We start from the raw sequence: 230,686 nt of genomic DNA, 5'->3' as shown, positions 1-230,686 counted from the left end.
GCCACTCCCATGGTCCAGGCTCCGGCGGTCAGGGCCACCTTGCCGTTGTCCCAGAAGCCGACCGGCTGATTGCGGGCGTTGCCGAACAGGAAGATGAAGGCCAGGAAGCCCAGGCAGCTGATAACGTTGGCACCCACCGAGCTCCAGGCGTATGCGGTGAACCGGCCCTTGGCGGCCAGGATCTGCCCCAGGACCGTGTAGAGCCCGTAGAAGAAGACCTGGGGCATGCACCAGAGCGTGAAGGAGTTGGCCAGGGCCCGCTGTGCCGGGTTCCACTTGGAGTTCAGATAGATGGTGGTCAGCACCGGAGTGCCCAGCATCAGCAGCAGGGTCAGCAGGGCCAGGAGGACCATGGCGACCGTGATCAGCTTGTTCAGCCGGTCTGCTGCGTCCCGCTCCTTGAGGGTACGCACAATCTGCGGGACCAGGACGGCGTTGAAGATGCCGCCCGAGATCAGGGTGAACATGACCTGAGGGATCATGGCGCCGGTCTGGTAGGCATCGGCCGCGATCCCGGTGGTGCCTATGGCGGCTGCCAGCAGGATGGTGCGGATCTGCCCGGTTACGCGGGAGGCCGCGGTGCCCGTGGCCATGATGGCGGAATTGCGCCCTACGGAACTCATTCGTCCGGGTCCTTCGTACGGTGGAACTGCCGCCAGAGCCCCAGGAGTCCCAGGAGCACGGCGATGACAATGATAATCAGGCCGCTCATGTCGCTCAGTCGCAGATTACTGGTGATCTGAGCACGACGCACCTGGCCGAATGGACGGCCCTGGCTGTCCAGCAGGCCGATGTCCACGTTGGCTCTACCGGCTGCCGCCACCCTGACCTTGAAGGTTACCTGAGCCTCGGAGCGGGCGGGAATGACCGCCTCCGCCATGCGCGAGGTGACGATCTCCATGGAGTCGGTTCGGGCGCTGATGCGGGCGTGGACAGGATAGGGGTGGCTGTTGCTGACGGTGACGGGCATGGAGGCCGTCTCGCTGACGACGTTCAATGACTCGCTGGGCGTGATGCTGATCCCGTCCAGGAGCCGTCGGGATATGGCCTCGGCCTGATCGGCCAGTCCAGAGGCGGCTGCGGTTCCCCCCAGGGACTTCAGGGCCAGGTCGTCGTGGGCGGCGGTCAGCTGGCTCAGCCACTGATGCGGATCCTTGGGCTGGCGGGCGGTGGTGTCGGCATCCTGGCGGGCCAGGGCCTGGCTGTCGGTCTTGCCTGCCGAGGCGCTGGCGGTGGGTTGGGAATCATGCCTGTCGTCAGCCAGGATGGAGGTGGCGAATCGGTCGATGTCAGCCCGGCTGGCGATCAGGGAGTCCAGGGTGCCTGTCGGGCCATCGCCATGTCTGGCGTTGCCCTTTGCGCTGCCGGGCTCCAGGGCCTTGATCAGACCTGACGACCCGCCGGTGAAGTCTGGGGCCTGCATCAGGTCGTCCATGGACTTAAGGCTGATCCATGGAGCATGCTCCAGTTCGGTCATGATCCGGTCCGCCTGCTGGGTGTCCTCATCGGCGTCGAAGCAGACCAGGAGGGAGCGTTCGGCGTAGGGCTGCTCCATCTGGTAGAAGGCGCTCTGAGCTATGAAGCGCGCCGTCTGCCCGGCCTGGGTCTGCTCACCGGTGGCGCGTGTGGAGCTGGGGTGGCCCTTGGCCAGGTTGCTGAGCTCGCGCTGGGCCGACAGGACGGTTACCTTTCCGGCCCTGGTTTCGATGGTGTACTTGCCGGTGTGGGCGGAGGTGCCGGCGCCGACTTCGAAGCCCTGGGGGGCGATGACCGTCTGATAGCCGGCACGGCGGGCGGCGGTGATGGACTCCATGGTCCACTCCTGTCGGCCCTGCCAGGCGTATATGCCAGGCGCTGCGTCAGCATAGAGCTTGGCCGCGGTCTTGGCACTCCAGGACTCGGGGGTGACTCCGGCCTGGGCATAACGGTCCTGATTCTGGGATGCATACCCGGTGATGTCGAAGTCGGCCGGCTGAATCAGCCCTTGGATCTGGGGACGGTTGGCGAATGCGGATAGATAGACCGGGTCGCCCAGTGCCTGCAGGGACCCGTGCTTGGACAGCAGCTGGCTCCGGTCCTCCTGGCGGCGGGCCCCCTGGCGGGTCAGTGTCACGCTCCGGTTTTTATCGTTGCCCGGGCCTGACGCGGATTCGGCATTGGACTGGGTCATCAGCGCTGTCATGGCCTTGTCGTCAATGTTCCAGTCCGAGGAGGTCAGCGGCAGAACCATGGTCAGGGACAGGGCGGGGGTGCCTGCAGTGGGCAGGCCATCCCAGGTCCGCGTAAGAAAGGTGAACACGTCGCCCAGGACCCGACCCTGATCGTCGCTCAAAGAGAGCCGGACGGGCTTGGGCCCCCAGCTGGTCATCTTCTTGATCGCGTCTTGATCAGCCGGTACGTTGACGGCAACCTCGGTGCTCTGCCCGGTCGGGATTGTCGGTACTGCCTGTGTACCCAGCACATCCGGGGTGGGGATGCGGGCGTGGCCTTCGGACCAGGCCTGCATGTCGGCCCGGGAGCTGAAGGAGTAAAGGGCGCTGGTGGATACGCTCAGATGGGCATTCTCCATGGGCTGGTTGGCGGTGTTGGTCACCGCAGCGCGCAGGGCGTAGCCGGACTTGTCGGTCACCACTGGCGTGGACCAGCGCAGGGCCACCTCGGCCGAGCTCTGATGATTGCTGGCTGCCAGGGCTGGTGCTGGCCGCCAGGGAACCATCACCAAGGCCAGCAGAAGGACGGTCACCAGCAGGATCCGGGCCCACCGGGTCCACCGATTGAAGGCATGAGTGTGCTGGCTGGTGCGCCCGCCCGGGCGCAGGGGGGTCTGGATCATGGCTGTTTTTTGTACTTCCTCGCGTAGAGCCAGGCTATTTTACGCTCATTGGGGTAACTGAGCACCGAGGTCAGGTCGGAGAAGTCCACCCAGATGGCATCTTCGGCCTCATGGTCAGGGTCACCCTCCACGCTCAGGGATCCGCCGATCATCCGCAGGACGAAATGATGAACCAGCTTGTGTACCCGCTGGTTGGTTCCGGTGAACCAGTAGTCGATGGTGGCGATGGAGTCGGTCACCCTACCCAGTATCCCCGTCTCCTCGTGGACCTCGCGCACCGCCGTCTGCTCGGGTGTTTCCCCCTTCTCGATATGCCCCTTGGGCAGGCACCATTCCAGGTGGCCCGAGCGGGAGTGCCGGGCGATGATGGCCACCCGGTCATGCCGGTCGAAGATCAGTCCGCCTGCCGAATACTCGCGCACCACCGGCAGCTCCTGGGCATCCAGAGAGGCAAAGGTCGAAGGTCCTGAGGCATGCTTATGCCGGGGCATGAGGGCAGGTGTGGGAGCGTCATCCTCGGTCTGTATGCGCTCGCGGACCTGCGGATCCAGACGTTCGCTTACAGTCTCCACCAGGTGGTCCAGCCCCTGCTGGCCGCGGGCATGGATATCCGCAGAGTCGGCGCTATGTGCAAGCATGCGCGCCATGTCCGCGGGCGTAATCATACTCCAACTTTACGTAAGGTAATGTGCAGGTGGGGTAACGGTATGCTAGTAGGCGCATCAACTCCGTAGGAAAGGGTGAGCGTGGATTTCCAAGTCTGGCCGGAGGCCATCGAGCTCGGGCGCCTCTTCGCCGAGCAGGGTTTTGAACTGGCGTTGGTAGGGGGTCCTGTACGCGATCTGCTCCTGCACCGGCCCTCCCACGACCTTGACTTCTGCACCTCGGCCCGGCCCGAGCAGTTCGAGCCCATCCTGCGCCATTGGGGGTCGGGCTTCTGGGACATGGGGCGCAAATTCGGCACCCTTGGCGCGCTGCGGCGGCGTCCTGACGGTACCGAGGTCAAGGTGGAGGTGACCACCTACCGGAAAGACACCTACGATCCCGATTCCCGCAAGCCCGAGGTGGACTACGGGGACAGTCTTGAGGGAGACCTTTCCCGGCGCGACTTCACCGTCAATGCCATGGCCCTGCGGGTGCCCGACTTGGTCTTCGTGGACCCCTACCGGGGGGCCAACGACCTGGCCAAGCAGGTGCTGCGGACTCCAGTGGATCCCCGCCAATCCTTCGACGACGACCCCCTGCGGATGATGCGGGCCGTGCGGTTCGTGGCCCAACTGGGATTCACCATAGCCCCGGAGACCGCAGAGGCCATCACCCGCATGACCGATCGAATCAGCATCGTCTCGGCCGAGCGGATTCGCGACGAGCTGACCAAGCTCATGCTGTCCGACCACCCCGTCCAGGGCATCGAGGCCCTGGTGCAATCCGGCCTGGCTGACATCGTTCTGCCCGAGGTGCCGGCTCTGCAGCTGGAGATAGACGAGCATCACCGGCACAAGGACGTCTTTGAGCACACCCTGATGGTGGTGGACCGGGCCATAGCCCTGGAGACCGGACCTGACGGACCTGTGCCCGCCCCGGACCTGACCCTGCGCCTGGCCGCCCTGCTGCACGACATCGGCAAGCCCGCCACCAGACGCTTCGAGCCCGGTGGCAAGGTCAGCTTCCATCATCACGATGCAGTCGGAGCCCGGCTGGCCCGCAAGCGCCTCAAGGCCCTGCGCTTCGACCACCACCTGATCGCCGACGTCTGCGACCTGATCTCCATGCACCTGCGTTTCCATGGCTACGTGGATGAGCGGTGGACCGATGCGGCCGTACGCCGCTATGCCCGAGAGACAGGACCTCTATATGAGCGGCTCAATCGCCTGACCCGGGCCGATGCGACCACCCGCAACAAGCGCAAGGCCCAGGTTTTCTCCTCCGCCATGGACGAGCTGGAGGACAGGGTGGCTCAACTGCGTCAGCGGGAGGATCTGGATGCCATCCGGCCCGACCTGGATGGACGACAGATCATGCGGATTCTGGATCTTAAGCCCGGGCCGCAGGTGGGGCGTGCCTATCGGCACATGCTGGACTACCGCCTGGATCATGGCCCGGTCGACCGGCAGACAGCCGAACAGGAGCTGCGGGACTGGTGGCAAAGAGAAGGCGCCGACCAAGCCTGACCTAGGTCAAGCCTTTCCTGGATGCCCTTGTCAGGAGACTGCGGAAATTGGTGACGGTTATTGTGGTCGCGTCGTGTTGAATACGGCAGTATGCCGGATTGGCAGCGTCAGGCCTTGGGAGCCTTGGGCAGGTTCTTCATGGAGGAGGGGTCGGCCTGGCAACCCTTGATGGCTTCGATCTTGCGGCCTACGACAGAGTTGCTGTCCTCGTCGTCCAGATCGGTAAAGGTGGCCCCGATGACCACGTCGACCAGATCGTCGTTGCGGTCGTCCATGATCAGAACCGCATCGTTGAATTGGGATCCCACTGTGTAGCCGCGGTCAATGGCTGAGGCTCCGAAGCGTATCTGGGTGCGGGCGGTCTCGGTCTTGCCCGGATAGTCCGCCACATCCTGCATGTTGAATCCCCGATTGCGCAGGGCAGAGGCCAGGGCAGTGGCCAGACCGGACTTGTTGGTTCCGTTGAGCACCCGCACGCGGATGTCCGGATGGTTGACCAGCTTGGCGTTGTCGGGCGGACAGGGCACAGCGACCCCGTAGTTGGGCTTGGCGATGGTGGCGTGTTCGGCGGTATGCCCGATGGACCCGAAGATGATCAGTCCGCAGATGATCAGGATGGCTACTAGGGCGCTGACGACTATGGTGAAGACCATCTTCTGCCGCCGTCGCACGAACTGCCTGCGGGCCTCGCGTTCGTCGAGTGGTTCGGGATTCGTCATGTTGCCTACTCTACTGTCCATGGGTGACTCGCAGTGGGACCATCCTGGGCAGGACTGGCGAGTCAGCCTCGATGATTCTGTCCACGGCATTCTGCTCCCGCCAGAGCCTTATCAGTGTGACTGCCTGTTCGGGTCGAGGGGCCATGACCACCACCGAGGGGCCCGATCCAGAGACGAAGGCCGGTCCGATGCCTGCCCGCCGGGCGAGGTCCAGGGCCTGGCGCGAACGCGGGTGCAGGGTGCAGGCGGTCTCCTGCAGGTCGTTCAGGTCGTTGGGGCCGGGCCCGATCAGATCGAAGGCCTTGTAGACCTGGGCTGTGCTCAGCTGGTCTTCGTAGGCCCCGATCAGGAGGTGTCCGGTCAGCCCTGCCCGGGACAGCCGCTGGGCCTGTGGACCGTCCAGATCCAAGGGCTGCAGAATCTGGCCGAAACCTGTGCCCCTGCTGAGTCCTCCATGCAGGCAGAAGGGCAGATCCGCGCCCAGCTGGGCGGCGATGCGATTCAGCTCGGTGGCAGGCATCCCTAGATTCCAGAGCCGGTTCAGGCCCAGCATGGTTCCGGCGGCATCCGCGGATCCGCCGGCCAGTCCGGCACCCACCGGTATCCGTTTGACGATGTGGATGGACACATCAGGCTGGTGCCCGGCGGCCTGAGCCATGGCCAGGAGGGCCTTGACGGCCAGGTTGGCGCGTGGATCGGTATCCCGGCGGTTCAGGTCGCCCAGGTGCTCGCCCTCCAGGCTCAGGCGGAATCCGCTGCCAGGTTCTCTCCGTCGCAGTTCGACTTTGTCCCAGACTCCCACGGCGCTGTAAATGGTGTCCAGGCGGTGTTGCCCTCCAAGGTCGGCTCGTGTCGGGCCGACGCGGAGCCTCAGATTGATCTTGGCGGGACAGTAAAGGGCAACACCGTCCCTCCCGGTTGCCGGGCTCACGCGGTCACCTCGCGGCGGGCCTGCTCCAGGGTGACGAACTCCTCGATGGTCATGGTTTCCCCCCGGCGTGCAGGGTCAATGCCTGCAGCCTGGAAGGCTTCGGCGCTCACCAGGCCCTTCAGGGCGGCGTGCAGGGTCTTGCGGCGCTGTCCAAAGGCGGCGTCGATCAGGGAGAAGACCTCGGTCCTCGTGCCCTCGTCCCCGCGCCCGTGTCCATCCTTGTCCCGCATGAAGGAGACCAGGGCCGAGTCCACGTTGGGGGCTGGCCAGAAGACATGGCGCCCGACCCTGCCAGCCTGGGCGGCATGCCCGTACCAGGCCAGCTTCAGGCTGGGTACGCCGTAGACCTTGGAACCCGGGGCGGCCGTCAGCCGGTCCGCCACCTCCTTCTGGACCATGACCAGGAACCGGTTCAGATTGGTGAACCGGGCCAGGAGGGTCAGAATGATCGGAGTGGCTACGTTGTAGGGCAGGTTGGCCACCATGGCCAGGTCGGTGGCAACGCCCGCGTCACCTGCCAGTTGAGGGGTCAGTGTCAAAGCATCCCGGTTGATTACGGTCAGCCGGTCCAGGCTCTCCGGCATGCGCTCGCGGACGGTCTGCGGCAGCTGCCGGGCCAGGACGGGATCAATCTCGTCGGTGGTTACCAGACAGCCCACCTCCAACAAGCCGAGAGTCAGGGATCCCAGACCAGGGCCCACCTCCAGAACGGTCTGTCCAGATTCCACCCCGGCCAGACGGACGATCCTGCGGACGGTTCCCGGATCGATGACGAAGTTCTGCCCCAGTCGTTTGGTGGGGTGGATGCCGATCTGGTCGGCGAGGCGTCGGATGTCGGCTGCTCCCAGGAGGCGGTCACTCTCGGTTTTAGTGTTCATGTCGGTTCGTTGCTCGGCGGATATGGCTGGGGATTAGTAGTATTTATGTTGGTTCCAGAAGCGCATGGCTGCGCTAGGACTGCCATATCGTTGTGCGATGTAATTGAGGCCCCAGTCAATTTGGACAGCGGCATCGTCACGCCAGTTGGGTCCATAGTCCGCCATCTGGGATCCAGGGTTGGCCTGGGGAATGCCGTAGGCGGGTGATTTGGGATTCTTGGCTTTCCAACTCCATCCCGATTCCTTGTTCCAAAGTGTCACCAGGTCTGCAAACTGCGAACCCGTCCAGCCGCGCTGGGCAGCTGCACCCCCGGCATAGGCTTGGGCCAGTTCAGGACTGGCATGCCATAGACCGTCACGAGATGGACTCGGCGCTGGCGCTGGCGACGGGGCTGGCTTGTTATCGGGCATAGCTGGAGCTGGTGTGCTCGGCTGTGTCGGCTGCGTGGTCTGCGGCGGCTTGGTATGTGTTGGTGTAGGGGCTGGTGTCGTTGCCGACTGCGAATCCTGGCTGGCCGAGGGGCTCGGAGAGGGGGTCTTCTGCACCTGTTGGGAATCCTTGCCTGCGTCCTTGGACTGCTGCCCGCTGTTCTGTCCCTCCTTCGGCTTGTCGGGACCGACGGCCACCACCTGATCCACCGGCATGGCTACGGTCTCCTCCTTGACCACCCGCTCCGATTCAGCCTGTCCGTCCACGTAGGTGACCTGGATGGTCTGCAGGCGTTGACCTGCTACGCCCGCCTGCCGCATCTGGGTCTGACCGGGCGCCAGGCTCGGGTCGACCACGGTCCTGGTGGCGAAGGCTATGGGGATCGTCCTTTGGGTGTTTCCGTGGGTGACCCGTTGGACACGCAGAACAGTGGCGCCTTGGTCATGCTCCACGCTGACCCGGTCCTCCTTGCCCAGCACGATGCCCTTGGAGTCCAGGATGGAGGCGGCTGGGAGCTTGCCGTCAGGGGCCACCGAGGTCTTCCCGTCAGCTATGACGGTAACCGGCCCTGCCTGGTTGATGACCAGACCGCCGGTCAGCTGGTTATAGACGTTGCCCACATCTACGGTGACCTTCATGGCCTGCTTGCGGTTTTCCTCGAAGAATCCCAGCAGTTGGTCCATGCTGGTGGCCGTGGTCCAGAAGGGCACCCGCTGGCCCTGGATGACGATGGTGGTCTGATAGGCGGAGCGCACAGTGACCGCCGCATGGTTGCGCAGCTGGCCTCCGGAGGTGGAATCGACCAGGTCGTGGGTTTTGACCTTGATTCCCTGCTCGCGCAGCAGACCGTCCACGCTATAGGCATAGGTGGTCACCATTTTGGTCTGCCCGTTGACGCTCAATGCCACGCTTTTGCGCGCGGAAATGAAGAAAGTCAGGACCATGGCCAGAACGACCAGAAGGGCACAGGAGACCACGCGAATCCTTCTGAGCACGACGAAACGCCGCGGTGTCCAGCGTCTGGCCATGTGCTCGCCTCCCCGTTCCTGCCTTGTCTGTACCCGGCAATTCTAGCGGTGAGGGCATGGACTGAGGCCGCACAATCCGCAAGGTCGGGCAAATATCCACATTTGTCGCAGAGGGATGGCAATAAAAAAGCCGACTTAACCGTCATCGGTCAGTCGGCTTTTCAAGACCCGGGCCCTAGGCCGGCGGATCAACGTCAAGAGGACGGGAATGAAGGGGAATGATCCCGTCCTCGAATACGAACGGAGATGGTTGGGGAAAAGCTCCGTTCGTACTTCGGAGAACGAGCCTCCGAAATGACTTACTCGAGGGAAGTATTTGTAATTATCCAGGTAATGTCCATTATTATAGCCTGCCCGGAGACAAAGCTGAATAATCGGATTTTATGGTTCGTTCCTGGCGTAGAGCCTCCTGTCAGAGTCGAACTGACGACCTGCCGCTTACAAGGCGGCTGCTCTGGCCAACTGAGCTAAGGAGGCGGTCCCGGTGGTCCATTACAGCATTCCGGGCCGCGGTACGGAATGATATCGTACCATCACCGTGTCCCCAAGGGGACGCTGGGCGCGAAATTCCTCCCGACTTGGCCGGTTCAGCTCAGCGAGCGCGGTTGGCCGGAGGCGCCGATGGCCGGCATGGCGCCCTTGACGCCTACCTTGGACTGGTCCAGACCCAGGGCCTTGAGCAGGCCCGAACTGTAGTCCAAGCCCGCCCGGGACAGGTTGCCCAGTTCCCAGTAATTGCCGTTGATGCGGACCGTGGGCGTGGTCATCTGCCCCTTGTTGGACCCGCTGGGATTCCAGAGTTCCTTGCGCAAGGGGGTGTAGGCGTCCATGGCCTTGATCCAGGCCCGGTAGCGGCCCTTGACCGCCTGGTCGGCAACCTTGGGATCGACCCCGGCCTTGATGGCCTGCTGGCGGATCTTGTCGTTGCTGATGGGGTGGTAGTCGGACTCGTCCGGTTGGAAGTCCTTGGCGTAGAGATTGGCGATGAAGGGCAGCAGGTGGTCGGGGTCGTGCTGGGCCACGTAGATGGTGGCCGTGCCCGTCCTGCTCGAGTAGTTGTCGGTGGAGAGCCGGTCCATGAAGCTCATGGGGTAGATGACCAGGTTGATCTGCCCGGCATCCACCAGACCGGTCAGGGTGGAGTCCAGCCCGCGATGCAGGGCGCCGCAGCCTGGGCACATGAAGTCCATGTAGATCTCCACGGTCGGGGCCTTGGCTACCGGCTTGCCCAGTCCCTGGGAACTGATCAGGAAGCCGCCCTGGTCGTTGGCCGCCGAAGGCTTTTCCTTGACTTTGGCGACGGCCTGACGGGCCTGCTCCAGGTCCTGGGTCTTGACCGGGCGATGGCTGCGCCAGTACAGGAAGCCGCCCAGAGCGATCAGAGCGATGAGCACCATGGTGACGATGACGCCGATCATGGTCTGCTGGCGGCGCTCCTTGGCCTCCTGGAGCCGCCGGGCCTCTTCCTGGGCCTTGAGCGCGGCCTTGCGGTTCTGCTTGCCCTTGGACATGACCTGGATCCTTTCCTTGGCATACAGAGCATAGTGTAGCCGCCAGGGGTGGAGCGCGACCTCAGGCGCGCAGGAGGTGGATGGGGGCCCAGTCCATGGAGGGCTGGGCAATCAGCCCGGCCAGGAGGACGGCCACAATCAGCAGCCAGATCAGGAGCAGAATCCACCTGCGGCGGGGGCTGCCCGGCGTCTCGGAATCCTGGCGGCCCATGGGGATGCGGCCCGCCGCCAGACGCAGGACCACGTTGCCGCTGTTGGCCTTGGGGGCTGAACGGTCCTGCGTAGGCAGGGTTGTCAACAACCAACCGACCAGCGTCGCCAGGGCCATGGACAGTCCGCCGGCGGACAGGGGCCTGGCCGCTGGCAGGGGGAAGGTCAGTAGGTGCTCGCCCAGGGTCAGGCCTGCGCGAACGGTGGTGAGAGCGCCCGCCCAGGTCAGTGGCAGGGCGACCAGGGCTTGGACGAGGATCATGCCCGGCAGGCGGAGCAGGGCGGCCGCCAGGCCCTTGAGCAGGTGCCAGGGGAGGGCGGCCACGTTCAGCAGACGGTCGGTGCCCCGTCGAGGGCCGTTGCGGCGTAGCTCCCGTTCGATCTGGGCTTTTATGCTCCATCCTGCGGTGCTCAGGGCCCAGAGAAGGATTCCGGCGGCGGCCAGAGCCGAGACCGGGGCAAGGGCTGTCAGTAGGGCGGGAAGGATTCCCAACATGACCAGGCAGGGGGTTCCGGCTTGCAAGTAGCGCAGGCGCCGCAACTGGGCGGGGGGCTGGTCTCCCAGCCAGTGGGCGTTCGCCTCGTCGCGGTATCCGCTGGGCAGGGGCTGTGCCGGCGGCAGCGGATCCTGAACGGTGGTGGCCTGAAGATCTTGGCAGTCGGCCAAGGGTTGCTGGTCCTGCCAGGTCTGCGTCTGTTCCTGCTGCTCCTGGGCTGCGGGAAGGGGATTCAAGAATCTGGTGGGCTGCTCCGAGTCGGGCAGGAGGGTCGTCTGCTCATCGGCTCCGTTATCTGTCGGAGGTTGTGACCAGGCCGTCCGCGGACTGTCTGAATCAGCCTGGGTGATAGGCGGCATGGGCATGGTGGCCGGTTCAACGACCATGGTGGGCGAGTCGGCCTGCCCCTCAGCCCCCGAAGAGCCGGCGCCAAAAGGGCGCATCGTCTCCTGGCTGCCCGTATCCTGGTCGTCTTGCTCCCCCTGCCAGGCCTGCGGATCCATGGCATCCCGGCTGATGGCCTCCAGGAGCTCCTGGGGCGTGCAACGCGCGCCTCGGTCGGGGGAGAGGGCCGAGCGCAGGGCTCTCATGGTACCCATGGGCAGTCCGGACAGGTCGGCATTGCCCGAAGCCTCCCGCTCCAGGACCGCCATCATGGGTTTGTCGCCGAAGACCGCCCGTCCGGTGGCCGCGTAGGCCAGAACGGCTGCCGTGCTCCACCAGTCGGTTCCCTGGTCGGCCTCGGCTCCGTCGATGATCTCCGGGGCGATGAAGCCGGGGGTTCCCATGACCAGTCCGGTCCGGGTCACGTGGCTCTGCCCCTGGCCCATGGCGATGCCAAAATCCACCAGTACCGGCCCGGAGACCGAAATCATGACATTGGTGGGTTTGATGTCCCGGTGGACGATGCCCGCCTGGTGGACGGCTGCGACGGCATCGGTCAGCTTCCTTGCCAGCCGTTCCAGGTCGTCGCCCCGATAGGGGCCGTTGACAGCCACGTCGTCGCGAAGGTTGCGCCCCTCGATCAGTTCGGTCACGATGAAGGCCAGGGCATCATCAAGTTCCATGTCCACGATCCGGCAGACTCCTGGATGACGGATCCGCTGCAGGGCCAGAGCCTCGCGTCGCAGGCGCTCGCGGGCCGAGGCTCGGTCACGCTCATCAGGGCTGTCTGACGAGGCCTGGTCCTCCTCCAGGGATTCCCGCAGAATCTTCATGGCGTAGTCCTGGCCTCCGCCATCACGTGCACGCCAGACGGACCCCATGGCGCCGCCGCCCAGGGGCTCGATCAGGGTGTAGCCCCCGACCAGCCGTCCCGGCCTTAGGTCCAAACCCTCAAGATCGCTCATATCTCCATTGTGCCCCGACTGGTTGAAAAGCACCTGATTGCGGTTCCTGCTGTTTCGCCGCGTCCGAGATTGCCGCAAATGGCTAGACAGTCGACGGCATAATCCGTAAACAGGCGCTGATACAATATTCTCGGCTGGGCAATATGCAAAACAACAGAAAGAAGGGGCTTCATGGAAGCTTCGCGCTTTGAAAAGGGATCCGAGGCCTTGGCAGCTATTGACGGCAAGGGAGGCCAGGCTGTCATCGACTCCCTTCAGGACATAGCGCCGGACCTTGGCCGTTGGATTGTCGAATTCGCCTTTGGCGACATATACACCCGGAAAGGACTCGATCTTCAGCAGCGCGAGTTGGTCACCATAGGCAGTCTGGTGACGCAGGGAGACACGGCTCCACAGCTGGCCGTTCACATCCAGGGGGCCCTGAATGTTGGGCTGAGCAAGGAGGCCGTGGTCGAAGCCATACTTCAATGTGCTCCCTACGTGGGATTCCCCAGGGTCATCAACGCGATCAACGTTGCCAGGACGGTCTTCGAGCGCGATTCCGAAGATTCCGACAAGTCCAAGGATTGAGTAGGCAAGGGTTCGCACGCCGAATTCGGACCTTGGTGTATAGTGGGCACTGGCTCAAGGGAGAGTTTCTCTTAACCACAAAATAGAAAACCGTCGCATGGCCATGCCGATGTCGGTGTTGACCCCGGGACGGAAACCACAGTGAAAAACAACCCTTCACTACGGATCGTTCGGCACGTACCTGCCGATGAAAGGATGAACAATGGCAGAAGTGGTATTCGACCACGTCACTCGTATCTACCCGGGCAACGATGAGCCCTCGGTCAGTGACCTCAGTCTGGACATCAGAGACGGTGAATTCCTTGTTCTGGTCGGGCCTTCCGGCTGCGGAAAGTCCACCACCCTGCGCATGCTGGCCGGCTTGGAAGAGGTCAACAAGGGGCGCATCATGATTGGCGACAAGGACGTGACGACCATGCAGCCCAAGGACCGCGACATCGCCATGGTCTTCCAGAACTACGCCCTTTACCCCCACATGACCGTGGCCGACAACATGGGCTTCGCCCTGAAGATCGCCGGCACCCCCAAGGACGAGATTCGCCAGCGGGTGGAGAAGGCCGCCGAGGTGCTGGATCTGACCGAGTACCTGGACCGCAAGCCCAAGGCCCTGTCCGGTGGTCAGCGTCAGCGTGTGGCCATGGGCCGCGCTATTGTGCGTCAGCCCAAGGTCTTCCTGATGGATGAGCCTCTGTCCAACTTGGACGCCAAGCTGCGTGTCCAGACCCGTACCCAGATCGCCGCCCTGCAGCGTCAGCTCAACGTCACCACCCTGTACGTGACCCACGATCAGACCGAGGCTCTGACCATGGGCGACAGGATCGCCGTCATCAAGCTGGGTGTCCTGCAGCAGGTGGGCGCGCCTACCGAGCTCTACGATCGGCCCGAGAATGTCTTCGTGGCCGGCTTCATCGGCTCGCCTTCCATGAACATCAACATCCATCCCGTAGTCAACGGCCAGGCCAAGATCGGCGAGGACACCATCAGCCTGCCTCGCGAGGCCGTCGACAAGCTGACCCCCGAGGACCAGGGCAAGATCGTCGTGGGCTTCCGTCCCGAGAATGCTTCTCTGGCCGGTGCCGACGAGCCGGATGCCTTCTCCCTGAAGGTGGCCAACGTGGAGGATCTGGGCTCTGATGGCTACATCTACGGCAACATTCTGACCGACAACAGCGTGGCCGAGCAGGCCATCGTCATGTCCGACCAGAACAAGCTGACCACCATCCGTGTCAACCCGCGTGACCTGCCCAAGGTGGGCGACGTGGTCAAGATCCACATCGATCCTGAAAAGATGCACCTGTTCTCCCCGGCCAGCGAGCTGCGGCTGAACTGAGCGTTCCTGTGACCCTGTGGTTCGGCCACGGTTTCCCGCCGGGCCGCAGGGCCCGTATCGATCATTGATATCATCTCCTTTCCTTGTTGACCGGGTGACCAGGAGCCCCGCGCGGCGCATCCGTGCGGGGCTCTTCCCGTATAGGATGGGCGGCGATGGGATGGATGAAGCATGACTAGCGTGAACATCAACCGGGCGACGGCCTCCTCTCTGGACCCTCGCGCCATGAAAGCCACCTCGATAAAGACCACGGCCGATCCCTCCTCCGAGCAGGAGCCGGCCGCCCTGCACATCACGGCCACCAGCTCCAACCCCAGGATGTTCACCCTGCCCTGGGAGCGGCCGCTGGCCACCTGGCCCCGGGATTTGCTGGCCAACCTGCCCAGGGGCATCTCCCGGCACGTGGTTCGCTTCGTCCACGTGGGCGACGATGTCTACGCCATGAAGGAGATCACCCAGCGGGTTGCCGAGCGTGAATACGAGCTCCTGCGCAAGCTGCAAAAACTGGAGCTGCCCACGGTCAACCCCATCGCCGTGGTCACCGGCCGACACACGCGCGAGGGTGAGCCCCTTGAGGCCATGCTGGTCACCCAGCACCTGAAGTTCTCGCTGCCCTACCGTGCCCTCTTCGCCCGCAATCTGCGTCCGGACACGGCCGAGCGCCTGATCGATGCCCTGGCGGTCCTTCTGGTAAGGCTCCATCTGGCCGGCTTCTACTGGGGAGACGTTTCCCTGTCCAACGTGCTCTTCCTGCGTGATGCCGATGCCTTCTCGGCCTTCCTGGTCGATGCCGAGACCGGTGATCTGCATCCCAGCCTGACTGACGGCCAGCGCGAGTATGACATCGACCTGGCCAGGACCAACATCATCGGCGAGCTCATGGATCTGGATTCCGGCAACCTGCTGGCCGGTGAGGTGGACGAGGTCGGCGTGGGCAACCGGCTGGTGGACCGCTATCACTCCCTCTGGAGCGCCCTGACGGACGTGGACAGCTTCGACCCGGATGAGATGTGGAAGATCGAGCGCCGCGTCAACCGGCTCAACGATCTGGGATTCGACGTGGATGAGCTGGAGATGAAGACCGAGGAGGACGGCAACCGGGTGCTGGTGCGCCCCAGGGTGGTCGATGCCGGCTACGCCTCCCGCAAGCTGCTACGGCTGACCGGCCTGGATGTGCAGGAGAACCAGGCCCGGCGGCTGCTCAACGATCTGGATGCCTACCGGGCATCCACCTGGCGGCAGGGCGAGGATCTGGAGATTGTGGCCACCGACTGGATGCGGGAGGTCTTCGAGCCCACCGTACGCATGATCCCGCCGGAATACCGCTCGCAGATCGAACCGGCCCAGTTCTTCCATGAGGTGCTGACCCACCGCTGGTTGATGGCCGAGAAGGCCGGTCACGATGTGCCCATGGCCGAGGCCGTGCAGAGCTACATCAGCGAATCACTACCCGAGTACCGGCTGGACTCCGAGGATATGAAGACCATCAACGAAGAGGCCGATGCCGGTGTGGTCGACGACGAGATGAATTGGCAGGGCGGCCACGCCCAGACTGGTCAGGGTAAGCAGGCCACCCGCAATCAGGCCGGCAAGGACGCGGACGGCCGTGAAGTGGGAGGCTATGAAGCGAATGGCAGTGGCGTGAACGTCCGAGCCAATGCTGGAGGTCAAGACGCGGATAGCCGAGAAGTAAACATTCAAACTGATACCGGCGGTCAGAGCGGAGCGGAAACTCAGGCTGCCCGTGACAGAGCAGGCGAGAAGGTGCCGTCACAACCGGTCTTTGAGGATGCAAATGGCGGACGGAGCTCGCTGAGATCGGTCTACGCCCCCGGCAGCCTGGATGCGGCTGCCGATCAGGACGATCAGGACGATGCGGTCTGGGCCTCCAGCTGACTCGTTGGTTTGTGCGGCACCTGCTGCATGTTGGTTGTTGCGCACAGGCTGTTGCCGCTTGGCCTGTCTGTCTTCGGATTGCCGGTGCCGGCCTGGGGCTATTTGGTTTGGCTGGTGGACCGTCGGCGTGCCATGGCCACGGCGTAGAGGCTGATGCCTGCTGCTACCGAGGCGTTCAGGGATTCCACCGAGCTGGAGATGGGGATGGAGGCCAGGGCGTCACAGTTCTCGCGGACCAGGCGGCTCAGCCCCTTGCCTTCGGAGCCCAGGACCACCACCAGCGGATCGGCCTCGAAGCCTGTCTCGCCTACTGTGGTGGTGCCTGCGCCGTCCAGGCCGACCGCGTAGTAGCCGCGCTCCTTGAGCCCTTGGATGGCCTTGGTCAGGTTGACCACACGGGCTACGGGCAGATGGGCGGCGGCTCCGGCGGAGACCTTCCAGGCTGCGGCTGTGACCGAGGCGCTGCGTCGCTCGGGCAGAACCACCCCCGAGGCCCCGAAGGCCGCTGCTGAACGAATCACGGCCCCTAGGTTCTGGGGGTCGGTGACCCCGTCCAGGGCGATGAAGAGCGGGCGTGCGGCGATCTTGGTCGCCTGGCCGGCTCCTTCCAGGGCGGCTGCGTGTTTTTCGGCCCTGTCGACCAGGCTCTGCAGGGAGGCGTACTGGTAGGGCTGCACCTTGAGGACCACGCCCTGGTGGTTGCCGGACCGGGCGATGCGGTTCATCTCCAGGCGGTCGGCTTCCAGCAGGTTGAGCCCTTCCTGCCCGGCCAGCCGCACGATCTCCCTGGTCCTGTCGTCGTGTTCCATCCGGGCGGCCAGATAGAGCTGGCTGGCCGGGACTCCTACGCGCAGGGCTTCCAGGACGGCGTTGCGGCCGATGACCAGGTCGTCGGAATCGGAGGTGAACCGGTCGGCCCGGCGGCGGGCCGCCAGGCGTGGGTCGGCCGCCTGCCTGCGCTGGGCAGCCTGCCGGGCCTTGTAGGCCTTGTGGTAGACGCGATCCTCGGCCTTGGGCGTGGGCCCTCTGCCGCGCAGTTTGTTGCGGTGCTTGCCGCCCGAACCCTTGGTCGGGCCTTTCTTGTTAGCCATGTCTTCAGTGTAAAGGCAGGCGGGAACCGGTCAGATATCGGTCGGCCTCAATATCTGCAGGGCGAAGACATGCTCTACCTTCATCGTTCAGGCCGGGCGGGTCGGCCGTGCGGGTCATCCCAGGGCGGCCACCTGGTCAGGATCGGGGAACTCCATCCACTCGACCGGGGACTGTCCCTTCGATGCCGGGGTGACGGCGATGTGGGCCATGGATGCCCGGCCCGAGGCCCCATGCCAGTGCCTGACACCTGCCGGGCAAAAGACCACGTCGCCGGGTTCCAGTCTGCGGGGCTGACGGCCCTCCTCCTGCTCCCACCCCTGCCCGGCGGTGACGATGAGCAGTTGGCCATGCGGGTGGGTGTGCCAACGGTTGACGCATCCGGGTGCGAAGGTCACATTGCTGGCTGGGCATTCCGCGTCCGGACCGGTCAGGGGGTGCAGCCAGACATGGCCGGTGAAGTTGGGGCCGTCAGCCGGATCCCCCAAGGGATAGGGCCCTGAATCCGGCTCGGTCCCGGCTTTAGATGGGGTTGCAGGTGCAGCGGTGTCCCAGCTCCCGTCGTCGTTGTCGCCCTCACCGTAGACCTCCTTGGCCAGGTCGAAGGCCGACCATGCCTTGGGCCATCCCGCGTAGAAGGCCAGGTGGGTGATCAGCGCCACCATTTCGGTGCGGGTGACGCCATTGCCCTTGGCCATGGCCATATGGCTCTTCAACTGGGGGAAGAGCCCCATGCTCATCAGGCCTGCGCAGGTGATCATGCTGCGGTCCCGAGCCGAAAGCTCATCCTCGCGGGACCAGACCTGGCCGAAGAGCACATCATCGTTCAGGTGGGCGAATTGCGGTGCGAATCGACCGAGCCGGTCGTGGCCCGCCGTTTGTTTGATTGCCATGGGTTGATCTCCTTGCCACCATCTTGGCCGGGTAGTTCCGACAAATCCAGCTATACCCCTTCGAGTGCGCTCGAAGTCAAGGTGATGGCGGAGGCGGCCGTTGGCAGTTAGTCTGAGACGTCGGCCTTGTAGAAGTTGACGTAGGAGCGGGAGGGGGTCGGACCGCGCTGGCCCTGGTAGTGGGAGCCGTTGTGCTTGGACCCATAGGGATACTGGGCGGGCGAGGAGAGCTGGAAGAAGCACATTTGGCCGATTTTCATGCCAGGCCAGAGTTTGACCGGCAGGGTACTCACGTTGGACAGCTCCAGGGTGATGTGCCCCTCAAAGCCCGGATCGACGAACCCGGCGGTGGAGTGGGTCAGAATGCCCAAGCGTCCCAGGGAGCTCTTACCCTCCAACCGGGCGGCCAGGGTGGAGTCCAGCTTGACGTACTCCCAAGTGGATCCCAGCACGAACTCGCCGGGGTGCAGGATCCAGGGCTCGTCCTTGGGCACCTCGAACTGCTCGGTCAGTGCACCCTGGTCCTCTGCGGGATCCACGTAGGTGTACTGATGGTTGTTGAAGACCCGGAAGTAGCGGTCCAGGCGCACGTCCACGCTGGAGGGCTGAACCATGGCGGGCGTCCACGGGTCCAGATTCAAGTGCCCTGCCTCGTGGGCATCCAGGATGTCATGGTCGCTGAGCAGCATGCCTAGGTATCTCCTTCAGGTTTAATGGTCGATGATCTCTCCTCGGGCGGGAAACCATCCGAAATCCAGTCTAACCGGCACTATGCCCGCTTGCTGGTCTGGCAGGATTCACAGAGAATTTTCAGATAACACTATCGTCACCATAAGGTAGCAGTTCTTTACTATAAATGTCGGTACAAAAACCGAACGGGCGGTTTGACCTCCGTCCGACAACTGATTTCCCTTTCTTCTCTCTCGCCCGACGGTGTTCACGCATCGCCGGGTTCTCTTCATCTTGGGGCAAGTATCAGTGCACCGACGTTTCACGTGAAACCACATGCCCAATGGCTCGATTGAGTTCGTTGAGGCTTATTGCAGGACGGTAGGGCGTTTGCAAATCCCTGAGTGTTCGCAAACCCATGAGACGTCTAGTGTTCGGTCGGGCCGGGCTTCTGTTCCTTGAGCTTCCATCTCCTTTGGATCCGAGACTCAAGGTCGGCGAATCCACAAGATGGGCTCGAAAGTTCCGGGCACTCGCATTCTCTGGTTCAGATTCCCTTTCTTTGACGTCTATATAAATTGTGTTTCGGTGCACGGCCTGAGTCGTAGGCACAGAATTGAAGACAGGAGCTGAAGATATGAAGATATGGAAGAGCCCCCGTCAGTTATGGCTATGACGGGGGCTCTCCGCCGGGGGGAGGGGCGGCGATCTTCTTGCCTTCGGCGGCTGAGGGAAGAGGGGGACTATCACATTGCCGAAAGCAGTCCGAACTCCGCTCCCTCCCCGGTTCGAGCGGCCGGGTGCCGGTGCCGGGCCCGACTCATTCCCGAGGCCAGGAAGAGTGGACCAAGCAGCGCGGCTATCCGACCAAGTATGTGTGGGTCACACCGGCCTTACTCCTGGGGAGCATTGGCTGACATGGCCTTGTGGAAGATGGCCACGATGATCAGGGCCAGCAGGGCAGCCAGCGCCATGACCCAGAACATGTTGGCCGCCTGGGCCTGGATGCCGGTCTTGACGCCCGCAAGTGCATGCGACCCGAATTGGGGATTGGCCATGAGTCCGCTGTAGACAGCCATGCCGATGGAGGCCGAGGTGTTCATCATCAGATCCCCGATGCCGATGCCGCGTCCATTCTGGTCCACAGGCAGGGTGGCCGAGAAGGAGTCGTAGAGGGGCGTGTAGGACATGGTGATGCCGGCGATGAAGACCGAGGCCAGCACGGTCAGGACCCAGAAGCCCGAGGTGAGCATCAGGGCCGAACCGGCGGCTCCGGCGATCATGAGCAGGGCGGACAGGATCAGCATGGGCAGGCGTCCCATGGCGTTCATGATGACTCCGGACAGGCAGCCCACCAGGGTGGCCACGATGTAGACGATGGTCAGGCAGAGGGAGACCTGGCTCAGGGAGATCCCGTAGATGCGGTCGCCGATTACGTTGTAGATGGGCACGCAGGCGAAGTTGAAGAAGTAGAAGACGAAGAGGGCCAGCAGGACAGCCATGTAGGCGCCGTTGGTCACGAACCCGCGGCTCAGGAAGGGGTTGGCGCCCTTCCAGACATAGCCGGCGAAGATCAGGATCAGGACGGCCAGCACTCCCAGCATCCAGGTGGCCGGGAAGGAGAAGTAGACGGCCACGAATCCGGCGATCAGCGCGAACAGGGCGATGCCGAAGACGTCGATGCGCTCGCCCCTGACGCCGGTGTCAGGCGTGTACTTGAGCACCGGGGGGATCAGCAGGATGGAGACCAGGGGCACCAGGAAGAGGTAGCGCCAGTCGATGGAGGTGATCAGTCCGCCGGCGAAGATGCCGATAGCCGAGGATGCGTAGTAGACGGCGTTGAAGATACCCAGATAGAAGGCGCGCTCCTTGTCGCTCAGGTACTTCATGGCCATGACCAGAAAGACCGAGCCGGCCACCTGACCGCCCGCGGTCTGGATCATGCGGGCCAGGACCACGGCCCAGAAGTTCGATGCGCCGAAGAAGCCCAGGAGGCTGCCGACGATCAGGGCGCCCACGCCGAACAGGGTCATCTTTCTTGGGGAGATGTAGTCGCAGAGGGTGCCGTAGAGCATGCAGACCACGCCCAGGACGATGCCGGGCAGGGTGCTGATCAGCGATGCGTTGGCGGACATCCCCAGGGAGTCGCCCACGTTCTGGAAGACCAGGTTGAAGGCCTGGATCATCAGTGTGCCCAGCAGGAAGATGGCCAGCAGGGCCGGCAGGGCCCGCTTGGTGCTGCGGCGGTTCTCGTCCACGGTTGCTTCGGTAGCCTTTGTGGTGATGGTTTCGCTCATGACTGCCGTCCTTCTATCGTTCGCTCTCGGTCTTGCGCACCAGGGTCAGGAGCCTGTCCATGAAGCGCCGGGTGAACCGCTCGGTGTCGACCGACAGGGCCACCTTGGTGTTCTTGACCGGGTCCAGGAGCCTGCTGGGGTCGCCGATGGTACGGGCCCGCTGCGGTCCCTCGGTCTCGACCATCAGGTTGGTGGCGAAGGTGGTGACCAGGCTGGGGTCGATGGCCACGGCGGCGGCCAGGGGGTCGTGCAGGTTGCATCCGCCCAGGTAGACCCCGCTCTCCTTTTCGCTGATGTCGATGTAGTAGTCGGTCATGTCCGCCAGGAAGCGTCCGGCTTTGGTGCCCGTGGCGCGCAGGGTCTCGGTGTCCTCGCGGCTCATCAGAGCCTGGGTGGTCACGTCCAGGCCGACCATGGTGATGTCTGCGGTGGTGGCGAAGACCCGGTTGGCGGCTTCGGGATCCTGGTTGATGTTGGCTTCCGCGAAGGGTCCCACGTTGCCCGGCTGGGTCAGGGTGCCGCCCATCATGACGATGCTGATGCGATCGGCGATGTCGGGGGCCTTTTCCAGGGCGGCGGCGATGGTGGTCAGGGCGCCGGTGGGCACCACGGCCAGCTCGCCCTTGGGGTAGCGGCGGACCGCGTCGATGATGAAGTCCACCGAGCTCTGCTGGCTGGCCCGCCGGTCGGTGCGTGCGGGGATTTCGATGTTGCCGGTGCCGTTGGCCCCGTGGAAGATCTCGGAGTCCGGCGGAACGCTGAAGGAGTTGGCCGTGCTGGGGTGATCGATCCCCTTGAAGACCGGGATGTCCTCCCTGCCGTACATGGCCAGCAGCCGCAGATCGTTGTCGACGCCTTGGTCGAGCACAACGTTGCCGTAGGTGCCTGTGATCCCGATCAGTTCGGCGTCCGGGGAGCCCAGGACGTAGGACAGGGCCAGTGTGTCATCGATGCCAGTGTCCAGATCCAGGATGATCTTGCGGACGGTTTCCTTGCTTGCTGACACGTTGGTCTCCTTCCCAGAAGGATGGGCGACCCCAACCTTCTGTTACCTATGTCGTGCCTTCCCTAGGCTGATTCGTTACTGCCGTGAAACAAACAACCTGTTTGATGTAACGTTTCATCAAACTGTACGGAGCTAAACTACCTGCGGCTTGGAGGCTTGTCAAAGCGCGTCGTGGGGTGTTCGCCATCAGGGCAGAGACCTGCAAATCCATCGGTGATGTCTGCAGCTGCGGGTGATCGGCCGATTTTCCTCGCAACCGACGATAATGAGGGTATGTCTTTAGCGACTCCTGAACGGTATGTGGCGATGCTCGATGCGGCCAGACGGGGGTCCTATGCCTATCCCGCCATCAATGTGACCAGCAGCCAGACTCTGAACGCGGCCCTACAGGGGCTGGATGAGGCCCAGTCTGACGGGATTATCCAGGTCTCCGTGGGAGGCGCTGCCTACCTGTCCGGACAGCGCCTGGCCGACCGGGTGGCTGGTTCCATCGCCTTTGCCAAGTTCGCCCACGAGGTGATTGCCCGCTATCCGAGTATCACCGTGGCCCTGCATACGGACCACTGCGCCCCACAATACCTGGACGAGTGGGTGCGTCCCCTGCTGGCCTACGAGAAGGATCAGGTGGCCCGCGGTCAGGATCCGCTCTTCCAATCGCACATGTGGGACGGTTCCGGCCTGCCCCTGCGGGAAAATCTGGCTACGGCGGCGGAGCTGCTGGAGCTGTCCCGGGCTGCCCACACCGTTCTCGAAATCGAGGTAGGCGCTGTCGGCGGCGAGGAGGACGGTCACTCGGCGGCTATCGACCAACGGCTCTATTCCTCGCCCGAGGATGGCCCCATGGTGGTCGATGCCCTGGGTCTGGGTGAGCGCGGCCGCTACATGGTGGCCTTCACCTTCGGCAACGTGCACGGGTCCTACAAGCCCGGTGTGGTCAAGCTGAGGCCCGACCTGCTGGGGCAGATCCAGGCCAGGACGGCCGGAGCGATATCCGATGGACAGGTCGACGGCATCCCTGCCCCGGGCGCTCCTGCCGACAAGCCCTTCCTCTTGGTCTTCCATGGGGGCTCTGGCTCGCAGCCGGAGGAGATCGCCTCGGCCGTCGCTCATGGCGTGGTCAAGATGAATGTGGACACCGACACCCAGTACGCCTTCACCAGGGCCGTGGCCGGGCACATGTTCGCCAACTACGACAAGGTCCTCAAGGTGGACGGGGAGGTCGGTGAAAAGAGCGAGTACGACCCCCGTTCCTGGGGACGCCAGGCCGAGGACGGGATGGCGGCGCGCGTAGTCCAGGCCTGCCAGCAGCTGGGCAGCGCAGGGCGGGCCATGAGATGACTGGCGACTTTCTGCCCTGGGAAGGTCCTGCGGGCGGGGAAGCTGCGATTGGCTGCTGAGCCCGTCCGGGCCTTCTGATGCCTGGGTCGGCGCCTGGGTCGGTTCGTCTTCCGCTCCATACGTCGGGTTAGGCTCGTCTATGGATGGTCTGCCGTTGTTTCCTTGGATGGCGACCAGTGGATAAGGAGCATCGTATGCCTGGAATCGTGATCGTCGGGGCCCAGTGGGGCGACGAGGGCAAGGGCAAGGCAACGGATCTGATCGGCGAGCACATGGACTACGTCGCCAGGTTCAACGGGGGTAACAATGCCGGCCATACCGTGGTCGTGGGCGATCAGGAGTACGCCCTCCACCTCCTGCCCTCGGGGATCATTCACCCGGCCATCACCCCGGTCATCGGCAACGGCGTCGTGGTCGACCCGGCCGCCCTCTTCGAGGAGATCGATGGGCTCCAGTCCCGCGGCGTGGACTGCAGCCGGTTGAGGATCAGCGAGTCCGCGCACATCATCGCCCCCTATCATCGGACGCTGGACAAGGTGACCGAGCGCTTCCTGGGCAAGCATAAGATTGGCACGACAGGCCGCGGGATCGGCCCGGCCTACGCCGACAAGATCAACCGTGTGGGCATCCGGGTGCACGACCTGTTCAATGTCGACCACCTGCGTGACAAGGTGGAGGCCAGCCTGCATCAGAAGAACCAGATGCTGGTCAAGCTTTACAATCGCCGGGCCATCGAGGTGGAGGCCACCGTTGAAGAGCTGGCGGGATACGCCGAACGGCTCAAGCCCTATGTGGCGAATACCTCATTGATGCTCAACCAGGCCCTGGAACAGGGCAAGAACGTGCTTTTCGAGGGGGGACAGGCCACCATGCTGGACGTGGACCATGGCACCTACCCCTTCGTCACCTCATCCAACTGCACGGCCGGGGGCGCCTGCACCGGCACCGGTGTGGGCCCGACCAAGATCGACCGGGTGGTCGGCGTGGCCAAGGCCTATGTGACCCGTGTGGGCGAGGGGCCCTTCCCCACGGAGCTTGACAACGAGCAGGGCGAATGGTTGCGTCGTCAGGGCCACGAGTACGGGGTGACCACCGGCCGCTCCCGCCGCTGCGGCTGGTTCGATGCGCTGGTCAGCAGGTATGCAGTGCAGATCAACGGCCTGACCGACATCGTGCTGACCAAGCTGGATGTTCTCTCCGGTCTGGAGACCATCCCGGTCTGCGTGGGCTACGACATCACCCGGTCCGATGGCTCCCGTGTCAGGGTGGATCAGATGCCCGTGGACCAGGCCGAGTTCCAATCCGCCCAGCCGGTATACGAGGAGCTGCCGGGCTGGCGCGAGGACATCTCCGGCGCCAAGAGCTTCGAGGAGTTCCCGACCAAGGCCAAGGACTACATCCACCGCCTGGAGGACCTGTCCGGCTGCCGCATTTCGGCCGTGGGGTCGGGCCCGGGCCGTGACCAGATTGTGCAGATCCACTCCCTGATCGGCTGAGGAATCTCCATGGGGCTGCCCTGCCTGACCGCCTTCCCTGGGGCGGTGGGTACGGGAATCATCATCTCCACGAATCGGCCCTTGGGAGTACGGCTGCATGATGCCATTGCCGATCTGATCAAGGATTACGAGCGGGCCCTGTCACGGTTCAGGCAGGATGCCATACCTGCGCAAATGGCCCAGGCTACTCATGGGGGCAGGTTTGTCTTTCCTGACTACTGTCAGGGGCTCTTTGATCTGTATGACAGGCTGTATTCCGCCACCAACGGAGCCCTGGACCCCATGGTGGGCGAGGACCTGACCCGTCTGGGCTACGGGCGACAGCCCACCTTCCGGCTACAGGCCGGCGCCGCCGGGCATCTGGGACGGATCCACGGCCGCCCGACCTGGGGCGATGACCTCAGGCGTCAGGGTGCTGTCCTTATGACTGTCGGTCCGGTCAGCCTTGATTTCGGGGCGGTCGGCAAGGGCTATCTGGTAGACCTCATTGCCGACCTGCTCGAGCCTCGGGTCGAAGAGTATCTGATCGATGCCGGCGGTGATATGCGTATGCGGACCTCTCGCCCGGTCTCCATCGCCATGGAGGATCCCGGTGATCTGTCTGCAGGCGTGGGGCGGATCGAACTGCCCCATGGATCCCTGTGCGCCTCGGCACCCAGCCGCCGCCATTGGACCGACCGGTCGGAGGATGCCGCAGCGGCCGGGCTGACAGCGCTTCACCACATCCTGGATGCCATCGACGGCCGTCCGGTAGACCGTGTGCTGGCCTCCTGGGTGGTGGCCGGCGAAAAGGACAACGAACACCCCACGGGTCTGGCTGACGGACTGGCCACCGCCCTCTTCCTGGTGCCGCCGGATGCGTTGGCCGCCCGGTTTTCCTTCTCCTGTGCCCTGATGTATGCCGACCGACAGGCCGTGATCTCAGATGAATTTCCTGGTCGGTTCTTTACTGACTCCAATAACCATCCGTCCACATAGTGGACGTGCTTCGTTGAACAAGTCGGTGCCAGGCCTATGGTCGGCACCAATGCGGATGCACAGAGAACGCATCCGGTTCGTGAATGATGAGGGGAGGTTCGCCGTGATGACCAGCTTGACAGACACCCGCCGATTCGGCAACGTGTCCGCACGAATTATTAGCCCGTCCTCACCGGCGGACTGACTCGACAATCTTCATTGTTCGACCCCGTCGGAAGGCGGGGCTGGACGCATAGGCTTCATCGCATCAGACCCTGCCAACAGCGGGGTTTTTCTATAAGGAGATGAGATGAAGTGACGGCAAACGACGTCAGTGTTGCTTCCCCGGCCTCGGCAGCCTCCGCGCCCGGCAGCACCCGTGTGACCCGCAGCTCGGTTCGCACGGTCATCGGGGCCTCCATGGTCGGCACGGCCATCGAGTTCTACGATTTCTACGCTTACGGGACGGCTTCGGCCAACTATTTCCCCAAGCTTTTCTTCCCCAAGACCGATCCGACCGTGGCCCTGCTGGCCTCCCTGTTGACCTTCGCCATCGCTTTCATCGCGCGGCCCTTGGGATCCTTGATCTTCGGACACTTTGGGGACCGTCAGGGACGCAAGACCACGCTGGTGGTTTCCCTGCTGACCATGGGCTGCTCCACGGTCCTGATCGGCGTCCTGCCCACCTATGCCACATGGGGGCTCTGGGCCGTTGTGGTCCTCTGCCTGTGCCGGTTCGTACAAGGAATAGGCCTGGGCGGCGAGTGGTCCGGCGCGGCCCTGGTGGCCACCGAGAACGCCCCGGAAGGCAAGAGGGCCCTCTACGGCTCCTTCCCTGAGCTGGGCGCTCCCATCGGCTTCTTCCTGGCCAACGGCACCTACTTCCTGCTGGAGATGTTCTGCACCCCCGAGCAGATGCTGAGCTGGGGCTGGCGTGTGCCCTTCCTGCTCTCCGCCATCCTGGTGGTCGTGGGGCTGGCCGTGCGCGTCTCCATGCAGGAGACCCCCATCTTCCAGATGGCCCTGGATCAGCAGAAGGTCGTCAAGACCCCGCTGCTGGAGGTCTTCCGCAAGAGCTGGCGCCAGGTGCTCCAGGCCACCTTCCTGGTCGCGGTCACCTACACCCTCTTCTACACCCTGGCCACCTGGTCCCTGGCCTACGGCACCAAGCCCAAGTCCCAGGGCGGCGGCGGACTGGGCTTCACCAACCAGGAGTACCTGCTCATGCTCATGGTCTCCATCCTGGTCTTCGCCCTCTTCATCGTGCTGGCCTGCGTCTACGCGGACCGCATCGGCCGTCGCCGGGTGCTGATCGGCAGCTCCGTCATGCTGGTGGTCTTCAGCCTGGTCTTCCCCTACCTGCTCATGGCCCACCACAACACCTTCCAGGTCATGGTCTTCCTCTGCGTCGGATTCGCCCTGATGGGCATCGCCTTCGGGCCCATCGGCGCCTTCCTGCCGGAGCTCTTCGATGCCAACGTGCGCTACTCAGGTTCCGGCATCGGCTACAACTTGGCGGCCATCGTGGGCGCGGCCTTCGTGCCTACCATCGCCACCTGGCTCTCCTCCCACTGGGGAGTGCGCTCGGTCGGGCTCTACCTGGCCGTCATGGCGGTCTGCTGCCTGGTGGCAGTGCTGACCTGCCACGAAACCAAGGATGTGGACTTCACCAAGTAAGCCCTGGATACATCCCGCCGGCCGGTTCCTCGAATCGCGTCGGTGTCCGAACAACGAATTGCGGACAGTCCATCCGGCCATATCACGAGTATGGTTGGAGGCATACCGTATCCACAGGGTACGGATCGGGGTCAAGGACAAAATCCGTCGCCCCGGTCGAAAGAGCATCGTCCGCCTGGAACAACAACAGGAATTCACAGTATTTTGCGTTCCCCGGCCTGGAAGAGCCGGTCCGGTTGGACCGCACATAAAGGAGTGTAGATAATGGCAGCACAGATCTGGTATGAGAAGGATGGGGACCTTTCGGTTCTGGATGGCAAGAAGGTGGCCATCATCGGCTACGGTTCCCAGGGACATGCTCATGCGCTGAACCTGCGTGATTCCGGTGTGGACGTTGTGGTCGGCCTGCGCGCCAACTCCAAGTCGGTGCCCTTCGCCAAGGAGCAGGGCCTGGAGGTCAAGACCGTACCCGAGGCCACCAAAGAGGCCGACATCGTCATGATCCTGGCACCCGACCAGTACCAGCGCAACATCTGGCGGGACGACATCGAGCCCAACATCAAGGAGGGTGCGGCTGTCGCCTTCGCCCACGGATTCAACATCCATTACGGCTACATCAAGCCCAGTGCCGACCATCCGGTCTTCATGGTGGCCCCCAAGGGCCCGGGCCATATCGTCCGTCGTGAGTATGTCGCTGGCCGTGGCGTGCCCGTGGTCGTGGCCGTGGAGCAGGATCCACGCGGCGACGCCTGGGACATCACCCTGGCCTATGCCAAGGCTCTGGGCGCCCTGCGCGCCGGCGCCATCAAGACCACCTTCAAGGAAGAGACCGAGACCGACCTCTTCGGCGAGCAGGATGTGCTCATGGGCGGCGTCAACCACCTGGTCGAGGCTGGCTTCGAGGTGCTGACCGAGGCTGGCTACCAGCCGGAGATCGCCTACTTCGAGGTCTGCCACGAGCTCAAGATGCTGGTCGACCTGATGAACGAGGGCGGCCTGAACAAGGCCCGCTGGTCCTGCTCCGACACCGCTCAGTACGGTGATTTCACCTCCACCGTGGTTGACGAGTCCACCAAGGACAGGATGCGTCACCAGCTGCAGCGCATTCAGGACGGCTCCTTTGCCAAGGAGTTCATTGACGACCAGGATGCCGGCGCCCCCAAGTTCAAGGAGCTCCAGGAGAAGTACTCCCACGAGAAGATCGAGGAGGTCGGCCCCAAGCTGCGCGCCATGTTCTCCTGGAACAAGGACGTCAAGGATGCCGACGAGGCCCAGTCCTTCACCGGCAAGATCGCCCGTTCCCAGGTGCAGTGACCTCTAGGTTCTGTCGGGAGGACCCTGCATAGTCAGACTGACCATTCAGCAAATCGCCGTTCCCTCATCCGGGTGCAATGCCGATGAGGGAACGGCCATTTTGTTATCGTGACCTGACATCCACGTTTCAATCATGCGGTCAGATTGTTTCACTGAACGGATCTGTCATGTGGATGTGTGAAATTTTCAAATGCCGGAGGGCATATATGGCAGTGCCCCCATCCAGATGATCAATTCCATTTGGGTGGGGGCACTTCTTGTTATAGAGGACTGGGTTATAGAGGACTGGCCCTTCTGCAAGGGTGTCCGCTGTATCCGCTGCTTCAGCGGGCGGATTCGGCGCCGGACACGTCCATATCCTTGAGGCGCACGATCTTGGTGTGGTTGACGAACTTGAAGCCCAGGTAGAGGACCAGGACCAGAACCACGCTGAAGTAGGTCATGGCCATGTGCGACCAGTTCAGGCTGAGCAGGGATGGGATGTCCTGTCCGGCGATGACGATGACGCAGAGCACCATGGCCAGGACCGGGCCGAACGGATAGAGCTTGGAGTGGTACTTGAGCTCGCTCAGGTCGTGCCCTTGGAGTTTGAAAGCCCTCCGGAAGCGGAAGTGGCTCAGGGCGATGCCGATCCAGGCGATGAACCCGGTCAGTCCGGTGGCGGTCACCAGCCACATGTAGAAGGACTGGCCGAAGATGCTGGAGGCGAAGGTGGCCAGGGACATGCAGACCGTGGCCACCAGGGCCGCCAGGGGGATGCCCCTCTTGGTGGTCCTGGCGAAGATGGCCGGAGCATAGTGGTCCTTGGCCAGTCCGTAGAGCATGCGGCTGGAGGCGTAGGCTCCGGTGTTGACGGCCGAGAGGATGGATGTCAGCACCACTGCGTTCATGACGCTGGCTGCCGAGGCCAGACCGGCCCGCTGGAAGACCAGGGTGAAGGGCGACATGGCGATGTTCCCGTCGGAGGCTCCCAGGAGGTTGGGGCTGGTGTAGGGAATCAGGGCGGCGATGACGAAGATGGACAGCACGTAGAAGAGCAGGATCCGCCAGAAGACGTCATTGATGGCCTTGGGAACCGCCTTGCCGGGGTTCTCGGACTCGCCGGCGGTCACGCCCACCACCTCGGTGCCTTGGAAGGAGTAGCCGGCGATCAGAAAGACGCTCATGATGGCCGGGAAGCCTCCCACGAAGGGGGCGTCCTTGTAGGTGAAGTTCTTCAGACCGACCGCCGGCTGGAACATGATGCCGCAGATCATGGCCATACCGATGACCAGGAAGACAATGATGGTGGCCACCTTGATCAGGGAGAGCCAGAATTCGGTCTCCCCGAAAGCGGAGACCGTCAGGGCGTTGATCAGGAAGACGATGACCAGGACCAGCAGGCTCCAGATCCATCCCGGGGTGTGGGGCAGCCAGTACTGGATCAGCAGTGCTGCGGTGGAGATGTCCACGGCACCCGAGATGGTCCAGTTCAGCCAGTAGTCCCAGCCCATGGCGAAGCCCAGGGCCGGATCCACGTAGCGGGCGCTGTAGGCGGCGAAGGATCCCGATACAGGCAGGTGCGTGGCCAGCTCGCCCAGGCTGGTCATCAGGAAGTAGACCATGACGCCCATGGCTATGTAGGCTAGGAGTCCGCCGCCGGGGCCGGCTGTGGAGATGGTGGAGCCTGAGGTCATGAACAGTCCGGTGCCGATGCAGCCGCCCAGGGCGATCATGGAGATGTGGCGGGTCTTGAGGTTGCGCTTGACGCTGCCGTAGCCATGGTGCTCTTGCCCGGCCCGGTCGGATTGATTGGTGTTCGACGCTGCATTGCTGGTGTTCCGCGTCATGATCCTCCTCCTTTTGGCTGGGCGACGCACCGGGGAGTCCGGGGTCGTACTGAAATTGCGATTCCTGATATGCCGGCTGGATGCCGGAACAGATTCATATGGCCGGGTCCTTGAGCCGGTCCTCGAACGCTTAGGGAGTCTATGCCATTGATATGGCCTTTCGGCTCCCGTGGTCACAATGTGTCATGTTAGCTGGCAAATCTTTCATAGCGATTCCGGGTCCCCGCTCAAATCCATGGTCTCCAGGGGCACGATCCGGGTATGGTAGCGGATTTTGTAGCCCAGGTAGAGCGCGAGCACCAGGGGCACGCTTATATAGGTGACGCCGATCTCCTGCCAGTTCCAGTTGACGAAGGCCTCGAAGTTCTGCCCGCCGATGACGATGACGCATAGGACCAGAGCCAGGATGGGCCCCAGGGGGAAGAGCTTGGCATGGTAGCGCAGCTCCTCAACCCGGTGGCCCTGGACCACCCAGGCGCGGCGGAAGCGATAGTGGCTCAGGGCGATGCCGATCCAGACGATGAATCCGGTCAGTCCCGAGGCGGCCACCAGCCACATGTAGATCCGCTGGCCGAAGATGCTGGCGGCGAAGGTTGCCAGGGAGACTACCAGAGTGGCGACCAGCGAGGCCATGGGGATGCCGTGACGGGTTGTGTGTCCGAAGAAGGCCGGGGCGTAATGGTCCTTGGCAAGGGCGTAGAGCATTCGGGTGGAGGCGTAGACCCCCGAGTTGGCGGACGAGAGAACCGAGGTCAGGATGATGGCGTTCATGACGCTGGCCGCCGAGGCCAGACCCGCTCGTTGGAATACCAGGGTGAAGGGCGACATGGCTATGTCCCCCTGGGCGGAGCTGAGCAGGTTGGGGCTGGTGTAGGGGATCAGCGCGGCGATGACGAAGATGGACAGAATATAGAAGAGCAGGATTCGCCAGAAGACGTCGTTGATGGCCTTGGGAACTGCCTTGCCCGGGTTTTCGGACTCGCCGGCCGTGACCCCGATCAGCTCGGTGCCCTGGAAGGAGAAGCCTGCTATCAGAAAGACGTTGAGAATGGCGGGGAATCCGCCCACAAATGGGGCATCCTTGTAGGTGAAGTTGCCCAGGCCCACGGCCGGGCGGAACATGATTCCGCAGATCATGGCCAGACCGATGACCAGGAAGACAATCACCGTCACCACCTTGATCAGGGAGAGCCAGAACTCGGTCTCGCCAAAGGTGGACACGGTCAGGGCATTGATCAGGAAGATGACCACCAGGACCAGCAGGCTCCAGATCCAGCCTGGGGTGTGGGGCAGCCAGTACTGGATCAGCAGGGCTGCGGTGGAGATGTCCACAGCCACGGTGATGGCCCAGTTCAGCCAGTAGTTCCAACCCATGGCAAATCCCAGGGCCGGATCCACATAACGGGCGTTGTAGGCGGCAAAGGAGCCGGAGGTGGGCAGGTGGGTGGCCAGCTCGCCCAGGCTGGTCATCAGGAAATAGACCATGAGGCCCATGGCCGCGTAGGCCACCAACGCGCCTCCCGGTCCGGCCTTGGCGATGGTGGAGCCGGAGGTCATGAACAGTCCAGTGCCGATGCAGCCGCCCAGGGCGATCATGGTGACGTGGCGGGTCTTGAGGTTGCGTTGGACCCGGTCGGTGGATGCGGAGGGAATGGCTTTTCCGCCCTGCCTGGTCGCCATGACTGCTCTTCTCCTCGAACTGACCTGAGAGCCCTATGACGACGGTTCCGGCCAGTTCCGCTCAGGCGGAATCCAGACGCATTGCCTGTCCGTACACTGCACATAGCGCTCCGCAACATCGGGTTGCGACAGTCCCGGACCTGTTCGACCCGGGCCCAACGGGACGGATGGGCGGATCCGCGCCGTTTCGGCCGGACCTCCTTTCGCCGGGAATGGACGACACCGCACTGTCTGTTCCCGGTTACTGATAGGTTCGGCGACCTCATCAGTGGTTTTGCAATTACGGGCCAGCATAGAGGGATTCTCAGACAAGGCTCAAACCGCTCACTTGTCCTCGATGACCGATAGGCAAATCCGCAATGTCTCTGGCTGCGCTGGGCGGTCCTGGTTGCGCCGCTTGACTGCCTTAGGATAAGTATGAATTCGTTAGGAAAGAAGGCAACCACTGATGAAGGTCGACGACATCAAGGTAATCGGCAATATCGGAGCGGGAACCATGGGGCATGCCACGGCGCTCCAGTTCGCCATGCGAGGGTATCCGGTCCGGCTGGTGGACTCCAGCCGCCAGGCCCTGGACCGTGGGAGGGGATTGATCGAGCATGATCTGGATACCTTTATCGGTGCCGGGCTGATTCCCCAGGATCAGAGGGAGAGCGTGCTGGATCGGATTCAGGAGGACACTGATTACGGCATTCTGGCTGATGCCGACTTTGTCATCGAATCCGTCTTGGAAGACATGAATGTCAAGCACCAGGTTTGGCAGCAGGTGGAGACCATAGTTGGCGAACAGACCATTCTGGCTACCAATACCTCGGGACTAGGGCCCACTGAGATCGCCTCGGTGCTGCAACATCCCCAGCGGTTCCTGGTGGCCCACTTCTGGAATCCCGCCCAGCTCATGCCCCTGGTCGAGGTGGTGCCTGCTGCGGGCACCGACCAGGGCGTGGTGGACACCACGGTCGAGCTCATGAACCGCATCGGCAAGCATGCCGTGGCGCTGTCCACGGAATCGCTCGGATTCGTGGGCAATCGCATCCAGGCGGCTGTTATTCGGGAGTGCCTGAATATCGTGGAACAGGGCATCGCCACTCCGCAGGCCGTCGACGAGATCGTCACCTACAGCCTTGGGCGGCGGTGGAGCATCCTTGGACCCATCGCCAGTGCTGACCTGGGAGGATTGGATGTCTTCGACAATATCTCCAAGTACCTCTACGACGATTTGGACAACCGTCCCGGTGAGGACCCGATCTTGGAGGCCAAGGTTCAAGCGGGAGAGCTAGGCGCCAAGAGCGGCCAGGGGTTCTATTCCTGGCAGGGGGCCGAGAGCCAGGCCATGATCGCCGACCGCGACCGGCGGCTGCTGGAGGCGCTGGTCGCGGACCGCAAGAAGGAGGAGGGCCGCTGAGTTCTCCCGCTTGTATCGCTACTGCGCTCGCCGCTGGGTCAGTTGGTAGGCCACCAGGAGGACGATCAGCCAGATGGGCCCGGCGATGACGGCCACCCGATAGCTGGACGAGAAGCACATGAGCACCACGATCATGGCCAGGAAGGCCAGGACCGCCCAAGGGGTCACCCGGGCAAAGGGCAGCTTGAAGTGCAGGGCGTTCAGAGCGTTTTCGCCGGTCTTGCCCGCCAGGTCGCCGGGTCCCTCGCCGCGGGCAACGGCACGCCGGAAGAGCATCTCGGTCACCATGATCATTGACCAGTTGATGATGGCCGAGATTGTGGCGATGCTCATCAGGTAGTTGAAGGCGAACTGGGGCCAGAGGAAGACCACGACCACGGCCAGGGCGATGATGCAGGCCGAGGTCAGCACTCCTGCGTAGGGCACCCCTCCCTTGGACAGCTTCCCCAGATACTTGGGGGCATTGCCCTGCCGGGCCAGGGAGAAGAGCATGCGGGAGTTGGAGTAGAGGGCCGAATTGTAGACGCTCATGACCGCTGTCAGACAGACGAAGTTGAGGATGCCTGCGGCTGCGTGGACTCCAACCGAGTCGAATATCTGGACGAAGGGGCTGACGACCATGCCTTGCGCATTGGGCTTGCCGATGGCATTCCAGGGAACCACGGCCATGATCACCCCAAGTGTCAGGATGTAGAAGACCAGGATTCTCCAGATGATGGCGTTGGTGGCCTTGGGGATGGTCCGACGGGGATCGGAGGCCTCTCCGGCGGTAATGCCGATGAGTTCCGTGCCGCCGAAGCTGAACATGACCACCGCCAGCGACATGAGCAGACCGGTCCACTGGCCGTTGGCCCCATGACGCATGAGTCCGTTGGGCAGGAACCCTCCGCCTACTGTGAACCAGTTGGCGAAGGATGCCCGCAGACCGTTTGCCGTGGGCAGGGCCATGACCACGACGGCCAGTCCGCCGATGATCATGGCGACGATGGCTGCGATCTTGATGATGGCGAACCAGAACTCGAACTCGCCGAACTTGCTGACTCCCATCAGATTGGCTGCCGTGATGACCACCAGGAAGAAGGCCGCGGAGACCCAGGCGGGGATTGCCGGGAACCAGAAGTTGACGAAGGTGCCCACCACGGACAGTTCGACCATGGATACCAGCACATAGTTCATCCAGTAGTTCCACCCCGAAACGAACCCTGCCCGCTTGGACCAGTAGCGGGTGGCGTAGTAGCTGAAAGCGCCGGACTTGGGGTCTTCCACGCTCATTTCGCTCATGGCCCTGACGATCATGAAGATGGCCAGACCGCCTATCAGATAGGCGATGATGATGGCCGGCCCAGCCAATGAGATGGATTCCCCGGACCCGTAGAAGAGTCCCGTTCCGATGGCGCCGCCCAGCGAGATGAGCTGGATATGCCTGTTCTTCAGGGTTTTGCGCAGGTCCTTGCCCTGCGACTCCTTGGGTTGATCCATGGGGATGTCATTCCTTAGGTGGTGATGGTTGTCAGCTGAATGTTGCCGGCTGACAGGGCCAACCCTATAGGAGCCGACCCGAGCCGAATGACCATGCCTTTGCATTGTGGAATAAAGGCGTCCGCCATGTGAGACGGTAAATTCACCGAATGATGACCGCCGGGCCCTACCATGGGCGTCGGTGCCTGCCGTCCGCTCCCGGTTATCGACACCTCTGTGGTATTGCTGACCTACCGGCCTCGATGGGCATCCCTACCTGGACGGTGATGATTGATGGGTTGTGAAGACAAGGAGGTGCAGTCGCATGAACCGTACGGGCGATGGCCCTTTGGCGCAGCAGAATCAAGGTGACGGCATCTCGGCAGGTGACGGCATGGAACGCGGTCTGAGCAATCGTCATGTGCAGTTCATCGCCATCGGCGGCACCATCGGCACCGGGCTTTTCCTGGGGTCGGGCAAGTCCATTGCCCTGACCGGGCCCTCCATCATCCTGGTCTACATCGGCGTCGGCGTGATCATGTACCTGCTCATGCGGGCCATTGGCGAGCTCATGTATCGCAGCCCCGTCCAGCACACCTTCATCGCTTTCATCAGCCGCTACCTGGGCCAGGGGTGGGGGTCTTTCGCCGGTTGGTCCTACTGGATTGTGCTCATCCTGATCGGCATGTCCGAGCTGACCGCCGTGGGCACCTACTTCGTCACCTTCTTCGGCACCTTCGGCATCGATCTGAGCGCCTGGCGGGGTCTGATCGAGCTCTGCTTCCTGGCGGCCATGGTGTGCATCAACCTGATTGCCGTGCGGGTCTTCGGGGAGACCGAGTTCTGGTTCTCCATGATCAAGATCACCCTGATCCTGGCCATGATCGCCACGGCCGTGGTCATGGTCATCACGGGTTTCCACTACCCGGCCGTCCATATGCCGGGACAGGATCTGATCAGCCCGGCCGGCCACGCAGGTCTGGACAACATCACCACCGGCCTGAGCCTGGCGCCCAACGGGTGGATGGCCTTCTTAATGAGCTTCCAGATGGTCTTCTTCGCCTATGAGATGATCGAATTCGTGGGGGTGACCGTCTCCGAGACCCAGAATCCCCGCAAGGTCCTGCCCAAGGCCATCAACCAGATCATCCTGAGGGTGCTGATCTTCTATGTGGGAGCCCTGGTCGCCATCATGCTGATCGTGCCCTGGCGCTCCTTCCGCCCCAACGCCGACGGCAGCTTCACCTCGCCATTCGTCATGGTCTTCCGTTACGCCGGTGTCGACTGGGCGGCCGCTCTGGTCTTCTTCGTGGTCATCACGGCAGCCAGCTCCTCCCTGAACTCCCTGCTCTACTCCGCCGGCCGCAACCTCTTCCAGCTGGCCGCCGCCGGCCGCTCTCCTGTGATGCGCAGCCTGCATACGATTTCGCGCCGCGGCAAGGTGCCCGCCCGGGCCATCGTCCTGTCCGGAGTGCTGATCCTTTTATCCCCGGTGTTACATCTGCTGCCAGGCTTCGAAGACACCTTCGTCCTGTTCACCTCCTGCTCCAGCGCGGTCATCATCTTCATCTACATCCTGACCCTGCTCGCCCACCGTCGCTACCGGACCAGCAAGGATTTCATGCCCGATGGGTTCATCATGCCGGCCTACCGGGTGACCGGAACCGTTGCCATCGCCTTCTTCGTCCTGATTTATCTCTCGCTCTTCCTGGCTCCCGACACCCGGTATCCAGCCATACTGGGATTGGTCTGGCTGCTGGTATTCGGCGGCATCTGCCTGTGGAAGCATAAGGGTGAGCCGTTGTCGGTCGACTGACCATCTGCGGGCGCGGGCGCATTATATGGCTTCAAAACGGTATAAACAAGTCTGTTTTTCCACTTGTGCCTGAGCTAGATTGATTTTCAGTAATTGTCAAATCGGCCTTCGTTTCTCGCAGGTTCGATTACGAGGGACTGACGAAGGAGATCATCACCCATGGTTGCACAGGTCGGCAGGACACGAGTGGCCAGGACCGCTGGCTCCCTGCTCTCATGCCTGCTGCTGACCCTGATATTCCTGGTCCTGCAGACCCCGCAGTCGGCCATGGCGGCGAGCGGAGCCACGGATTATGACAGCTGGACCCAGGTGGCTGGTTCCGTATCCCGTCAGCTGGATCGAGGGTGTGAGGATTATGCCCGGGGGGATCGCGCCGGGGCGGCCTCGGAATTCATGGGGGCCTACAACGTGGGTTACGTGGGCTCCGGATTCGTTTCGGTGGTGGGGTCGACCCTGGGGCAGGACAGGCGCAACGCCCTGGACGGGCAGTTCCAGGCCCTGCAGAATCAGGCCTATGCCCCGGATGCCGGGCAGGCCCTGACCCAGGGCAGTGAAAAGCTCAAGGCCGATCTGTCCGCTGCGGCCACCCAGCTGGATGCTACCCAAGGGCTGGCCAATCCCCGTGCCTACGCCAAGGCCCAGCAGGAGCAGATCAAGGCGGATCGTCGACGACTGGACGCAGCCAAGAAGCATCGGAACACCGGCAAGGGCGACCGGACCTGGACCCAGGTGGCCCACGAGATGACGCCCATTCTGGATCAGGCGCTCGCCCAGGCTTCCAAGGGGCAGGGCCAGGCGGGATCCGACCTGGTCAACAAGGCCTACTACCAGTATTACGAAAAGCTGGGCTTCGAGAAGAACGTCATGAACGCCATCAGTGGCAACAGGGTCTCTCAGGTAGAATACCAGTTCAAGGAGACCCGGATGGCCATGGTGGCGGGTAAGCCGGCCAAGACCCTGGTGAACGATCTGAAGAGCATGCTGGTCGAGGACGCAGCCATTCTGGATGGGGGCGCCGCGGACCAGGTCAACGGGTGGACGACCTTCCTGACATCAGCCTTCGGCCAGGCCTTTGTGGTCCTTCTGAGGGAGGGACTGGAGGCCATCCTGGTGGTAGCGGCCATCATCGCCTACCTGGTCAAGGCCGGCCATAAAGACAAGGTTCGGCACATCTACTGGGGCATTGCGGCAGGTCTGGTGGCCAGCGGGCTGGTGGCCCTGCTCTTCACCCTGCTCTTCAACGGGAACGGTCCCCAGCAGGAGATCCTGGAGGGCGTGGTGGCCCTGGTAGCCATGCTCATGCTGCTCTACACCAGCAACTGGATGTTGTCCAAGTCCTCTGTGGAATCCTGGAACCACTACATTCAAAGCCGGACGGTGGCGGCCATCTCGAAGGGCAGCGTGATCTCCCTGGCTCTGCTCTCCTTCCTGGCGGTCTTCCGGGAGGGTGCTGAGACGGTCATGTTCTACCAGGCCATCTTCGCCATGGCCCCTGGTGGCAGACGGGAGATCTGGACCGGTTTTGCGGCTGCCGCCGTGGTCCTGGTCATCGTCTTCGTGCTCATCCGCTTCACCTCGGTCAAGATTCCCATCCGGCCCTTCTTCATCATCACCAGCCTGCTCATGGCGGTCATGGTGGTCATCTTCGCCGGGGGCGGCGTCCATGCCCTGATCGAGGGCGACCTGGTGCCGGCCACCTACCTGCCCGGGGTGCCCACCAGCGACTGGATAGGGCTGTATCCCTACACGCAGACCATCGGTGCCCAGATCCTGGCGGCCCTGGTCGTGGTCGTGCTGGCGATTGTGTCGACCCGCCGCCTGCACAAGCAGGAGCGGTCGCGGTCGAATCAGGACTCCGGCGGGTCCTTGTCGGCAGCCGTCAATCAGACGGCAGCCGATCAGGCCGCCGAAGGGGCTGTGCCCTCTGAGGTCACGGCATCCATGCAAACACCAAAGAGCGAAGGACAATCATGAAGAAGAGACAATTGACCGCCCTGGTCGCGATCGTGCTCTCGGGCACCCTGGCCCTGGCGGGGTGCGGCTCCGGCGGATCGGGTACCCGTGAGGCCCCCGCGCCTGAGGCTTCCGGCGCCTCCCAGTCCTCGGCGGGCAAGGGGGCCGGGTTCGAGGAGATTCCCATCCCGCCCGACGACCAGCAGAAGGGCCCCCTGAACATAGGCACGGTCTTCTTCCAGCCCATCGACATGGAGCCTGCATCCATGGGGTTGAAGGCGGCGGATGCCAGCCTGCACCTGGAGGCCGATATCCACGCCCTGCCCAACAACAACCTGGGCTATGCCAAGGGTGAGTTCGTTCCGGATCTGACCGTCAACTACACCATCCAGAACAAGGATGACCCCAATGACAAGCAGTCCGGCACCTTCATGCAGATGAACGCCTCGGATGGTCCGCATTACGGAGCCAACATCAAAATGGAGAAGGCCGGATCCTACAAGCTGACCTATTCCATCGACTCCCCGGAGAAGAAGGGTTGGATGCTGCACGTCGACCCGGAGACTGGCGTGAAGGGACACTTCTGGACCGAGCCCATCGTGGTCAGCTGGGACTGGGACTACACGCCCCACCAGTGGTAAGCTGCTATGCACCATGCTTGAGCAATTTGTCACGGTCTTGCCGGGGACGCTGGCCCCGGCCCTCCTGGTCATGGTTTTCAGCGTGCTTCTGGGGATTGGCGAGGGCCGCGATCGGCCTCGTTCCTCCTCATGGCGACTGATTGGCCTGGGGGTCGGCGTGCTGGGGGCGCTGGTCTTCGCCCTCCTGCGCGCCACCGTGATCATCAACCGCCGGACCATGGTCAACTACCCGACCTTGGTAGCCTGCGTTCTGACCGATCTGGCGGCCATTGCGGTGGTGCTGGCCGCCGACCGGCTGGTCTCGGACTGGCATCGGCACCCCTGGGTCATGGATCTGGCCAACGCCCTGGCGGCCCTGGCCATAGCCCTGACCACCTTCCGTGCCCTGCCTGATGTCATCCTGCAGCTTACGGCCTTTGTGGAGCCGGGGGAGCCTGTGCTGACCTCGGCCATGCTCCTGCGGGCCCTGGGCTTCCTGCTCGGCCTTGCCGCCGCTGTGACGGTGGCCGCCATTCTGAGGACCATGCATACCTCCTGCCCCCGGATAGCCTTCCGCCTGGCCGCCCTGCTCATGGTGGTCCTGCTGCTGGTCCGGCACATCGTGGCCCTGGTGGCCCTGATGCAGACCACCGGCCTGGTTCTTCTGCACGGCTGGGCCTTCCGGGTCATGGCCCTGGGTTACAACGCCGACCTGACCTTGGTTCTTGCCCAGGTGCTGGTCTTCATCATTCCAGTCCTGGCCTGTCTGGTTGCAGGCTGGCGCATGCCGGTGACCGGAGCCTCCACAGCGGAAGACCGTAGCCACCGGGCCTTCCGCCGAAGGGCCCTGGCATCGGCGGTCTGGAGCCTGGTGGCCATGATCGGCATCACCCTGGCCCTGACGGTGGGAACGGCCCAGGCCCACAAGGTTCCCGTGCTCTCACCTCCGGAGCGGTATTCCCTGACTGCCGATACGGCCACCATCCGCTTCTCCCAGGTGGAGGATGGCCACCTGCATCGATTCAGCTACCGGGCCAAGGACGGCACCGAGATGCGCTTTATCATCATCCGCAAGAATGGCGCAGCCTACGGAGTCGGGCTGGATGCCTGCGATAACTGCGGGGATGCAGGCTATTACGAAAAAGACGGCAAGATCATCTGCAAGAAGTGCGACGTAGCCATCAACCTGGCCACCATCGGGTTCAAGGGCGGCTGCAATCCCGTCCCTCTGCCCTATAAGACCGGCCGGGGCGCGATACTGATCAGCACCGCCGATCTGGATGCTCTGTCTTCGCACTTCAAGAGCTGAAAAAAGGGAAGGAGCGGTTGGTATGTTCTTCATGCGAATGATGCTGCGGTCATTCAGCCGCCAGTTCGGGCGAAGAATGCTCATCGCCGTCACTGTCTGCCTGTCGGCCTGCGTGGCTACGGCCATGCTGGGGGTGGTCTTCGACGTGGGCGACAAGCTCAACGCGGAACTGTCCACCTATGGGTCCAACATCACGGTCCAAGCCAAGGCTGATGCCGTGGTCTCCGACCTCTACGGCGACCAGGAGGGCAGCCCCTCAGGCGATGAGTCAACGCCAACCGCCTTCCTCAAGGAGTCCCAGGTGCCCAAGATCAAGACCATCTTCTGGGCCTACAACATCACCGACTTCGCTCCCCGCCTGGATCTTCGTGGCACTGTGGACCAGGTCGGTGCCCCCCTGGTAGGCACCTGGTTCGGCCGGACCGTCAAGGTAGACAGCGGCGAGAGCAGTACTGCAGGTCTCAAAGGTCTTAGGCCCTGGTGGAAGGTTCAAGGCCGCTGGCCCAAGGACGAGGCCGGGTCCGGCGGCAGGACCGAGGCCATGATGGGCAAGGAGCTGGCTGCACGACTGGGCGGCCGTCAGGTTGGCGACCAGGTCAGGGTCGGTCTGGGTGATCAACAGCGGACCGTCACCATTGTGGGCATCTTCGACTCCGGTGATTCTGACGCCTCCTCCCTCTACCTGCCTACCAGGCCGTTGCAGGAGATGTCCGGCCTGACCGATCAGATCGACCAGGTGGAGGTCAAGGCTCTGACCACGCCCGAGAACGACCTGGCCCGCAAGGCCGCACGAAACCCAGCTGCCCTCTCCCAGGACGAGTGGGAGACCTGGTACTGCACGGCCTACCCCTCATCCATCGCTTACCAGATCGAGGAGGCCATCCCCGGGTCCATGGCTAAGCAGGTCAGACAGGTGGCAGCCCTGCAGGGCGATGTTCTGCAGAAGACCCAGGCGGTCATGATCCTGATGACCGTGCTCAGCCTGCTGGCGGCAGCCATCGCCGTGGCCAATTTGATGGCGTCCTCCATATCCGAGCGGTCCTCGGAGTTCGCCCTGCTCAAGGCCTTGGGCGCCACCGACGGGGCTGTATCCCGATTGGTGCTGGCCGAGACGGCCCTGATCGCCCTGGCCGGGGCTCTGGTCGGTGCCTTGCTGGGCTCCGGGGTGGCTCAGATTGTGGGCAGAGTGGTCTTCGGATCGGGCATCACCATGCGCCCCATGGTCTTCGTGCTGGTCTTCGTGCTGCTGGCCCTGACCGTGCTGCTGGCGTCCATCTCGTCCATCAGATCGATTCTGCGGCTTCGGCCGGCGGAGGTGCTTCATGGCCGCTGATCGCCATAAGAGCCATATGACCAACACCCGCATGTTCCTGACCATGCTCTTCGGGGCCGTCTTCCGTCGTCGTGGCCGGGCACTGATGGCCGTGGTGGCCTCCCTGGTGGGGGCGGCCACCCTCTTCTGCCTGGCGGCGGTCTGCATCGAGGCTCCCAGGCAGATCAACCAGGAGATGCGTTCCTACGGGGCCAACCTGGTCGTTTCGCCCATCCAGGGGGACAACCGGTCCGCCGGCATCGAACAGGGCATGGTGGACCACACTACCCACATGGTGACCGCCAAGGCTCCGGCAAGGTACGCCACTTATCGATATGAGACGGTGCAGGTCAATGCCGGCGCCCGCGTGATGGCCGGCATCCACCCCGACCAGGTGCGTCAGCTCAACCGTCACTGGAGCGTGGAGGGTTCCTGGCCCCGGCCCGGTTCGGTCATGGTGGGGCGGGACCTGGCTGATTCGCTGGGGCTGACCACTGGCAAGCAGATGACCATCGGCTACCCGGCAAGCCAGGTCACCGGCACAGGCAAGGCCGGAGGCCAGGGCCGTGACTTTCGTGTGGGGGGCATCGTCGATACCGGTGGACCCGAGGATCGCATTATCTATGCCGACCTGGCCGATCTGGAGCTCCTGACCGGGGCCAAGCGGGGCACCGATGTCATCGAATACTCGGTCAACACCATGACTTCGGGGCTGAAGACCATCGCCGCAGGCATCAACGACATGACCTCCATGGGGGTCAAGGCCCGGCCGGTCACCAGGATCACAGCGGGCGACAGCCATACCATCGCCATGCTCCAGTCGCTCTTCTGGCTGGTTTCGGTGGTGGTACTGGTCCTGACCTTTGTGGGCGTGGGGACCACCATGGCCTCCATCGTCTCCCAACGGCGCAGCGAGATCGGCCTGCGCAAGGCTCTAGGTGCCTCTTCGCGGGGGATAGCCATGGAGTTTCTGGCGGAGTCGGCCTGCTACGGATTGGCCGGAGGTCTGGTCGGCACCGCCCTGGGCTATGGCTTCGCCCGGCTGCTCTGCCTGTCCGTCTTCCAGCGTCCGCTGGGCTTCAACTGGTGGCTGGCCCTGGGCACGGTCCTGCTGAGCGTGGCCATATCGATGATCGCATCCATCCGGCCGGTCCTCCGGGCTTCGCGTATCGACCCGGCCCTGGTTTTGAGGGAGGAATGACAATGACGCAGGCAAAGGCGAGCGAGTTCCAGTCGGGCGGCGGCATGCTGCTGGATCTGGACCACGTTTCCAAGATCTACGGCGATTTGCATGCCCTGGACGATTTGAATCTGAGCGTCCCGCAGGGCCAGTGGCTGGCCGTGGTGGGGTCCTCCGGCTCGGGCAAGACCACGCTGATGAACATTCTGGGTTGCATGGACACCCCCAGCCGGGGCTCGGTCCGTCTGCAGGGGCGCCCGCTGGAGGATCTGAGCCAGTCCCAGCTGGCCGATGTGCGTAAGAATGTGATCGGCCTGGTCTTCCAGAAGTTCTACCTGGTCCCGCATCTGACCGCCCTGGAGAACGTCATGGTGGCCCAGTACTACCACTCGGTGGTGGACGAGGATCAGGCCATGAAGGCCCTGGACCGGGTGGGTCTGGCGGATCGGGCCCGCCACCTGCCCAGCCAGCTTTCGGGCGGCGAGCAGCAGCGGGTCTGCGTGGCACGTGCGCTGATCAACGAGCCCAAGCTGATCCTGGCTGACGAGCCCACCGGCAACCTGGACGAGGCCAACGAGCGGATCGTGCTGGACCTCTTTAGGCAATTGCATGACCAGGGAACCTCCCTGATCGTGGTTACGCACGATGCCTTGGTGGCCTCATGCGCCCAGCGGGAGATCATGCTCAACCACGGTGTGCTGGCCGGTGAGCAGTGGAACGATGAGGAGGCCAAGCAGGCCTACCTGGCAGCCGGAGGTCGGCCGGCCTTCAGTGGGGCTCCTGGTGATACCGGGGGCCAGGATATTCCGGTGGGCTTCCATGACCCCACCAAGACGGCCAAGACCGGCGGCTCCCTGCCGGGATCGGCTGCTGATGCAGAAGGAGGGCGTTGAAATGGCTACAAGCAAGTCTCGGGGACTGGCCACGGCCTCGGCAACCCTGGCGACCCTGGTGGCGGTCGGCTCCCTCCTGGGCGGCTGCGGAAGCCAGCAGGCCAAGCCCATGGACGACGAATTCGCTGGATCAGGCGCCGAGTCCAGCTCTGCACCAGAGTCGGGAGCCGGCTCTGCGGGCGAGGGCACGCCCACGGCTGTTTCCCGTGATGGACTGCCGACCGCCCCGGCTGACACGGGCAACTATCACGATGGCACTTACGCCCTGACGGGCAAGTACGGGCATGACGGGGCTGACAGCATCGATGTGGATCTGGACCTGTCGGGAGGCCAGGTGACCCGGGTCCAGGTCCAGGGGCATTCGGATTCGCCCGTCTCGCGCGGCCACATGGAACGCTTTGCCCGGGCTGTGCCCGGAGTAGTCCAGGGACGCCCGCTCAAGGACCTCAAGGTGGACAAGGTGGCCGGGGCCAGCTGGACTTCGGATGCCTTTAACAAGGCTCTGGACCTGGCCCGGCTGGAAGCTTCGGCGGACAGGTCGTCCTGAGGACCGGGCTGTAAGGGTTGCGGAAACAAAAAGGGGCGAGGATTTGACTCCCCGCCCCTTTTCAGGCTTTATGGTTTTAACGGTCGCGTAGTTATCGGTCCCACCAGGGCCGCAGCGGATAGGTGTCCGTGCCGGTCTCTGGATCAGGTTTGATGCACTGGAACTGGTGTATCTGAATGTTGTCGAGTTCGAAGTTGAGCCGCGCGCCGGCCATGTACAGGCCCCAGAGCCGCGCCTTGGGCTCGCCCACCATGGGCTTGGCCTGGCCCCAATGCTCCTGGAGGTTCTCGGTCCAGTGCTTGAGGGTCAGCGCATAGTGCTGACGCAGGTTCTCCTGGGTGATGACCTCAAAGCCGGTATCCTGGATGGCCAGTTCGATCTCGGCCGGGCTGGCCAGCTCGCCGTCGGGGAAGATGTAGCGGTCGATGAAGCCGCCGGCCCGCTTGTGGTCGTGGGAGTTGGTGCGGGTGATCTGGTGGTTGAGCAGGATGCCGCCCGGACGCAGCTTGTCCATCATCTCCTTGAAGTAGGAGGGGTACTGCTTGTAGCCCACATGCTCCATCATGCCGATGGAGCAGATTCCATCGAAGCCGGACTCGGGCACGTCGCGGTAGTCCATCAGCCTGACCTCGGCCAGATCCTGCAGGCCCTCCTGGCGGATCCAGTTCTGGGCCCACTCGACCTGCTCCTCAGCCAGGGTCACTCCGATGACGTGGATGCCGCGGCGGGCGGCCGCGATCTCCATGGAGCCCCAGCCGCAGCCCACGTCCAGCAGACGGTCGCCCTTGTTCAGGTGCATCTTGTCCAGGACCATGTTGAGCTTGTGCCACTGAGCGTCCTCCAGACTGTCGTCCTCCTTCTCGAAGACGGCGCAGGTGTAGGTCATGGAGGACCCCAGGAAGAGCCGGTAGAAGTCGTTGGACTGGTCGTAGTGGTAGCTGACGGTGGCCGCGTCGCCCCGACGTGTGTGGGGGCGGATGCCCTCGGTCAGTCGCTTGGCCAGGGAAGGTCCTTCGATGGCCGGCGGTTCGGGCACGCGCACACCGTGCGAGAAGACGGCTCCAGCCGCCCGCGCCAGCTCCATCTTGCTGGGATGCTTGACGAAGTGCTTGAGGCCCATCAGCTCCTTGAGGACCTGATAGGGGTTGCCCGGCAGCAACTCGGGAGAATCCAGATCGCCCTGCAGGTAGGCGCGGGCCAGACCCAGGTCGTTGGGATTTTCCGTGATGTAGTACATGGCACGGGAATTCTTGACTTCCAGATGCAGCGGCGCTTGGTCCTGCCCGAAGACCGACCCATCGAAGGCGGTCACCTGCACAGGCGCGTCAGGGGTGAGGAAGAGCCCGATCATCTCGGCTACAGTCATCTTGCTTTTGGCCATGAAGCCCCCTTGTGTGACCCGGACATGACCGAACATGGCGGGTCTGGTAGTTAGTGGATACAAGTACTGTCTTCACCCTACCCCTGACACTGGTCCCCGTTGGGTCCATGTTTGGTGAATTATTCCGCATGGGAAACCTTGCCTGGGTACAGACTCTTTGGTAAGGCTAAACATGGAGGCGATCAGGCAATGACCAGCAGCGGATCAGCGTCGGTCTGGGCAGACGAGGCCTGGACCCAGGACATTCTTGCCAGATTGGGGCATTCGCGCTTCCGGGCCGGCTTCTCCCTGTCGGCCAAGGATCGCGCCTACGCCCGTGCCAAGGGCAGGGATACCATCGACCGCCACGCCCATGAGATGTTGGCCAAGCGTGTGGGGCCTGCCCACCCTTTGAAGGACGGTAAACAGACCCCCTATCGTGGGCATCCGGTCTTCACGGCCCAGCATGCCACGGCCACCTGTTGCCGGGGGTGCATCGAGCGCTGGCACCATATTCCTCGCGGCCGGGCTCTGACCGATGCGGAGGTTGATGCCCTGGCCAGGCTGGTCATGGCCTGGATCGAGCGGGATTTGGTGAATCATCCGGCATCTGCCCCGGGATTGCTTTAGACCTGATTTTGGTTGCCCGATCCGGTCCGATAAATATTTGGTGACCTGCCCACTAATGTCGTGTTTCTGGTGTTTCCAAGGAAATATTTTCGTATCACACTTACGGCGGTGTGAAATCATGAATTGCAGGCCCATTTATCCAAGGGGCGGGTGTCTTCAATCGGGGCAGTCGTGTTACGAATCATGATCTGGGTGTCCAAGGTTATGTATGGGTTCTTTGGTGGGGTTTTCTTCAGAAATTCCAATGCGAGCGAACCAGCCTTGGCGCCCAGATCAAAAGGATCCTGACGAATTGTTGTCAGCCCGATTTTATCTGCGTAAGTGCTGTCATCGAAACCAACCAGGGAAAGGTTACCTGGGACGGTGAGCCTAAAACGATTGAGTTTGAAAAGTAACGGGATAGCGACCGAATCATCCTGGCAGCAGAGAGCAGTAGGGCGGCTTTCCATGCTTTGAAGCTGAGAAATAAAGGAGCTGAATACGTCTTGTCCGGGCTGCAGCTTTATTACTTCGGTTTTCACTGGTTCCGGCCACTGTCTGCAAGCTTCCAGGAAACCTTGCAAACGGTTCAAGGAACTGAAGTGCAGGGACGATTTTGGCGAGATGTGCATATACGCGATGTTCCGGTGACCAAGTGTAAGTAAATGATTGACCGCCAGCTGGATACCCTTTGCGTCATCGATTTTCACTGAACCGTCCAGGTCATGGTTCGATTCCACGTTGATGCCGATAATCGGTACATTGATACTACTCAAGCGGCTGGTTTCCTTGGAAGTGATGTCGAAAGAGGACACGAAAACCAGATCAACGTTTCTCCTGATAGGCAGTTCGGCAAAGAAATGCTCTTGTTCTTCGGAGTCGCCGATGGGATAGATGGAGGTGTCGTAGCCAGCCGGATGGAGGATGGAATCCAGCCCTTCGCGTACCAAGGAGCCGAACCAATCCAAGCGTTCGTTGCCAACCAGCAGTGCGGCGCGGAATGTCCGGCCGGTTTTAAGGCTTGCTGCCGTGTGGGTAACGGTAAAATTCATGGCCTCAGCGGCCTTCATTACCTTCGCCCGTGTTTTCACCGACACCTTTTCTGGACTCGTGAAAGATCTCGATACTGTCGAAATCGACACCCCTGCTTCGCGAGCAACGTCGTAAACGCTGGCTTTGGACACTTGCCACCTCAATGCGGAGAAAATGCAACCAACTCTGTAAGTATAACAATCGCTCACTTTATCCTCGCTTGCAGATGGATTAGATCGACACGCCGCATATTGGGATGTAGCGAGCGGTAATTGACTCAGGAAGAATAGCTAAATAATGCTAAGGGTCGCATAACCTGATAATTTGTTATGAATGATTGAATATAGAGCCTGATTCTTTGATATACAATAGGTCTCGCAAGTGAGTATCTTACAAGGAGGTAGGAAAAACAATGCGAATAAAACGCGTATTGGCTACATTTGTTGCGACCGTTAGCATAATTGCTTTGTCGGCGTGTGGTGCCGAGGGCGGTCAGGGCGGAGGCCAGACTGACACCAAGGCCGATAAGGGGTTGAAAACTCTTGGGGTGAATGTCAAGTACAACCCCAACCACCTTGTGAATAAAGGTAAGCCCATTCAGCTTGAATACTGGTCTTGGGTCGACAAGGAACAGGACCCCATCAGTGCTATGACCCGTGATTATCAGAAGATTCACCCCAATGTCACTTTTAAAATTGTGAATGTTGCTTGGGCTGACTATTGGACGAAGGTTCCGCTAGCTTTGAAAGGCAAGAATGGACCTGCTTTATTTGCTATCCATAATTCACAAGATGCCCTCCTGAAGCCTTATATGGCCCCGATTGATATACCCGCAGACCAGCTCAAAGCCGATTACACCGGGGTCTCCGCCCACCTTGAGAAGGGCAAGGCCTACTACATCGATACGGTCATCAACACGGGGAACATCTATTACAACAAGAAGCTGTGGAAGGAGGCCAATTTGACGGATTCCGATATTCCGAAGACTTGGGACCAGTTGGTTACAGTCGCCCAGAAACTTACCAAATGGGATGGCTCCAAGATGGTGCAATCCGGCTTTAACCTCAACGGAGACGAAGCAAGCGCGGGCTACCCTGGTCTCTGGCAGGGGCTCAATTATCAAAAAGGCGAGCTCATGTTTGATTCCTCAGGAACGAAACCCAACTATAAAAATGAAACGACCAAAGAGAACATGCAGTTCATCAAGGACCTGTATGACAAATATAAGGTGGCTTCAACGGCGTTCGGCGTGGATATGGGGCAGAGTTTCGGCAATGGACAGACGGCCATGGTCTACCAGTGGGGAGGTTTTGCTGGCACGCTGAAGCTGAAGTATCCGGGTATCGATTACGGCGTCTTCGCAACCCCGACCTTCTCTGAGCAGACGCCTTTTGCCTACGATCGTTACAACGGAGAATCGACCCCTGGCGTCAACAAGAACCAATCCAAAGAACAGCAGGAGGCGGCACAGGACTTCCTCAAATACATCCTCGCCAATGACAAGTTCATCAAGGACGATGCAAAGGCCTTCAATTCGTTCCCGGCTAAGAAGTCCCTGCAGAACGATCCAGAGATTCTGTCCATGCCGATCATGGCCGCTATCAAGCCTAGGATCGACCGGTTGATTTGGCCCGGACCGACGCCTTCAACTATGGAATCAAGCGCCAAAAAGTCTTTCCAGGACGTTTTCCAGAACCATAAATCGATTGATAGCGCCCTGGACTCGACCCAGGCTCTGATGGAGAAAGACATCAAAGGCACCGGATTCAAATCACTTGAGCCTGCCTATGCCTTCTATAAGGAGGCAAGGCGATAGACCATGGATGGACGTCGGAAGGCACAGCTATGAAGGCAGTGACGAAAACAGGTCACACAGGCAGCAAGACCATCCAGACTGGTAAGGGCCTCGGTCGTGTATTCACGATGAGGAACGTATCTCTTGCGGCCCTGGTCATATATTTCAGCGTGTTCATGATCTACCCGATATTCAAGGCATTCGCAGGTAGCATGCATGATTGGAATCCCCTGATAGGGACCTATAAATGGGTCGGTTTTGATAATTTCCGTCTGGTGCTTTCCGACGGTCTGTTTTGGAAGTCCATAGGGAACACGGCTGTCTTTTGCCTGGTATCGGTTGTGTTCCGTATTGTTCTCGGTTTGGGCTTGGCGCTCTTGCTCAGTTCGAAGTTGGTCAAGGCCAAGGATACGCTGCGTGGTCTCTTCTATATGCCGACCATCACCCCTATGGTTGCGGTGGCCTTTGTATGGGTTTGGATGTTTGACCCGCAGTTCGGCATGATCGACCGGGTTCTTGGGCTGGATATCAACTGGCTCAAGGATCCCAACTGGGCCTTGCCGGCCGTGATCATCATGACAATATGGAAGGATTTCGGGTACGCGGTCGTGCTCTATCTGGGGGCATTGATGAGTTTGCCGAGAAGTGTTTACGAAGCCGCCGCTATTGATGGAGCCAATGCATGGCAGACTTTTTGGAAAATCACGCTTCCGCTGCTGAAGCCGATGACTCTCTTCATCGTCATCACTTCCCTGATCAGTTATCTTCAGGCTTACGTGCAGATCATGATCATGACTGGCGGTGGACCCGGAACGCAAACATACACAATCAGCTATCTCATCTTCGATGAGGCCTTCCAGAAATACAAGTTCGGCACAGCTTCGGCCATGAGTGTTCTTCTCTTCCTGATGACAGGAATACTCACGATTCTGATGTTCAAGGCCTCAGGTGATATGGATATGGAGGAATCATGAGAGCAAGGAAAATGTGGTCCTGGATCCTGACTGGGATGCTTTTCATCCTTGCTCTGATCACAATCATCCCCTTTGTCTGGATGTTCATTTCGTCATTTGCGCCCAACAGCGAGATCGTGAAAGTGTCAGGCGGTATCTTCCCCAAACCCACAACTCTGAGCAATTACCGGGGCATACAGGAGAAGTTCGATTTTCTCCGTCTTTTTCTGAACTCCTTGTTCGTGTCATCGTTCAAGACGGTCGTGATCATCTACACAAGCGCAGCCTTGGGATATGTGTTTTCGAAGATGAGGTTCAGAGGGCGCAATTTGATATTCGGTATTGTGCTTAGCACCATGATGGTACCGTGGGCAGTCACCATTATTCCTCAATACGAGATGATGACCAAGTTTGGTTGGCTGGATACCTACAAGGCTCTGCTGGCTCCGGGCCTCGTCAACGCTTTCGGAGTCTTTCTTTTCCGCCAGTCGATTGGAGGAATACCGGATGAGATCGTGGAAGCGGCCAAATTGGATGGTGCCGGGGACGCAGTAATCTTCCACCGCATCATCCTGCCCATGAGCAGGAACTCCATATCCGCCTTGGCTATATTTACCTTCCTGTGGAATTGGGAGGATTACCTCTGGCCATTCTTGATGATCACCGATGAGAAGAAACAGCTGCTCTCCGTAGGTCTGAAGATGTTCAGTGGGCGATATGGGACCGATTACGGTGGCTTGTTTGCTGCAACCTCTATCGCCATTATTCCGGTGCTGGTGGTGTATGTGGTTTTCCAGAAGCAGTTTATAGCTGGAGTGGCCAGCGGTAGCGGCAAGTAGACAATGTTCAAGAAGATCTTCTAAATGGAGCAGGTTTCCGGTTCTTTACATGGAAGCTCTTTTGATGCGGGTCTGGATATAAGAAAACAGAGGAAGGAATTATTCTATGCGGGGAATAGATGACTCATATCGAGGCTTTTCTGCTTTTAATAACAAGCTTAAGCCAACCATGAATGCCAGGTGGACCATCTGTGGGGATTGCTGGAGGATAGGGATTCTGAGCGATTCCCTGATCAGGCTGGAATGGTCTGCGAAAGGGGACTTCGAAGACCAGGCCACTCAAACTGTAATCAACAGAAACTTCACCGATCCAGACCAAATCCATGCGCGTGTAATAAAAGGAGATGAACAGCTTGTCATTGATACGCCAGCACTAAGGCTGGAATATGATTACAACTCCTTTGCCAAGGAGGGGCTCAGTGCCATGGTGAAAGGGGTTTCCAATCAGTTCAACACTTGGCATTTCGGTGATGATTCCCTGCATAACCTGCGTGGGACAGCGAGAACTCTTGACGAGGCTGATGGATCAATCGAATTGGGAGACGGTGTCATTTCCCGCGATGGGTGGGCCATTCTGGACGATTCATCTTCGAACCTTATTGTTCGTACTGACCAGGCTGGGGGGGAGAAAGATCCGTATGGTCATTGGATCACCCCCAGGGAAAACAAGGAGATAGATATCTATCTGTTTGCCTATGGCCATCGTTATCGGGAGGCCCTGGCGGATTTTTACCAGTTAACCGGACCTGTTCCGCTTCTTCCACGGTGGGCTCTTGGAAACTGGTGGAGCCGTTTCCACCCCTATACTTCAGCGGAGTATCTAGGTCTTATGGATCGTTTCCGAGCATCTCGGTTACCATTCACCGTCGCCGTCATGGACATGGATTGGCATTTGACGGATTCAGTTGATCCCAAGTACGGGTCCGGATGGACTGGATATACCTGGAATCGACAGCTGATTCCGGACCCTGAGAGTTTCCTCCATTCTCTTCATAAGCGGGATTTGCGTGTTTCTCTCAATGTTCATCCTAGAGATGGGATTAGAGCATTCGAGAAGCCCTATGCTGATATGGCACGGACATTGGGGGTGGACGCAGACAAGGGAGATCCGATTATGTTCGATCTCACGAATATCCGCTTCCTCAAGGCTTACCTGCAAATGCATCATCAGCTGGAGTCCCAGGGGGTAGATTTTTGGTGGCTGGACTGGCAGCAGGGGGGTGTGACTCGGGTGCCGGGGTTGGACCCCTTGTGGATGCTTAATCACTTCCATTACTTAGACAGTGCGCGTTTCGGTCATTGGCCCCTGATTCTTTCCAGGTATGCCGGTCCTGGGTCGCATCGGTACCCTATAGGATTCTCTGGCGACACCATTGTCACTTGGAATTCACTGAAGTTCCAGCCTTACTTCACTGCGACTGCCAGCAACATCGGTTTTGGCTGGTGGAGTCATGATATTGGCGGCCATATGAAAGGGTGTCGGGATGACGAGCTGGAGGCCAGATGGTATCAGTTGGGTACCTTTAGTCCCATCAACCGTCTGCACTCATCAGCTTCGCCGTTCGAAGGGAAGGAGCCCTGGGAATATCCTCAGCCCTACCGAGGCGCTATGGAGAATGCCTTGCGCTTACGACAGGCGCTGATACCCTATCTCTATACAATGAACTGGCGGGCGGCATATGAAGGGCTCCCCTTGGTCCAGCCTCTTTACTGGGAAGATCCAGAATGCGAAGATGCTTATGCGTTTCCCGGCGAATATTGGTTTGGCAGCCAGATTCTGGTTTCTCCGATCTTGCAGCCTGTTGATGCCATTACCAGAATGGGGGAGAGCCTAACCTGGCTGCCTTCTGGGGACTGGTTTGATTGCATGGACGGTCGTCATTACCAAGCTGGTGATCCGCAAGGTCGCAGGTTGAGCCTGTGGCGGACAATCGACAGGGTACCGGTCTTGGCAAAAGCCGGAGGAATTATTCCTTTAGGGCCTGCCTATGAAGCCCCGGGTGGAGAGAGCGTTTCCTCTCCTGACAGCTATTCTGTTGGACGTTGCAAACCTAGGGCGGAAACTAGGAAGGAACTATCGGTCGGTTGCCATCCTCTGTCTGGCAACCCCGAACAGATGGTCCTGATGGTTTTCCCTGGTGCAGACGGTTGCTTCACCTTGATCGAGGATGCTGGACGTTTCCCTGTTTCTCCCGATCTTGACAAGGCTGAACGGGAGGCGGGTGCTGCAAGGACCGCCATCCGCCTTAATTGGTCTTCCGGCGGCGTAGTCACGATAGATGCTGTTAATGGATGCGTTGAAGCCTTGCCATCTTACAGGCATTGGAAAGTAGCTTTGCGCGGTTGGGCACCTACGGATTGCAAGGTGCGGATTGACAGGAGTGTGAGGAAAGTCCCAACGACATATGACGAATCAACACTGACAGTCTGGCTTGATCTAGGTAGGGTGCCAGTAGGCTCCAAAGTTGAAATATTGCCTGAGCGGGCTGAGTTGGCAAGCAACCCCGCGATGCATGACGCCGGTGCGGTCTTAAAGAGAGCGCAGATCTCTTTTGAAGTTAAAGATCAGCTCGCGGATATGGTGTCCAGGCAAGGAGTGGATGCGCTTGCGGGTTTGGATACCCTGCAAGCTGGATTCCCTGGCGGCGAACAGGGGGTGCCTTCGGCAGTGCCACGGTCGGTTCAATCGGCCTTGACTGAGATACTGTTGCGTTCTTAAGCTAATTGAGGCTAATAGATTGTCGGCTCTGGGTCTGTCTCCGGAGCCGACAATCCATTTTGTATCAAAGTAGAGAAGCTTTCGCGCCCTTTTATTTTGTTCCTCTAGTTGATTTGTTGCTGCCCAGTTTTTTCATCATTTCGGCAGCCAGCTTTTTCGGTGTCTTGCGCACGCCACTCTCTTCGGCATCCTTGATGATGGTCTTTACATCCAGGTCGGGATTGCGGTCCTGGGTGGCCACCAGGTCGCGTGCCTCCTGCCGGTTGAGCACGGTGGGCAGGGTGCCGGGCATGGGGCGCCGGGCGGTCTCCGCCAGGAAGAGCACGGTAATCAGACCGCAGGTGGAGGTGAACATGATCCAGTAGGCGGGTGCTAGGGACTTGCCGGTCGCGGTCACCAGTCCTTCCATGATGACAGGTGCGGTGCCGCCGAAGACGGCCACAGCCAGGTTGTATGACAGTCCCATGCCGCCGTAACGGGAAGCGGTGGGGAAGAGGGCCGGCAGGGTGGATGCCAGGTTGGCCACGAAGAAGATGACCGGGATGGCCAGCAGGACCAGTCCGCCGAAGACGGCGCCCGTGGTCTCGTGCTCCAGCAGTCGGAAGGCCGGCAGGGACAGGCATAGTCCGGTGAATGCGCCCATGAACAGCACCTTCTTGCGTCCGAAGCGGTCGGAAAGGGCTCCGGTGATGGGGATGCAGCAGGCCACCATAAGCAGGACCGGCAGGGAGAGCAGGTTGGCCTGGGCCGTGTTGTAGTGCAGGGTGCCTGACAGGTAGGTGGGCATGTAGGCGGTCAGCGTGTAGCTCAGGGTGTTGGCCGCGGCGACCAGGATGAAGGCCATGAGCAGTTCCCGCCAGTAGCCGCGGATTAGGTCCAGCAGGCTCTTGTGTTGGCTCTTGGTCTTTTCGGCGCTGGCATCCTGGGCCTGGCGGAAGGCAGGTGTGTCCTGGACCTTGGCCCGGAAGTAGACCGCGATGGCAGCCAGCGGCAGGGCGATGATGAAGGGGATGCGCCAGCCCCAGGCCAGCATGGCTTCCGGGGAAATGGAGAACTCCAGCAGGGAGACCAAGGCTGCTCCGAAGGCGTAGCCCAGGTAGGATCCCACGTCCAGCAGGGAGGCGAAGAAGCCACGGTGCCGGTCAGGGGAATATTCGGTGACCATGGTCGAGGCGCCCGCGTACTCGCCGCCTGTGGAGAAGCCCTGGATCAGCTTGAGCAGGATGAGCAGGATGGGTGCCAGCGGGCCGACGGCCGCATAGCCGGGTAGAAGGCCGATCAGCAGGGTGGCTGCGGACATGCTCAGCAGGGTGAAGGCCAGAATGCGTTGGCGGCCGATCTTGTCGCCCAGCTGGCCCAGGACCACTCCACCCAGGGGACGGGCGACGAAGGTGACGGCGAAGACGCCCAAGGAGAAGAGCCGCTGTACGGCATCGGATGCGTCGGACAGGAAGACGCGGCCGATGGTCACCGCCAGGTAGCCGTAGACCCCCACGTCGTACCATTCCATGAAGTTGCCGACCACGGTGCCGGCGATGGCCCGCTTGAGGGTGGACCTGTCCACCACGTTGATGTCGGTCAGATGCAGGCGCTCGCTCCAACCGCGATGCGGTCTGGGATTCTGCTTGCGGGCCTTGCGTTTTTCCGCGGCCTGCTGCTTCTTCAGCTGCTTGGTTGTCTGTCGATCACGCTGTTTCTGCTCGTGCTGGCCGCTAGCTGCAGCCGAAATTTTATCGTCCTCTGCCATTATTCCTTCTCCGGCCACTAGGCCGTTGTTCGTCTTTTCCGCCTTTGTGATTTCCCTGTCTGCCTCTTCCTTTAGCGGTTTTCACAAAAATGCCATAAATATACAGCTTACCACGCCCCCTGTTGTAAGCCGTGAAAGGCCATGCTCCAGCCTCGTGGCCCACTTAGCAGGATTCGACTCTAACCTTGGAAATTCGGGGTACCAGTAGTTGGGATCAGGGTGGTAATAGAAGTCTGTCGAGGAGGGGCCTGGCTTGAGGGTTGCCGTCCTGGCACTGGTAGAGAATGCTGCGCCGATAGTGGGTCGTCCACATTGTGCGCCCATGATTGGTATAAGGATTGTGTTGGGTATGTAGTCGGATCGCTTCCTGAGCAGCTTGAAGATCGGCAAAGCGAACCCGCCCATTAGGGGGCCTCGCGACGTGGTCCCCTAATGGGCGGGCTCTATTGATAGAAGAGCTGTCCTGTCAGGCCTTCAGGAAGTCAGGATCAGCAAAGGCGGGGTTGGGATAGGTGTAGAACCCTTCTCCCGAATCCTTGCCGGTCTTGCCCTCATCCATCATCTTCTGGATCTTATCCATGAAGGGCTTGAAGTCAGGGTTGTCGCCCTGCTGCTCCTTGGTGATGTTGAAGGCCGTCCGCAGCCCCACAACGTCAAAGATGGCAAAGGGTCCCATCGGGGCGCCCGTGCCGATCATCCAGGTCTTGTCCACCGTCTCCGGGTCTGCGATGTCGTGTCCCCAGAGGTGGGCGGCGGCGTTCAGCAGGGGGATGAGAAGGGTGTTCAGGACGTATCCGGGCTGCTCCTTCTTCAGGACGATGGGGACCATGCCGATTTCCTTGGCATAGTCCACGATCTCGTTGAAGACCTTGGGGTCGGTCTGCTCGGAGCCCATGATCTCTGCGGTGTTGTTCAGCCAGACCTGGTTGGCAAAGTGCATGTTCAGGAACTTGTCCGGTCTGCCCGTGTCAGGCGCGAAGGTGCTGGGCACGTAGGTGGAGGAGTTGCTGGTGAAGATGGTGTCCTCGGGCGCCAGCTTGGCCAGGCTCTGGTAGAAGTCGTGCTTGATGGAGGGCTTCTCGGGGACAGCTTCGATGACCAGGTCAGCGTTCTTGACAGCCTCGGCCATGTCGGCGGTAAAGGACATGTTGTTCAGTCCGGCATCGAACTGCTCATCAGTGGCGTTGATGTCGCGCTTGTAGGAATCGCGCAGGTTCTTGACACGCTCCTCTGCGGCTGCCACAGCCTGATCGTTGATGTCGTAGATCGTCACTTTCTTGCCCTTGAAGGCTGATTGATAGGCGATCTGGCTGCCAAGCACCCCACCGCCGGCAACCGTGACATTATGAATGTTCGTCATAGAAACCTCTTTCATTTGTGGTATCCATCCTTGGATACGTTCTTCCATAGTAGAGCCAGGTCTTGGACGGGACCTGACTCACAGATGCAGCAGACAGACGATCAGGCCTTGAGGAAGTCCTCATCCTTGTAACGCGGGTTCGGATAATCATAGAATCCGTGGCCTGCGTCACTGCCGGTCTTCCCCTCGTCGAGCATCTTCCGGACCTTCTCCAGGAAGGGCTTGAAGTCAGGGTCGTCGCCTTTCTGTTCCTCGATGATGTTGTAGATGGTCCGCAGGCCGACCGCGTCATAGGCGCCGAAGGGGCCGACGGGCGAGCCAGTGCCGATCATCCAGGTCTTGTCGATGGTTTCAGGGTCTGCTATGTCGTTGCCCCAGAGGTAGCCGGCATCCTCCAGGAAGGGGACCAGCAGGCTGTTGAGGATGTACCCGGGCTGCTCCTTGTGGAGTGGGATGGGGACCATGCCGATTTCCTTGGCATAGTCGACAATCTCATTGAAGATGTCGGGGTCGGTCTGGTCGGAACCCATAATCTCGGCGGTGTTCATGCGCCACACGTGATTGGCGAAGTGAAGGCAGAGGAACTTGGCCGGACGACCGGTGTCTGCGGCATAGGTGCTGGGCACGTAGGTGGAGGAGTTGCTGGCGAAGATGGTCTTCTCAGGGGCTACCTTGGCCAGGCTCTGATAGAAGTTGTGCTTGATGGAGGGTTTCTCGGGGACAGCTTCGATGACCAGGTCGGCGTCCTTGACGGCTTCGGCCAGGTCTGCGCTGTAGCTCAGGTTATTCAGGCCAGCATCGAACTGCTCGTCGGTGGCATTGATGTCATGCTTGTAGAGGTCGCGACGGTTCTTGATCCGCTGTTCCGCCGCTGCAATGGCCTCATCATTGATGTCGTAGATTGTGACTTTCTTGCCCTTGAAGGCTGATTGGAAGGCGATCTGGCTGCCCAGCACCCCGCCGCCGGCCACCGTGACATTCTCAATGTTCGTCATGAGAAACTTCTTTCATTATCGGGCGCCCCGCATTGGACGCAATGCTCATTTTAGTGGAGAAATACGGGTCACATTGAAAGGGGTTTTGTGTCGGAAGTGGCTGGTTTCTAGGGAAATTCGGGTGAATTCAGTTCCTTGCAGGTTGCAGATAAATGTGTCTCATTACTCACATGGGATTGCCCGTATGGAGCTCTGCGCTCGCTGTATACAGGATTCGCACGTCCGGCTGTGTCTTCTTGCAGCCTGATCGGATGGCATTCAGAGAATCTGGCAGAACTCGATGGTCTCCTGGTTGGGGCCAATGACGTTGAAGTAGCGGATTCCGTGCTGCCAGAAGGTGGGAATGGACTGGATGGAGTCCTCTCTGATGTTCAACCCCATCTCCAGGGCATGCTCGTAAGCAGCATCGATGTCTGGCGCGTCCAGTGCCCAGTGGTTGATGGCCCCGGTGCGCATGGGCGCAGGCTCGCCCTCCCAGGTTTCGATGGTCAGATGGCCCAGACGCAGAAAGGCGCAGCGATTCTCTCCGTTGGGGTAGATGCCGACCAGCTCGAACCCGAGTTTGTCGGTGTAGAAGTCGATGGTCTCGTCCAGATCGCGGGCGACCATGCCCGAGTGCTGCAGGTCCTTGGCATAGTCCGACATTGGCCTCATGATGGCCGCTCCTTTGGTATCTTGATGCTGCGGTGCTTCCTTGCATCTACTCTAGGCGATGACGCGTCTGGAGATAAGGGCGAGATAGAAAGTGAAGCAGGCTTTGTCGTCTGAATCTTCAGAATCCTCCAACGTCCTGCATGAAAGCGAATAGGCCCACAGTGTTAACCGTGAGCTGGGAGGCGACAGTCGGAATCTTGGGATGTCTCCACGGGCGATCCGATTCAGCTTGGGATTGCTCGAAAGTGACGATGGTAGCGCCGTAAAACTTGGCCGTGGCAATCAACCAGGGGTCGGCGATATCTCTGTCAGCCCATTCACGTACCGCTGTAGGTTGGTAACCGTTTTCGGGGCGGGCAATCTGGTTGAGCACTGTCCCATACGCTTCTACAATGCCATCCTCTTTCTCGCAGGCGACCATAATGCTTTTTACTGCGTCCAACCAGACATCGACTTCCGGACAGTTGTGACCATATACCTCGTCGCGAACTTTGTCGATGATTGTCACTTGGCCCTCGTTGACCAGATCATGTAGATGATTCCAGAACGGTTTCGACAAAGCAAACTGAGGGCTGTAGTACCGGTTGTATGGTTCGATCAGGCAGTTTGCATCAATAAGATAGGGCGAATCCATGAATGATGGCTGCATCATGAGACGGCTCTTTTCATGAGCTTGGTGAAAGTGTCGCCTGTGATACCCATGAGGCGATAGGCATCTAAATATGTGGTTCCCCCTTTGTCCACGCTGCTTGCTAGCCGTTCCAGGAATCGGGAATCGAATCTGCTCAGTTCGGTGTCATAAAAGTCTGGGGAACCTTGCTTATTTTCAGTTTCTTCTGACCAGGTTTGGGCGGCCTGGTTGCATTTCTGGAAGGTTTCCTGGCTGATCAGCTTATGTTTCAGGGCGCGAAGGGCCAAAGCGGTATGGGAGACAGGGAAGCGCTTTTTTAGTTCTTTCATCCGCTCGTCCAATGTGGTATCGTTCGGAATGCTCTGCCATGCTTCCAGGAAGTCTTCGTCTGGCAACAATATGGCCGTCGCTACTTCATTGCAGACCTGTTCAAGCCTGGTGATTCCGGTGGGTAGGGCGGTGTCATTGTATAATTCATCAGCTCCCAGCCAAACATGTGCCAGCTCATGCACCAGGGAGAAGAGGCGAGCGGTTTCGGGCTCGTCAGTCTTGTTGATAAATATCAATGGGGCGTATGGATCGATGAGTGCAAAAGCCCGAAATTCTTTGGGGTCGAGTGGTCTGCTGGCGTTGTTGCCGACTACTCCGTTCTGCATGATGAGAATCCCGGTGCCCTCAGCGCGCTCGCGCAGTAGTTTGAAAGCCTTAGCTGGTTTATGCAGGTCGGATTTGCGATACCAATGTTCATCAATCTTCAGAGCTCGACGAATATCCTCGGCGATAAGGTTGCTGTCGTCATTGATGGTCCGGGAACCCACCTGTTCCAGTCGGGTGCCTTCATTATCGATACGGTCTTGCCTCGCCCAGTCCTGAATGGCGGTCATCTGGTCAATGGTGTCCACAAGATCTCGGGAAGGATGTCCTTGTGGCTGCTGGCTGCCGACAGTGCGTTTGGCATAGACGGGTGGCGTATCATCAATGGGCTCATCCATGAAGAAGTAGCCGAATGGCACGTGCAACTTGTCACTGATGTCATGTAGCTGAGAGACAGTAGGCCGTTTGGTGCCCTGTTTCCATGCGTCAATATTCTGACGTTGTTCTTCACCTAGACGGTCTTCAGCGCCTATGGATATGACCCAATCGAGGATGGTGCGGGGAACATTGACGCGTACTGTTTGAGCCATCGTTCCCCTTTCTGTATCTCGAATCCTATCTGGCCATAGGTACGGCTATTGCGTGCTAGTTAGTCATTTTCGCAGAGCACTTTGGACATCATCATTCGCTCTTTGAGGGCTATGAGCAAGTCTATCAGGGGCTCCGGTGCCAGTTGCTGACCAGGCCGGTTGGAATTGATGCTGGCAGAAATCGTGGTCATCGGCATCCGTTTATTGGCCTATTGCTCCATTTCTCGTTTACGTTACAACCGGCTTCCAGAAGATGGGCTCTTTACGGTTCGTCACTCGGTGATTCGCTACCCGATGACTTGGCAAACTCCCTGAGCGAACGTTGCGCAGTGAAGAATATGAGCATGAAAGTTCAATGGAACTGGGAACGGGATGAATCATGCCTTGAATAAGAAGTCGGGCCAGGACGAGCGGTCCTGACCCGATGCGAATGACGGATATATCAGAGCATGCCCAGCAGCTCGTGGCTTCTGCTGTCTCTGGCGAATACTGGCAGGGTATCCAGTGGGGCTTCTGCGGTGATCGTCTGGCCTCCGTCGTACATGGCTCCGTCGCGAAGATCCTGCCATTGTGTAGTCGCGTCCCCAGGCAGGTAGACCTGTCGAGATCTGGCTCCTTCCTCTGTCACGGGGGCTACCAGCAGATCGGGTCCGAGCATATACTCGTCGGCGATGTCAGAGGCAGCGTCGTCATGGGGGAATTCGTAGAACAGCCCCCTTATGAGCGGCTGCCCATCCTCATGCGCTTGAGCAAACAGCTCACGCAAATAAGGGCGAAGATGTTCTCGGATCTTGATGAACTTGACATAGATGTCTTCGACGGACTTGCCGTAGCTCCATGGTTCATTGCTCGCTCCGGACGGTAGTCGCCGTTCGCCTCGCGCTGTAGTGATGGCAGTCTTGGTGGTCCCGTCGGGGTGATGCTGGCTACGGTCACCGTGATTGCGCATGACGGGCGAGAAGCAGGAAAATTGCGCCCACCTCAATAACAGTTCACGGAAGGTGGGATCGTCGATATCGCCATTGTGGAAGCCACCCAGGTCGGTGGTGAACCAAGGAATGCCGGCCATGCCCATATGGATAGCGCAGGTGATTTGTGCTCTGAACGCCTCGAAGGTGGACGCCACATCGCCCGACCATACAAGAGCCCCATATTGCTGGGATCCGGCCCAAGCGCATCTGGTGAGGTTAACGATCTGCCCCTGGCGTCCGTAGGCCAGCTGCCCCTCGTAGAACCCCCTGTTGTATTCCCGCGGATACAGATTGGCTGTCTGCTGAGCAGGTCCAGCCCAGTAGCGGTAATTGCTGAAATCGTAAGTGCCGTACTCTGGTTCGGCTTCATCCAGCCAGAAGGCATCGACGCCGACATCGGCGTAGTGCTCACGGCATTTCTCCCATACATATTGGCGGGCTCGAGGGTTGGTGGCATCGTAGAACTGGCTGGGCCCCTCGAACATCATGCCGAGGTCTTCGCCGTGGTCTGCTCGCACCAGCAGATTCTTGGCCTTCATCTCTGGATAGTTTTCAGAAGTCAGTGCTATCTGCGGCCAGACTGACACCATGAGTCGGATCCCCATCTTGTGCAATTCGTTGCTCATGCTGACGGGATCCGGCCAGAATTCGTCCTCGAACCTGAAATCACCCATGTGAGGCCAATGGAAGAAGTCGATGACAATGAGGTCCAGAGGGATGTTGCGTTTTTTGAACTCTCTGGCAACCTCCAGCAATTGATCCTGGTTCCAATAGCGAAGCTTGCTCTGCCAAAATCCAAGACCCCATTCAGGCATCTGAGGAGCATGGCCGGTAGCGTCTGCGTAATGGGCCATAATAGAGCGGTAATCGGCACCGGCTGTAACCCAGTAATCAATCTGTCGAGTGCTGTCCGCCGACCATTGGGTCTTGTTTTTCCCAAAACTGACGGAACCGACGGCTGGATTGTTCCAGAGGAATCCGTATCCACAGCTGGAGACGACGAAGGGTATGGAGATTTGCGAGTTCCTATGGGCCAGTTCGAGCGTGCAGCCTTTCAGATTCATGATGTTCTGTTGATATTCACCCATGCCGTACAGACGTTCGTTTTCCGGAGGCACGAATGTCACCTTGACCTGGTGGTCGCCTCCCACGATGGGAGTGAAAGAACGCGCTCTTAAATTCAGGGAGCCGCCATCGCTCATCTCACTGAAGAGCAGCTTGCCGTCGGTGCGCCAAAAGCTGAGCAGGCACTTGTCGGTATAACCGTTGCCTGTGTCAATGCCGCCCGAAGCCTGCGCCTTGACCATGAGAGATCCGTTGATTATGGTGGCTTGTCCCCGCTGGTCATCGATGCTTATGTGCACCGCATCGGCAGGCTCGTGGTGGTCTCGTAAAAGCGCCCAGTCCGGGTCTTCGGGTTCGTGCATCTGCGAGGATCGGACACGTATCGAATCTGATCCCCAGGGCTCGATGCAAAGGTATTCGCCGTTGCCTGTCCACTTCAGGGTTTGGCCATCGGTGGTAAATGTTGAATGTTGCATTGATTCGGTACCCTTTCAATTGGTTGATTCACCTTTGAGATCAGTCCTTTATCGCACCTGCTGTAACTTCCGCAACGATACGTTTCTGTGCGGCCATGAGCAGTATTGCGGTTGGCACCGAAGTCAGAACAGTTGCAGCCATCAATGGCCCCCATTCCGGATTCTGCGCCCCATAGAATTATAGAGGCCTATCGTGATGGGGCACGTGCGGCCCCGTCGGAATCCAGCGTTGATGAAAACATGAAGTCGGACCATGCCAAACAATGAGAACAGCGAGGTCGTCACGATGGTTGTAAATATATGCCAATGTGAAGCAGCGTAACGGCGAATGGTACAGCTGCTGTGGAATCCGCAGTGATTGGACCGGCGATGCACGCCAAAAGGCCGAGACGGGGCCATGACCGCAGACCTTGATGATTGGCACGGCAGTCGGAGGACCTGGGGACGTTCGGCTTGAGCCAGAGCAAGGCCTAGGACAATCACAGCCTTCCGACCGGTCTCGTGCCTGGGCCGCTCAGTCGATCAGGCCCTCCAGCTGGCGGCGGTTGATCAGGGAGGGGATGACACCTTCGTGGGCGACGCTGAAGCCCGCGGCCAGATTGGCGATGTGAGCGGCTTTGTCCAGGGAGCATCCGTTGCACAGATAGGCGGCCAGGGCGCTGATGAAGGCATCGCTGGCGCCGGTGTCGTCGATTGTTCGGGTCTCGTGGGCTGGGAAGTCCTGGTGATCGCTGGCAGTGACCAGGGTGCAGCCGCGCTCGCCCAGGGTGATGATGACCTTACCCACCCCGCCGTCGATGAACCGTTTCGCCTTGTCTATCACGGATTCTGGTCCGGGTATCAGGGTGTTCAGCTCGTTGAGATTCGGGATCAGGATGTCAATTGAAGGCAGCAGGTCTTCAGGCAGGTGGTCGCAGGATGACGGTTTGACGATGGTGGCGGCCTGGTGGCGCTTGGCCGTTCTGCAGGCCTCGGCGACAGTGTCCATGGGGATCTCTGTTTGGATCAGGCAGTAGCCGGTGTTTCTGAAGATCTGGTCGCGCTCGGTGATGTCGTCCGGGGTCAGGGATTCGTTGGCGCCCGCCACCAGGGAGATCATCGACTCGCCCTTGCTGTCGACGAAGATATAGGCTTTGCCCGTGTCTGCCCCGCTGACTCTGCGCACACCAGAGGCATCCACATGGGCTTGCCTCATCGTTTTGTAAATGTAGTCTGCAGCCGGATCACTGCCGACATTGCCGATCAGGGAAACCTGATGCTGCAGTCTGGCTACGCCTACAGCCTGGTTGGTGGCCTTGCCCCCAGGTGTGGAGGCGAAGTTTCTGGTCGTGGTGGTCATACCCGCCTTGGGCAGGCTGGGGGCGGTCAGGTAGGTGTCCACGTTGATGCTGCCGACCACCACGATCTTTTTGCATTGTTGGTCCGGGGGCCGACCGACGGTCTTCTCGCCGTCCAGGGTGAAGACGTGCTCGAAGGTCTCGCTTGGACCGGACTCATGCTCGATGGAGCGGATGATTCGTCGGCACAGGTAGGCGCCAAAATCGGCATTGCGCATGACGTAGGACGATATCTCCGGGCTGCCCGGGTAGCGCAGATGCACGTTGGTGTCGTTCATCAGGGAGACCAGGGAGAGGTCCTGGGGCAGGCGGTAATGCATGGATTCGGCGAATTGGAGGAATTCCAGGGCGTGGTGGTAGTGGGATGCCACGACTCCGGTGACCTGCCGGTTCTCCAGGACCCGGGTCAGGTCCTCACCGATGGTTTCCAGGACCATGTCGGTATGGTACTGGAGGTTGTGGTCGAACAAGCAGCGACGATAACCGTGCAGGAAGCTCTGGGTCCGTCGGCCCGGCGAGAGCAGACAGGCGATGCTGGTGTGATGGCGCTTGATCAGCTCTTCAGTAAGACTGTAGGCAGCCTCCTCGTAGGGCATGAGTGCGGCCCGGTCGTCTCCCAGGGGTCCAATGGTGAGTTCGGGGATTCCTCCTGCCTCGATCCTGCTTTTCAAGGCCAGGCTTGTCTGGTCGATCGGCTCCCAGACCATGCCATCCACCCGATGCTCCAGAGCGGCCAGGATGTTGCGTTCCTCCTGGTCATGATCGCCGTAGCTGTTGAAAACCAGGGTGCCGTACCCCGACTTCTGTGCCTGCTGGATGATCCCGTCCAAGGTGGAGTCCATGGAGATGGATGAACTGAGCAGGACCCCGATTCTCCAGGTGGTGGTGCTGGGCTTGGAGGATCCGTAGGGCGTGTAGTGGTACTTCCTGACCAGTTCGAGGACCCTGTCGCGCGTGGCGGCTGTGATGCTCGCGTCCTTGTGATTCACAATCTTGGAGACCGTCGATGTGGATACGCCGGCAAGCTGAGCAATGTCCTTGATGTTCATGGGGTTTCCTGTCCTCCTCATCTCTGAAGCTCCGGCGAACGGCTTTGTCGACCTGCTGGATCTAGCGAATCAAGCTTACCTGAGGGATCGTCGTCGGAGGTTTCGCATTTGACACCCCATGCGGCTGTTGATAGTCTCTGTCAATGAAAGTTGTTTACTAAAGTGGTTTCTCAAAGCGGTGATGCGGATCTGGCTGTGAGCGACGGCCATCTGCAGAAATCGACATTCAAGGACCAAAGGCGGTACGGATTATGAGCGCGCGATCGTTGTGGAGAGGGATCACTGCGCAGTTCTCGACAAAATCCTTGGTGTTGATACCCATCGCGGTGGGCATCAACCTCATCGGCGGGACCCTGAGCTCTACCCTCAAGCTGCCGCTCTTCCTGGATATGATCGGCACCACGGTCATCGCCTGTCTGTCCGGCCCCTGGGTGGCCGCCCTGTGCGGGCTGCTGACCAACGTCTTCCTCGCCCTGGTGGCCAATCCGGTCTATCTGCCCTATGCGCTCTCCAGTGTTCTGTGTGGCCTGGTGATTGGGTACATGGTCAAGGCCGGGCTCTTCAAACGGATATGGGGAGTGGTCCTGGTCTGGCTGGCCTGCGCCCTGGTCAACACGGTCACCGCCTCTTTGATCACCGTGTTCGTCTACGGAGGTGCCACCGGAGTCAACGGCACCTCGGTCCTCACGGCTGCACTTGTGGTGGCTGTCAAGAACATCGTCATCTCGGTGCTGTCCTCCTCCATGCTGGAGAATCTGATTGACAAGGGAATTACCGTCCTGATCGCTTATGTGATCGTGCGACGAATCCCCAAACGCTTCCTGAGCCAGTACGCCCTGGACAGCAGCGATAACCAGGTTGAACTGGACGATTTGGATGACCTGGATGAGGACGAAGACGAGGACGAACGCGAAGCGACTGGGGCGTCCAGTCGGGAGAGTTCGGCACGGCCGGGGAAGATCGACGGCGCGATGGAATCTGAGCGGGACCCATCGACAGGCGACCCAGCGGACTTGGACTGTGAACGTACCCAAAGGTCTGAACGCTGATGCCTGGCCCTGCTTCGAACCGGATTCCTGATTCTCCACTGGCCCGCATGCATCCCATGGCCAAGATCGTCGGCGTGTGCTCCTTGGGCCTGGCGACCTTGGTCTGGCCGGACTTCACTCTGGGCCTGGGGATTATCGTCGCGCTTTTTATCGCAGCGGCCCTGGCTCGGGTGCTCAGGCCCTTTTCCGGGGTCATGCTTGGGTTTGGCATTCCCGTCACGCTCATGTTGCTGTTCATCCAGGGGTGCTACAGCCCGAGGAATACCAGGGTCATTTTTGACCTGGGATTCGCCCAAGTGGGCCTCGAAGGCAGCCTCTATGCGGCCAGAATCGTAGTGACACTTTTGGTCTTCCTGGGGTCTTTCTACCTGACCAATAAAACCACCTACATGGGTCGCCTGGTTGCGGCTCTGACACAGATCGGCGTTCCATCGAAGATAGGCTACCTGATCCTGGCCAGCCTGAATGTGGTCCCGCAGATGCAGCGCAGGATTGCGATCATTGAGCAGTCCCAGCATGCACGTGGCCTGGAGACTGGCGGCAGCCTGATTTCCCGGGTGCGGGCCTTCTTGCCCCTGCTTGGGCCGGTTGTCCTTTCTTCCCTGACGGATTCGCAGGAGCGCGGGATGACCCTGGAGACCCGGGGATTCGGCATCCGGGGGGTGCGGCAGACCAGCTACCTTGAGGTGGTCTGGCGGCGCAGTGACACCGTGGTGACCATCCTGTTCACCGTGTTTTTGGTGCTGGCCCTGGTGCTCGGTTGCCTCTCGCGCACTGGGCTGATCACCCTGGCAATCCAGTGGGGAGGTCGGGCATGACCGAGGTCATACGAGTGGACGACTTCTCCTTCAGATACCGTGACGCCAATCGGACCACCTTGAAGCGGGTGAGTTTCAGCGTTGAGCAGGGCAGCTTCTTCTGTATCGTCGGAGCCAACGGGTCGGGCAAATCGACCCTGTGCAATGCCCTGGTCGGTCTGATTCCGCACTATTTTGTAGGCAAATCCAGGGGAAGCGTCCGGATCGAGGACAGGGACGTAGCCGCTTCGACCATTGCCGATCTGTCCAGACATGTGGGCCTGGTCTTTCAGAATCCCTTCAATCAGCTTTCCTATACGGCAGGGACCGTGGCCGAGGAACTGGCCTTCGGGCTGGGCAATCATGGGGTTTCACGTGAAACCATGCATGCCAAGGTGGCCCGGGTGGCTGCTCTTATGCATATCGAGGACCTGCTCGACAAGAACCCCCTGGAGCTTTCCGGCGGACAGGTGCAGCGGGTGGCCCTTGGCTCGACCTTGATCATGGAGCCGGACATCCTGGTCCTGGACGAATGCACGGCCCAGCTGGACCCGCTTGGCAGCGAGGAGATCTTCGACATTGTCAAGCGGCTCAACCAGGAGGGGATCACCGTAGTCATGGTCGATCACGATATGGAGCGGGTCGCCCGATGCGCCGACCAGGTCATGGTCCTGGGTGCAGGCCGGGTCCGCGCCCTGGGAACACCCGAGGAGGTCTTCACCGATCCCGATGCCGAGAAGTGGAGGATTGACATACCGGACTACGTCAAGCTCGGCAGAGGTCTGGAGGACGCAGGATTCGACCTGTCGGATCTGCCCGTACGCGAGGACCAGGCGGTAGGCATGATTCGGGAGGCGCTGCGATGAGGCTCGACCTGGAGCATCTGGAGTATGTCTACCCGCATGGCCATCGTGCCCTGGACGGAGTGGACCTGACCCTCGAAGGTGATCGGCCCGTGGCGCTGATTGGTCAGAACGGCGCTGGCAAGACCACCCTGGCCAAGCATCTGAACGGCATCCTCAGGCCGACCAACGGCCGGATACTGATCGACGGCGTCGATCTGGCTACGGCGGACACGGCCCAGTGGGCCCGAAAGGTGGGGTACGTCTTCCAGAATCCCGACGATCAGCTCTTTCTGGACAGCGTGCGTAAGGAATTCGAGTTCGGTCCCCGGCAGCTGGGGTTCGATCAGGATCTGATAGGGCGACGTATGGAGCAGGTGGCTGGGTTGGTGGGCCTGGCGGACCGGCTGGACGATCATCCTTTCGACCTGAGTCCCACCGAGAAGAAGTTCTGTGCCATCGGTTCGGTCCTCATGATGGATACGGGTGCCGTGGTCTTCGACGAGCCCACATGCGGGCAGGACAAGGCCGGCAATGATCGGCTGGCTGCCATCATCGCCCGGCTGCGGGACCAAGGCAGGCTCTGCATCACGATTTCCCACGACATGAAGTTCGTCACCCGCAACTTCCCCAGGGTCGTGCTCATGCAACATGGCCGGGTCCTGCTGGATGGCAGCCGCGAGGAGGTCTTCGCCCGGGAGGATGTGCTCAAGCAGGCCTATGTGACGCCTCCGCCCATCACCCGGGTGGCCCGGCAGGTCGGGTTGGAGGGCCCGGTCTTCACCGTCTCTGCCTTTGTCGATGCGGCCCGGCGGGCCAAAGCGGGGGCAGGAATTTGAGTTTGGATACGACAAGAGCAAAAGGAGTGAAGCAATGACCAGACCACTGATCATCGACACGGACCCTGGCATCGATGATGCCGCGGCCATTACGATGCTGGTCGACGAGCCCGGCTTCGACATCAGGCTGATAGCCTCGGTGTCCGGCAATGTGGGCATCGGCCACACCACCAACAATGCCCTGAAGCTGCTGACCTTCCTGGGCCGGCGCATCCCCGTGGCCCGTGGCGCGGCGGCCCCGCTCATGCGTGACAACAGATTCGCCACCGAAGCCCACGGCAAGTCGGGGATGGGGTCATTCGTCTTTCCTGAGCCGGACACCAGCCTGCTGACCGAGAACAATGCGGTCCTGGAGGAGCGGCGGGTGCTTCTGGAGAGCGATGAGCCAGTCACCATCCTGACCTTGGGCCCTCTGACCAATATCGCCCTGCTGCTGGCCACCTTCCCGGAGGTCAAGGACCACATCGATCGGATCGTCATGATGGGAGGCTCCACCGGACGCGGCAACATCGGGGTCTATGGCGAGTTCAACATCTCCGTCGATCCTGAGGCTGCCAGGATGGTCTTCCGTAGCGGGCTGCCTGTGACCATGGTTGGCCTGGACATCGGTCGCAAGGCCCATCTGGTCGCCGGCGATCTGGACGACCTGGACGCAGCCGGCGAAGTGGGCGGCATGGTCGCCTCCCTCTTCCGGTCCTACGACGGCGGACATATCGAGGAGGGAATCAAGATGTATGACCCCTCCGCCGCCATGGTCCTGCTTCAGCCCGACTTGTTCACCATGCGCGAGGCCTTTGTGGATGTCGAGATCTCCAGCCCGCTCACCTTGGGCGCCACGGTAGTCGATTACGACGGCATCCTCGGCGGCAAGGCCAACGCCAGCGTCTGCGTGGACGTGGATGTGGATGGATTCCGCTCCGCCTTTGTCGACAGGGTCGGCCGGGTCCGCCGCCAGTAGCTTCCGCATTGAGAAGAACCGAAAGGAAACTAAGGAAAAAATGAGTGAGTCAACTGTCTCCGAGGAGCAGAAGAACGGCATACCCGTTCCCGAGGAGGGGACTCCCGAGTTCGCGAAAATGAACAAGATGGCCCGCGTGGCCATCCCGGTGGTCCTGATCATCTTCACCCTGGGCGTGCTCCAGCAGCAGGCCTTCGGCATGATCTACGTGAACATCGGCAAGCAGCTCAACCAGGCCAATCTGGCTCCGCTGATCACCTCGCTGCCCGGCATCATCCTGGGAATCGTCTGCGTCATCTACGGCTCCCTGGGCGATTTCGTCTCCCTGAAGAAGATGATGATCCTGGGCACGATTGTCTTCGTGCTGGGATCGATTCTGGGATGCTTCGGCACCTTCAGCATCTGGATCGTCATCGCCGCCCGCGTGGTGCAGTCGGCCGGCTGGCAGGTTTCCGGATCCATCTTCCTGGTTCTGGTCTCCAAGTATGTGGAGAAAAAGAAGCGCGTGCTCTGGTACGGTGTCTTCGTCGCGGTCTTCCGCTTCGCCGCCGCCCTGGGAGTCTTCCTGGCCGGCTACATGACCCTGCTCGACTGGCGCTGGCTCTTCGGCGTGGGCATCCTGGCCGTCTTCTTCATTCCCGTCCTGGCCAAGAACCTGCCCGACCAGCATGCCGCTGGCGTCAAGATCGACGGAATCGGCTTCACGCTGATCGGACTGTTCGCCGCTTCGGTGACCATGTTCTTCACCGACATCAACTGGGGCTGGGGCATTGCCTGCATCGTGACCCTGGTGGCCTTCCTGGTCTATGTCAACAAGGCCAGCAACCCCTTCATCACTCCGAAGATGCTGACCAACCCGGCCTTCGCCATGACTATGACCGTCATCTTCGTCGGCTACTTCTTCAGCTACACCCTGAACGCGGGCGTCAACGCCATTGGTCTGAACGTGTACGGCATCGACTCCTCCAAGGTCTCCAACCTGCTGGTCTGGTCCATCATCCTGGCCGGCATCATGGGATTCGCTGCCGGGCCCATCATTCAGAAGATCGGGCGCAAGGCTTCGGTCATCCTGGCTCTGGCCTGCATGGGCGGCGGCCTGATCGCCATCGCCTTCCTGATTCCCGCCGGCAAGATCTGGGCCCTGGCTGTGGCGCCCTGCATCTACTACTTCGGCACCTCCTTCTTCTACCAGCCCATCGTTGACACCGCGACCCTGACCGTGGCTCCTGAGGAGTCCGGCCGTGTGCTCGGCTTCAACGACCTCCTGCAGGCCATCACCGGCTCTGTCGGCGTCGCCCTCTTCGGGCAGCTCATGGCCAACGGATCCATGGGTTCGGGCAGCCTGGCCGGCACCGCGCAGGGCCTGGCTTCGACCTACGCCAATGTCTTCATGATCGGTGGCGTCATCATCCTGCTGGGCCTGGTGCTCTTCATCTGCTCCATGAAGATGATCTACAGCCACTCCCGCGTGGCTGAGGATGAGGACTGATCTTCCGAGCTACTCATTGAGGGAACCGGGTCCGGGGTGTGCCCCTGGCCCGGTTCTTTTGATATGAAAATATGGGATGGAACTGCGAGCAGGCCTTTCGTGACATCGCGGATTGAGTTTCTGCTGCTCCACAGCGACCCCGTCATCGTAGCCGGTCAGGACATCTCGCTGCGTCCCTGACGCCAATATCCCATGAAAGAGACGTTACGCCGGTCCATTCCCCGGTCTCTGACCAGCATGCGCCTCAGTTCGCGGACAGTGGCCGCCTCTCCGGCGATCCAGGCGTACAGGTCGTCGGCACGAATGGAGGCATCGGCTTGGGTGGCATCGGCAGTCTCCCAGAGCAGCTCTTTGTCGATATCGACCTCTGTGAATTCCTTGGAGGATTCATCGGCTACGGCCGTAGGCGAATGAATCGGTAGGTCCTCCAAGAGGTTGCGCATGGCTTCGATAAGGGCATGTCCATGACCGGATTCGTCGCAGGTCGTCCAGATGACGCGGATTCCTTCGAGTTCGGGCAGCGGAAGACGATCCTCTTCGGCCGGGACTTCGATCACTGCCACCCCGTCACCCTGCCAGTGGTCGCGGATCAGACTGTCCATTATGGCGGCGATGGCTGGTACCGCCGTCTCATCGCCCACCAGGAGAAGATGTCTGGACTGACCCGGGTGAAAATCCATCCCCGCGACCGGCCCCCCGGCCTGTGCATTGGGGCCGATGATGATGGCCTGGTCGCCAGGTTTTGCAGCCTCTGCAAAGGCTCCAGCAGGTCCGGCATGATCGTGGATGACGAAGTCCACATCTATTTGCTCGCTCTCGGGCCTGACCTTGCGAACCGTATAGGTGCGCATGGGATTGCGACTCTCTGCGGGCAGGGTCCTCCACTTTTGGTACCAGGCGAGCGGATCCTCAGGGGTCGCCTCAAAGAAGGAAGGGGGCAGCACGGATCCTTCGGGAAGGGGTAAAAGGATTTTGATTCGCTCATCGTACCCGGCGTCTGCAAAAATCTTCAGATCCGGTCCCTGGAAGACGATTCGCTTGAAATGGGGCGAGAGCGTTTCCGCTCTGGCTACGGAGACACGGAAGGGGATCAAGGGTACAGGATGATTGTTGGCTTGGCGTTCCACGGCTGGCTCTCTTTCGGTTGAGGTTTATAGGTCGATTTTGGTGTCGGGTTGTTGTCGTTCAGGTTGTGGCAGTTTGTGACTTTGTGGCTTGAGACCTCGCGGTTCAGGACGTCGGGGTAAGCGATGTGGAGGGCGGGACGAGAGGTTTTACATCATCGGATTGTTCGGTGTCGTCCTGTCGAGTCATCCCAGTGTACGTGTACATTGCGATCCCCGCCAGAGTGGGCTTCGAGACTATGGAGGGGTGCCGGGGTCATCAAGGGGGCGCCGGTGGGCCCATCGGTCACCACGGTGGATGCGATGTCGAATACCTCGCTGACCAGGTTCTCGGTCATGACCTCATCGGGGGCGCCCAGGGCGACCCTCCTGCCATCCTTGATGGCCAGGATCCAATCCGAGTATCTGGCGGCCATGTTCAGGTCGTGGAGAACCATGACCACCGTGACGCCCTCCTGCCTGTTCAGGGTGCTCAGCAGGTCAAGGACCTCAAGCTGGTAGGCGATGTCCAGGTAAGTGGTCGGCTCGTCAAGAAGGAGTATGTCGGTCTGCTGGGCCAGGGTCAGGGCAATCCAGGCGCGCTGGCGTTGGCCTCCGGACAGGCGGTCGATTGGGCACCCCGCCATATCGGTCAGTCCGGTCAGGGCAAGGGCCCGTTCCACCGCCTTCTCATCCTTGGTTGTCCACCGCTCGACGAAGTGGTGGTGGGGGTACCGGCCGCGAGCGACCAGGTCGGCGATGGCGATGCCGGCGGGGGCTGACGGGTTCTGCGGCAGCAGCCCCAGGATCGTCGCCACCTTGCGGGTGGGCATGCTGGTGATGGGTTCTCCGTCCAGCATGACGGCACCCGAGGCCGGTTTCAGTATCCTGGCCATGGCCTTGAGGAAGGTTGATTTTCCGCACCCGTTGGGTCCGATGATGGATCCCATCGTGTGTGGGGGTATATCCAGACTCAGGTCCTCGATGACCGTGCGCCCGCCATAGGTGAGGCGGAGGTGCGATGCGGTCAGCCTATGCGCGATGCTCCAGGAGTCGCCTGTCGGGGGTGATGTCATGATGTTCAGAGCTCCTGTCTGCGGGTCATGAGGACCATGATCGCGATGAGAACGGGCCCGCCCACAATGCTGGTGATGATGCCGACCGGTACCTGGGTTGTGGGCAGATGCTGGGCGACGATGTCGGACCCCAGAACCAGGCAACCACCCACCAGGCCCGACTGGATAAGGGCTGATGCCCCCCGGCCTACCAGGACCGCGGCGATGGGGCCGGAGAGAAAGGAAACGAAGGAGATGGGACCGGTGGTCGCCGTTGCGACGGCCAGGAGCAGCACACCTACGATAATCACCTGGAACTGGACGCGGCTCACTCTGACGCCCAGTCCGGCGGCCATCTCCTGCCCCAGTTGCAGGGTGCTGACATTCCTGTCGAGTGCCAACAGGAGCATGGCGCCGAGCAGGGTTGCTGTTGCAAGTATCGGCAGATCGGTCCACTGGGCATCGGCCAGACTGCCCGTCAGCCATCTGGTCGCAGTCTGGATGTCCCACTGGTCGCTGCGAATCATCAGCCAGGAGCCCAGTGCGTTGAACCCTGCGGCCACTCCGATGCCGATCAGTATCAGCCGGGTCGGGTCAAACGAACCGCGCCAGGCCAGGGCCATGACCAGGAGGGCTGTCAGGAGACCGCCCATGACCGCCAGGCAGACCAGTGGCATACCCGAAAGGCCCAATACGACAATGCCGAAGATGGCGGCCGTGTTGGCTCCGGCCGTAATGCCGATGATGTCCGGGCTGGCCATCATGTTGCGCAGGAGGTGCTGGAAGCCGATCCCGGCCATGCCGAACGCCAGGCCGGCGACACAGCCGATCAGCGTCCGGGGCATGCGCAGCTGGAGAATCACGAACCTGGTACCTTCGTCGCCCTGCCCCCAAACCGTTCCAATCAGGTCGTTCATGGAGTAGGCGCGGTGTCCCAGAACCAGGTCGGCCAGTGTGAGCCCGAACAGAAGTATCACAAGCAGAATGGTGACTGCCAGTGAACGAATGGCTTGGGCCCGTCGTATCCGCTGCAGGTCGGTCATCGTATCGTGCCTATGCGAATCATGAAGGGAATAAGCGACCATGCCTATACCTCCGCGGTTCTTCTGCGCCCGGCCAGAATCACGAATACGGGAGCCCCGATCAGTGCCGTGACGATGCCCACCTCCACATCGGATGGACGGGTGATTATCCTGCCAACCACATCGGCGCCGACCACCAGGAGGGGGCCGATAAGGATGCTCAGGGCCATGATTCGCCTGTAGTCGGGGCCTATGAGCAGTCGTGCCACATGGGGGACCATCAATCCGACGAAGCCGATCGGACCCGCCAACGCCGTACAGGAGGCGCAGAGGAGTATCGCGGCAAGCCAGGCCAGGCTGCGGACGCGTCCGACGTGCATACCCAGTCCTTCGGCCATCTGGTCACCCAGGGTCAAGGCGTTGATTCCGGGTGTCAGGCAGAAGGCGAGTATCAGGCCAAGGGCGAGAAGAGGCAGGACCGGCATCATGAGGTCGAACCGGGCGCCCGAGATTCCACCCACCTGCCAGAAGCGATATGAGCTGATGACATTGACGCGCGGCAGGAGGATGGCGGAGGTAAGGGACTCCAGTACCGAGCTGACCACGACACCGGCCAGGGTCAGCCTCAGGGGCGATGGGCCGGATGGGCCCAGGGAGCCTATGGCCCAGACGACCAGCGCGGTTGTTGCACTGCCCAGCAGTCCCACCCAGACGTACTGGACCGGTGTTGATAGGGAGAAGAAGGCCATGGAGCAGACGATCGCCAGGGCCGCCCCCGTATTGAACCCCAGGATCGACGGGTCCGCCAATGGATTGCGTGATATGCCCTGCATCAGGGTCCCGGCCACCCCGAGCCCGGCACCGACCAGGAGGCCGAGGACGGTGCGGGGGATTCTCAGGCGGATGGCCGAGACCGCGATGTCATCCGAGGAGGCGGACAGGGCGTGGAGGATGTCGGAAGGGCTGACGGAACGGGAGCCGAAAACCAGGGACAGGGCGCAGACCATGACCAGACAGACCGCCAGAATCAGCCCGGACAAGACCATGGGTCTGTTTCCGTTGCGATGCATGGTTGCTCGCCGGGTGCCTGGGCCCGGAGTCACTCCCGACCGCATATATGCGCCACCTCTCCCTCTTTCATCCCCACACCTGCGGCCTGATCAGACCTTGGAGGCAGCCTCGCCCAGAAGCCCGGCGTAGGTGTCGGTCGTCTTCTGGATGGACAGGGCCGAGGGGTCGAGGGCATTGGCCATCTCGCTGTCATTGTCGATGACCACGACGGATCCGCGCGCAACTGCGGGAATCTTGGAGAGAAGGGGGTCCTTGCGCATCGCTTCAAGCAGGTCCGGGGTGCCGTAGGTGACGATGATGTCGACATCCTTGTACCTGTCGGCGTGCTCCGAGGAGATCTCCTTGTAGAAGTCCTCGGTGCTCCTGGAGTCCTCCTTGATGGACTCCGGAGTCTCCAGGCCCAGGTCGTTCAGGAATTGCGGCCGGGCGTCGGAGGTGGTGTAGACGCTGAACTTGGAGAGCTTGGAGGCGTCGAAGTACATGACCGCCCCGGTCTTCCCCTTGATGGCTGAATGGGCCTCGGCGGCCTTTGCGATGCGCTCCTCCAGGTCGGCTATCAGCTGCTTGCCCTTTTCTGGTTCACCGATGGCCTGGGCCGTGGCGGTGATGACCCTGCGCCAGGGGTCGCCCCAGGCCACCTTCTGATAGGCGATGGTGGGCGCGATCCTGCTCAAGGTGTCGTACTGCTTCTTGGTCATGCCGGAGAGCAGGCCGATGATCAGATCGGGCTTGGATGCGGCGATGGCCTCGACATCGATACTGTCTGATTCGTCATGCAGCTTGGGCATATCCGCCTTGTCCACATGCATGTCATCCAGGGCATCCTTGGTCCAGGGCAGGTATCCGCCATCCACGGTCTTGCCGAAGGCGTTCTTCTGGATACTGACCGGCACGACCCCCAAGGCGATGAGGTTGTCGGGGGTGGCCCATCCGACAGTGGCGATGCGCTTGGGCTTGGAGGGTATGGAGGTGGTGCCGTAGACGTGATCGATCTTGACGGGGAAGGAGCCTTGCCCTTCCGTGACCTTTGACTCGCTGGACGGACCTGCCTGCGAGTCCGATCCGCAGGCACCCAGGAAGAACAGGGCGCTTGCCAGCACCAGGATGACTGCGATAGTGCGCTTGAATCGAGTGAGGGAAGGGAATGGTCGAATGTGCATGTGGTTCCTTTGATCGTGCTGTCGAATTGGCATGGTGCACCAGAGCCAGGTACCAGATGTAGCATCGGCCCGGCGGGAAGAAAAGAGTTGATTTCCTTGGTTGCGTGTGTTAAATGGCACGCTGCAAAAACGAGGAGAAAGCGAGGGTTGGGTCCGATCGACATCTCATGACCTTCGGCGAAACCATCCAGCATAGTCCTTGCTCTGCTGGCCTCTTGCTCTGCCGGCTTGCTACACGGATCCTGTCGGATATTAAGGTTCGACAGACTCAGAATTGTGACTGTTCCAGGCCTCTCAGACCTTCACTCTTCACGACGCCTTCCTTGGATTGCGGGGGGACTTTGCCCGCTTCTTTATCTTTCTTTATTTTCGCTCTTTAGTCTGGCTCCTGCCACACGGAAACGAATAGGAGCTGACCATGCGTTACATATTGCGGACCGAGGGTCTGACCAAGGTCTTCGGCCACGGACAACGGGCCGTCGACCAGGTGTCCCTGCATGTCCCCGAGGGCGGAGTCTACGGGCTCCTGGGTCCAAATGGGGCTGGCAAATCCACCACCCTGAAGATGGTCACAGGCATGCTGCACCCTACTGGCGGATCCATGATTCTGGACGGGCACCCTTGGTCGCGCCGGGATCTCTACGACATCGGCGCCCTGATCGAGCAGCCGCCCGTCTATCCCAATCTGACGGCCCGCCAGAACCTCAAGGTGCGCACAACCCTCTTCGGCCTGCCCGATGAGCGGATCGACCAGGCGCTCTCCATTGCCGGACTTAGCGATACGGGCTCCAAGAAGGCTGGACAGTTCTCACTAGGCATGAAACAGCGCCTGGGGATAGCCAATGCCATCCTGACCAACCCTCGTCTGCTGATTCTGGACGAGCCCACCAACGGGCTGGATCCGTTGGGCATCGAGGAGCTGAGGGGGATGATACGCAGCTTCCCGCAGCAGGGGATGAGCGTGATCGTCTCCAGCCACATCCTCTCCGAGGTGTCGGTCCTGGCGGACCACATCGGCATCATCGCCGACGGTCGCCTGGCCTACGAGAATGAGCTGCACGCCGGGGAGGACCTGGAGGGGCTGTTCATGGACGTGCTCAGGAGGTCACGATGAACGAGAGGAATGCCAGCGAACTCATCCAGCAGAATACGACTACTTCAGACAACCGGGCCGAGGCAAGGCTCGGGACTAGGGGCAACGGCATCCCCTTCGGCAGGATCCTGGCAGCGGAGATCATGAAGGGCCGGTCGGCAGCACCCAGACGGATGGCCCTGGCTTTCCCCCTGGTGCTCATTGTCATCGTGGCTTGCTTCGCATTCGGACTGCACGCCTGGTTGCCCTCCTGGGTCAACTACTGGTATGTCCTGCTCCTTCCGGCCATGACCGCCCTGATAAGCGTCGCCGTGGCCAACATCGACGGAAAGCAGCGGTGGAGAACGACCCTGTCCCTGCCTGCCGTGCCCGTTATGGTCTGGTGGGCCAAGATCGTCTACTGCCTGCTTCTGGTCGGCCTCGCCACCCTGCTGGCTCTGGGCCTTTCGGCACTCATAGTCGCCGTTTCCGGGGTTCAGGGCCCCTCCCTGGTCGATTTTGTAGTCAGCGCCCTGATGCTGGTCCTGGCCTGCTCCTGGATGATACCGGCGGGACTTGCCCTGACCGCCCGGTTCGGCGTTCTGATCGGGTTCGGCCTGCCTTACATGGTGGACCTGCTGGTCTCAATCATCTTCTGGGGAGACCAACGGCTATGGCCCTTCCTGCCGCCCGCCGCCATGATCAACCTGCCGGTGCCCTTCATGAAGGTCATGCCTGATGGCGTGCCCTTGGAGACCGAAAGCAACAGTCCGATCAAGGCCGCCTTGTCTGTCTTCGGCGGGCAGAGCTTGACGGCCTTGGTGGCCTGTCTGGTCTGGTTCCTGCTCCTGTCCGTCCTGACGGGCATCTGGTTCTCGCGGAAGGAGACCAACTGACATGGCTGGGATGACAGTCGGCCGGGTCGTGGCCTCGGAAGTCGTGAGATTGCACGGATCTGTGCTTATCGCCATCCATGTCGTCTGCGGGTTGGCGGCAGGACTCGTCTGCGGTGCCTACTTCGCCGCAGCCCCCTATGATCCCGGGTTGGAGACCGATGCCTTCTTTCAGGTCCTGGGCGCCTTCATGCCCCTGATGGCCGCCATCGTTGTTGCCATAAACATCGAAACCGAGCGTGAGGCCGGCGACATGGCCAACCTTCTGGGGATTCCCAGCCGCCGTCTGGGTCTGGCGGCCAAGGTCCTGGTGCTCTGGCTTCTGGGTCTGCTGGCACTGGCCCTGGCGGCTCTGGCCTTCTGCCTGCCCATGGTTCTGGCTGGCGGACTGGGCGCACCAATCTCGGCCGTCGCGCTCGCTACTTTGGGCATGGCCGTTGGTTCCCTCTGCCTCTACCTTTTCTCCATCGCCCTGGCCCTACGCTTCGGCCGGAATGCGACCATCGCCATCGGTGTCCTGGGCACCGGAGTATCCATCAGTTCCCTTGGTGGCCTCTTCAACGGCCTGTACAGCCGTACCCTGTCCGGCGCCGCCAGCACTCCCGGGATCAGCCGGTGGATACCCTTTACCTGGCCTACCAGGTTCGGCTCCCTGGGAATCGAGCAGGCCCTGGCCTTGACCATGCCGGGAGGGGAGGGCCTGCGTGCCTCAATCGGCATGACGGCTGTGGATAATCTGGTTCCCTGTCTGGTCCTCACCCTGACCCTGGGCCTGGCCCTCCTGCTCTGGATCGGCAGGTTCGAGGATCGGCGAAAGGTCAGCGATTAGACTGGATTACAGGGCATCCGGTCCGTAAGGAATCTGTCCTAGAAATCAGGCTTGCTGGAATCCTGGCCCGCAAGGTGTTCATTCTCAAACGCGGCTGGGCCGAGTCGGCAAGCGCAGAAAACGCAGAAAAGGAGCCAATCGTGGCTGATGTGCACGCCGGAGGTTCCCCCGGGGACGATCGGCATCGGGCCTCCATCCTGATGGTGGACGACGATCCAAGGATCACCACACTGCTGATGGCGGCCCTGTCCAAGGACGGCTATGCCGTGACCGTGGTCAACGAGTCGCGGAAGGTCGTAAGCATGGACCTGTCCTCGGTCGACCTGATTCTCTGCGATGTCATGATGCCCCACATGGACGGCTTTGCCCTCCTGGCTGCCATCAGGGAACGGGTGTCCTGTCCGATTATCTTCCTGACGGCCAAGACCGACGAGGACAGTGCGGTCCTGGCCTATGGCCTGGGTGCCGACGACTATATACGCAAGCCTTTCGGCATTGCCGAACTTCGAGCCAAGGTCAGGGCGAGGCTTTCCCAGGGCAGTCGGCGCGGGCGTCCCCTCCTGCATTTCGGACCCTTGGACATGGACCTTCAGGCGCGGCAGATCAGGGTGGATGGGCACAGCGCCAATCTGACGGATACGGAATACCGCATATGCGCTTTATTGGCAGAGCATCCAGGGCGGGCCTACGCGCCCATGCAGATATGGGAGGCCTGCCTGGCCGCAGAGGATGACCCGGCCGCCAATGATACAGACAGCGATGCCACGGCTGCGGTCAGGGTGCATCTGAGCAATGCCCGGCGCAAGCTCAAAGCCTTGGGGGTGGACCCCATCAGGACCATCTGGTCGGTGGGCTACCAATGGGTGGCCTGACCGACGGCGTGCCCGAATCACCGATGGAACCGAGCGTCAAAGGCAAGGGCCGGCCAAGCCGCAAGGGAATGCCCATCGTTCTGCTGATCATCAGGTACTTTCTCTATGTGCTGCTGATTCTGGCTGTGCTCTTCGCCGGCATTTATATGGTCTGGATAAACCTGGGGGCTAGGGGTGACTTCTTCTGGGCCAACTATGGCGAGCAGCATCTGGAGAAGGTGGGGCAATCTATCAGCCGTTCGACTACTGTTGACGAATCCGTGATTCCCGCCGCTTATTGGTACCGGACTTATGACGATCAGGGGCATCCCACTGGGGGAGATATGAAGGGCGGCATGGCCAACGAGGCCGACCAGCTGGCGGCCGACCACTGGGAACACAGAGCATCTAAGCCATCGGAAGAGCAGACAAAGAAGACAGGAAGGCCCCTCGCCACTCGCACGAAGCCGGATGCGACCTACGTCGTCTATGCCACAGCCAATGGGCGGCCATGCGTCCTGGCCTATCGGATTCAGCCACAGTGGGCGTCAAGGCAGACCCGGGACCGCTATACCAATCCCCAGAACCTTCTGCTTGCGTCTTACGGGATGGCTTTGCTGCTCACCCTCTTGTCGATCGGGTTGCGGGCGGCCCATGTCATATCGTCCAAGCTCAAGGTCTTCAACCAGGTGGCTGACGATATAGGGCGGCAGGACCTGGATGCCTCACTGCCCAGCAGCAATGTCCTGGAGATCAACCGGGTGCTGGGGTCCTTCGACAGGATGCGCGTCACGTTGAGGGAATCGCTGGAAAAGACCTGGACGGCCCAGGAGTCCCAGCGTCGGCAGGTGGCGGCCCTGGCTCACGACTTGAAGACGCCGCTGACCATCATGCGAGGCAACGCCGACCTGCTGGGGGAGACCGGACTCAGCCAGGAGCAGCAGTCCTACCTGGACTCCATCGAGGATGCCATCCGTGAGATGGCCGACTATGCCCAGGCCATCAGCCAGGGTTCCGTAGGCGCCGCTTCAGAGCGATCCGGGGTTACGACAGTTGCCTTGAGGGATATGGTCGACAACCAGGCCCAGGGCTACCTGAATGCCCGGGGTTTGCGGCTTAAGAGGGAAGACCGCCTGGGTTCCGATGCCGGACAGGTTTCCGGTAATGATGCTGACCTTGCCAGGGCGATCATGAATATCGTCGCCAACGCGGCTGACTATTCTCCGGACCAAGGCCTGGTGGCGCTGACCTGGAGGCTGGAGGATGGCCAGGCGGGCGGGCGCGATTTGGTGGTGACTGTGCGTGACCAGGGTCCAGGATTCAGCAGCCGGGCTCTGGCCCACGCCACAGAATGGCTCTATCAGGCTGACAGCAGTCGGCACGGCTCCGGCGGCCACCATGGCATCGGCCTGGCTGCCGCCCGGTCAACTGTCGAGAGTGCAGGAGGCCGCCTGACCCTGGGGAATGCAACCGATGGCAATGGCGCAGTAGTCACGGTATCTTTGCCGGTGCAGTGAATGAGGCGGGGTGAATATCGGCCACGGCCAACTCGGTGTCCGACTAAAAATTGCACAGTGATAAAGATCTGGAAATAGTGTTAATCATGGATTGATAATTATAAAAACATCAATTTTTAGCGATTATTTTAGTAATCAATTACTAAAGTTTGCCATTCTTTAGTAAATCTGTATGATAAAGATAACAGAGGTTATCAATTTATAGGGGCCTGCATGCAAAAATCAGATGACGCTGAACAGAGCGATCTGTCTCTGGAGGAGGTTGTGCGTTCGATTCAGCGCAAGGGTTGCGAAGGCCAATCGATAGAAGTCAAAGCCGCCAGCCAGGGGACTCCGAAGGTGTATGACTCGCTGTCGTCGTTTTCCAACCAAAACGAGGGCGGCATCATCGTATTCGGGCTGGATGAAAGCCTTGGATTCGAGGTTGTTGGCGTCCACGACGCGCAGGAGCTGGAAAAGGCGGTAACAGCACAGGGCAAAGAGATGTATCCCGAGGTCAGACCGGTCTATAGCGAAAGCCTGATTGACGGCAAGACCGTGGTGTCGGCTTACATCAACGGCAGACCCATGGGCGAGAGGCCTGTCTACCGCAAGACAGCAGGCATCAGCGCAGGCAGCTACACCCGGATCGGGGATGCCGATGCCCGCATGACGCCTACGCAGCTGTATGAGATTGAGACTTTCAAGGATGGTCGGCGCGACGATGTATCGGTAGACCCTCAGGCCGATTCCGATATGTTGAACCCAGAAAAACGTCATGATTTCATGAGTCGAGCACAGCGGGAACGTCCGCTCCTAGCCAGAAGGAATGAGGACGAGATCCTGGAGCTATCGGGTGTCTGCCGTCGTGGATCTCCTACTCTTGCAGGTTTGATGACCCTTGGCGAATACCCGCAGCAGGTGTATCCGAACCTCTGCATTACCGCCGTGGTTGTGCCGGGAACCAAGGCCGGAACTGGTCTTGGGGGAGAGCGGTTCCTTGACAATCGGCGCTTTGAAGGGACCATTGACCGCATGCTTGAGGATGCCATGGCCTTTGTGCGGCGTAACAGCAGAACCAGGACGGTGATCAGGGATGGGGTGCGCATTGATATTCCTGAGTATCCCGAAACCGCAGTCAGGGAAATCCTGACCAACGCATTGATGCATCGTGACTATGGCCCATACTGCAACGGAACTCCGGTCAGATTGACGCTCTTTGCCGATCGTCTTGAATGCTGGAATCCTGGTGGTGTATATGGCGGTCAGAGCATCAACGACTTGGGCTTTGCCAACAGTCAGACCAGGAACCCTACCCTGGTCAGTCTGCTGGAGATTGAAGGTATTGCCGAGAATCGGCACTCAGGGATTCCGGCTATCCGCGAGGAGGCCAAACAGTGTGGATATAAGCCTGTAGAGTTTCAGGATCGGCAGGCTTCCTTCACTGTGCGCTTCTACTCTGTGCCGGAGCGTGCTGGTGCGGCGGAAGCAAACGTTCCTTGGTCCGGAACCGCAGTATCAGATCCTGCGAAGAAGAGCATTGGAATACGAGACAGGATTCTCGATTTCTGCAAGGAGCCCCAATCGCTCGAGAGTGTTGCGCATGCGCTGGGGTTAGGCAAGTACTACGTCCGCAGGCGGTACATCGAGCCGCTGCTCGTAGAAAATGCACTCTCCATGACGCTTCCCGATAGACCCCGGAGCAAGTACCAACGATATGTGGCCAATGATTCCTTCTCTGAAGTGTCTTCGGGGAAGCAGCCGTGAATGGCATACCGTAAGGGCAGGCATTGCCGGGCGGCCATGATGAAGCAGGATCATAACATGGTGAATGTCTTTTCCTCGAGATTATGCCGCCCGGCTTGAATCCCGCTCCACCAGAATCGGTTCAATCAATACAGAGCCGTGTACATGCCGGGAGTTGCTGAACTCGTCCATCAAAAGGGCTGCGGCCTTGCGGCCCATGTCGACGCCGGGCGCAGCGACGACTGACAAGGGGACCTTGGGATAGTTGCCCGTGCGGGCACCTTCGGTGCCGATGATTTTGATGTCGTCGGGTACGCGATATCTGTGCTTCTCCTGCAGGGCATTGATGATTCCCACCCCGAGCACATCGGTGCCGGCAATGATGCCGTCAGGGACTGTCGTAGGCGGGAGCTGGCTGATCTCGCAGCCGACCTCATAGCCGTCTTCTATCATGATTCCGTGTGAGTCGATGATTGACAACTTGGCCTGGGACTGCTTTCGCATGGCCCGCTGAACCCCCGTATAGCGGTCGTATATGGACTGATAGTCGAAGGAGTGGGATACGAAGGCGATGTGTTTGCATCCAGCTTCCAGCAAATGCCTGGTCGCCATCTGCCCTACGGCGAGGTTGTTCTCCAGGACGCTGCAGTTTTTGGTTTTGCTGCTGGGCTCCACATGATCGACCAGCACTACGGGCAGCTTGACCGAGGCCGCCCACTCCAAGTCAGCGGTGCAGTCCACTACGCTGCAGAGAATAACCCCCTTGACGCCCAGTGAGTAGAAGAGCTTGAGCAGGCTGGTCTGGCGTTTCGAATCGGAATAAGCATTAGTGCCTATCAGCTGCATGTCCTTGTCCTCGCAGATTTCCTGAGCCCCTTCGAATACGGAGGTGAACAGGGAATGCTCGATATCGGTCATGATGATGCCGATGGTGGACTGCCCGGTCAGGGCCGCGGCTCCACGAGCTGGGCGGGGCACATAGCCGAGTTCGTCTATTGCTGCGCTGATGCGTTCTTTCAGAGTCTGCGAGACGCGGTCAGGATAGTTCAGATAATTAGAGACAGTACCCAGCGAGACTCCGGCTTTCTGGGCGATGTCTGCAACGCCCACCTTGCCTCTGCCTGACGGGACGGCTGCGTCTTGTGCGGACGACATTGTGTCGGATTCCTTCCTGCTGACCATGATTATCGCGTAAAACCAGCCTAACGCTTAGCTTCCGGCAGTACCGAGTCTTGTTTGGAAACAAGGATTGAAATTTTCAAAAAGCGAGTTAGTATTAATCCATGACAAGGCAGTCTCTCGCCTTAATATGGAATGAAAAATAAAAAATGACCGGTGTCGGGCTTCGATAAACAAGGTCGCGCCCGGCGCTCGCCTCAATGACAGAGGAGAAAAATATGGCAGACAGCATTTCTAATGCGGACAAGGGGCTGGGAGGCTATGGCTCCCTGGCTGTTGCCGCCGGCATCGGGTCCATGCTGGGATCAGGCATCATTGTGGGCCTCTCATCGACCATCACGGTCTGGCAGCAGGGTTTCGGGCTGAGCAATGGCCAGGTGGGAGTCCTGTCGGGTGCCTTGACCTTCGCCATCGCCTTCGGGTCCCTCTTCGGAGGTCGCATCGCTGACGCTGTGGGCAGGGTCCGCTTTTTCAACTGGATCAATCTGCTCTATGCGGTGGGGGCCGCCATCGTCGTATTCTCCGGCTCCTATGCCATGCTTCTGGTCGGAGTGGTCATTGCAGGCGTGGCCTCAGGCGCGGATCTGCCGGTGTCGATGACCGTCGTCTCTCATGATGCTCCCAATGATTCGCTGGCGGCCCGTCTGGTATCCACCACCCAGGTCTACTGGCAGGTTGGCGTGTTCATCTCCTTCATCTGCGCTTTCCTGGTTTCCAGGATGCAGGGGGCTGCAGGTGGCCGTGTGGTCTTCGTGATTCTGGCTGTTTTTGCAGTGATCGCCTGGCTCTGGCGCACATGCTCGCCAACCTTCCGCGCCTTCCATGAGGCTGCTGACCGCCGTGATGCAGCCGAGCCCGGTGCCGAGACCGGAGCAAAGGTTTCGGTGATCAAGGTGATGATGGGCGCGGACAGGAAGATGTATCTGAGCTTCTTCGCCGCAATCCTGATCTTCTATGTGGGCTGGAACCTGCTGGCCAACACCTGGGGTCAGTTTCAGACATTCATGCTGGTCAATGCCCATGCCTCCCAGACCCTGGCCACCGGTATGGGCATCATCCTCAACTTCGTGACCTTGATCCTCAACATCGTCTTCGCTTCAATCGCCGGGGGCAAATACCGCAACAAGGCCTTTGTGGCAGGCATCATCATCACTTTCATCGCCATGGTCGCCCTCTCTCTTGGCGGCACCAACCTGTGGGTAATCGTGGGAGCCACCGCCTTTATGAACCTTGGCAGCCCCTTGGCCGGCGAGGCCCTCTACAAGGTCTGGACCCAGGAATCCTTCCCCATTGAGATCCGTGCCTCCATCCAGGGTTTCATCAACGGATTCTCCCGTCTGTGCTGTGGCCTGTTCGCCCTGGTTACACCTGCCTTGGTCGTTCCTTCGACCATTCGAACCACCATGTGGGGCTTCGCAGTGGTGGTGATCATCGAGGCCATCGCCGGAACCGTCATGATCAGGCTTCAGGCGCGGTATGGCACTGATGAGGAACGCCGGGAACGGTCCAAGCGGTAACGCTCGCATACAAGACAAGGAGGTCAAGTTATATGAATACGGATCAGGCAATCGTGATCAGCGCCCCTGAGGTGGAGCACTACCACGGTGACGTGCTGGGAATCGGCAGCCACAAGCCGAGGCTTTCCTGGACATACTCGGAACAGCCGCCCCAAGGGACACAGGTAGCGATCAACCTAACCAGGAGGATGCCGGGCAGTGATCCTGTACAGCAGGAAGCCGAAGTCGACGCAGGCGACAATATGTTTCTGGATTGGCCTTTTGAGCCCCTGCGTTCGCGGGAACGGGCGCTTGTGACACTTGCCATGCTCAATGCTGACGGAGCGCCTCTTGGAGCGCCATCGCCGGAGCGCCACTTTGATGTCGGGTTGGATGTGACGGACCGCATCGCCGACTTCGTCGGTCCCTCCTGGCCAGAGGCCGAAACGGACCATCGTCATCTGCCCTTGGTGCGTGCGGAGTTCGAGCTGCCTGCAGCGCCTAGGTCCGCCAGGCTTTATCTGTCTGCTCTGGGCCTGGTCCAGGCTGAAATCAACGGCGCTCGGGTCGGATCAGACGAGCTTACGCCTGGCTGGACTGTTTATGGCCGCCGTCTGGAGTGCTGGACCTACGATGTGACAGAGCAGTTGTCGCAGGGTGCTAATGCCATGGGCTTCTGGCTGGGCGACGGCTGGTATCGTGGCCGATTGGGGTTCGACGGCGGCATGGCTAACTTCTATGGCGACAGGATAGGCATGTTCGCCCAGCTGGAGGTGGAGGGCGAGGACGGCTCGATCACTCACATCTACTCCAACTCCTGGGACCGCACCTGGAAAACCACTCTGGGGCCGATCGTGTGCTCGGACCTGTATGAGGGGGAGACCTACGATGCCAGGTTGGAGGAGCCTGGCTGGTCAAGTCCGGGTTTCGACGACTCGGCATGGCGGCCAGTGGCTGAGGTTTCCTATGATCCGGCGAAGATTGAGAATCCACAGCTCCAGGCCGTACGCATGCAAGGGCGGAACCAGCCGGTGTCCATTACCCGTACCGGAGGCTCGGGGAAGTCCTCCTCCTGGCTGATCGACTTCGGTCAGAACTGCAGTCAGCGGATGCGCCTGCACATGCATGGGTTGGCAGAGGGGGCTCGGATCTCCATCCGCCATGCCGAGGTGCTGGAGAAGGACGGCACCCTGGCTACACGGACCCTGCGCCGGGGGCAGGAGCATGACCAGTACATCTCGAATGGTCAGGATGCTTGGTGGGAGCCACGCTTCGCCATGCATGCCTTCCGCTATGCCAGCATTGAGGGCTGGCCCGGAGAACTGACCGCCGAGGACATCGACTGCCGGGTCTACCACTCCACCATGGAGCGGACCGGCTGGTTCGACAGCTCAAATCCGCTTCTGAACAAGCTCCACGACAACGTCCTGTGGTCCATGCGTTCCAATTTCCTCTCCATTCCCACGGACTGCCCTCAGCGGGACGAGCGCATGGGCTGGACCGGAGATATCGATCTTTTCGCGCCGACGGCCGCTTACCTGTACGATGTGCAGGCTTTCCTCTCCTCTTGGTTGAAGGATGTGCGCATTGAGCAGGAGGCTCATGGAACCATACCGTTCTTCGTACCCTTTGTACCGCTGGGCGTCTGGGCCAAGCCGTCAGCCATTGCTATCTGGGGAGATGCGGCCGTAGCGGTCCCTTGGACCCTCTATATGGAGGGCGGTGATCGGCATATTCTGGATGAATCCTGGGATCTGGTGCGGGGATGGATAGACGAAGTGCGCGCTTACCTATCGCCGGACGGAGTCTGGGATCGTCGGCCGGACTATGTGCTGGGTCAGCTTGGAGACTGGCTGGATCCCACCGCTCCGCCGGATGATCCTGCTCAGGCTATGACACAGAAGGAGCTGGTGGCCACTGCCTACTTCGCCCGTTCGGTTGACTATGCCTCCCGCATTGCCCAGGCTCTGGGGAAGCCGACAGAGGCAGCCGACTACCGCTCCTTGCATGAGCGGATGGTCACCGGCTATCGGAACCGGTTTGTGGTCGGCGATGGCCCAGACATGCGCATGACCTCCGATACTCAGTGCGCCTATGCGATTTCGATTGCTTTCGGGTTGTTCGATGCCGAGCCTGGACTCAAGCAGGCTGCCGGCCAACGGCTGGCGGAACTGGTGCGCGAATCAGGCGGCAAGGTCTCCACTGGTTTCGCCGGCACTCCATTCGTCCTGCCAGCTTTGAGCGAGACCGGGCATGATGCCGAGGCATACTCCCTGCTGCTGTCGACCGAGTGCCCCTCCTGGCTCTACCAAGTGAAGATGGGAGCAACGACCACTTGGGAGCGCTGGGATTCCATGCAGCCCGACGGATCCATCAACCCGGGCGGCATGACCTCCTTCAACCACTATGCCCTGGGGTCTGTGGCCGAGTGGATGCACGAGCGAATCGGCGGTTTAAGAGCTCTCGAACCAGGGTGGAGCCTTTTCGAGGTCGATCCTCGAATCGGTGGCGGGTTGACGAAAGCCTCGACACGCCATCTGACGCCACATGGCATGGCTGAATCGTCCTGGCGGCTCGAAGAAGATGGCCGGGTCAGGCTTCGTCTGGTCGTCCCTGCCGGTTCCGTGGCGCGGGTGCTGATTGGTTCCCCTGCAGCCCCTGGCAAACGATCCAGCAAGGATTACCCTGCAGGAACCTACGATCTGGTGGTTGAACGCTGACTGCTGCTGGGCCGACCAGGTCCTGACTGTTTGGAACTGGTCGGCCCAGAAAGCTATGCATGACGCATTCTGTCGTGGCTGATCCTCGTAGAAGCGGAGCAACAACACAGCTGTACGTCTGCGGAAGAGCAAAGAAGCTCGGATGGAGCATGGTGCTCCCCTGTAAAGGATTGGAGTATGTGAAATGGTTGATACGGTTGAGCAGGTTCAGAAGGCGACATCGTCGTCGGATGCATTGGCGCCGGATACGGGTCGTCCTCTGACACGAGCAGAGAAAATCCGCTTCGGCGTAGGCTTCTGCCTGTTTTCAGTACTGTGGATGACCGCCGGCACCTCCGGCTCCCAGGTCCTCCTGCCGCAGCGGTTCACGGATCTTGGCATCGGCGTTCCCGAGGCCATACTGGGCACGATGAATTCAGTCGGATGCGTATTCGCTTTGGTGTCCAATGTGATATTCGGCGCCCTGTCTGATATGTCGCACTCGCGGCTGGGCAAGCGCACACCCTGGGTTGTGGCCGGCGGAATTGTCACTGCGCTGGGCTATCTCTACACGGCACAGGCAGTGACTATTCCTACCATCGTGGCCGGCTGGTGCCTGGTGCAGGTGGGCGTCAACATGATGATTGCGCCGGCTGTTGCGGTGCTCTCGGACCGGATACCCGAGTCCACTCGCGGCACTTTCTCTGCCTTCTATGGAGGCGGTAGCATCGTAGGGCAGTCCCTAGGCACCCTGATAGGAGCCCGATTCATTGGTCACATGCAGGTGGGCTTCATCCTCGGTATCTGCCTGTTTGCGGTCACCGGCATTCTCACCGTCATCATTTGGCCGCGTGAGCATTCCGCTGTTGAAAGTGCCGCAGCAACGGCTGCGCGTAATGGAAAGGGTAACCAGAAGCAAGGGCTTTGGCACCGGCTGCGGGTCTCCTTCACTCCGCCGACCAAGGGGAGTCGTGACTTCTACCTGGCTCTCGGTGGCAGGCTCTTTATGATGATAGGTTCGTCGATGGTCGCTACTTATCAGCTTTACATTCTGCAAAAGTATTGCGGGCTTTCAGTGGCGGAGTCGGCCAGTACAATTTCTACGATGTCCGTCATTTCGATGGTGGTCACTTTCCTTGCTTCGATAATCTCTGGTCCCATATCGGACAAGCTTCGCCGTCGCAAGGCCATCGTGGCGGTCAGCTCCTGCATCCTGGCCCTGGGCATTGCACTTCCGTGGGTGTTCCCGACGGCAGTGGGCATGATGTGCTACGCGGGCATCGCTGGCTTGGGCAATGGCATCTATACCTCGGTGGACCAGGCCCTGAATGTTGATGTGCTGCCGAACAAGAACGAAGCTGGTAAGGATCTGGGCATCCTGAACCTGGCCAATACCCTAGGACAGGTCATCGCCCCAGTACTGGTCTCGGTCCTGGTGATCCGTGCCGGGTATGTGTTCATCTTCCCCGTGGCCATCGTCATGGTGCTGATCGGCGCGGCGGTCATCATGCTGATCCGCTCGGTCAAGTAGGGTCGTCTGTCTTCGGGCGTATCGGCATGGAAAGTCGGCTGATACGCCCTGAAGCAAAGAACTTGACGAGCATAGCCTGATTTATGTATATTCTTGGTTCAACTTGGTAAACATCCACGCAGCGTTTTGGTTTGGCCGCCTCTGATTTCTTTCAACAGGCCCTCGAAGCGTTGACTACTCCGTCTCGTTTAGGCTATTAACCAGCGGTCTGATGCCCGGTCCGGCTCCTTAAGCCCGTAGGCGATCAACATCGTCGTGATCATATAGTCATCAAAAAACAGATAGCTGATTGACTGTGCGGAACAGCGAGGGTCATGTCTTGACAATGAGCAATTCCAAGATTTATTCCTGCGTGCCCTGTGTAAGGTTCACGTGCTGTACTCCCAGCTAAACTTTACTGCTAGATATCCCGTGGTCAGTCTAGTAATGACTGCATATCATGCTGGAAACCAAGCAGCCAATAAATGTCATTAAAGATATCTTTAGAGGGCAAGACGATAGTTTGAATCGTCTGTTCCTTTGTTGAGGTGAGAACCTTGCTGCCGGTGGATCGTATTTTCCGCGCATATTTATATATAGCCAAATTATTCACATTGGTATCAAGTTTATTAACAGCAATACATATAGGAGAGTAGAATTGGCAGACAATATTTTCCAAAGGAAACCATTGATAGTTCTATTGGCCAAAACCATGATTCTATTTGACGAAGCGATTGATTGTATTCTCTGTGCCGCCATGACTATTGTCTGCTCCGGGGAATTGGCATGAATGACTTGTGCGACGAGCTCCTCGTTTTAAGCGTCTAAATGGTATGTTGTTTCGTCAAGCAGCATGATCGGCCGCCTTATGGACAACAGCCTTGCCAGGGCCAAGCGATAGCGTTCACCGCTACTCAGCAATACACCGCGTTGCCTGCTGGGGTATCCAATCCATCGAAGGTGTCTCTCACTTTGGCGTGAGGTTCACCTTATTTAAGGCATTCCAGCAGCCTTCATCGGATACGCCGTTCTTGTTCATCGCCAGATTCGTTCTGGAAGAACCGGAATATATGGGGGCATCGTGTTCTATATAGCCGATCAGAGAACGTACATAAGAGGAGCTGAGAGTTGAAAGATCAATACCATTAAAGAGAACATGGCCATGATTTGGCTTATAGAATACCCTTATAAGGGCCAGCATGGTTGATTTGCCCGCTTCGGATGGTCCGACTATCGCGTAGACGACACCGCCTTTCATATGCACGCCCGCTTCATTCAATTGGAGCCCGCCACGATTGTTCCGTGCGTCATCATACGGAATATCAGCATGGTCAAGATCGATGTCAATCTGATCGGAGTTGGTGACCTTCCTTTGGACCCTACTGGATACTGCTCATGCTGATGTCGCATCTTCGGTCGGCATTCTCATTATCGCTTGAATGCTGGAGTTCGCGCCCAACGCTCTGAACAGTCTGCTATATGTCGAAGAAAGTGTCGCCATAGGCGTGGGCATCATTTCTAGCTACATAGAGAAGTTACCAGTTGCTGAACAGTCATCACTCCTTTGGCCACTTGGAAAGCGCCGATTCCCGATACAACCATCAGGCACAACTGCATTAAGGCCATTCCTGATGGCCATATCAGTGACTGCTTCTTTGAAATTAGACGACCGGATGTGCACGCTTGCCTGGCTTCTCGCCGATTTTATTGGTCTCACGCTCCGTGGCGTTGAAGGCCCTGATCCTTTTCAAACTCATCAAAGCATCAGTGGCTGCAGACGTCATATCTCCTATGGCCGTTTGAGCCCCTCTGGAGCAGTCTCGTAATTTTCCGGATAAGACTACCAGTAAACCGACAGTAACAAGACAGGTCGAAAGAGAGATAACGAACATGACGGGACTGATTATGACCATTCCCACACACGCGCCTATGAACACCAGTAAAGTGCCAAACACTTCTGGCAATTATCGGTCAGCAATCGCTTCAGTTCATTTGTATCAGATGAAATAATAGAAATTACGTTGCCTGTATGCGACTGGTCCAGATCTTTGAACGGCAAATGCAGAATATGCATTACTAGAGACCGTCTCATATCGTTCAACAGCAGGTAAGCGTCAAAAGAAGTGATTGCTGCGCCGGACAGAAACACTCCTGCCAACGCTATTAGAGGGGCACTGCGGATCGCATGTTATGCTGCACGCGTCCAAGAATGACATTGACAAGCTGTGGCTGAGCCAGATTTAAGAGGGCGCTCGCTATACTTAGCAGACTAACCGTGAATAAAACACCCTTATGGATTTCAAAAGGCGGGGCACGTCTATCAAAGATGCGGTTTTCTCATTACTATTCCGCTTGTGTGGCGACATTTTCGTCCTTTGTTGGGGGTGGTTACTCACCGACTGCACGTGATATGACCCTCACAGAATCCTCGGAACGCGCGCACAGCGCCTGCACGCCTGTGACGAGGGCGCCTACGACAATAGCGAGGAGTGCGATGACCGCCCAATATCCCCATTGAACGCTTATCTTTGCGCTTCCCAGATATCGTTGCAGCATGAAGGCGGTGCCGCAGGTGCTGAGCAGTGTGATGACGAAGGCGAGCAGCACCGAGGTGACCATCGAAATGAGACCATCGAGGGCTCCCAAAATGCGCAACTGTCCGGTACTGGCACCGGATACGTATGTCAGCGCCAGATCCAGGCGTCGCCCTCGTGCGGTGATCATCAGTCCGGAGATTGCGCCCACCAAAGCGATGATGAGCGCAGGGCCGAGCATGGCCATCAGGTTCGTCAGCATGTGTGGGTTCACGTTCATGGAATGGCCGTTACTGGCGAAATTCTTGAGGCTGTCGGTCAGCGTATGCAACACACCAGAGAAAGTCATGAGCAACGACAAGCCGGCCGTCATGGGAATGATGGTCGCGTTCTGTCGTTGGATCCTCCCAACGGCCTGCTGCCTAGCGAGTTTCCAGGTGCTGAATGGCAGGGGGAGAAGATGCGTCCATCCTTTGGTGAACCAGTGCATGACATAGGGAGCCAGAACAGCCAATGCGAAGATCAGGAGGAACATGCCTCCCATGGAGAACCCAATGAATCCTGTCACTCTGGACTCTATGGGATTCCTGCCGGAAATGTGCGTGGCGAGCTCGCCAGAGTCTATCTTGCGTGTAGCTGTCCCCGGGATGATGAGCGCGCATATCGCTCCCACGAGCAACGATGCGCCTAGCAGAACACGGAATGCGTTCACTTGTCTCGGCGGGTTTTGTGACTGCCGAAGCGCCTCTATCGGCCTGATCTTGGATAGTGTGCGCACGGTCAGCACTGTGCCTGCAAGGACGGCGACTCCGGCAATGGCCAACCCAGTGCCGATGGATGCCAGCAGCTGGGTTGCTTGATACGTCAGTTTCAGCTCGAATGCTCTGGCCAGGAGGTCGAACAGATATGGTGCTGCCAGCGGCGTCAGGAGGGATGACGCTACTGCTGCCAAGATGAATAGGACGATGATGATAGCCAGATTCCCGAAGAGCAGCTGCCAGGGCGTGGCGCCTTGAAGGACCAGCAATGCTAGTTGGTGCCTGCGCTGGTTCAGAGCGGCGGTCACGACCCACAGCATCACGAACACGGCTATGACCACGCTGAACAGCATTGCTGGGCCGGAAAGGTTGGCGCCTAACCCGGCATCCGGTCCGTGGTAAGCGGCATCAATAGCCCTGCGCGCGGCGACGATAGTGCACACAGCGGTCTGGGAAACGATTAGTGACAGCCATACGCCGGCCCATACGGCCGGGGCTGCTTTCAGATCAGAGAGTGCGCCCCTCATATGCGGGCCCCGCTCTCCGTATCAGCGTTCAGCACGTGGCCATCACGGACCTCAACGATCTGGTCGCACTGTCCGGCTACCTCTCCACTGTGGGTCACTATTACTACGGTCCTGCCCGCATCCATAGCCAGGCTTTTGAACACCTGCATGACCTTGGCGCCAGATTCCTGATCCAAGGCTCCAGTCGGCTCGTCGGCGAAAATGATATCTGCATCGGAGAGCAGCACTCGTGCAAGCGCGACACGTTGCTGCTCTCCGCCTGAGAGCATCGTCACGCTCCTTTTTTTCTCGTTTGCCAATCCGAAGTACCGCAACATCTCATCCGCTTTTTGCTTGGGGAGTCGACGGCCGCGCAGGGTGAATGGCAGCGCGAGGTTCTCCTCCACCGTCATGCTCGTGATCAGGTTGTAGGATTGAAACACGAATCCCAGATGTCGACGCCGAAACCGAGTGAGCGCGGACGCTCGCATATGTGTGATGTCATGCCCTAGAAGGGAGATGCTTCCGGATGTCGCACGTTCCAACCCCGAAAGGCAGTACAGCAAGGTGGACTTTCCGCTGCCTGAGGGGCCGACAATCCCCGTGATTCTTCCGGGCTCAGCATGGAAGTCGACATGGTCGAGGATGGTGATCGAATCATCCTTCCTCGGAGTCACCGTCATTGTCAATCCATTTGAACTCACTGAAGCACCACTCATCACCGTTCTCCCATCATCGCCGTTCTCGCGACTTATAAATCTTCATCAGAATATTGCTATGGATGCCATACAAGGATGGCGCCCATAGACTTACATGACTGTTGTCCCTGCCGTCATCAGGGCAAAAATGACAGCCCATGCCATTTTGATGAATGCGTCATCGCAGTGGCATATTTTTGTGGATTAGCTGCAGGTCCATCAACTCCAGATATTATCATGCCCACCGCCGTGGCATGCAAATATGCTGACGCCGCTATGATGAGCGGCTTCATCATTCATGGCGATATTACTATTCTGCAGATCGATAATGTTGTGCATTTTGTCCGTCTCTCTCCTCTCTTTCTCGTGTTTAGTGCTATTTCCAATGGTGTCTCCACTGAAAGGATCGTTAGGGCAGACGGCTGGCAAGAACTACCATGGTTGGCCTATAAGACTATTTACTGCTCAGATAACGCCAGCTGAGCCTGTCGAATAATCACAAGAGGGTCTTAAATAGGATTCTCAGGGCAGATAAGGGTTTTTATGCCAGATGAGCCCAAATTGATTAAAGCTTTTCTAATGAAGATCTAGTATTTTTTTTGGGGGGGGGGGATTCGGCAACTAGGGCGCTGCCAAGTTAAGTGCAGCAAAGATACCGTCTCTGTCATGAGACAGGCCTGAGAATGCATACTGAAGCAAAGGCCTTGACGACTTCGGCCGTGTTTATGTATATTATTGGTTCAACTTGGCAAGCATCCACGCAGCGTTTTGGTCTGGCCGCCTCTGATTTCTTCCAACGGGCCTCTGAAGCGTTGACTACTCCGTGGCATAAGCAGGAGAGTGGCATGACTGGGTTGACCAGCGATCCCAAGCATGAGAAATCGACAGATACCGGCGTGATCCCGACTGCAGGGCAGGGCCATGAGCAGAGGCGCAGAGTGAATGGCCCCGTCCTCAAGGACCCTTCTATAGTAGGTGTCGATCAGGTTGCCCTTGCTCTGAATGTGGACCCCGACCGGGGCCTGGATGAGGCCGAGGCGGCGCGTCGGCTGGACAGGTTCGGTCCTAATGAGCTGGCTGGAGCGCCTCCCGTTCCTGCATGGAGGGAATTCCTTCAACAGTTCAAGGACCCCTTGGTCTATCTGCTTCTGGCAGCCACGGCCATTTCGTTGGTGCCCTGGGTGGTGGAACGCTCACATCCGGCATCAGGAGGCGGGGAGCCCCTGCCCTTTGATGCCATCGTCATCATGATCATCCTCATCCTTAATGCCGCCCTGGGGTACGCTCAGGAGGCTAAGGCCGAGCGGGCTGTGGATGCTCTGGCGAGCATGACGGCCCCGCACGCCTCGGTGCTGCGATGCGGCCGGGTGGTCAGCCTGGAGACCAGCAGGATCGTGCCTGGTGATGTAGTAGTCCTGGCTGAAGGCGATTCGGTCGGCGCCGACGGAAGACTGTTCCAGGCCGCGGGTCTGCGCGTGGCCGAGGCATCGCTGACCGGCGAGTCGCTGCCGGTGGGCAAGCGGCCCGGTCGGCTTGACCAGCCCAAGGCTCTGGGTGACAGAACCAACATGGTCTTCAACGGCACCGCAGTGACCCAGGGGAACGGGCGCATGATCGTCACCTCTACTGGTATGGACACCCAGGTCGGGAAGATCGCCGACATGCTGGCTGATACCCAGGAGGAACCCACGCCCCTACAGAAGGAGATGGCCCGCGTCTCCAAGCTCCTCGGACTGGCCGTCTGCTTGATTGCCGCCCTGGTTTTGGCTGCTTTGGCCCTGATGGAAGGCTTTCAGACAACCCAGGATCTGATTGATTCCCTGCTCATGGCCGTATCTCTGGCCGTAGCTGCTGTGCCGGAGGGGCTGACGGCCATCCTGACTGTGGTTCTCGCCCTGGGCGTGCAGCGCATGGCCAAGCATCATGCCATCGTCAAGAAGCTCAGCTCGGTGGAGACCCTGGGATCGGCATCAGTCATCTGCTCCGACAAGACAGGAACTCTTACACGCAATGAAATGACCGTTGAACGGGTGGTCGTCCCCTCGGGGCAGGTCAGGCTCACTGGCACCGGGTACGCTCCGGAGGGAACCATGCAGCCGGTCGAGGCCGGAGGTTCCGACGACCGGCCGACGGACACCATCGATTCGACTTTGGCTGAGGCGGTTGAAGAGACCCTGATGGTCGGGGCCATCGCCAACGACGGAGACCTTCACTGGCAAGCGAACCAGGCCGAACCGAATTCCCGGGCCCAGTCTGGATCGGGACAGGGTCACTGGCAGATCGTCGGTGATCCCACCGAGGTCTCGCTGATCGTTGCCGCTCGTAAAGTCGGTTCTGATGCCAAGGCTGATGGCTACCGTCGTCTGGCCGAGATTCCTTTCACGTCCGAGCGCAAACTCATGTCGGTCCTGGCCGCCCCGAATGATGGCGACGAAGGGCAATCGCGCCTCTTCTGCAAGGGCGCTCCTGACGTGTTGCTTGGCCAATGTGACCGGATTCTCGATGGTGGCCAGGTCAGGTCTATGACTAGTGCCGATCGGGAGAGGATACTTGCCCGGGTCGGCAGTCTCTCGGCGGATGCCTACAGGACTCTGGGACAGGCCTTCCGACCTCTATCCGACCAGGAACTATCGTCCCTGACCGAAGCCGACGAGGGGGAGGGACCGTCCAGCACGGTCGGGACGGATCAGACGGACCGGTTGTCTCAGAGGTCTCAGCAGGCTCCCGCAATCCGCCTGTCCGCGGATAAGGTGATCCAGGAAAGCGCCAATCTGGAGAGCAATCTGATCTGGACGGGCATGGTCGGCATCATCGACCCGCCCCGCACCGAGGTCCGTCATGCAGTGGAGCAGGCTCACAAGGCCGGCATCAGAACGATTATGATCACCGGCGACCATCCGCTCACTGCGGCCAGAATCGCAGGGGACCTGGGCATCATCGAACCCGGGCAACCCGCCTGCACCGGCGAGCAGCTGGATGCCATGGATCCGGACCAGCTTCGTGAGACCACCTCCAAGGTCTCCGTCTACGCCCGCGTGGCCCCCGAGCACAAGCTGAAGATCGTCGAATCGCTCCAGGATCAGGGCAAGGTCGTGGCCATGACCGGCGACGGCGTCAACGATGCCCCTGCTGTCAAGACTGCGGACATCGGCGTGGCCATGGGCATCACCGGGACCGAGGTCACCAAGGAGTCAGCCAAGATGATCCTGGCGGACGACAATTTCGCCACCATCGTCCAGGCCGTGCGGGAGGGCCGGGGCATATTCGACAACATCCGCAAGTTCCTGCGCTACCTGCTCAGCTCCAACATGGGAGAGGTCTTCACGGTCTTCGGCGGCGTGGTCTTCGCGGGGCTTCTGGGCATATCGCAGCCCGGTATGGCGGGTGTCACCGTGCCGCTGCTGGCCACCCAGCTGCTCTGGATCAACCTGTTGACCGATGCGGCCCCCGCGCTGGCCATGGGTGTGGACCCGCAGACCGACGATCTGATGGATCGCCCGCCCCGATCCATCAACGACCGGGTGATCGACCGGGACATGTGGATCGACATCATCTACATAGGCCTGGTCATGGCCGTGGTCACCCTAATCGGTATGGACATGCACCTGAGCGGCGGTCTCTTCACCGACAGGTCCGTCCAGGCGATCGGTCACGAGGCGCAGATCAGGGAGGCACGGACCATGGGCTTCACCATCCTGGTCTTCGCCCAGCTCTTCAACGCCCTGGCCTCCCGCTCCTCCCACAAGTCGGCCTTCCAGGGGCTCTTCAGCAATCCCTGGCTCTGGGGCGCCATAGGCGTCTCCATCCTGCTCCAGCTCCTGGTGATCTACGTGCCCTTCCTGGGCGAGGCCTTCGGCACCGTCCCTCTCCAGCCTCAGGCCTGGCTCGAGTGCATCGCCCTGGCCTCCCTGGTTCTAGTGGCCTCGGAACTGCGCAAGCTGTTCAACTGGGCAGTCAGACGACTGCGGGCATGAACATGGCTTCTGCTGATGCGGCGACTGCACTTGCTCTCGCTGCACCAGGTAAGGGCACAGTTGCGCCCTGCTTCATCTTTCGCACAGCCGTTATGAATCAGCTGTGTGCCACTTCATTATTCTTTTCCATACAGAGGTAGTGTTGATCAAAATTATCAACATTGACGCTGTCGGTTTCATCTGCTGTTTGACCTATTTTTTCAGCTCTTCTGCATGACTGGCAGCTGTTTGCGAGACAAAGGAAGATAGAGCATCCAGGGGGATAATCGCAGAGTTTTGAAGGAAATTCGGCTGTGTTGAAGCTGAAAACAAAAGATGACGAAAAGCTAATTTGACAGTGAGACTTATTTGTCAGTATAATAAATTTGACTCTAGTTACTATGGCAGTACTAAGGAGGTCATAATGTTGTTAAAAAATCTAAAAAAGAAAGGCATGGCTGTAGCTTTAGCGCTTGCTGCATCGCTTAGCTTTGCACCAGCTGCATTTGCTAACAATCACGCGGATACTGGATGGAGCACCTATCTCTCGAGCTGGCAAACTAGTGATACTCCAAATCGTCAAAAGCAAGATGCCAGTTTAGGATACATCAAGGCAACCAGTGTATCCAAGGGCCGTACAATTCGCAGCTGGATGCTAAATTATTCCAACAAAGATGTCAATTCGGCAACTGTGAATCTGAAATCTGGCCAGTACCAATATGTATACAACTCTGCATATCAGAGGTTTGGGAGATCACAGGTCCATATGAGGTTGCAGCACGCATATTCCTATTCCGGGACCACACAGGCCTATGGTGTGTGGAGTCCTGACTCAGCCTGAGACAACGGCAAGTCCCTTCGACCATTAGATGGATGAAGGGACTTGTCAACTCTTATGTTCAACGGAGGAGTATTTTGATTAATACATCCCTGGCTAAGGCTCAAATCTCTCGCAGCTTGACTAGTCTTCGAATGGTTTCGGTAATTGCGATGTCGATTGCACTTTTCCTAATCCAGTATTCGACGACGCATTATGCTGGCTTTCGGTTAGCTCCTGGTCATGAACTGACTTTCCTCAGCGACGTGATGTTATTCAGTTGCGATGGGACTGGATCGGGACTTTATCTATTCATTCTTCCTTTTCTTGCTGCTCTTGTAGGCGGCAGTGTAGCTGCAATCGAGCGGCATAGTCGACGCATGAGTGGAATGCTGGGACGCGAGGGACGCGGCAAAATCATGAACACCTCGCTGGCATCCGGATTTGTTTTGGGAGGCATAGGGGGGTTGAGCCCGCTTTTGATAAACTTGGTTATTGCAGCAATCATGAACCCACACATGAATTTCATCAATGGTGATGTCGTGGATGCCACGGGTTTGGTTGACGGATCCAAATACGTGCTCATTTATTCAGATTCGTGGCTGTATCCGTTGTACCGCTTCAATCAGCCATTGGCTATCCTCACGGTTATGCTAATGGTATTCATTCTTTCGGGCCTGTTCGCAGATATTGCCGTCGCTGCATCGTTCTTTACTACCCATAGGTATGTTGAAGTTCTCATCCCCTTCGTCCTTAGCATGCTCTGGTGGATGCTCCCAGGGATAACCAATTTTCTTGTGCCCGACCAATGGAGCCATGTGATATTTCTCTTCCCTGCTCCTGGGGGCGCAGATTCTCGACAACTTGTGCAGATCTTCGTAGGAATGGCCCTTTCGGTATGCCTGCCGGTTGTCATATCGGCCTCGCTTGTTGCATTCAAACGAAGCCGAGATGTTTCATGATTAATCATCTGATCTACCTGCGTCGTTCCTCCTTCGGTTCCAAAATGGTTCTTACCGGACTCTTCCTATTTGGCTTTATCTATTGCACGACCCAGTTATTTCTCAACATGGAGAAGGATCCAGTGATGGACTATGTGGGGTTCATGCTCAACTGCCCCACTATCGGAGTATTGCCCGTATTCCTGATGCTGTTATACGCTGGAAGTGCTAGGTATTCGACCTTCGAAATGGTCAGGCGCGATCCGCGTTTGCAGTTGAAAACCAACTTGCTGTGGTGCGCACTTGTCGGCATCGTCGGAGCTTTATACACGTGGCTGTTGTTTTTCTTGATTGAGTTCCCATTGCAGGGCCAGCAGATAACACCTATGGCCTTGTCTGTTTCCCTGATGGTCCCTGTGCAAATATTCATGATGATTATCTCTGTGGGTCTGGTCTGCCTGCTGCTGAACAACCTTGGAATATCCTGGGGACGATTCCTGCCTATTATCATTGGTTTTTTCGCTATTGCAGATTGGTTGTTGAGTCCACTGGCAGGTAACGCTACTAGGTTTGTATTTTACTTTTGGTACCCTGTTGCTCCTTATTGGAAATTTGTGGTTATACAACAGATTGTCCCTTTCATTATCTATTGCCCGGTTATGGTTCTGGCTAACTCATCAGCTTTCGGTAATACTGATCGACTGGGTGATTGAAATGCACGCGCTACGAAGAGCAATGCAGCAACTTGGACCACGTAACGGTCTGCGGACCCTTATTCTGCTGGCCTTTGCCGTTCTGGTGACCAACTACTATCTCAGTAGGAAACCAAGCAGCATATTTATGGGTATGTATCGTCTCAGTGAAAATCCCCAGGAGTCAAATCTCTTGACTAACATGCACGCCCTGGTTTTCATGATTACTGGAATGGCCCTGCCTCTTGAGCAGCTTTCGGAATACCTGGCTATACCGAATCCGCTGGTCTACATCCGTCAGGATCGGGGGATTCGACATTTCGCCAGTTACCTGGCACTTTTAGCCCTTTACTGCCTGGTCTTTACAGGGATTCAGGTATGCATCGCTTTTGTGGTGATACCTGATCTGGTTCCCGGTCAACTGCTGTCAACCGCTATTTGTGCTGGCCTGACCCTGTTCTGCATGCTTCTTATGGTTAACTGTTCCTATCTTCTGGCAAACCGGGCGGCTGGCTACATTGTTGCTCTCGTTATTTATGCGTCCCTGCTGTCTTTTTGGCCGGCTGCGCGGTGGTTTTCCACGGCGCATGCAGGTCCTATACCCTTGTGGCTTCCATCGCTGCTTGCCCTTACGGTCGCGCTGATTGCCGCGAACGCTGTGGCCTGCGATCATCCCCGAATCGCGTGAGTGTCATGAAGCCGCCTCATAACACAATTAACGCCCATTTGATAAGGAGAACTCCCCATGTTCGTTCATGTTGACAGCCTGAGCAAGACCTACAAAGGCAAGCGGGTGCTCAATCAAGTTGAAGCTGAATTTGATTCAGGACGGATTTATGGCATAGTCGGTCCCAACGGATCGGGCAAGACAATGCTGCTGCGAGCCATATGCGGCTTTATACGGCCGGATTCCGGCAAGGTTACCATTGGAGGTCAGCCTGTGGTTTTCAATCGTCGACTTCCTGAGCCCATCGGCCTGATCATCGAGAACCCGGGGTTTGTGCTCAGTGAAACTGCCATGCAGAACCTCCGTTATCTGGGGAACATCAACCACACTTTTGATGCTGATGAAACTGAACGGCTACTGACTGAATTCAGCCTTGATGGCCATGTGGATGAGAAGGTTAAATCCTATTCGCTGGGCATGCGGCAGAAGCTCGCTATTGTGCAGGCCCTAATGGAACACCAGCGTCTGATTCTGTTGGATGAGCCTACGAATGGTCTGGATGAGCATTCTGTGGGGATATTCCTGGACGAGATGATCAGGCAGCGCAATCAGGGCAGGACTATAATCATCGCCAGTCACCACCAGGGTGAGCTTAAGCAAATCGCAGATGAATTTTTCCACATGAATGATGGAGCACTTAGCCAGATGCCGTAACGTGCTGGGAGCATACTTATTCCAATTCCTTTTGGGCTTGACGGTTTTAAGGTTGATACGGGATTCGGTTAGATTCGGTGTCCCTGCCCTGGCTTGCGACTTGTGCGCGTCCATAACCTTATGCTTCCGTCTAACAGTTTGACTCCTGGAGCATGGATCCTGGTTCTCGTGCCTGTCCCAGCTTATCCGCATACTGGCAAATATGGGGAACGATGAGCAACAGCATGCAATGGATGTTTTGTCATATTGGTGCGCGGTTGAACTGTTCTCGCCACAAAATTGGAGGGATGACCAGCTCATTGCTTTATCCTCCTCCCGCAACGACGACCACAGGGTAAGCGTTGCTGAGCAGGAGCGACTTCCATGGGATGGCATTCATGCTGATCTTCTCATCGGGCCGGTTGACAATGAGCGTCGTTCCTATACAAACCTCTATAACGACCTGCAGAGCAGGAAAATATACCGGCTGCAGACAGACATGTACGCTCGGCTGACCAAACCTTTCTCGTTTGCGGAGGATACCGAGAATTGGTTGCGCGCGCAGGCGGCAAAATCAAGGCTCGACGAACAGACTATAACCGGTCTGCTTGGGGAGACGAACCGGTTATGGCTAGAGGTGGCTGAGCAGCCCGGCCCTCTGCCGGCGGGTACTGAGCTGACGGATTCCATGGTTTCGCGCCTGCTACAGGTGGTGGAAAAGCTGTCAGCAAAGGCCAATCGGTCTGGCTCAGCCTGTGCCGTTTACCGCAAGGACTATGACCGTCGATTTGCGCGTCGCCCTGTCCACCAGGCAGTAAAACCTGGCGAGAGCTCGGAGCAGCAAGAAGGGGTAGGACGACAAAATCGATGGCTTAGGCATGAACGTTTTCGAATAGCAGTCGGGCTCTCCCAGCGTGTAGTCACGAATGCGCTGTTGAAGGCCGCCAAGCTTGTTCGAGAGCTCTCGCCAGCCGAGGAGACTGCTCAGGATGAGGTGTTGCAGGAGCTTGCCCATCGGCAGAGCAAGAGCGCTGGCGGTCCTTCTGCCGTGGCTTCCCTCATGGAGTTCTGCGTAGGGGATGATGGCTGTCTGGTCCCAAGATCGTTGATGCTCTCGCAATATGCCAAAGCGGTTTCCTGCCTGTTCAATCATGAGGGCTGGCCCGATTGCCCGGCTGGGTGGCCACATATCGAAGTATTTGACGATACGGAAAGCAAACTCAAATCCGAATTCAATCGTCTGGCTGGGGAAGACTCTGGGGACGAAGCAGGCCGACCGATGTACAAGGCAGGCCCGGTCGGCAGATATGAGATCGAAAGCCTCATCGAGCATGTAGCGGATCGGATGGGACTGGATGACCGCGCGGTGAGTAGCTCTCCTCTTTTTGCTCGCGCTGACGGCTCACCTCTGATCAGGGATTATGTCAATTGCCATCTGGAAGCCAGTTCGGAATCGTTGAATGGCGAAATGATGGACTCCTTCTTCCTCGAAGATCTTGAGGACCTTTATCAAAATGGGCCTGAAATATTTTCTGAACCGGTCAGGCAATATCTATCGATTGGTCATCCTCGACGGTTCAATCTGCAGAAGGACCCTGAGGGGCATTTGGTAGGCGACTTTACGGAACCTGCCGGCATGCCTTTTGGACGATGGCCGAGTGCTTCCAATCAATTTCAGTCAACTGGTCAGCAACTGGCCATCAATCAAATACGGGCGGCCTTGGAAGGATATGGCAGCTCATCACTGCTAGGTGTCAATGGCCCTCCTGGAACTGGCAAGACCACCCTGCTCAAGGATGTGGTGGCCGAGATTATTGTGGCCAGGGCCCGGCGGTTGGCAGGATTCTCCCGTCCTCAGGATATTTTCACATCCCGGAGGCTGGCCAGAGCAACTTCGTAAGAGGACAAGGACTACGTCTACTGGACGCTTGATCCGTCGGTGACCGGCTTTGAGATTGTCGTTGCTTCCAGCAACAACAAGGCTGTTGAAAACGTCAGCCAGGATCTGCCCAGTGCCGATGCTATAGACGCCGAGTGGGAAACCTATATTGACAGTGAATTCAAACAGGTTCCCTGTGGATTCGCTTTTCGAGACTTTACCGGGCAAATTACCGATCGCAGGAGCCAGGATAATGAGAGCGGTTCTTCAAATGCCTCATCCGCTTGGGCTCTTATATCGGCGGTCTTGGGGAATATGAGCAATAAAAACCGATTCCTGTGGCCCTTCAAAAACGAATTTATCTATAAGTCATTGAAATACATGCCAGGTGAAAGAGGCAGCAGGACCAATTGGGCAAAGGCCAGGAACGACTTTAATGCTGCGCTGAAGAAGGAAGAAAGCATCCGCGCCAGGAAGACTGCCCAGTACAACCTTATGCGTTCTTATTCGGACCTGTGCAATCAGCGATCCAATCTGTCAGCCGAGCTGAAAACCCTCAATGAACAACTCCATGGCATGAAGGCAAGCCGCTCAAGGTATGTCGGACAGGTTCAATCAATGGAACGGCAGATGTCGGATGCTGGCCAGGCTGCCAATAATGCGCAAGCTGCTTGGGAACAGGCTGATGGCATTTGTCAGGTTCACTTGTCTTACTGGAAGGCGCATCCGCTAAGGTCGTTTTTCCACAGCCGCGAAAGGCAGCAGGACGAGCTTAAGGTACGTACTGATCTGGAGCAGGCGCGTCGCGCGAAGCAGCATTTTGATGAGCAGGCCAGCACGGTCCATCAGCGGTTGCAATCCTTCTATGGAGGGTTGGAAGTCGGTGATCAGGAGTTAGGTCAATGCCAAAAACAGATTGCGACCTTGACCAGGCAACTTACTGCTCTTGAACAGCAAATTGCTGAGGCCGAGCAGATTCAGTGGCCCAGGCCTGACATTGGCGATGATCATGTTGCGTGGATGGACCAGGAATGGAGCAAGGCGCGGACGGAGGTCTATATCAAGGCGCTGGCTCTTCATCAGCAGGTCGTTATGGGTGCTTCCCACCAGTTCATGTGCAATCTTTCCCTTGCTTGCGCTGTGATGCAGTCGAATGGCTTTACGAATGACGAGAGGTTGGTGGCTTGGCAGACCTTCTTCCTGGTGATCCCAGTCGTCTCCTCGTCCTTTGCTTCAATATCCAGAATGTTATCGGGGATAGGCAAGGAGGCGCTCGGCTGGGCGATTGTTGATGAGGCTGGACAGGCCCTGCCCCAGGCCGCTGCTGGTCTATTGCAGCGCGTGAAACATGCGGTTGCAGTTGGAGACCCTATGCAGCTCCAACCCGTGGGTACCATGCCTAAGCCGATGCGAGAACTCCTGGCGAGCACCCATCACCTCCAGCACCTGGGACTGGAGTCCGAAAACATGCAGGCCTTGGTTGATTACCAGACGCCTTGCGGTCTGTTGGACGAGACGGATGACCACTGGCTGGGGATGCCTCTGGTGGTTCATCGGCGCTGTGATGAACCCATGTTTTCCATATGCAACGATATGGCCTACTCCGGCAGGATGGTTCGTGTAGGGCCGGGGCATCAGCCCTGTGCCTATCCGTCCGGTCCTCATGCGGGAGATGAGCTGCCGGCCTCCTGTTGGTACGATGTGCCGCCGAATTCCAGCGAAACCGGGAGAACGCAATGGAGGCCGCAGGAAGGCTACGAACTCCACAAGCGTCTATGCGGGCTCTTCCAAGGCGGGATTGACCCCACCAATATTCTGGTCATCGCTCCGTTCAGAGCTGTGGCCAAACAGGTGCGTGACGCCTTCGCGGATGCCTTGCGGCAATGCACTGGTTGCAATGACAGCGAAGCGAGCCGGCTCGCATCAAGCCAGGCCGGAACCGTCCACACCTCCCAGGGGCGGGAAGCCGATGTGGTCTTCATCGTTCTTGGCAGCAGAGCCGGCAAGCGTGGAGAAGGCTCTCGTTCATGGGTTAACGGGTCGCCCAATCTGCTTAACGTCGCCGTGTCGCGAGCCAAGCGTCGTGTCTACGTGGTCGGCAATCTCGCTGATTGGAAGAATGGAACCTATACGTCCAGGATCGCCAAGGACCTGCCGGTGGAGGCGAGCACGAGAGCCTAAGCGGAGCAGGAAAGGTGCAGCCAGAATTCCCTTAGATACAGCACGTCATCCCTGGTCTGTAAGACCAATTAGTTACGCTGCAGATTTAAAGATAGGCCGGAGTTTAATTGTTAGTCACTTTGCCTTACGCTCTGGCTGATTATTTACTCTTGTTAGAAGGCGCCAGGAAAGTGCTGATGGGATGGCAATTGGTCAAATTCTTTGAAGCAGTGTGGCTATGATCAAACAGCCGTATGGCTCCAAGGTTGCCATCGCTAAGAGGTGAGTGTAGCTAAGTTCAGTGTCGACTGGGTCATAATATGCTTGGTGCTAGGTCATGAAGAGTGCATAGTCAGGCTGGGGCCGTATCCTGACTGTCAAGGGGAATTACTTTAGAAAGTGGCACCTCTGTCAGACTGGGACCTGGACGACCTGCAGCCTGTTTTCCAGGAGAAGCTTGTGCATGAGGTTACGGCCGTGGTCCTTGTTGTCCAGGGTCTGCCCATATGTGGTGATGAGGCGGTTGACTTTCTCGAACATCTCTTCCTGTGCGCTTTCACTTGTCGTGTTCTTGCCCTTCTCGTCATCCTTATTTTCGTTCAGGCGGTTCTGGTTGTAGTAGAAGACCAGTCGGGTATCGCTTCCGTACAGGTTCACTTCATCGAAGATGGCTTGGAAGTACGAATAATCGGGGTCACCCAGGGAACGCCCGAAGAACTTGATGATGTTGGTCTTGCTGCCTGGTTGCCCGCTTACATAGGGATGGACCAGTTTGGTCTTGCGACCCTTGCCCAGTGCCATGAGCCTATAGGTCTTGGTGAACTTTACGAGACCTGGATAATTTGGAGTCATTGGTGTCGACGCTGTTGCTGTCAATGCCGAAAATGATGTCCCCGCCATGTATGTTCCCGTGGATGTTGATGAGGGTAGGTGCGATTTCGATGCCGTAGACGGGATCGGTGTAATTGAAATCCAGTATTCTCACATTATTGAAAGAGCTTTCGAATGAGATGTCCCCGCCTATTTTGTACGTGTTATCGGTCAGCAAAGAATTATAATCGTTTAGCTGATCGTTCATGAGTTGCTCTAGCAGAAGACAGGTACGGCTACGGTAATTTTCATTGCTCTTTGCTACATTTTTCATATAACTTGAGAAGGCTGCCTCCAGGCGATGGAGTTCCTGCATCATTGCTTTCATGACTGAATTATCATCAGCATCGCAATTATACCATTTGAGAAGCAGTTTAGCGACTTGTCTGTCTACCGACAGTTGTTCAAAAACTGAATCATTAATAAAGTTGCCCAAAGCTGCGATTCCCTCGTAGTCTCCGGGCGATACTTCACGGGTTGTCACTCGTCTATATTGCGAGTACTGATTTTCCATTGTTTGCAGCTGATTCTCGCTAGAAGATTGATGGCCCTCGGCGTAGCCCATGAGCCAGTCTCTGATACAGGCTTCTACGTCATACCAGGTTCGTACCTGTTCGTCTGCAATAAGAATAAAATCCCAAGCAGTGATTCCCCCAGCCTGCAAATCAGCAGCCAGAGATTTACCTGGTCACTCTTCATCGTCATAAAGCGATAGAGGCATGCCTGCCATGTCCTCGCAATGTGTGTATTTCTTTATGATCGTATTAATCATATATTTGCGCGGCTCCTCAAAATCCGTAAATGTCGAAGCCAACCCGCATTGAAGATCAAAACCGTTGCCGAGGATAAGCAATTGATCGGGAACCGACATGACCTCACTCCCTACCTAGCCATCAAGATATCTAAATATGCATAATAATCTTCCGATAAGCCGTGTGAAATAAACTCGTTAATTCAGTTTCATCTGCATTTACGCAGAGTCGAATTTTGCAATGCCCACATGAGCAGACCGTCGCGGATCCATAACATGCTTGAGTCCGCAGAAGTCGCTATGAGCAATATGAGGAGGTGCGGGTTCTGTGCACCGTGTTAAGCTTCTGCTTAAACCGATTTCCGAAGAGCTGAAAAGAGCTGTACGCCCGGTAACGTAAGTGGCTAAAAGAGGCTTTTGATAAGAATCAGTGAGTAGAGGCGTAACGGAGTATGTAATCCCTCGGAGCGCTAGCCTGGCGCATTCCTTCAATCTGATCTGCTTTTCCGCATGTAAGTCTATGTCGACAACCCTGAAGAATATGGTTTAGGAGATCTCAATGATTTGGGTATGCTACGCCCTGTTCCATTGCTTCGATTACTGGAATCAATGGCTGCACAGCAGGTTTTCAACTGGTATCGGGAACGCGCACGGCGAGAAGGGCAAGAGGTTGATGAATATGCTGGCATTTCAATAGATGAGCTACCAGTGAAGACGTTCCAGATTTTAAAAAGGTGTTCGGTAACAGCGACAAGGCTACGAAATGTTGGCTGTTGGCTGGCCTAGGCAGAAAGGCGAGTGTCGTCCTAAAAGGATTCCGGATCCAATGCCGTGAATGCAGTGCAAAACAGTGGATTCTAATTACAAGTTTCGTCCCGCCAATCATCTGTCGTGGCTGTTCGAAAAACTATTGACTTCCCATTCGGGGATGAGCCCGTAGCCAAGTTCCAGTACAGGTTCAGCTAGACAGTCCAGACGCGTCTACAAGGTGGATGCTGTAGGACACTTTCTTGCTGCCCGGTTCTTCCACTGGATATTTGAAGCTGGGTCGAAAGGCTAACTCATGGGAATGCATCCTGGAATGAGTGTTTTCAAAACAGACGATGGTAACGAAATTGGTGAAGCTGACCTAATCAGGCTCACTGGGATGGGGGAGTTCGTCTCAATAGAGGTGGAACGAACGGCTAAAGGTTTAAATGAGAATGAAATTCAGAAATTGGATATTCTTAGTGGGGTTTTGAAATCGCCTTGGAATGTGGTTGCCTTCTGTCAATATGTCCGTGATGCCAATGAAATATCACTCATCTCATTGGTCATCAGAAAATGTGACAGTACTTATCAGCGGATAGCTCTGACTTATGGCCAATTGCTAGATCCCCATCCAATATGGGCGTTGGACGGCGACCCATTGTCATACGGAAACTGATAGATAAAGAGATCGTTGAACGAGAAAATGAATTTGTAACGTCTTGTAAAAGACGGGCGGCAGAACCCGATACGGATTGGCGAGCATATTTAATGTTGCATTGCCATTCCAGATCGCAATCTAATAATAAGAAGGGTCCAGCCTGATAATCGTTAATTCGGTTCACTAGAAACCTTGAGCTCAGGGTATGGCAAGTTGATTCGTATCAAAGATCACTTTCCCAGGCAGATAGGTAGTCTTGTAGTGTCCCAGTTTAATCCGGTTATTCGTTTGACCTAACGGACAGGGAGATGTCGATGAAGAGACCAATAGAGGCCTGAACTAGAAATGAGCATCGTGACCACGCTGATCGCTGACTAGACAATAAACAACAGAAGATTGCGTCGCGGAGATTCTTCATACAACGCATATCGAAATTGTCGTTTACCGTATAACGAACTAGACTTCGGAAGGCAGTCACAACGATAGCAACAATGTGAGGAACAAAACTCAGACGCAATCTTCTTGATAGAGTGCGTGTGAATCACCGCATAAAAATACTGGAAAACAAGCGCAATTTGATTTGACCACTTCATTACATACTCTCATCTGGTCTTTAAGAAAATATCCGCAGCGCTCAACCCATGGTGTACCCTTACAGTGCGCACTGTTCGACAGTCAATGCGATTAAGCATCGAGTGGGTCTGGGTAATATGCAGCTAGGTTGTTTCTGTGCGGTTCGGTGGAAAACTGCTCGTTCCCGTGCCCTGGAAGCGATGTTGTCTGAAGCGGTGGAGTAGCTCAGTATTCGTGTTGAATGAGTACGAGCTGTGAACACCGTCCGTGGCGGTGTGATATGACAGCGCGAAAGGTAACAAAAAGATGTAGATTAAGGCAAACGTTTTGACTAAGACTGCTCGTCCATGCCGAACGAAATCAATTGAATGTCTTCAAGACATTATTGGAGCTGATTGTCAATCTACAATACTGAACTCGATCATAGGATTCCCCTCGTGGCTAATTACTCAATTAAATGTTCAATTCTACATAACGTGAAAAATCTTGCACACCCCAAAGTTGGAATTTTTTCCCACATAAAGCATCGATTTCTGCGCTCAACATGGGATGAGTGACACCACGAATACTCCAATCACTTTTTGTGTCATCCGTGACTAAGACAATGTTGGTGATATTTGGTTTGTTTAACATGCATACGCCTAATAAGAAATCTGCCCAGACGAAATAGTCACCATGGTTATCACCAGAGTCGCGAAAACCTGGGGGTGTGTTTGTTTTTTGCCTTACTTCAGCCAATTGCAAGAACTGAGCTCTTGGCACGAAGGGGCAGATTGCAACGGCTTTAAGATTGGTGATGGTTGATGTTAAGGATCTCAAACTGTCTGAATCATTCTGAGGCTGATACTCTTGATATATTGCTCGCAATTCTTGCAATAAATCAAAAGTCCTATCAGCTTTAACGTCTCCCAGTAGCGTCCGGATACTTTGGACATCAGTTTTTTGCATTGTTATGATCTGACCGATTTTGGAGTTGTGATGATCTCTAGTTATGACATTCCATGTCTCTTGGGCGACCTGACCCGGAATTATAATATGATGCTTAGGTAGTGTTTTTATGAAGTCAATAATGTTATCACTTTTACTTCGGCTTAGGCTGCTGATTTTAATTACTGCATTGGTATCGAATCCGAAAACTGTTGAGTCTCTATCTACTTGAGCATTAATACTATTCTTGCTATTAAGAGAAGCCAAGGCTTCTTCAAGCTTGGGTAAGGCAGCAAGTTTCTCTCTTCGATCTAGTACTTTAAAAACTGTCTGAACCTTATCAGATAGGTCATTCATAGTAGATGACGGTTGGCAGTTCACTTCAGTATTTGTTTTATCTGCTGCCATCTCACTCGCCAATCTCTTTGTCATACCAGATGGATACAGCCAGTGGCACATTCCCGACAATGCCATCGAATCTCACTCGCCAATCTCTTTGTCATACCAGATAGAGGCTACTGTCTCTGTCAGTGTTTTTCCTCGCTGCTCGAGTTTTTTAGTACTCCAATTTTCTAAATTTGCAAAGTAATCCCGATCATGTTCGCTAATCATTTTTCCTAATATTTCTTGTTTAAATCCGTCCCAGTTGTCGCTGTTGCTAGGTCTTCTTAGGATATTTGTTAATACCGCATTCCCAATAGTGGCACTCCAGTAATTCACTTCACTTGGATTCGTTATTCCCCAGTCACCATCTTTGGTAATCACGTACTGGATAAAACTATCAGTAAGATCAGGATTAATTTTCCCTTGTATCGCTGAGGCTTCAAGAACTTGTAGAATGTTTTTCCCAAGGGTACGTGATAGTACTTGCTCGCAGAACTGTTCTCTTGAAGGCACTAGATCGCTCAGATCTTCAAACGCTGCTTCCCAGCTGTGTTCCAAAAAAATTTTTTTAGCGGCTTCGCTGAAACGTCGTTCCACGTTACCAGTTCCCAGACTACCAACGCTAATTCTTCTTACGACGAGCCGTAATAGACTCGATGCTCCCGCATCGGGATTTTTCGTATTCGTAAGTGCAAGAAGTATCGGTCGTATCGATGTGACATTTAACCGGTTTAAAATTGTATATATTGATGCTTGGTAGTCATTTGCGGGTCCAGCTGTTGAAGGATCCTCCATCTGTAGGTAATACCGTAAATCGTGACTCATGATTTTCATAAGTTCCGAAGACTCGATGGGTTTAAACTTCTTAAGACGGCCTGTTAATGCATCAAAAAGATCTCTCGGTAACACATAGCCCCTACGAACCGTAACCACATGTCTTATAAATTGGACGAAAGTCGAAGGATCTCTGAAAGATTTCGCTATTTTTTGCCATTGATCGTATGTTTCTTGCATCTGGCTTGTTTCCGCGTCACTCAGCACATAACTCTTCAACAGATCGGCGGTAGTTAAATCTTTTCCTCGATTGTTGACTATTTCAAAAACGCGAAAAGCCGATGCGCTATCTGGATGTGTGAATTGTGCAATATAGAGATGATCAGTCAGAAAATTTGCCCAGATGCCGAGCTTTTTAAAAGGATCGTCCTTCAGATTCTGATCCAGTAACGTGCTTAATTTTTTATAAGCCTTTACGAGATTTCTTGATATAGAGTCCTCTGCGTCCCTTCCTTTAGCAGGAAGCGTAATGTCTGTTGCCGGTTTCCCCAAAATCTCTTGTAGAGTTCTGTTATCAGTGCTGTCAGAGAGAGAGATTCTCGGTCTTTCTTCATCAGTGTCATAGTCAATATATGTCAAGAATGTCGATTTGATACGTTCTGCCAGTGCGTCTCTACCAAATTTCACCGCATCATGATAGAGAGCAGCGGCAAGTAACGTCACTGTTAGTAATCGCTGTTGGCCATCAACCACTTCTTTGGGTTGATCTCCTGTCAAAATAAAAAGGCCCAGAAAGTAGTAGTCCTGATCAACTGAGTCGGAGAGATCTGAAAAAAAATCGGTTACCTCATCATCGCCCCAGCTGTAGTTTCTTTGATATATAGGAATGGCGAAATGGTTCCCACTTATCAAAGAACTCATAGTGTTGGAAGTGGCTGTTAATGGTTTTCCCATACCAACATCATACACCTCATGATCTTACTTAAGTGAGAACGGTTCCCGATGCCGGAAAGTGCCATTGCTTCCAATTAGACTCTTACGATCACAATGTGGCTACCAGACGTTCGCATGCAACGCCATCGGATTGTCAACAGCCCAGAATGTGTTAACGATGATTCTGTGTTTTTGCTGTGTTATCTATGATTCCCGCGAGAAGAAAGATAGTAGATACTAGATGCCATGCGAGCTATTGGGCCAGAGGTCGCAGTGAAATGGTCTGTTTCAAGTATTGTGTGAATGAGACCCATAGCCTATCAGCGAGCAATGAGCTGTTATGAAGTCCTTCTCTTAGCACGTACAATCATGTATTATTCATTCGACGTGGAAGTCCTTTTGTTTCTTTTCTCCGTTCTCATCCCAGTGGATGCGGACGATATCTGGGTCACTGCTTTGGAAATAGTGGATAACGTGAAGTCACCGGGTCTGGCCGGCATGGATTGTTGTAGGCTCATCATCCCCGATCAGCATCATGCTCGGGTTCTCACCTAAGGCTTCGAATGTGACGTTTGTGGCATCCTTGTCACCGGAATTCGTGATTTCAATCCAATATCGAGTTGTGTACCTCGCCCTGCCTCTTTTGTCATAATCTTTGAGTTCTCGCTTTTCCTGGGGCTGTGCAGAAAATCTTACTCCATGTACGCTGGTCGAATCAGGGTCGTGAATAGTGAGGTCGAGCTTGTCAATGTCGAATTCGATCGCTTTCCACACTTCATGTTCCAGTTGCGCATTATTGGAGAACTCTCCCAGCAGCCCTTGCCGACGGATCTGACGGCGGAATTCCCGCAAACCATCAAGCTGTGCCGTGTCAATGTCACGGGGTAGTGGCGCAGTCGAGAAGTACAGGTGGACGGGTTTGCCTGTGGCTACGGAACGTTCGATTTCTTCGACCGTTCCAGAAACCGAGCCTGGTGTAGGCGAACCGAGACGGCTACCGAACAGTGCGATGACAATGTCGGCGCTATCAACGCCCTGTTCGTTAATCTGCGACTGCGGGTGCCCTCCGAGAAGTGGCACGGAAGCTGTCTCCCAACGCCAAGGAAGAAGAACAATATGTTTCGAGATAGAGTTGGCGTCATTCCAGTTGTGGAGTGCTCTTTCAACAGCATCTCGGGCTTCTGAGATATCCGAAGGAGATGCGATCACTACGCGAAGGATAGAAGCAGTAAAACTCATATGCTTTAGCGTACGAACACATACCCACATTCGTGGAACCGTTGGCAACCTTCTATTCTTTCGAACTGGATTTGACCTCTATGCTGAGTGGGAAGGAGGTTGTGATCAGCTCCCTGTATTACAAAGAAAGGGTATGCAGGTCGCTCTGATCTGGGATAATGCTGTCTATGAAGATTGGTGAGCGTTGGGGTTATCGGGCGCATAGCATTGACTCCTTGGTTGAGGTCGAAGTTCTCAAGATTGGGACGCAGAAACCACCGCGGACGCTTGTCCGGTTTATCGATGAACAATTTGAGGGTAGACAGGAGTGGATTCCACCTACTCGTTTGAAGGTGATCTGGAAAGATGCTGTGGAGTTCGAGGCTCGAGAGGCTCGCTGGGATAGAGTCGATACTCATCCTGGTTTGGAAGGCGAGCCAGTAGAGTTTGCAATCGATGAAGTCTTTAGAACGCTAATTAACGAAGAGTTGGCTATTCCGGCGTATCGCTATACCGGAGTGACTGCTGTAAAGGATGTTGCTGGTCTCGCTGGATATTTGCAAATTGATGAGTCTTTACTGAGAGATGCTCCCGAATCGTTTGATGACGAAGATGGGTGGATTGTGCCATGGGCGACCACCGAGCTTATCGTGAGAACTGCCTGTACTCTCTTCTCTGACAAGATGCTGCATGAGGTCGAAAAGCAGGAATCAGAAGTTCAATTGGAATCAACGCATGGGCGATGGTATAAGAGTTACTTTAAGAAAGACGAAGATATTTTCGTTACACCGGAAGAAGTTGCATCCAGCGACTTCGAAGAGCCGTATGGTAAACGGTGCCGTGACTTGCTGCGTCAATGGTGTGGTGCCGAGGCTGTCGCGCGTCAGGACGAGCTCAAAGCGTTACGGCAAGAGGTAGTGCGGCTGGATGAGCTGGTGACTCACGCGATCCGTGTCCTGCGTACCGCGAAACTCACGACACAGGCTGATGATATTCAGCGTCGGTTCGGCGTTCCGATTATGCAAGCTCGCAAATCACGGTAGCCAGGTGCATGGTTCGGGAGAGTTCTCAACACTCCATCCATGAGGCATGTACGCATCCAGTTCTTTTGCTCCTAATTTGGTGCACTCACTCATGGTCAGTTGGGATTTGTCATTGAGGGGATCGATATGATCTGCATGTTCATCGATCCAGGTCGCCCACTCTAGCGCGTGTTCTTGCGCTTGCTCGTCGAATTCCTCCGCATGACGCCGGATCGCTTGACTATAGGAGCGCAGCCGTGCCGCGTTCTCCCATTGTTCAGCTTGCTGCCTCGCACGATCAGCATTGAGCTTGAGTAAATAGGCCTCGCGGGCCTTGGGAATGGCTTCCTCCCATTCCTTGACCTGCTTGGCATGATAGGCTTCAAGTTTCTTTCGTCTACCTTGTGCGGCGTGGCTCCATTCTTCGATGATGCCGAAGAACTCGGGAAGTTTGGAGACGAGAGTCCATCGCTGGCGATCTGCCCACGATCGGGAATTATAGCCAGGATTGAGCTCCAATTTGAGGCGGCCTGACCAGACTTCCTTGCGCGTTGGGCTGACTCGTTGCCATTCATACTTGCATTCAGCCATATCCTCGTCCGTGTAGACATCGCGTTTCACCCTCTCTTCACTGAGTTTGCAGCGATAGTGATCTTGGCCAACCGTGATAAGAAAGCTCGGTTTCTTGTCCACACTCAGCGCCCATCCACGCCGAATGCATTCTTCACTAATGCCTTGTACGAGTGCCAATGCTCGCGGACGGGTTGTCTCATTAACCATGAGATGTGAAGCGTGCTCAATGAGCGCTTGTATTTCGGGTCGATTGCGATCAGCATCAGCTGGCACGGGAATCTGGGGCGGTGTCTCTGCCTGCGTTGAAGATCGTATGAGTTCAATGGTCAACGGTCCCCGTTTAGTCCCGGTCACTTTCAATAGGCGTTGAGGACCCAAACCTCCTGAAAGACGTAGCTGTCTGACGGTACGAACATAACCGATTCGCTCCGCATCACTTGGTGCGTCGAAGCGAAGCACGCCGCCCGCACACTCAAGACGATCAAGAAGATCGTGGACGGGCTTGTACGGTGGCTCGGAGGCAGGGAGGGATGTAGCCAGTTTCGTTTCAGTAGTGTCAGAATCTTCGGATGTTGGATATGAGCCATGTTCCAAGTAGTAACGTCCTTCATCAGTAAGGCTTGCACGCCAGGATCTACCATGCCCCTGTACGGATAGCAACCCACGTCGATCCAATGCGCGCGCCGTCACCCGATGATCGAACTCATGCTCATACACTCCTTTCGGTCGCCCTTCACCGACCCACCGCAAAACAGCCAGCTGCTTCTCATTCAGACGGTTTTGTTCGGCCAAAATGATCTCCAATCGGATAGGGCTATTGTTCTCATTCGCGCTATTGCTAGCACAAACAGTTATGTGAGCTGAATCTGTTTTATGCCCCTTCTACCGAGGAAGGATGGAATCCTGCCCATCCTCATGTTCAGAGCTCATGTTTTTCAATATATTCTATCGGCCGTGGTGTCGTTCTAGGCGGCTCAGGTTGATTTTATCCGTGCTCTTCCCGGACTTTCCAAGATTTTTCTGCTTTGGAAAGAGGCTTCATCGATCTCTGGTTACATTTACTGCGCTCAATACCTTATGAGTCCTAGTAGCCTGTCCATCACACCAGGTTTGAGAGTCGCTCCTGGTTATTTGCATTTTAGTAGATTGGCTCCATACCTATTAATCATGAGTTGCGCGGCTGGCGATGTGATGACGGTCTGGTTGTGTTCCATTGCGTCGATGGCCTTGCATGCCTCCACTTTGCCGAGTCGTTGTAGTTGGCGTCTTATGCCGGTATACTGTTTCCTGTTGAGAATGAAGTCGATTCCATTGTCGTTGTTCACTTCCCCCTTGTGCATCTGGCAGATGAACCACAGGCACTAGTTCAGGCCCTACTGGCGCATACTCGTTTCTATATCCGTGGTGTCGAATAGAAGATCGCCGGTCATGTCGTCGGTGATCATCAGCGAGGTACTGATGAGTATCCATCTCACATCGTTCTTGGCTGATTCACGTATCAATGGAATGTTTTCGGGGAATAGGGGTAGTTTGCCCTGACAACATTTGCGAGGCACCCAGCCTGGCTGGTTGATGGTGAAAAAGGAATAGTCGCATTGCATATCGACGTAAAAGACGAGACCCCCCCATACTCATGCCGTGGCGACATGCGGCTACCGCAATTTAGAATATTGTTTCAATATGATTCCGTGTTCCTCAGATGGTGTTGGAGAGAAAAAGTTGAGATCCCCTATTTGACGGGGTGCATCGGATTCAGACACGATTTGCGCATCGTCCGAGATGATTTTGTTGTGCCTTTCCACGATTCAGGAAATCTGCTCGTGATCATCCCAGTCGATCTGCCTGCCATCCTCCTGGAGCGTATCCTGCACTCTCCTGACCCGTTTAAGCTCGGACTAGTGGGTCGGTGGTTTGCTGCGTCTGCTCTGGTTGCTGTACCCACGTCCACTCGGGTCCGTGTGAGGATGCTTGACACCGATAAGGGTAGACATCTTCATGATGAAATCAGGGCTCTCCTCGGCCTCGACAATCTCGTCGAAGACCTGACCCGCCGTTATGCGTCCGTATTCACTTGCACCGCGGAGGTCATCCAGCGCCTGTTGAAAATGTTTGTGTTCAAGACTCTAACGGACGGATCAACACTGTGCTGCGCTAACATTCTATGTTCAGTCACACGCACTTGAAAATATGTTAGGCATCAAAAGGGTCTTAACTTATGTGTATAGAATTCAATGCTTCATAAGACTTTGCGCGACACAGTCGGCCAGGCCAGTTTGAAAATAGCGGTTATTGATTGAGTAACACGAAGAAACTATGAAATCACGTCGATTGGGATAACGGTATTTTTGTCCCAACCAACGTTTTCGCCGGACGATCGACTGAGGAAGAAATTTAATACTCGATTACGGCATATTGACTTTGGGAATCGATTAGGCAAGTTGAGACAGTCTTGCATTCATTCATCAGTACTTTCCCTTGTCTCTCTCTCTAGCTAGTGGACGACGACCTCTTAGAGAAAATGATGCCGAATTCTGACTGAAAGAGAGCTAATGCTCTGCCCTTACTATACCCATTCATCGTTTTGTTTTGATTCTTGAAATCTGGTGTCAGAGGCATCCTGTACGGGATTAGCGCCATCACTACCTGAAACCATGATCGTCGAAGCTTCTGAATCCGGTTTGGCCTCGTTCTCATGCGACTCCCACAACCGTGTGAGTTCGGCATCATCGCTTGTAGGGGCTACTTTGATGATCCTGTCAACTTGGGTGAAGCGCGGTACTGGGAATGCTGTTCCGGTCAGCACGGCTTGGCCCTTGCCCAATGAGGGAATGGTCATGAGGGAAGAGTGATCGAGCGTCGGCATGGTATTTTCCAGCGACCTTAAATCTCTGTCATTGACCAGTCGATGGATGATGTAGTTATGTATTTGGGAAAGAATGGTTGATGATATGTCAGCTGGGCGCTGTGATGCGATAGTGAGGTAGAAGCCGAATTTTCGGCCTTCTTTGATGATTTCCTCGAAGGAATCCAGTCGGTGGTTCTGCCAGTTGTCGCCGTCATCACGTTGGATGTCACTAAGTATGTTGTGCGCCTCATCGATAATGAGATGCGATGTTCTAGTGATCGACCCAGTGTCTGACTGTTCCTTTTTTTGTTCGTCATAAATCATGTTCGCGATCAGCATGGGGAGGATGCGCTTGATCTCTTGATTTGCATGGACAAAAGAATAGATCGTCAAAGACTTCCTACTTTGGTACGCATTCCCCATCTGAGCGGCTGGAACAATGTCAACTACTTTATTCAATGATTCAAGTCTGGTCTTGATCCGTGAAAACATGGGACCCAAATATTGTGGATCGGTGCCATTCCAAGCAGTGGAATACACTCTCTGGTAGCGGAAGAACATGTGCAACTTATTAAGAATGTTCAAGTCTTTATATGTGTTTTGAATAGCAGAGCTTATCCCCTCCCAGCCCAGTAGCTTCTTACCTTTGTCGTCGATTGTCTGATCTTGGGAGTTGAGCCATATACTGGAACCAGAGGAATCTTGTATTGTTGCGTTGCCGTTAGCGTGGTGTCTCAATTCTCTGAGCTGGGAAAGGCAGTCGGGACCGCAATAGTCTTCTGTAACTTCCACCCAATCACCTAGTGCATCATCATTGGTGGCATTGCCCGTTAAGATTATCTTTTGCAGCAGTCCCATACAAAGTTTCATGAAGGGCTCTGGTTTCTTCACTTCTTCGAACACGTTCAGAGATCTTCTGATAAAAGGCGCTTGTACTCCTGGTTTCGCTTCGAACAGCATGATAAGTACATCTGGGTTGATGATGTAATCCTCGGAGACTTTGACCTTTTTGGCCATTCCTTTTTGTGATCGCGTGTCCACGTTGTAGCGTTCTATATGATCCTCAGGGAATCCGAAGATGCCTTCGCTCCGGTATTCGCCGTTGAAATCGATGACGGTGAACCTGCTCTTTTTCAGAATGCCTTCACGATATTTGCTGTGCAGCAGCTTGTAGTAGAGCGCGTGCAGAGTATTTGATTTGCCGCTGCCGGTGTTGCCGAATATGCCGATATGTCCGGCGAAGAACGCGTTGATGGGGATAAGTACTGTGGAGCGTTCGAGCAAGGCTGTGCCGATGGGGATGCTGTCTGTGTTTCGTCCGGTGGCATAGATCGCGGACAGCTCCACCTGGGTGGTGATGTAGGCTTCGTTGCCTACCATCGGGGCGTATGAGCTGGTGACGATGAATTGATTATCTTCGATCGCTCCAAGCATTTTTACACTGATGAGACGATTGATGGAGTTCTTGCTGTATCTGTTGTCGAATTCGTTGCTTCTGATGGTGTTCTGCTGATCAATGACCTTTTCCGAAGTGATCTTCGCAATGAGTTTGACGTCGTTCTGCCTGACAGTGACGTACGCTCCGAGTCGTGGCCCGTAGAGGATTTGACCGTTGTGGATGATCTCATCGTCATTGATGAGATCATACGTGCCTATCAGTGTCTGGTCTCCGTCAACAGATATGACAACACCAATGACATAGTTCGCCTCACCCATATCTATTTGCTCCCTCTCCCACTGTCTGATTGTGCAAGTATGGGAAAGCTGTCGGCATTGTTGGGCATGAGCAGTCTTGTTACGGTCTTTAGGTTTAGTCGTATGCTATCCGACTTGTTTTCTGTAGATTTAGAGTCTGCGTGAGGCGGATCATGCTTTCCAAGATTGATCACACAATTGGCCACGTCTTTAGGTGAGAGAATCAACAGGTTCGAATTCGATATCGTTCCGAGATTGTTTAGGATGTCTTTTCTCGCATTGCCAGTGTTCGGTTTAGATGTCTCATCAGAGTAGGCGAAGATGCACACCTGAAGCCCAGGATTTTGCAAAGCTCTCTGTACCATGCCCTTGATGTGCTTGTCTTGGAAGGAGAAGCCTATGACGAACAGTATCGACTGCGGTTTATCCAATTCGATGTTGAACAACCGAAGCATCTCGAAGAAGTGGCGGCTCTCCATCGTATGCTCCGACTCATTTGCATCAGGCAGAACAAGAAAAGGATTTTCTACGGGCTGGCTGAGCACCTCGATGAGCTCTTGATCTTTGTCCGCTTTGGATTGTCTCCAATTAATGGATCCATGTGGTTTGATGAGTCTGATCGTCGGGGTTTCGTGATTGTAATTGTCGAACTGACCCCTGAGTGCCGTGGATCGGTCGTAGTTGAAAGTGTTGATGTACCGCCTAAAGTAGCCGTTCGCACCGTCGTTGAAAATGACACCATAGTTCTCCTGCATAACTTGGTCCATGGCAGCTTCAATGAAAAGGTCGTAGTTCGTAGTAAAAATGTTCGCGGATCTTGGCACAGCCCTCGAGTTAGACATACTGAGAATGGAAATGATCATTGATATGAACCTGACGTATGCCCCTAGAGTGTCCATTTCCTCCTCAGCCAAGACCGACCCGGCGGCAAGTTTACAAGAGACTTGCCGTATTTGGTCAATAAGTTCTTTTGGCTCCTGCCCATCTGTCAAGGTTGGTATGGCTGGTTGCGACGCCCCTGCTCCAAGAAGGAAGTTCAGTCGTTTGCTATAACATAGCTTTCGTAGTTGTCGGATATCTAGGTGCGGGGCCGGGTACTCACCATCGTCGGATGTATTATTGTCAGACATCTGCCCTTCTCTCGCATACATGGTTTTAATGCACCACGATATGGTTATTTTACGTCGATATCAGATGCTGAAGGTAGAGGCGCAAGTGGGATAAAAGTGGCCAATGTTCGAAGTAGAGAAACACGCTGCTTCTTTCTTAGATGCTTGCTAAGTTGCCATTGATCTTCTCGATTCTGGAACTTATGTGCCATACTTAGGCAGCCGCGTGTTCGCAACAGGTCTAACGGTTCTCGTTGACCTGTGTTTTGGGGTTTTGAATATCAGTCAATGCTCGTCTTCCCATCACAGGTTTCTGCCTGTGCGCGTCATAGTCCGGGTATCCCTAAGAATATGCGGAATGGGATTTATAACCTGCACATTGCTTTTCGTGTTGTATCCAGCGCTGTTCGTATGCGCGCTGCATTGCTCTTTTGCTTTATGGCCGCGTCTTTTGACTCTGGCCCGAGGGGGTGCTGGCTGTCGGTGATGTGGTAGCGATCGCGGTAGGCGACGATGGTACGTGCAACTTTGAGCCATTTTGTCTGCCGTTTTGTCTCGGTGGGTTTGGGACCGAGTTGGGTAGTCCAAGGCTCACGATTTGCGATGGCCTTGTCAGGAGCGTGGCGGCGCATTGCTCGATGAGGGTTTGCCGTTCGGCGAGCACTTGCGTCGCGACCGCTAAGGGGTCGAGTCTGGCCACTGAACCTCTGCCGTGCTCTGTCTCCTATGCGCGGCGCAGCGCGTTCATGGCCGTGGTCTTCCTTGCATCGGCGGGGCCGACCAACACGTCCATGACTAGACCCGACAATGCGATCGCGGTCAACGCCTTACTATTAGAACAATGACAGCAGATAACAATATGAGCGCAGATGTGAGCCTACCATGTGATTTTCTGAAATGTGGAAGATTTTCATGGATTATTGGCCCCATCACTTATGGTAGTCGACTCACCCCCGAAGAAAGACAGATACTGCGCCTGGATACTTGCTTATTTTCTTCAGGGAAACTGTAAAATTTCTTGAAGAGTGCTCTGATTATTAGCATTATTTTGCCGCTGTATATGTTTTATCTACAATCCCAGCATCTATCAAACATTGTGCTGCTAAAATTCCAGGATTTTTATAACGCTCGGGATTATCTTGTTGGTCACGAAACAAAGCTTCGATTATTTCATGGAGTCTGCCTCCGAGAACAGCTCTGAACCGTGCTTGTGCTGCTAGTTCCTGCCCATCGCTGAGCCGCCAAAAGCAATCCAGCAGAAAAAGTGCCCCCCGTGGGACTCGAACCCACAACCCACGACTTAAAAGGACGCTGCTCTAACCATTGAGCCAGAGGGGCAACATCTCAACACTACATGTTTGGTCTGGATTTTTCCAGTTCACGGCAAGCCGGTTCTCGGGCGAAGCATCACTGAAAACCTGTACAGATAGATGAAGAATCTCAGCATGAAACGTTATCCTTCCGCCCGCTTAGGAAGATTGTTGAGATGTGTGGAGGGCGGGTGGTGGCAGGCGCTGAACTTGTGCGATGGGATCCCTGCCGGGACAATAAACGAACCTGTATGCCAAAGCTTCTGCCAAGGCTGTAGAGAGGCATTCCTTCCCGTTAGGCGTTGGCCGGTCTTTGTTTTGCCATCTGCAGATGGCAAACTGGCGGCCGATGTTGATTCCCCGTACTCGGATTGAAAGAATCATCTCTGCGAGGCGATCTCTTGCCCTCGCAACTGCGCTGAGGGAGGGAGCTCCGATGAAACAACCGGCTCAATACGCATCGCTGCACGTACAGAGCATTACAGGCTCATACTGGCATTCACCCGTTTGCAAGCACTGGATACTGCCATGAAGCATACTGTCGATCCTTCCGGCCAGGGCGAGCCCTTCCCCATCCATGCATCTGGTCTGTGCAAGCAGGTTTCACCCAGGAAAGCGGAGATCATAACTCTCTTAAACAATGTGGAGTTCACTGCTTCCTGGAGAGCCATGACCGGGATTGTAGGGCCATCGGGTAGCGGCAAATCAACCCTGCTCTACTGCCTGGCTGGTCTCGAACCCGTCAGCTCGGGCCAAGTGGGAGTCCTGGGTCAGTGCATCTCTGCCATGGGGCCTGCGGTGTCGGCACGGTTCCGCCGTGCGCACCTGGGTTTCGTTTTCCAGTCCTATAATCTGGTGCCTTCGATGAGCGTGGAGGACAACCTCAAACTGCCCTTCATTCTGCGCAAGACCCGCTGGCCGGAGGATCAGGCGTTCAAGCTGCTGGACAGACTGGGCATCAGGGGGCTACTCAAGACCAATGTGACCCTCCTGTCAGGCGGCGAGCAGCAGCGGGTTGCCCTGGCCCGCGCGCTGATTTCGGAACCCGATATCATCTTCGCCGATGAACCTACTGGCGCCCTTGACCAGGAGACTGGCGATGTGGTCGTCAATGAACTCGCTGCCTTCGCCGATCGACCGGGCCACGCAGTGATTATGGTCACCCACAGTCCGGAAGTCGCCTCCCGCTGCAACACTCTGGTGCATCTGTGCGACGGTCGCATAGCCACAGTCGACAAGGTTCCTGTGCCGAAAGCGAGCATCTGATGCGACTGCTTCTGCGAGATTTCAAGGATGCCCCCTTGGCTTGGTCTGGCGTCGCCCTCGTGCTGATCGCCTCGCAAACCATGGTCGGCCTGCTTGCCATGATGCTCTCTTCAGCCAAGGCCCTGGGCAGTCTCCCCGGTATGGCTGAGCAGGGCCGCACAGCCTACCAAAATTTGATGATCCCCTTCGTGGCTCTTCTCATTGCCGCAGTATTGATCGTTCTGCAGGTCGTTTCGTCGGTGATCAACCAGCGCAGACGCAACCTTGCCCTGTTAGCCTTGCAAGGCGCAACTCCCTGGCAACTGACCTCTCTGACCTGTATGCGCGTATTCATCTTGGCGCTCGCGGCCAGTGTGGTCTCGCTGGCGGCTTCTTTTCTGCTTGCTCGCCCTCTCTATGCCTGGGAGACTTCCCAGTTCCTGATTGGCAGGCAGCCTTTTATCGCCACCCACCAGCTGGCTTCCTGGGCAGTAGGAACCTTGTGCGGAATATTGGTGGCCTTGGTTGGCACGCTGCTGACCATCCGAGCCATCAGCCAGATCAGTCCAGTGGAATCCCTGCGGGCTGCAATCATCCCTCCAAAAGCAGCGGGTTTGGTTCGTCGTATCGCTGCTGCCTTGTGTCTGTTGGCAGCGTTGGCGGTCATGTTGATGCCGATTATGCAGGCTAGGACCATCCCTGATGAGCAACTGGTCCGTTTGAACACCGCTGCGCCCATCCTGCCTATCGCCATGGGAAGCACTTTCGGTTTCATGCTCCTGCTGGCCGCAATCTGCTTGGCAGGTCCCTCCCTGCTGGGCACGGTCACCAGCGGCTGGACCAGGCTCGTCGCTCTTCACAACCCCTCATGGCTGATTGCTTGCCGGCAAGCCAACGTCCGCATGCGCAGTCTCAGTTCCACGGTCATACCGCTGATCGTGGGGGTTTCATTGCTGATGATGACCGATTCCTTTTATCAGACCAGCGCCGAATCAAGTAGCCTGCTGCCTCCCAACCTGGATGTCAGCAACTCAGATTTCTCCATGCTCATTACCCTTCTGGGCCCCGCACTGGTCGTCACGCTGGCTGGAGTATGCGCAGGATACCTGATCTCAGCCCACGGTCGAAGCCTGGATCTGTCCCTCATTTCGATCGCTGGCGCGGACCCGAATCAACTCGAGCTCATGTCCGCTCTCGAAGGGTTCATCATGGCGACTACTGCCGTACTCATATCCTTCACCTCCAGCCTTCTGCCGGTCATGGCTTACGCTGCCGGATTCCGCAAGGTCTTTGGCGCTGCCAGCATTGGCATACCTTGGGCCCACTGGGCGCTGGTCTTCCTGCTTCTGACTTCGGCGGCATCACTGGCTTCGTGGGCCACGGTGCGCAAATCAGCAGGTCGCTCCCCTGCCGGTGTGATAGCACAGTACACTGGCGAATGAACCTGGGCAGCCTCGGCATGCGGCGTAAGGGGGCGCGATGAAGGGCATGACAACCAACCTATTCGAGCTGTTGAGCAATCAACGCTTGACCAGGTTCGTCATGCCTCTGCTGAGCCTGGTTTATACGCTTCTCTATGTCAGCGCCCCCATTTTTCCTCCAGTCTGGGCCGAGAACATTCCTTTGCCTGTTTGGAAGACGGCCATCGGTCTGATTGGTCTTCTGTGTTCCTGCCTGCTGTACTGGAGCAGACAATCTCCCCTGCTCATCACGACCATGGAGACCCTGCTATACCTTGGCCTGTCATTTGCCACCTCGGACGATAGCTTCCTGATACCACTGGTAGGCGCCCTCTATTTCTGCGTCTGTTTATCGCCAGCACCCAGGATTGCGGCAGGCGTGGGTGAGGTAGCCGCGGCCGTCAGTCTGGTCACCGTCAGCATGCATGCCGGGCACATGCTCTTTCTGGAATGGTCGGCCCGGATGGCTGTCATCATGGCTGTCGTAGCCGCTGCCATAGCTGTCAGGTCCTACCGGATTCGACGCAAGACGCAGCAGCGTGAGGAGCAGGAGCGCATCCGCTCTGAGATGCTTGCCAGGCAAAGGGATAAGGCTGTATCACGTGCCCAGGTAGCGGGGGAGTTGCACGACAGCGTGGGCCACGACCTCACCACGATCATTGCCCTGACCCAGGGATTCGCTGACTCAGTTGAAATCAAGGAATTGCAAGAGGTGCTTACGGACATCAATCAGGTGGCCAGGGATGGCTTGGCCGACACCCGGCAAGCCGTCCGTACCCTTGTCCAAGAGCATGACGCAATCCCTCAAGAGCCCGATGATGATGGGCGCAGGTTTGGTTCCAGGCTGCACACGCTCGACGAACTCGACACCGTAATCGCCCATGCCCGCGCGGCTGGTCTGGCTGTCGTGTCTACTAAAACAGGGCATCAGCTGCACGACCCTAGACAGGACAACCTCTGTTTCATCGTCAGCAGGGAGGCAATCACCAACACGCTCCGGCACGCTTCAGACCCGAGCACCATCGTCATCTCCCGCGACTATGGGCAGGACGGCGCCCTCCGAATCAGCATCCACGACGATGGGCATGGGGATGAGCATGGGCGAACCTTGGCCGATCGGAAACCGGCCATTCATGATCATCAAGGAGTTGGCCTCAAGCAGATTGGCGAGCAATGGCGACTGATGGGAGGGAGTCTGAGTTGCGGACCGAGCGAGAACGGGGGATGGACGGTAGAAGCCGTCCTGCCTGGCACCAGCGAGAAAGAGGGCAACGCCCATGATTGACCTGATGCTGGTCGATGACCTTGCGCTCCTCCGCAAGGGGTTGGCACGCATGATCGAGTCCGACCACGATTTACAGGTCGTCAGACAAGCCTCCAACGGTCAGGAGGCAGTGACCATGCTGCGAGAGATGAAAGCAGCCGCCCAGCCGCTGCCTCGGGTGATCCTGATGGACGTTCGCATGCCGGTGATGGACGGCATCAGTGCCACTGCGGTCATTGCCAAGGAGTTCCCCGACATTCGCACGCTGATCCTGACCACCTATGACGAAGACGATTATGCCTTCACCGGTCTCCACGCAGGCGCCTACGGCTTTCTGCTCAAGGATGTGTCTACCAGAGACCTGCACCGAGCCATTCATGCAGTGGCCGATGGAGACGCGGTGCTCACCCCCCGTATCACGGCAGAGCTCATCAACCGCGACAGAGCCTATGCCCGGCATAAGGTCAGTGATTTGCAGGCCAGACAGCAGCTGGACAAACTGACCCCCAGGGAGTACGAGATAGCCGGGCTCATCGCTCAAGGGCTATCCAACCAGGAAATAGCCCAGCGCCTCACTCTCGAAATCACCTCCGTCCGGCGCTACGTAAGTCGCATACTCGACAAGACAGGCCTGCGGGACCGCACACAAATTGTCATCACATGGTTTCAGGCTGGGATGCCTGACTGACGATTCATAACCAGCTATTCCGGGCATTGGGAGGAGAAAAGCAGAAAGAACAATAGACTCCAGTTTCGTGCTTTCGTTGACTGGATGAAGCTGAAGCCAGTGACTAAAGCCCAGGACTTCAATTTGGGAGAATCTTTACTGACCCTTTGTTGAACTTTTAATGAAAAGTGAGGTTCTTGCTGTATTGAGTTCCAACTATTCAGTTATGCGCGTGATGTCCTGGCGGCACTTGTTCGCTTTGAAAATCCCAGTTCCGTTGAATGCTGCTCAGGTAAGCTGAAGCGCAAAGGGGTGGCCAAGCATTCGGTAGAGGAGGTGGACCGTGGGAATCCGTCTGGTGAGGATGGACCAGCCAGGGGCGGTGGATGCCGAAGATGTCTGGGAGTATTTACTGGCCTGTCGTGCTCGGCCTGAGGATGAAGCGGCCGGGCTCGGCCCCCTGGAGGACTGCCGCAGCCTGGATGAGGTTCGTCAGTCAGGCCTGCCGGAGGTGGCTCGTCAGGCGCGCGGCGATGATCTGCCGTCGGGGTTTGTGCCTGCCCTGCAGTTCGCCGCCCTTGTACCCAGTGGCAAACTGGTGGGGATGATCCAGCTGAGGCTGCAGCTTACCGAGGTGCTTCTGCGCACTGGCGGCAACATCGGCTATTCAGTTCGTCCGGATTGTCGTCGTCGGGGTTATGCCGGGCTGATGCTGGATGATTGCCTGCGACGGGCGGCTGCTTTGGGCATGAGCCGGGTCCTGATCACCTGTTCCCCATCGAATCTGGCCAGCCGCCGGACTATCCTCTCGCGTGGCGGGCAACTGGAGAACGTGCTCACCAGTACCTCTGGTCGGCCAGTAGAACGATATTGGATTGATTTGTCTACCGAGTAAAAAGGCCAAAGAACGCGTCAGCATGAACCAGTGTGAAAGAGACCGATAGATTCCTCGTGTCTTAGCGCGTCTGTGGGGTTCTTCTGAGAGAATGGCAGGTATGGTCTGGATGATTGTCCTGGTATGGGTGCTGGTGGTGGTGGCATTCATCGTATTTGTCATGCGCTTGGCGCTTGGCGAGTCCCAGGACCGTGCTTTTTCCCAGTCTCTGAATGAGCGTGTGCGCAAGGCCGCCCGCCGTCAGCAGGAGCGAGAGAATAAGCTGCCGAGGATTGCAGGAGGGCATCTGTCGTTCGCCCCCGGCTCGGGCGAGGATGCGCCAACAGCTGAGGACCTTGCACATCCCTATCCGGTCTATGTCAACTCCTCCTCCGTGGTGGAGGTTCGAGGCATGCTGGCCTCCGACTCCACGGACGAGATAAATCTGCCCAGGCCGCCAAGCGCTGATTCTGCATCGTCGGCTAGCCCGAGGCAACGGAGGAATGCCGTGCCATCGGTTTCTGCGGCCTCTGGGCCTCCAGCCCCCAGGAACGTCACCTTGCGATCATCCAGCCCTGAGCATTCGCATCCGCAGCGGCGGGAGCCTCAACCCATCACCTCCGACGTCATGCCTTCGGTCAAGAGCGGTTCGCAGACGGACAAGGGTCACCCGAGCGGAAAGTGACCGCTCATGATGACCATCCGTGTCCCTTTTCGCCTTTAGGCTGGTATCTATGACAACACAGCAGCTCCTTATTCTTATCGCGGTGTTGATCGTCCTGGTGCTGGCAGTGGCCGGCATTCTGGTGGCGGTCCGTAAGCGCCGGTCCCAGGGGGATTCCACGCGCCCAGGCAGGGTGCAAGAGTCTGATGATGGCCGCTCTTCTCTGTCCCCGGAGTCGGCGACGGCCGCAGCAAAGGGTCGAGCTGAAGGCCAACCTGGTGCCTCCCCAGCAGCTTCATCGGCTGACCAAGGTGTCCAATCTGCCTCTCCTGCATCGGGCGCATCCCCCAATCCGGACGCTTCTACGGGTTCAGCGGGTTCAGCGGGCTCAGTCGATTCAAGGGCGTCCAGTCAGTCGTCTGCGGTCGAGCAAGCGGCATCGTCGGCGCAGGAGGAGCTGGCTCACCCGGAGGCCTCTGCATCGCGTATGACCAGGCTCAAGGCCAGGCTGGCCAAGAGCCCCAACCCCTTCGGCAAGGCCCTCTTTGCCATTCTGACCAAGGATCATCTGAGCGAGTCCGACTGGGAGGATGTGGAAGACACCCTGCTCATGGCGGATGTGGGTGCCGAGGCCAGCGAACAGCTGGTGAAGCAATTGCGTGACGATGCTCGGATCACAGGGCAGAAGGATCCTGCAGCAGTGCGTCGTGGCCTTCATCAGCGCCTGATCGATCTGGTCGACCCTGATATGGATCGGACTCTGGCGGCCGCCCGTCCTCAGGCCAACAGGCCGTCGGTCATCATCATGGTGGGCGTCAACGGCACGGGCAAGACCACCACGGCGGGCAAGCTGGCCAGGCTCTTCGTGGCCGATGGCAAATCGGTGGTCATGGGTGCCGCCGATACCTTCCGTGCCGCCGCCGCTGACCAGCTGGAGACCTGGGGCGGCAAGGTGGGTGTGCCCGTGGTCCGCAGCGACCGTGACGGTGCTGACCCTGCCTCCGTGGCCTTCGAAGCCGCCGGACGAGCCAAAAATGATCAGGCAGATGTTCTCATTGTGGACACAGCCGGACGTCTGCAGAACAAGGCCAACCTGATGGATCAGCTGGGCAAGATCCGGCGGGTGATCGAGAAGAACCTGCCCGTGGATGAGGTTCTGCTGGTTCTGGATGCCACCACCGGGCAGAACGGGATGATCCAGGCCAAGGTCTTCGCCCAGGCCATCGGGGTCACAGGCATTGTCCTGACTAAGCTGGACGGCTCGGCCAAGGGCGGCATTGTCATATCTGTCCAGCGGGAGCTGGGCGTGCCCGTCAAGCTGGTCGGGCTGGGCGAGGGGCCCGACGATCTGGCCGTTTTCGATCCGGAGTCCTTTGTCGACGGCATCCTGGGAGACGAGTAGTCCGGCCGGCCGGTTGGTCATAAGGTGGTCATCCAATAGTCACCCGGAGGTAATGCGGCGGTGACCTGACCGTCATCCTCTTCCTGTTTGATGAATCGGGAAGTGGAAGAGAATCTGACGTAGGCTGTCCGGAGGGAAGTCCTCGTTATCGGGGCTGCCCGCCCGGATGGGGAAAAGAGAGGTGTAGGCATGGATTCTGGAAATGCTGCCTGGATGCTGGTAGCGGCATCCATGGTTTTCCTGATGACTCCAGCGGTGGCTTTCTTCTATGGGGGTATGGTCCGAGCCAAGGCCGTGCTCAACATGATGATGATGTCCACGCTGGCCATCGCCGTGACCGGGATCATTTGGACCCTCTGGGGATGGTCGATTTCCTTTGCAGGCAAGGACATCGGCGGTGTCTTCGGCGACCCGATCACCGGCTTCCTGCTCAAGGACACGGTCACAGCCAAGAATGGGGTCTTCACCTCGCTTGATTCCGCAAACGCTGCCTACCCGCACACGGTGGACATCGCCTTCCAGGCCGCCTTCGCCATGATCTGCGTGGCCCTGATCTCGGGAGCCCTGGCAGAGCGAGTCAGAATCAGCACCTGGATGATCTTCGTGGCCCTCTGGGTCACCTTGGATTATGCACCCATGGCCCACATGGTCTGGAATCACGGACTGCTGGCTGCCGATGGACCCATCTCCAACGCCATCGGGGCCCAGGCGCACGATTTCGCAGGCGGTACGGTCATCCACATCAACGCGGCAGTGGCAGCCTTGGTGATTGTGCTCATCATCGGCAGACGAATCGGCTTCCCCAAGGAGTCCATACGCCCCCACAATGTGCCCATGGTCATGCTGGGCGCCTTCCTGCTCTGGTTCGGCTGGTTCGGTTTCAATGCCGGTTCCGCCTTCGCCGCCAACGGCACGGCTGGATATGCCTGGGTTTCCACGACCATAGCCGCCAGCGGCGCCACCCTGGGCTGGCTCTTTACTGAACGGGTCCGCACCGGGCATTACACCGCCATGGGTGCAGCATCCGGCATGGTCGCCGGCCTGGTGGCCATCACTCCAGCGGCCGACGTGGTTTCCCCGCTCTGGGCCATGGTCATCGGCCTCCTGGCTGGTTTCGTCTGCTGCCTGGCCTGCGGGCTCAAGTTCCGTTTCGCCTACGACGACTCCCTTGATGTGGTGGGCATCCACGGCGTGGGTGGTTTATTGGGCACACTGCTGATAGGCTTCTTCGGTACGGGTACGGGCTTCCTGGCCGGCGGCAATTTCCGGCAGCTGCTGGTTCAGTTCCTGGTGGCGCTGATTGCGATCATCTACGCAGCTGCAGTAACCGGTGTGATCGCCTTTGCGCTGGAGAAGACCATTGGTTGGCGAGTCAGCAAGGATCAGGAGGTCATTGGCGTCGATCAGAGCGATCAGGGTGAGAGCGCCTATGACTTCGGGTCCATTCTGAACTGATCAGAAAGGAAGGCAGCATGAAACTCATTACCGCCATCGTTCAGCCCGGGCGGCTGGATCAGATTAAGCAGGCCCTGACCGAGGTCGGGGTGCACGGCATGACCGTCTCGTCAGCCCAGGGCTATGGTCGGCAGGGCGGCCATAAGGAGGTCTACCGGGGCAGCACTGTCAAGGTGGACCTGGTTCCCAAGGTGCGTCTGGAGGTGCTGACCGAGGATCGCCGGGTTGACGAGCTGGTCGACACCATCGTTCAGGCTGCCGCCACCAACACCGTGGGCGACGGCAAGGTCTGGGTGCAGACCCTGGACTCGGTGGTCAGGGTTCGTACCGGGGAGACCGGCGTAGACGCCATCTGAGGCAGCCGCCTGTTGCTGTCTGTATGGTCGTCTTCCTGCTGACCAGTTTCGCAGGATCCCGCCGCTGTGGCTCATTTCATGGTCGAGCGGTCGGGGTCCTGCTTTTCTATGTCTTTTCAGGCTTCCTTGACCTGGCTTATTGTCCCCATCCAGACATCGGTGCGCGTTCTCAAGCCGTTGCAGATGGCCCTGACGCCGATGAAGAGGACATTGAGGACGGCCCAGAGCATGGCTATCCGCCAGGTGGGTGTCCAGTTCATGGCCAGGGCCGTCATGCCCAGCAGGCCGATCAGGTAGATCACAGCCGTCAGAGAGCAGGTGGCCGCCAGGTAGCGATAGTCCCCGGCCCCGATCAGGATCCCGTCCAGGGCCCACATCCAGCCGGCGACGGGCATGAAGACTCCCTGGACGATCATGCCCATGGTGATCAGCGACCTGATGGCTGGCGTGGGGCTGAACAGTGGGGCGGCGAAGAGGCCCAGGGCGATCATGACCAGTCCGACCAGCACTCCCATGGCCATGCCGGCCTTGGCCGACAGGTCGGTCATGACCCGTGCCCGTGACCGCAGTCCGGCGCCCAGCTCGGTGGCTACCAGTGACTGGCCGGCGATGCCCACGGCATCCAGCATGTTCAGTCCGAAGTTCCAGGCCGAGTTGACTCCTTGGTAGGCCGCAAGCACCTGCTCGCCCAGGTGTGCCGCAGCCACCACGGTCATAAAGAGGCAGGCCCGCAGAGCCAGGGTTCGCAGGAAGAGCGGGAAGCCGTCGCCCATGCTGGCCGCCATACCTGAGAGCCGGGGCCGTAGCTGGGCGCCTTCCCGACGGGCCCAAACCAGGGCGGGAATGGTCAGGAAGAGCCCCATGGCCCACTCGGCGATCAGGGTGGCCACGCCCGAACCCAGAATGTCCATGTGCAGACCGAAGACCAGAAGGACCTCCAGGACGGTGTTGAGGATGGCGCCCGACACGGCGGCTACCAGGGTGATCTTTACCTTTTGCAATCCACGGAAGATGCCGTTGGCCGCGTAGACCAGGAGCATGGCCGGAAGGCCGAAGACCAGGGCATTCAGATAGGTCTGCGCCGCCTGCAGGACCGGTCCGCGGGCTCCCATCAGGCTGCAGATGGGCCGGCTCAAAGCCAGGAGCAGGGCGCAGACGACCAGGCCGATGACGAAGGCCAGCCACATGCCGTCCACACCGGCCTGCATCCCCTCCCTGCGGCGGCCGGCGCCCATGAGCCTGGCCACCTGGGAGGTGGTCCCGTAGGCCAGAAAGATGCACAGGCCCACGGTGGTCAGCACCACAGTGGATCCGATGGAGAGCCCGGCCAGGGCCGAGTCGCTGATGTGGCCCACGATGGCGGTGTCGATCATGACGAAGAGCGGGGATGCGATCAGCTGGCCGAATGTGGGTATGGCCAGTCCAGCAATGGTCCGGTAGGTCGCCCGCCGTTCTTCCGGCGTGATTGATCCGGTCTTGGTTTCGGGGATGTCCCTGTGGCTGCGCATGGACGCCATGCTAATGCTCTGGACTGAAGACACAACCCCTGAAAGCCAGTCCGTGGACGCCCTGCCGGTAGGTGCAGTATCACCAAACAGCCCTGAGCGCAAGCTGGATTGGTGATGCGGAAGACTGTCCCCAAGTTTTGCACAGAGTTGTACCCATGAGGTGGATAAGTTGCACACATGTCCTCTAGGACACGCCTTGAATGTGGATAACTTATTTTTCTGTACACATGCAGGAGCGGCCCCGTGCCCGTCCAGTGCCGTCGGCGCGCCCTGGTGAATGCCTTGGGTGAAATCCTCCTCTTAGGGCTGTCAGGGACGGTCCTCTTCGTAGAATCGTGGCTATGGCTTCCGATGACTACACCGACTACACCCATCCCGAACAGCGTCCCACCGATCGTGCCCAGACCGGCCGTGACATGCTCTTCGACCGGGTGCCCCCGCATGACGACGATGCGGAGATGGCCGTGCTGGGCGGCATGCTCATGAGCAAGGATGCCATCGGCGAAGTCAGCCAGATGATTGAAATATCCGACTTCTACCAGCCCAAGCACCAGACCATCTACGAGGCCATCGTCACCCTCTTCTCGGCCTCCCAGCCGGTGGATGCGGTCCTGGTGGCCAACGAGCTGCTCAAGTCCGGCGACCTGGAGAAGGTGGGGGGCACCGACTATCTGCACTCCCTGGTGGCCTCGGTCCCGACAGCCGCCAACGCCACCTACTATGCGGAAATCGTCCACCAGCGGGCTATCCTGCGCAATGTGATTGCGGCCGGCACCAAGATCGCCCAGCTGGGCTACTCGGCCGAGGGCTCCCAGGCTGAGGACATCGTCAACCTGGCCCAGGCCGAGGTCTACGAGATGAGCGTGGGCAGGGTCCGCCAGGATTACGAGGCCATCGGGCCGGTCGTCCATGACACCCTGGACCAGCTGGACAAGCTGCAGAACGGCGACATGGAGCGGGGCGTGCCCACCGGCTTCAAGAGCATCGACGACGTGACCCAGGGTCTGCAGCCCGGGCAGATGATCGTGGTGGCAGGTCGCCCCGCCATGGGCAAGTCCACCCTGGGCATCGACTTCGCCCGCGCCGCGGCCCTCCACAACAACATGACCACGGTGGTCTTCTCCCTGGAGATGAGCAAGACCGAGCTGGCCCAGCGCATCATCTCGGCCGAGACCGACATCCCCCTGGTGGCCCTGCGCCGGGCAGACGACATCACCCCCGAGCGCTGGAACACCCTGAACACCTTCTGGAGCAGGCTCCAGGATGCCCCGCTCTTCCTGGACGATTCGCCCAACATGAGCCTAATGGAAATCCGGGCCAAGTGCCGTCGGCTCAAGCAGACCAACGACCTGAAACTGGTGGTCATCGACTACCTGCAGCTGATGACCTCGGGCAAGCGGGTCGAATCCCGCCAGCAGGAGGTCTCCGACTTCTCGCGCGCCCTGAAGCTGCTGGCCAAGGAGCTGGAGGTTCCGGTGGTGGCGCTGAGCCAGCTCAACCGCGGTCCCGAGATGCGCAATGACAAAAAGCCCATGCTCTCAGACCTGCGCGAGTCGGGATCCATCGAGCAGGACGCCGACGTGGTCTTCCTGGTCCACCGACCGGACTTCTACGACAAGGAGGACCGCCCGGGCGAGGCCGACATCATTCTGGCCAAGCACCGCAACGGCCCCACCGACACCTTCAAGCTGGCCTTCCTGGGCGAGAAGTCCAAGTTCAAGGACATGCCCCAGGACTACCAGCAGGGAGGGGTCTGATCATGCGGTCCAAGACTTCCAAGGCGCAGCCTGCCGATCGGCCTGGTCGTCCCCGTCGGTCTTGGCGCTCGCTCCTGGCCCTTCTGGTCGGCAAGGCGGTGCGCCTCGTTTCGCGTCTGTCCCATCACGGCGGTTCGGCCCTGCCTGGCAAGGTGGTGGAGCGGATCGACCCGGGCTTCCTGGCCAGGACCCTGTCGGGGCTGCCCCGTGGTGTGGTCCTGGTCTCGGGGACCAACGGCAAGACGACCACCACCCGAATGGTCGCCTCCATGCTGGAATCCCTGGGCCTCAAGGTCTTCACCAATCCGACCGGGTCCAACTTCACCCGTGGCGTGGTCTCGGCCTTGGTTTCCACTCTGGGGCTCTCCGGCCGGCTGCATGCCGATATTGCCGTCCTGGAGTTGGACGAGGCCTATGCGGTCCACTTTGTGCGGCAGGTCAAGCCCCGCTATGCCCTCCTGCTCAATGTCATGCGTGACCAGCTGGACCGGTTTGGGGAAATCGATACTACTGCCCGGCTGCTGGGTCAGGTAGCCCAGGCCACCACGGGCACGGTGGTCCTCAACCGTGAGGATCCGCGCATCGCCAGGTTGGCCGCCCAGACGCCGGCCCAGACCGGCGTGGCCTACTTCGGTCTGTCAGACGATCTGCTGAGCTATTTCCCCACCGATGACGACATGCATGCCTCGGATCAGGATGCTGATGGTGCCGGTACGGCCAGCGCTTCCCGTCCGGTCCGCCCCGGTCACCGGCTGCCAGCCGAGGTTACCCTGGAAAGGGTCATGGACCACAGGGCCGCCTTCCGCCTGGACGGTCGGCTCCTGGAGACCGATCTGCGTCTGGAGGGCGTCTACAACCTCTACAATGCGGCCGCTGCCCTGGCACTGGTCAGGGTTGTTCTGGAGGACAGGGAACCCAAGGATGCAGCGCTCATGGATGCCCTGTCCAAGGTGACTCCCGCCTTCGGCCGCGGGGAGGTCATCACCTACCAGGGCGCGCCGGTTGAGCTGGTCCTGGTCAAGAACCCCATGGGCTTTCGACTGGCCCTGTCCTCCTTCAACCCTGCCGGCCAGGACACCATGATCGCCATCCGCGATGAGTATGCGGACGGGCGTGACATGAGCTGGCTCTGGGATGTGGACTTCACCTCGCTCAGGGATACCGGCGTGGCCATGGTCTCCGGCACCCGGGCCTACGACATGGCCCTGCGCCTGGCCTATGACCAGGTGCCTACGGAGGCGATCGAGACCGACCTGGATCGGGCGCTGACAGCCTTCCTTGAGGTGCACCCAGGCCGACCCAAGCGAATCTACTGCACTTACACCTCAATGCTTCGGCTCCGGTCAGCCCTCGGCAGGATCACGAGCGTGGACGATGCCGGGGTGGGCGCATGAGCGAGCGAACCAAAAGGAGCGCAGGAATGCCGCAGACACGGGATAAGGCCAAGGCCGTGGGAGACCATCCGCCACTGCGGATCATCTCCCTCTATCACCGTGACATGAACATCTACGGGGATTCGGGCAACATACTCAGCGTGACCCGCAGGGCCGAGCTGTACGGGTTCCGTCCCATGGTCCGTTATTACGATCCCGGCGATGCCTGGCCGGAGCGGATCGATATGATTCTGGGCGGCGGCGGCCAGGACCATGGCCAGGAACGGATCATCGATGACCTGCGGGAGCGGGGTGGGCTTCTGCGCGATCTGGCCGACCAGGATGTGCCCATGCTGATGATCTGCGGGCTCTATCAGCTCTTCGGCCATTATTTCGAGACCTCCGACCATGAGCGCCTGGAGGGGGTCGGCATCCTTGACGTGCATACCGTTGCCAAGCCCGAGCGGATGATTGGCAACCTGGTGGAGCAGGCAGAGGACTTCGGCAGGGTGGTCGGCTACGAGAACCATTCGGGCCTGACCTACCTGGGGGAGGGGGCCCGTCCCCTGGGCACGGTGACCGAGGATGGCCGCGGCAACAACGGCAAGGACCACACCGAGGGGGCCCGATGGAAGAAGGTCATCGGCACCTATATGCACGGGTCGCTGCTGCCGAAGAACCCGGCCATCACGGATTTCCTTATCGAGGGTGCAGCCGACAGGCGGTACGGCCAGGGCACCTTCGCCCAGATGAAGACTGCCATGGATCAGAGGAGTCGGAGCGAGCTGGAGCGGCTGGACTCCCTGGCAGATCAGGCCAGCCGTATCGCAGCCTCCAGGCCCAGATGAAGAGGAGCCTGCGGTTCCGTCTGCGGGTCCTGCGCAGATTCTGATCAGCGGTCAGGGGGCAGTGTCAAGGAGACAGGGCGTTGCGGTCCCTCTTGCCATGGTGTCGAATCGGATCGGTCAATGATAACCGGCTAGACTGTAAAGAGAGACGGCCGCTCGTCTCTTGGCGGTCAAAAGAGCCCGGTACTTCAAGGGCGTATGAATGCTGGGAGGCATATCATGTCGGATTTGCATATCGGTGACGGATTGCACAAGGTGCTTCTGGCTGGCATCGGAGCCTTGGCCACAGGCGTGGAGAAGGGCCAGGAGGTCATTGACAACCTGGTCAAGAAGGGCGAACTGACGGTCGAGCAGGGAAAGATTCTCAATACTGAGCTCAAGCGGAACAGGAAGAACCCTCCTGCTCCTGCTGACAGCGCGCCTGCACCAGCTGCTCCGGCCCCGGCTGCTGGCGCGCCCAGGCCTGCGACTCATGTTGCTCCTGATCCCCGCCGTCCAGACCATGAGCCCCTGGCACCAATGCCGAATCGTCGGTCAGGGTCCATTCCCATCACCTCCAATGATCCCATCGCGGGTCAGCAGGGCTGAAGGCGGTCGATTACTGTCAGCGTCGGTCGTCTGCGCCGGAATGCCTGCCGCTGGTCGGCCATGCGGATAAAGGACGCAGGTGAGTGGTGAGTATGGATGCCATGAACGGACATGATGCCCCGGTGCAGACCATCGGCCTCTTCGGGGTCGGCACGGGAGAGCGGCAGGGGGCGGCAGGAAGGATTCGGCACAGGCGTGGCAGGGCCCGTCGACTGGCCGAGATGATCCGCATCGCCAACCGGTTCGACATCATCCACGGTCTGACCCCGGTCACCATGCGTCGATTGTTCGAAGCGCTCGGGCCCACTTTCGTCAAGGTGGGCCAGATTCTTTCCATGCGTTCGGAGATCCTGCCGGAGGCCTTTTGCCGTGAGCTCTCCAAGTTGCGCGCCGACGCGGATCCCATCCCGTATTCCGTGGTGACCAGCACCCTGGCCGCCGAGTACGGCCGTCCGCTCGACCAGATCTTCTCCTCCATAGACCCTGTTCCCCTGGGGTCGGCTTCCCTGGCGCAGGTGCATCGGGCCCGCCTGGTCAGCGGTGAGGACGTGGCTGTCAAGGTCCAACGCCCAGGGATTCAGGAGACCATGGCCCAGGACATCGACATTCTGCGCAGCATGGTCAAGTGGGCCTCCCGGTTCGTCCGCAGCACCCAGGTGATCGACATCCGCGGGGTTGTCGAGGAGCTCTGGGAGACCTTCCAGTCCGAGGTCGACTTCCAGCAGGAGGCCGCCAATCTGGCTGAATTCAAGGATTTCTGCGACTCATACGCTTACATCGACTGCCCGAAGCCCTATCCCGAACTGTGCACCAGGCATGTGGTGGTGATGGAGTACATCGACGGGATATCCCTCTCACGGCCCGCCCAGCTGGTGACCCAGGGCTATGACCTGAAGGAGATCGGCACCAAGCTGGTCGACAACTATGCCACCCAGATCATGGACCGGGGCTTCTTCCACGCCGATCCGCACCCCGGCAACATCATCATCCGCGATGGCTGCATAGTGCTGATAGACCTTGGCATGGTCGGGCGTCTGGATAAGGTGACCAAATCGGCTTTGAAGGACATGATTTTTGCGGTGGGCCGCGAGGATTCACCGGCCCTGGCCCAGGGGCTGCTCCGCTTCGCCGGTACGGGAGAGGCCAGGGCCGAGGACTACCCCTATCTTCTGGCCGATCTGGATGCGGTCGTCCAGCGGTTCGGCAAGCTTGATCTGGCTGATCTGGACATCGCCGAATATGTCAATGCCGTTATGAAGCTGGCCGCCCGGCATGGCATCAAGGTGCCGGGGTCGGTCACCATGGTGGCGCGGTGCCTGGTCACCCTTGAAGGACTCTTGGACGAGTTCCTGCCCGAGGCCAACATCGTGCAGATCATCACCGATCATGTCGCCTATAGCCAGGGCACGGGATCCATCCTCAAGGAGGAGACCCGGAAGCTGGGCATCCAGGGCGACCTGGCCCTGCATGGGCTTTTGGGCGCCCTGGCTGAGTCCCAGACCGCGGCCAAGATGCTTACCCGTGGCCAGCTGCGCGCCAATGTGCAGCTGGTAGGCTCCGAGGAACCCCTGCAGCAGCTGTCCGACATGGTCAACAGGCTGACCATGGCCCTGATCGTCGTCGGCCTCTATGTGGGCTCCTCAATCGTCTACTTCGCCCGCATCAAGCCGGTGGTCTTCGGCATCCCGGTGGTCAGCATGCTGGGATACGTGGTGGCCTTCATTCTTTCGGTCTGGATAGTCCTGGACATCCTGATCAAGCACCGGGCCCTCAAGCGTCGGCGACGCAACGGCGAAGCCTAGGCTGAGAGCCCGTTCATCCCATATGGGTATAGACACTGTCTGATGCTGAATCAGCCGGCGAAGTCCTCCACGGTTTCAGGATCCTCGTGGTTCATGAAGGCGGATTTGCCGGTGTCCATGGCCCGCAGACGGTCCATCTCCTGGTCGCTGAGCCGGAAGTCCCAGATGTCGAGGTTCTCGCGCATGCGCTCGCGGTGAGTGGTCTTGGGGATGACGATGACCCCGTCCTGGACCAGGAAGCGTAGGGCTACCTGGGCTGCGGTCCGGCCGTGCGCCTGCCCGATCTCAGTCAGGGTCGGGTTGGTGAACATACCCTGGCGGCCCTCGGCGAAAGGTCCCCAGGATTCGATTCGGGTGCCGTACTTGTCCATGTAGGTGCGTTCCTGGGGGCGCTGGTGGAAGACGTGGGTCTCCAGCTGGTTGACGGCCGGGACGATTCTGTTGAACTTGACCAGGTCCACATACCGGTCGGCATAGAAGTTCGAGACGCCGATGGCCCGCAGGACACCCTGGTCATAGAGGTCCTCAAGGGCATGCCAGGCTGCGTAGTAGTCGTTGAAGGGCTGGTGGAGGAGGACCAGGTCCAGGTGGTCCGTGCCCAGCTTCTTCATGGACTCCTCGACCGAGGCCTTGGTCTTGTCGTATCCGTAGTTGGTGATCCAGACCTTGGTGGTCAGGAAGACCTGGTCGCGGTCGAGGCCGCTCTGGGCCAGGGCATCTCCGACGGCCTGCTCGTTTCCATAGGCCTGGGCCGTGTCGATGGCCCGGTACCCGGTCTCCAAGGCATCCAGAACCGAGCGGCGGCACTCGTCCAGGTCGGCGATCTGGTAGACGCCGAAGCCTTCCATGGGCATGAGGACGCCGTTGTTGAGCTTGACGGACGGGACGGAGGTGGATGAATCGTTCTGCATGGTATTGTGCTTCTTTCTTGGCAGATTGCTCGACGGAGTTGGTTAAAGGCGGGGCATGCCTCTCAAATCTGCTTGTTCAAGGATAAGGCCTTGAAGCAGCTTGAAGTCAAGCCGGCAAAGCGCGTCCGGGCCCCTGCGATGCTAGCGTGGGTAGTGGAGTAGCTGATGGCTGGAGGCGATGATGGGGTCCAAAGCACGATTGGCCGGCAAGGTCGCACTGGGTCTGGGATTGGGGGTTTTGGGGGCCTGGTGTTGGGCTCTGGCCCCCGGCCTTTCAGTGGTTGCTGGTCGGAGAAAGCCTGTGGGCCTGTCCTTGCACCCCTATGCGCACAGGGGTCTGCATGATGCTGGCTCGGGGATGGAAACGACCAATCCCAATCCTGGACAGTCCGCCTACCTGCACCGTATCCATGACTGTCTGAAGATTACGTCCGGCAGGCCCTTGGGTAGGCACGCCTCGGCTCCGACCAACCCCCGTCGGGTGGTGGCGCCCGAAAATTCGCTGGCTGCCTTCGAGGCGGCCTGCAGGGCCGGCTACGGGATTGAGTTGGATGTCCATCTCAGCCGGGACGGACAGGTGGTGGTCATCCACGATGGAGACCTGCAGCGGGTAGCTGGCGTCAATCGAGCAGTGGCGGACCTGACCTACGATCAGTTGCGGAGGATTCCCCTGTGCCCAAGCCCAGCCCAGGATCTTGAGTCCGGGAAAGGGTTTTCGGGCTCTGCTGACCACGATGGCGGTCCCAAAACAGAGGGTGAGGACAGGAGCATCAATAATCCAGAGGTGCAGCATGTGCCTCTTCTGTCCGAGGTGCTCGCTCTGGTGGATGGCCGGGTGCCCCTGGTTGTCGAGATCAAGATGGACAAGGGCTTGAATAGAGAGCTTATGCGTCGGACCGATGCCCTCCTGTCCAGGTACCAGGGCCCCTATGTAATTGAATCCTTCAACGTCCTGGCCCTTGCCTGGTATCGGGTTCACCACCCAGGCGTCACCAGGGGGCAACTGGTCGCCCCCTACCATGGCCGGGTGGATTCGCGCTCCTCGGCCCTGCGCTGGATGGCCGGGTCCCTCCTCTTCAACTGGCTGGGGCGGCCGGACTTCGTGGCCTGCGAGTGGCACAGCGGGCACTCACTGCCCATGCGTCTCTATCGGTTCCTAGGTGGAACGCCCATTGCCTGGACCGTCCGCTCCGAGCATGCGCAGGAGGAGGCCAGTCCGGACTTTGATGGGATTATCTTCGAGTCGTATCTGCCCGAGAGCTGAACCAGCTATACAGGCCTGAGGCCGCAGCGGCCAGGCCTATGGCCCAGAGGGCCATGATCAGGAAGTAGCCGTAGGGGAGAGGAACGACGCTCATGTCCACCTGGCCGGACAACTGATGGAAGATGACGGCCAGCACCCCCGCCATGGCCAGGGCTGAAAGCAGGATGGCCGAAAGAGAATCGATTACTGACTCACAAATCGAGGAGCAGACCAATGTTCCACGTGAAACACCGGCAGCCTGCATTCTTCGGTTCTCCTGGCGACGCTCATTGACTGCGATGGCGCATGCCTGGATCAGGAATATGGCCGTCAGGACGATGGCCCCGTTCGCTATCTGGGGCATGGCCCGCTGCACCTTCTGTGACCTTTGGATGTCGGAACGAATGTACTCCTTCTTGGTGCAGGCCTTGATGCCCTTGCTGTCCCATGAAGCATTGAGCTGACTGATCAGATCGTCTGTGCGAACTCCGGGTGCGGTCCTGGCCAGGGTGGTCGATCCACTGTTGTCGGGCGCCAGTTGCGACAGGTCCGCATCCGTCATCAGGTATTGGCCCATCTGCCCCGTCGGGGTCACATCGACTACGGCAGTGATGGTCAGCGTATGGCCTTTGTCGTACCTGTCGATCAGGGTCAGCTTGCGGCCAATGGGATTTTTCTCCTGAGTGCGGCCATTTGCTATGACGGCGATCTTGCCCGGCCCCAGGTCCGCAGCGGAGCCCTTGATGAAGATCGGACTAATGGTATTGACGTCCTTGCCTGCCTTGTTGACGTGCATAGCCATGACGGAAGGTTCGTCATTGCCACCAATATCTTCCTTGTCTGCAGTCTTCCAGGATCCTTCGCTATAGGTGATAGCGGATTCGACGCCTGCAGTGGACTGAAGCTGGCGATCAAGGTCTCTTGGATCATTGGTCTGCGCATTGACCATGGTTTCGGCAGCGACCGGCTTATACCGGCTTATGGCTTCTTGCGCCCAGCTGGACCGTCCCAGGGCTATCACTCCGGTCACGATGACCAGCATCAGGATGATCGGCACCGCGACGGCGGTGGAGCTCCGGTTTTCCTTCCGCGCCCTTTGCCGCGCCAGGAGACCTGCACCTCGGAAGGCCAGTTGGAAGGGGATGCCGATCAGGTTGGCGCACGCAGGAACCAGGACAGGGGCCAGGGCGCCGATGATGACGAGCAGACAGCCGGTCGTGGCCAGGATCTGGATTTCAATGTCCATGCCATTGAAGCGGTGATAGACCATGGCCAGTCCTCCAGCTAGGCCAGCCAGGGCGATTATCAGGCGAAGAGGGCCAATTGATTTGGTTCCCGACCGATTTTCTGAGTCCTGCAAAGCCTCGATGGGAGAGATGGCAGTAATCCTTCTGGCGGCGAACCAGGTTCCTAAGAGGCCTGCCAGGAGTATCCCAGCGAAGGCGAAGATGATTCCCATAGGGTGGGGATGTGCGGTCATTTCCAAGGCTTCAAGACCTGAGTTGATCAGAGACTTGGCGAATGCGGGCACCAGCAGGCATCCCGCCGAACTGCCTATGAGGGCGGCCAAACCTACCGGAATCATGAATTCCAACAGGGAGATGAGTCTCACCGTGCGGGGAGAGGCGCCCGAAAGCCGCATCATGGCATATTCGCGACGACGGCGCTCGATCAGGAACCCCACAGAAGTAATGACGAGGAAGATGGAGACGAACCCGCATATGCAGGCGTACATTATGGATATTAGTGTAGCGCTGTCTCGTAAAGACAGGGTCATAGCGCGGTCGTAGGAATTCATTGCGCGTGTATCTGGCATCCCGTCACCCTTCCGAGCGGCAATGGCTACCTGGGCCCAGGCGCTGGTAAGGACTGAAGCGGCCATGACTGCCAGAACCATGACCGTGTAGGAGGACCGATGCTCATGCAGAAAGGATCGCACTAGGGAGGCCAGGCCGGGAGTTTGTGCCTTGGGTCGAGCTGCGGTTTGCGAGCCGCCCCCGCCCATCGGTCCTGAGGCCCCGGTTCCTGTGATTGATCCACCCAGGGAAAGGGAATTGCCCTCCATGGTGTGCTCCTTTCTCGCCCTTGAATGCTGCTGTTCTTATTGCAACACCGGGAGATAGCCCACTCAGGGTGTTTTCAGGGTCAGACCAGGGGGAGAACCAGGGTGGCGATCAGCGATTAGGCACTCTCGTGCGAGAGGTGGGGCAAGAGGACAGAGGTCGGGGGGATAGAGGTCGTGAGGATAGATAGAGTTCGAGGAACAGACGGTTGGAAGAATAGAGGTCGGGAGGATTACAGACCATGGGGATCGGTCCGCCAAGCTCTATGGCATCGCAGAGTCGGCAGTTTCTATAGCGACGATTTCATAGCCAGCCTATCCTCGCTGACGGGGTAGGGGAGGAAAGCCTGTCCATCTTGCGCAGCGTCCGCCGGGAGGGCCATCGGATACCGCTGAAAAAAGGACCCGAATCGCGCAAGATTCAGGTCCTTGTCAGGGATGGGATTCGTGCCCCATCAATTCGTTGGTTCAGTCGATGACGCCATAGAGGCGGTCGCCGGCATCGCCCAGGCCGGGCACGATGTAGGCGTGCTCGTTCAGTTTCTGATCGACTGCGCAGACCACCACCTTGAGGTTGATGGAGGGGTCCATCTCCTCCTTGAGGCGGTTCAGGCCCTCGGGAGCGGCCAGAATGTTGATGGAGGTCACGTCCTTGGCGCCACGCTCGGCAAGGTATTTGGTGGCGGCGATCAGGGTGCCGCCGGTGGCCAGCATGGGATCCAGCAGGAAGCACTGACGGCCGGAGAGGTCCTCAGGCAGGCGGTTGGCGTAGGTGATGATGTCCAGGGTGTTCTCGTCGCGCTTGAGACCGAGGAATCCGACCTCAGCGGTAGGCAGCAGACGGGTCATGCCGTCAAGCATGCCCAGTCCGGCGCGCAGGATGGGAACCACCATAGGGCGGGGGGAGCAGAGCTTCTTGCCCACCATGGGAGCGACCGGGGTCTCGATGGGGTGGTCCTCGATGTCCAGATTGCGGGTGGCCTCGTAGGCCTCAAGCATGACCAATTCGCTGATCAGCTCGCGGAAGGTGTTGGAAGGGGTGTTTTTGTCCCGCAGTACGGTCAACTTGTGTTCGATCAGCGGGTGTTCCAGTACGTGAAGTTCCATACCTCTCAGCGTAGCTCAGCGGGTCGGCTTCTGGTAGCGACCGGCAAGCCATGCGGCCTTCGAGTGGGGAATGGAAATGAAAACGCCGAACCATGCAAGCGCCTGTCGGCGCAAACGCCGCTCGCAGCGGCAACAAACGGAGCCCGGGGCTTAGCCATGGTCCGGCGCAGTCCCCATTGTAGGGCATGCCGGGCCTGATCTGCGCTCACGGCGCGCTTACGCTTCCGGCATGAAAGGGTGGCGGGTTCTACTCCAGCCGTCCCCGCCGCCAGAGTGATGCGCCCCGCATGAAGTCACGGGCCGTCTGATTGAGGGAGTTGACGGTGCGCTGGGCCGCGTCGACCTCCTTAGCTTCCTGACCGTCCAGCTGTCGGCTTTGGGCGTCCCGGATGGTGGTCTTGATGCCACGGGCGATCACATCGCAGAAGGCTCCGGCCCGTTCCAGGGCTATGGCGAAGTCGCCGGTGAAGGCTCCGGAAAGGATGGAGTCGGCGGTTCGGATGATGTCGTCGGCCTCCGGGGCCTGATCCACCCCGGCTATAGCCGATGCGGCAGTGTCGGTGGGCTCGCCCAGCCGCCACAGACGACTGATTCCATCAGCGTCCTTACGCATCCAGCTGCGAAGCATGTAGAGCCGCCAAAGAATGCCCGGCAGAGAGTCGGGGTCGCTGTCACTCCAGAGCTCGGCCACGACATCCACGCCCTCACGGTCCACCAGGGTCAGAACCCGTTTGACGATGGCTGGATCGGTGCTGTGGTGGACCCGGTCCAGCAGGGAGGCTGCCGAAACATGGCTCATTTCGCTGATCTGCTGGGGGTCCATGCCTCCGGAGAGCTGATCGGCGATGGCCGGGTCCAGCTGGCCTGGGCGTGAGGGCCGGGATGCTCCGGTGCCGGATGCCACGAATCCCGTGCGGGAGGAGCGGATTGAGGATGAGCCGATTCTGGAGTTGCTGTCAGTAGACAATGGGAGTCACCTTCTGTATGTCGATGATGGTCGGATGATTGGGGTCGCCGGTCAGACTGAGGACGACGGCGTTGCCGGTGGGCATGAAGGGGGAGTCATCGGGCAGCCGTTTGGACAGCGATCCGCTGGAGCACAGCCCGCGCAGCTTTTCAAAGATACCTCCCAGGACCGGGCGATGCATGCAGATCATGGTCGTTCTGTTGCCTGTCAGCAGGTCGGCCATCTGCCTGTCCAGCCAGCTGTGGGCCTGTTCGGGGCGGCGGTGGTAGGAGGACTCCGTCAGGCAGGCCACCATCTCCAAGGGCAGATCTACCTCATCGGCGTAGGGTCGCAATGTCTGCACACAGCGGATCCAGGGGGAGGACAGGAGGCGGTCGGGCGCAAAGCAGGCCAGCTCCCGAGCCAGGGCGTAGGAGGTGCCGGCGCCCCTGGGGGTCAGAGGACGATTCGCGTCCTTGCCTGTCCACTCCTTCCGGGCAATTGCCTTGCCGTGACGCACGATGATCAGCTGACGAGCCCGGATGCCGCCCTGCTCCACCCGGTCCACGAAGGCATCCAGTATGGTTCTGTCACTGGGGTGGGTCAATAGTTTGCGCGCTTCAGAGGCTCCGACCCATCGGATCTGGTCGACTTCCCTGGAATCAGGCCGGTGGATGGGTCCCAACAGTGCGCTCTGACCGGCGGCGTGTTCCGAGTCGGTCGGTGTAGCCATCCAGTAGCAGATATGTTTGAGTCTGCCGCCCTTACCGCCCCGGTGCCGGCCCTCGTTGTTCAGCGGATATTCGGCATCCCCCAGATATGGCCCCAGGCGGACAAGACAGCCTGTCTCCTCACCGACCTCGCGCACGGCCGCCCGCATGTGGGTCTCACGGTTCTCCAGCTTTCCCTTTGGCCAGCTCCAGTCGTCGTACTTGGGACGATGGACCAGGCAGAGCTCCAGCTCATCGAGGTCGGAGCGTGGGTCGGCTCCTGGGGCTGCCCGGCCGTCGTCGCTGAATTTCATCCATCCCTGGAAGCTAGTGCGCCACCGGTAGAGGATAGCTCCGGCTGCCTCGACCGTCCTGCTCATGGTCGGATACCATTCCGATCGTCCGTCTCGGCAGCAGACTCGCCGGCCTGGAGGCGCATCATCATCGCCTGGCCCTGGGGGTTCGGGCGTGACGGTCGATCAGGTACTCCTGCGAGTCGACCAAAGGTCGGCCCTGATCATCGCGACTGTGGCGCACATAGGTGCCGTCGGGCTGCATGTGCCAGGAGCTGGTGGTGTCGGCCATCTGCAGATCCACGTAGTCGATCAGTCCCTGCACCTGCTCGGGCGCGGTGATGCGGACCAGTGCTTCCACACGGCGATCCAGGTTGCGGTGCATCAGGTCGGCAGAACCTATCCAGACCTCCGGTCCGGCCAGGGGGCCCTCACCGATCTGGGGGCCCTGGGAGTTGGCAAAGGCGAAGATGCGGCTGTGCTCCAGGAACCGTCCCAGGATGGAGTGGACTCGAATATTCTCGCTCAGCCCGGGCACACCTGGCTTCAGGGCGCAGATGCCACGCTCCACGATGTCGATGCGGACCCCGGCCTGGCTGGCGCGATAGAGGGCGTCGATGATCTTTTCGTCCACCAGGGAGTTGACCTTGATCCGTATCCAGGCAGGCTTGCCGTTCAGAGCGGTCTCTTCCTCGCGGGCGATCCGCTGCAGAAGCCCGGAGCGAACCGTGCGTGGGGCTACCAGCAGGCGGTGGAAGGAGGACTTGGGCGCATAACCTGACAGCTGGTTGAAGAGCCGTGTCAGGTCCTGTCCCACCACGGGGTCACAGGTGAGCAGGCCCAGGTCGGTATACTGGCGGGCGGTCTTGGGGTTGTAGTTGCCGGTGCCCACGTGGCAGTAACGACGCAGGCCGTCCTGCTCCTGACGAACCACCAGGGAGAGTTTGCAGTGGGTTTTCAGGCCCACGATTCCGTAGACCACATGGACGCCGGCCCGTTCCAGCTGGCGAGCCCAGGCGATGTTGGCCTCCTCATCGAACCGGGCCTTGATCTCGACCAGGGCCAGGACCTGCTTGCCGGCGTGTGCGGCATCCACCAGGGCATTGATGATGGGCGAGTTGCCTGAGGTTCGGTAGAGGGTCTGTTTGATGGCCAGCACTCGCGGATCGGCCGCCGCCTGCTCCAGGAAGGCCTGGACCGAGGTGGAGAAGGAGTCATAGGGGTGGTGAAGGAGGATGTCATGCTCACGGATGGCCGCGAAGATGTCCTGGGCCTGGCTGGATTCCACCTCGGCTATCTGTCGGTTGGTGGTGGGAATGAAGGGGCGGAACTTGAGGTCGGCCCGGTCGATGGACTGCAGCTCGAACAGGACCGTGCAGTCCAAGGGGGCTGGAAGCCGATAGACCTCTTCCTGGTTGACCCGGAGCTTGCTGGCCAGCAGCTGGGAGAGGAAGGGAGAAGCGGAGTCGGAAATCTCCAGGCGGATGGGCGGTCCGAACCGCCGCTGCAGCAGTTCCTTCTCCATGGCGTTGAGCAGGTTTTCGGCGTCGTCCTCCTCCACATCAATGTCTTCGTTGCGGGTGACGCGGAAGGAGCGGGCCTCCTTGATGATCATGCCTGGGAAGAGGTATTCCAAGTGGGCGATAATCAGGTTCTCCATGGTGATGAACCCGTAGCGCTCCTCCCGACCCTCCTCATCGGTCAGATCGTCCACAGGAACCAGACGGGAGAGGTTGTCGGGAATCTTGACGCGGGCGAAGTGGGTCTTGCCCGAGGTCGGGTTCTCCACTAGGACCGCCAGATTCAGGGAGTTGCCTGAGATATAGGGGAAGGGATGGGCCGGGTCGACAGCCAGCGGGGTCAGCACCGGAAAGACCTGGTTGCGGAAGAAGTTGGTGAGCCGTTCCTGCTCCTGGCTGCTCAGTTGTGTCCAGCTCAGCAGGATGATGCTTTCGGTGGCCAGATCCGGCAGGATGTGGTCGATGACATAGTGGGCATGCTCGTCCTGAAGCTTGTGCGCCTGCTCGGAGATGGCCCTCAGTTGCTGGCGAGGGCTCATTCCGCTGGCTGCCGTCACAGCGATGCCTGTGTCTACGCGACGCTTCAGACCCGCCACGCGGACCATGAAGAACTCATCGAGATTGCTGGCGAAGATGGCGGCGAAGTTGGCACGCTCCAACAGTGGCACGCTCTCGTCTTCGGCCAGTTCAAGCACGCGTTTGTTGAACTTGAGCCAGCTCAGCTCCCGGTCGAAATAGCGGTCCTCAGGCAAGGGCGAGACCGGGTGATCCGAGTGCCTGGATACATGTCGTGCCTGGCCGTCGGTCTCGGCAATATGCTCCGCGATCTGGCTGCGTAGCAAGGCCTTGGAGGGTGCGTCAAATTTCTGAACCATACCATAGCACTCTATTCGCAGGTGCCGTCCTCTGCAATCGCTGATAAAGCTTGTGGATAAATAGGAACGGCCCCCCGCAGGAGGCCGTTCCCACAAGGTCGGTCCAGATGGAATCTCTGCACAACATCATCGTTGCAACGGTCAAGTCTTATACACCCGTCCAACGTATCGGTCCTAGTGGCCATACACTTTGTGGGCTTCCGTGCTCTCGAACCGTCCTTGTATAAGCTATTATGCCAGGTTCGAGGCCGATGACAAGCATGTTCATCCCGTTGGAGCGCAGAAGGCTACCGGCTTGGTCTTTTGTGCGATTGCGTGCATTCAGGCAGGTCGAATACGCTGGTTTTGGAGGAATCTGTCGCTTCCATGTGAGCATCTGTGGCCTTTCATGGGTATGGTCTCAAAAATGCTGCAATTCGAGGCGTGTCGCGGTGTTGATGGATTTGTGCACAGAGAGGGCGCAACAATGTGGAAGCATAGGGTCGTTCGACCACATCGGCTCCGTGGACTGGTGCTGATGCCAGGAGGCGGATGTACTGGTAGCCATGACTGGAATGAGCATAGACAGACCGCCGACGATGATAAAAGGCCGCATGAAAGGGCGGGGGCCTGAATGGACTCCTCGCTCTTTTAATGCAGTCGGGTCGCCTTTGGAACACCGGCCAGAGAGGGCGGCGGGCGGATATGCCCGCATCGGACGGAGTGACTCAGAAGCAGAATATGGGTCCGCTGTGACGGGGCTGGTCTTTCTCTCAGCCTCGGGGGGTATTGGGCTGACGACCATGACGGCCCTGATGGCCAAACAGCTTCGGGACATGGCCCTGTCATGCGCTCTGGTGGATCTGGACCTGGATGGCGGAGGGATGGATGTCCTGGTCGGCATCGAGGGGGCGCCTGGAATGCGGCTGGGACGGATCCGCGCTCCCCTGGGCCGGGTGAATCCTCAGGCCCTCCGTGAAGAGCTGCCAGTCTGGGATGGCATCCCGCTGCTCAGCAACGATCCCTGGAGTGCTCCGCCACAGGGCTGGTGGGACGTGGACGCAGCCGTGAGCGCTGTGGCTGGATTTGCTGATCTCCTGCTGATCGATGCCGGTCGGGGCCAGGGCCTGGGTAATCTACGCTCGCTGAAGGGACTTCCTTCGTTGTTGATGGTGGACATGACCGTGCTGGGCCTTGCGCGGGCGAAGGCGCTTCTCCATGCTCTGAACGGCCGCAGAGGTGCTGGTGATCGAGACCAAGACAGTCCATTGGTCTCCTGTAGACCTCCCATGGCTCTGATTGGGATGATGCCCACCCAGCATCGGGTCAGCCATGGCGTCGACCCGGAGCAGGCGGAGGAGTTTCTGGGCCGATCGGTGGACGTGGTCCTCAAGCCACAGCCGAAGCTGTCGGCATCCGTTCTGGATGGTCGTGGCATGGAACGGGTCCCTCGTGCTTACGCCCGGGCCCTTCAACCCCTGGCGGAGCGAATCGCAGGGATGGTCGTCGTCGGCGAAAGAAAGGAAGAGCGGGTCTCTTCTGGCGGATTGACCCGGTCTGAGGCTGTCAAATGAGCAGGGGAGGTGGGGAAAGCCTTGAAGGTTCATTTCCCGATGACGAATCGGCTCAGCCGCCCACTTTCGGCTATTTGGATGGGCTGGTGAGCGATCCTGCGGTGACTGACATCGCGGTGACGGGTCGGGGTGATGTCTGGATTGACCGGGGCTCGGGTATGGAGGAGGTTCTGCTTCGGCCTGGGTTCACAGGCCCTCGGGCAGTGAGGGACTTTGCTGTCCAGTTATGCGCTCAGCTAGGGCGTCGCCTCGACGATGCTCGTCCCATGGCCGACGCTTCCAGCAGAGAGGGGATCAGAGTCCACGCTGTACTGGCTCCGCTCGTTCCCGAGGGCGCCGCCATTTCCATCAGGCTGCCCAACAGACACCCGCCCAGTCTGGAGGAGCTGGCTGCTGCCGGGCTGTGTCCCGCCAGCTGGCTCTTCATTCTTCGGGCGCTGGTGGTCAATCGGGCCAGCATTCTGGTTACCGGTGGCACGGGTGCCGGCAAGACCACACTCTTGCGGGCTCTGCTGGGCATGTGCCCGCAGGAGCAACGGCTGGTCGTCGTGGAGGAAGTCCGTGAGCTTGGTCGTATTGCCGGACATAGAAATATGGTTTCCCTGGCTGTCAGAGAGTCCAACGTTGAAGGAGCGGGGGGCGTGGGGCTTGTCGATCTGGTCAAGGCCACACTGCGCATGCGGCCCGATCGAATCATCCTGGGCGAGTGCCGGGGCGAGGAGATAGCTGATCTGCTGCGGGCTTTCAATTCTGGTCATCGGGGTGGCATGGCGACTCTGCATGCCGACAACGTGGAACGCGTTCCCGCGAGACTGGCAACCCTGGGGTTGCTCGCGGGGCTGCAGCCGAAGGCGCTGGCGGCTCTGGCCCAAGGGGCGTTTGACGTTGTCATCCATCTGGAACGTTCCGGCGGCCATAGACATATCGCTCAGATTGGCCGACTGACAACTGCCGCCGACGGTCGGCTTATCGGGGAGGCCGTCTGTACCTGGACGGGCCGAGGGACCGCTACTTACGGAACGGCCTGGTCGAAGTTTGCAAGGCGGTGGGGCATTGTGACCAGCGACTCGACGAGCACTCCGTAGCCGAGGTGGATCATGAATGACGAGACTGCAGCCTGGTTGGCTGCGATGATGACGACTTTTGCCTGTCTGGCTCTGCTTCCGCATAGAGGCTGCGCAGCCGCAAGACTGAAGGCCATGTCAATCAGGCCCCCCACACAGTCAGATCGGCCCGGTCTCGCGGTGCTGATCACTTCCCTGCTCGCCTATGTCGACAACGGGGCCGGTCTGGTAGAGGCTTTCGAGGAGGCATCCGGGCGGCGGTTCGCCACCCGGGAGGTCACGCCGGAACGTGTCATGGCCATGTTGGAGAACCGATGCCTGCCCCAGGAACGGGGGCCGACTCTGACGATTATGGCCCAGGCTCTGATGGCCTGCTATGGGCTCAGCGCCATCCTGGGTTGCCGGGCTTCGGATGGGCTGCGGACCGTGGCAGCCATGCAGAGGCGGCGGACGGCACTGGATGAGGCCCGGGAGAAAGCCTTTGCTGTGCCCAAGGCCACGATTCGTCTCCTGTCGACCCTGCCAGCGTTGACAATCATCATGGGAGAGTTTATGGGTGCGCGACCACTGGCCTTCCTATGTCGCCCAGGCCCGGGAACCATCTGCCTGATCCTTGGTGCGGCCTTCTATGTTCTTGGTCTGGTTTGGATGCATCTGCTGATGAATGATCTGGACAGGGGGGATCTATGGATCTGAAACCGCTGATTGCCGCTCTGTCGAGCATGCTGGCCCTCCTGCTCATAGAGTCCGACGGTTCGGGTGACCGATTAGCCCATGAGCAGGTCTCCCCGCCGCCCTTGAGCCTGGTGCTGGCCTTGCTGGGAGTCGCTGTTCGTCAAGGGGCCTCCCTGCCCAGGGCCCAGGGTGTGGTTGGCAGTCTGCTGCCAGGACCTTATGGGTTTCGAATGGTTCGCGTGGCTCACCTGCTCGCAGATGGCAACGGGTGGGATCTGTCCTGGTCAGGAGCGATTGGCGATCCTGATTACGGGCGGTCCATGCAGGTCCTGGCTGACTGTCTGGAGCCCTCCTGGCGTTTGGGATCATCGCCTCTAACACGTATCGAGACGACCATGCGCCAGCTGGATCACCGTGCCCGCAGCGTGCTGGCCCGGGCCACGGCGACGATCACCGTCAGGCTTCTGGTGCCGACAGGGCTGTGCATTCTGCCGGCCTTCGTGCTGATCGGAGTCATTCCCTGTATTGCGGCTTTTGCGGGTGGGATGTCCTGAGGGTATGGAGCTCTTGCGGGCACAGTTGTCCACAGGCTGGCGGTCAAAGCTCCGCTCGTCCACATGTATCTGACAAGTCGACCGAAGCGGACAGGAACGGGCACAGTGAAAGGTACCGGATGCCGATTCCCTGAGGAACGGCCATTCGCCGGGGCGGGGAAGACAAGGAAAGGCAAAGGTGAGAACGATGACATATTCACAGGAGGTTGCGACGGTCTTCCATCTGCAGAACAGGCAGGCAGGAGGTCAGTTGGTGCCGGCTGCGACATGGCCTGCTGCAGGTGCCGGATCAAGGTGGCTGCAAAGAATAAGGCAGCGTTCCGACCGGTACATGACGGCTTTGTACGTTCGCATCAGCCAGTCTATGGATTCTGGAGTGCGCGCCCTGTATGCGCGGCTGAGCGTGGTGCTGGCCAGGCCTGAATCGGGGGCTATCACTGCTGAATATGCCGTGATCATGGTGGTGGCCGCCACGCTGGCCGGTGTACTGCTGGCCATCGTCAAATCCTCTTCCACACGCACTTTGCTGATGGGACTGGTGAAGAAGGCACTCAGTGCCGTCGGCTGAAAGACGGTCCGAGCGGAGACGACGGTGGCGATCCGATAACGGTACGGTGACAGCCGAGTTCGCCATCGTTCTTCCCGCTGTCATGGTTCTGGCTCTCATACTGCTGACGCTGACCCAGACAATCAGGGTCGGCATGGTCTGTCAGGATGCGGCCAACGCGGCTGCCAGAGACCTGATCGTCACTCAGGGCAAGGGCGATTCCCAGGAGCTGGTGAACAGGATGGCCGGGCCACATGCCCAGGTGAGGTTGAGTCCATCAGCCGGACAGACGGCAGTCAGGGTGTCATGCCCAGTGGTTTCCGGCCCCATGGGCGTGCTGCCTGCACAGGTCCATGGCGACGCCGTAGCCATATTGGAGGAATGAGTCATGCCCGAACATGCCAGAAAGACGCGCGTCGAGCGTGCTGGTTCATGGATTAGGGGTTCGGATCCGGGCTCCGGCACGGTTCTGGGCATCATGCTGATGGCTCTGGTTGGCCTGGGTCTGGTTCTGGCGGCGCTGCTGGGCAATCTCATGATCTGTCGGACGCGTGCACGCACCGGCGCCGATGTTTCGGCTCTGGCTGCAGCTTCTGCCCTGGATGAAGGACAGACGAAGCCCTGTACTCTGGCTTCCCGGGTCGCCCATCTCAACCGTGGGGTCATGACGGACTGTCAGGTGGATGGCGGCGATGTGAGGGTCTCGGTGAGCGTAGACACCGGAGTCCCGATGATACCCCGTCTGATCCAGTCTGCCCGGGCAGGCCCAGAGCCCTGCGGATGAGAGGAGGAAGCGGGGCGAAAGCCCTAGGAAGGAAAGTGAACGTGTCTAAAGAAATGGATAGCCTTGAACCATGGCACTAGCACTCTATCGGCGGTATCGGCCTGACACTTTTGACGGAATCATCGGTCAGAAGCAGGTCACGGTGCCCCTTACCCGAGCTCTGGATGAGAACCGGCTGACCCATGCCTACCTCTTCTCCGGTCCCAGGGGATGTGGCAAGACCAGCAGTGCCAGGATTTTTGCCCGCTGCGTCAACTGCGCCAAGGGGCCGACCAGCCATCCCTGCGGCGAATGCGACAGCTGCAGGGATCTGGCCACAGGAGGCCCTGGTTCCATCGATGTGGTGGAGATTGACGCCGCCAGCCACAATGGCGTTGACGATGCAAGGGAACTCAGGGAGCGAGCAGGCTTCGCCCCTGTGCGTGACCGCTACAAGATCTTCATTCTGGACGAGGCTCATATGGTCACCCAGCAAGGTTTCAATGCCCTGCTGAAGATCGTGGAGGAGCCGCCGGAACACGTCATGTTCATCTTCGCCACCACAGAGCCGGAGAAGGTGATCGGCACCATCCGCTCCCGTACCCACCATTACCCCTTCCGTCTGGTGCCTCAGGAAGTCATGGGGCCTTACTTGGAGGGCATTTGCGATAAGGAGGGCATTAAGGCCGAGCCCGGTGTACTCAAGCTGGCCATGCGGGCCGGAGGCGGATCGGTGCGAGACACCCTTTCCGTGCTGGATCAGCTCATGGTAGGCGCTGACGAGCACACCATCACCTATGATGCTGCGGTTGCTTTGCTGGGGTTCACTCCTGCCGCACTCATCGGCGAAGCTGTGGATGCACTGATCGCCCACGATGGAGCTGGCCTCTACGGGGTCATTCAAAAGGTGGTCGTCGGCGGGTTCGAACCCCAGCGCTTCGTTGAGGATCTGCTGGCCCATGTCCGCGACCTGCTGGTTCTCAAACTGGCTGGAGAACGGGCTGAAAGCGTGCTTAGCGAGGATGCTGACGACGACCAGGTGGCCGATCTGCATCGTCAGGCGAATGCTTTGGATCTGCAGGTCCTGACCAGAATGGCCGACATCATCAATGATGCGCTGGCGGGAATGAACGGGGCCACCTCGCCCAGGATGCGCTTGGAGCTGCTGGCCGCCAGGCTGCTGGCAATTGGCTGCGAACCTATGGAGCAGGCACCGGCCGAAGTGGCAGCTTCCAGCGCTGGTGCAGCCCCGTCGCCCGCCCGCGGCGGGTTCATTGGCTCCAGCAGGTCTCAGCAGAATGGTCGGCCGTCCAGAGCATCCCAATCTGGTCGTACTGACGGGGCTGAACGCCCCGAACAGCCTGACAGGGCAGGCTCACCGTCTGCTGCAGCACCCACGACCCTTGCCGGGCCGCAGAACATGGCCGGTTCCCATTCCGATTCCTCTGCTCAAGGACAGCAAGAGGGCGAAGGACGGCCCACCCATTCCGGCTCAGGGTCTGCCCAATCCGAGCGCAAGGAAGCCCCCTCCTCGGCGATTCGACGGCCGGCGGGGCAGGCCGGATCACCCAATCCTGTCCGGCCCGCCCGATCTGTTGAACAGCCTCGGTCAGTCCAACAGGAGGCTACGCCAGGGCAGACAAACGAGGTGCCGACCAGTACGGAACTGGATAAGCGCTGGGATGCCCTGGTGGCTGCCCTACCCGATGAGGTACGCCAGTATGTGGTGCGGGACCGGGTGCCTACCGTAGCCATGCAAGCAGACCCCTCCGGTCGCAAGCGACTGTCTATGACCTTCGACCGTCCACTCAGCCAGCATGCCTTCGCCATGGCCGTGGCTGCGCAGTCGGTTGACGGGGAGACCAAGGTGCCGCGTATCGTCATGGTCCGCGCTCGCCAGGAGTTTGGACAGGCCACTATGATCGCCCCGTCAGGGACGGCTGCCAACGGCGAGACGGTGGAGTCCGTCAACAGGATGTCTCCGCAGCGTCGGGCAGAGGTCAAGAAGGAGGTGGCTCTGGCGCGGGCCGGCTTGGCCACCATGAACCTTGGAGCGGCGGTCATGCCTCATGCAGCCACAGAGCAGGGGCATGCCCCTAGGGAGATGACGGCCTCGGCTGGTCATCAGGGTGAGACCGGAACATCGGCATCAGCGCCGGAGGGAAGGTCCACCCCTGGGGAAGCTGCAGGCGACGGGAACTCCGACGACGCCCACCACCCGGTCGGCGGTCCGGTCCAATCGTCTCCGGAACCGTTGCCTGCGGCAGGCTTTGGCTCAACGGCTTCTACGGTGTTGCCTGACGATGATCCCTGGGCCCACCCCATGCCAGCGACTCATGCGCCGCAAAAGACTTGGCAGCCCGGTGAGGGCAACGACGGATCCGATGGGTGGAAAGACCATGAGTCCAAAAAGGTAGCTCTGCCGGACATGAGCGATGACACGGATCCTTGGGCCGTGCCCGGTTCCGGGACCAACGCCGCAGCCTTTGCAGAGTCCTCCGACAGTCAGGGCCATGAAGCTTCGGATCAGGGGTTTGCGGTTTCGAAGTCGGCTGATTCGTCCGGGCAGGGAAGCGTCTCGGGTGCAGCCTCGGCTCCGACATCGGGGACCGGATCGGTTTCTGAGGAAGGTGCCATGGCGACCGGCGTATCAATCTCGTCGGACGCGCAGGGTGACGATCGTGGTTCGGCTGCCGCCGATGGCTTGGATGGCCCCCAGACAACGGCAAAGGTCTCTGGAGCTGAAGGCAGGGGAATGCCAGCAGGCTTCGCTAGTTCGGCCCCGAGCGGTCCCGATCAGGATGGAGCATCGTCTGCCGCAGTCTCCTCCCAGGCCTCAAGGCCGTCCGTGGATCCCGAGGACGATGTCTATTCCATGGACGATGCCAGACTCGGGGCGGACAATGCCATGAACCAGGATGAACTGACCAAAATGTTCGACGTGACCAAGGTGGAGGATTTTGCTGCTGACGATCCCCAGAATCCGATCAACGTCCAAAAGCGCCGGCAGGAACAGGCGCAGCGACAGGGAGGTGAATGATGGCCGCTACCTATGATGGGGCCATTCAAGAGCTGATTGATGCCTTTGCCCAGCTGCCGGGCATTGGTCCCAAGGGCGCACAGCGCATCGCCTTCTACATTCTGGGTGCCGATCGGCGCAGCGCTCAGGATCTGGCCGATGCCATCGTCGCGGCCAAGGAGAAAGTCCGGTTTTGCGAGATCTGCGGCAATGTTTGCGAGACCAGCCCATGCCCTATCTGTCAGGATCCGCGGCGTGACCGCAGCATTATCTGCGTAGTCGAGGAGCCCAAGGACGTCATGAGCATCGAGCGTACCGGAGAATACCGGGGTCTTTATCATGTGTTGGGCGGGGCGATCGACCCTATGTCCAATGTCGGCCCCGGCGATCTGCGCATTCCCGAGCTCTTGAAGCGGTTGGGCACCGATCAGGTCAAGGAGGTCATGCTGGCCCTTGATCCCAACATCGAGGGCGAGGCCACCACCACCTACCTGGGACGGCTGCTGGGTCCGTTGGATCTACGGGTCACCAGGCTGGCCAGCGGTCTGCCTGTCGGCAGTGATCTGGAATATGCTGACGAGATCACCCTTGGCCGGGCGATTTCCGGCCGTCGCGATCTGTAAGGCCTGCAGTCATTGTTTCGCATGTTGGTGGAGAGGGTCTGATAAAACGGTGTCGTTCGTATAATCCATATAATCAACATGTTGCAGATGATGGTCTAGTGGCCTAACCGTCGCGGGATGGAACAGCAGTGGCACTTATCGTTCAGAAATATGGCGGGTCCTCAGTGGCGGACTCGGACTCCATCAAGCGTGTGGCCAAGCGCATCATTGATACCAAGCGCGCTGGCAATGACATCGCAGTGGTGGTTTCCGCCATGGGGGACACCACTGACGATCTGATCGATCAGGCCATGGATGTGGATTCCAATCCTCCGGCCCGCGAGATGGACATGCTTATGACGGCGGGGGAACGTATCTCCATGAGCCTGCTGGCCATGAGCATCCATGCGCAAGGCGAGCATGCCCATTCCTTCACCGGTTCGCAGGCGGGGTTCATGACTGATGCACGTTACGGCGCAGCCCACATCCGCCATGTCCACCCCCAGCGGGTCATGAAGGCCCTGGACCGAGGCGAAGTGGGGATTGTGGCAGGCTTCCAAGGGGTCAACGCCGACGGCGATGCAACCACCTTGGGCCGCGGTGGCTCGGACACCTCGGCTGTGGCTCTGGCTGTGGCGCTCAATGCGGATGTCTGCGAGATCTATACCGATGTGGATGGCGTCTTTACCGCCGACCCGCGCATTGTGCCCACCGCCAGAAGAATCGCTCGCATCTCATACGAGGAGATGCTGGAGATGGCGGCCGGCGGATCCAAGGTGCTGGCTCTGCGCTGCGTGGAGTATGCCCAGCGCTTCCGTATGCCCATCCATGTGCGCAGCTCCTTTTCCCATCGTCCAGGCACACTGATCATGCCTGACGATGTCGATGTCGACAAGATTCCCAATCTGGAGACCGGCCAGTTGCCGGATCGCCCCGCTGCACACACCGACAGGCAACGGGATATGACGGAAGGAAGGTCATGACCAACGGCGAATCCATGGGTGACTTGTTCCCGGACCTGAACGGCCCCGAGTCACCTATCATCTCAGGGGTTGCCCACGACCGCAGCGAGACCCAGGTCAGCCTGCGGGCTGTGCCCGACCGACCCGGCGTGGCCGCACAGCTCTTCACCATCCTTGCCGAGGGCGGCATCAACATTGACATGATCGTCCAGGCTGGTGCGGCCACCGGAACCGTGGACATCTCTTTCACGCTGCCGTCCGCTCAGGCTGATCAGGTGGTCCCCATGCTGGATGACTCCCGTGAGCAACTGGGGTTCCGATCGGTCGACATCAATCCAGAGGTGGGCAAGGTGACCCTGGTGGGGGTGGGCATGAAGACCCATTCGGGCATCACCGCCACCTTCTTCCGGGCCTTGAGCGACCGGCATATCAACGTGCTCATGATTTCGACCTCCGAGATCCGCATCTCCGCCTTGGTGCCCATCCAGGACCTGGACGAGGCGGTACGGGCCATCCATACGGCTTTCCATCTGGATGCCGATCAGGTCGAGGCGGTCGTTTATGGCGGCACGGGTCGCTGAGCGGAGAGGAGAGAGCAATGACTGATAAGGCTGATTTGGCGAACAACGGTCGCCGAGGCATCAATGTTGCCGTTCTGGGCGCCACTGGCCAGGTAGGCATGGTCATGCGCCGCATGCTGGACGAACGGGACTTCCCCGTGGCCGACCTGCGATTCATGGCCTCCTCCCGGTCTGCCGGAGAGCAGCTGCGCTGGCGTGACAGGACCATCACGGTCGAGGATGTGGAGCAGGCCGACCTGAGCGGGATTGATCTGGCCATCTTCTCTGCCGGCGGTTCGACCTCAGGAACCTGGGCTCCTCGTTTCGCTGAGGCCGGAGCCTACGTGGTCGACAACTCCTCCCATTGGCGGATGGATCCCCAGGTCCCCCTGGTGGTGTCCGAGGTCAACCCCGAGGACCTGGATCTTATTCCCCGGCGGATTGTAGCCAATCCCAATTGCACCACCATGGCCTGCATGCCGGTGCTGAGCCCCCTGGCCAAGGCCTACGGTCTGCGCCGCCTGATCGTCTCCTCCTATCAGGCTGTGTCGGGGGCTGGTCGTGCCGGCGTACTCCAGCTGCGCGACGAGGCCAAGACAGCCGTGGAGCAGGGCGCTGACCGGCTGGTCTTCGATGGATCGGCCATCGAGTTCCCCCCGCCCACCAAGGTGGTGCGTACCATCGCCTTCAACGCCGTTCCTTTTATAGGCGACTTGGTCGATGACGGCAGCGGGGAGACCGACGAGGAGCAGAAGCTGCGCAATGAAAGCCGCAAGATCCTGCACCTGCCCGATCTGGCCGCCTCCTGCACCTGCGTGCGGGTGGGGGTCTTCACAGCCCATGGCATGAGCATCAATGCTGAGTTCGAGCACGATGTCACCCCCGACCAGGCCCGCGACCTGCTGTTCAAGGCCCCCGGAGTGAGTCTGGCGGAAGTACCCACTCCTCTGGACGCAGCCGGCAAGGACCCCAGCTTCGTGGGCCGCATCCGCCAGGACCAGGCCGTGGACGGTAAGAGGGGATTGTCCATGTTCGTGGCCAATGACAACCTGCGCAAGGGAGCCGCCCTCAACGCCGTGCAGATTGCCGAGCTGATCGCCCGCAAACACTTCGCCGACAGGATATGATCGTGCATCTGGACTGATTGTGTGGCATGGCTCAGGCATCCTGTGTTGCCCCTGGGGCATGCACTGATCGGCTCTGCCAGGCCCCGTCTGCCCGATGGCTTTCATGCAGGGTCAGCCCTGCTTGGCCTCTGCTCGGCTCGAGGCTTGTGAGGCTTTTCTGCCTGCGCTCCTCTGCCGTTGATCCAGCTCGAGTATCCCCTCGGCCGTGTCGCGGTCGGTTGCCAGTGCAGAGATAAGCCCGGCCCGCAGACAGGCGAGGATGCTGGCGACTTTTTGCGGCCCCCAGGCCACGCCTATGACCAGAGGGATCCGCTTCAAGCGTTCGAATTCAATCGATATAGTGCGTTCACACAGGCTGGTTCGGATGTGGCGACCCTGGGCATCGATGTGGTGCCCGCAGATGTGTCCCACAGCCTTGAGCTCGGTCACCTCCTTGATGAAAACCGCGTTCTCGTAGTCTTTGAAAATGTGTCCTGACCTTCCCTCCTTGACCGACCCCACTCCCACCACCGCAACGTCGGCATGTCCGCCCAGAGTCAGGGTGTCGGCGATCTGGCGTTCTTTGCGCATGGCTTCAGCCACGGGTTTCGAGGAAAGGATCATGGGCACCGGCAGCGTGGAATAGCTGCCACCCAGTCGTTGGGCCAGCATGCGGCATATCTCGGGGGAATCCGTCATGGGATTGGTTGGCGACAGGGAACCGATCATCTGCACGACCTTGGACTTTGCCCAGTTTTGCAGGGGAACTTCTCGAACCGTGTAGGCGACTGCGTTGCCATTGGAGACGGTTATCAAAGAGTCGGGCCTGGTCTGCTCAACCAGGAGAGATGCTGCGCTTCGGGGCACAACGTCATATCCGGTGCATCCTTGCGGTGGCTCCGAGACCCGGGCGCAACGGAGGTTGAATTGTCGAATCAGCCTGGACTCCAGGTCTTCAAGCCGCTCTAACGGATCTTCAATGGAGATCTTCACCAGTCCTCTGTCTTGGGCCTCTTTCAGCATTCGGGAGACGGAGGGACGGGAATAGCCTGTCGCCGTGGCGATCTGGGACTGCAGCATGTGATCCTGGTAATACATGCGGGCTACGCGAAGAAGCAGCTGGACCCGCTTGCGGGCATCGGAAGTGGTCATCATCTGTAAATCGCTGAACATATGTACATGTTATCAAAATCTGTAACAAACAGTCTAACTGCTCTGATTGGTCTAAAGAATGCCTTTTTTAATGGTGACAATGGAATATATAAAAAATTAAAGCCACAGTTGAAGTACATATGTTCATCGATATCCTTGTTGTTCTCCGATGGCTCACATAGTCTTTTTCCTGTCAGGGGCACCGGAAGGAAAAGCCTGATGACCGGTGCAGCGAAATCGCAGAGCACAAACAACAAAGGAGTTCACATGGCATTCGCACGAACCATTCTGGGAGATGTCGACCCGAGCACGCTTGGCGTAGTCAACAGCCACGACCATCTGATCCGGGTGGGGGCCGGTGAGGTCTACCTGGACAAGGACCATCAACTGGATTCGGTCGAGAAGGCGGAGACCGAGGCCGGCTATTTCGCCAAGGCCTCGCTGAACTGGAGCAAGCAGGGCGGCACCGTGGTCGATATGTGCCCCATCAACTGCGGCCGTGACATCGAGAAGCTGGCCGAGGTGGCCCGCTCGGTGGAGAACCTGCAGATCATCGGAGCCACCGGCTTCCATCGTGAGCATGTCTACCTGGAGACCCAGTCCCACTGGATCAACCGCTACAGTGTCGATCAGATCGCCGACCTGGTCATCGCCGATATCCGCGAGGGTATCGACCGCAACGACTACACCGGTCCTCTGGTGGATCGCAGCCCCTACAAGGCAGGCGTCATCAAGATCGGCACTGCTTACGGAGAGATCACGCCCTTCGAACACAAGTGCATGGAGGCTGCCGCCAAGGCGGCCATCGAGACCGGCGCGCCCATCAACACGCATACCACTTATGGAACCTGTGGCCTGGAACAGGCCCAGACCCTGATCGGACTGGGGGTCCCCGCCGATCAGATCGCCATCGGCCACATCCAGCGCAACGCTGATGTCTACTACCTGGAGGAGATCCTGGATCTGGGCGTCTATCTGGAGATCGACGGAACCAACAGGATCAAGTATCAGCCAGATTCCAACAGGATGATGGAGCTCAAGGCATTCAAGAAAGACGGCTATGAGGACCGGATCCTCCTGGGCACGGACTCCGGCAAGCGCTCCTACCAGAAGGTCTACGGCTCTGTGAGTGGCGTGGACTACAACCCGGCAGTGGACGGCCCCCGAATGATTGCCGAAGGCTTTGATCCCGACTACGTGGACAAGCTGCTCATCCGCAATGCCCACAACTTCTTCTCCTTCCGTAAGGAGGCCTGATTCCAATGGCAGCAGACAAGACCCTGGAACGTCCCCAGCTCCAGATCGCCCTGGACACCTTTGACATGCCCTCGGCCCTGAGGCCTCTGAACGCGGCCGTCAGCCAGGTGGATGTCATCGAGTGCGGAACCGTCCTGATCATCGCCGAAGGGCTGAGGGCCGTGCGCGAGATTCGTGCCCTCTATCCCAACAAGACCATCCTGGCGGATGTCAGGATCGCCGAGGCCGGAGCGGTCATCTCCCGCGCCTGCTTCGAGGCGGGTGCCAGCTGGGTCTCGGTGGTTGCCGGGGCCAGCATGACCACGGTCGAGCAGGTGGTGAAGGTGGCCCAGGAGTTTGGCGGCGAGGTCCAGATTGAGCTTGGGGAGACCTACAACCCCGAACAGGCGCGCGAGTGGCGGCGACTAGGGGCCACCCAGGTCATCGTCCACCGTTCTCGAGATGCGGAAGCGGCCGGCAAACTGACCTGGGGGGAGAACGATAAGGACCGCATCCGCCAGTTGCACCAGATGGGCTTCAAGGTCACCGTGACCGGCGGGGTCACAGCCAAGGACCTGCCCTTCTTCCAAGGAGTGCCCGTCGGAGTGGTGATCTCGGGCCGCGGCATCGTCAAGGCTGATGACCCCCTGGCCGCCGCCACCGACCTGCGGGAGACCATCGGCAGGGTGTGGCCGCAATGAGTGGCAGCGTCACCCTGGGCATCTATGAGAAGGCCCTGAGATCCCCCGCCGAGCCGGATGACTGGGATGCATTCATGTCCCAGGTGGCGGCCGATGGATTCACTTTCATGGATCTGTCCATTGACGAAAGCGACAAGCGAATGGCTCGCCTGGACTGGACGGCGGCTCAGGCTTCCGCCTTCCGTCAGGCCGCCGACCGCCAGGGCGTCCAGGTCGGAGGAATCTGCCTGAGCTGCCACCGCAAGGTCGGCCCTGGCTCGGCCGATCCGGCTGTCCGCCGTCGGGCCTACGAGATCTTCCGCAAGGCGATTGATCTGGCTCATGAGGCGGGTATCCCCCTGATCCAGGTCGCCGGTTACTACGCCTACTACGAGGACCCTGATCCCGATCAGCGTGCCAGGTATGTGGAGGTTCTGGCCAGGGCTGCTGAGTATGCGGCTCAGGCCGGCGTCATGCTGGGCATAGAGAATGTGGACGGCAATGACATCACCTCCATCACCAAGGGGCTGTCCATTTGCGACCAGGTCGGGTCCTCCTGGTTGAGCATGTACCCGGATATCGGCAACCTCTATGAGCAGGAGCTGGATGCCGTGGCTGAGCTCAGGGCTGGAGCCGGCAGAATGCTGGCCATCCACGTCAAGGATGTGCTCCCGGGGCAGCCGCGTCGGATCACCATGGGCGAAGGCTGTGCCGATTTTCCCACGGCTTTCGCCGAGCTGGCCCGGCAGTCCTGGTCGGGGCGGATCATGCTGGAGATGTGGAACGATGATTCGGCCCAGGCCGATCAGATCGTCACGAATGCAAGAAAGAAAGTGGAAACCTGGTTGCGCGGGGCCGACATGGAGGTGCTTGACCCCAGAGGGTGAGACAAAGGCCGGCAGTCGTCACGGCTGCCGACGGGGGATGGTTGTGCCGGTCCTCCACCCCCTTGGCATCGGCAGGGAAGCTATGATGCCAGCGGTCGCCCCTGGAGGGTCGACCCGATCGGTGGGAGTTTGAATGTGACAGGTCGTAATACGGACAGAAAGGACGTCGTGGTCCATGCTGGAAAGACGACCGTGTAGACAAGGAGCAAGTGATGGCAGAACATGCATATGACCTTTCGACCATAGGAGAGGGGCAGATCAGGCTCACGGTCAGGAGGGGGGAGCGGCTGATGAACGCCCGGTCGGTCCTGATGAACCCTGCCTGTTCCGAGGCCAATGTAGCCGGAGTCCTGGCTCAGCTTCAGCGCAGGACCCTGTGGACCTCCTCACTGCCGGAGGGGGATTTGGGCGAATACATCCTGAGCGAATACAGGTCTGTGGGTGTTGATCTGAGCACCATGGTCCGCAAGCCGGCCAGCCGGATCGCCCTCTACTTCATGGAGCCGGGCGAGCCCCCCATGCCGGCCAACGTCATCTATGACCGCGAGTACACCCCTTTCAGGTCGACGGGGATCGAGGATTACGACTGGGACCGGATGCTGGACACCCGCCTGCTCTTCCTGACCGGCATCACTGCGGCCCTGACCGATACCACGGCCCAGGTGGTGACCTATGCTGCCGAGCAGGCGGAGAAGCGCGGCATCGACATCGCTCTTGACGTGAACTTCCGCAGCAAGCTCTGGTCCGGCGACCAGGCCAGAAAGGTTCTGGAGCCCATCGCTCATAAGGCTCGCATTCTCTTCTGCTCCATCAAGGACGCCAAAAGCGTCTTCGGAATCGAGGGGACCGGCGAGCAGGTCTGCGAACAGCTCTACCGGCGCTTCGGCAATGAGTACATCGTTTCCACCAATCACCTGGATGGTCCGTACCTGAGAACCTCCAAAGGAATCAAGAAGTACGTCACCACCCCGGTTCCGGTGGTGGACCGTCCCGGTGCCGGGGATTCCTTCGTAGCTGCCACCCTCCATGGCTTCCTCTCCGATGATGTGGAGTGCGGTGTCAGGTGGGGGCAGCGGGCTGCCGAGTACGCCCTGACGCATATGGGCGATCTGACCCGTATCCGCGCCCAGGAACTGGATATTCCGCTGGGTGGGGATATCAATCGCTGACCCGTCCTTCACGATTCAGGCTCGCCGCAGTATTCTCCAAGGACGGAGAAGGCGACCTGGATCCTTCGGTCAGACCCCTACCGTGGTCGGGCCGCCGCCATCATGATCATCCGAGAAAGAAAAGCACCCATTATGAGTGATACACATGTCACGCAGGCCGGGCAGACGCTGACCGCATACGAGCAGATAGACTCTCGTCCCCTGACCGGTCATCAGAAAAGCATCATAGGCCTGGCCATAGCCGGCAACATATCCGAATTCTTCGATATGTTCCTGATCGGTTTCGTGGTCTCCCTCCTGACTTCGGCCTGGCACCTGACCGGGGTCTCCGCCGGCATCATCCTGGCCTGTTCCGGGCTGGGCACGGTCATCGGCTCCATCCTCTGGGGGCGTCTGGCCGATCGCTTCGGCCGCAAGCATGCCTTCCAGTGGTGTGTTCTCTGCTTCGTGGTCTTCACGGCCCTGTCGGTCTTCCTGCCTGACGGTGCCTGGATCCTGCTGGCCATCCTGCGCATCGGTGTGGGCATCGGCGTAGGCGGCCTTAACATCGTCTCCATCCCCTACGTCCAGGAGTTCGTGCCGGCCAGGCAGCGCGGCATGCTCTCCGGCCTGGCTTCGGTCTTCATCCCGTTGGGTCTGCTCCTGGGATCCGTCTCACAGAGCCTGATTGGCGACAATTGGCGCGTGCTGGTGGCCCTGGGCGTTATTCCCGTCCTTCTTCTGTTCTGGTTGGCGACGGTGCCGGAGTCCCCCCGTTTCTATCAGAGCGTGGGACGTGACAATGATGCCCGCAAGGCCTTGGCTTGGGCCCTGGAGCTTCCCGCGGACCAGGTCGGTGCCTTGCCCAAGGTCGAGCAGGAGCAGAAGGCCAGCTATCGCCTGCTCTTGTCCAAGCATCTCAAGCCGCTGGTCATCATTTCCGTCGGGTCCTTCTGCTTCATTCTGGGTTCCTTCGCCATCCAATCCTGGGGTCAGACGCTGATGAAGGATGCCTTCGGTTTTTCAACGCAGATGGTGGCCTACCTGTTCATGGGCGTCTCCGTGGCCGACTGCATAGGCAGATTCGGTTCTGCCTGGCTGGCTGACATCATCGGCCGGCGCTGGACCATGTTCTCCTTCGGCGTCATCGGCGCCCTGGGATGCTTCTACGCGGCCTTCTTCCACAATTCCGGCTGGCAGTTCTACATCGCCGTCCTGGTCATCATGACCTTCGCAGACGGTGTCTTCGGCATTCTCAACGCTTTCGGCGGCGAGCAATTCCCCAACGATGTTCGCTCCACCGGACTGGGACTGGGATACGGCATCGGTGCCACAGCCAAGATAGTAGGCCCTATATTCATGGGGCTCCTGGTGGGCGGCGACTATGTCTCCCAGCACATCAACATCGGCGTTGTGACCACGGCGTTCACCTTCTTCGGTGTCTGCCTGGTCATCGGTGCCGTCGTATACCTCTTTGCCCAGGAGACCAAGGGCAAGGATCTGGAAAGCCTGTGAGGATGCGCAGCAGGGTCTGCACGCACAGGTAAGCAAACCGGGCCGGCTTTTCGCAGGGAGGGTCGGCCCCATATTGGAAATGGTGGTGGTTCTTATGACGTCCTTGGCTGATTTCCCTGACGAGGTACGTGTCGAAGTAGGTCTGGTCCGTGAGCATGTTGCTGCCCTGCATGCGCAGTTGATCAAGTGGGGGCTGGTGGTGTGGACGGCGGGGAATGTCTCACAGCGTCTGCATTCAGCCGACTTGCTGGTGATCAAGCCATCCGGGGTGCGCTATGAGCAGTTGACACCGGAATCAATGGTGGTCACGGATCTGGAGGGGCATGTGGTGGACGGATCCGCCGCCCCCTCCTCGGATGTGTTTTCACATGCCTACATCTACCGGCACATGCCTGAAGTGTTTGGCGTGGTGCATACGCATTCGACCTTCGCGACGGCCTTTGCTGCAGTGGGCCGGTCTATCCCATGCGTATTGACGATGATGGGGGACGAGTTCGGCGGTCCGGTGCCGGTGGGTCCCTTCGCCTTGATCGGTTCGGACCAGATAGGCCGTGGGGTGGTCGAGACCCTGGCGGAACATCCGGGCTGTCCTGCGGTGCTCATGCGCAACCACGGCCCCTTTACGGTCGGGGTGGATGCCGAAGCCGCGGTCAAGGCGGCGGCGATGACGGAGGAGGTGGCGCGTACGGTATGGGCCGCTGAGCAGATTGGTACGCCCGTGCCCCTGTCCGACGAGGATGTGGCTAGTCTGAACGACCGCTACCAGCACGTGTACGGCCAGCATTGAATCTCAATGCGATGTCTCGCCCCGGCATGCGGGTGACGACAGCGCAGATGCTTGTCACGGCGGATTCGAATTAGACTGGGGACCATGACCAGATCTTCCCAAGAAGTGCAGCGGCAACTGGATCGGATCGTGGCCCTGGGCTATCCGGATGTGGCGGACATCAGCGCCGCCGCTTTCAGAGCCCTGGCCCAGCCCCTGATCTCCGCGCTGGAGTCCACCGAGTTGGGCGAGCAGATCCTGCTCATCCCTACCAGGGAGCTGGTCTCGCCCGAGTCGCTGATCGCCCGGACCAGCATCAACCGCATGGCCGGCTTTACCACCATGCCGCCGCGCGACATCGCCAGCTTTCTGCCCCAGAACGGGTTCGAGCCGCCCGAGGGGCCTTTCTACATCGTCCTGGAGCCGCACACCGGCACCTGCTACACCAACCGCGAACCCGACGTGGCCCGCAAGTTGATTGACTCCGACGATCGTCTTCCCCTGACCTTGGAGGAGGGGCTGGCCATCGCCACCCAGCATCCTGACTGGCTGGCGGTCAAGAACGGCTTCAATCTGCTGGGTTCCCACAGCGCCGATGGGCGCGTTCCCAGCATCTGGATGAGTCAGAACGCCCCCCGCCTGGGCTCGGTCTGGCCCAACTCGCGCCACACCTGGCTGGGCAACGCCTACTGTGAGGGCCGCCGCGGTGTCTCCCTCTTCCAGTGAATCTCTTACACTGAATCTTATGAATCTTATGCAGTGAGCACTCCGTCAGTGCTTGCATTGTGTAGTGTTCGCACCCTTGGCAACCTTGCGAATTATGCCAGGCTCTGTGTGCTCGCCTTCCTCTGCGTCGGAATGCGGACCCGGACCGCATGTCCCGGCTCTCCTCCGGTAAAATAATGGCACCCCCGGTACGGTTTCGGCCTGCCCAACACCTATAGCCGGGTGACATTGTGGTTTCCGACGAACGAAAGAAGGAGGAGAGATGGATCAGGATCGTGCATCCGTGTTTGATCTTGCGGCCCAGGCCGCGGCATCCAATGGAGGGAACAACGACCTGCTGCTGCCTCCCCCCAGGTTCGTGGGTTCGCCGCAGAAGCCCAGCGCGATGCCATACAACAAATATGTGGCCTACAACAAGCAGGTTCCCTTTGACTATCCGCAGCGCACCTGGCCGGGCAAGACCCTGAAGCGGGCGCCCCGCTGGTGCTCGGTGGATCTTCGCGACGGCAACCAGGCCCTGGTCGACCCCATGGATTCCGAGCGCAAGCTGAGATTCTGGAATCTGCTGATCTCCATGGGCTTCAAGGAGATCGAGGTGGGCTTCCCCTCGGCCTCCGAGACCGATTACGATTTCATCCGCCTCCTGATAGAGCGCGAGCTGATTCCCGACGATGTGACCATCGTGGTCCTGACCCAGGCCCGCGAGCACCTGATTCGCCGTACCTATGAGGCCCTGCGTGGGGCCAAGCGGGCTGTGGTCCACTTCTACAACTCGGTCTCGGTTCTGCAGCGGGAGGTCGTCTTCCACAAGGACAAGGCCGGGATCAAGAAGCTGGCCACCGATGCCGCCGAACTTTGCCGTTCCCTGGAGGCCGATGCCGGGGGTACGGATCTTTCCTATGAGTACTCGCCCGAGTCCTTCTCCGGCGCAGAGCCCGAGTACTCCCTGGAGGTCTGCAACGCGGTCATCGACGTGATCCGGCCCACGCCGGAGCATCCCATGATCATCAACCTGCCCAACACCGTGGAGATGACCACCCCCAACGTCTTCGCTGACGAGGTGGAGTACATATCCACCAACCTCAAGGACCGGGATGCGGTGGTGCTCTCCCTGCACCCCCACAACGACGAGGGCATGGCTGTGGCCGCCACCGAGCTCAGCCTGCTGGCCGGGGCTGACCGGGTTGAGGGATGCCTGCTGGGCAATGGCGAGCGCACCGGCAATGTTGACATCTGCACAGTGGGGCTGAACCTGCTGGTCCAGGGGATCGACCCCCAGCTGGACTTCTCCGACATGCCCGGCATCCGTCGGACGGTGGAGTACTGCAATCAGATCGCCGTCTCCGAGCGGCACCCCTATGTGGGCAACTTCGTCTTCACAGCCTTCTCCGGCTCCCACCAGGATGCCATCAAGAAGGGTCTGGATGCCAGGCAGCAGGCGGCTCTGCGCGCCAACGCCAACCCCGACGACTTCCTCTGGCTGGTGCCCTACCTGCCCATTGATCCCAAGGATGTGGGCGGCAACTATGAGGCCATCATCCGGGTCAACTCCCAGTCGGGCAAGGGCGGCATGGCCTACCTGCTCAAGGCCAACCATCATCTGGATCTGCCCAAGCGCCTCCAGGTGGAGTTCGAACGGCTGGTCCAAAGCTATGCCGACAGGACTAAGCATGAGGTCAAGGACGCCGATATCTGGCGGCTCTTCAAGGACGAGTACCTGCCCGTGGAGGTCGGCGGAAGCGTGGTCGGCGGTGAGTCCATGGCCGATCAGCGCGACGAGACCCTGCGCCAGTGGGGACGCTTCAAGCTGCTGAATGTGGCGGTCACCTCCGGCGAGGACGGTTCCGACACGGTTCTCGATGCCACCCTGCTGGACCGGGGGCTTGCTCCAGGCGATCCTGAGGTGCGTCGTCGTGTTCAGGGACATGGGAACGGTCCTATTGCAGCCTTCCTGGATGCACTCAAGTCCCTGGATCAGACCGTCTCGGTCCTGGATTACGCCGAGCATGCCATGACCGCCGGCACGGATGCTCTGGCGGCTTCCTACGTGGAATGCCAGGTGGGCGAACCGGCCCGGTCCCGGGTGATCTGGGGCGTGGGCATCGACTCGTCCATCTCCACCAGCTCCCTCAAGGCCATCATCTCGGCGCTCAACCGCTTCCAGCGCGGCTGAAGGCCAGAAAAACCAATACCGGTCCTCCAGATCCGATCCGGACGCACAGCTACGCCTGGATCGGACCAAATTGTCTGAACTGGTTTACAGCTGGCTGGTTTATTGTTGGGATGACTCGGCCCCGGAGTTGCCCTGAGTGCTGCCTTCGTTGCCGCCCTCGCCCGTGTCGCTGCCGCTGTCGTTCTCGCTGCCGCCTCCAGCGCCTTCGCCTGAACCACTGCCGGAGCCGGACCCGGACTGCCCCTGCTCGGAGTTCTGACGCTGGGAGCGTTGCTGGGGTGCGTATGAGTATTCACGGTTGCGCGTGGACGGGCTGCGCTGCCGGGATCCGGTGCCCCAATTGCCTTCCGGGCCACCGATCTTGCCGTGGTCCTCAGCATCCGGGAAACGCTCCACTGGACTGTTGCCCAGGGCCGACTTCATGTATTGGGTGAAGAGCTGGACCGCATAGAAGTCGTCGTGATAGCGATCCGGCACCTTCAGGGCGCCGCCGTCCTGACCCTGGTTCCAGACGGCGAAGGTGGTCAGAAGCGAGGGGGTGAATCCGATGAAGGAGATGGCGGTCTGGTCATTGGCCGTGCCGGTCTTGCCGGCGATGGGCCGCCCCAGGGAACGGGCATAGGATGCAGTGCCGCGCTGGACCGTGGTGGTCATGGCCTTCTGCAGCAGAGCCACCTGATCGGCGTTGAAGACCTGATCCGACTGGATTGCAGCCGTGTAGAGCTCCTGATCCTTGGTGTCCTTGACCTGGGCGACCAAGTGCAGCTTGGGTCGTTGCCCTCCGTTGGCCAGAGTGGCGTAGCCCTGGGTCACGTCATAGACCGAGAGGGCGTCCACACCCAGGGTGTCGAAGGTGGTCGTATCGTCGATCTTCCCGGTGATTCCGGCTGTATGTGCCACCTGGGCGATCTTGTGTGAGGTCACGTGCTCGCCCAAGTCCATGAAGACCGTGTTGACCGAGTTGGCGAATGCCGAGTAGAGGTTGATGTACCCGTAGCTGACATTTCCGGCGTTGGCGACGGACTTGCCCACGCTGGAGAAGGTACGCGGTGAATTGCCGTTGAAGACCGTGTTCAGGCTGACCCCATCCTGGATGGCGCCCAGGAGTGTATAGGCCTTCATGGTCGAACCGACCTGGAAGGTCGCCTGATCCACGTTGTTGAGTTGGTGGGTCAGGTAGTCGTCACCGGCGTACAGGGAGATGATGGCCCCGGTCTTGGGGTCGACCGAGAGCCCCCCGATCTGCAGGGTGGGCGGCAGATGCTTGTTGCCTGTGGACGGACTGGCCACCTGGAACATCAGATCCTGTTTGTCCTTTTGTATGGTGGTGATGATCCGGTAGCCGCCTGTATCCAGGTCGTCCGCAGTGAAGGGGGCCTTTTTGCCGGAGGACAGCTCGTTGCGGACCATGCGCAGCAGGTAGCCGTTGGGTCCCTGGTAGACGTTCTGCGGCATGTATTTGATGGTCTGTGGCATTTGGGCGCTGGCCCGGTCCTGATGGCTGATGTAGTGGTCCTCCTCCATGATGGCCAGCACGCGGCGGAAGCGCGACTCGGCCTGCTTGGGGTTGACCGCCGGGTCCCAGGAGGCCGGGGCGGGGATGATGCCAGCCAGCATGGCTGACTCAGGCATGGTCAGGTCCTTGGCGTCCTTGCCGAAGTAGTTTTGGGCGGCGGCCTGGATCCCGTAAGCGCCACGGCCGAAGTAGATGGTGTTCAGGTAGTTGCAAAGGACGGTGTCCTTATCCTCTGTTCTGGAAATCTTCAAGGAGAGAATGGCTTCGCGCAGCTTGCCCTTGTAGGAGGTGGTCTCGCCCAGGTAGTAGCGCTCGGCATACTGCTGGGTGATGGTGGATCCGCCCTGACGGGTGCCCTTGGTCACGTTGTTGAAGAGCGCTCGGCTGATGCCTTTGAGGTCGATGCCGTTGTCCTTGTAGAAGGTGCGGTTCTCCGAGGCGACGACCGCATTGCCCACATACTTGGGCAGGACCGCGCAGTCGATGATCTCCCGGTTCTGGTTGGCATAGGTTCCGATGGGGGTGGTGCCGTCCGCATAGTAGACCGTGGTCTTTTGTGCCAGGGCCTGCTTCTCGGGCGGGATGATTTCAGTGGTCAGATACAGGTATGCGAAGGTCGCCGCCCCGGCGACCAGCACCAGTCCCAGCAGGGCCAGGATCCACTTAAGCACGCGATGCGACTTGTGGGGCCGTCCGCGACGGGGTCCGCCGCCCCGGGGATTCCGGTCGGCATGCCGCGAGGTGAGCCTGTCGGCGCGATTCCTGTTGCCGCGCGCCTCGGACCGGGTCCTGCGTGTGGGCGAGGTCGAACTGACTGAACGAGTCTGATTGGCCATGCCAACCACGCTATCCGGCGGGGCTGAAAACCGTTCGACCTAAGGCTGAACGTTCATCATTTTCGTACTTTTGCGCCATCCTTGGTGGTCTGTACTGCCCATTCCATCATGCTATCTACCGGGAGAAGGTATGCTTAGGTTGGAATAACTCAGTAAATCAGAGGAGTTTGTATGAGCATCCGTGTAGCTATAGCGGGCGTGGGCAACTGCGCATCCTCGCTGGTACAGGGAGTCGAGTATTACAAGGACGCCAAGGACGATGACAAGATCCCCGGCATCATGCACGCCAATTTCGGCGGTTACCGCATTCGTGACGTGGAGTTCGTGACCGCCTTCGATGTGGATTCACTCAAGGTCGGCAAGGACCTGAGCGAGGCCATCTTCGCCTCGCAGAACAACACCTACAAGTTCTGCGACGTTCCCAACAAGGGCGTGGAGGTCCTGCGTGGGCCGACCGGCGACGGGCTGGGCGAGTACTACAAGAAGATGATCACCGAGTCGGATGCCGAGCCTGTGGATGTGGCCCAGGTCCTGCGTGACAAGAAGGTCGATGTGCTGGTCTCCTACCTGCCCGTCGGCTCTGAACAAGCTGACAAGGCCTACGCCACCGCCGCCATCGAGGCCGGTTGCGCTTTTGTCAACTGCCTGCCTGTCTTCATCGCCTCCGACCCCGAGTGGGCCCAGAAGTTCCGTGATGCCGGTCTGCCCATCGTGGGTGACGACATCAAGAGCCAGGTGGGCGCCACCATCACCCACAGGGTCATGGCCCGCCTCTTCGAGGATCGCGGCGTGCGTCTGGACCGCACCTACCAGCTGAACGTGGGCGGCAACATGGACTTCATGAACATGCTGCAGCGTACTCGTCTGGAGTCCAAGAAGGTTTCCAAGACCCGTGCCGTCACCTCCATCGTTCCCCACGACATGGATCCCCACAACGTCCACATCGGTCCTTCCGACTATGTGGCCTGGCTGGATGACCGCAAGTTCGCCTTTGTGCGTCTGGAGGGCACCACCTTCGGTGACGTCCCGCTGAATTTGGAGTACAAGCTGGAGGTCTGGGATTCGCCCAACTCGGCCGGTATCGTCATCGATGCCCTGCGCGCCGCCAAGATAGCCCTGGACCGCCACCTGGCCGGCCCGGTGCTGGCACCCAGCTCCTACTTCATGAAGTCCCCCGCTGTCCAGCATGAGGACAACGAGGCCCGTCAGCTGGTCGAGGACTACATCGCCGGCAAGGTGGAGGGTGACGAGAGCGCCCTGGATGCCGATGTCAAGGCCGCAAAGGAGAACGGCAAGGACGTCTGGCACGCCTGAGTAGAACTCCGCCAGTTGCTGTCAGGCATCTGATATGAACATGTGGCCGGTCCCTCCTTCTGGGATCGGCCACATGCTGTTTATATGTTCGGTTTGTTTATATAGTTGGATCGTGGATTTGAACCGGCGGGCTGCAGGCATAGTGCCCAGCCCGCCGATTGCCGCTCTTGATTCTCAGACCATGGCCAGGTCAAGCACATTCACTGAGGCCGGGTCCAGACGGACCGTAATTTCACGTCCTTCGGGGATGTCCGAGACATCGACCTGGCGGGCCCTGACCTGGTCCGGGTCGGATCGGGTATTGCAGGCATGCGGATCCTGTGCAGAAAGGCTTTGCATGCCCGCAGGACGCACAGGCTCGGGCAGGGTCAGCGTCGCTTCGGCGGCAGAGGCCATGTCGGCGTTGACCAGGTCCGCCATGATGTGTCCGTCCTTGACCGAGGCAAAGACGTGCAGGGACGGGTTGTCGGCCTCCGGCAGGCTCTGAATTGCGCGGGCCCCCTGGTGGCACCGGTACATCATGAAGACGTCGTAGTTGGGCGTCAGGATGGTGGCGTCGTCCTCGGTCAGGATCAGCGAGTTGAGGACGTTCAGGGTCTGGGCGTTGCAGGCCATGGACACCTTGTCGCACCTGGACTGGAGGATATCCAGCGTCAGGGCCGAGGTGAGCGCGTCGCGCATGGTCACCTGCTGCCGGAGCGCCGGACGGGCCGTGAAGGCATCGCCATGCCAGTTGCCCCATTCGCCCATAACCAGATCGACCCTTGTCAGCCTGGAATCCATGGTGCTCTCAGGGTGGGGCATGGTGGCCAGGCAGGCCTGAATCAGATTCCACTGCTGGTCGATGACCTCACCGAGCTCGAGGGCGCCTCGAATCACCCGATCCCAGCCATCCTGATCAAACTGAGTGGAAGTGTCGTCGGTGTGGTCGATGTTCCAGTTGTAGAAGTGTAGGTCGTAGGCGGCGATGGGCGGTTGGCGGTACTGGGCCAAAGCCTGGAAGAAGTCCCTGGTCCAGCGCACCCGTTCCATAGGCTTGTTTCCGTCTGGGCCGCAGGCGATGGGCCGGATCATCGGGGGCTGGTCCCCGTTCTCGGCGAAGGTGGGCATGGCCGAGGCGAACATCCGATAGCGGTCCGCGTACATGGACGGGGTCATCGTCCCCCCGCCGGCCCAGGGCTCGTTCCCCAGACCCCAGAATTTCACGCCATAGGGGGAGGGATGGCCGTTGGAGGCCCGCATGGCTGACATGGCCGTGCCCGATGGACGGTTGCAGTACTCCATCCAGTCGCGCATCTCGGCCACGGATCCGCTCAGCATGTTCACGTTGATCCAAGGTTCGGCGCCAACGGCCTGGCACAGGCGGAGGAATTCGTCGGTGCCGAAACCATGCCCGTCAGGCTGATAGGTACCGAAGTTCTCGTTGTATCCCACCGGACGCTGATTGCGGGGCCCGACCCCCTGACGCCAGTGGTAGGTGTCGGCATAGCAGCCGCCGGGCCAGCGTAGCAGGGGAGGTTTCAGAGCTTTCAGGGCTTTGAGAGCGTCCGTGCGGATGCCGTCGGTGTTGGGGATAATGGAATCCGTGCCTACCCATAGTCCCTGATCGATGCATTCGCCGAGAAATTCGATGAATTGGCCGTGCAGGTAGGGGCTGATGGTGCCGGTAGTCAGACGCGGGTCGATGTGGATGCTCACTGTTTGGACTCCTTACTTGATGGTGCGGATGCGGCTGATGAAGATGCAGGCCAGCAGCACCAGGACGATGGCGGTGGGGAAGACCAACTGGTAGGACTTGGTCACTGAGACGATCAGTGAGGTCACCATGGGCCCCACCATCTGGCCCAGGGTGGTGGCGATGTTGAGGATGCCCAGATCCTTGCCGGCCTCCTCGGCGTTGGGCAGAACGTCAACGTTGAGTGCCTGGTCGACCGACCCGTACATTCCGTAGCCGAAGCCGCCGATGGCGGTGAACAGAATCATGCCTAGGGGGCTGTGGATGATCCAAGGCATGGCATAGCCCAGGGCCAGAAGCAGGCTGGCGATGATCACGGGCATCTTCCTGCGGCCGATCCTGTCGGAGATCGGGCCTGCTCCCAGGGCCGCGATCATGGAGACCACGATCAGCACCAGGGACATGGTCGACATGGTGGCCGCCGAGTCCTTGACGGACTGGCCCATATAGTCCTGAAGGATGAAGAGCTGGTAGTTGAGGATCATGTAGTAGCTGAACAGGAGCAGGGAACGTCCTACAAAGGCCAGCCAGAAGTCGGGCGCGTGGCGAGGCGGACGGAAGGATTCCAGGATGGAGCGCAGGCTGCTGCTCAAGGCGGGCATGTCCTTGGAAGAGGGTTCCTTGGGCCAGATGACCACCGTGACCAGGCCGGCCACGCCCATAACCAGGCCGGACATGATCCAGCCGGGAATCTGCATGGTGATAAAGCGGGCGCCGACCAGGGTGCCCAGGGAGTTGCCCACCAGATTGCCTGCCGATATGAATGCCGACATGGTGGCCCGCTGTGATTCAGGAACACGGTCGGACAGGGAGGCGACCACTGGCGAGATCATCATGTTCAGGCCGACCATGGCCAGGCAGTAGAAGATGCCGATGGCCCAGACATTGGCAATGACGCCCATGAGGAAGAGCGAGATGCCGGCTATAAGGCCGCCGGAAACAACCCAGGGGGTTCTGCGGCCGAAAATGGAACGGGTCCTGTCGGACAGGTTGCCCACGATCAGGTTGGACACCAGGGAGGTCAGGGCCGTGGTGGCGTTGAAGACCCCGGATATGGCCACCTTGGACCCCGGAGCGATGTCGGTCAGGCGTTGGGGCAGCAGGACCGAGGCGACGATGGACAGGGCCATCATCCAGAACAGATTGAAAACGAAGAAGGCAATGCAGTATCGGCTTTTAGCTGCGGTGCCGAGCTCCTGCCTGCCTGCTGAATCGGCTTGTGTCATTATCCGACTCCCTCTCTTTCGGTGCGTCTGTGCACAGTGGGGAAGCGCCGTGCTTCCTGTATTGTTTTATATCTTAAATATATGAAATAAGCAAGAGGGCAGGTCATTGTGGGCGGTTCCGTCAAGAGAGCGTCTAGGGAAAGGGGGCTATGTACGGCTTAGGACGGTCTGTCGGCCAACGGTATGATGATTCTGATGAGTGATGCGAATAGGAAGACCACCAGTAGGGCGGGCGGAGGTCAGGTCGGACGCCTTCCGGGCCGCCCGATCGGCGCCCGTCAGCGGATGGCCCCTGATGAACGCCGCAGACAGATAGCCCAGGTCGCCGCCCAGATGATCGCCTACTACGGCACCTATGGCGTCTCCATGCAGGCCATTGCGGATGCCGTCGGTCTGACCTTGCCGGGATTGCGTCATTACGTCCGCACGCGCGAGGAGCTGCTCTCCCTGGTCATCCAGGTCTACTACGACCAGGGTTCCTTCACCTTTGGGTCCAAGCCCGGCGAGCGCGATGAGCTGGCCATTGGTCGAGACCAGGAGGGGCATCCCCTATATTCGCTGCCGGGTTATCTGCGTCGTCTGGTCAAGGAGAACGCCGAGCGTATGGTCCTGGTCATGCTCTTCATGCATTTGGCTGTAGAGGCTCACGATCCGGCTCATCCCGCACACGAGTACTACCGTAATCGCCATGCCCGGATGATCGACTTTATGGATGGGATCCGTTGGAAGCTGCCTGAGCCCTATCGGGATCGGTCGGCCTTCCACCGGTTGATTAGAACCGTTTATTGCACCATGGATGGAGTGCAGATCCAGGCACTGACCAATCCCGACGACGACATGATCGCCCTGTGGACAAAGGCGGAACCCATTCTCTTCCCGTCACCCCAGTGGGATGATTGCCGCTAGAGGGTCGACAGGAATCGGGTGCTGTTTCAGTCCTTGGCGGGGCCTACCAGGGGAGCGATCCGCTTGTCCCAGGCATCCAGGGCCGAGTTGATGACCTGGTGCATGTCATAGTAGGCGTAGGTGCCTAGGCGGCCGCCGAAGACCACCTTCGGCTGTTGGGCCGCCAGCTGCTTGTACTGGGTATAGAGGGCCCGGTCGTCGCTGGTGTTGATGGGGTAGTAGGGCTCGTCGCCCTTGCCGGCGAAGCGGCTGTATTCCTCCCAGACCACAGTGCGCTCATGGTTCTGCCGGTCGTAGCGTTCGGGGTTGAAGTTCTTGAACTCGATGGCGCGGGTGTAGGGCACGTCAGGATCGGAGAAGTTCATGACCGGGCAGCCGAAGTGGTCGTCCTCGTCGTAGCGGCGCTCCTTGAAGTCCACGGTCCGCCACTTGAGCTCGCCCAGACGATAGTCGAAGTAGCGGTCGACCGGGCCGGTGTAGACCACGGGGACCTGTCCCACCAGAGCATCCCGATTCCAGGGCTGGGAGTTGTCGAAGAAGTCGGTTTGCAGGCTCACTTGGATGCGGGGGTCGTCGATCATCCGCTCGAACCAGGCCGTGTAGCCGTCCTTGGGCAGGCCCTCCCAGGTGTCCTTGAAGTAGTGGTTGTCGTAGTTGAACCGCACCGGAAGCCGCTTGATGATGGAGGCGGGCAGCTGGGAGGGGTCGGTCTGCCATTGCTTGGCCGTGTAATTCTTGATGAAGGCCTCGTACAGGGGCCGGCCGATCAGAGAGATGCCTTGGTCGTTCAGGTTGCCCGGGTCGGTCCCTGCCAGCTCGCCAGCCTGCTCCCGGATCAGTTCCCGGGCCTGCTGGGGGGTGTAGTGGGCGTGGAAGAACTGGTTGATGGTGCCCAGGTTGATGGGCAGGGGGTAGACCTCGCCCTTGTGGGTGGTGTAGACGCGGTGGGTGTAGTCGGTGAATTCGGTGAAGCGATTGACGTATTCCCAGACCTTGCGGTTGGAGGTGTGGAAGAGGTGGGCCCCATACTTGTGGATTTCGGCCCCAGTCTCCTCGTCCATGTAGGAGTAAGCGTTGCCGCCGATGTGGTCGCGCACGTCGATTATGCGTACCCGGGCTCCGCTGTGCTCGACCGCCTGCTGGGCCACGGTCAGACCAAACAGGCCAGCGCCCACAATCACCAAATCAGCATCCATATCAGCCATTCGTCTTCAGCCATCCGTCCCTTGTCGCTGTGATGCCGGGCTATCTACTATCTGTTGCCATCGTCCGGCATGATCCTTGATCAACCGCTGGAGTACGGCGATCCTGTTGCCTACATGCTAGCGGACAGGTCTGTTCAGGGAAGTTGTGGGCGGCAATATCGACCGAATACGCACCTGGCATGGATGGGTCGGCGCTTTCCGGTGGACAAGTGGAGCCTGTCTGCTATCATGGTGACTTGCTCTCACGTGGCGTCATGTCACCCAATCCCCCCAGGGCAGGAATGCAGCAAGGGTAAGTGGCCTCTGGCGGGTGCGTGGGAGTTTTCCATATTTGTCCTGACCAGGCTGGCCGAAGTCGTGAAAACAACGCGTTCGTCGGACGGGGTGTCGGCTGTCGACCCAGGGGTTGGATAGAGTCTTGAGGTATGACCAACAAGCGCGAGCAGGGCGAAGCACAGCAGGCCTGGTACCGGGACCCGAACGAGCAGACCAAAGAGGACGGCAGTCATGTCGACCGGGATCCTTTAACGTCCCGCCCCCGGATTTCAGCCCTGGTCCTGTGCCTGGTCGCCGGCCTGGCCTGCCTGGGTCTGGCTGCTTTGGTCTGGTGGGCGGCTGTCTGGACTGTTCCCGGGCAGACCTATGACGACATGGCCCTGACCAACTTCCGCGGTTTCCTTGACCAGTCGCCCCTGGTCAAGGCCTACCTGGGACTGTTCACTGCTCCTTATGTGACTGTGGTGATCTGCGTGGTGCTGGGGCTTGCAGCCCTGGCGGTTGTTCTGGCTCGCCGCCGGTGGTGGCTGCTCGGCCAGGTTGCGATTTATGCTCTGGTGGTCTACGGGGCGGCGCGTGTTCTCAAACGCTTCCTGCCTCGTCCTGTGCTGATCCATGCTCAGGCCTCCGCAGCCAATTCGGCTCCATCCGGGCACACCATCCTGGCTCTGGCGGTGGTCCTGGTCCTGCTCTGCGTGGTGCCGCGCGTTTGGAGGGCCCCGGTCGCCTTGATAGGGTTCGCCTTTGACCTGTCCGTGGGCTGCTCGCTGGTGCAGGGTGGCTGGCACCGCCCCTCAGATGTGGTCATGGGCATTCTTATTCCGGCCGGTCTCTGTCTTATTGCTCTGTCCGCCACCCGGGGAACCGGGATGGATATCCCTGGGACCAGGATGTCATCGGCTTCGATTCAGATTGTCTCCACCCTGATGTTGGTTGCGGGGTTCCTGGGGATTCTCTACGCCTGCTATGTCATCTGGCAGGTCAGCCCTGGACTGGAGATCGGCGCCCGGTGGACGGCCTACGGAGTTCATTGCTCGGCCGTCATAATGATGGCCTCTGCTCTGGCGCTGACCCTGGGACTGGTTCTGGCGATGAGGCAGATCACGGCCTCGCCTCTGACCAGGATGGGCCTTGTCGGTCGACCTCCGGCTCCGCCTCAAAATGACTGAGGTCAATCTCTGGGCGTACTGAACGTCTCTGATTCATCCACCATCGGACCCAGGGATCCACACCCGCGCACATGACCCCTTGATTTGCATGGTGACGGAACCTCGTGAGTAAGATGGCGTGCGAAAGACCACAATATAAGGAGAGGCCATGGCATCCGGCAATAAGCTCGTCATTGTTGAGTCGCCAACCAAGGCAAAGAAGATCGGCGGGTACCTGGGCAAGGGCTATACGGTCATGGCTTCGGTGGGCCATATCCGCGACCTGGCCCAGCCATCGCAGATCCCGGCCTCCCAGAAGAAGGCCTACGGCAAGTTCGGCGTAGACGTGAATGATGGCTTCAAGCCCTACTACATCGTGGATGACAAGAAGAAGCACACGGTGTCCGAGCTCAAGAAGGCGCTGAAGAACGCCGACGAGCTCTATCTGGCCACTGATGAGGATCGGGAGGGGGAGGCCATCGCCTGGCACCTGGTGCAGACCCTCAAACCCAAGGTGCCGGTAAAGCGCATGGTCTTTCATGAGATCACCCCGGAGGCCATCAAGAATTCGCTCATGCACACCAGGGATGTGGATGCCCACATGGTCGATGCCCAGGAAACCCGCAGGGTGCTGGATAGGCTCTATGGCTACGAGCTTTCTCCGGTGCTCTGGCGCAAGGTGGGACCGGGGCTGAGCGCCGGGCGTGTCCAGTCTGTGGCGACCCGGCTGATTGTGGAGCGCGAACGTGAGCGCATGGCCTTCGTCAAGGCCTCCTACTGGGATTTGCTGGCGCGTCTGGTGCAGGAGGATGCCGGGGAATCGGCGTCGTCGAACGGTTTTCAGGCACGGATGATCGGCCTGGGGGAGCAGCGGCTGGCGGTCTCCAAGGACTTCACCTCCGAGGGCAAGCTGACACAGGCCGCTGCCAAGGAGCAGGTCCTGCAGTTGGATGAGCAGCATGCCCGGAACCTGGCTGAGACGCTGAAGGATCAGGACTTCACGGTGACGGGTATGGAGACCAAGCCCTATCGGCGGCGTCCCCAGCCCCCATTCACCACGTCTACCCTGCAGCAGACGGCTGGCAATCGGCTGGGCATGAGTTCACGGGCCACCATGCGCGCTGCCCAGGGGCTCTATGAGAACGGGTTCATCACCTACATGCGTACGGATTCGGTCACCCTCTCCCAGGAGGCCATTGCAGCTGCCCGCAAGGGGGTCGAGCGTGAGTACGGGGCCGAATACCTTTCGGCCGAGTCCAAGCAGTATGTGACCAAGACCGCCGGCGCTCAGGAGGCCCACGAGTGCATCAGGCCCGCCGGTTCCACCTTCCACAGGCCCCAGGATCTGGCCGACCGTCTGGCCCCTGACCAGCTCAAGCTCTACACCCTGATCTGGCGGCGCACCCTGGCTTCGCAGATGGCCGACGCCACCGGGTCCACAGCCACCATCCGCCTATCGGCGCAGGCTGGCAAGGAGGGTACGGCCCTCTTCCAGGCTTCAGGCACTGTCATCAAGTTCCCGGGCTTCCTCAAGGCCATGGGTGCAGGCTCTGAGCAGAATGATGAGGGTTCTTCCCTGCCCCCGGTCCAGCAGGGGGATGTGCTTCGTGCCGCCTCCGTCGATTCCGAGGGGCATGAGACCCAGCCGCCGGCCCGTTACACTGAGGCATCCCTGGTCAAGACCCTGGAGGCTAAGGAGATCGGCAGGCCTTCCACCTATGCCAGCATCATCTCGACCATCATTGACCGCGGATACGTCTACGAGCGCGGCCGTGCCCTGATCCCCTCCTGGCTGGCCTTTTCGGTAGTCAGATTGTTGGAGACCAATTTCCCCAAGTATGTGGACTATCAATTCACGGCGCAGATGGAGAACGGCCTGGATATGATCGCCCATGGCAAGGAGCGAGGCAAGGACTGGCTGACTCGGTTCTACTTCGGCTCGGGTCCGGGTGCCGCTCAGAACGCTGACCAGGCCCATCAGGGTCTGCAGGAGCAGGTGGCCCAGTTGGGGGACATCGACGCCCGCAAGATCAACACCATCGAGATTGGTGATGGCCTGCAGGTGAGGGTCGGCCGCTATGGCCCCTATCTTGAGGATACGGCCGACCTGGATGCCGACGGCAACCCCAAGCGGGCCTCACTGCCGCCCACCATGGCTCCGGACGAGCTGACCGTGGCAGCGGGCCATGAACTGATTGCATCCAACGCCGGCGGTCCCCGTCAGCTGGGCAAGGATCCGCAGACCGGCGGTCGGGTCGAGGTGCGTAAGGGCAGATTCGGACCCTATGTGGCCCTGATCAGTCCCGAGGAGGAAGCTTCTGAGCAGAAAAAGCCGACCGGCAAGACCGCACGGACAGCCAAGCAGACTGGTCCTAAGCCCAAAATGGCATCGCTCTTCAAGACCATGGATCCGGATACGGTCACCTTGGAGGATGCCCTGAAGCTGCTCAGCCTGCCCAGGACGGTGGGCAGCATCGAACTGACCGATGCCAAGACGGGAGAAACCAGTCAGGCCACCGTCACAGCCAGCAACGGCCGTTATGGCCCCTATCTGACGGCCACCAAGACAGACGGCGGCACCGAAACACGTTCGCTGACAGACGAGGGGCAGATCTTCACTATCGACCAGGCCGGGGCCAAGGCCCTTTTCGACCAGCCCAAGTACGGACGGCGTTCCCGGAGCGCGGCCAAGCCCCCTCTTCGTGAGCTGGGTACGGACCCTGACAGCGGCAAACCCGTCACCATCAAGGACGGGTTCTACGGCGTCTACATCACCGACGGGCAGACCAACAGGACCCTGCCCAAGCAGTACACGGCCCAGTCCATCGAGCCGGAGGTGGCCTTCCGCCTGCTGGCAGAGAAGCGCGCGGCCGGACCCACCAAGCGGCGCGGCCGGACCACCCGCAAGTCGACTGCCCGCAAGTCGACAACGCGGAAGTCGGCGTCCAGCAAATCGACAGCTGGCAAGTCGGCCACCCGCGCCCGCAAAACCACAAAGAAGACTAAAACTACCAGGACTTCCAGGACTAGGGAGCATCAGGCATGAGCGATGGTTTGTTCATTTCCTTCGAGGGCGTGGATGGAGCAGGCAAAACCACCCAGGTCCAACAAGCGCACAACTATCTGCAGGAACGTGGCCTGCGATCCCTGATTACCCGCGAGCCGGGCGGCACCCCTGTCGGCTTGACCATCCGGGAACTCGTCCTTCATGGCTTGGCCGCTTTTCCCTCGGTGGCCGTGACCGGGGGCACCGACGTGGTTGACGCCTCCGACGATCTTGCCCCAAGGACCGAGGCCCTGCTCTACGCGGCGGACCGGGCCGAGCATGTGGCCCAGGTGGTACGTCCGGCTCTGGATCGCGGAGATATTGTGCTCTGCGACCGTTATCTGGATTCCTCAGTGGCCTATCAGGCCGGAGGCCGTGATCTGTCGGAGGACGTGATTCGTCGTCTGAGCCTGTGGGCCAGTCAGGGCCTTATGCCCAAGCGCACCTACCTGCTGGACGCGGATCCGTCCCAGTCCGAGTCGCGTCTGGATCATGAGCCCGATCGGCTGGAGTCGGCTGGCGATGACTTTCAGCAGCATGTGCGTCAGGCATTCCTGCAGTTGGCTCAGAATGAGCCCGACCGGTTCCTGGTTATCGATGCCACCCAATCCATCGACCAGGTCTGGCAGATCATCCAGGACGATTTGGACAAGTTGGTCGAAGGGCGTGAGCCGGATTTGCCTCAGGTCGATGATGACAATGACGACGCTGACGCCCATGACGATGCCGACGAGGATGAATCGACGGCAGGCTATGAGGACGATGAGCAGGGTGCCGAGTCGGATTGGACCGAGGCTATGGATACGCCCGATCAGGCACCGGAGGCTGATGCCGACCAGGACGACCAGGACATGGAGGCAGCGACAGTCGGTGGGGATGCTGACGACGATTCGGTTCCTGTAGGTTCCCGCGCTCGGCGGCTGCTCCGGTCCCGACTCCTGCGGAAGACCCGATGAGCGTCTGGGATGCCATTGTGGGCCAGCAGCCCACGGTCGAGCTACTCAAGCGGACGGTGGCCGCTCAGGCGCAGGGTCATGACGAGGTGGCGCAGTCCTGGCTGATCTGCGGCCCTCCTGGATCAGGGCGTTCCAATCTGGCCCGGGCTTTCGCGGCAGCCCTGATCAGTCCGGATCAGGGATTGAGCGACCAGCCCACCCGTGTCACTCAGCAGGTTCTGGCCGGAACCCATCCGGATGTGACCATACTGTCCACCAACAAGGTCACCATCGGCATCAACGAGGTCAGGGAGCTGATCATGACCTCGGAGCAGATGCCCTCAACCTCGCCTTGGCGGGTCATTATCATCGAAGACGTGGACCGGATGCTGGAGCGGACCACCAATGTGCTGCTCAAGGAGATCGAGGAGCCTGCCGAGCATACAATCTGGCTTCTGTGCGCACCCAGCGCCCAGGACGTGCTGCCCACCATCCGCTCACGGACCAGAGTGCTCAACCTGGCGGTGCCGTCCAACACCGCAGTGGCTGATTTCCTGACTGACCAGGTGGGAGTGGACCGGCCCCTGGCCGCCAAGGCCGCCCGTCTGGCGCAGGGGCACATCGGCATCGCCCGCCTCTACGCCACCAGGGATCAGGTCCTGGCCGACCGTGATGAGCTGGTAGTGGGCCTGCTGGGCCTTAGACGCGCTTCGGATGCCGTGATCCTGGCTGGCCGGGTGGTGGATGCGGCCCGGGATCAGGCCACTGCCACCGTGGACGATGAGGTGGCCAGGGACGAGCGGGAGTTTCGGCAGATCAACGGCCTTAGGGACAAGGAACGTATTCCCCGTCAGCTTCGTGGGGCCTATCATGCCTTGGGCGGCAAGGATCAGGTTCGCCGTAGGGTCACCAGACTGACCCGGGATGTGCTGGACCGCAACCTGAGCACTCTGGCCAGTGTCTACCGGGATGTGGGTGTCTTGCAGAACGGCGCCGAGGAGAAGGCGGGTCTGGTCAATTTGGAGAATCGGGCGGCAATTGCCGATCTGTCCGTCAGACTCTCCAGGCAGGGGGCCATCGACCGTATTCAGCTGATCGCCCGGGCTCGCAGGAGGCTGGCTGCCAACGGTTCGCCGCTCCTGGTCTTCGAGGCCCTCTTCTGCACTCTGCTGGTCTGAGTATGAACTTGACCTCGTCGGCTTGGCGGGCGAGAATCGAATCATGAGGATTATCACTGATTTCGGCACTATTCCCGATCGGTACGCCAAGCGCGCCCCTCAGTCCCTTACACGCAAGGGACGTCCCGTAGTCTCCTTCCCCTTCCGTCTTGAGGATGTGCCCCAGGGGGCCCGCTACCTGCACTGGATGCTGGTGGATCCTGACTCCGTGCCCGTGTGCGGCTTCCCCTGGATTCACTGGTCCCTGGCCAACCTGCCCATCGAGGCTTTGCTCGCCTTGCAGCCTGAGGGGACCGGAAGCTCTGTTCTGGCGATTCCCGAGGACTTCTCCAGAAATCTGTCTAATCTGATTCCCGGCGTGCCCCAAGGGCGCACCTCGGCGGCCTCGCCCCTGGTCATGGAGAAGGAGATCGCCGACGACCCCGCCGTGCTCATGCGTTACAACGGTCCCACCCCTCCAGACCGGGTTCATGACTATGTGCTGTCGGTCTGGGCCACACAAGAAGCTTTGCCCGACTTGGAGGAGGGGTTCTGGCTCAATGCCCTGGCCCATGCCATCCATTCCGCCCAGCCGGTGGCCGCAGCGGCTCGGGCCTGGCTGCCAGCTGATGCCTGACCTGGTTGGGGCGGTCTGGCACTAGAGTGAGGCCATGCCCCAAGTGCGCAGACGGCCGTCATCCCTGCCTGCCCACGCAGTCGGGTGCAAAGGCATCCTCGACTTCCGGACTGGGTGATGACAATTGACCGCGATCAGACAAGGAAGACGTTTATATGCCCTGCACCACGCTTCTGATAGGCAAGAATGCCAGCTACGACGGATCCACCATCATCGCTCGGAATGAGGACTCAGCCAACGGGGAGTTCCGTCCCAAACGCTTCGTCCTGGTCGCTCCCGACCAGCAGCCACGGCACTACCGCAGCGTGATCAGCCACTTGGAGATGGACCTGCCCGAGGACCCCATGCGATATACCTCGGTGCCCAATGCTGTGCTCGACCAAGGGCTATGGGCCGAAGCGGGCGTCAACAGCGCCAACGTAGCCATGTCAGCCACCGAGACCATCACCACCAACGAGCGTGTTCTGGGCGCCGATCCGCTGGTGGAACTCACCCCCGCCCAGGGCCGTCCGGGCGATGAGGGCTACCTGGCCGAGGTGCCTGGAGGCATCGGCGAGGAGGATCTGGTCACCATCGTCCTGCCCTATATCCGCTCGGCGCGGGAGGGTGTCCTGCGGCTGGGCTCCTTTCTTGAGCGCTACGGCACCTATGAGATGAACGGCATTGCCTTCAGCGACGTGGACGAGATCTGGTGGATGGAGACCATAGGCGGCCATCACTGGATCGCCAAGCGGGTGCCAGATGACTCTTATGTGACCATGCCCAACCAGCTGGGCATTGACGAGTTCGATCTGGACGACGCCTTCGGAGACCAGACCGATCACCTTTGCTCGGCCGACCTGCGGGAGTTCATCGCCGACAACCACCTGAATCTTGCCGTGGAGTCGGCTTCGCCCTTCAACCCGCGTGACGCCTTCGGATCCCACAGCGATTCGGACCATGTATACAACACGCCCCGGGCCTGGTACATGCAGCGCTTCCTCAATCCCTATGACGAGATCTGGGACGGGCCGGACGCCGATCACACTCCCGCCAGCGACAACATTCCCTGGTGCCGTCAGCCCGAGCGGCTGATTACCGTGGAGGATGTCAAGTATCTACTCAGCTCCCACTACCAGGGCACGCCCTACGATCCCTATGGGCGGACCGGCGACCAGCACACCAAAGGGCTCTACCGGCCCATCGGCATCAACCGCAACGACCAGCTGGCCCTGATCCAGCTGCGCCCCTACCGGCCTGAATCCTGCCGGGCCATCCAATGGATGTCCTACGGGTCCAACGCCTTCAATGCCTTGGTTCCCTTCTATGCCAATGTGGATCGGACACCCGACTATCTGGCCAACGCCACTGACCGGGTCTCCACTGACAGCCTCTACTGGTCCAACCGGCTGATCGCCGCCCTGTGCGATTCCGAATTTGCAGGCACCTCGGCGGCTGTCGAGCGTTACCAGCAGAGCGTGGGCGGCGAGGGCCACCGGCTGATTGCCGCTGCTGACGAGCAGGTGGCACGGCTGGAGGGCGCCGATCAGGGCACCGACAACGCCGAGGTGCGCCAGGTGCTGGAGGCCGCCAACCAGGACATGGCCGACCGTCTGCGCGAACAGACCGATGACCTGCTTGGCCAGGTGCTCTACACGGTCAGCATGGGCATGCGCAACGGATACCACCTGTCCGACAACTGAGCCATCCGATTTGCAAAAACCATTAAGGAGGAGAGCCTCATGACGGGTTTCGACGATTACGTCAGGCCATACGGCTTGTTTGACAAGATCGATGCCTTCGGCTATTTGAAGGATCTGCGGGAGCATTCGGATATGCCGCGCAAGCAGGGCCGTGTGCTGTTGGTGACCGCCGACACCCCGCTCAAGGCTTCGCGAGGGGAGGGCAAGACCACGACCACCATCGCCCTGATCGACGCTCTGCGCGCCCGGGGGGTGGATGCTGCGGCCGTCCTGCGTCAGCCCAGCATGGGCATTACCGCTGCCGGGTCCAAGGGTGGCGCCTCCGGCGGCGGCAAGTCCTCCCTGACTCATCCCGAGCTGGTGGACTGGGGTCTGTGCGGGGAGATGGCGGCCATCGAATCCGCCCAGAACCTGCTGGTTTCCTTTGCGGAGAAGGCTGTGGACGAGGGCCGGTTGGACACCGTCCTGGTGCCCCGGGTCAGTGAGGTGCCTTCGCGGTCCCTGCGGCAGATCACCGTGGACCGAGGTAAGGGCGATCTGCCCGAGCGGACCGTGTTGACTCCCACCTGCGAGCTCATGCAGATCGTGGTGCTCTCCAGGAGCATGGAGGAGATCGAACGGCGCGTGGCAGCCATGGTTGCGGGGACCCTGGATGGCCGTCCGGTCACCTTCGGAGAGTTTGTGGACCTCTGGCGGATCACTGGCATCCTGACCGACGCGGTCAAGCCTGCTTTCACCCAGACCTTGGAGGGCTCTCCGGTCTACGTGCATGGTGGGCCATTCGCCAACGTCTCCATCGGCATTCCCAGTCTGGTGTCCGTGGAGATGGCCTGCGCCCGGCATGACGTGGTCGTCGTCGAGGCGGGCTACGGGGCCGATGCCGGCGCCCAGAAGTGGCTGGACATCGCCGCCCGCGAGTATGGGGCCCAGTGGCCGGCCGCCGCCGTGGTCGTCACACGTGCCACCACCTGGCGGGACGATCCCAAGCTGAGCTGGCGCTATCCCTTCCACGTGCACCGTCTGGAGGGACTGGGCATCCCCACCTTCCCTCTGATCAACCTCTGGGAGGGCGAGGACGACCAGGTGGATTCCCTGCGACAGACCGCCGACGGTCTGGGCTTCCGCAAGCCCATCGCGGGCAACCTCTTCCGTGACGGGGGCAAGGCTCTTGAGCCTCAGCTGGACGATCTGATCAAAGCCCTGCAGGAGCCCACGAACGCCCAGGCGGATACAGCAAGCCTGCATGATATGTCCGTGCCGGATCGGATTCGCTGGATCGCCGAGAGTGCCTACGGTGTGCCGGCTGATCGGGTCGTCGAGCGTGAGGGCTTCCAGGACAGCCTCCAGGCGGCCTCCGACCTGTGCAGCAAGGCAGGCATCTCCCTCGAGGATCTGGTGGTGGTTGCGGTCAAATCGCCAGCCACCATGACCGACGATGACCGGGCCGACCAGGACAAGCGCACGGTCACCCTGAAGAAGGTCGAGGCCCATACGGGTGCCGGCCTCCTGCAGGTGAACCTGACCACCTCCTTGACCACGCCCATGCCCAAGATCGTCTAAGCAGGCTATGCATGGATTCGGCAGACCTGTGACGCGCCGTGTTGCGGGCCTGCCGAAACCGTGTATAGTATCTACTTGGCTCTTGAAAGTGCCCTGCCCCTATAGCTCAGTTGGCTAGAGCAGCTGACTCTTAATCAGCGTGTCCGGGGTTCGAGCCCCCGTGGGGGCACAGAGTCAAAGCCCAGCAATCGCAACGGTTGCTGGGCTTTTTCATATCGTGACAACGCTCGACGAACCCAAAATGTATGCTAAATGTATACCAAATGGCATCGGGGGAATTCCGGCATCCTCAGTTTAGGCTGAGGCCTTGCCGAAACTGGACGCTTTGGGGTCTGCTGATTAATCGGCTGGCGTGTTCCTCGCGTTGTCTGTCTGCATCATTTCACAGGCACAGCGGTGGTCGTGAGGTATCTTGATGATGGCAGAAGAGTAGGGAGCCTGCTCTCTTGGGTAGGCATAAGGGGGCTGGCGTTGACGTATGTGACCATTCGCGATGTGGCTGAACGGGCGGGGGTATCACCCACCACCGTCTCGCAGATCCTGCACGGCAAAGGCCGCTTTTCGCGCAAGACCAGAGACTTTGTACTGAGCATGGTCAAGTCCATGGGCTACGTGCCTGATTCCCGGGCCCGGGCCATGCGTTCTGATCCGGTCAAGACCGTGGGGCTGTTGGTGCCGGACTTGCGCAATGCCTATTTCGCAGACATGGTTGCCTCCATGGAGGAGGAGCTCTATGCCCGTGGCATTTCGACGCTGATTGGTTCTTTCGGCGAGGATTCGGCCCGACAGGATTCCTTTTTGCGCAACATCATGGGACAGCGGATCGACGGGGCCATCGTTGTGCCCAAAGGGGTGCCCACCCACGGCATTGAGGATGTGGTCAGGTGGGGGCTGCCCCTGGTCTTCGTGGACCGGCGGGTGCCTGGTCTGACTTCGGTGCCCTACATCGTTTCAGACCCCGGTCAGGGTATACGTCAGGCCCTGCAGGCTCTTTACCGGAAAGGCCATCGCCGCGTCGGCTTCGTCTCGCATTCCTCGCTGGCTTCGACCACCCTCTATGAGCGGGAGAGCGCCTTCCGTGAGCTGACTGCCGAGATGATGCCGGACTGTGACTGCCCGGTCGTGGATTGCGAGGGGGAGTACGACTCGCGTGTGGCGGGTCTGGATGTGCTGATGGCCCACCATGTCACGGCTGTCATCTTCGGCTACTCGCCGGACGCCATCACCATGATCGGGTTGATGCAGAAGCGTCAGCTCGTCATCGGGGCGGATATCTCGGTGGTTTCCTTCGATGACATCGAGGTCTTTCGGCTGATGACCCCGCAGGTGTCGGTCATATCCCAACAGGCCCAGGAGATGGGTCGCCGAGGTGTGCGGGAGGTGCTGGAGCTGATCGGGGCCCGTGAGGATGCCGCTGACGATGACGGGAAGGTTGCTTCACCACAAGAGGCCAACGACAGCATGGAGCGGCACATGGTCGCTATTCCTACCATCTTCATTGCCAGGGATTCGATCGGCCCGATGCATCGGAACTGATTGCAAGGCCTTATACCATACCTGATATTGGATATCCGGTATTGACGCGCCGCTGTTGACAGCGATGATTTAACGTTTTATCGTAATCATACGACAGCGATAAAACGTTAAACCAATGGCGTGAACGCTGTACACCGGATGATGATGAAGCGTCGACTTTCCGTGGAATTGCGGGGGAGAGTAATGCCGGCCATCAACCTCACGGTCATGGCGACCGGGCGGTGGATGACCGCTGATGCGGGAATCGATGCTGACGAGAATGTCGCGTGGCTGCTCGTCTGATTCCGGTTGACGGGAGTTCCGAGAGGAACGGAAACGAGGAAATCAATGGAGAGCCGGAAGAAATCAATTCTATGCGTTGACACGGGTGTGGACGATGCCCTCGCACTTTGCTATGCCCTGTCTCACGAGGATCTTGACCTGATCGGGATCTGTGCCTCCTACGGCATGGCTACTGTCCCCAAGACCTACTCCAACACCAAGCACATTGTGAACAGTCTTGGCAAGGGCGACCAGATTCCGGTTTACATGGGATCTGAAAAGCCATTGCAGCGTGATCGCGAATATTCGGGCACTTTTCATGGCATGGATGGACTGGGCAATCAAAACCTTCCTGATATCAGTGGCGATGCCACTCCAGAAGAGTCAGTCGACTTTATCGTCGACAGCATCAAACGTTACGGGGAAGACCTGCAGATCATCACCACTGGTCCCATGACCGACATGGCCAAGGTGTTGCTGCGATTCCCCGACGGTCCACTTCCTGGTTTCAGCATGGTCAGCATGGCCGGTGCAGCTATAACTCCAGGGAACTGCAATCTTTATTCCGAGGCGAATGTGATGGTTGATCCAGAAGCGGCCAAGATCTGCTTCGAATCGGGAGTACCCATCACCATGGTTGGCTTGGATGTCACCAGGAAGACTCTGCTGACTGAAAAGGAGTTGAAGGTCTGGCAGGGCTATGACAGTGAAAGCGCCAAGATTCTCAGTAAGGCCGTGGGATTCTATCTTGAGGCCTACCGGGTTCACCACCCCTATCTGGCTGGCTGCGCTTTGCATGATCCTCTGGCTGTTGGTGTAGCCATGCATCCTGATCTGGTCACTACCATCCCGATGAACATCACCGTCGTGACTTCTGGGGAAGCCGATGGCGATACCGTGGAGAACCTCGACAAGGTGGCCGAAGAGCCTACCACCAAGGTGGCGCTGAGCGTAGACGGCAAACGGTTCATGAAAGACTTTTACGCCCATATGGACGCGGTACTTCGCTAGGAAAGGCAATTGAGAGCAATGAACGAGAAATCTACCGACGAGCTTGAGGAGTCGTTGATCCTCAAGGCCATGCCTTTCATGATCTTCATCTGCTTCATGCAGGTCTTCAGCGATAAGATGTTTGGCATCGTTTCGCCTGACATTGCCGGGACTTTCGCTCTTTCTCCGGCTCAGGTGGGCTGGCTGACGACCATAGCATCCCTGGTATTCGGGGTGGGCGGCGCCATTTATTCCACGCTGTCAGACGATGTATCGCCACGAAAGCTATTCACTGTCGGAACGGCCATGTTCGGCATCGGCTCCATCCTGATGGTTGCCTTCCAGTTCTCTTTCTGGCTGATCATCGCCGCCAGATCGGTGCAGGTAGCAGGCGCTGCAGTTATTCCTGGATGTTTCGTGGTCTTCGTGCGCAAGTATCTGTCTGCCGATAAGCAGGCAAAGTACCTTGGTTTCAATACAGCCATGTATCAGCTGTCAGCTGCCTTGGGTGCGGTGTTCGGCGGATTCGTCAGCAAGTACCTGTCATGGCAGATGACCATGATTGTGCCTGTTATAGTGCTCATCGCCCTGCCGGCCGTTCGCAAATATCTTCCTGATAAGGCCAAGGAGACCGGCAAGCAGCCTGCCGAACGTATGAATGTGGTTTCCATTGTGATCTTTTCGATTGCTTTTGCGTTGATCCTTATGGCCATCAACAAGAACACGATTATGTGGTGGGGCTTGGCGCTTGTATCCGTCGTGGTCTATGTGATCTGCTCCAAGATGGTCAAGAACCCCATCATTGATATCACCCTGTTCAAGGTACCCAAGTTGGTGTCGGGTTCGCTTGTCGGTGCCATTGTCTACGGGGTGCAGATGTCGTTCTTCTTCGTCTTCCCCTTCCTTATCAAGGCCAATTATGATGTGAGCAGCGCGACCGTCGGCATGATGTACCTGCCTGCTAACATCTGTGCATTTCTCTCTGGCATGTCATCAGGATTCATCACCAATAAGATCGGCTCGAAGAAAGGCTTCCAGTTGGGATGCCTGATCATCCTGCTCTCGCAGTTGATGTTCGGATTCTGCTTAGGCGGGAACATCATCTTCATGTGGATAGCCCTTGCTCTCTTCGGTGTTGGATATACGGTTATCTACCCGGCATATAATTCGATTCTGCCGAATTCTCTGCCCAATGATGTTGTAGGGCGGTGCATGGCGGTCAACAATCTGCTCAACCGACTGATCAACACGGCCATGATAGCCGTTGCAGGCGTGCTCATGTCGGGCTCTGGTCTGGCCAAGAAGATCATTCCTGCCATGGGCCACACAGATCAGTCATTCATCTATTCCAATGTCTGCTTCATCTTTGCGGTGGTCATTGTCATTGGCATGGTGTCCTACTACTTCGTCTTCAAGAACGTGAAAGAGGACAAGCAGCAGGCCTGACGAGAATATTGCGAATTCATCGGCATTCCATGACCGGTTCCCTGCCGTCCCTTGGACTGGTGGGGAACCTGGCATGGACCCGTAGCGCCGGGAGTGTATCTCTTGGCGCGGGAAGGAACCATGATGAAACGTGGTTTGCGATATGACTTCTCGCTGCTGGCCCTCCTGCTCATACCAGTAGGCGTCTCGGTCAACGTGGTGGGTTATCAGCTGTCCTCGATTCTGAAATTCCCTATCTTCATCGATCAGATAGGCACCCTCTTTGTGTCAATGCTCGGCGGGCCCTGGGTGGGCTTGGTGACGGGACTCATGGGCAATGTAATCAACGGTATGCTCAATCCTGTGGCCTTCCCCTATGCTTTGGTCGCCATGACTACAGGGTTTGTGGCCGGGCTGCTCTCCCGCTGGCGGTGGTATACGAACATCATCGGCGCAGTGGCCGCCTGCTTCGTAATCAGCATTGCGGCGGCCGTGGTCAAGGCTCCGGTCACCATAGCTGTTTTTGGCGGAGTCACTGGCGCCGGTAGCGATCTGCTGACAGCAGCCTTGCTGGTGACTGGGACCAGCCTGATCAAGTCGGTTTTTTCGACCAGCATCTTCACCGCAGTGGCCTCCACAGCCATCGATGTCTCGGTCAGCTGGGTGATTCTGCGCAAATTGCCGGACAGGTTCCTGATCAAGTTCAATTACGGATCCCCCTATGTCAGGAAGGTTGCCGCGGCATCATGACTGGTTTCATAGACCGACTGTATCCGTCCTCCAAGGCGGCCATGGTGCTGCTGGCCATCATTGTCGGCATCTTCACCCCTGGGTACATTCTGCAATATGCCATGTTCCCGGTTTTCTTGTTGCTGGCGATCATGGCCGGTAACGGTATGAGGTTCTTCAAGGCCTTCCTCTCATCCGTGGGCACTGTCGTTCTGGTAATCTTCCTGGTGCAGGTCTTCATCGTCCGCTATCCAGACAGCGCGCATATCTGGGCATTCATTGCCTTGTCTCCCACAGGTCTGGACAAGAGCCTGGGAATCACTTCCAGAATCGTATCCAGCGCTTCGGCCATCATGTGGTACTTCCAGGTGACCACGCCCAAGGACATGGTCTACGCCATGGAACAAGCGCATCTGCCCAAGAAGGTTACGTTCGTGATCATGTCGACCATTGGCATGGTCCCTCAGGTGATCAACCGTTCCAGGACCATTATGGATGCGCAGAAATCCCGCGGCATCGAGACCGAGGGCAACGCCTGGGCACGGGTGAAGTCCTTCGTGCCCATGTTGGGACCATTGATTTTCTCCCTGATTCAGCAGACCGAGGAACATGCTCTGGCCTTGCAATCCCGTGCTTTTCTGGCGCCTGTTCCCAAGACCTCCCTTTATCGCCTGGACAAACACACGATCGACCGGGTGATTCAGGTGATTTGCCTGCTGCTGTTGATCCTGTTCATCATATGGAGGGTCTGGAAATGAGTGTCATCAGTCTGGAACATGTGGGATACCGTTATCCGCTGGGCCGTGAGGATGCCGTGCGTGATGTCTCTTTCCAGGTGGAGCAGGGGCAGGTCTGTGCGCTTCTGGGTGCCAACGGATCGGGGAAGACCACCATCTGCAATCTGATCCGCGGCTTCATACCGCGCTTTTATCGGGGAGAGCCAACGGGTCTGGTTCAGCTGGCCGGAAGGCCTGTGGAGCAATACGATGACGCGGAACTGACCGAAACCGTCGGCTACTCCTTTCAGAATCCTTTTACTCAGATGTCCGGTGTCAAGGACAATGTGCGGGAGGAGATTGCCTATGCGCTGGAGAACCTTGGCATAGAGAGGGAGGCGATGGCCGCACGAGTGGATGCCATGATAGAGCTGCTTCATCTGGGCGACATCGCCGATGCCAATCCGCTGGAGCTTTCCGGTGGGCAGCGACAGCGCGTGGCCATTGCTGCGGTGTTGGTGACGGACCCGCCCATCGTCGTTTTGGATGAACCCACCTCCCAGCTGGATCCGCAGAGCACCGAGGATGTATTCAACATCATTGCTCTGCTCAAGCGCCAGGGCAAGACCGTCATCCTGGTTGAGCACAAAATCGATCTGGTGGCCCGTTATAGTGACCTGGTCATCCTCATGGAAGGCGGCCGGGTGGCCATGAGTGGGCCAGCGCGTCGTGTGCTGACCGATCCGCAGGTCTTGGATCATGGTGGTCAGTTGCCCGAGGTCACCCGCTTCTTTCTGGAGCGCAACAAGAAGCTGGGGTTGAATGATCCCGTGCCGCTCTCGGTCGAGGATGCCATAGAACGCTACGGACGGAAAGGGGCCTGAGGATGGCCTATCTTGAGTTGGATAAGGTCAGCTATACCTATCCAAATGGATATCAGGCTTTGCGGGAGGTCAGCCTGTCATGCGAGCTTGGGGAAGCTGTTGCCATCATAGGCCGCAATGGGGCCGGCAAGACCACCATGGTCAAACTCATGAATGGACTGCTCAAGCCCACTCATGGTCGCGTCATGGTGGACGGGACCGCCACGGATCAAGAGGATGCCGCCCATGTGGCAGCCAAGGTCGGCTATGTCTTCCAGAATCCGGACGATCAGATCTTCCAGGACAGCATCCGTCGAGAAATAGCCTATGGGCTGGTGAAAAAGCATGTTGCCCGGGAACGTATCGGGGGGCGGGTCGCTTGGGCCGCTGAAGTCTGCGGTTTGGAAGACAGCCTGGATTCCCATCCCTACGACCTCCCGTTCTCGCAGCGGAAGTTTGTCACCATAGCATCGGCTTTGGTCATGGATCCCCAGGTGCTGATTCTGGACGAGCCCACCGCCGGTCAGGACAGGGCTGCTACGGACCTGCTGGCAGGGATAATCCAGCAGGTGACGGCAATGGGTAAGACTGTCATCACCATCAGTCATGACATGGAGTTTGTTACTCGTCATTTCCAGCGTGGCATCGTCATGGCCGACAGACAGATCCTCATGGATGGGCCCATCGCTCGGATCTTCAGGGACGATGATCTGCTTGAACAGGCCCATCTGGCCCGTCCCTACCTGGCGCAGCTCGCTCAGGCCTGGGGCTTCCATGACGTGCTCACCTCCGAGGATTTCATGGCGGCCCTGCCGAAGACATCGTTACTGACGAATCGGTGACACTGCCCCCCCCCCCTGGGGTAATGTTCCTGCAGTCTACGCAGTCCAAGTGATTGGTTGAGTGGAATTCAACGAATTATTTGGATCAATGGGGATCGTGAGCGCTTCTCGGACTGGTGTCACCACATGTTTTTATTGAATGATGCCCATGCCTTGGCCCATGTATAACCGGTTGGGGTGAAGGGTCGAGTGGAAGATTCGCTCATGACCAGGTTGGCCGCTGAATGTGTCGGGAACGACGCGGTCGCCGACGTGGATCTGGAGGGCGCCAAGGGCCACCATTCCGGCTGGCTCACTATTGCCATGGCATGGGATATGGCTTCGGAGTCATGTTTCCCGTGCTCATGCCCGGTGGGATATCCCGAGCCCACACCAATCCGGCCATGACTTTGGGGCAAGCCATCATCGGCATCTTCCCATGGAGCCAGGTTCTGCCTTATATTCTGGCGCAGCTGGTCGTCTACGTCTGCTACTTCCCGCACTACCGCCTAACCAAGGAGCCTGCGCCGATTCCGGGCACCTTCTGCACCACTGATGCCTCGGAATCGCCTGTCGATTATTTTGTCAATGAGTTCTTTGGCTTGGCGCCCCCGGTGCTGGTCCTGGGAGTCCTCTGCTGTCTGCAGGGCCATGGGGATCTAAGGGGTTGGCTGCCGCCTCCATCGTCGTCGGCTTGATCGTCTGGGGGGGGGGCACCTCTCTGGGCGGTCCCACCGTCCCCGGTCTGAACCACACAGGCGATTTGGTGCTGCGCTTCCTGCACTGGATTCTGCCCATGCCCAATAAGGGGGACTCACGCTGAGGCGAGGCTTGGATTCCGGTGGTGGCGCCCATCATCGGTGCCATCGTCGGAGCGATGATTTCCAAGAGTCTTTTCGCCGCCTGATCAGCGGTTTGGTGACAAGGTCCCGTGATTCATTTTGGAGGCTCAGGACCTTATTCATTGCGTAGTCAAGCTTGTGTGTAGTCAAGCTTGAATGGTTCGTACTGCCATGGATATGATTGACCATATATGCCCGATTCCTCGCAATGAGTGCATCGGAGATGGGAAGGCAGGTACGACCATGGGGCGTCTTCAAGGCAGGAAAGAGCGCGAGCCGTTTGTGCTCGAGCACGCCAGTATCGCGACCGGTGATGAAAAAGGCACGGTCCAGAAGGATATGTCTGTTCTGGTGTCCGCGGACGGCCGGATAGAGCAGGTCTGCCCAACCCCGCTGGCCTACGTGCCTTCCGGATACCACCGGATCAATGCTACGGGCAAGTTTGTGGCACCGGGACTCATCAATGCCCATACCCATCTCTTTGCCGACGGCAAGCCCCTGTCTGGCGGTACGGACCTGTCGCCGCGTGTGGTCGACGCAGCCTTGAAAGTGGTGCACAGCCCTGCCGGCAGAGTCCTTATGGATGCCAGGATCAAAGGCACCGTTTCCACGCTGCTCAACTCGGGAGTGACGACCATTCGTACCCTGGGTGATGTGGGTTATGAGGCGGTTCGTCTGCGTGACAGGATTGACGCCGACGAGCTGACCGGTCCACGCATGCTGGCCGCCGGCCCCCTCCTGGCGATTCCCGGAGGGCATGGTGATCCCTTCATCGCACTGTCCTGCTCCTCTCCAGAAGAGGCCAGGCGTCGGACCAGGGAGAACCTGGACCATGGGGTCAATGCCATCAAGGTGGCTGCGACCGGAGGCGTCACCGATGCCACCAAGCTTGGTGAGGCCGGCAGTCCGCAGATGACCGAGGAGGAAATGGCTGCCGTCTGCGATGAGGCCCATGAGTTTGGCGTGCTCGTCGCAGCACATGCTCAGAGCCCCGAGGGGGTCAAGGCCGCTCTCAAGGCAGGCGTGGACACCATCGAGCATGGCAGTGTTCTTGACGACGAGATGATCGGGCTCTTCCTTGACAATCCGCGCTCGCTTCGTGGTTTCTCAGCCCTGGACCCCACGCTGTCCGCCGGGCTGCCGCTGGTCAAGATCAGCCAGCAGGAGCTGGGAATCAGCGACATAGTTCGTGGCAACTCCGAACTGGTCGTCGACGGCATGGTCAAGAGCGCCAAGCAGGCTCATGAGAACGGTATTGCCGTCGGCGTCGGCACCGACACCGGCATGACCTTCGTGCCCCAGTACGGCACTTGGCGGGAACTCGACTATCTGGTGCGGTACGCTGACTTCACTCCGGCGCAGGCCTTCCACGCTGCCACCCAGGTCAATGCCCGAAACCTGGGCTTTGACAATGTCACTGGCTCTGTCGACACGGGTAAGGATGCGGATCTGATCGTCCTTGATGAGGACCCTGCCAAGAATATACGGACCCTGGCTGATCCCAAGCTGGTCATCGTTCGTGGCAAGCCGGTCTGGCGTCCTGAGGTCAAGCACTTCGAGGAAATCGATCGCCTGCTCGACAGCTTCTGATCATTTGCCTTGCGCGACCATTCAGGGGCGCGTGGCAGCTTGGCTGCCTGATGGTTTCCCGATGACCGGATGGTATGCAAGCATGTCGGTATGCACAAGGGAGAACCGAGAGTGGACCAGGCCGGCCAAGCCAAGGTCGTAGGAAGGTTGGCGCCTTCGCCGACCGGGCGAATGCATCTGGGCAATATCTATGCATGTCTGGCGGCCTGGCTTGGTGTCAGGTCACAAGGGCCTGGCGGGGTTCTGCGGCTTCGTATTGAAGACATAGATACGCCGCGGGTGGTCAAGGATGCCGATTGCTGGATCATGGACGACCTGGCCTGGCTGGGATTGGATTGGGATGGTGAGGTGGTCTACCAGTCCCAGCGCGCCGATGCCTACACTCAGGCATTGAATCAGCTGGAATCGCAGCAATTGGTGGGCGGGCAGCCGCTGATTTACCCCTGCTTCTGCTCCCGTGCCGACATCCGTGCGGCATCGGCGCCGAATGAAGGCGACGGATTCATCGTCTATCCGGGCACTTGCCGAGGACTTTCCCCTCAGGTGGTCAGTGAAAGGCTGGCTCGGGCGCAGAGGCACAGCCTGCGAATCGCAGTCCCCGATCAGCCCGACGAATCGGATGCCACCTGTCGCTTCGACGATTTGGTTTTTGGCCCCAAGTCCTTCGATTTGTCCAGGCAGGTCGGTGATGTGGTCGTCAGACGTTCGGATGGCTTGGTTTCCTACCAGCTGGCGGTGACGGTGGATGACCTGGCCATGGGCGTCAATCAGATCGTGCGGGGAAGGGACCTGCTGAGGTCCACGGCCATTCAGATGTGGATCCGGAATCATCTTCAGCCGCAGGCTCCTCGCGTTCAGTATGCCCATTTGCCGCTGATCGATGGCGTGGACGGCAGGAGGATGTCCAAGCGTTTCGGCTCACCGGACCTGGGATCACTGAGAAGAGACGGCTGGTCGTCCAGGCAGGTGTTGGGGGTCTGTGGCTGGCTTCTGGGACTCCTGGACCGTCCCAGACCTGCCAGTGCGCAGGAACTGTTGGATGGTTTCACGTGGAACACTCTGGCTGCTGACCGCAGGGACCGACAGCTGGATCTGAGCGGGCTCAACGTTTCTGACACAAAGCCGAGTCTGTAGTTTCTTCGACCCGAATTTGGTCGCTCGTTTCCGACATCCGCTTTCTCCCGGGCTTGTGGGTTTGTCGGTATGAGCCACTGGCTACCATGGCCTCAGTCAAGGCTTCCGGATTTTAAGGAGGTAACGGGTCATGGTCGCCTATATGGACCACAAGGATCTGGACAATCGGCAGATCGGCAGGGAACGGGCCATGCAGATTGCGGATGGGGTCAAGCGTGTGGCTGACAGAATCGCCAAGGCGGAGAACTCCGCCGGCCGAAAAGAAGGCTCGGTGACTCTGTTGGCGGCCACCAAGACCCGCGATGTGGGCGAGATCATGGCAGCCATTGATGCCGGAGTGCGTCGGATCGGCGAGAACCGTCCCCAGGAGGTCACCGCCAAGGCCCAGGGATTGCTGGAGCTCTGTCGGGACAGGAAGCTGGCTCTTGGCACCGAAGCTGTAGACAGTGATTCATCAAGCGCCGGCGTCGGCTTCCACCTTATTGGGCAACTCCAATCCAACAAGATCAATAAGATTCTGCCATATGTCGACACGGTCGAGTCGGTCGACGGGTCCCCGCTGGCTCGAAAGCTGGCCACGCGGGCACTGGCTGCGGGAGGAACTATGGGCATACTCCTGGAGGTCAACGAGTCCGGCGAGCAGGCCAAGTCGGGATGTGCTCCGGACCAGGCCCTGGATCTGGCCTATGAGCTGGCTGCTATGGAGGGGATTCAGCTTAAGGGGCTGATGACCGTAGGTGCGCATGTGGATGATGAGGCCATCATCAGGAGCGGATTCGCCCATTTGCGCGGTCTGCGCGACCACATCAGGGATTCGGGGGAGCCAGGCACCGACACCTGCACCATGCTGTCCATGGGAATGACCGGAGACATGGAGTATGCGGTGGCTGAGGGGTCTACCGAGGTCCGTGTAGGCACAGCCATCTTCGGCCCACGGGCGTTTATCTGACCAGCCACCATCCGTTTGGGAACCCGATCCCGTCAAGAGGCCCGGCCTGGGGCTAGACTGTGCCCTATGAGAATCGCGCGTTTTTCCTACAAGGACACCCCCCGATACGCCTTCGTCCAAACCGACAAGCAGGACGGCAAGGATTACCTGGTCGAGCTGAGCGGCTACCCCCTGACCGGCCAGCAGGTCGAACCCACCGGCAAGCGTTACCCATTGGACGACGAGGATGTGCGGCTGCTGGCCCCGGTCATCCCCTCCAAGATCTACGGAGCAGCCAAGAACTACCGTGCCCACGCCGCCTACATGGCTGAGCATGGCCAATCCTCGAACCCGGAGCCACCGGAGAAGCTCATGCTCTTCATGAAGCCCTCCACTTCGGTCATCGGTCCTGACGACCCCATCGTCAAGCCCTCCTACAGCAAGGACATGAATTACGAGCCCGAGGTTGCCGTCGTCATGGGCAGGATGGCGCGAAAGGTCAGCGCCAACGAGGCCATGGACTATGTGCTGGGCTACACCTGCGTCAATGACGTAACCCTGCGCGACCTACAGAAGAACGACCCCATGTGGACCCGTTGCAAGGGCTTTGACACCGCCTGCCCCCTCGGGCCTTGGATCGAGACCGACCTGGACTATCGGGATGCGCAGATCTCCTTCAAGCTCAACGGGGAAGAGGTGCCCGAGGCCAGCGGCACCACCGCTAACCTGATCCACTCCATTCCTGAGCAGATCGCTTTCATCTCCAGCTTCGCCACCCTGCTGCCAGGCGATGTCATCATGACCGGTACCCCTAACGCCACAGGATCGTTGAAAAACCGCGACGAGGCCACTGTCCAGGTGCAGGGAATCGGCTACCTGCGCAACGTAGTCATCGACGAGTAGCAAATAACCGGGAAAACAAGCAAGGTAAAAACTTGAGTCGTTTAGGCTCAAGTTTGGGAATAGGTGTCCTCCTTTCGCTGTTGTAGAAGACAGATGAACCCGTGACGGGGCCCGGTCGAGTGATTCGGCTGGTCCTGCCGAAGAATGTTGGAGGATGCTCTATGAACGAAAACTTCACCACCATGGCTCAGCAGGCCATAGGCGATGCCATTCAGTCGGCCTCGGCTGCCGGCAACCCCCAGGTGGATGTGCTCCATCTGTTGGACTCCCTGCTGCGTCAGCAGTCCGGCGTGGTGCCTGGACTGATCCAGGCCGCTGGTGGTGATAGCCAACGGGTCGGAGCCGAGGTCCGTCAGGCCCTGGTGGCTCTGCCGTCGGCCAGCGGATCCACGGCCTCGCAGCCCGATGCCAGCCGTCAGCTCAGCATGGCCCTGGCCCAGGCCGAGAAGGAAATGCAGGCCATGGGGGATGAGTATGTCTCCACCGAGCATCTGCTCATCGCCATCGCCCAGGGTCCCTCGCAGGCCGCCGATATTCTGAACCGGAACGGTCTGCAGGCCGATACCCTGCGCAAGGCTGTGCCCCAGGTGCGCGGTGGCGCCAAGGTGACCAGCCCGGATGCCGAGGGCACCTACAAGGCCCTGGAGAAGTACTCCACCGATCTGACCGCCCAGGCCAAGGAGGGCAAGCTGGACCCGGTCATCGGCAGGGATCAGGAGATTCGTCGTGTCATGCAGATACTGTCCCGGCGGACCAAGAACAACCCGGTCCTCATCGGCGAGCCCGGTGTGGGCAAGACCGCTGTGGTCGAAGGTCTGGCCGAGCGTATCGTGGCCGGCGACGTACCCACAACCCTGCAGGGTAAGAGGCTGATCTCCCTGGATCTGAGCTCCATGGTGGCCGGCAGCAAGTACCGTGGCGAATTCGAGGAGCGCCTCAAGGCCGTCCTCAACGAGATCAAGAGCGCCAACGGTCAGGTCATTACCTTCATCGACGAGATCCACACCATCGTCGGGGCGGGTGCCGCCGAAGGGTCCATGGACGCAGGCAACATGCTCAAGCCCATGCTGGCCAGGGGCGAACTGCGCCTGATCGGCGCCACTACCTTGGACGAATACCGTGAGAACATCGAGAAGGATCCGGCTCTGGAGCGCCGCTTCCAGCAGGTCTTCGTAGGCGAGCCCTCCGTGGAGGACACCGTGGCCATCCTGCGTGGTCTCAAGCAGCGTTACGAGGCCCACCACAAGGTGACCATCGGGGATGATGCCCTGGTGGCTGCGGCCACGCTGTCCAACCGGTACATCTCTGGTCGTCAGCTGCCCGACAAGGCCATCGACCTGGTTGACGAGGCCGCTGCCCACCTGCGGATGGAGCTGGACTCCCAGCCTGAGGAGATCGACGAGCTTCAACGCCGCGTCACCCGTCTGGAGATGGAGGAGATGCAGCTGAAGAAGGCCGATGACCCCGCCTCCAAGGACCGTCTGAGCAAGCTGCAGGCCGAGCTGGCGGACTCCCGCGAGAAGCTGGGTGGTCTCAAGGCCCGCTGGGAGAACGAGAAGGCCGGCCACAACAAGGTCGGCGACCTGCGCGCCCAGCTGGATGCCAAGCGGGTCGAGGCCGACAAGGCCACTCGTGAGGGCGACCTGGAGAAGGCCTCCCGCATTCTCTACGGGGAGATCCCCGGCATTCGCAAGCAGCTGGCCCAGGCGGAGAACGCGGCCGAGCAGGCCAAGAACGCCGCCAATGATGCGGGTCCCGATGGAGCTGACATCGCCGGCGGTCCGGCCCAGGAGCCCATGGTTCCTGATCATGTGGATGCGGATTCCGTGGCTGAGATCGTCTCTGATTGGACCGGTATCCCTGTGGGACGGCTCATGGAGGGCGAGAACGAGAAGCTCCTGCATATGGAGGACTACCTGGGCAAGCGGGTGGTCGGCCAGCAGGAGGCCATCCATGCGGTATCCGACGCGGTCCGGCGCTCGCGTGCCGGCATCGCCGACCCTGACAGGCCCACTGGATCCTTCATGTTCCTGGGCCCCACCGGCGTGGGCAAGACGGAGCTGGCCAAGGCCCTGGCCGACTTCCTCTTCGACGACGAGAAGGCCATGGTCCGCATCGACATGTCAGAGTATATGGAGAAGGCCTCGGTCTCCCGCCTGATTGGCGCCGCCCCCGGCTATGTGGGCTACGAGGAGGGCGGACAGCTGACCGAGGCCGTGCGTAGGCGGCCCTACTCGGTGGTCCTCTTCGACGAGGTGGAGAAGGCCAACCCCGAGGTCTTCGACCTGCTCCTGCAGGTTCTGGACGACGGCAGGCTGACCGATGGCCAGGGCAGGACGGTGGACTTCAAGAACACCATCCTGATCATGACCTCCAACCTGGGCTCGCAGTTCCTGGTCCGGGACGACCTGGATGAGGAGGCCAAGCGCAAGGCCGTTATGGACGCGGTGCACGCCAACTTCAAGCCCGAGTTCATCAACCGGCTGGACGATCTTGTCATCTTCCATCCGCTGACCCGCGACGAGCTGGGTTCCATTGTGGACATCCAGGTCAAGCAGGTGGCCCAGCGGTTGACCGATCGGCGCATCACCCTTGATGTCACCGACTCCGCTAGGGAGTGGCTGGCCAACATGGGCTACGATCCGGCCTTCGGCGCTCGTCCTCTGCGTAGGCTGGTCCAGACCGAGGTGGGCGATCAGCTGGCCAGGATGCTGCTGGCTGGCAAGGTCCACGACGGCGACACGGTCCTGGTGGACCAGACCGGTGGCGACCACCTGGAATTGACCGCTTGGCCCACTGAGAATCTGGTCGATGACTCGGTCACGGTCGACGATGTGACTGCTGATGGCGATGCCGATGCCGGCGATGGCGGACGCGATGGTGGTCGTGGCCGTCATGCCGCGCGGGGCGACGATCAGGATCAGACCCAACCTCGCTGAGATCAGTTGGGGTCGGCGCCGGGAGTGATTCCCGGATGCCGACCCCAATTTGTATCCTATGGTTTTTGCCGATTCAATCCATGGCTGCAGCCGGGTCCTTGCCCTCTTGCATGGACTCCCACTGGCTGTCGACGATGATCTGAGGGCGCCGTGCAGCGACTGTCGGAAGCTGGTCCGTGTCGATCAGGGCGAGGTGCAGCCAGCGGCGGCGCAGGTGCCGCAGCCGGTGCAGACGACGAACGTTGAGCATGGCCAGGATGGTGGATAGGGCCCCTGTTACTGCTGCGATCATGGGGTTGAGCATCCAGCCCAGGAAAGGTTGGCAGATTCCGGTGGCAATCACCAGGGCGATGATGTTGTAGATGGTGGACCAGGTCAGGTTCTGCCTGATGACCCGGGTGGTGGCTCGGCTCAGTTCTATGGCCCTGCTGGTCCCGTCCAGGTCGCCCTGGTGCAGGATCAGGTCCGGCTGCGGCAGAGCGATGTCGTCTGCGGCGTCGTCCGTGTCAGCCTGGAGTTTTGGACCCAACGTGATGCCCACCTGTGCTCTGTCCGTCAGCCCGGGATCCGCTGTGGTCCCAGCCGCCAGAGCCACCAGGCTGGTTCGCCCCTGCTTTGCGGCGGAGGCGGTGTCTTGACCAGTCCGATCCGCTGGGATGCCTCTGCTGGTCCGGGTCAGGTCGTGATTGAGCCGATCCATACACTCGCGCTTGCGCTCGGGGGTCAGCCGGGTGATCAGCATATCCACACCCGCCTGACGGGCTGCCCGCTCAATCCTGTCGTCCGGCTGTCGGCTCCCATCCAGGATCAGGCTGCGTACCCGCAGGGAGCGTAGATGGGTGGCGGTCCGGGTCAGGGATTCCGCGTTGACCCCCTGGCCCTCCGAGTCGCCGGGATCCAGCAGAGAGGAGTCGTCCAGGATCAGGCTGCGTACCCGGCCCAGGTGGTTCATGGCCCGTGGCGAGGTGAAGAGCAGACCATGGGCCAGGCCCGTCTCCAGGCTGGTTCGGAAGGCCATGGGGATGGTCATGGCTGCGACGGCGGGGCAGGCGATGGTCAGCACACAGACTGCATTGCCTACGGCGTGGGCCAGGTGGGGTTGCGGTCCCAGCATGAGCCAGAGCATGAAGGTCCAGACAGCCAGAATCATGATCAGGGCGATGGCTGTATGGACGATCCGATCCATCCTGCGCATGGCGGGGGATCGTTCAATCAGGGCCTGGGGAATGATTTTCGTGAGCCTGGCTGCATAGGTGTTGTCGCCGGCAGCATCCACGCGGATGGACAGTCGGCCCTCCAGGACCTTGCTGGAGGCCAGGATTCGGTCGCCGGGTCCGCATGGCCGGGGTCTGTCACCGCCTGTCAACTCGCTGTCGTCCACCAGGGCCGACCCTGACTCCACAACCCCATCGGCGGCTGGGCGCTCTCCTGTGCGTACCAGGAGCAGATCGCCTGGGCGGATCCGGTCACGTGCAAGGATTTGGGCGGGAACCGTCTGCGGATGTTCGGAATCGGCCACCAGACCTGAGGCTGGCCGGATCTCTGTCAGGTGGTTCAAGGAGGCCACCAGGGAGGCTTCCATTCTGGTGCCGATGACCCGGGCCAGTAAGAGGAGGGTGATGACCACGCCGACCAGATCGAAGTAGGGGGATCGGGAGCCCTCAGGCAGCAGGGACCCGGCCAGGCAGGTGGCAAGGCTGTACAGGTAGGCCAGGCTTGTGGCCAGCATGGCCAGAAGATCGGGGCTGCAGCGGTGCTCGGTCATGGCCGTCCACCCGTCCATGAGTATTCCGCGGCCGCAGTAGAAGATGACCGGGGTTATCAGAATGGCCTGGACCCAGGGGCTGGTCAGCCAGGAGGGAATCAGATCGGGGCCGAAGCGGTCGAACAGATCCAGAACCAGAACGGGCGCGGTCAGCAGGGCACTTACGATGGTCGGCCTGAGCAGACGGTGGCTGCGGGAGTCCAGATCGGCCCCCCATTTGCCCCAATCCTCGGGATCGCGCCAGGAGCGGTTGGTCGGGGAGTCCGCGGCTGCATCCTGGTCGCTGGTGTGGGCCGACGGCATAAGGAAGTACCAGATGATCAGCCAGGTGACCGCACAGGCCACGACCAGATCGGCTATCGCCAGGAAGATATCGATACCCACGGATCTCCTTCGGTCTTGCTCCAACCCCTTGATATTTCCTATTCTGCCCTTAATTGCGGTCCGGCACCGGTCTTAAGGCCGATTCCTTGCGGAAAAAACGAATTCTCCAATTATCGCTGGCAGCCTGCCGCGCCGATCTGGTTTCCGGGTCCAGTGCAGGAGGTTTACTAGAACATATGTTCGATTCTACGTCATCGGTGGTCATGGTGGTGCTTCTCCTGCTGATCGGTATAGTCCTGGGAGGACTGGCCGGATATGTGCTGGGTCGCGCCCAGGGTCGAAGGGCCGTCGGCATGGGGTCCGACGGCCAGGTGGATGAGTTGCGCTCGCAGCTGGATCAGGCTCAGGAACGGCTCCATGGATCCGATGCGGCTCTGGTGGAGGCGCGGACCAAGGTGGACGGTCTGAACCGTGAGCTCTCCTTTGTCAAGTCACAGCTGGCCCAGGCCCAGCAGGCCGAGCAGATCAGAATCGAGCAGGAGCGCCGCCGTACACAGGCTCAGGAAGAGGAGAAGCGGCGCAGGCAGGCTGAGAGCATGGAGGAGGAGAGCAAGGTGCTCTCGGCTCTGGCCCCGGTGCAAAAGAATCTGGACGCCCTACAACACAAGGTTGCCCAAATCGAGGAGGGCCGCAAGCAGGAGATGGGCTCCCTGGGGCAGCAGCTGAAGAGTCTGGGCGAGCAGCAGGGGCGACTGGACAAGGAGACCAGCTCTTTGGCTTCGGCCCTGCGCAACAACAAGGTACGCGGCGCCTGGGGCGAGGCTCAGCTCAGGAATATCGTCGAATCTGCGGGGCTCTTGGAGCATGTGGACTTCGATACTCAGGTAGTGGTCACGGCCTCGGATGGTCGCGTCCTGCGCCCCGATATGGTGGTCCATCTGCCCGGCGGCAAGACCATTCCCATTGATGCCAAGGCCCCTTATTCCGACTACCAGCGGGCCTGCGAGATCCCAGACACTGCCTCGGACGATGAGTTGCACCGCCGGGACGAGCTGCTCAAGGCGCATGCCCGGGCCCTGCGAGAGCACGTCAAGGCCCTGGCCGACAAGGAGTATTGGAACGCCTTCGAGACGGCCCCGGACTTCGTGGTGGCCTTCATTCCCAACGACTCCCTTCTGCAGGCCGCCCTGGAGGTGGACCCTACCCTGATGGACGATGCTTTCGCGCAGAAAGTGGCCCTGACCTCGCCGGTGACCCTCTGGGCTGTGCTCAAGTCGGTGGCCTACGCCTGGCAGCAGCAGAACCTGTCAGAGGATGCCCGCACCCTCTTCACGTTGACCCACGAGCTCTATGACCGCTTTGTGGTCTTGGGCGATCGGGCCAACAAACTGGGCCGCTCCATCACTGCCACGGTGACCGCCTACAACAAGTTCGCCTCCTCTTTGGAGTCGCGCGTTCTGGTCACCGCCCGCAAGCTACAGCAGATGGATCCCTCCAAGGTCATCGATTCGGTCGACATGATCGATTCGGACAAGGGCAATATCAGGGAGCTGACCGCCCCGGAGACCACCGGTGAATCTTCGAATAAGATTGGACAGTGAAGAACGTAACACAATTTCCGCCAGTCTTTCTTGCGGACCAAAAGAAGCGCACTATAGGTTTGAATGAGAATTGTTGCTCTTTGCCCATTGTTGCTTTGATGGTTTTGGTCTAAAGGAGTGTAGATAGATCAATGTCAGACTGAAGTACATGTTGAGGGTAAAGTAGTTCGCAAAGGATAGCGGCAGCGTATCAGATTCAAAAGGACTCAAGATTGGCAAGTTTGTACAGTGATCTTTGCCTCTGGCTTCAGCTCCTCAGAAGCGAAGGCCATTTCAATTCGGATCAGTACTGTATTGAATCTTATCTGTTACCGCATGTAGGCAACTGAAGCGAAGGGCGTTATAAGTCATATGAGCAGTTCCGACAAATCTGTAGGGCTTATAGAAAAAAGCGGCCTGGATTTGCGTCGTTCCAAGAGCCTGTTCTTGATTGCGATTATTCTTATTTCATGCATTCCGCTGTTATCTAAAGTGATGTATTGGGGATATGACTTAGAATTCCATCTTTTCAGAATACAAGGTATAGCCGATGGCCTTCGGCATGGACAGTTTCCGGTCCGCATGCAATATTCGCAAGGTGGGGGTTATGGATATCCAGTCTCTATTATGTATGGGGATTGGCTTCTGTATATACCGGCGCTGATGCATATAGCAGGTCTCTCATTGTCTTTATCGTACCGATTTGCTCTAATACTGCTAAATGCGGCATCAGTGGTTCTGACTTATTATGTCTGCAGACGCGTTTTTCAATCGGACTTGATCGGGATTTGTGGTTCTGTTCTCTGGAACCTATCACTATACCGAATTATGGATATTTATAAACGGGCAGCTGTGGGTGAATATGTTGCCATGGCTTTCTTCCCTATGGTCTTATTTGGACTTTGGTCATGTCTCCATCCAGATCGGAATGGCGCTTCCAGACAAGGCTGGATCTGGTGTGCACTAGGTCTAACAGGCATCGTCACCTCTCATACACTCAGCATTTTCATGCTTGGTTTGGTGATGATTCCGATTTTGCTTTATTCTCTTGTTTTTCGTAGTTCGGTTTATATCTGGGTCCAGTTTGTTAAGACGGCCTTTCTTACCTTTGGGTTGAGCCTGAGTTTTCTTGTTCCTTTCATTTCCTATAGTCGATCTGCAAATCTGGCCGTGTATGCGCTCCCCACGGATTTCAAGATAAAGCGAATGGCCGATCACAGCGTTGAGCCCGGGCGTTTTCTGGAACTATTCGGAGCTATGTTCCGTCCGGATGCTGAGGCATCGCCTTCTTTGGGAGGTATCCCAATTTCTGTGGGATGGGCCATTTTGACAGGCGTCTTTATCTGGGCGGTCGTTTGTTTCTGTTTCGAGTCGCGGGCAGGGGAAGATTGCCTAATCGATCGAGGTAAGAAATGGGAGACGGTGCCTGTCCTTTTATCAGCTCTTATAGCCCTGTTCTTGGCTTCATCTTTGGTTCCTTGGCATTCCAAGCCACTTGAGAAAATGATAAGTGCATTGTCCAGTGTGCAGTTCCCCTGGCGCTTTATTAGTCTTGCGGTCTTTTTCATGATTATTCTTGGTCTGTGTGGCCTGTCTATGCTGTACTCACAGACTGATTTGAAGAGTGTCGGCAGAAAAGCCATAGTGGGTATTACTCTCCTGGCATGTCTTGAGGGTGGGTATGCGCTCGGATTTTTCATGGAAAATACCAATAAGTTCTCTCCTCATTCAAATCAGGAAAACACTTTTGTAATCGAGAGCATCATGAATGGGGAATATCTGCCCAAGGGAACTAATATTTTCGAGGTGTACCCCAATAAAGTGGTCAATCATGAGCCCGATGTCAAGATGGCAGAGCTTAAGAACTTCTCGTTAAACCAAGGCTATGCTACAGGTTCGGTCAAAACTCACGCTGAACCTGGCGAAGTTATTCTGCCCCTGTTTTCTTATCCTAATTATGCCATTGATTGTCAGCCGTCCACTAATTGTTCCCTGTCCTCTACTGGGGGCGGAACAAACTTCTTGGTGGCCAGGTTCCCTGAGAACTTTGATGGCAAATTTGACTTGAATTACCGAATCCCTAAGTTGTGGAGAATGGCCGATGGGGTTTCCTTAGCAACCTGGATTATGATTATTGTCTGGATTTGCATCAGAAGGTTTCGAGATTCTCCAGTAAGCAGAGGAATTCGGATTCGCCATAGGAGGTAGTGAAGTCGTAGTCTGGTGGGGTAACCAGGAGTCTTCATAATCTGCCCTTGGAAAGGTGTACCGGTATAATATGGCTGATATAAAGGGTGAGAGAGAAAAGAGAAGGACACTTACCGTTCTGGTTCCCTGCTATAACGAACAAGAGACCCTTCCTATTCTTTTTGAGAGAATGTCGAATCTGATCGATTCGAAACCTAAAGGTCTTGTTCTTTCTCTTTTGTTTGTAGATGATGGATCAAAAGATGATACTCGTACACTGATTCGTCAGTATGCATCTACGCATAGCTATGTCCGGTACATATTCCTGTCCAGGAATTTCGGCAAGGAGAAGGCCATGCTGGCAGGTATCCATCATACTGATACAGATGGCTTGGTAATCATGGATGCAGATCTTCAAGACCCACCCGAGTTGATACCGGAAATGGCCAAGTACTGGTTTGAAGGCTACGAGGACGTTTATGCGCGACGGCGTTCAAGAAAGGGAGAATCCTGGGCGAAGAAATTCACCTCGCGAATGTATTACCGCATTCTGCAAAAAGTTTCTAGGATAAGCATTCAAGAAGACACCGGAGATTTTCGCTTGCTGGATCGCAGGTGCGTAGATGCTCTGAAGCGTTTGAATGAATCGGAACGAAACTCTAAGGCTCTTTTCAGCTGGATCGGATTTCGCAAGTATGAGTTTCTTTACGATAGGGATGCTCGAGCAGCGGGTAGTTCTAAGTGGAAATTAGGACGGCTAATCCGTTTGGCGCTTGATGGGATTACCAGTTTTACCACAGCCCCGCTTAAATTGGCCACCTGGGTTGGACTTGGTGTTTCATTGCTCGCTATTGTTTATGCTCTGGTAATTCTTTTCAGGACGCTCGCTATGGGAGTGGATCTGCCAGGGTATGCATCAACCATGATTGCAATACTGTTGCTAGGTGGCTTACAGTTACTGAGTTTGGGAATCATAGGAGAGTATCTGGGAAGAGTGTTTATGCAGACAAAGAATCGTCCCAACTATCTGATTGAAGAATCCAACTTAGAGGATATGCAGAGTAATCATCCAGCGCAGACTCGTCCGCATGATTGACGCTAATGTCAGTTGATTCACCAGACTCAATAATCAATATGAAGGAGGCGGCGGTCACATGAGTAATGAACATCAAGAGCACGTGCCGGATCAATCAAATTCGTTGATGCACGATGGAGATTTTATGAAGACCACTGTCCATGGTTTGGATGATTCAGGGGAGGGCTTTGATGAGCTGTTGAACACGACCGATCAACTCCGCACACTCTTGGCCAAGGAGATCAATGGCAGGCCATTTACGGAACTTAGTGGAGTCACATTCGATCATCAGGGTGCGGAGCTTGCAGGACATGTGCTCTTGGATACGCTTGAGGACAGTGGGTATTCAGTGGACGATTATGATGCTGTCGGCGCGCTGACAGCCGCCGCTGTGCCGCTTGCCGATGCAATGCTTCACGCAGCAGCGTCGAGAGGGCAGTCTCTGGACGCTTTTGTTATGGATTTTGTATATCCGTCAATCAAGGGTCCTTCGATTCGGGGGAAGCGAGTCATTCTTCTTGATGCCTGGCTCAGTCAGAAATCGTATGTCCAGACTTCGTCTTTGGTGACCTTGAGGAATGGAAACGAGCTCAGCCTCGACTGCAGCATTATCCGGCATCAGGATGCTCAACCCTTGGCAATCGCTTCTCTTGTTGGCGGGTTGCATCAGCAGAAGATTCCTGGCAGCTCAAATAAAGACGGTGCCGGCAAGCAGAACCCGACGATACAGATGCTTGACCCGGTCGACGGAACCAGCACAAGCCTTCCATTTATCTGTGTCTTTGATGAGAACCAATTCGCTCCTGTGAATCACGAGGCAAGCGTAGAGCGGGAACAAAATCATTGAGAGACCCAAATCCAATTACCCGAGCGGCCATGGCATCAGATGAGCCGGTCTTCCGCCAGGTGGGGGTCGGCCCCTGGCAGGAAGAGCATCCCGAGCAGCCCCTGCCGACGGACCCGCGCTATGACCCTGAACTGCTGGAGCAGGGGGATCGGCGCAACGTCTTGGATCGTTACCGATATTGGAAGGTCGATGCCATTCGGGACGACCTGGATCGCCGGGGCCGCCATGACTTCGAGGTGGCTGTGGAGAATTGGACCCACGATTTCAATATCGGCTCCATGGTCCGAACCGCCAACGCTTTCGCCGCCCGCCGCGTCCATATAGTCGGTCCTCACAAATGGAACCGCAAGGGCTCGTTGATGACCGAACTCTACCAGCATGTGGTCCACGACCCCGACATAGCAACCATGACGGCCACCCTGCGAGAAGAGGCGGCCGGGCAGGGGGAGTCCACCCCCCGCATGATCGCCATCGACAACGTCCCCGGGGCCGTCCCCATGGAGACCTATCGCTTTCCCCGTCGCTGTCTGCTCATGTTCGGCGCTGAGGGGCCGGGCTTGTCCGAGAAGGCCTTGGAGCTGGCCGACGATGTGGTCTACATCTCCCAGTTCGGATCGGTGCGCTCCATCAACGCCGGGGCTGCGGCTGCCGTGGCCATGCACTCCTGGATCTGCCAGCATGCGGAGGTGGCGGGTCCATGATTGTCATCGACGCGCTGACCAAGCGCTTCGGCTCCCGCGAGGCACTGAACCGTGTCTCCTTCACGGCCAGGGACGGTCGGGTGACCGGTTTTGTGGGGCCTAAAGGCGCCGGCAAGTCGACCACGCTGCGCATTGCTCTGGGGCTGGTTCGCCCTGACGCAGGCAAGGCCCTGTTCGATGGCCAGCCCTTCGTCCGGCTTTCATCGCCCATGCGGACAGCGGGAGCGGTACTGAATTCACGCAACGCCCATCCTGCCTGCAAGGCCAGAGATCACCTGCTGGCCTTGGCTGCGGTCAATGGCATTGATCATCGTCGGGTGGACCAGGTGCTTGAGATGGTCGGTCTGCAATCGGTCGCCGACAGGCCGACGGGATCCCTTTCTCTGGGGATGAGTCAGCGGCTGGCCCTGGCTGCTGCCCTGCTGGGTGAACCGCACAACCTGGTTCTGGATGATCCCCTTGACGGTCTGGATCCGGAGGGAGCCGACCGGGTGAGAGACATCTGCCGCAGCCTCGCCTCACAGGGCAGGGCAGTCCTCCTAAGCTCCCGTAAGATCAACGAGGTGGCTCAAATCGCCGACGATTTGGTCATCGTCGCCAAGGGAAGGATCCTGGAGAGAACGACAGTGGCCCGATTCATTGGCGAGCACTCCCGTGACTCCATCTATGCGGTGACGCCACAGCCGGATCAGTTAAAGGCCGCCCTGGCCACGGCTGCCGGAATCAGCGTCACTCGTCTGCCACCAGACGAGAGCTGTCCGCCCGATGCCGCCCGTTTCCGCATCCAGGGTGCGCCCCTGGCTTCGACGGCCTCGATTCTGGCCCAGGAGGGTGTGGTTCTCTACGACTTCCAGCCGGAGGAAGTTTCCTTGGAACAGGCCTACAAGGACATCATCCACGGCAGAGGGGATATGCGACCATGAGTGCCGACAATGGCCGTCGAGTCCGCCGAAGTCGGCGAGAAGTACCCGCAGGACCTGATAACGCAATCCCACGGCATGGCTCCGCCTTTACTCGGCTGCGTCGGACCTCGGGGCTGTCCTTCCTGGATTCGCGTCGCCCGTCCGGTCAGCTGACCCTTTTCGGGGCGGTCCGAGGGGAGCTGCGCAAGATACTCTCCCTACGATCTACCTGGGTCCTCCTCCTGATCGTCATGCTGTTACAGCCATTGAGCGCCGGCCTGATGGCCTGTGCGACCCGGGTCCTGGCTGGCCCGGGTAGGCAGACCAATCACCTTCCGGATCACCTGCTGCCTGCCTCCGGTGACATTTTCCGGTCGGCCATCGTGTCGGGCCTTTTCCCGGCCATGGTCGTGGCGGGCATTCTGGGGGTTCTGGTCCTTACGCGTGAGTTTTCCGGAGCCACCATTGAGAGCACGCTGACGGCCAATCCTCGTCGGGGCATGGTCCTGATGGCCAAGGGTCTTGCCTTGGCCTTATTGACTTGGTTGTCGGCACAGATAGGCCTGCTGCTCAGCTGGATCCTGGCGACACTGCTTCTGTCGGGCGGATCGGGGGCCTTGCCTGCCTACAAGCCCGGGCTGGTCCTGATTGATTTGCTGGGTGGCCCGCTCATGGTGGTCCTCTTTGCTTTGATGGCCCTGGGTCTGGGGGCCGTGAGCCGCTCCAAGGCTGGTGGGATCGGCCTGTTCCTGGGGCTGACCGTGATTCTGCCATTGATTCTGGGACTCCTGGCGGATTTGGTCCCTCATGCCGACTGGCTGCAGGTTCCCTTCAGCCTGACCCCAACCAGCCTGCTGAGCACCTTCCTCTCAGGTCTGGGCCAGGCAGCAGGGGCAGGCATCGGATGGTGGCCCACCTGGTGGCAGTCGGGCCTGATCATGATGGTCTGGACGGCTCTATGCTGTGCTCTGGGAACCCTGGTCTTTAGGCGCGCAGACATCGGTTGACCCTGTCTTCTGCGTGTCATAGAGCACCCATATGATAAGTGGTATGCCAACTTTTACACGTGAAGAGATCAAGCACTTGGGCGATTTGGCTCGGATTGCTTTGACCGATCAGGAGGCTGACCGCCTCAAGGGCGAACTCAACGTGATCGCCGATTCCATTACCAAGGTCCAGGAGGTGGCCGGCGACGACGTGCCCCCCACAGCCAATCCCATTCCTCTGGAGGCCTACCTGCGTCCCGATGAGGCTGAGGAACCGCTGACCCAGGAGGCTGCTCTCTCGGGGGCACCGGTCACCGAGTCGGGCATGTTTGTGGCCCCGCGCATTCTGGGTGAGGAGTGAGACGATGAGCGCACAGGAAGAATTGGTCAAGCAATCCGCCTCCGACATGGCCGCACAGCTGCGGTCGGGGCAGGTCTCCAGCCGCGAGCTGGTCCAGGCTCATCTGGATGTGATCGAAGCCGCCGAGCCCAGCATTGATGCGTTTTTGCAGGTGAGCGCCGATCAGGCCCTGGAACAGGCTGACGCCTTCGACCAGCGTCTGGCCCATGACGGCGCCGAGGGGCTGCCGGAACTGGCCGGCGTTCCCATTGCCATCAAGGACATGATCGTCACCAAGGGCATTCCCACGACGGCCGCATCCAAGATCCTCGAGGGATGGGTGCCGCCTTACGATGCCACCGTCATCAAGAAACTCAAGGCCGCAGGGATGCCCATTCTGGGCAAGACCAACCTGGATGAGTTCGCCCAGGGATCCTCCACTGAGCACTCGGCCTTCAAGCCCACACACAACCCCTGGGACACCGAGCGGGTCCCGGGCGGCTCGGGCGGCGGCTCGGCCTCGGCTGTCGGCGCCTTTGAGGCCCCTCTGGCTCTGGGCACCGACACCGGCGGGTCCATTCGCCAGCCCGGATCACTGACCGGCACCGTGGGCGTCAAACCTACCTATGGCGGTGTCTCCAGGTTCGGGGCCATCGCCATGGCCTCCTCCCTGGATCAGATTGGTCCGGTCTCCAGGACCGTGCTGGATGCGGCCCTGCTGCAGGAGGTCATCGGTGGGTATGACCGCCGAGACTCCACATCAATTCCCAAGCCGGTTCCCCCTCTGGCCCAGGCCGCTCGTCAAGGTCAGAATCGCGATTTGAAGGGCCTCAAGGTGGGGCTGGTCAAGGAGTTGGGCGGCGAGGGCTACCAGCCCGGCGTCGAGGCCCGCTTCAACGAGGCCGTCTCGTTGCTGGAGTCCATGGGCGCCGAGGTGGTCCAGGTCTCCTGCCCGCACTTCCCCTATGCGCTGGCCGCCTACTACATCATCATGCCTTCCGAGGTCTCCTCCAACCTGGCCCGTTACGACGGCATGCGCTACGGACTGCGGGCCATGCCCCCCGAAGGCGTCCCACAGACGGCTGCCAACATGATGGCTGCCACCCGTGAGGCCGGGTTCGGCGACGAGGTCAAGCGCAGGATCATCCTGGGCATCTACGCCCTGTCCGCCGGGTACTACGACGCCTGGTACGGCTCGGCCCAGAAGGTTCGCACCCTGGTCATCCGTGACTTCGAGAAGGCCTTTGAACAGGCCGACGTCCTGGTCTCGCCGACTTCGCCGACCACGGCCTTCCGCTTTGGCGAGAAGATGGACGACCCGCTGGCCATGTACCTGAACGACGTGGCCACCATTCCGGCTAATCTGGCCGGCACTCCGGCCATGTCGATTCCCGCTGGGCTCAGCGACGACGGGCTGCCTGTCGGCTTCCAGTTCTTCGCTCCCCAAATGCGTGATGAGATTATGTACCGGCCTGCCGCAGCTCTTGAGGCGGCCCTGGAGGAGCAGTGGGGCGGGCCCATCTCCAAGAAGCTGCCCACCCCCTGGCTGGATGGCCTGGCTCAGGGATCGACCAAGTAGGCATCGGAAGGAAACGGAATCACAATGGCTGAAAAACTTATGAAGTACGCCGATGCCGTGGCCAAGTACGACCCGGTGTTCGGCCTGGAGGTCCATGTCGAGCTCTGCACCAACACCAAGCTCTTCTGCCCGGCCCATATCGAGTTCGGCGGCGAGCCCAACACCCAGCTGACCCCGGTCTCCCTGGGCCTGCCCGGCAGTCTGCCCGTGGTCAACAAGACCGCCATCGACTATGCGGTCAAACTGGGCCTGGCCCTGCACTGCAAGGTCAACGAGTGGAGCCAGTTCGCCAGGAAGAACTACTTCTACCCGGACATGCCGCGCGACTACCAGATCTCCCAGTACGACAAGCCCCTGAATGGCGAGGGCTACCTGGATGTGGAGCTGGATGACGGCAGCATCTTCCGTGTGCCCATCGAGCGGGCCCATGTGGAGGACGATGCCGGCAAGAACACGCACGTGGGCGGGGCCGATGGCCGTATCGAAGGCGCCGACCACTCCCTGGTGGACTACAACCGTGCCGGTGTCCCCCTGGTCGAGATCGTGACCAAGCCCATCGAGGGCGCCGGGGCACGCACCCCCGAGGTGGCAGGGGCCTATGTCCGGGCCATCAGAGACATCGTCCGGGCCCTGGGCATCTCCCACGCCCGGATGGAGCAGGGCAATATGCGTGCCGACGTCAACGTCTCCCTGCACGCCGGGCCGGACGCCCCTCTGGGAACCCGGTCGGAGACCAAGAATGTCAACACCTTCAAGGGCATCGAGAAGACCCTGACCTACGAGATCCGCCGTCAGGCGGCCCTGCTGGAGTCCGGTGGGGAGGTGCTGCAGGAGACCCGCCACTGGGACGAGTCCACACAGACCACTGCGGGCGGCCGGGTCAAGTCCGATGCCAACGATTACCGGTACTTCCCCGATCCTGACCTGGTCATGGTCCATGTGACCAAGGACCATATTGAGGAGCTCAAGGCCCAGATGCCTGAGATGCCGCGCGAACGCCGCGCCCGTCTCAAGAAGGAGTGGGACTTCACCGACCGGCAGATGCAGGACGCGGTCAACGCCGATGCCGTGGATCTGATCGAGGATACGGTCAAGGCCGGAGCCACGGCTGCCGGAGCCCGCAAGTGGTGGCTGGGAGAGATCTCCCGTGAGGCCAACGCCCGTGGGGTCAGCCTGCAGGAGCTGCCCATCTCGGCTCAGGATGTCGCCGATGTGGAGCAGCTGATCGCTGACGGCAGGCTCAATGACAAGCTGGCCAAGCAGACCGTCTCCGGCGTGTTGGCAGGAGAAGGCAAGCCCGCCGAGGTTGTCAAGAAGCACGGTTATCAGGTGGTTTCGGATGACGGGGCTCTGGATGCAGCCGTCGATCAGGCCCTCAAGGACAACCCGGACATCGTGGCCAAGCTCAAGGGCGGCAATATGAAGCCCATGGGCGCTATTATCGGAGCGGTCATGCGGGCCACCAAGGGCCAGGCCGATGCCAAGGCAGTCAGCAAGATCGTCATGGAGCACATCGCCAAGTCCTGATCAGGCTCGGTCCGCCGGCCTGGTTCCATCGGGTTCGGACCGGCGGACCTGCCCGGCTTCTCATGGTTTTCCCAGGGGCGAGGGATTACAATTGATTGCCATCGCAAGGTGGCGATCATGGAGGTGACGTGATGTCTATGAGCGGCAGGGGCAATGACCGACCGCAAACACAAACCGAGGGATCCGAAGACGCGGCGAACAGACAGCTGCCCGACCGGATTGAGATTCCCTACATCCGGGGCGAAATGTTGCACCTGCGGCCGGCCGTCATCGCTGATCTGACGGCGATGGACCAGCTGGAGGCCTTCTACAATTCCACCGGAATCACCGGTAAGGGGCCCAGTGCCGAACGAGCCGTGGTCAACGCTTGGGTGCGACGGTCAGTGGCCTGGTCCAAGGGTCTGGCTGCCCGTGATTCGGGCGTGGGCGATCCAGAGTCCCGCCGCACCCTGGCCTGGGCCATGGTCACTGATGCGGATACAGACCAGGACGGCTCGCCCGATGCTGATGCCACCAAGGGGGTCATCGGCATGATCTTCCTGATCGACGTGGACGGCTGGTCCCGTTCGGCCAGGATCCAGGTGGTCCTGGGCAGGCACTTCCGCGGACGTGGCTACTCCCGGGATGCCATGCCAAGAATCATGACCTACGGATACGCGGCTGCTCCTACAGGGCTGGGCCTGCACCGGATCTGGGTGGCTGTGCCGGAGAAGAACACACGCTCAATCTCCGTCTACCAGTCCCTGGGATTCATGATCTCGGGCACCTCCCGCGATGCGCTCTGGGATGCCGAGAACGGCAAGTATCAGGATCAGATCGTCATGGACGCCCTGGTCGACGAGTACGATCCCATCCGTTCTTTGAATGCTTTCGGCATGCATGTCATCCGCGAAAACCCCGGTGTGGCTGAAGCCCTTGTTGCACATGGGTATGCAGCGGATGAGGATGGTGGTATCAGCGAAACAAAGTCTAAAGAGTCCACCTCGGCATCTCAGGATTCGCAGACATCAAGCGAACAGATCGGTCTGGCCCCGAAGAGTGGTTCACATTCAGGAAAATCTGCTGGAGGCCACGCAGGACCCAACGGCAGGAATGACAAGACGGCGGGCCCTGGTCAGGCGGATGCCAAGGATGCGGGGAGGAAGTCCGGTTCCGAAGAACCCGTTGCCGAGCGGTCTGGCGAGGAGCATACAGCGTCGGATTGGGCCTACGGGTCGGCTGAGGCCAAGCGATCCAAGCGTGCCTGGTGGCGTACGCTTGGCCATGGCCGTGATCGCGCGAATGGAGGTAGTCGATGAGTGCTGAGGATCTCGACAACTACGAGACCAACGCCGAGCTGGCCTTGTATCGCGAGTATCGGGACGTGATCAAGCTGTTCACCTACGTTGTCGAGACCGAACGGCGGTTCTACCTGGCTAACAAGGTGGACTTCAACGTCCGATCCGCTGGGCAGGACGTCTACTTTGACGTTCGACTGACCGATGCCTGGGTCTGGGATGTCTACCGGTCCAGCCGGTTTGTCAAGAACGTCCGGATCGTCACTTTCAAGGACGTCAATGTGGAGGAAGTGCAGAAGACGGACATCGATATCCCTGACTCGCTGGGCTAAACAGTGCGCAGGGGCGAGCATCATCACGTCTGCACCACGCAATGGCGGGAATTCGTGTGGGAAGTCGCTCGGTAGCATCCGACTGGGGACGGGCCGGGTACAGTGGTGATGATTTCATACGGTTTTCAGGAGGTTGGCATGGAGCGCAAGCAGTCCGTGATCGTCATCGGCGGAGGGCCCGCCGGCTTGACAGCGGCATGGGAACTGGTCAAGGACGGCGGTGACGAGCGCTATGACGTCACTGTGCTGGAGGCCACTGATGCCTTTGGCGGCATCTCCCGCACAGTTCGGCACAACGGCAATCGCATGGACATTGGTGGACACCGGTTCTTCTCCAAGGACGACCGGATCATGGACTGGTGGAAGGAGGTCCTGCCACTGCAAGGCGCGCCCTCCTATGACGACAAAAAACTTGGTCGCCACCATGACCTGGAGCCCGGCGGCCCCGACCCGGAGAAGACCGACCGGGTCATGCTCAAGCGTCATCGTGTCTCCAGGATTTACTGGAACCACCATTTCTTCGACTATCCCATCTCTTTGACGCTCAACACACTCAGGGCCATGGGCTTCAAGCTGACCATGCAGGCCGGATTCAGCTACCTGAAGTCCGTCGTCCACAAGCTGCCTGAGGACAACCTGGAGAACTTCTACATCAACCGCTTCGGCCGCAAGCTCTACTCCATGTTCTTCGAGGGCTATACCGAAAAGCTCTGGGGACGCCATCCCCGCGAGATCAGCGCCGACTGGGGCGCCCAGAGGGTCAAGGGACTCAGCATCATGGGCGTGCTCAAGAACGCCTTCCAGAAGCTGCTGCCCAAGAAGCGCGACGCTCATCAGGTCGAGACCAGCCTGATCGAGGAGTTCTGGTACCCCAAGCTTGGTCCAGGGCAGCTCTGGGAGACCGTGGAGCGTCGCAATGTGGAGCATGGGGTCCACGTGATCACCGATGCCCGTGTAATCGGACTGACCCAGAGCGACGGCCACATGACCGGTGTGATCTATCGCAATGCTGATGGCAAGGAGGTGACCCTGAAGGCTGACCAAATCATCTCCTCCATGCCCATCAAGGACCTGGTGGAGGCCATCGCCCACGAGGAGCCCTCCACTGACAAGGAGATGGTCAGGGTGGCTCAGGGCCTGCCTTACCGCGACTTCGTGACCGTTGGCCTGTTGGTCCGCCACCTGCGCATCCGCAACACCACCTCCATCAAGACCCTGGGCGACCCGCCCATCGTTCCCGACTGCTGGATCTATGTGCAGGATCCCGGCTACAAGATGGGCCGCATCCAGATTTTCAACAACTGGAGCCCCTACATGGTCAAGAACGTGGACGGCACCGTTTGGATCGGCCTGGAGTACTTCTGCAAGGAGGGCGATGACTTCTGGAACATGAGCGATCAGGAGACGACTGACTTCGCCATCAAGGAGCTGACCCGGATGGGCATCATCAACGGACCTGCCGACGTGCTGGACTCGCACCGGGAGCGGGTGGTCAAGGCCTACCCGGCCTACTTCGACACCTACGCCCAGATGCCCGAGCTGGTCAAATGGCTGGACTCCTTCGGCAACCTCTACTGCGTGGGCCGCAACGGGCAGCATCACTACAACAACCAGGACCACTCCATGGCCACATCCATGGAAGCCGTGGCCAACATCAAATCGGGGCGTACTGACAAGACCAACGTCTGGAACGTCAACACCGAGAAGTCCTATCACGAGGAGAAGTAGACAGACCTCTGCCTTCGTTTCCTTTCAAGCCTCCGACTGCAGGGTCGGGGGCTTTGTCATTTACGACAGGGCGATGGCTGGTGGCTTCAAGGGCAGGCCGAGAAGCTGCGAGAAGAAGGACACGCTCTCGCGGACACGTTGGCGGACCACCTCTCTGATTTGCGGGTTTCCGGCGGCTCCTCTGCCGTTGCTGACGATGGACGAGAGCCCGTCGGCCATCAGCCAGGCCACAGTGCGGGTGCCGGCTGTTTGGATCAGCTGGGTCTGCGGCAGGTCGTCCCGATCCAGCCAGCGGTCCAGGGCCTTGGACAAGGGGTCGATGATCTGTCTGACGAAGCCCTCCATCACATTGCTGTTGGTGCTCAGGTAGTTGTACCAGTTGGCCTTATCAGCGAAGATGACGTCCATCTTCCAGATGGCCCTTACCAGATGCGGACAGATGTCGTCCAGCGCCTCTTGAACGCTCAGGTCAGGATTCTGCAGAATGTCGACTACATTGTCCACGTAGGAGGCCAGGTAGGTGCGCACGCAGGCATCTATCAGGTCGTCCTTGGATTTGAAGTAGTAATAGAAAACGCTCATTCCTACGCCCTTGCCGTGGTTCATGGCACGGATTACGTCACGCAGGGATGTGTTTGCAGCGCCTTTCCGGTCGAAGACCCGCATGGCGGTGGTTACGAATTCGCTCCGCCGTTGTTCACGCAGAGATGATCGGTCAGTCATATGCCCAGTCTAGAGGTTTACCTGTGATTTCTGGACACGCAGGTCGGTTCTTGCGCCGGTCGTGCACTCGTTGTAGGCTTATGGAAGTTCGACAAGCCGAGTCGGCATCGAATTTTCATGAGCGGTACCCCCGCACTATTCTCAAGCTATTTGCCTAGCCTAAGTAGGCATAGCGAAGGAAAGGCATTACAACAGTGGCAACAAGCCAAGATATTCATTCCATGAAGCTGCCCGAACTCAAGGAATTGGCCAGGCAGCTGGGGTTGCGCGGTATTTCCGGCATGCGCAAGCCTGTCCTGATCGAGACGATCGAGGCGGCACGCTCGGGCGGCAAGGCCCCTGAGGGAGTAACCGTTGGTAAGCCCAAGGCTGCGGCCGCCGTGGCCAAGGGGGGCCAGGCCGCCGATCAGCAGCAGCCGACGAAGCAGGAGGCGGACTCCTCCGCGGAAGGCGGACAGGAGACCACGGATACCAAGGGATCGGAGGAATCCAAGGACGATCGTCCTGTCGGAGACCTCTTCGATGTTTTGGGTATTGACGATCATAAGAGCGGTCATAGCGAGCACCGGACCCGCTTCCCCCATACGGTGGCCGACGAGGAGAACGTGGTCATATCCCGCCGCCGTCACCGCAGCACGGATTCATCCCGAGGCTCCCACTCCAACCGTGGCCGGAACGAGCATGAGCATGATGAGGAGCGCGCAGGCTCCGGCTCCGGTTCTGTGCGCAATTTGGACGACATTCTGGCGGCTCTGCCCTCACGGAATGACCGGCCCCGTCGGCGCAGCTACGAGGATCGCGGCGAGGAAGGGCGTGACTACCGTCATAACGGCTATGACCGCCGAAACCGGGGCGATCGTAATGACCGCAACGATCGCAACGACCGACGCAACCGCAACAACCACCGCAGCAGCGGCCGGGATCGTGACTATGAGCCCAGGGAGAACTTCAAGCCCGAGGACCTGGTCCCCGTGGCAGGCATTGTGGATGTGCTGGACTCCTACGCCTTCGTGCGCACTTCCGGCTACCTGCCCGGCCCCAACGACGTCTACATCTCCATGGGCCAGGTCAAGAAGTACGGCCTGCGCAAGGGTGATGCCGTGCACGGCTCCATCCGTCCCCCCCGCGAGGGTGAGCACCGCAATCAGCGGCAGAAGTTCGTTCCTCTGCAGGCCATCGACACCATCAACGGTATGAGCGTGGAGGACGCTGCAGGACGGCCCCACTTCAACAAGCTGACCCCCCTCTACCCGCAGGAGCGCATGCGGATGGAGACCCAGCCCAAGAACATCACCGGTCGTCTGATCGACATCGTCGCCCCCATCGGCAAGGGTCAGCGCGGTCTGATCGTTTCGCCGCCCAAGGCCGGCAAGACCCTGACCCTGCAGTCCATCGCCAACTCCATCACCGCCAACAACCCCGAGGTGCATCTGATGGTGGTCCTGGTGGACGAGCGGCCCGAGGAGGTCACGGACATGGAGCGCACGGTCCAGGGCGAGGTCATCTCCTCCACCTTCGACCGCCCTGCCAGCGATCACACCACCGTGGCCGAGCTGGCCATCGAACGGGCCAAGCGCCTGGTGGAGCTGGGGCAGGATGTGGTGGTCCTTCTGGATTCCATGACCCGCCTGGCCCGCGCCTACAACATCTCGGCCCCCGCTTCCGGCCGTATCCTCTCCGGCGGCGTGGACGCGCAGGCCCTCTATCCGCCCAAGCGCTTCTTCGGCGCCGCCCGCAACATCGAGAACGGCGGCTCTCTGACCATCATCTCCTCGGCCCTGGTGGAGACCGGATCCAAGATGGACGAGGTCATCTTCGAGGAGTTCAAGGGCACCGGCAACATGGAGCTGAGACTGACCAGGGATCTGGCCGATAAGCGCATGTTCCCCGCCATTGACATCAATGCCTCCGGCACCCGGCGTGAGGAGCTGATTACTGCCCCCGAGGAGCTGGCCGTGGTCTACCGGCTACGTCGCCTCCTGGGTGGCATGGAGACCGAGCAGGCCTATCAGACCCTGGTGCCCAGGCTGAAGAAGACCGCCACCAACCGAGACTTCCTGGCGGCTATCAACCAGTCCATGCTGGCGCAGAAGTGACTCGGGCCTGACGCCTGACATGTTTATTGGGCCCCATCCGCGATTCATTTCGCGGGTGGGGCCCAATGCATAAGCAGCGCCGAAACAAGACAGTCGTTTAGGACCATGATCTATTCGAAGCCTGTCAGTCCTGGTTCTTCATAGATTCGTCTCCGCTCTGTCATGCTGTCATCTTGTTTTCCCGCCGCTGGAATCTGGCAGCCATAACAGCTCCCATGGCCAGCAAGCCAGCCATGACCAGCAGGATTATGCCGGTGCTGCCGGTCAGGGGCAGGACGGCCAACTGATCGTAGGTGTAGGGCAGGGTCTGATCCTGCTGGTCCACGCCGACCAGGCTCCAATGAATGACGGTATCCACCTGTCCGGGCCTGTAGCGTGGAGTGAGTACCAACCAGGCGCCATTCTGGTACTGCGGTGTTCCTTCTGCAGACAGTCCCGCGAAAGTGACCGCTTTGACCAGGCTTCTGATCACGACAGCCTGCGGCGTCTTGCTGTTCAGGTCCGGTCCGGACTGATCGTCACCCAGCTGACCGGAATCGTCGGCGCCCCATCCATAGGCCAGACCGTCGGAGCCCAGGGCCAGTGAGCTCGGGTCGCCCGTGCAGACGGCAGTGAAGCTGAAATCTGCAGGCACGTCCTTGGGTTTGGTCAAGTATGCGGGATCAGTCCCTTCTGCGGCATTGCTCCAGGTCAGGATCCGTCCGTCGGAGCCCAAAGCGGAGGATGCTCCGGTGCCGGCACTGATTTGTGTAATGGCAAATCCGGTCGGCAGTCCGTCAGGAAGGGTCAATAGGGCAGGGGTTTTCTTGTTCTCGCCCTTGACCTGTCCCCAGGTCCAGATGCGTCCCTGGGAATCCAGGGCCAGAGCCTGGTGGTCTCCGGCGCTGACGGCGATCATCTCGACCGTCAGTCCTTGGACGGCAGACGGTGTGGGGTTGGCGCCGTCCTCGCTGACCGGCAGGGTGGGATCGCCTAGCTGGCCGGCATCATTGATGCCCCAGGCGTAGACTTGTCCATCCACGGTCATGGCCAGTGAATACCGGCTTCCGGCGCTGATTGCCGTTATGGTCGCCGGGATTCCGGTCACCATGGCAGGGCTGGTTCGCCCGTCTGGCGAGATGGTATCGCCGCCGGCATTATCCAGGCCCAGCTGCCCGTATTGGTTGGCGCCCCAGGACCAGACTCGTCCCTGGGAATCCAGAGCCAAGGCATGTCCGCCGCCGGCGCTGATGGACTGGATTGTGGCCGGCAGACCCGGTACCGGATGGGGCCGGCTTTGGGCATTCAGGGTGGAGTCGCCCAGCTGGCCGACATCGTTGTTGCCCCAGGCGTAGACCTTTCCATCGGAGCCTAGAGCGAGGCCATAGTCACCGCCTGCGCTGACCTGGGTGAAGACGAAGTTGGCCTCCGCTTTCTCGGGTATGTCCACTCGGACCGGCATGGTGCTGGTGCCGCCCTTGGCGATGTTCGCATTGCCCAGCTGGCCGCTGTTGTTCTTGCCCCAGGCGTAGGCCTTCCCATCGGACCCCAGGGCCAGGGACCAGTGGGAACCGGCACTGACCTGGCTGAAGCGAATGCCCCGCAGGGCTGGCGGCGTCAGGGTGACCTTCGTCCCGCCCATCTCGGTTCCATGGTCTGGGGTCATGCTCCAGTTCTGATTCTCAGGGCTCCAGTGGGCCTTGAGCGTCATGGAGCTGGTGACTGGCTTGGAGAAGTCGTAGGCGGTCTTGCCCAGGAACCAACCATCGAAGCGGCAGCCGGCCTTGGTCGGATCAGCGCTGGGGCGGACTGCTCGCTCTCCCGCTTCCAGACTCTGGCTGGGTGGCGCCGGTGAATCGCTCTCCGACTGGAAGGTTACGGTCACACCGTTCGACAGATAGCGGAAGGGCAGGTGGACCTGGGTCTGTTCTTGGTCGTTCAAAGTCCACGCCAGGGCCACATCCACCAGCCCTGGTGCGTGCGGCGGGGTGGTAGCCGTCCAGGTCCCGTTCTTTTGCGCCTTCATTCCGGTGGTGATATCCGTTGTGTCGAATTTGAGTCCGGTCAGTTTCGCCGGCCAGGGGAAGGCGACCGCAGAGGGCCGGTTATGGGCGCCATCGCCGCTGGTGCCCTGACCCAGCTGACCCATGTCGTCGCGTCCCCAGCTGTAGGTCAGGCCGTCGTCGCAGATGGCCAGGTTAAAATCCTCGCCAGCGTCGATACTGATCCAGTGTCGGCCGGCAAGGTTCGGATCCTCCAAGCGTTCTGGAGTGGTCTGGGGGCTGTCTGCTGCGGAGGTTTTGCCGTCGCCCATCTGTCCGTAGCTATTGTCGCCCCAGGTCCAGATATTGCCATTGGAATCCAGAGCTATGGCATGGTTGGAACCGTAATGGCAGCCACCAGCGATGGCGGTGATTCTGGTCCCCTGGGGGAAGCTGACCTGGACGGGGTCTTTGAACGCCTCGGTCTTGCTTGCACTTGACCCGTTGCCGATCTGGCCGTTTTCGTTCATCCCCCAGGTCCAGACCCTTCCCTGGTCATCCAGGGCCAGGGTGTTTTCGAAGCCGTCTGCGATGGCCACCACATGGACCTTGTCAAGGCCGTGGATCTTGGTCGGCGTATAGTTTCCTACGACCGCGACGGCGGATGGATCCAACTGGTGGTAAAGGTTGCTTCCCCATGACCATACCGTGCCAGCGTCATCCAGAGCTGTTGAGTAGTTCATTCCTGCCTGTACAGCTATGATTTTGTGGTTCTTATCGAATCCCTGGATGAGGCTGGGCGTGGAGTCGCATATGCCGTCGCACTTATGGCGGCCGGTTTCTCCTTCACTGCAGGTTCCCCAGCCATAGACGTTGCCATCCGATCCTATGGCCAGGGTGTGATTGTAACTGCCGGTGACGGCCTTGTAGGTGAATCTGGTCGGCGCTCCTTCAGGCAGCATCACCTTGACCGGGTATTCCGAATAGTTATGCATGCCGCTGTCAGCCACATTGGGGTTGCCCAAGGTCTTCAGATAGTTGTATCCCCAGGACCAGAGGGTGCCATGGTTGTCCAGGGCCATGCTGAAGAACCGACCAGCGTTGACGCTGACAAACCGAAAATCCTTGTCATTGCGGGCTTCTTCGGGCCGGGGCACCCTTATGGGCGTTGACTTGTTGACAACAGTGCCATCGCCCAGCTGAGCACCAGCATTATAGCCCCAGGCGTAGACGTTGCCATCCGATCCCAAAGCCAGTGAGAACCGGATGCCTGCACTGACCTGGCTGAAACGGACACCGGAAGGTGGGGGCGGGGTAAGTGTTACCCCGGTACCTCCTGATTCGGGTCCCTCTTGCGGCTGCATGGTCCAGGTCTGGTCGGCCCGGGCCCACTTGGCTTTCAGGGTCAGGTTCGCGTGCACAGGAGCGGAGAAGTCGTAGGCTACTTTGCCCGCGAACCATCCTTCGAGAACGAATCCTCGGCGGGTGGGTTCAGGACTAGGGCGCGCAACCTGGGCGCCATCAGCCACAGTCGAAGTTGTCGGAGTTGCAGACTGCATGTTGTAGTCG

At 59.3% G+C, this 230,686-nt stretch carries 177 protein-coding genes, 3 tRNA genes, 1 other RNA gene, 5 pseudogenes and 1 riboswitch (2 of these 187 only partly in view); of the genes and pseudogenes, 122 read left to right on the top strand and 64 right to left on the bottom strand.

Annotated elements, in window-relative coordinates; translation table 11 throughout:
• The 3 genes in view from JF70_RS08620 to JF70_RS08215 are tightly spaced (each overlapping or abutting the next) and all read right to left on the bottom strand, a layout consistent with a single transcriptional unit that may run on beyond the window.
• A protein-coding gene (locus JF70_RS08620; protein ID WP_052690815.1) for a murein biosynthesis integral membrane protein MurJ crosses the window boundary here: on the bottom strand, positions 1-623 show its start. It extends 3,607 nt beyond the left edge of the window; the window shows 623 of its 4,230 coding nt (coding positions 1-623); the start codon lies at positions 621-623; its stop codon lies off the left edge, out of view.
• Positions 620-2,833: a DUF6049 family protein gene (locus tag JF70_RS08220; RefSeq protein ID WP_052690814.1), complete on the bottom strand. Its 2,214-nt coding sequence runs from the start codon at positions 2,831-2,833 to the stop codon at positions 620-622. The genes JF70_RS08620 and JF70_RS08220 overlap by 4 nt, the downstream gene beginning before the upstream one ends.
• On the bottom strand, positions 2,830-3,471 hold the full coding sequence (locus tag JF70_RS08215) for an NUDIX hydrolase (RefSeq protein WP_420804943.1): 642 nt from the start codon (positions 3,469-3,471) through the stop codon (positions 2,830-2,832). The genes JF70_RS08220 and JF70_RS08215 overlap by 4 nt, the downstream gene beginning before the upstream one ends.
• A 108-nt stretch (positions 3,472-3,579) precedes the next feature.
• Here JF70_RS08215 and JF70_RS08210 point away from each other — a divergent pair, with 108 nt between their 5' ends.
• A complete protein-coding gene (locus tag JF70_RS08210; RefSeq protein ID WP_045935952.1) occupies positions 3,580-5,004 on the top strand; it encodes a CCA tRNA nucleotidyltransferase in 1,425 nt (474 codons plus the stop codon).
• A gap of 107 nt (positions 5,005-5,111) precedes the next feature.
• Here the strand turns inward: JF70_RS08210 and JF70_RS08205 are convergent, their stop codons facing one another.
• The 7 genes from JF70_RS08205 to JF70_RS08175 all read right to left on the bottom strand — a co-directional run bounded on the left by JF70_RS08205 (position 5,112) and on the right by JF70_RS08175 (position 12,557).
• Complete coding sequence (locus JF70_RS08205; protein WP_045935951.1) at positions 5,112-5,723, bottom strand: LytR C-terminal domain-containing protein; 612 nt, start codon at positions 5,721-5,723, stop codon at positions 5,112-5,114.
• A 10-nt stretch (positions 5,724-5,733) separates the two neighbouring features.
• On the bottom strand, positions 5,734-6,654 hold the full coding sequence (locus tag JF70_RS08200; RefSeq protein ID WP_045935950.1) for a 4-(cytidine 5'-diphospho)-2-C-methyl-D-erythritol kinase: 921 nt from the start codon (positions 6,652-6,654) through the stop codon (positions 5,734-5,736).
• Positions 6,651-7,532 carry a 16S rRNA (adenine(1518)-N(6)/adenine(1519)-N(6))-dimethyltransferase RsmA gene (gene rsmA, locus JF70_RS08195; RefSeq protein WP_045935949.1) on the bottom strand — a complete coding sequence of 294 codons (882 nt, stop codon included), beginning with the start codon at positions 7,530-7,532 and terminating at the stop codon, positions 6,651-6,653. Before rsmA ends, JF70_RS08200 begins: the two co-directional genes overlap by 4 nt.
• Before the next feature lie 33 nt (positions 7,533-7,565).
• Positions 7,566-8,990, bottom strand: coding sequence for a resuscitation-promoting factor (locus JF70_RS08190; RefSeq protein WP_045935948.1), 1,425 nt, complete (start codon positions 8,988-8,990; stop codon positions 7,566-7,568).
• 403 nt (positions 8,991-9,393) lie between these two features.
• Positions 9,394-9,467, bottom strand: a tRNA-Thr gene (locus tag JF70_RS08185).
• A 110-nt stretch (positions 9,468-9,577) separates the two neighbouring features.
• Positions 9,578-10,501 (bottom strand): DsbA family protein, encoded by a 924-nt coding sequence (locus tag JF70_RS08180; RefSeq protein ID WP_045935947.1) that lies wholly within the window; start codon positions 10,499-10,501, stop codon positions 9,578-9,580.
• A 61-nt stretch (positions 10,502-10,562) separates the two neighbouring features.
• Entirely contained in the window at positions 10,563-12,557 is a 1,995-nt protein-coding gene (locus tag JF70_RS08175; protein WP_045935946.1) for a serine/threonine-protein kinase, read from the bottom strand.
• Between the two features lie 171 nt (positions 12,558-12,728).
• On the opposite strand from JF70_RS08175, the gene JF70_RS08170 reads away from it, so the two are divergent.
• From JF70_RS08170 to JF70_RS08160, 3 genes and pseudogenes are all read left to right on the top strand, one after another.
• The gene (locus JF70_RS08170) at positions 12,729-13,127 is read left to right on the top strand and encodes a carboxymuconolactone decarboxylase family protein (RefSeq protein ID WP_045935945.1); all 399 of its coding nucleotides are present in this window, start codon (positions 12,729-12,731) and stop codon (positions 13,125-13,127) included.
• A gap of 202 nt (positions 13,128-13,329) precedes the next feature.
• On the top strand, positions 13,330-14,457 hold the full coding sequence (locus tag JF70_RS08165; protein WP_045935944.1) for an ABC transporter ATP-binding protein: 1,128 nt from the start codon (positions 13,330-13,332) through the stop codon (positions 14,455-14,457).
• 171 nt (positions 14,458-14,628) lie between these two features.
• Positions 14,629-15,990 (top strand): annotated as a pseudogene (locus JF70_RS08160) (DUF4032 domain-containing protein); the annotation flags it as partial.
• A gap of 461 nt (positions 15,991-16,451) precedes the next feature.
• Here the strand turns inward: JF70_RS08160 and rlmB are convergent.
• From rlmB to JF70_RS08135, 5 genes are all read right to left on the bottom strand, one after another.
• Positions 16,452-17,444 carry a 23S rRNA (guanosine(2251)-2'-O)-methyltransferase RlmB gene (rlmB, locus tag JF70_RS08155; RefSeq protein WP_045935942.1) on the bottom strand — a complete coding sequence of 331 codons (993 nt, stop codon included), beginning with the start codon at positions 17,442-17,444 and terminating at the stop codon, positions 16,452-16,454.
• Positions 17,445-17,558: 114 nt separating this feature from the next.
• Positions 17,559-18,335, bottom strand: coding sequence for a carboxymuconolactone decarboxylase family protein (locus JF70_RS08150; protein ID WP_045935941.1), 777 nt, complete (start codon positions 18,333-18,335; stop codon positions 17,559-17,561).
• 107 nt (positions 18,336-18,442) lie between these two features.
• Entirely contained in the window at positions 18,443-19,024 is a 582-nt protein-coding gene (dcd, locus tag JF70_RS08145) for a dCTP deaminase (RefSeq protein WP_045935940.1), read from the bottom strand.
• An 873-nt stretch (positions 19,025-19,897) separates the two neighbouring features.
• Positions 19,898-21,301, bottom strand: a complete 1,404-nt coding sequence (locus tag JF70_RS08140) for an MFS transporter (protein WP_045935939.1) — start codon at positions 21,299-21,301, stop codon at positions 19,898-19,900.
• Positions 21,302-21,314: 13 nt separating this feature from the next.
• Positions 21,315-22,307: a nucleoside hydrolase gene (locus JF70_RS08135; RefSeq protein WP_045935938.1), complete on the bottom strand. Its 993-nt coding sequence runs from the start codon at positions 22,305-22,307 to the stop codon at positions 21,315-21,317.
• Between the two features lie 273 nt (positions 22,308-22,580).
• On the opposite strand from JF70_RS08135, the gene fbaA reads away from it, so the two are divergent.
• From fbaA to ilvC, 5 genes are all read left to right on the top strand, one after another.
• Positions 22,581-23,645 carry a class II fructose-bisphosphate aldolase gene (fbaA, locus tag JF70_RS08130; RefSeq protein ID WP_045935937.1) on the top strand — a complete coding sequence of 355 codons (1,065 nt, stop codon included), beginning with the start codon at positions 22,581-22,583 and terminating at the stop codon, positions 23,643-23,645.
• A 194-nt stretch (positions 23,646-23,839) separates the two neighbouring features.
• Positions 23,840-25,141, top strand: a complete 1,302-nt coding sequence (locus tag JF70_RS08125) for an adenylosuccinate synthase (protein WP_045935936.1) — start codon at positions 23,840-23,842, stop codon at positions 25,139-25,141.
• A 9-nt stretch (positions 25,142-25,150) separates the two neighbouring features.
• Positions 25,151-26,119 carry an FAD:protein FMN transferase gene (locus JF70_RS08120; protein ID WP_045935935.1) on the top strand — a complete coding sequence of 323 codons (969 nt, stop codon included), beginning with the start codon at positions 25,151-25,153 and terminating at the stop codon, positions 26,117-26,119.
• 399 nt (positions 26,120-26,518) lie between these two features.
• Positions 26,519-27,775, top strand: a complete 1,257-nt coding sequence (locus JF70_RS08115; protein ID WP_195760154.1) for an MFS transporter — start codon at positions 26,519-26,521, stop codon at positions 27,773-27,775.
• Between the two features lie 264 nt (positions 27,776-28,039).
• Positions 28,040-29,089 carry a ketol-acid reductoisomerase gene (ilvC, locus tag JF70_RS08110; RefSeq protein ID WP_015022635.1) on the top strand — a complete coding sequence of 350 codons (1,050 nt, stop codon included), beginning with the start codon at positions 28,040-28,042 and terminating at the stop codon, positions 29,087-29,089.
• A 323-nt stretch (positions 29,090-29,412) separates the two neighbouring features.
• Here ilvC and JF70_RS08105 read toward each other — a convergent pair whose 3' ends face one another.
• Entirely contained in the window at positions 29,413-30,918 is a 1,506-nt protein-coding gene (locus JF70_RS08105; protein ID WP_045935934.1) for an amino acid permease, read from the bottom strand.
• Positions 30,919-31,122: 204 nt separating this feature from the next.
• On the bottom strand, positions 31,123-32,598 hold the full coding sequence (locus JF70_RS08100) for an amino acid permease (RefSeq protein WP_045935933.1): 1,476 nt from the start codon (positions 32,596-32,598) through the stop codon (positions 31,123-31,125).
• Between the two features lie 95 nt (positions 32,599-32,693).
• A riboswitch (Lysine riboswitch) is annotated at positions 32,694-32,872 on the bottom strand.
• A 174-nt stretch (positions 32,873-33,046) separates the two neighbouring features.
• Here JF70_RS08100 and JF70_RS08095 point away from each other — a divergent pair.
• A complete protein-coding gene (locus tag JF70_RS08095; RefSeq protein WP_045935932.1) occupies positions 33,047-34,003 on the top strand; it encodes a 3-hydroxyacyl-CoA dehydrogenase family protein in 957 nt (318 codons plus the stop codon).
• Between the two features lie 18 nt (positions 34,004-34,021).
• Here JF70_RS08095 and JF70_RS08090 read toward each other — a convergent pair whose 3' ends face one another.
• On the bottom strand, positions 34,022-35,482 hold the full coding sequence (locus JF70_RS08090) for an amino acid permease (RefSeq protein ID WP_045935931.1): 1,461 nt from the start codon (positions 35,480-35,482) through the stop codon (positions 34,022-34,024).
• 373 nt (positions 35,483-35,855) lie between these two features.
• Between JF70_RS08090 and JF70_RS08085 the strand changes: the two genes are divergently transcribed.
• The 8 genes from JF70_RS08085 (at position 35,856) to JF70_RS08050 (ending at position 45,091) form a co-directional block, all read left to right on the top strand.
• The gene (locus JF70_RS08085) at positions 35,856-37,277 is read left to right on the top strand and encodes an amino acid permease (protein WP_420804948.1); all 1,422 of its coding nucleotides are present in this window, start codon (positions 35,856-35,858) and stop codon (positions 37,275-37,277) included.
• Positions 37,278-37,436: 159 nt separating this feature from the next.
• Positions 37,437-39,251, top strand: a complete 1,815-nt coding sequence (locus JF70_RS08080) for an FTR1 family iron permease (protein ID WP_045935930.1) — start codon at positions 37,437-37,439, stop codon at positions 39,249-39,251.
• Complete coding sequence (locus JF70_RS08075) at positions 39,248-39,871, top strand: iron transporter (protein ID WP_045935929.1); 624 nt, start codon at positions 39,248-39,250, stop codon at positions 39,869-39,871. The genes JF70_RS08080 and JF70_RS08075 overlap by 4 nt, the downstream gene beginning before the upstream one ends.
• A 13-nt stretch (positions 39,872-39,884) precedes the next feature.
• Positions 39,885-41,159 (top strand): DUF2318 domain-containing protein, encoded by a 1,275-nt coding sequence (locus JF70_RS08070; protein WP_045935928.1) that lies wholly within the window; start codon positions 39,885-39,887, stop codon positions 41,157-41,159.
• 22 nt (positions 41,160-41,181) lie between these two features.
• Positions 41,182-42,492 carry an ABC transporter permease gene (locus JF70_RS08065; protein ID WP_045935927.1) on the top strand — a complete coding sequence of 437 codons (1,311 nt, stop codon included), beginning with the start codon at positions 41,182-41,184 and terminating at the stop codon, positions 42,490-42,492.
• 16 nt (positions 42,493-42,508) lie between these two features.
• A complete protein-coding gene (locus tag JF70_RS08060) occupies positions 42,509-43,672 on the top strand; it encodes an ABC transporter permease (RefSeq protein ID WP_045936246.1) in 1,164 nt (387 codons plus the stop codon).
• A gap of 44 nt (positions 43,673-43,716) precedes the next feature.
• The gene (locus JF70_RS08055; protein ID WP_045936245.1) at positions 43,717-44,544 is read left to right on the top strand and encodes an ABC transporter ATP-binding protein; all 828 of its coding nucleotides are present in this window, start codon (positions 43,717-43,719) and stop codon (positions 44,542-44,544) included.
• A 1-nt stretch (position 44,545) separates the two neighbouring features.
• Positions 44,546-45,091, top strand: a complete 546-nt coding sequence (locus JF70_RS08050) for an FMN-binding protein (RefSeq protein ID WP_052690813.1) — start codon at positions 44,546-44,548, stop codon at positions 45,089-45,091.
• Positions 45,092-45,182: 91 nt separating this feature from the next.
• On the opposite strand, the gene JF70_RS08045 is transcribed toward JF70_RS08050, so the two are convergent.
• The gene (locus tag JF70_RS08045) at positions 45,183-46,472 is read right to left on the bottom strand and encodes a class I SAM-dependent methyltransferase (protein WP_045935925.1); all 1,290 of its coding nucleotides are present in this window, start codon (positions 46,470-46,472) and stop codon (positions 45,183-45,185) included.
• 189 nt (positions 46,473-46,661) lie between these two features.
• On the opposite strand from JF70_RS08045, the gene JF70_RS08040 reads away from it, so the two are divergent.
• Positions 46,662-47,081 (top strand): DUF4186 domain-containing protein, encoded by a 420-nt coding sequence (locus JF70_RS08040; protein WP_045935924.1) that lies wholly within the window; start codon positions 46,662-46,664, stop codon positions 47,079-47,081.
• 116 nt (positions 47,082-47,197) lie between these two features.
• Here JF70_RS08040 and JF70_RS08035 read toward each other — a convergent pair whose 3' ends face one another.
• Positions 47,198-48,244, bottom strand: a complete 1,047-nt coding sequence (locus tag JF70_RS08035) for a LacI family DNA-binding transcriptional regulator (RefSeq protein WP_045935923.1) — start codon at positions 48,242-48,244, stop codon at positions 47,198-47,200.
• A gap of 260 nt (positions 48,245-48,504) precedes the next feature.
• On the opposite strand from JF70_RS08035, the gene JF70_RS08030 reads away from it, so the two are divergent.
• The 4 genes from JF70_RS08030 to JF70_RS08015 all read left to right on the top strand — a co-directional run bounded on the left by JF70_RS08030 (position 48,505) and on the right by JF70_RS08015 (position 54,398).
• Positions 48,505-49,908 (top strand): extracellular solute-binding protein, encoded by a 1,404-nt coding sequence (locus JF70_RS08030; RefSeq protein ID WP_045935922.1) that lies wholly within the window; start codon positions 48,505-48,507, stop codon positions 49,906-49,908.
• Between the two features lie 29 nt (positions 49,909-49,937).
• Complete coding sequence (locus tag JF70_RS08025; protein WP_045935921.1) at positions 49,938-50,861, top strand: carbohydrate ABC transporter permease; 924 nt, start codon at positions 49,938-49,940, stop codon at positions 50,859-50,861.
• Positions 50,858-51,679 carry a carbohydrate ABC transporter permease gene (locus JF70_RS08020; protein WP_045935920.1) on the top strand — a complete coding sequence of 274 codons (822 nt, stop codon included), beginning with the start codon at positions 50,858-50,860 and terminating at the stop codon, positions 51,677-51,679. Before JF70_RS08025 ends, JF70_RS08020 begins: the two co-directional genes overlap by 4 nt.
• 106 nt (positions 51,680-51,785) lie before the next feature.
• Positions 51,786-54,398, top strand: coding sequence for a glycoside hydrolase family 31 protein (locus JF70_RS08015; protein ID WP_231578905.1), 2,613 nt, complete (start codon positions 51,786-51,788; stop codon positions 54,396-54,398).
• A gap of 91 nt (positions 54,399-54,489) precedes the next feature.
• Here JF70_RS08015 and JF70_RS08010 read toward each other — a convergent pair whose 3' ends face one another.
• The 8 genes from JF70_RS08010 to JF70_RS07975 form a co-directional block, all read right to left on the bottom strand.
• Positions 54,490-56,145 (bottom strand): MFS transporter, encoded by a 1,656-nt coding sequence (locus JF70_RS08010; protein ID WP_045935919.1) that lies wholly within the window; start codon positions 56,143-56,145, stop codon positions 54,490-54,492.
• Between the two features lie 466 nt (positions 56,146-56,611).
• Positions 56,612-57,505: a 3-hydroxyacyl-CoA dehydrogenase gene (locus JF70_RS08005; protein ID WP_045935918.1), complete on the bottom strand. Its 894-nt coding sequence runs from the start codon at positions 57,503-57,505 to the stop codon at positions 56,612-56,614.
• A gap of 101 nt (positions 57,506-57,606) precedes the next feature.
• Positions 57,607-58,500 carry a 3-hydroxyacyl-CoA dehydrogenase gene (locus JF70_RS08000; protein ID WP_045935917.1) on the bottom strand — a complete coding sequence of 298 codons (894 nt, stop codon included), beginning with the start codon at positions 58,498-58,500 and terminating at the stop codon, positions 57,607-57,609.
• A 258-nt stretch (positions 58,501-58,758) separates the two neighbouring features.
• The gene (locus JF70_RS07995; protein WP_029678320.1) at positions 58,759-59,154 is read right to left on the bottom strand and encodes a VOC family protein; all 396 of its coding nucleotides are present in this window, start codon (positions 59,152-59,154) and stop codon (positions 58,759-58,761) included.
• 118 nt (positions 59,155-59,272) lie between these two features.
• Entirely contained in the window at positions 59,273-59,806 is a 534-nt protein-coding gene (locus JF70_RS07990) for a DUF4411 family protein (RefSeq protein WP_045935915.1), read from the bottom strand.
• Entirely contained in the window at positions 59,803-60,969 is a 1,167-nt protein-coding gene (locus tag JF70_RS07985) for an ImmA/IrrE family metallo-endopeptidase (RefSeq protein ID WP_045935914.1), read from the bottom strand. Before JF70_RS07985 ends, JF70_RS07990 begins: the two co-directional genes overlap by 4 nt.
• Before the next feature lie 442 nt (positions 60,970-61,411).
• Positions 61,412-63,481, bottom strand: coding sequence for a glycoside hydrolase family 31 protein (locus JF70_RS07980; protein WP_045935913.1), 2,070 nt, complete (start codon positions 63,479-63,481; stop codon positions 61,412-61,414).
• Between the two features lie 514 nt (positions 63,482-63,995).
• On the bottom strand, positions 63,996-65,867 hold the full coding sequence (locus JF70_RS07975; protein WP_045935912.1) for a PfkB family carbohydrate kinase: 1,872 nt from the start codon (positions 65,865-65,867) through the stop codon (positions 63,996-63,998).
• A 251-nt stretch (positions 65,868-66,118) separates the two neighbouring features.
• On the opposite strand from JF70_RS07975, the pseudogene JF70_RS07970 reads away from it, so the two are divergent.
• From JF70_RS07970 to JF70_RS07945, 6 genes and pseudogenes are all read left to right on the top strand, one after another.
• Positions 66,119-66,769: pseudogene (locus JF70_RS07970) on the top strand (ECF transporter S component); the annotation flags it as partial.
• Between the two features lie 146 nt (positions 66,770-66,915).
• Complete coding sequence (locus JF70_RS07965) at positions 66,916-67,734, top strand: energy-coupling factor transporter transmembrane component T (RefSeq protein ID WP_045935910.1); 819 nt, start codon at positions 66,916-66,918, stop codon at positions 67,732-67,734.
• Positions 67,731-68,579: an energy-coupling factor ABC transporter ATP-binding protein gene (locus JF70_RS07960; protein WP_045935909.1), complete on the top strand. Its 849-nt coding sequence runs from the start codon at positions 67,731-67,733 to the stop codon at positions 68,577-68,579. The genes JF70_RS07965 and JF70_RS07960 overlap by 4 nt, the downstream gene beginning before the upstream one ends.
• Positions 68,576-69,394, top strand: a complete 819-nt coding sequence (locus JF70_RS07955) for an energy-coupling factor ABC transporter ATP-binding protein (RefSeq protein ID WP_045935908.1) — start codon at positions 68,576-68,578, stop codon at positions 69,392-69,394. The genes JF70_RS07960 and JF70_RS07955 overlap by 4 nt, the downstream gene beginning before the upstream one ends.
• 34 nt (positions 69,395-69,428) lie before the next feature.
• Positions 69,429-70,352, top strand: coding sequence for a nucleoside hydrolase (locus JF70_RS07950; protein WP_045935907.1), 924 nt, complete (start codon positions 69,429-69,431; stop codon positions 70,350-70,352).
• A gap of 40 nt (positions 70,353-70,392) precedes the next feature.
• Complete coding sequence (locus tag JF70_RS07945; RefSeq protein ID WP_015022602.1) at positions 70,393-71,841, top strand: MFS transporter; 1,449 nt, start codon at positions 70,393-70,395, stop codon at positions 71,839-71,841.
• A 155-nt stretch (positions 71,842-71,996) separates the two neighbouring features.
• Here JF70_RS07945 and JF70_RS07940 read toward each other — a convergent pair whose 3' ends face one another.
• The 5 genes from JF70_RS07940 to JF70_RS07920 form a co-directional block, all read right to left on the bottom strand.
• Positions 71,997-72,968: a siderophore-interacting protein gene (locus JF70_RS07940; RefSeq protein WP_052690811.1), complete on the bottom strand. Its 972-nt coding sequence runs from the start codon at positions 72,966-72,968 to the stop codon at positions 71,997-71,999.
• A 152-nt stretch (positions 72,969-73,120) separates the two neighbouring features.
• A complete protein-coding gene (locus JF70_RS07935) occupies positions 73,121-74,020 on the bottom strand; it encodes an ABC transporter ATP-binding protein (protein ID WP_045935906.1) in 900 nt (299 codons plus the stop codon).
• A 5-nt stretch (positions 74,021-74,025) separates the two neighbouring features.
• Entirely contained in the window at positions 74,026-75,084 is a 1,059-nt protein-coding gene (locus JF70_RS07930; RefSeq protein WP_045935905.1) for a FecCD family ABC transporter permease, read from the bottom strand.
• Between the two features lie 2 nt (positions 75,085-75,086).
• Positions 75,087-76,067: a FecCD family ABC transporter permease gene (locus JF70_RS07925; RefSeq protein ID WP_231578898.1), complete on the bottom strand. Its 981-nt coding sequence runs from the start codon at positions 76,065-76,067 to the stop codon at positions 75,087-75,089.
• A gap of 114 nt (positions 76,068-76,181) precedes the next feature.
• Positions 76,182-77,252, bottom strand: coding sequence for an iron-siderophore ABC transporter substrate-binding protein (locus JF70_RS07920; RefSeq protein WP_045935903.1), 1,071 nt, complete (start codon positions 77,250-77,252; stop codon positions 76,182-76,184).
• Between the two features lie 418 nt (positions 77,253-77,670).
• On the opposite strand from JF70_RS07920, the gene JF70_RS07915 reads away from it, so the two are divergent.
• From JF70_RS07915 to JF70_RS08875, 6 genes are all read left to right on the top strand, one after another.
• Positions 77,671-78,366, top strand: coding sequence for a lantibiotic protection ABC transporter ATP-binding protein (locus tag JF70_RS07915; protein ID WP_045935902.1), 696 nt, complete (start codon positions 77,671-77,673; stop codon positions 78,364-78,366).
• Positions 78,363-79,220, top strand: a complete 858-nt coding sequence (locus tag JF70_RS07910; protein WP_052690808.1) for a lantibiotic immunity ABC transporter MutE/EpiE family permease subunit — start codon at positions 78,363-78,365, stop codon at positions 79,218-79,220. The genes JF70_RS07915 and JF70_RS07910 overlap by 4 nt, the downstream gene beginning before the upstream one ends.
• A gap of 1 nt (position 79,221) precedes the next feature.
• Complete coding sequence (locus tag JF70_RS07905; RefSeq protein WP_045935901.1) at positions 79,222-80,046, top strand: ABC transporter permease; 825 nt, start codon at positions 79,222-79,224, stop codon at positions 80,044-80,046.
• A gap of 140 nt (positions 80,047-80,186) precedes the next feature.
• Positions 80,187-80,918 carry a response regulator transcription factor gene (locus tag JF70_RS07900; RefSeq protein ID WP_052690807.1) on the top strand — a complete coding sequence of 244 codons (732 nt, stop codon included), beginning with the start codon at positions 80,187-80,189 and terminating at the stop codon, positions 80,916-80,918.
• Between the two features lie 8 nt (positions 80,919-80,926).
• Positions 80,927-82,414 carry a sensor histidine kinase gene (locus tag JF70_RS07895; protein ID WP_231578895.1) on the top strand — a complete coding sequence of 496 codons (1,488 nt, stop codon included), beginning with the start codon at positions 80,927-80,929 and terminating at the stop codon, positions 82,412-82,414.
• A gap of 213 nt (positions 82,415-82,627) precedes the next feature.
• On the top strand, positions 82,628-84,160 hold the full coding sequence (locus JF70_RS08875) for an ATP-binding protein (protein ID WP_082069465.1): 1,533 nt from the start codon (positions 82,628-82,630) through the stop codon (positions 84,158-84,160).
• Positions 84,161-84,241: 81 nt separating this feature from the next.
• Here the strand turns inward: JF70_RS08875 and JF70_RS07885 are convergent, their stop codons facing one another.
• Positions 84,242-85,294, bottom strand: a complete 1,053-nt coding sequence (locus JF70_RS07885; RefSeq protein ID WP_045935900.1) for a LacI family DNA-binding transcriptional regulator — start codon at positions 85,292-85,294, stop codon at positions 84,242-84,244.
• Between the two features lie 242 nt (positions 85,295-85,536).
• Between JF70_RS07885 and JF70_RS07880 the strand changes: the two genes are divergently transcribed.
• The 3 genes from JF70_RS07880 (at position 85,537) to JF70_RS07870 (ending at position 91,044) form a co-directional block, all read left to right on the top strand.
• Positions 85,537-86,835: an MFS transporter gene (locus JF70_RS07880; protein WP_045935899.1), complete on the top strand. Its 1,299-nt coding sequence runs from the start codon at positions 85,537-85,539 to the stop codon at positions 86,833-86,835.
• Between the two features lie 32 nt (positions 86,836-86,867).
• The gene (locus tag JF70_RS07875) at positions 86,868-89,534 is read left to right on the top strand and encodes an alpha-L-rhamnosidase (protein WP_045935898.1); all 2,667 of its coding nucleotides are present in this window, start codon (positions 86,868-86,870) and stop codon (positions 89,532-89,534) included.
• Positions 89,535-89,718: 184 nt separating this feature from the next.
• Positions 89,719-91,044 carry an MFS transporter gene (locus JF70_RS07870; protein ID WP_045924972.1) on the top strand — a complete coding sequence of 442 codons (1,326 nt, stop codon included), beginning with the start codon at positions 89,719-89,721 and terminating at the stop codon, positions 91,042-91,044.
• Positions 91,045-91,839: 795 nt separating this feature from the next.
• Here the strand turns inward: JF70_RS07870 and JF70_RS09315 are convergent.
• The 5 genes from JF70_RS09315 to JF70_RS07855 form a co-directional block, all read right to left on the bottom strand.
• On the bottom strand, positions 91,840-91,974 hold the full coding sequence (locus tag JF70_RS09315) for an ATP-binding cassette domain-containing protein (protein ID WP_082069464.1): 135 nt from the start codon (positions 91,972-91,974) through the stop codon (positions 91,840-91,842).
• 16 nt (positions 91,975-91,990) lie between these two features.
• Complete coding sequence (locus JF70_RS08865; protein WP_146210563.1) at positions 91,991-92,287, bottom strand: ATP-binding cassette domain-containing protein; 297 nt, start codon at positions 92,285-92,287, stop codon at positions 91,991-91,993.
• 397 nt (positions 92,288-92,684) lie between these two features.
• Positions 92,685-92,978 carry an ABC transporter transmembrane domain-containing protein gene (locus JF70_RS07865; RefSeq protein WP_045924970.1) on the bottom strand — a complete coding sequence of 98 codons (294 nt, stop codon included), beginning with the start codon at positions 92,976-92,978 and terminating at the stop codon, positions 92,685-92,687.
• Positions 92,979-93,411: 433 nt separating this feature from the next.
• On the bottom strand, positions 93,412-94,842 hold the full coding sequence (locus tag JF70_RS07860) for an ABC transporter permease (protein ID WP_024627010.1): 1,431 nt from the start codon (positions 94,840-94,842) through the stop codon (positions 93,412-93,414).
• The gene (locus JF70_RS07855) at positions 94,839-95,504 is read right to left on the bottom strand and encodes an ABC transporter ATP-binding protein (RefSeq protein ID WP_229281577.1); all 666 of its coding nucleotides are present in this window, start codon (positions 95,502-95,504) and stop codon (positions 94,839-94,841) included. The genes JF70_RS07860 and JF70_RS07855 overlap by 4 nt, the downstream gene beginning before the upstream one ends.
• A 111-nt stretch (positions 95,505-95,615) precedes the next feature.
• Here JF70_RS07855 and JF70_RS09040 point away from each other — a divergent pair, with 111 nt between their 5' ends.
• From JF70_RS09040 to JF70_RS07815, 9 genes are all read left to right on the top strand, one after another.
• Positions 95,616-96,002, top strand: coding sequence for a hypothetical protein (locus tag JF70_RS09040; protein ID WP_146210942.1), 387 nt, complete (start codon positions 95,616-95,618; stop codon positions 96,000-96,002).
• Positions 96,003-96,364: 362 nt separating this feature from the next.
• Positions 96,365-99,493: a cation-translocating P-type ATPase gene (locus tag JF70_RS07845; RefSeq protein WP_052690804.1), complete on the top strand. Its 3,129-nt coding sequence runs from the start codon at positions 96,365-96,367 to the stop codon at positions 99,491-99,493.
• A gap of 403 nt (positions 99,494-99,896) precedes the next feature.
• A complete protein-coding gene (locus JF70_RS08860) occupies positions 99,897-100,313 on the top strand; it encodes a hypothetical protein (protein WP_082069463.1) in 417 nt (138 codons plus the stop codon).
• A gap of 32 nt (positions 100,314-100,345) precedes the next feature.
• Complete coding sequence (locus JF70_RS09035; protein ID WP_156149652.1) at positions 100,346-101,251, top strand: ABC transporter permease; 906 nt, start codon at positions 100,346-100,348, stop codon at positions 101,249-101,251.
• Positions 101,248-101,943: a hypothetical protein gene (locus JF70_RS07835; protein ID WP_052690802.1), complete on the top strand. Its 696-nt coding sequence runs from the start codon at positions 101,248-101,250 to the stop codon at positions 101,941-101,943. Before JF70_RS09035 ends, JF70_RS07835 begins: the two co-directional genes overlap by 4 nt.
• Complete coding sequence (locus tag JF70_RS07830; RefSeq protein ID WP_231578892.1) at positions 101,936-102,610, top strand: hypothetical protein; 675 nt, start codon at positions 101,936-101,938, stop codon at positions 102,608-102,610. The genes JF70_RS07835 and JF70_RS07830 overlap by 8 nt, the downstream gene beginning before the upstream one ends.
• A 57-nt stretch (positions 102,611-102,667) precedes the next feature.
• Positions 102,668-103,303: an ABC transporter ATP-binding protein gene (locus JF70_RS07825; protein ID WP_045935895.1), complete on the top strand. Its 636-nt coding sequence runs from the start codon at positions 102,668-102,670 to the stop codon at positions 103,301-103,303.
• A 202-nt stretch (positions 103,304-103,505) separates the two neighbouring features.
• Positions 103,506-105,182 (top strand): P-loop NTPase family protein, encoded by a 1,677-nt coding sequence (locus tag JF70_RS07820; RefSeq protein WP_045935894.1) that lies wholly within the window; start codon positions 103,506-103,508, stop codon positions 105,180-105,182.
• A 39-nt stretch (positions 105,183-105,221) separates the two neighbouring features.
• The gene (locus JF70_RS07815; RefSeq protein ID WP_045935893.1) at positions 105,222-107,342 is read left to right on the top strand and encodes a DEAD/DEAH box helicase; all 2,121 of its coding nucleotides are present in this window, start codon (positions 105,222-105,224) and stop codon (positions 107,340-107,342) included.
• A 390-nt stretch (positions 107,343-107,732) separates the two neighbouring features.
• On the opposite strand, the gene JF70_RS07810 is transcribed toward JF70_RS07815, so the two are convergent.
• From JF70_RS07810 to JF70_RS07800, 3 genes are all read right to left on the bottom strand, one after another.
• Entirely contained in the window at positions 107,733-108,122 is a 390-nt protein-coding gene (locus JF70_RS07810) for a hypothetical protein (RefSeq protein ID WP_052690801.1), read from the bottom strand.
• A gap of 4 nt (positions 108,123-108,126) precedes the next feature.
• The gene (locus JF70_RS07805; RefSeq protein ID WP_156149650.1) at positions 108,127-108,756 is read right to left on the bottom strand and encodes a hypothetical protein; all 630 of its coding nucleotides are present in this window, start codon (positions 108,754-108,756) and stop codon (positions 108,127-108,129) included.
• A 123-nt stretch (positions 108,757-108,879) separates the two neighbouring features.
• Positions 108,880-109,062, bottom strand: coding sequence for a hypothetical protein (locus JF70_RS07800; RefSeq protein WP_045935891.1), 183 nt, complete (start codon positions 109,060-109,062; stop codon positions 108,880-108,882).
• Between the two features lie 943 nt (positions 109,063-110,005).
• Between JF70_RS07800 and JF70_RS07795 the strand changes: the two genes are divergently transcribed.
• Positions 110,006-110,368, top strand: a complete 363-nt coding sequence (locus JF70_RS07795; RefSeq protein WP_045935890.1) for a hypothetical protein — start codon at positions 110,006-110,008, stop codon at positions 110,366-110,368.
• 1,008 nt (positions 110,369-111,376) lie between these two features.
• Here JF70_RS07795 and JF70_RS09030 read toward each other — a convergent pair.
• From JF70_RS09030 to JF70_RS08850, 3 genes are all read right to left on the bottom strand, one after another.
• Positions 111,377-112,324: a PIN-like domain-containing protein gene (locus JF70_RS09030; protein ID WP_156149649.1), complete on the bottom strand. Its 948-nt coding sequence runs from the start codon at positions 112,322-112,324 to the stop codon at positions 111,377-111,379.
• A 6-nt stretch (positions 112,325-112,330) separates the two neighbouring features.
• On the bottom strand, positions 112,331-113,962 hold the full coding sequence (locus JF70_RS08855; protein ID WP_082069462.1) for a DUF262 domain-containing protein: 1,632 nt from the start codon (positions 113,960-113,962) through the stop codon (positions 112,331-112,333).
• Positions 113,963-114,421: 459 nt separating this feature from the next.
• Positions 114,422-115,180, bottom strand: coding sequence for a DUF4062 domain-containing protein (locus JF70_RS08850; protein ID WP_197069116.1), 759 nt, complete (start codon positions 115,178-115,180; stop codon positions 114,422-114,424).
• A 167-nt stretch (positions 115,181-115,347) separates the two neighbouring features.
• Here JF70_RS08850 and JF70_RS07780 point away from each other — a divergent pair, with 167 nt between their 5' ends.
• Positions 115,348-116,202, top strand: a complete 855-nt coding sequence (locus JF70_RS07780; protein WP_156149648.1) for a hypothetical protein — start codon at positions 115,348-115,350, stop codon at positions 116,200-116,202.
• Here the strand turns inward: JF70_RS07780 and JF70_RS09025 are convergent.
• The 4 genes from JF70_RS09025 to JF70_RS07740 form a co-directional block, all read right to left on the bottom strand.
• Positions 116,194-117,546: a hypothetical protein gene (locus JF70_RS09025; protein WP_156149647.1), complete on the bottom strand. Its 1,353-nt coding sequence runs from the start codon at positions 117,544-117,546 to the stop codon at positions 116,194-116,196. The two genes, JF70_RS07780 and JF70_RS09025, sit on opposite strands and share 9 nt — an antisense overlap.
• A gap of 1,771 nt (positions 117,547-119,317) precedes the next feature.
• The gene (locus tag JF70_RS07750; RefSeq protein ID WP_052690800.1) at positions 119,318-121,315 is read right to left on the bottom strand and encodes an ATP-binding protein; all 1,998 of its coding nucleotides are present in this window, start codon (positions 121,313-121,315) and stop codon (positions 119,318-119,320) included.
• A 2-nt stretch (positions 121,316-121,317) separates the two neighbouring features.
• Positions 121,318-122,424, bottom strand: a complete 1,107-nt coding sequence (locus tag JF70_RS07745; RefSeq protein WP_052690799.1) for an SIR2 family protein — start codon at positions 122,422-122,424, stop codon at positions 121,318-121,320.
• Between the two features lie 1,244 nt (positions 122,425-123,668).
• Positions 123,669-123,741 (bottom strand) — tRNA-Lys (locus tag JF70_RS07740).
• 500 nt (positions 123,742-124,241) lie between these two features.
• Here JF70_RS07740 and JF70_RS07735 point away from each other — a divergent pair.
• The 9 genes from JF70_RS07735 to JF70_RS07695 all read left to right on the top strand — a co-directional run bounded on the left by JF70_RS07735 (position 124,242) and on the right by JF70_RS07695 (position 133,100).
• Positions 124,242-124,979, top strand: coding sequence for an ABC transporter ATP-binding protein (locus JF70_RS07735; RefSeq protein WP_045935881.1), 738 nt, complete (start codon positions 124,242-124,244; stop codon positions 124,977-124,979).
• A gap of 35 nt (positions 124,980-125,014) precedes the next feature.
• Positions 125,015-126,400 (top strand): FtsX-like permease family protein, encoded by a 1,386-nt coding sequence (locus JF70_RS07730; RefSeq protein ID WP_197069115.1) that lies wholly within the window; start codon positions 125,015-125,017, stop codon positions 126,398-126,400.
• A 37-nt stretch (positions 126,401-126,437) separates the two neighbouring features.
• Positions 126,438-127,703 carry a sensor histidine kinase gene (locus JF70_RS07725; RefSeq protein WP_045935879.1) on the top strand — a complete coding sequence of 422 codons (1,266 nt, stop codon included), beginning with the start codon at positions 126,438-126,440 and terminating at the stop codon, positions 127,701-127,703.
• The gene (locus JF70_RS07720) at positions 127,696-128,370 is read left to right on the top strand and encodes a response regulator (RefSeq protein ID WP_045935878.1); all 675 of its coding nucleotides are present in this window, start codon (positions 127,696-127,698) and stop codon (positions 128,368-128,370) included. The genes JF70_RS07725 and JF70_RS07720 overlap by 8 nt, the downstream gene beginning before the upstream one ends.
• A 322-nt stretch (positions 128,371-128,692) precedes the next feature.
• The gene (locus JF70_RS07715; protein WP_052690798.1) at positions 128,693-129,244 is read left to right on the top strand and encodes a GNAT family N-acetyltransferase; all 552 of its coding nucleotides are present in this window, start codon (positions 128,693-128,695) and stop codon (positions 129,242-129,244) included.
• Positions 129,245-129,344: 100 nt separating this feature from the next.
• Complete coding sequence (locus JF70_RS07710; RefSeq protein WP_045935877.1) at positions 129,345-129,908, top strand: hypothetical protein; 564 nt, start codon at positions 129,345-129,347, stop codon at positions 129,906-129,908.
• Between the two features lie 49 nt (positions 129,909-129,957).
• Positions 129,958-131,289, top strand: coding sequence for a signal recognition particle-docking protein FtsY (ftsY, locus tag JF70_RS07705; protein ID WP_045935876.1), 1,332 nt, complete (start codon positions 129,958-129,960; stop codon positions 131,287-131,289).
• A gap of 189 nt (positions 131,290-131,478) precedes the next feature.
• Positions 131,479-132,744 carry an ammonium transporter gene (locus tag JF70_RS07700; RefSeq protein WP_045935875.1) on the top strand — a complete coding sequence of 422 codons (1,266 nt, stop codon included), beginning with the start codon at positions 131,479-131,481 and terminating at the stop codon, positions 132,742-132,744.
• Between the two features lie 17 nt (positions 132,745-132,761).
• A complete protein-coding gene (locus tag JF70_RS07695) occupies positions 132,762-133,100 on the top strand; it encodes a P-II family nitrogen regulator (protein WP_015022571.1) in 339 nt (112 codons plus the stop codon).
• Between the two features lie 116 nt (positions 133,101-133,216).
• Here JF70_RS07695 and JF70_RS07690 read toward each other — a convergent pair whose 3' ends face one another.
• Positions 133,217-134,608 carry an MATE family efflux transporter gene (locus JF70_RS07690; protein WP_231578890.1) on the bottom strand — a complete coding sequence of 464 codons (1,392 nt, stop codon included), beginning with the start codon at positions 134,606-134,608 and terminating at the stop codon, positions 133,217-133,219.
• Between the two features lie 416 nt (positions 134,609-135,024).
• Here JF70_RS07690 and dnaB point away from each other — a divergent pair, with 416 nt between their 5' ends.
• The 5 genes and pseudogenes from dnaB to JF70_RS07665 all read left to right on the top strand — a co-directional run bounded on the left by dnaB (position 135,025) and on the right by JF70_RS07665 (position 140,976).
• Entirely contained in the window at positions 135,025-136,365 is a 1,341-nt protein-coding gene (gene dnaB, locus JF70_RS07685) for a replicative DNA helicase (RefSeq protein WP_033510868.1), read from the top strand.
• Positions 136,365-137,759, top strand: a complete 1,395-nt coding sequence (locus JF70_RS07680) for a Mur ligase family protein (protein ID WP_420804947.1) — start codon at positions 136,365-136,367, stop codon at positions 137,757-137,759. The genes dnaB and JF70_RS07680 overlap by 1 nt, the downstream gene beginning before the upstream one ends.
• A gap of 26 nt (positions 137,760-137,785) precedes the next feature.
• Positions 137,786-138,586: a type 1 glutamine amidotransferase gene (locus tag JF70_RS07675; protein WP_045935873.1), complete on the top strand. Its 801-nt coding sequence runs from the start codon at positions 137,786-137,788 to the stop codon at positions 138,584-138,586.
• Positions 138,587-138,805: 219 nt separating this feature from the next.
• Positions 138,806-138,973: pseudogene (locus JF70_RS09335) on the top strand (phasin family protein); the annotation flags it as partial.
• A gap of 293 nt (positions 138,974-139,266) precedes the next feature.
• A complete protein-coding gene (locus JF70_RS07665) occupies positions 139,267-140,976 on the top strand; it encodes an ABC1 kinase family protein (protein ID WP_045935871.1) in 1,710 nt (569 codons plus the stop codon).
• A gap of 50 nt (positions 140,977-141,026) precedes the next feature.
• Here the strand turns inward: JF70_RS07665 and JF70_RS07660 are convergent, their stop codons facing one another.
• Positions 141,027-141,887, bottom strand: a complete 861-nt coding sequence (locus JF70_RS07660) for an aldo/keto reductase (RefSeq protein ID WP_045935870.1) — start codon at positions 141,885-141,887, stop codon at positions 141,027-141,029.
• A 181-nt stretch (positions 141,888-142,068) separates the two neighbouring features.
• Between JF70_RS07660 and JF70_RS07655 the strand changes: the two genes are divergently transcribed.
• Positions 142,069-143,151, top strand: coding sequence for a glycerophosphodiester phosphodiesterase family protein (locus JF70_RS07655; RefSeq protein WP_082069500.1), 1,083 nt, complete (start codon positions 142,069-142,071; stop codon positions 143,149-143,151).
• Here the strand turns inward: JF70_RS07655 and JF70_RS07650 are convergent.
• From JF70_RS07650 to JF70_RS07630, 5 genes are all read right to left on the bottom strand, one after another.
• Complete coding sequence (locus JF70_RS07650; RefSeq protein WP_045935868.1) at positions 143,120-145,195, bottom strand: ABC transporter permease; 2,076 nt, start codon at positions 145,193-145,195, stop codon at positions 143,120-143,122. The genes JF70_RS07655 and JF70_RS07650 overlap by 32 nt on opposite strands.
• A gap of 465 nt (positions 145,196-145,660) precedes the next feature.
• Entirely contained in the window at positions 145,661-146,299 is a 639-nt protein-coding gene (gene upp / locus JF70_RS07645) for a uracil phosphoribosyltransferase (protein WP_015022561.1), read from the bottom strand.
• A 247-nt stretch (positions 146,300-146,546) separates the two neighbouring features.
• Positions 146,547-147,242, bottom strand: coding sequence for a thymidine phosphorylase (locus tag JF70_RS07640; protein ID WP_045936230.1), 696 nt, complete (start codon positions 147,240-147,242; stop codon positions 146,547-146,549).
• Positions 147,243-147,255: 13 nt separating this feature from the next.
• Complete coding sequence (locus JF70_RS07635; protein ID WP_045935867.1) at positions 147,256-148,335, bottom strand: NUDIX hydrolase; 1,080 nt, start codon at positions 148,333-148,335, stop codon at positions 147,256-147,258.
• Between the two features lie 61 nt (positions 148,336-148,396).
• Positions 148,397-150,643, bottom strand: a complete 2,247-nt coding sequence (locus tag JF70_RS07630) for an RNA degradosome polyphosphate kinase (RefSeq protein ID WP_045935866.1) — start codon at positions 150,641-150,643, stop codon at positions 148,397-148,399.
• 794 nt (positions 150,644-151,437) lie between these two features.
• Between JF70_RS07630 and JF70_RS07625 the strand changes: the two genes are divergently transcribed.
• The 12 genes from JF70_RS07625 (at position 151,438) to JF70_RS07570 (ending at position 162,069) form a co-directional block, all read left to right on the top strand.
• Complete coding sequence (locus JF70_RS07625; RefSeq protein ID WP_156149644.1) at positions 151,438-152,196, top strand: CpaE-like family protein; 759 nt, start codon at positions 151,438-151,440, stop codon at positions 152,194-152,196.
• On the top strand, positions 152,193-153,281 hold the full coding sequence (locus JF70_RS07620; protein WP_052690797.1) for a TadA family conjugal transfer-associated ATPase: 1,089 nt from the start codon (positions 152,193-152,195) through the stop codon (positions 153,279-153,281). Before JF70_RS07625 ends, JF70_RS07620 begins: the two co-directional genes overlap by 4 nt.
• A 114-nt stretch (positions 153,282-153,395) precedes the next feature.
• A complete protein-coding gene (locus JF70_RS07615) occupies positions 153,396-153,956 on the top strand; it encodes a hypothetical protein (protein ID WP_052690796.1) in 561 nt (186 codons plus the stop codon).
• The gene (locus tag JF70_RS07610; RefSeq protein WP_052690795.1) at positions 153,947-154,489 is read left to right on the top strand and encodes a hypothetical protein; all 543 of its coding nucleotides are present in this window, start codon (positions 153,947-153,949) and stop codon (positions 154,487-154,489) included. The genes JF70_RS07615 and JF70_RS07610 overlap by 10 nt, the downstream gene beginning before the upstream one ends.
• A 187-nt stretch (positions 154,490-154,676) precedes the next feature.
• Positions 154,677-155,057, top strand: coding sequence for a DUF4244 domain-containing protein (locus JF70_RS09215; RefSeq protein ID WP_052690794.1), 381 nt, complete (start codon positions 154,677-154,679; stop codon positions 155,055-155,057).
• A gap of 46 nt (positions 155,058-155,103) precedes the next feature.
• Complete coding sequence (locus JF70_RS07600) at positions 155,104-155,421, top strand: TadE family protein (RefSeq protein WP_052690793.1); 318 nt, start codon at positions 155,104-155,106, stop codon at positions 155,419-155,421.
• A 3-nt stretch (positions 155,422-155,424) separates the two neighbouring features.
• On the top strand, positions 155,425-155,820 hold the full coding sequence (locus JF70_RS07595) for an Rv3654c family TadE-like protein (RefSeq protein WP_045935863.1): 396 nt from the start codon (positions 155,425-155,427) through the stop codon (positions 155,818-155,820).
• A gap of 70 nt (positions 155,821-155,890) precedes the next feature.
• Positions 155,891-158,839, top strand: coding sequence for a DNA polymerase III subunit gamma/tau (gene dnaX / locus JF70_RS07590; RefSeq protein ID WP_045935862.1), 2,949 nt, complete (start codon positions 155,891-155,893; stop codon positions 158,837-158,839).
• Positions 158,839-159,441: a recombination mediator RecR gene (gene recR, locus JF70_RS07585; RefSeq protein WP_015022549.1), complete on the top strand. Its 603-nt coding sequence runs from the start codon at positions 158,839-158,841 to the stop codon at positions 159,439-159,441. Before dnaX ends, recR begins: the two co-directional genes overlap by 1 nt.
• Before the next feature lie 128 nt (positions 159,442-159,569).
• Positions 159,570-160,403, top strand: a complete 834-nt coding sequence (locus JF70_RS07580) for an aspartate kinase (RefSeq protein ID WP_082069459.1) — start codon at positions 159,570-159,572, stop codon at positions 160,401-160,403.
• Complete coding sequence (locus JF70_RS07575; RefSeq protein WP_015022547.1) at positions 160,400-160,963, top strand: ACT domain-containing protein; 564 nt, start codon at positions 160,400-160,402, stop codon at positions 160,961-160,963. Before JF70_RS07580 ends, JF70_RS07575 begins: the two co-directional genes overlap by 4 nt.
• A gap of 17 nt (positions 160,964-160,980) precedes the next feature.
• Positions 160,981-162,069, top strand: a complete 1,089-nt coding sequence (locus JF70_RS07570) for an aspartate-semialdehyde dehydrogenase (protein ID WP_045935861.1) — start codon at positions 160,981-160,983, stop codon at positions 162,067-162,069.
• A gap of 111 nt (positions 162,070-162,180) precedes the next feature.
• Here JF70_RS07570 and JF70_RS07565 read toward each other — a convergent pair whose 3' ends face one another.
• A complete protein-coding gene (locus JF70_RS07565) occupies positions 162,181-163,221 on the bottom strand; it encodes a sugar-binding transcriptional regulator (RefSeq protein WP_045935860.1) in 1,041 nt (346 codons plus the stop codon).
• 246 nt (positions 163,222-163,467) lie between these two features.
• Between JF70_RS07565 and JF70_RS07560 the strand changes: the two genes are divergently transcribed.
• The 8 genes from JF70_RS07560 (at position 163,468) to leuA (ending at position 172,331) form a co-directional block, all read left to right on the top strand.
• Positions 163,468-164,457: a phosphotriesterase family protein gene (locus JF70_RS07560; protein ID WP_045935859.1), complete on the top strand. Its 990-nt coding sequence runs from the start codon at positions 163,468-163,470 to the stop codon at positions 164,455-164,457.
• Between the two features lie 5 nt (positions 164,458-164,462).
• Complete coding sequence (locus tag JF70_RS07555) at positions 164,463-165,137, top strand: 3-keto-L-gulonate-6-phosphate decarboxylase UlaD (protein ID WP_045935858.1); 675 nt, start codon at positions 164,463-164,465, stop codon at positions 165,135-165,137.
• Positions 165,134-166,003, top strand: coding sequence for an L-ribulose-5-phosphate 3-epimerase (locus tag JF70_RS07550; protein WP_045935857.1), 870 nt, complete (start codon positions 165,134-165,136; stop codon positions 166,001-166,003). The genes JF70_RS07555 and JF70_RS07550 overlap by 4 nt, the downstream gene beginning before the upstream one ends.
• Positions 166,004-166,215: 212 nt before the next feature.
• A complete protein-coding gene (locus JF70_RS07545; RefSeq protein ID WP_045935856.1) occupies positions 166,216-167,172 on the top strand; it encodes a sugar kinase in 957 nt (318 codons plus the stop codon).
• 132 nt (positions 167,173-167,304) lie between these two features.
• Positions 167,305-168,666 carry an MFS transporter gene (locus JF70_RS07540; RefSeq protein ID WP_045935855.1) on the top strand — a complete coding sequence of 454 codons (1,362 nt, stop codon included), beginning with the start codon at positions 167,305-167,307 and terminating at the stop codon, positions 168,664-168,666.
• A gap of 94 nt (positions 168,667-168,760) precedes the next feature.
• Complete coding sequence (locus tag JF70_RS07535; protein WP_045936224.1) at positions 168,761-169,453, top strand: L-ribulose-5-phosphate 4-epimerase; 693 nt, start codon at positions 168,761-168,763, stop codon at positions 169,451-169,453.
• Positions 169,454-169,537: 84 nt separating this feature from the next.
• Positions 169,538-170,158 (top strand): DUF5701 family protein, encoded by a 621-nt coding sequence (locus tag JF70_RS07530; RefSeq protein WP_024626962.1) that lies wholly within the window; start codon positions 169,538-169,540, stop codon positions 170,156-170,158.
• A gap of 262 nt (positions 170,159-170,420) precedes the next feature.
• Positions 170,421-172,331: a 2-isopropylmalate synthase gene (gene leuA / locus JF70_RS07525; protein ID WP_045935854.1), complete on the top strand. Its 1,911-nt coding sequence runs from the start codon at positions 170,421-170,423 to the stop codon at positions 172,329-172,331.
• A 99-nt stretch (positions 172,332-172,430) separates the two neighbouring features.
• Here leuA and JF70_RS07520 read toward each other — a convergent pair whose 3' ends face one another.
• Positions 172,431-174,683, bottom strand: a complete 2,253-nt coding sequence (locus tag JF70_RS07520; protein WP_045935853.1) for a transglycosylase domain-containing protein — start codon at positions 174,681-174,683, stop codon at positions 172,431-172,433.
• 171 nt (positions 174,684-174,854) lie between these two features.
• On the opposite strand from JF70_RS07520, the gene JF70_RS07515 reads away from it, so the two are divergent.
• Positions 174,855-175,997: an inositol-3-phosphate synthase gene (locus tag JF70_RS07515; RefSeq protein ID WP_029678243.1), complete on the top strand. Its 1,143-nt coding sequence runs from the start codon at positions 174,855-174,857 to the stop codon at positions 175,995-175,997.
• A gap of 174 nt (positions 175,998-176,171) precedes the next feature.
• On the opposite strand, the gene JF70_RS07510 is transcribed toward JF70_RS07515, so the two are convergent.
• Together JF70_RS07510 and JF70_RS07505 are read right to left on the bottom strand one after the other, a co-directional pair.
• Positions 176,172-177,695 carry an alpha-N-arabinofuranosidase gene (locus tag JF70_RS07510; protein WP_045935852.1) on the bottom strand — a complete coding sequence of 508 codons (1,524 nt, stop codon included), beginning with the start codon at positions 177,693-177,695 and terminating at the stop codon, positions 176,172-176,174.
• Between the two features lie 12 nt (positions 177,696-177,707).
• Positions 177,708-178,958, bottom strand: coding sequence for an MFS transporter (locus JF70_RS07505; RefSeq protein WP_045935851.1), 1,251 nt, complete (start codon positions 178,956-178,958; stop codon positions 177,708-177,710).
• A gap of 195 nt (positions 178,959-179,153) precedes the next feature.
• Here JF70_RS07505 and JF70_RS07500 point away from each other — a divergent pair, with 195 nt between their 5' ends.
• Positions 179,154-179,864 (top strand): TetR/AcrR family transcriptional regulator, encoded by a 711-nt coding sequence (locus tag JF70_RS07500; protein WP_156149643.1) that lies wholly within the window; start codon positions 179,154-179,156, stop codon positions 179,862-179,864.
• A gap of 26 nt (positions 179,865-179,890) precedes the next feature.
• Here the strand turns inward: JF70_RS07500 and glf are convergent, their stop codons facing one another.
• Positions 179,891-181,069: a UDP-galactopyranose mutase gene (gene glf, locus JF70_RS07495; protein WP_045935849.1), complete on the bottom strand. Its 1,179-nt coding sequence runs from the start codon at positions 181,067-181,069 to the stop codon at positions 179,891-179,893.
• 236 nt (positions 181,070-181,305) lie between these two features.
• Between glf and ffs the strand changes: the two genes are divergently transcribed.
• The 22 genes and pseudogenes from ffs to clpB all read left to right on the top strand — a co-directional run bounded on the left by ffs (position 181,306) and on the right by clpB (position 207,187).
• Positions 181,306-181,396, top strand: an RNA gene (ffs, locus tag JF70_RS08845) — signal recognition particle sRNA small type.
• A gap of 98 nt (positions 181,397-181,494) precedes the next feature.
• The gene (locus JF70_RS07490; protein WP_052690792.1) at positions 181,495-182,514 is read left to right on the top strand and encodes a phosphatase PAP2 family protein; all 1,020 of its coding nucleotides are present in this window, start codon (positions 181,495-181,497) and stop codon (positions 182,512-182,514) included.
• 148 nt (positions 182,515-182,662) lie between these two features.
• Positions 182,663-185,539 (top strand): type I DNA topoisomerase, encoded by a 2,877-nt coding sequence (topA, locus tag JF70_RS07485; protein ID WP_045935848.1) that lies wholly within the window; start codon positions 182,663-182,665, stop codon positions 185,537-185,539.
• Positions 185,536-186,189, top strand: a pseudogene (tmk, locus tag JF70_RS07480) (dTMP kinase); the annotation flags it as partial. The gene topA and the pseudogene tmk, both read left to right, overlap by 4 nt.
• Before the next feature lie 302 nt (positions 186,190-186,491).
• Complete coding sequence (locus tag JF70_RS07475) at positions 186,492-187,652, top strand: DNA polymerase III subunit delta' (RefSeq protein ID WP_045935847.1); 1,161 nt, start codon at positions 186,492-186,494, stop codon at positions 187,650-187,652.
• A gap of 43 nt (positions 187,653-187,695) precedes the next feature.
• On the top strand, positions 187,696-188,268 hold the full coding sequence (locus JF70_RS07470; protein ID WP_045935846.1) for a YbhB/YbcL family Raf kinase inhibitor-like protein: 573 nt from the start codon (positions 187,696-187,698) through the stop codon (positions 188,266-188,268).
• Between the two features lie 155 nt (positions 188,269-188,423).
• Positions 188,424-189,950, top strand: coding sequence for a C69 family dipeptidase (locus tag JF70_RS07465; protein ID WP_045935845.1), 1,527 nt, complete (start codon positions 188,424-188,426; stop codon positions 189,948-189,950).
• A gap of 39 nt (positions 189,951-189,989) precedes the next feature.
• Complete coding sequence (locus JF70_RS07460) at positions 189,990-191,510, top strand: formate--tetrahydrofolate ligase (protein ID WP_045935844.1); 1,521 nt, start codon at positions 189,990-189,992, stop codon at positions 191,508-191,510.
• Between the two features lie 95 nt (positions 191,511-191,605).
• Positions 191,606-191,679, top strand: a tRNA-Lys gene (locus JF70_RS07455).
• A 311-nt stretch (positions 191,680-191,990) separates the two neighbouring features.
• On the top strand, positions 191,991-193,046 hold the full coding sequence (locus JF70_RS07450) for a LacI family DNA-binding transcriptional regulator (protein ID WP_231578951.1): 1,056 nt from the start codon (positions 191,991-191,993) through the stop codon (positions 193,044-193,046).
• Between the two features lie 327 nt (positions 193,047-193,373).
• A complete protein-coding gene (locus JF70_RS07445) occupies positions 193,374-194,318 on the top strand; it encodes a nucleoside hydrolase (RefSeq protein WP_045935842.1) in 945 nt (314 codons plus the stop codon).
• Between the two features lie 18 nt (positions 194,319-194,336).
• Complete coding sequence (locus JF70_RS07440) at positions 194,337-195,743, top strand: MFS transporter (protein WP_045935841.1); 1,407 nt, start codon at positions 194,337-194,339, stop codon at positions 195,741-195,743.
• A gap of 123 nt (positions 195,744-195,866) precedes the next feature.
• Complete coding sequence (locus tag JF70_RS07435) at positions 195,867-196,472, top strand: histidine kinase (protein ID WP_045935840.1); 606 nt, start codon at positions 195,867-195,869, stop codon at positions 196,470-196,472.
• Positions 196,469-197,209: an energy-coupling factor transporter transmembrane component T gene (locus JF70_RS07430; RefSeq protein WP_045935839.1), complete on the top strand. Its 741-nt coding sequence runs from the start codon at positions 196,469-196,471 to the stop codon at positions 197,207-197,209. The genes JF70_RS07435 and JF70_RS07430 overlap by 4 nt, the downstream gene beginning before the upstream one ends.
• Positions 197,206-198,051 (top strand): energy-coupling factor ABC transporter ATP-binding protein, encoded by an 846-nt coding sequence (locus JF70_RS07425; protein ID WP_045935838.1) that lies wholly within the window; start codon positions 197,206-197,208, stop codon positions 198,049-198,051. Before JF70_RS07430 ends, JF70_RS07425 begins: the two co-directional genes overlap by 4 nt.
• A gap of 2 nt (positions 198,052-198,053) precedes the next feature.
• Positions 198,054-198,872 (top strand): energy-coupling factor ABC transporter ATP-binding protein, encoded by an 819-nt coding sequence (locus JF70_RS07420; RefSeq protein ID WP_045935837.1) that lies wholly within the window; start codon positions 198,054-198,056, stop codon positions 198,870-198,872.
• Between the two features lie 189 nt (positions 198,873-199,061).
• A pseudogene (locus JF70_RS07415) lies at positions 199,062-199,758 on the top strand (MIP/aquaporin family protein).
• A gap of 178 nt (positions 199,759-199,936) precedes the next feature.
• Entirely contained in the window at positions 199,937-201,283 is a 1,347-nt protein-coding gene (locus tag JF70_RS07410; protein WP_045935836.1) for a metal-dependent hydrolase family protein, read from the top strand.
• 90 nt (positions 201,284-201,373) lie between these two features.
• Positions 201,374-202,417 (top strand): tRNA glutamyl-Q(34) synthetase GluQRS, encoded by a 1,044-nt coding sequence (gene gluQRS / locus JF70_RS07405; RefSeq protein WP_082069457.1) that lies wholly within the window; start codon positions 201,374-201,376, stop codon positions 202,415-202,417.
• A gap of 130 nt (positions 202,418-202,547) precedes the next feature.
• Entirely contained in the window at positions 202,548-203,366 is an 819-nt protein-coding gene (locus JF70_RS07400; protein ID WP_045935834.1) for a YggS family pyridoxal phosphate-dependent enzyme, read from the top strand.
• A gap of 66 nt (positions 203,367-203,432) precedes the next feature.
• Positions 203,433-204,248 carry a fumarylacetoacetate hydrolase family protein gene (locus JF70_RS07395; protein ID WP_045935833.1) on the top strand — a complete coding sequence of 272 codons (816 nt, stop codon included), beginning with the start codon at positions 203,433-203,435 and terminating at the stop codon, positions 204,246-204,248.
• A gap of 161 nt (positions 204,249-204,409) precedes the next feature.
• Positions 204,410-207,187 carry an ATP-dependent chaperone ClpB gene (gene clpB / locus JF70_RS07390; RefSeq protein ID WP_045935832.1) on the top strand — a complete coding sequence of 926 codons (2,778 nt, stop codon included), beginning with the start codon at positions 204,410-204,412 and terminating at the stop codon, positions 207,185-207,187.
• Between the two features lie 73 nt (positions 207,188-207,260).
• On the opposite strand, the gene JF70_RS07385 is transcribed toward clpB, so the two are convergent.
• On the bottom strand, positions 207,261-209,336 hold the full coding sequence (locus JF70_RS07385; RefSeq protein ID WP_045935831.1) for a P-type ATPase actuator domain-containing protein: 2,076 nt from the start codon (positions 209,334-209,336) through the stop codon (positions 207,261-207,263).
• Between the two features lie 176 nt (positions 209,337-209,512).
• Between JF70_RS07385 and JF70_RS07380 the strand changes: the two genes are divergently transcribed.
• The 13 genes from JF70_RS07380 to JF70_RS07320 all read left to right on the top strand — a co-directional run bounded on the left by JF70_RS07380 (position 209,513) and on the right by JF70_RS07320 (position 224,337).
• A complete protein-coding gene (locus JF70_RS07380; protein ID WP_045935830.1) occupies positions 209,513-210,877 on the top strand; it encodes a DNA recombination protein RmuC in 1,365 nt (454 codons plus the stop codon).
• A 351-nt stretch (positions 210,878-211,228) separates the two neighbouring features.
• On the top strand, positions 211,229-213,064 hold the full coding sequence (locus JF70_RS07375; protein ID WP_156149642.1) for a hypothetical protein: 1,836 nt from the start codon (positions 211,229-211,231) through the stop codon (positions 213,062-213,064).
• A 70-nt stretch (positions 213,065-213,134) separates the two neighbouring features.
• Positions 213,135-214,139 carry a glycosyltransferase family 2 protein gene (locus tag JF70_RS07370; RefSeq protein WP_045935828.1) on the top strand — a complete coding sequence of 335 codons (1,005 nt, stop codon included), beginning with the start codon at positions 213,135-213,137 and terminating at the stop codon, positions 214,137-214,139.
• A 124-nt stretch (positions 214,140-214,263) separates the two neighbouring features.
• A complete protein-coding gene (locus tag JF70_RS07365) occupies positions 214,264-214,965 on the top strand; it encodes a type I phosphoribosyltransferase (RefSeq protein WP_045936221.1) in 702 nt (233 codons plus the stop codon).
• Positions 214,962-215,666, top strand: a complete 705-nt coding sequence (locus tag JF70_RS07360; RefSeq protein ID WP_045935827.1) for a TrmH family RNA methyltransferase — start codon at positions 214,962-214,964, stop codon at positions 215,664-215,666. The genes JF70_RS07365 and JF70_RS07360 overlap by 4 nt, the downstream gene beginning before the upstream one ends.
• Positions 215,663-216,589: an ATP-binding cassette domain-containing protein gene (locus JF70_RS07355; RefSeq protein WP_045935826.1), complete on the top strand. Its 927-nt coding sequence runs from the start codon at positions 215,663-215,665 to the stop codon at positions 216,587-216,589. The genes JF70_RS07360 and JF70_RS07355 overlap by 4 nt, the downstream gene beginning before the upstream one ends.
• Positions 216,586-217,575, top strand: coding sequence for an ABC transporter permease subunit (locus JF70_RS07350; RefSeq protein ID WP_082069456.1), 990 nt, complete (start codon positions 216,586-216,588; stop codon positions 217,573-217,575). The genes JF70_RS07355 and JF70_RS07350 overlap by 4 nt, the downstream gene beginning before the upstream one ends.
• A gap of 43 nt (positions 217,576-217,618) precedes the next feature.
• Positions 217,619-217,915 (top strand): Asp-tRNA(Asn)/Glu-tRNA(Gln) amidotransferase subunit GatC, encoded by a 297-nt coding sequence (gatC, locus tag JF70_RS07345; protein WP_015022515.1) that lies wholly within the window; start codon positions 217,619-217,621, stop codon positions 217,913-217,915.
• A 4-nt stretch (positions 217,916-217,919) separates the two neighbouring features.
• The gene (gatA, locus tag JF70_RS07340; protein ID WP_045935824.1) at positions 217,920-219,473 is read left to right on the top strand and encodes an Asp-tRNA(Asn)/Glu-tRNA(Gln) amidotransferase subunit GatA; all 1,554 of its coding nucleotides are present in this window, start codon (positions 217,920-217,922) and stop codon (positions 219,471-219,473) included.
• A gap of 24 nt (positions 219,474-219,497) precedes the next feature.
• A complete protein-coding gene (gene gatB / locus JF70_RS07335) occupies positions 219,498-221,000 on the top strand; it encodes an Asp-tRNA(Asn)/Glu-tRNA(Gln) amidotransferase subunit GatB (RefSeq protein WP_045935823.1) in 1,503 nt (500 codons plus the stop codon).
• A 245-nt stretch (positions 221,001-221,245) separates the two neighbouring features.
• Positions 221,246-222,298 (top strand): GNAT family N-acetyltransferase, encoded by a 1,053-nt coding sequence (locus tag JF70_RS07330; RefSeq protein WP_231578948.1) that lies wholly within the window; start codon positions 221,246-221,248, stop codon positions 222,296-222,298.
• Positions 222,295-222,609: a DUF2469 domain-containing protein gene (locus tag JF70_RS07325; protein WP_015022511.1), complete on the top strand. Its 315-nt coding sequence runs from the start codon at positions 222,295-222,297 to the stop codon at positions 222,607-222,609. Before JF70_RS07330 ends, JF70_RS07325 begins: the two co-directional genes overlap by 4 nt.
• A gap of 138 nt (positions 222,610-222,747) precedes the next feature.
• On the top strand, positions 222,748-224,337 hold the full coding sequence (locus JF70_RS07320; protein WP_045935821.1) for an NAD(P)/FAD-dependent oxidoreductase: 1,590 nt from the start codon (positions 222,748-222,750) through the stop codon (positions 224,335-224,337).
• Positions 224,338-224,397: 60 nt separating this feature from the next.
• On the opposite strand, the gene JF70_RS07315 is transcribed toward JF70_RS07320, so the two are convergent.
• Entirely contained in the window at positions 224,398-225,060 is a 663-nt protein-coding gene (locus JF70_RS07315; protein ID WP_045935820.1) for a TetR/AcrR family transcriptional regulator, read from the bottom strand.
• A gap of 221 nt (positions 225,061-225,281) precedes the next feature.
• On the opposite strand from JF70_RS07315, the gene rho reads away from it, so the two are divergent.
• Positions 225,282-227,156 carry a transcription termination factor Rho gene (gene rho / locus JF70_RS07310; protein WP_420804940.1) on the top strand — a complete coding sequence of 625 codons (1,875 nt, stop codon included), beginning with the start codon at positions 225,282-225,284 and terminating at the stop codon, positions 227,154-227,156.
• A gap of 160 nt (positions 227,157-227,316) precedes the next feature.
• Here rho and JF70_RS07305 read toward each other — a convergent pair whose 3' ends face one another.
• On the bottom strand, positions 227,317-230,686 hold the 3' portion of the coding sequence (locus JF70_RS07305) for an RCC1 domain-containing protein (protein ID WP_269420792.1). Its footprint extends 314 nt past the window's final position; only the last 3,370 of its 3,684 coding nucleotides appear in the window; its start codon lies beyond the right edge, outside the window; its stop codon occupies positions 227,317-227,319.

The sequence above is a fragment of the Bifidobacterium mellis genome, from assembly GCF_000967265.1.
In the GTDB taxonomy this organism is placed as follows: Bacteria; Actinomycetota; Actinomycetes; order Actinomycetales; family Bifidobacteriaceae; genus Bombiscardovia; species Bombiscardovia mellis.
Note: the sequence above shows the minus strand (reverse complement) of the source record. Positions and strands in the feature narration are given on the sequence as shown.

What these genes read in the sequence shown, in the direction of transcription:
- JF70_RS08220 (WP_052690814.1), bottom strand. Translation starts at nt 2,833, where the DNA reads ATGATCCAGACCCCCCTGCGCCCGGGCGGGCGCACCAGCCAGCACACT.
- JF70_RS08215 (WP_420804943.1), bottom strand. Translation starts at nt 3,471, where the DNA reads ATGCTTGCACATAGCGCCGACTCTGCGGATATCCATGCCCGCGGCCAG.
- JF70_RS08205 (WP_045935951.1), bottom strand. Translation starts at nt 5,723, where the DNA reads ATGACGAATCCCGAACCACTCGACGAACGCGAGGCCCGCAGGCAGTTC.
- rsmA (WP_045935949.1), bottom strand. Translation starts at nt 7,532, where the DNA reads ATGAACACTAAAACCGAGAGTGACCGCCTCCTGGGAGCAGCCGACATC.
- JF70_RS08190 (WP_045935948.1), bottom strand. Translation starts at nt 8,990, where the DNA reads ATGGCCAGACGCTGGACACCGCGGCGTTTCGTCGTGCTCAGAAGGATT.
- JF70_RS08180 (WP_045935947.1), bottom strand. Translation starts at nt 10,501, where the DNA reads ATGTCCAAGGGCAAGCAGAACCGCAAGGCCGCGCTCAAGGCCCAGGAA.
- JF70_RS08175 (WP_045935946.1), bottom strand. Translation starts at nt 12,557, where the DNA reads ATGAGCGATCTTGAGGGTTTGGACCTAAGGCCGGGACGGCTGGTCGGG.
- JF70_RS08170 (WP_045935945.1), top strand. Translation starts at nt 12,729, where the DNA reads ATGGAAGCTTCGCGCTTTGAAAAGGGATCCGAGGCCTTGGCAGCTATT.
- JF70_RS08165 (WP_045935944.1), top strand. Translation starts at nt 13,330, where the DNA reads ATGGCAGAAGTGGTATTCGACCACGTCACTCGTATCTACCCGGGCAAC.
- rlmB (WP_045935942.1), bottom strand. Translation starts at nt 17,444, where the DNA reads ATGGCTAACAAGAAAGGCCCGACCAAGGGTTCGGGCGGCAAGCACCGC.
- JF70_RS08150 (WP_045935941.1), bottom strand. Translation starts at nt 18,335, where the DNA reads ATGGCAATCAAACAAACGGCGGGCCACGACCGGCTCGGTCGATTCGCA.
- dcd (WP_045935940.1), bottom strand. Translation starts at nt 19,024, where the DNA reads ATGCTGCTCAGCGACCATGACATCCTGGATGCCCACGAGGCAGGGCAC.
- JF70_RS08140 (WP_045935939.1), bottom strand. Translation starts at nt 21,301, where the DNA reads ATGAGCGAAACCATCACCACAAAGGCTACCGAAGCAACCGTGGACGAG.
- fbaA (WP_045935937.1), top strand. Translation starts at nt 22,581, where the DNA reads ATGTCTTTAGCGACTCCTGAACGGTATGTGGCGATGCTCGATGCGGCC.
- JF70_RS08125 (WP_045935936.1), top strand. Translation starts at nt 23,840, where the DNA reads ATGCCTGGAATCGTGATCGTCGGGGCCCAGTGGGGCGACGAGGGCAAG.
- JF70_RS08120 (WP_045935935.1), top strand. Translation starts at nt 25,151, where the DNA reads ATGGGGCTGCCCTGCCTGACCGCCTTCCCTGGGGCGGTGGGTACGGGA.
- JF70_RS08115 (WP_195760154.1), top strand. Translation starts at nt 26,519, where the DNA reads ATGGTCGGCACGGCCATCGAGTTCTACGATTTCTACGCTTACGGGACG.
- ilvC (WP_015022635.1), top strand. Translation starts at nt 28,040, where the DNA reads ATGGCAGCACAGATCTGGTATGAGAAGGATGGGGACCTTTCGGTTCTG.
- JF70_RS08105 (WP_045935934.1), bottom strand. Translation starts at nt 30,918, where the DNA reads ATGACGCGGAACACCAGCAATGCAGCGTCGAACACCAATCAATCCGAC.
- JF70_RS08100 (WP_045935933.1), bottom strand. Translation starts at nt 32,598, where the DNA reads ATGGCGACCAGGCAGGGCGGAAAAGCCATTCCCTCCGCATCCACCGAC.
- JF70_RS08095 (WP_045935932.1), top strand. Translation starts at nt 33,047, where the DNA reads ATGAAGGTCGACGACATCAAGGTAATCGGCAATATCGGAGCGGGAACC.
- JF70_RS08090 (WP_045935931.1), bottom strand. Translation starts at nt 35,482, where the DNA reads ATGGATCAACCCAAGGAGTCGCAGGGCAAGGACCTGCGCAAAACCCTG.
- JF70_RS08085 (WP_420804948.1), top strand. Translation starts at nt 35,856, where the DNA reads ATGGAACGCGGTCTGAGCAATCGTCATGTGCAGTTCATCGCCATCGGC.
- JF70_RS08080 (WP_045935930.1), top strand. Translation starts at nt 37,437, where the DNA reads ATGGTTGCACAGGTCGGCAGGACACGAGTGGCCAGGACCGCTGGCTCC.
- JF70_RS08075 (WP_045935929.1), top strand. Translation starts at nt 39,248, where the DNA reads ATGAAGAAGAGACAATTGACCGCCCTGGTCGCGATCGTGCTCTCGGGC.
- JF70_RS08070 (WP_045935928.1), top strand. Translation starts at nt 39,885, where the DNA reads ATGCTTGAGCAATTTGTCACGGTCTTGCCGGGGACGCTGGCCCCGGCC.
- JF70_RS08065 (WP_045935927.1), top strand. Translation starts at nt 41,182, where the DNA reads ATGTTCTTCATGCGAATGATGCTGCGGTCATTCAGCCGCCAGTTCGGG.
- JF70_RS08060 (WP_045936246.1), top strand. Translation starts at nt 42,509, where the DNA reads ATGACCAACACCCGCATGTTCCTGACCATGCTCTTCGGGGCCGTCTTC.
- JF70_RS08055 (WP_045936245.1), top strand. Translation starts at nt 43,717, where the DNA reads ATGCTGCTGGATCTGGACCACGTTTCCAAGATCTACGGCGATTTGCAT.
- JF70_RS08050 (WP_052690813.1), top strand. Translation starts at nt 44,546, where the DNA reads ATGGCTACAAGCAAGTCTCGGGGACTGGCCACGGCCTCGGCAACCCTG.
- JF70_RS08045 (WP_045935925.1), bottom strand. Translation starts at nt 46,472, where the DNA reads ATGGCCAAAAGCAAGATGACTGTAGCCGAGATGATCGGGCTCTTCCTC.
- JF70_RS08040 (WP_045935924.1), top strand. Translation starts at nt 46,662, where the DNA reads ATGACCAGCAGCGGATCAGCGTCGGTCTGGGCAGACGAGGCCTGGACC.
- JF70_RS08030 (WP_045935922.1), top strand. Translation starts at nt 48,505, where the DNA reads ATGCGAATAAAACGCGTATTGGCTACATTTGTTGCGACCGTTAGCATA.
- JF70_RS08025 (WP_045935921.1), top strand. Translation starts at nt 49,938, where the DNA reads ATGAAGGCAGTGACGAAAACAGGTCACACAGGCAGCAAGACCATCCAG.
- JF70_RS08020 (WP_045935920.1), top strand. Translation starts at nt 50,858, where the DNA reads ATGAGAGCAAGGAAAATGTGGTCCTGGATCCTGACTGGGATGCTTTTC.
- JF70_RS08015 (WP_231578905.1), top strand. Translation starts at nt 51,786, where the DNA reads ATGCGGGGAATAGATGACTCATATCGAGGCTTTTCTGCTTTTAATAAC.
- JF70_RS08010 (WP_045935919.1), bottom strand. Translation starts at nt 56,145, where the DNA reads ATGGCAGAGGACGATAAAATTTCGGCTGCAGCTAGCGGCCAGCACGAG.
- JF70_RS08005 (WP_045935918.1), bottom strand. Translation starts at nt 57,505, where the DNA reads ATGACGAACATTCATAATGTCACGGTTGCCGGCGGTGGGGTGCTTGGC.
- JF70_RS08000 (WP_045935917.1), bottom strand. Translation starts at nt 58,500, where the DNA reads ATGACGAACATTGAGAATGTCACGGTGGCCGGCGGCGGGGTGCTGGGC.
- JF70_RS07995 (WP_029678320.1), bottom strand. Translation starts at nt 59,154, where the DNA reads ATGAGGCCAATGTCGGACTATGCCAAGGACCTGCAGCACTCGGGCATG.
- JF70_RS07990 (WP_045935915.1), bottom strand. Translation starts at nt 59,806, where the DNA reads ATGATGCAGCCATCATTCATGGATTCGCCCTATCTTATTGATGCAAAC.
- JF70_RS07985 (WP_045935914.1), bottom strand. Translation starts at nt 60,969, where the DNA reads ATGGCTCAAACAGTACGCGTCAATGTTCCCCGCACCATCCTCGATTGG.
- JF70_RS07980 (WP_045935913.1), bottom strand. Translation starts at nt 63,481, where the DNA reads ATGCAACATTCAACATTTACCACCGATGGCCAAACCCTGAAGTGGACA.
- JF70_RS07975 (WP_045935912.1), bottom strand. Translation starts at nt 65,867, where the DNA reads ATGAACATCAAGGACATTGCTCAGCTTGCCGGCGTATCCACATCGACG.
- JF70_RS07965 (WP_045935910.1), top strand. Translation starts at nt 66,916, where the DNA reads ATGCCTGGCCCTGCTTCGAACCGGATTCCTGATTCTCCACTGGCCCGC.
- JF70_RS07960 (WP_045935909.1), top strand. Translation starts at nt 67,731, where the DNA reads ATGACCGAGGTCATACGAGTGGACGACTTCTCCTTCAGATACCGTGAC.
- JF70_RS07955 (WP_045935908.1), top strand. Translation starts at nt 68,576, where the DNA reads ATGAGGCTCGACCTGGAGCATCTGGAGTATGTCTACCCGCATGGCCAT.
- JF70_RS07950 (WP_045935907.1), top strand. Translation starts at nt 69,429, where the DNA reads ATGACCAGACCACTGATCATCGACACGGACCCTGGCATCGATGATGCC.
- JF70_RS07945 (WP_015022602.1), top strand. Translation starts at nt 70,393, where the DNA reads ATGAGTGAGTCAACTGTCTCCGAGGAGCAGAAGAACGGCATACCCGTT.
- JF70_RS07935 (WP_045935906.1), bottom strand. Translation starts at nt 74,020, where the DNA reads ATGACATCACCCCCGACAGGCGACTCCTGGAGCATCGCGCATAGGCTG.
- JF70_RS07930 (WP_045935905.1), bottom strand. Translation starts at nt 75,084, where the DNA reads ATGGTCGCTTATTCCCTTCATGATTCGCATAGGCACGATACGATGACC.
- JF70_RS07925 (WP_231578898.1), bottom strand. Translation starts at nt 76,067, where the DNA reads ATGGTCTTGTCCGGGCTGATTCTGGCGGTCTGTCTGGTCATGGTCTGC.
- JF70_RS07920 (WP_045935903.1), bottom strand. Translation starts at nt 77,252, where the DNA reads ATGCACATTCGACCATTCCCTTCCCTCACTCGATTCAAGCGCACTATC.
- JF70_RS07915 (WP_045935902.1), top strand. Translation starts at nt 77,671, where the DNA reads ATGCGTTACATATTGCGGACCGAGGGTCTGACCAAGGTCTTCGGCCAC.
- JF70_RS07910 (WP_052690808.1), top strand. Translation starts at nt 78,363, where the DNA reads ATGAACGAGAGGAATGCCAGCGAACTCATCCAGCAGAATACGACTACT.
- JF70_RS07905 (WP_045935901.1), top strand. Translation starts at nt 79,222, where the DNA reads ATGGCTGGGATGACAGTCGGCCGGGTCGTGGCCTCGGAAGTCGTGAGA.
- JF70_RS08875 (WP_082069465.1), top strand. Translation starts at nt 82,628, where the DNA reads ATGCAAAAATCAGATGACGCTGAACAGAGCGATCTGTCTCTGGAGGAG.
- JF70_RS07885 (WP_045935900.1), bottom strand. Translation starts at nt 85,294, where the DNA reads ATGTCGTCCGCACAAGACGCAGCCGTCCCGTCAGGCAGAGGCAAGGTG.
- JF70_RS07880 (WP_045935899.1), top strand. Translation starts at nt 85,537, where the DNA reads ATGGCAGACAGCATTTCTAATGCGGACAAGGGGCTGGGAGGCTATGGC.
- JF70_RS07875 (WP_045935898.1), top strand. Translation starts at nt 86,868, where the DNA reads ATGAATACGGATCAGGCAATCGTGATCAGCGCCCCTGAGGTGGAGCAC.
- JF70_RS07870 (WP_045924972.1), top strand. Translation starts at nt 89,719, where the DNA reads ATGGTTGATACGGTTGAGCAGGTTCAGAAGGCGACATCGTCGTCGGAT.
- JF70_RS07860 (WP_024627010.1), bottom strand. Translation starts at nt 94,842, where the DNA reads ATGAGGGGCGCACTCTCTGATCTGAAAGCAGCCCCGGCCGTATGGGCC.
- JF70_RS07855 (WP_229281577.1), bottom strand. Translation starts at nt 95,504, where the DNA reads ATGACGGTGACTCCGAGGAAGGATGATTCGATCACCATCCTCGACCAT.
- JF70_RS09040 (WP_146210942.1), top strand. Translation starts at nt 95,616, where the DNA reads ATGGCGCCCATAGACTTACATGACTGTTGTCCCTGCCGTCATCAGGGC.
- JF70_RS07845 (WP_052690804.1), top strand. Translation starts at nt 96,365, where the DNA reads ATGACTGGGTTGACCAGCGATCCCAAGCATGAGAAATCGACAGATACC.
- JF70_RS08860 (WP_082069463.1), top strand. Translation starts at nt 99,897, where the DNA reads ATGTTGTTAAAAAATCTAAAAAAGAAAGGCATGGCTGTAGCTTTAGCG.
- JF70_RS09035 (WP_156149652.1), top strand. Translation starts at nt 100,346, where the DNA reads ATGAAGGGACTTGTCAACTCTTATGTTCAACGGAGGAGTATTTTGATT.
- JF70_RS07835 (WP_052690802.1), top strand. Translation starts at nt 101,248, where the DNA reads ATGATTAATCATCTGATCTACCTGCGTCGTTCCTCCTTCGGTTCCAAA.
- JF70_RS07825 (WP_045935895.1), top strand. Translation starts at nt 102,668, where the DNA reads ATGTTCGTTCATGTTGACAGCCTGAGCAAGACCTACAAAGGCAAGCGG.
- JF70_RS07820 (WP_045935894.1), top strand. Translation starts at nt 103,506, where the DNA reads ATGGGGAACGATGAGCAACAGCATGCAATGGATGTTTTGTCATATTGG.
- JF70_RS07810 (WP_052690801.1), bottom strand. Translation starts at nt 108,122, where the DNA reads ATGGCACTGGGCAAGGGTCGCAAGACCAAACTGGTCCATCCCTATGTA.
- JF70_RS07805 (WP_156149650.1), bottom strand. Translation starts at nt 108,756, where the DNA reads ATGGGCTACGCCGAGGGCCATCAATCTTCTAGCGAGAATCAGCTGCAA.
- JF70_RS07800 (WP_045935891.1), bottom strand. Translation starts at nt 109,062, where the DNA reads ATGTCGGTTCCCGATCAATTGCTTATCCTCGGCAACGGTTTTGATCTT.
- JF70_RS07795 (WP_045935890.1), top strand. Translation starts at nt 110,006, where the DNA reads ATGGGAATGCATCCTGGAATGAGTGTTTTCAAAACAGACGATGGTAAC.
- JF70_RS09030 (WP_156149649.1), bottom strand. Translation starts at nt 112,324, where the DNA reads ATGGCATTGTCGGGAATGTGCCACTGGCTGTATCCATCTGGTATGACA.
- JF70_RS08855 (WP_082069462.1), bottom strand. Translation starts at nt 113,962, where the DNA reads ATGGGAAAACCATTAACAGCCACTTCCAACACTATGAGTTCTTTGATA.
- JF70_RS08850 (WP_197069116.1), bottom strand. Translation starts at nt 115,180, where the DNA reads ATGAGTTTTACTGCTTCTATCCTTCGCGTAGTGATCGCATCTCCTTCG.
- JF70_RS07780 (WP_156149648.1), top strand. Translation starts at nt 115,348, where the DNA reads ATGAAGATTGGTGAGCGTTGGGGTTATCGGGCGCATAGCATTGACTCC.
- JF70_RS07750 (WP_052690800.1), bottom strand. Translation starts at nt 121,315, where the DNA reads ATGGGTGAGGCGAACTATGTCATTGGTGTTGTCATATCTGTTGACGGA.
- JF70_RS07745 (WP_052690799.1), bottom strand. Translation starts at nt 122,424, where the DNA reads ATGTCTGACAATAATACATCCGACGATGGTGAGTACCCGGCCCCGCAC.
- JF70_RS07735 (WP_045935881.1), top strand. Translation starts at nt 124,242, where the DNA reads ATGAAGCATACTGTCGATCCTTCCGGCCAGGGCGAGCCCTTCCCCATC.
- JF70_RS07725 (WP_045935879.1), top strand. Translation starts at nt 126,438, where the DNA reads ATGAAGGGCATGACAACCAACCTATTCGAGCTGTTGAGCAATCAACGC.
- JF70_RS07720 (WP_045935878.1), top strand. Translation starts at nt 127,696, where the DNA reads ATGATTGACCTGATGCTGGTCGATGACCTTGCGCTCCTCCGCAAGGGG.
- JF70_RS07710 (WP_045935877.1), top strand. Translation starts at nt 129,345, where the DNA reads ATGGTCTGGATGATTGTCCTGGTATGGGTGCTGGTGGTGGTGGCATTC.
- ftsY (WP_045935876.1), top strand. Translation starts at nt 129,958, where the DNA reads ATGACAACACAGCAGCTCCTTATTCTTATCGCGGTGTTGATCGTCCTG.
- JF70_RS07700 (WP_045935875.1), top strand. Translation starts at nt 131,479, where the DNA reads ATGGATTCTGGAAATGCTGCCTGGATGCTGGTAGCGGCATCCATGGTT.
- JF70_RS07695 (WP_015022571.1), top strand. Translation starts at nt 132,762, where the DNA reads ATGAAACTCATTACCGCCATCGTTCAGCCCGGGCGGCTGGATCAGATT.
- JF70_RS07690 (WP_231578890.1), bottom strand. Translation starts at nt 134,608, where the DNA reads ATGCGCAGCCACAGGGACATCCCCGAAACCAAGACCGGATCAATCACG.
- dnaB (WP_033510868.1), top strand. Translation starts at nt 135,025, where the DNA reads ATGCTCTTCGACCGGGTGCCCCCGCATGACGACGATGCGGAGATGGCC.
- JF70_RS07675 (WP_045935873.1), top strand. Translation starts at nt 137,786, where the DNA reads ATGCCGCAGACACGGGATAAGGCCAAGGCCGTGGGAGACCATCCGCCA.
- JF70_RS07665 (WP_045935871.1), top strand. Translation starts at nt 139,267, where the DNA reads ATGGATGCCATGAACGGACATGATGCCCCGGTGCAGACCATCGGCCTC.
- JF70_RS07660 (WP_045935870.1), bottom strand. Translation starts at nt 141,887, where the DNA reads ATGCAGAACGATTCATCCACCTCCGTCCCGTCCGTCAAGCTCAACAAC.
- JF70_RS07655 (WP_082069500.1), top strand. Translation starts at nt 142,069, where the DNA reads ATGGGGTCCAAAGCACGATTGGCCGGCAAGGTCGCACTGGGTCTGGGA.
- JF70_RS07650 (WP_045935868.1), bottom strand. Translation starts at nt 145,195, where the DNA reads ATGGAGGGCAATTCCCTTTCCCTGGGTGGATCAATCACAGGAACCGGG.
- upp (WP_015022561.1), bottom strand. Translation starts at nt 146,299, where the DNA reads ATGGAACTTCACGTACTGGAACACCCGCTGATCGAACACAAGTTGACC.
- JF70_RS07635 (WP_045935867.1), bottom strand. Translation starts at nt 148,335, where the DNA reads ATGAGCAGGACGGTCGAGGCAGCCGGAGCTATCCTCTACCGGTGGCGC.
- JF70_RS07630 (WP_045935866.1), bottom strand. Translation starts at nt 150,643, where the DNA reads ATGGTTCAGAAATTTGACGCACCCTCCAAGGCCTTGCTACGCAGCCAG.
- JF70_RS07625 (WP_156149644.1), top strand. Translation starts at nt 151,438, where the DNA reads ATGGCCAAACAGCTTCGGGACATGGCCCTGTCATGCGCTCTGGTGGAT.
- JF70_RS07620 (WP_052690797.1), top strand. Translation starts at nt 152,193, where the DNA reads ATGAGCAGGGGAGGTGGGGAAAGCCTTGAAGGTTCATTTCCCGATGAC.
- JF70_RS07615 (WP_052690796.1), top strand. Translation starts at nt 153,396, where the DNA reads ATGTCAATCAGGCCCCCCACACAGTCAGATCGGCCCGGTCTCGCGGTG.
- JF70_RS07610 (WP_052690795.1), top strand. Translation starts at nt 153,947, where the DNA reads ATGGATCTGAAACCGCTGATTGCCGCTCTGTCGAGCATGCTGGCCCTC.
- JF70_RS09215 (WP_052690794.1), top strand. Translation starts at nt 154,677, where the DNA reads ATGACATATTCACAGGAGGTTGCGACGGTCTTCCATCTGCAGAACAGG.
- JF70_RS07595 (WP_045935863.1), top strand. Translation starts at nt 155,425, where the DNA reads ATGCCCGAACATGCCAGAAAGACGCGCGTCGAGCGTGCTGGTTCATGG.
- dnaX (WP_045935862.1), top strand. Translation starts at nt 155,891, where the DNA reads ATGGCACTAGCACTCTATCGGCGGTATCGGCCTGACACTTTTGACGGA.
- recR (WP_015022549.1), top strand. Translation starts at nt 158,839, where the DNA reads ATGGCCGCTACCTATGATGGGGCCATTCAAGAGCTGATTGATGCCTTT.
- JF70_RS07575 (WP_015022547.1), top strand. Translation starts at nt 160,400, where the DNA reads ATGACCAACGGCGAATCCATGGGTGACTTGTTCCCGGACCTGAACGGC.
- JF70_RS07570 (WP_045935861.1), top strand. Translation starts at nt 160,981, where the DNA reads ATGACTGATAAGGCTGATTTGGCGAACAACGGTCGCCGAGGCATCAAT.
- JF70_RS07565 (WP_045935860.1), bottom strand. Translation starts at nt 163,221, where the DNA reads ATGTTCAGCGATTTACAGATGATGACCACTTCCGATGCCCGCAAGCGG.
- JF70_RS07560 (WP_045935859.1), top strand. Translation starts at nt 163,468, where the DNA reads ATGGCATTCGCACGAACCATTCTGGGAGATGTCGACCCGAGCACGCTT.
- JF70_RS07555 (WP_045935858.1), top strand. Translation starts at nt 164,463, where the DNA reads ATGGCAGCAGACAAGACCCTGGAACGTCCCCAGCTCCAGATCGCCCTG.
- JF70_RS07550 (WP_045935857.1), top strand. Translation starts at nt 165,134, where the DNA reads ATGAGTGGCAGCGTCACCCTGGGCATCTATGAGAAGGCCCTGAGATCC.
- JF70_RS07545 (WP_045935856.1), top strand. Translation starts at nt 166,216, where the DNA reads ATGGCAGAACATGCATATGACCTTTCGACCATAGGAGAGGGGCAGATC.
- JF70_RS07540 (WP_045935855.1), top strand. Translation starts at nt 167,305, where the DNA reads ATGAGTGATACACATGTCACGCAGGCCGGGCAGACGCTGACCGCATAC.
- JF70_RS07535 (WP_045936224.1), top strand. Translation starts at nt 168,761, where the DNA reads ATGACGTCCTTGGCTGATTTCCCTGACGAGGTACGTGTCGAAGTAGGT.
- JF70_RS07530 (WP_024626962.1), top strand. Translation starts at nt 169,538, where the DNA reads ATGACCAGATCTTCCCAAGAAGTGCAGCGGCAACTGGATCGGATCGTG.
- leuA (WP_045935854.1), top strand. Translation starts at nt 170,421, where the DNA reads ATGGATCAGGATCGTGCATCCGTGTTTGATCTTGCGGCCCAGGCCGCG.
- JF70_RS07520 (WP_045935853.1), bottom strand. Translation starts at nt 174,683, where the DNA reads ATGGCCAATCAGACTCGTTCAGTCAGTTCGACCTCGCCCACACGCAGG.
- JF70_RS07515 (WP_029678243.1), top strand. Translation starts at nt 174,855, where the DNA reads ATGAGCATCCGTGTAGCTATAGCGGGCGTGGGCAACTGCGCATCCTCG.
- JF70_RS07505 (WP_045935851.1), bottom strand. Translation starts at nt 178,958, where the DNA reads ATGACACAAGCCGATTCAGCAGGCAGGCAGGAGCTCGGCACCGCAGCT.
- JF70_RS07500 (WP_156149643.1), top strand. Translation starts at nt 179,154, where the DNA reads ATGAGTGATGCGAATAGGAAGACCACCAGTAGGGCGGGCGGAGGTCAG.
- glf (WP_045935849.1), bottom strand. Translation starts at nt 181,069, where the DNA reads ATGGCTGATATGGATGCTGATTTGGTGATTGTGGGCGCTGGCCTGTTT.
- JF70_RS07490 (WP_052690792.1), top strand. Translation starts at nt 181,495, where the DNA reads ATGACCAACAAGCGCGAGCAGGGCGAAGCACAGCAGGCCTGGTACCGG.
- topA (WP_045935848.1), top strand. Translation starts at nt 182,663, where the DNA reads ATGGCATCCGGCAATAAGCTCGTCATTGTTGAGTCGCCAACCAAGGCA.
- JF70_RS07475 (WP_045935847.1), top strand. Translation starts at nt 186,492, where the DNA reads ATGAGCGTCTGGGATGCCATTGTGGGCCAGCAGCCCACGGTCGAGCTA.
- JF70_RS07470 (WP_045935846.1), top strand. Translation starts at nt 187,696, where the DNA reads ATGAGGATTATCACTGATTTCGGCACTATTCCCGATCGGTACGCCAAG.
- JF70_RS07465 (WP_045935845.1), top strand. Translation starts at nt 188,424, where the DNA reads ATGCCCTGCACCACGCTTCTGATAGGCAAGAATGCCAGCTACGACGGA.
- JF70_RS07460 (WP_045935844.1), top strand. Translation starts at nt 189,990, where the DNA reads ATGACGGGTTTCGACGATTACGTCAGGCCATACGGCTTGTTTGACAAG.
- JF70_RS07445 (WP_045935842.1), top strand. Translation starts at nt 193,374, where the DNA reads ATGGAGAGCCGGAAGAAATCAATTCTATGCGTTGACACGGGTGTGGAC.
- JF70_RS07440 (WP_045935841.1), top strand. Translation starts at nt 194,337, where the DNA reads ATGAACGAGAAATCTACCGACGAGCTTGAGGAGTCGTTGATCCTCAAG.
- JF70_RS07435 (WP_045935840.1), top strand. Translation starts at nt 195,867, where the DNA reads ATGAAACGTGGTTTGCGATATGACTTCTCGCTGCTGGCCCTCCTGCTC.
- JF70_RS07430 (WP_045935839.1), top strand. Translation starts at nt 196,469, where the DNA reads ATGACTGGTTTCATAGACCGACTGTATCCGTCCTCCAAGGCGGCCATG.
- JF70_RS07425 (WP_045935838.1), top strand. Translation starts at nt 197,206, where the DNA reads ATGAGTGTCATCAGTCTGGAACATGTGGGATACCGTTATCCGCTGGGC.
- JF70_RS07420 (WP_045935837.1), top strand. Translation starts at nt 198,054, where the DNA reads ATGGCCTATCTTGAGTTGGATAAGGTCAGCTATACCTATCCAAATGGA.
- JF70_RS07410 (WP_045935836.1), top strand. Translation starts at nt 199,937, where the DNA reads ATGGGGCGTCTTCAAGGCAGGAAAGAGCGCGAGCCGTTTGTGCTCGAG.
- gluQRS (WP_082069457.1), top strand. Translation starts at nt 201,374, where the DNA reads ATGCACAAGGGAGAACCGAGAGTGGACCAGGCCGGCCAAGCCAAGGTC.
- JF70_RS07400 (WP_045935834.1), top strand. Translation starts at nt 202,548, where the DNA reads ATGGTCGCCTATATGGACCACAAGGATCTGGACAATCGGCAGATCGGC.
- JF70_RS07395 (WP_045935833.1), top strand. Translation starts at nt 203,433, where the DNA reads ATGAGAATCGCGCGTTTTTCCTACAAGGACACCCCCCGATACGCCTTC.
- clpB (WP_045935832.1), top strand. Translation starts at nt 204,410, where the DNA reads ATGAACGAAAACTTCACCACCATGGCTCAGCAGGCCATAGGCGATGCC.
- JF70_RS07380 (WP_045935830.1), top strand. Translation starts at nt 209,513, where the DNA reads ATGTTCGATTCTACGTCATCGGTGGTCATGGTGGTGCTTCTCCTGCTG.
- JF70_RS07375 (WP_156149642.1), top strand. Translation starts at nt 211,229, where the DNA reads ATGAGCAGTTCCGACAAATCTGTAGGGCTTATAGAAAAAAGCGGCCTG.
- JF70_RS07370 (WP_045935828.1), top strand. Translation starts at nt 213,135, where the DNA reads ATGGCTGATATAAAGGGTGAGAGAGAAAAGAGAAGGACACTTACCGTT.
- JF70_RS07365 (WP_045936221.1), top strand. Translation starts at nt 214,264, where the DNA reads ATGAAGACCACTGTCCATGGTTTGGATGATTCAGGGGAGGGCTTTGAT.
- JF70_RS07355 (WP_045935826.1), top strand. Translation starts at nt 215,663, where the DNA reads ATGATTGTCATCGACGCGCTGACCAAGCGCTTCGGCTCCCGCGAGGCA.
- JF70_RS07350 (WP_082069456.1), top strand. Translation starts at nt 216,586, where the DNA reads ATGAGTGCCGACAATGGCCGTCGAGTCCGCCGAAGTCGGCGAGAAGTA.
- gatC (WP_015022515.1), top strand. Translation starts at nt 217,619, where the DNA reads ATGCCAACTTTTACACGTGAAGAGATCAAGCACTTGGGCGATTTGGCT.
- gatA (WP_045935824.1), top strand. Translation starts at nt 217,920, where the DNA reads ATGAGCGCACAGGAAGAATTGGTCAAGCAATCCGCCTCCGACATGGCC.
- gatB (WP_045935823.1), top strand. Translation starts at nt 219,498, where the DNA reads ATGGCTGAAAAACTTATGAAGTACGCCGATGCCGTGGCCAAGTACGAC.
- JF70_RS07330 (WP_231578948.1), top strand. Translation starts at nt 221,246, where the DNA reads ATGTTGCACCTGCGGCCGGCCGTCATCGCTGATCTGACGGCGATGGAC.
- JF70_RS07325 (WP_015022511.1), top strand. Translation starts at nt 222,295, where the DNA reads ATGAGTGCTGAGGATCTCGACAACTACGAGACCAACGCCGAGCTGGCC.
- JF70_RS07320 (WP_045935821.1), top strand. Translation starts at nt 222,748, where the DNA reads ATGGAGCGCAAGCAGTCCGTGATCGTCATCGGCGGAGGGCCCGCCGGC.
- JF70_RS07315 (WP_045935820.1), bottom strand. Translation starts at nt 225,060, where the DNA reads ATGACTGACCGATCATCTCTGCGTGAACAACGGCGGAGCGAATTCGTA.
- rho (WP_420804940.1), top strand. Translation starts at nt 225,282, where the DNA reads ATGAAGCTGCCCGAACTCAAGGAATTGGCCAGGCAGCTGGGGTTGCGC.